This window comes from Mesorhizobium sp. BR1-1-16, from assembly GCF_020165495.1.
GTDB lineage: Bacteria > Pseudomonadota > Alphaproteobacteria > Rhizobiales > Kaistiaceae > Kaistia.
Genome location: NZ_JAIUIE010000002.1, coordinates 226560 through 457245, shown reverse-complemented (window position 1 = coordinate 457245; position 230686 = coordinate 226560). Strand labels below are relative to the sequence as shown.

General features: G+C 65.0%; 202 protein-coding genes (2 of these 202 only partly in view). 102 read left to right on the top strand and 100 right to left on the bottom strand.

Features of this window, described 5'->3' with window-relative positions; genetic code table 11:
* From LB518_RS07975 to LB518_RS07945, 7 genes are all read left to right on the top strand, one after another.
* On the top strand, nucleotides 1-370 hold the end of the coding sequence (locus LB518_RS07975; protein ID WP_224575409.1) for an ABC transporter substrate-binding protein. The gene continues 977 nt to the left of window position 1, outside the view; only the last 370 of its 1347 coding nucleotides appear in the window; its start codon lies beyond the left edge, outside the window; the stop codon is at nucleotides 368-370.
* A gap of 115 nt (nucleotides 371-485) precedes the next feature.
* On the top strand, nucleotides 486-1421 hold the full coding sequence (locus tag LB518_RS07970; protein ID WP_224575407.1) for a sugar phosphate isomerase/epimerase family protein: 936 nt from the start codon (nucleotides 486-488) through the stop codon (nucleotides 1419-1421).
* Nucleotides 1418-2380: a carbohydrate ABC transporter permease gene (locus LB518_RS07965; RefSeq protein ID WP_224575405.1), complete on the top strand. Its 963-nt coding sequence runs from the start codon at nucleotides 1418-1420 to the stop codon at nucleotides 2378-2380. The genes LB518_RS07970 and LB518_RS07965 overlap by 4 nt, the downstream gene beginning before the upstream one ends.
* Nucleotides 2377-3285, top strand: coding sequence for a carbohydrate ABC transporter permease (locus tag LB518_RS07960; protein ID WP_224575402.1), 909 nt, complete (start codon nucleotides 2377-2379; stop codon nucleotides 3283-3285). The genes LB518_RS07965 and LB518_RS07960 overlap by 4 nt, the downstream gene beginning before the upstream one ends.
* Before the next feature lies 1 nt (nucleotide 3286).
* Complete coding sequence (locus LB518_RS07955; protein WP_224575400.1) at nucleotides 3287-4360, top strand: Gfo/Idh/MocA family protein; 1074 nt, start codon at nucleotides 3287-3289, stop codon at nucleotides 4358-4360.
* 12 nt (nucleotides 4361-4372) lie between these two features.
* Nucleotides 4373-5206: an NAD-dependent epimerase/dehydratase family protein gene (locus tag LB518_RS07950; RefSeq protein ID WP_224575397.1), complete on the top strand. Its 834-nt coding sequence runs from the start codon at nucleotides 4373-4375 to the stop codon at nucleotides 5204-5206.
* 47 nt (nucleotides 5207-5253) lie between these two features.
* On the top strand, nucleotides 5254-6042 hold the full coding sequence (locus tag LB518_RS07945) for an SDR family NAD(P)-dependent oxidoreductase (RefSeq protein ID WP_286198607.1): 789 nt from the start codon (nucleotides 5254-5256) through the stop codon (nucleotides 6040-6042).
* 9 nt (nucleotides 6043-6051) lie between these two features.
* Here the strand turns inward: LB518_RS07945 and LB518_RS07940 are convergent, their stop codons facing one another.
* Nucleotides 6052-7041 carry an aldo/keto reductase gene (locus LB518_RS07940; RefSeq protein ID WP_224575392.1) on the bottom strand — a complete coding sequence of 330 codons (990 nt, stop codon included), beginning with the start codon at nucleotides 7039-7041 and terminating at the stop codon, nucleotides 6052-6054.
* A gap of 503 nt (nucleotides 7042-7544) precedes the next feature.
* On the opposite strand from LB518_RS07940, the gene LB518_RS07935 reads away from it, so the two are divergent.
* Together LB518_RS07935 and LB518_RS07930 are read left to right on the top strand one after the other, a co-directional pair.
* Nucleotides 7545-9080: a sugar ABC transporter ATP-binding protein gene (locus LB518_RS07935; RefSeq protein WP_224575390.1), complete on the top strand. Its 1536-nt coding sequence runs from the start codon at nucleotides 7545-7547 to the stop codon at nucleotides 9078-9080.
* A gap of 13 nt (nucleotides 9081-9093) precedes the next feature.
* The gene (locus LB518_RS07930) at nucleotides 9094-10113 is read left to right on the top strand and encodes an ABC transporter permease (RefSeq protein WP_224575388.1); all 1020 of its coding nucleotides are present in this window, start codon (nucleotides 9094-9096) and stop codon (nucleotides 10111-10113) included.
* Between the two features lie 6 nt (nucleotides 10114-10119).
* On the opposite strand, the gene LB518_RS07925 is transcribed toward LB518_RS07930, so the two are convergent.
* From LB518_RS07925 to LB518_RS07905, 5 genes are all read right to left on the bottom strand, one after another.
* Complete coding sequence (locus LB518_RS07925; protein WP_224575379.1) at nucleotides 10120-10509, bottom strand: type II toxin-antitoxin system VapC family toxin; 390 nt, start codon at nucleotides 10507-10509, stop codon at nucleotides 10120-10122.
* A complete protein-coding gene (locus LB518_RS07920) occupies nucleotides 10510-10710 on the bottom strand; it encodes a hypothetical protein (protein WP_224575377.1) in 201 nt (66 codons plus the stop codon). It abuts the gene before it with no gap.
* Nucleotides 10711-10769: 59 nt separating this feature from the next.
* A complete protein-coding gene (gene mtnK, locus LB518_RS07915; protein ID WP_224575375.1) occupies nucleotides 10770-12032 on the bottom strand; it encodes an S-methyl-5-thioribose kinase in 1263 nt (420 codons plus the stop codon).
* A gap of 82 nt (nucleotides 12033-12114) precedes the next feature.
* Nucleotides 12115-12966 carry a hypothetical protein gene (locus LB518_RS07910; RefSeq protein WP_224575373.1) on the bottom strand — a complete coding sequence of 284 codons (852 nt, stop codon included), beginning with the start codon at nucleotides 12964-12966 and terminating at the stop codon, nucleotides 12115-12117.
* A gap of 35 nt (nucleotides 12967-13001) precedes the next feature.
* The gene (locus LB518_RS07905) at nucleotides 13002-14048 is read right to left on the bottom strand and encodes a substrate-binding domain-containing protein (RefSeq protein ID WP_224575371.1); all 1047 of its coding nucleotides are present in this window, start codon (nucleotides 14046-14048) and stop codon (nucleotides 13002-13004) included.
* A gap of 251 nt (nucleotides 14049-14299) precedes the next feature.
* Between LB518_RS07905 and mtnB the strand changes: the two genes are divergently transcribed.
* From mtnB to LB518_RS07860, 9 genes are all read left to right on the top strand, one after another.
* Nucleotides 14300-14947 carry a methylthioribulose 1-phosphate dehydratase gene (gene mtnB, locus LB518_RS07900; protein WP_224575369.1) on the top strand — a complete coding sequence of 216 codons (648 nt, stop codon included), beginning with the start codon at nucleotides 14300-14302 and terminating at the stop codon, nucleotides 14945-14947.
* On the top strand, nucleotides 14944-15501 hold the full coding sequence (locus LB518_RS07895) for a 1,2-dihydroxy-3-keto-5-methylthiopentene dioxygenase (protein ID WP_224575367.1): 558 nt from the start codon (nucleotides 14944-14946) through the stop codon (nucleotides 15499-15501). Before mtnB ends, LB518_RS07895 begins: the two co-directional genes overlap by 4 nt.
* Nucleotides 15502-15633: 132 nt before the next feature.
* Nucleotides 15634-16977: an amidohydrolase family protein gene (locus LB518_RS07890; protein WP_224575365.1), complete on the top strand. Its 1344-nt coding sequence runs from the start codon at nucleotides 15634-15636 to the stop codon at nucleotides 16975-16977.
* The gene (locus LB518_RS07885) at nucleotides 16977-17927 is read left to right on the top strand and encodes a nucleoside hydrolase (protein WP_224575363.1); all 951 of its coding nucleotides are present in this window, start codon (nucleotides 16977-16979) and stop codon (nucleotides 17925-17927) included. The genes LB518_RS07890 and LB518_RS07885 overlap by 1 nt, the downstream gene beginning before the upstream one ends.
* Nucleotides 17928-18425: 498 nt before the next feature.
* Nucleotides 18426-19487 carry a BMP family lipoprotein gene (locus tag LB518_RS07880; RefSeq protein ID WP_224575360.1) on the top strand — a complete coding sequence of 354 codons (1062 nt, stop codon included), beginning with the start codon at nucleotides 18426-18428 and terminating at the stop codon, nucleotides 19485-19487.
* 121 nt (nucleotides 19488-19608) lie between these two features.
* Nucleotides 19609-21156 (top strand): ABC transporter ATP-binding protein, encoded by a 1548-nt coding sequence (locus LB518_RS07875; RefSeq protein ID WP_224575347.1) that lies wholly within the window; start codon nucleotides 19609-19611, stop codon nucleotides 21154-21156.
* The gene (locus tag LB518_RS07870; protein WP_224575345.1) at nucleotides 21153-22226 is read left to right on the top strand and encodes an ABC transporter permease; all 1074 of its coding nucleotides are present in this window, start codon (nucleotides 21153-21155) and stop codon (nucleotides 22224-22226) included. Before LB518_RS07875 ends, LB518_RS07870 begins: the two co-directional genes overlap by 4 nt.
* A complete protein-coding gene (locus LB518_RS07865; RefSeq protein WP_224575343.1) occupies nucleotides 22223-23146 on the top strand; it encodes an ABC transporter permease in 924 nt (307 codons plus the stop codon). Before LB518_RS07870 ends, LB518_RS07865 begins: the two co-directional genes overlap by 4 nt.
* A gap of 30 nt (nucleotides 23147-23176) precedes the next feature.
* On the top strand, nucleotides 23177-23506 hold the full coding sequence (locus LB518_RS07860; protein WP_224575341.1) for an L-rhamnose mutarotase: 330 nt from the start codon (nucleotides 23177-23179) through the stop codon (nucleotides 23504-23506).
* Nucleotides 23507-23541: 35 nt separating this feature from the next.
* Here LB518_RS07860 and LB518_RS07855 read toward each other — a convergent pair whose 3' ends face one another.
* From LB518_RS07855 to LB518_RS07825, 7 genes are all read right to left on the bottom strand, one after another.
* A complete protein-coding gene (locus LB518_RS07855) occupies nucleotides 23542-24648 on the bottom strand; it encodes an ABC transporter ATP-binding protein (protein ID WP_224575339.1) in 1107 nt (368 codons plus the stop codon).
* 2 nt (nucleotides 24649-24650) lie between these two features.
* Nucleotides 24651-25766, bottom strand: coding sequence for an ABC transporter ATP-binding protein (locus tag LB518_RS07850; protein WP_224575337.1), 1116 nt, complete (start codon nucleotides 25764-25766; stop codon nucleotides 24651-24653).
* Nucleotides 25767-25769: 3 nt separating this feature from the next.
* Nucleotides 25770-25967 carry a hypothetical protein gene (locus LB518_RS07845; protein ID WP_224575335.1) on the bottom strand — a complete coding sequence of 66 codons (198 nt, stop codon included), beginning with the start codon at nucleotides 25965-25967 and terminating at the stop codon, nucleotides 25770-25772.
* Between the two features lie 13 nt (nucleotides 25968-25980).
* Nucleotides 25981-26937 (bottom strand): carbohydrate ABC transporter permease, encoded by a 957-nt coding sequence (locus tag LB518_RS07840; protein ID WP_224575332.1) that lies wholly within the window; start codon nucleotides 26935-26937, stop codon nucleotides 25981-25983.
* Between the two features lies 1 nt (nucleotide 26938).
* Nucleotides 26939-27823, bottom strand: a complete 885-nt coding sequence (locus tag LB518_RS07835) for a carbohydrate ABC transporter permease (RefSeq protein WP_224575767.1) — start codon at nucleotides 27821-27823, stop codon at nucleotides 26939-26941.
* A gap of 91 nt (nucleotides 27824-27914) precedes the next feature.
* Nucleotides 27915-29228, bottom strand: a complete 1314-nt coding sequence (locus LB518_RS07830) for an extracellular solute-binding protein (protein ID WP_224575329.1) — start codon at nucleotides 29226-29228, stop codon at nucleotides 27915-27917.
* A gap of 71 nt (nucleotides 29229-29299) precedes the next feature.
* On the bottom strand, nucleotides 29300-30004 hold the full coding sequence (locus LB518_RS07825) for a TetR/AcrR family transcriptional regulator (RefSeq protein WP_502845801.1): 705 nt from the start codon (nucleotides 30002-30004) through the stop codon (nucleotides 29300-29302).
* 192 nt (nucleotides 30005-30196) lie between these two features.
* On the opposite strand from LB518_RS07825, the gene LB518_RS07820 reads away from it, so the two are divergent.
* From LB518_RS07820 to LB518_RS07795, 6 genes are all read left to right on the top strand, one after another.
* Nucleotides 30197-31390, top strand: coding sequence for a Tm-1-like ATP-binding domain-containing protein (locus tag LB518_RS07820; RefSeq protein WP_224575304.1), 1194 nt, complete (start codon nucleotides 30197-30199; stop codon nucleotides 31388-31390).
* 17 nt (nucleotides 31391-31407) lie between these two features.
* Nucleotides 31408-32238: a phosphoenolpyruvate hydrolase family protein gene (locus tag LB518_RS07815; protein ID WP_224575302.1), complete on the top strand. Its 831-nt coding sequence runs from the start codon at nucleotides 31408-31410 to the stop codon at nucleotides 32236-32238.
* 31 nt (nucleotides 32239-32269) lie between these two features.
* Nucleotides 32270-32674 carry a cupin domain-containing protein gene (locus tag LB518_RS07810; protein WP_224575300.1) on the top strand — a complete coding sequence of 135 codons (405 nt, stop codon included), beginning with the start codon at nucleotides 32270-32272 and terminating at the stop codon, nucleotides 32672-32674.
* 189 nt (nucleotides 32675-32863) lie between these two features.
* A complete protein-coding gene (locus LB518_RS07805; RefSeq protein WP_224575298.1) occupies nucleotides 32864-33907 on the top strand; it encodes a sugar phosphate isomerase/epimerase family protein in 1044 nt (347 codons plus the stop codon).
* Nucleotides 33908-33939: 32 nt separating this feature from the next.
* On the top strand, nucleotides 33940-35091 hold the full coding sequence (locus tag LB518_RS07800; protein WP_224575296.1) for a Gfo/Idh/MocA family protein: 1152 nt from the start codon (nucleotides 33940-33942) through the stop codon (nucleotides 35089-35091).
* Nucleotides 35088-35933: a sugar phosphate isomerase/epimerase family protein gene (locus tag LB518_RS07795; protein ID WP_224575294.1), complete on the top strand. Its 846-nt coding sequence runs from the start codon at nucleotides 35088-35090 to the stop codon at nucleotides 35931-35933. Before LB518_RS07800 ends, LB518_RS07795 begins: the two co-directional genes overlap by 4 nt.
* Before the next feature lie 10 nt (nucleotides 35934-35943).
* Here the strand turns inward: LB518_RS07795 and LB518_RS07790 are convergent, their stop codons facing one another.
* Entirely contained in the window at nucleotides 35944-37020 is a 1077-nt protein-coding gene (locus LB518_RS07790) for a nucleoside hydrolase (RefSeq protein WP_224575292.1), read from the bottom strand.
* Between the two features lie 137 nt (nucleotides 37021-37157).
* On the opposite strand from LB518_RS07790, the gene LB518_RS07785 reads away from it, so the two are divergent.
* From LB518_RS07785 to LB518_RS07775, 3 genes are all read left to right on the top strand, one after another.
* Nucleotides 37158-38132, top strand: coding sequence for a LysR family transcriptional regulator (locus LB518_RS07785; RefSeq protein ID WP_224575290.1), 975 nt, complete (start codon nucleotides 37158-37160; stop codon nucleotides 38130-38132).
* A gap of 52 nt (nucleotides 38133-38184) precedes the next feature.
* Nucleotides 38185-38922, top strand: a complete 738-nt coding sequence (locus LB518_RS07780) for an SDR family oxidoreductase (RefSeq protein ID WP_224575288.1) — start codon at nucleotides 38185-38187, stop codon at nucleotides 38920-38922.
* Nucleotides 38923-38992: 70 nt separating this feature from the next.
* Complete coding sequence (locus tag LB518_RS07775; RefSeq protein WP_224575285.1) at nucleotides 38993-39631, top strand: GNAT family N-acetyltransferase; 639 nt, start codon at nucleotides 38993-38995, stop codon at nucleotides 39629-39631.
* Here the strand turns inward: LB518_RS07775 and phnN are convergent.
* From phnN to phnG, 9 genes are all read right to left on the bottom strand, one after another.
* Nucleotides 39609-40187: a phosphonate metabolism protein/1,5-bisphosphokinase (PRPP-forming) PhnN gene (gene phnN, locus LB518_RS07770; protein ID WP_224575283.1), complete on the bottom strand. Its 579-nt coding sequence runs from the start codon at nucleotides 40185-40187 to the stop codon at nucleotides 39609-39611. The two genes, LB518_RS07775 and phnN, sit on opposite strands and share 23 nt — an antisense overlap.
* Before the next feature lie 7 nt (nucleotides 40188-40194).
* A complete protein-coding gene (locus tag LB518_RS07765) occupies nucleotides 40195-41346 on the bottom strand; it encodes an alpha-D-ribose 1-methylphosphonate 5-triphosphate diphosphatase (RefSeq protein ID WP_224575281.1) in 1152 nt (383 codons plus the stop codon).
* Nucleotides 41347-41417: 71 nt separating this feature from the next.
* Nucleotides 41418-42140, bottom strand: coding sequence for a phosphonate C-P lyase system protein PhnL (gene phnL / locus LB518_RS07760; RefSeq protein WP_224575279.1), 723 nt, complete (start codon nucleotides 42138-42140; stop codon nucleotides 41418-41420).
* On the bottom strand, nucleotides 42137-42913 hold the full coding sequence (gene phnK, locus LB518_RS07755) for a phosphonate C-P lyase system protein PhnK (RefSeq protein ID WP_224575277.1): 777 nt from the start codon (nucleotides 42911-42913) through the stop codon (nucleotides 42137-42139). Before phnK ends, phnL begins: the two co-directional genes overlap by 4 nt.
* Nucleotides 42910-43386, bottom strand: a complete 477-nt coding sequence (locus LB518_RS07750) for a GNAT family N-acetyltransferase (RefSeq protein ID WP_224575275.1) — start codon at nucleotides 43384-43386, stop codon at nucleotides 42910-42912. The genes phnK and LB518_RS07750 overlap by 4 nt, the downstream gene beginning before the upstream one ends.
* Nucleotides 43383-44279, bottom strand: coding sequence for an alpha-D-ribose 1-methylphosphonate 5-phosphate C-P-lyase PhnJ (locus tag LB518_RS07745; protein WP_224575270.1), 897 nt, complete (start codon nucleotides 44277-44279; stop codon nucleotides 43383-43385). The genes LB518_RS07750 and LB518_RS07745 overlap by 4 nt, the downstream gene beginning before the upstream one ends.
* The gene (locus LB518_RS07740; protein WP_224575267.1) at nucleotides 44276-45370 is read right to left on the bottom strand and encodes a carbon-phosphorus lyase complex subunit; all 1095 of its coding nucleotides are present in this window, start codon (nucleotides 45368-45370) and stop codon (nucleotides 44276-44278) included. The genes LB518_RS07745 and LB518_RS07740 overlap by 4 nt, the downstream gene beginning before the upstream one ends.
* A gap of 3 nt (nucleotides 45371-45373) precedes the next feature.
* A complete protein-coding gene (phnH, locus tag LB518_RS07735; RefSeq protein ID WP_224575265.1) occupies nucleotides 45374-45970 on the bottom strand; it encodes a phosphonate C-P lyase system protein PhnH in 597 nt (198 codons plus the stop codon).
* A gap of 2 nt (nucleotides 45971-45972) precedes the next feature.
* Nucleotides 45973-46464, bottom strand: a complete 492-nt coding sequence (gene phnG / locus LB518_RS07730) for a phosphonate C-P lyase system protein PhnG (protein WP_224575263.1) — start codon at nucleotides 46462-46464, stop codon at nucleotides 45973-45975.
* 50 nt (nucleotides 46465-46514) lie between these two features.
* Between phnG and phnF the strand changes: the two genes are divergently transcribed.
* A complete protein-coding gene (gene phnF, locus LB518_RS07725) occupies nucleotides 46515-47300 on the top strand; it encodes a phosphonate metabolism transcriptional regulator PhnF (protein ID WP_224575261.1) in 786 nt (261 codons plus the stop codon).
* On the opposite strand, the gene phnE (LB518_RS07720) is transcribed toward phnF, so the two are convergent.
* From phnE (LB518_RS07720) to phnC, 4 genes are all read right to left on the bottom strand, one after another.
* Nucleotides 47297-48193 carry a phosphonate ABC transporter, permease protein PhnE gene (gene phnE, locus LB518_RS07720; protein ID WP_224575259.1) on the bottom strand — a complete coding sequence of 299 codons (897 nt, stop codon included), beginning with the start codon at nucleotides 48191-48193 and terminating at the stop codon, nucleotides 47297-47299. The genes phnF and phnE (LB518_RS07720) overlap by 4 nt on opposite strands.
* Complete coding sequence (phnE, locus tag LB518_RS07715; protein ID WP_224575257.1) at nucleotides 48190-49074, bottom strand: phosphonate ABC transporter, permease protein PhnE; 885 nt, start codon at nucleotides 49072-49074, stop codon at nucleotides 48190-48192. The genes phnE (LB518_RS07720) and phnE (LB518_RS07715) overlap by 4 nt, the downstream gene beginning before the upstream one ends.
* A gap of 79 nt (nucleotides 49075-49153) precedes the next feature.
* Nucleotides 49154-50086 carry a phosphonate ABC transporter substrate-binding protein gene (gene phnD, locus LB518_RS07710; RefSeq protein ID WP_224575255.1) on the bottom strand — a complete coding sequence of 311 codons (933 nt, stop codon included), beginning with the start codon at nucleotides 50084-50086 and terminating at the stop codon, nucleotides 49154-49156.
* A gap of 56 nt (nucleotides 50087-50142) precedes the next feature.
* Entirely contained in the window at nucleotides 50143-50952 is an 810-nt protein-coding gene (phnC, locus tag LB518_RS07705) for a phosphonate ABC transporter ATP-binding protein (protein WP_224575246.1), read from the bottom strand.
* A gap of 183 nt (nucleotides 50953-51135) precedes the next feature.
* Between phnC and LB518_RS07700 the strand changes: the two genes are divergently transcribed.
* Both LB518_RS07700 and LB518_RS07695 read left to right on the top strand, forming a co-directional pair.
* On the top strand, nucleotides 51136-51747 hold the full coding sequence (locus LB518_RS07700) for a DapH/DapD/GlmU-related protein (RefSeq protein ID WP_224575244.1): 612 nt from the start codon (nucleotides 51136-51138) through the stop codon (nucleotides 51745-51747).
* 104 nt (nucleotides 51748-51851) lie between these two features.
* Entirely contained in the window at nucleotides 51852-52994 is a 1143-nt protein-coding gene (locus tag LB518_RS07695; protein ID WP_224575242.1) for an acyltransferase family protein, read from the top strand.
* On the opposite strand, the gene LB518_RS07690 is transcribed toward LB518_RS07695, so the two are convergent.
* Entirely contained in the window at nucleotides 52948-54243 is a 1296-nt protein-coding gene (locus tag LB518_RS07690) for a UDP-phosphate alpha N-acetylglucosaminyltransferase (RefSeq protein ID WP_224575240.1), read from the bottom strand. The two genes, LB518_RS07695 and LB518_RS07690, sit on opposite strands and share 47 nt — an antisense overlap.
* A gap of 8 nt (nucleotides 54244-54251) precedes the next feature.
* A complete protein-coding gene (locus LB518_RS07685; RefSeq protein WP_224575238.1) occupies nucleotides 54252-56291 on the bottom strand; it encodes a GumC family protein in 2040 nt (679 codons plus the stop codon).
* Nucleotides 56292-56621: 330 nt separating this feature from the next.
* On the opposite strand from LB518_RS07685, the gene LB518_RS07680 reads away from it, so the two are divergent.
* The 12 genes from LB518_RS07680 to LB518_RS07625 all read left to right on the top strand — a co-directional run bounded on the left by LB518_RS07680 (nucleotide 56622) and on the right by LB518_RS07625 (nucleotide 70704).
* Nucleotides 56622-57425, top strand: a complete 804-nt coding sequence (locus LB518_RS07680; RefSeq protein WP_224575236.1) for a WecB/TagA/CpsF family glycosyltransferase — start codon at nucleotides 56622-56624, stop codon at nucleotides 57423-57425.
* A 37-nt stretch (nucleotides 57426-57462) separates the two neighbouring features.
* Complete coding sequence (locus tag LB518_RS07675; protein ID WP_224575234.1) at nucleotides 57463-58689, top strand: glycosyltransferase family 4 protein; 1227 nt, start codon at nucleotides 57463-57465, stop codon at nucleotides 58687-58689.
* On the top strand, nucleotides 58686-60095 hold the full coding sequence (locus tag LB518_RS07670; protein ID WP_224575230.1) for a lipopolysaccharide biosynthesis protein: 1410 nt from the start codon (nucleotides 58686-58688) through the stop codon (nucleotides 60093-60095). The genes LB518_RS07675 and LB518_RS07670 overlap by 4 nt, the downstream gene beginning before the upstream one ends.
* Entirely contained in the window at nucleotides 60092-61939 is a 1848-nt protein-coding gene (locus LB518_RS07665) for an alpha/beta fold hydrolase (protein WP_224575216.1), read from the top strand. Before LB518_RS07670 ends, LB518_RS07665 begins: the two co-directional genes overlap by 4 nt.
* Nucleotides 61936-62973, top strand: coding sequence for a glycoside hydrolase family 5 protein (locus LB518_RS07660; RefSeq protein ID WP_224575214.1), 1038 nt, complete (start codon nucleotides 61936-61938; stop codon nucleotides 62971-62973). The genes LB518_RS07665 and LB518_RS07660 overlap by 4 nt, the downstream gene beginning before the upstream one ends.
* A gap of 2 nt (nucleotides 62974-62975) precedes the next feature.
* Complete coding sequence (locus LB518_RS07655; protein ID WP_224575211.1) at nucleotides 62976-64193, top strand: glycosyltransferase family 4 protein; 1218 nt, start codon at nucleotides 62976-62978, stop codon at nucleotides 64191-64193.
* Between the two features lie 94 nt (nucleotides 64194-64287).
* Entirely contained in the window at nucleotides 64288-64533 is a 246-nt protein-coding gene (locus LB518_RS07650; RefSeq protein WP_224575209.1) for an acyl carrier protein, read from the top strand.
* Nucleotides 64534-64538: 5 nt separating this feature from the next.
* Nucleotides 64539-65726 carry an acyl-CoA dehydrogenase family protein gene (locus tag LB518_RS07645; protein ID WP_224575207.1) on the top strand — a complete coding sequence of 396 codons (1188 nt, stop codon included), beginning with the start codon at nucleotides 64539-64541 and terminating at the stop codon, nucleotides 65724-65726.
* A gap of 1 nt (nucleotide 65727) precedes the next feature.
* Nucleotides 65728-66675, top strand: a complete 948-nt coding sequence (locus LB518_RS07640) for an amino acid--[acyl-carrier-protein] ligase (protein WP_224575205.1) — start codon at nucleotides 65728-65730, stop codon at nucleotides 66673-66675.
* Nucleotides 66676-66678: 3 nt separating this feature from the next.
* Nucleotides 66679-67680, top strand: a complete 1002-nt coding sequence (locus tag LB518_RS07635; protein WP_224575203.1) for a DUF1839 family protein — start codon at nucleotides 66679-66681, stop codon at nucleotides 67678-67680.
* Nucleotides 67681-67687: 7 nt separating this feature from the next.
* Nucleotides 67688-70141 (top strand): glycosyl hydrolase 2 galactose-binding domain-containing protein, encoded by a 2454-nt coding sequence (locus tag LB518_RS07630; RefSeq protein ID WP_224575201.1) that lies wholly within the window; start codon nucleotides 67688-67690, stop codon nucleotides 70139-70141.
* A 128-nt stretch (nucleotides 70142-70269) separates the two neighbouring features.
* On the top strand, nucleotides 70270-70704 hold the full coding sequence (locus LB518_RS07625) for a PACE efflux transporter (protein WP_224575765.1): 435 nt from the start codon (nucleotides 70270-70272) through the stop codon (nucleotides 70702-70704).
* A gap of 29 nt (nucleotides 70705-70733) precedes the next feature.
* Here the strand turns inward: LB518_RS07625 and glgX (LB518_RS07620) are convergent, their stop codons facing one another.
* From glgX (LB518_RS07620) to LB518_RS07600, 5 genes are read right to left on the bottom strand one after another with little or no spacing between them, the layout of a single operon-like run.
* Nucleotides 70734-72812 (bottom strand): glycogen debranching protein GlgX, encoded by a 2079-nt coding sequence (glgX, locus tag LB518_RS07620; RefSeq protein ID WP_224575199.1) that lies wholly within the window; start codon nucleotides 72810-72812, stop codon nucleotides 70734-70736.
* Nucleotides 72813-72817: 5 nt separating this feature from the next.
* Complete coding sequence (gene glgA / locus LB518_RS07615; RefSeq protein WP_224575197.1) at nucleotides 72818-74272, bottom strand: glycogen synthase GlgA; 1455 nt, start codon at nucleotides 74270-74272, stop codon at nucleotides 72818-72820.
* Nucleotides 74269-75531 carry a glucose-1-phosphate adenylyltransferase gene (gene glgC, locus LB518_RS07610; RefSeq protein WP_224575194.1) on the bottom strand — a complete coding sequence of 421 codons (1263 nt, stop codon included), beginning with the start codon at nucleotides 75529-75531 and terminating at the stop codon, nucleotides 74269-74271. Before glgC ends, glgA (LB518_RS07615) begins: the two co-directional genes overlap by 4 nt.
* 53 nt (nucleotides 75532-75584) lie before the next feature.
* The gene (gene glgB / locus LB518_RS07605) at nucleotides 75585-77780 is read right to left on the bottom strand and encodes a 1,4-alpha-glucan branching protein GlgB (protein ID WP_224575192.1); all 2196 of its coding nucleotides are present in this window, start codon (nucleotides 77778-77780) and stop codon (nucleotides 75585-75587) included.
* Between the two features lie 21 nt (nucleotides 77781-77801).
* Nucleotides 77802-80273: a glycogen/starch/alpha-glucan phosphorylase gene (locus LB518_RS07600; protein ID WP_224575190.1), complete on the bottom strand. Its 2472-nt coding sequence runs from the start codon at nucleotides 80271-80273 to the stop codon at nucleotides 77802-77804.
* Between the two features lie 246 nt (nucleotides 80274-80519).
* Here LB518_RS07600 and glgA (LB518_RS07595) point away from each other — a divergent pair, with 246 nt between their 5' ends.
* Nucleotides 80520-82082 carry a glycogen synthase GlgA gene (gene glgA, locus LB518_RS07595; RefSeq protein ID WP_502845800.1) on the top strand — a complete coding sequence of 521 codons (1563 nt, stop codon included), beginning with the start codon at nucleotides 80520-80522 and terminating at the stop codon, nucleotides 82080-82082.
* Entirely contained in the window at nucleotides 82079-84157 is a 2079-nt protein-coding gene (gene glgX, locus LB518_RS07590; protein ID WP_224575186.1) for a glycogen debranching protein GlgX, read from the top strand. Before glgA (LB518_RS07595) ends, glgX (LB518_RS07590) begins: the two co-directional genes overlap by 4 nt.
* Before the next feature lie 30 nt (nucleotides 84158-84187).
* On the opposite strand, the gene LB518_RS07585 is transcribed toward glgX (LB518_RS07590), so the two are convergent.
* Nucleotides 84188-85693, bottom strand: a complete 1506-nt coding sequence (locus LB518_RS07585) for an EAL domain-containing protein (protein ID WP_224575185.1) — start codon at nucleotides 85691-85693, stop codon at nucleotides 84188-84190.
* 465 nt (nucleotides 85694-86158) lie between these two features.
* Nucleotides 86159-86938 carry an IclR family transcriptional regulator gene (locus LB518_RS07580; RefSeq protein ID WP_224575183.1) on the bottom strand — a complete coding sequence of 260 codons (780 nt, stop codon included), beginning with the start codon at nucleotides 86936-86938 and terminating at the stop codon, nucleotides 86159-86161.
* 263 nt (nucleotides 86939-87201) lie between these two features.
* Between LB518_RS07580 and LB518_RS07575 the strand changes: the two genes are divergently transcribed.
* Nucleotides 87202-87936, top strand: a complete 735-nt coding sequence (locus tag LB518_RS07575) for an SDR family oxidoreductase (RefSeq protein WP_224575753.1) — start codon at nucleotides 87202-87204, stop codon at nucleotides 87934-87936.
* A 68-nt stretch (nucleotides 87937-88004) separates the two neighbouring features.
* Here the strand turns inward: LB518_RS07575 and LB518_RS07570 are convergent, their stop codons facing one another.
* Nucleotides 88005-88703, bottom strand: a complete 699-nt coding sequence (locus tag LB518_RS07570) for a DUF899 domain-containing protein (protein WP_224575181.1) — start codon at nucleotides 88701-88703, stop codon at nucleotides 88005-88007.
* Between the two features lie 29 nt (nucleotides 88704-88732).
* Nucleotides 88733-88984, bottom strand: coding sequence for a hypothetical protein (locus LB518_RS07565; RefSeq protein WP_224575179.1), 252 nt, complete (start codon nucleotides 88982-88984; stop codon nucleotides 88733-88735).
* Between the two features lie 105 nt (nucleotides 88985-89089).
* Between LB518_RS07565 and LB518_RS07560 the strand changes: the two genes are divergently transcribed.
* The 3 genes from LB518_RS07560 (at nucleotide 89090) to LB518_RS07550 (ending at nucleotide 91471) form a co-directional block, all read left to right on the top strand.
* A complete protein-coding gene (locus LB518_RS07560) occupies nucleotides 89090-90313 on the top strand; it encodes a helix-turn-helix domain-containing protein (RefSeq protein WP_224575178.1) in 1224 nt (407 codons plus the stop codon).
* Nucleotides 90314-90372: 59 nt separating this feature from the next.
* Complete coding sequence (locus LB518_RS07555) at nucleotides 90373-91011, top strand: Vgb family protein (RefSeq protein WP_224575176.1); 639 nt, start codon at nucleotides 90373-90375, stop codon at nucleotides 91009-91011.
* A 64-nt stretch (nucleotides 91012-91075) separates the two neighbouring features.
* On the top strand, nucleotides 91076-91471 hold the full coding sequence (locus LB518_RS07550) for a PRC-barrel domain-containing protein (protein WP_224575175.1): 396 nt from the start codon (nucleotides 91076-91078) through the stop codon (nucleotides 91469-91471).
* 60 nt (nucleotides 91472-91531) lie between these two features.
* Here LB518_RS07550 and LB518_RS07545 read toward each other — a convergent pair whose 3' ends face one another.
* Nucleotides 91532-93985 (bottom strand): beta-mannosidase, encoded by a 2454-nt coding sequence (locus LB518_RS07545; protein ID WP_224575172.1) that lies wholly within the window; start codon nucleotides 93983-93985, stop codon nucleotides 91532-91534.
* A 203-nt stretch (nucleotides 93986-94188) separates the two neighbouring features.
* On the opposite strand from LB518_RS07545, the gene tal reads away from it, so the two are divergent.
* From tal to LB518_RS07525, 4 genes are all read left to right on the top strand, one after another.
* Nucleotides 94189-95160: a transaldolase gene (gene tal / locus LB518_RS07540; protein ID WP_224575169.1), complete on the top strand. Its 972-nt coding sequence runs from the start codon at nucleotides 94189-94191 to the stop codon at nucleotides 95158-95160.
* Nucleotides 95161-95306: 146 nt separating this feature from the next.
* Nucleotides 95307-96236 carry a dihydrodipicolinate synthase family protein gene (locus LB518_RS07535; protein ID WP_224575166.1) on the top strand — a complete coding sequence of 310 codons (930 nt, stop codon included), beginning with the start codon at nucleotides 95307-95309 and terminating at the stop codon, nucleotides 96234-96236.
* A 13-nt stretch (nucleotides 96237-96249) separates the two neighbouring features.
* A complete protein-coding gene (locus LB518_RS07530; RefSeq protein ID WP_224575163.1) occupies nucleotides 96250-97494 on the top strand; it encodes an NAD(P)/FAD-dependent oxidoreductase in 1245 nt (414 codons plus the stop codon).
* A gap of 2 nt (nucleotides 97495-97496) precedes the next feature.
* Nucleotides 97497-98513 (top strand): 4-hydroxyproline epimerase, encoded by a 1017-nt coding sequence (locus tag LB518_RS07525; RefSeq protein WP_224575161.1) that lies wholly within the window; start codon nucleotides 97497-97499, stop codon nucleotides 98511-98513.
* Nucleotides 98514-98571: 58 nt separating this feature from the next.
* On the opposite strand, the gene LB518_RS07520 is transcribed toward LB518_RS07525, so the two are convergent.
* Entirely contained in the window at nucleotides 98572-98922 is a 351-nt protein-coding gene (locus LB518_RS07520; RefSeq protein ID WP_224575159.1) for a YXWGXW repeat-containing protein, read from the bottom strand.
* A gap of 109 nt (nucleotides 98923-99031) precedes the next feature.
* Nucleotides 99032-99943, bottom strand: a complete 912-nt coding sequence (locus LB518_RS07515; RefSeq protein WP_224575157.1) for a hypothetical protein — start codon at nucleotides 99941-99943, stop codon at nucleotides 99032-99034.
* A gap of 149 nt (nucleotides 99944-100092) precedes the next feature.
* Between LB518_RS07515 and LB518_RS07510 the strand changes: the two genes are divergently transcribed.
* Nucleotides 100093-101766 carry a thiamine pyrophosphate-binding protein gene (locus tag LB518_RS07510; protein WP_224575155.1) on the top strand — a complete coding sequence of 558 codons (1674 nt, stop codon included), beginning with the start codon at nucleotides 100093-100095 and terminating at the stop codon, nucleotides 101764-101766.
* 9 nt (nucleotides 101767-101775) lie between these two features.
* Here LB518_RS07510 and pcaF read toward each other — a convergent pair whose 3' ends face one another.
* Genes pcaF through LB518_RS07495 form a run of 3 tightly spaced genes read right to left on the bottom strand, consistent with a single transcriptional unit; the run spans nucleotide 101776 to nucleotide 104382 of the window.
* Nucleotides 101776-102978, bottom strand: a complete 1203-nt coding sequence (gene pcaF / locus LB518_RS07505) for a 3-oxoadipyl-CoA thiolase (protein WP_224575153.1) — start codon at nucleotides 102976-102978, stop codon at nucleotides 101776-101778.
* A 1-nt stretch (nucleotide 102979) separates the two neighbouring features.
* Nucleotides 102980-103651 (bottom strand): CoA transferase subunit B, encoded by a 672-nt coding sequence (locus LB518_RS07500; RefSeq protein ID WP_224575151.1) that lies wholly within the window; start codon nucleotides 103649-103651, stop codon nucleotides 102980-102982.
* A complete protein-coding gene (locus LB518_RS07495) occupies nucleotides 103651-104382 on the bottom strand; it encodes a 3-oxoacid CoA-transferase subunit A (RefSeq protein WP_224575149.1) in 732 nt (243 codons plus the stop codon). The genes LB518_RS07500 and LB518_RS07495 overlap by 1 nt, the downstream gene beginning before the upstream one ends.
* A gap of 134 nt (nucleotides 104383-104516) precedes the next feature.
* Between LB518_RS07495 and LB518_RS07490 the strand changes: the two genes are divergently transcribed.
* Nucleotides 104517-105278: an IclR family transcriptional regulator domain-containing protein gene (locus LB518_RS07490; protein WP_224575147.1), complete on the top strand. Its 762-nt coding sequence runs from the start codon at nucleotides 104517-104519 to the stop codon at nucleotides 105276-105278.
* Between the two features lie 33 nt (nucleotides 105279-105311).
* Here the strand turns inward: LB518_RS07490 and xseA are convergent, their stop codons facing one another.
* Nucleotides 105312-106862 carry an exodeoxyribonuclease VII large subunit gene (xseA, locus tag LB518_RS07485; protein WP_224575145.1) on the bottom strand — a complete coding sequence of 517 codons (1551 nt, stop codon included), beginning with the start codon at nucleotides 106860-106862 and terminating at the stop codon, nucleotides 105312-105314.
* A gap of 86 nt (nucleotides 106863-106948) precedes the next feature.
* On the opposite strand from xseA, the gene LB518_RS07480 reads away from it, so the two are divergent.
* The 3 genes from LB518_RS07480 to LB518_RS07470 all read left to right on the top strand — a co-directional run bounded on the left by LB518_RS07480 (nucleotide 106949) and on the right by LB518_RS07470 (nucleotide 110692).
* The gene (locus LB518_RS07480) at nucleotides 106949-107701 is read left to right on the top strand and encodes a 16S rRNA (uracil(1498)-N(3))-methyltransferase (RefSeq protein WP_224575133.1); all 753 of its coding nucleotides are present in this window, start codon (nucleotides 106949-106951) and stop codon (nucleotides 107699-107701) included.
* 251 nt (nucleotides 107702-107952) lie between these two features.
* Nucleotides 107953-108987, top strand: coding sequence for a Fe(3+) ABC transporter substrate-binding protein (locus tag LB518_RS07475; protein ID WP_224575132.1), 1035 nt, complete (start codon nucleotides 107953-107955; stop codon nucleotides 108985-108987).
* Between the two features lie 19 nt (nucleotides 108988-109006).
* Nucleotides 109007-110692, top strand: coding sequence for an ABC transporter permease (locus LB518_RS07470; protein WP_224575131.1), 1686 nt, complete (start codon nucleotides 109007-109009; stop codon nucleotides 110690-110692).
* Between the two features lie 10 nt (nucleotides 110693-110702).
* On the opposite strand, the gene LB518_RS07465 is transcribed toward LB518_RS07470, so the two are convergent.
* Together LB518_RS07465 and LB518_RS07460 are read right to left on the bottom strand one after the other, a co-directional pair.
* A complete protein-coding gene (locus tag LB518_RS07465; RefSeq protein WP_224575128.1) occupies nucleotides 110703-112208 on the bottom strand; it encodes a pilus assembly protein in 1506 nt (501 codons plus the stop codon).
* A gap of 179 nt (nucleotides 112209-112387) precedes the next feature.
* On the bottom strand, nucleotides 112388-114364 hold the full coding sequence (locus LB518_RS07460; protein ID WP_224575125.1) for an acetoacetate--CoA ligase: 1977 nt from the start codon (nucleotides 114362-114364) through the stop codon (nucleotides 112388-112390).
* Nucleotides 114365-114543: 179 nt separating this feature from the next.
* Here LB518_RS07460 and LB518_RS07455 point away from each other — a divergent pair, with 179 nt between their 5' ends.
* From LB518_RS07455 to LB518_RS07435, 5 genes are all read left to right on the top strand, one after another.
* Nucleotides 114544-116310, top strand: a complete 1767-nt coding sequence (locus LB518_RS07455; RefSeq protein WP_224575123.1) for an AsmA family protein — start codon at nucleotides 114544-114546, stop codon at nucleotides 116308-116310.
* A 108-nt stretch (nucleotides 116311-116418) separates the two neighbouring features.
* On the top strand, nucleotides 116419-117078 hold the full coding sequence (locus LB518_RS07450) for an EF-hand domain-containing protein (RefSeq protein WP_224575121.1): 660 nt from the start codon (nucleotides 116419-116421) through the stop codon (nucleotides 117076-117078).
* Nucleotides 117079-117275: 197 nt separating this feature from the next.
* Entirely contained in the window at nucleotides 117276-117863 is a 588-nt protein-coding gene (locus tag LB518_RS07445) for an RNA polymerase sigma factor (RefSeq protein WP_224575118.1), read from the top strand.
* A complete protein-coding gene (locus tag LB518_RS07440; RefSeq protein ID WP_224575116.1) occupies nucleotides 117860-118267 on the top strand; it encodes a hypothetical protein in 408 nt (135 codons plus the stop codon). Before LB518_RS07445 ends, LB518_RS07440 begins: the two co-directional genes overlap by 4 nt.
* Entirely contained in the window at nucleotides 118264-118770 is a 507-nt protein-coding gene (locus LB518_RS07435) for a periplasmic heavy metal sensor (RefSeq protein ID WP_224575114.1), read from the top strand. The genes LB518_RS07440 and LB518_RS07435 overlap by 4 nt, the downstream gene beginning before the upstream one ends.
* On the opposite strand, the gene LB518_RS07430 is transcribed toward LB518_RS07435, so the two are convergent.
* The 6 genes from LB518_RS07430 to LB518_RS07405 all read right to left on the bottom strand — a co-directional run bounded on the left by LB518_RS07430 (nucleotide 118771) and on the right by LB518_RS07405 (nucleotide 125039).
* Nucleotides 118771-120138: an MATE family efflux transporter gene (locus LB518_RS07430; protein WP_224575112.1), complete on the bottom strand. Its 1368-nt coding sequence runs from the start codon at nucleotides 120136-120138 to the stop codon at nucleotides 118771-118773.
* Between the two features lie 14 nt (nucleotides 120139-120152).
* On the bottom strand, nucleotides 120153-120788 hold the full coding sequence (locus LB518_RS07425) for a DUF2239 family protein (RefSeq protein WP_224575110.1): 636 nt from the start codon (nucleotides 120786-120788) through the stop codon (nucleotides 120153-120155).
* A gap of 83 nt (nucleotides 120789-120871) precedes the next feature.
* Nucleotides 120872-121690, bottom strand: a complete 819-nt coding sequence (locus LB518_RS07420; protein ID WP_224575108.1) for an ABC transporter permease — start codon at nucleotides 121688-121690, stop codon at nucleotides 120872-120874.
* Nucleotides 121687-122616, bottom strand: coding sequence for an ABC transporter permease subunit (locus LB518_RS07415; protein WP_224575106.1), 930 nt, complete (start codon nucleotides 122614-122616; stop codon nucleotides 121687-121689). Before LB518_RS07415 ends, LB518_RS07420 begins: the two co-directional genes overlap by 4 nt.
* Before the next feature lie 54 nt (nucleotides 122617-122670).
* Nucleotides 122671-123822 carry an ABC transporter ATP-binding protein gene (locus LB518_RS07410; RefSeq protein ID WP_502845799.1) on the bottom strand — a complete coding sequence of 384 codons (1152 nt, stop codon included), beginning with the start codon at nucleotides 123820-123822 and terminating at the stop codon, nucleotides 122671-122673.
* A gap of 131 nt (nucleotides 123823-123953) precedes the next feature.
* Nucleotides 123954-125039, bottom strand: a complete 1086-nt coding sequence (locus tag LB518_RS07405; RefSeq protein ID WP_224575102.1) for a polyamine ABC transporter substrate-binding protein — start codon at nucleotides 125037-125039, stop codon at nucleotides 123954-123956.
* A gap of 205 nt (nucleotides 125040-125244) precedes the next feature.
* Here LB518_RS07405 and LB518_RS07400 point away from each other — a divergent pair, with 205 nt between their 5' ends.
* From LB518_RS07400 to LB518_RS07385, 4 genes are all read left to right on the top strand, one after another.
* Entirely contained in the window at nucleotides 125245-126645 is a 1401-nt protein-coding gene (locus tag LB518_RS07400; protein WP_224575099.1) for a glutamine synthetase family protein, read from the top strand.
* A gap of 119 nt (nucleotides 126646-126764) precedes the next feature.
* Entirely contained in the window at nucleotides 126765-128162 is a 1398-nt protein-coding gene (locus LB518_RS07395; protein WP_224575097.1) for an aspartate aminotransferase family protein, read from the top strand.
* On the top strand, nucleotides 128159-128632 hold the full coding sequence (locus LB518_RS07390) for a GNAT family N-acetyltransferase (RefSeq protein WP_224575095.1): 474 nt from the start codon (nucleotides 128159-128161) through the stop codon (nucleotides 128630-128632). Before LB518_RS07395 ends, LB518_RS07390 begins: the two co-directional genes overlap by 4 nt.
* Nucleotides 128629-129906, top strand: coding sequence for an NAD(P)/FAD-dependent oxidoreductase (locus tag LB518_RS07385; protein WP_224575093.1), 1278 nt, complete (start codon nucleotides 128629-128631; stop codon nucleotides 129904-129906). Before LB518_RS07390 ends, LB518_RS07385 begins: the two co-directional genes overlap by 4 nt.
* Before the next feature lie 9 nt (nucleotides 129907-129915).
* Here the strand turns inward: LB518_RS07385 and LB518_RS07380 are convergent, their stop codons facing one another.
* Together LB518_RS07380 and LB518_RS07375 are read right to left on the bottom strand one after the other, a co-directional pair.
* Nucleotides 129916-131295: an FAD-containing oxidoreductase gene (locus LB518_RS07380; protein ID WP_224575091.1), complete on the bottom strand. Its 1380-nt coding sequence runs from the start codon at nucleotides 131293-131295 to the stop codon at nucleotides 129916-129918.
* Nucleotides 131292-131756: a DUF4126 domain-containing protein gene (locus LB518_RS07375; RefSeq protein ID WP_224575752.1), complete on the bottom strand. Its 465-nt coding sequence runs from the start codon at nucleotides 131754-131756 to the stop codon at nucleotides 131292-131294. Before LB518_RS07375 ends, LB518_RS07380 begins: the two co-directional genes overlap by 4 nt.
* Before the next feature lie 161 nt (nucleotides 131757-131917).
* Here LB518_RS07375 and LB518_RS07370 point away from each other — a divergent pair, with 161 nt between their 5' ends.
* Genes LB518_RS07370 through LB518_RS07355 form a run of 4 tightly spaced genes read left to right on the top strand, consistent with a single transcriptional unit; the run spans nucleotide 131918 to nucleotide 135736 of the window.
* Nucleotides 131918-132643, top strand: a complete 726-nt coding sequence (locus LB518_RS07370) for a CerR family C-terminal domain-containing protein (protein ID WP_224575089.1) — start codon at nucleotides 131918-131920, stop codon at nucleotides 132641-132643.
* Nucleotides 132640-133638, top strand: a complete 999-nt coding sequence (locus tag LB518_RS07365) for an HlyD family secretion protein (RefSeq protein ID WP_224575087.1) — start codon at nucleotides 132640-132642, stop codon at nucleotides 133636-133638. The genes LB518_RS07370 and LB518_RS07365 overlap by 4 nt, the downstream gene beginning before the upstream one ends.
* Nucleotides 133635-134597 (top strand): ABC transporter ATP-binding protein, encoded by a 963-nt coding sequence (locus LB518_RS07360; RefSeq protein ID WP_224575085.1) that lies wholly within the window; start codon nucleotides 133635-133637, stop codon nucleotides 134595-134597. The genes LB518_RS07365 and LB518_RS07360 overlap by 4 nt, the downstream gene beginning before the upstream one ends.
* A 38-nt stretch (nucleotides 134598-134635) precedes the next feature.
* On the top strand, nucleotides 134636-135736 hold the full coding sequence (locus LB518_RS07355) for an ABC transporter permease (protein ID WP_224575750.1): 1101 nt from the start codon (nucleotides 134636-134638) through the stop codon (nucleotides 135734-135736).
* Here the strand turns inward: LB518_RS07355 and LB518_RS07350 are convergent.
* From LB518_RS07350 to LB518_RS07340, 3 genes are all read right to left on the bottom strand, one after another.
* On the bottom strand, nucleotides 135715-136371 hold the full coding sequence (locus tag LB518_RS07350) for an aspartate/glutamate racemase family protein (protein WP_224575083.1): 657 nt from the start codon (nucleotides 136369-136371) through the stop codon (nucleotides 135715-135717). The genes LB518_RS07355 and LB518_RS07350 overlap by 22 nt on opposite strands.
* Before the next feature lie 71 nt (nucleotides 136372-136442).
* Nucleotides 136443-136970, bottom strand: a complete 528-nt coding sequence (locus tag LB518_RS07345; protein WP_224575074.1) for a DUF1269 domain-containing protein — start codon at nucleotides 136968-136970, stop codon at nucleotides 136443-136445.
* A 183-nt stretch (nucleotides 136971-137153) separates the two neighbouring features.
* Nucleotides 137154-138566, bottom strand: a complete 1413-nt coding sequence (locus tag LB518_RS07340; protein ID WP_224575072.1) for a DUF1254 domain-containing protein — start codon at nucleotides 138564-138566, stop codon at nucleotides 137154-137156.
* A 116-nt stretch (nucleotides 138567-138682) separates the two neighbouring features.
* Here LB518_RS07340 and LB518_RS07335 point away from each other — a divergent pair, with 116 nt between their 5' ends.
* A complete protein-coding gene (locus LB518_RS07335; protein ID WP_224575070.1) occupies nucleotides 138683-139759 on the top strand; it encodes an AraC family transcriptional regulator in 1077 nt (358 codons plus the stop codon).
* Between the two features lie 7 nt (nucleotides 139760-139766).
* On the opposite strand, the gene LB518_RS07330 is transcribed toward LB518_RS07335, so the two are convergent.
* From LB518_RS07330 to zwf, 8 genes are all read right to left on the bottom strand, one after another.
* Nucleotides 139767-140084 carry a 2Fe-2S iron-sulfur cluster-binding protein gene (locus LB518_RS07330; protein WP_224575067.1) on the bottom strand — a complete coding sequence of 106 codons (318 nt, stop codon included), beginning with the start codon at nucleotides 140082-140084 and terminating at the stop codon, nucleotides 139767-139769.
* Entirely contained in the window at nucleotides 140081-140608 is a 528-nt protein-coding gene (locus LB518_RS07325; protein ID WP_224575065.1) for a DUF934 domain-containing protein, read from the bottom strand. Before LB518_RS07325 ends, LB518_RS07330 begins: the two co-directional genes overlap by 4 nt.
* An 11-nt stretch (nucleotides 140609-140619) precedes the next feature.
* Nucleotides 140620-141387, bottom strand: coding sequence for a phosphoadenylyl-sulfate reductase (locus LB518_RS07320; protein WP_224575055.1), 768 nt, complete (start codon nucleotides 141385-141387; stop codon nucleotides 140620-140622).
* Nucleotides 141374-143032, bottom strand: coding sequence for a nitrite/sulfite reductase (locus LB518_RS07315; RefSeq protein ID WP_224575053.1), 1659 nt, complete (start codon nucleotides 143030-143032; stop codon nucleotides 141374-141376). The genes LB518_RS07320 and LB518_RS07315 overlap by 14 nt, the downstream gene beginning before the upstream one ends.
* A 5-nt stretch (nucleotides 143033-143037) precedes the next feature.
* Entirely contained in the window at nucleotides 143038-143352 is a 315-nt protein-coding gene (locus LB518_RS07310) for a DUF2849 domain-containing protein (RefSeq protein WP_224575051.1), read from the bottom strand.
* A gap of 19 nt (nucleotides 143353-143371) precedes the next feature.
* The gene (gene cysG, locus LB518_RS07305; protein WP_224575049.1) at nucleotides 143372-144793 is read right to left on the bottom strand and encodes a siroheme synthase CysG; all 1422 of its coding nucleotides are present in this window, start codon (nucleotides 144791-144793) and stop codon (nucleotides 143372-143374) included.
* A 292-nt stretch (nucleotides 144794-145085) separates the two neighbouring features.
* Nucleotides 145086-146897: a phosphogluconate dehydratase gene (gene edd / locus LB518_RS07300; RefSeq protein ID WP_224575047.1), complete on the bottom strand. Its 1812-nt coding sequence runs from the start codon at nucleotides 146895-146897 to the stop codon at nucleotides 145086-145088.
* 63 nt (nucleotides 146898-146960) lie between these two features.
* A complete protein-coding gene (gene zwf, locus LB518_RS07295; protein ID WP_224575045.1) occupies nucleotides 146961-148442 on the bottom strand; it encodes a glucose-6-phosphate dehydrogenase in 1482 nt (493 codons plus the stop codon).
* 198 nt (nucleotides 148443-148640) lie between these two features.
* On the opposite strand from zwf, the gene LB518_RS07290 reads away from it, so the two are divergent.
* The 5 genes from LB518_RS07290 to LB518_RS07270 all read left to right on the top strand — a co-directional run bounded on the left by LB518_RS07290 (nucleotide 148641) and on the right by LB518_RS07270 (nucleotide 151779).
* Nucleotides 148641-149537: an SMP-30/gluconolactonase/LRE family protein gene (locus LB518_RS07290; protein ID WP_224575043.1), complete on the top strand. Its 897-nt coding sequence runs from the start codon at nucleotides 148641-148643 to the stop codon at nucleotides 149535-149537.
* Between the two features lie 75 nt (nucleotides 149538-149612).
* Nucleotides 149613-150161 carry a hypothetical protein gene (locus LB518_RS07285; protein WP_224575041.1) on the top strand — a complete coding sequence of 183 codons (549 nt, stop codon included), beginning with the start codon at nucleotides 149613-149615 and terminating at the stop codon, nucleotides 150159-150161.
* A 7-nt stretch (nucleotides 150162-150168) separates the two neighbouring features.
* The gene (locus tag LB518_RS07280; protein WP_224575039.1) at nucleotides 150169-150534 is read left to right on the top strand and encodes a VOC family protein; all 366 of its coding nucleotides are present in this window, start codon (nucleotides 150169-150171) and stop codon (nucleotides 150532-150534) included.
* 55 nt (nucleotides 150535-150589) lie between these two features.
* Nucleotides 150590-151108: an MbcA/ParS/Xre antitoxin family protein gene (locus tag LB518_RS07275; protein ID WP_224575025.1), complete on the top strand. Its 519-nt coding sequence runs from the start codon at nucleotides 150590-150592 to the stop codon at nucleotides 151106-151108.
* A 2-nt stretch (nucleotides 151109-151110) separates the two neighbouring features.
* Complete coding sequence (locus LB518_RS07270) at nucleotides 151111-151779, top strand: RES family NAD+ phosphorylase (RefSeq protein ID WP_224575023.1); 669 nt, start codon at nucleotides 151111-151113, stop codon at nucleotides 151777-151779.
* A gap of 172 nt (nucleotides 151780-151951) precedes the next feature.
* Here LB518_RS07270 and LB518_RS07265 read toward each other — a convergent pair whose 3' ends face one another.
* From LB518_RS07265 to LB518_RS07245, 5 genes are all read right to left on the bottom strand, one after another.
* The gene (locus tag LB518_RS07265) at nucleotides 151952-153043 is read right to left on the bottom strand and encodes an ABC transporter ATP-binding protein (protein WP_224575021.1); all 1092 of its coding nucleotides are present in this window, start codon (nucleotides 153041-153043) and stop codon (nucleotides 151952-151954) included.
* A 22-nt stretch (nucleotides 153044-153065) separates the two neighbouring features.
* Nucleotides 153066-154733, bottom strand: coding sequence for a beta-galactosidase BglA (bglA, locus tag LB518_RS07260; protein ID WP_224575019.1), 1668 nt, complete (start codon nucleotides 154731-154733; stop codon nucleotides 153066-153068).
* Nucleotides 154734-154735: 2 nt separating this feature from the next.
* Nucleotides 154736-155566 (bottom strand): carbohydrate ABC transporter permease, encoded by an 831-nt coding sequence (locus LB518_RS07255; RefSeq protein WP_224575017.1) that lies wholly within the window; start codon nucleotides 155564-155566, stop codon nucleotides 154736-154738.
* Nucleotides 155566-156534 (bottom strand): carbohydrate ABC transporter permease, encoded by a 969-nt coding sequence (locus tag LB518_RS07250; protein WP_224575015.1) that lies wholly within the window; start codon nucleotides 156532-156534, stop codon nucleotides 155566-155568. Before LB518_RS07250 ends, LB518_RS07255 begins: the two co-directional genes overlap by 1 nt.
* A 137-nt stretch (nucleotides 156535-156671) precedes the next feature.
* On the bottom strand, nucleotides 156672-157937 hold the full coding sequence (locus tag LB518_RS07245; protein WP_224575013.1) for an ABC transporter substrate-binding protein: 1266 nt from the start codon (nucleotides 157935-157937) through the stop codon (nucleotides 156672-156674).
* Between the two features lie 396 nt (nucleotides 157938-158333).
* Between LB518_RS07245 and LB518_RS07240 the strand changes: the two genes are divergently transcribed.
* The 4 genes from LB518_RS07240 (at nucleotide 158334) to LB518_RS07225 (ending at nucleotide 161363) form a co-directional block, all read left to right on the top strand.
* The gene (locus LB518_RS07240) at nucleotides 158334-159356 is read left to right on the top strand and encodes a LacI family DNA-binding transcriptional regulator (protein WP_224575001.1); all 1023 of its coding nucleotides are present in this window, start codon (nucleotides 158334-158336) and stop codon (nucleotides 159354-159356) included.
* A 74-nt stretch (nucleotides 159357-159430) separates the two neighbouring features.
* The gene (locus LB518_RS07235) at nucleotides 159431-160393 is read left to right on the top strand and encodes a 2-dehydro-3-deoxygalactonokinase (RefSeq protein WP_224574993.1); all 963 of its coding nucleotides are present in this window, start codon (nucleotides 159431-159433) and stop codon (nucleotides 160391-160393) included.
* A gap of 13 nt (nucleotides 160394-160406) precedes the next feature.
* Nucleotides 160407-161030, top strand: a complete 624-nt coding sequence (locus tag LB518_RS07230; RefSeq protein WP_224574991.1) for a 2-dehydro-3-deoxy-6-phosphogalactonate aldolase — start codon at nucleotides 160407-160409, stop codon at nucleotides 161028-161030.
* Nucleotides 161031-161162: 132 nt separating this feature from the next.
* Complete coding sequence (locus LB518_RS07225; RefSeq protein ID WP_224574989.1) at nucleotides 161163-161363, top strand: hypothetical protein; 201 nt, start codon at nucleotides 161163-161165, stop codon at nucleotides 161361-161363.
* Here the strand turns inward: LB518_RS07225 and urtE are convergent.
* From urtE to urtA, 6 genes are all read right to left on the bottom strand, one after another.
* On the bottom strand, nucleotides 161353-162048 hold the full coding sequence (gene urtE, locus LB518_RS07220; RefSeq protein ID WP_224575748.1) for an urea ABC transporter ATP-binding subunit UrtE: 696 nt from the start codon (nucleotides 162046-162048) through the stop codon (nucleotides 161353-161355). The genes LB518_RS07225 and urtE overlap by 11 nt on opposite strands.
* Before the next feature lie 44 nt (nucleotides 162049-162092).
* Nucleotides 162093-162896, bottom strand: a complete 804-nt coding sequence (gene urtD, locus LB518_RS07215; protein ID WP_224574987.1) for an urea ABC transporter ATP-binding protein UrtD — start codon at nucleotides 162894-162896, stop codon at nucleotides 162093-162095.
* Nucleotides 162893-164053 carry an urea ABC transporter permease subunit UrtC gene (gene urtC, locus LB518_RS07210; protein ID WP_224574985.1) on the bottom strand — a complete coding sequence of 387 codons (1161 nt, stop codon included), beginning with the start codon at nucleotides 164051-164053 and terminating at the stop codon, nucleotides 162893-162895. The genes urtD and urtC overlap by 4 nt, the downstream gene beginning before the upstream one ends.
* Nucleotides 164050-164190, bottom strand: a complete 141-nt coding sequence (locus LB518_RS07205) for a hypothetical protein (RefSeq protein WP_224574974.1) — start codon at nucleotides 164188-164190, stop codon at nucleotides 164050-164052. Before LB518_RS07205 ends, urtC begins: the two co-directional genes overlap by 4 nt.
* A gap of 2 nt (nucleotides 164191-164192) precedes the next feature.
* Nucleotides 164193-165815 (bottom strand): urea ABC transporter permease subunit UrtB, encoded by a 1623-nt coding sequence (gene urtB, locus LB518_RS07200; protein WP_224574972.1) that lies wholly within the window; start codon nucleotides 165813-165815, stop codon nucleotides 164193-164195.
* A gap of 143 nt (nucleotides 165816-165958) precedes the next feature.
* Nucleotides 165959-167251, bottom strand: coding sequence for an urea ABC transporter substrate-binding protein (gene urtA / locus LB518_RS07195; protein ID WP_224574970.1), 1293 nt, complete (start codon nucleotides 167249-167251; stop codon nucleotides 165959-165961).
* Nucleotides 167252-167542: 291 nt separating this feature from the next.
* Here urtA and LB518_RS07190 point away from each other — a divergent pair, with 291 nt between their 5' ends.
* The 5 genes from LB518_RS07190 (at nucleotide 167543) to LB518_RS07170 (ending at nucleotide 180306) form a co-directional block, all read left to right on the top strand.
* The gene (locus tag LB518_RS07190) at nucleotides 167543-170905 is read left to right on the top strand and encodes an ATP-binding protein (RefSeq protein WP_224574968.1); all 3363 of its coding nucleotides are present in this window, start codon (nucleotides 167543-167545) and stop codon (nucleotides 170903-170905) included.
* Nucleotides 170898-171821, top strand: coding sequence for a response regulator (locus tag LB518_RS07185; protein WP_224574966.1), 924 nt, complete (start codon nucleotides 170898-170900; stop codon nucleotides 171819-171821). Before LB518_RS07190 ends, LB518_RS07185 begins: the two co-directional genes overlap by 8 nt.
* 160 nt (nucleotides 171822-171981) lie before the next feature.
* Nucleotides 171982-177483 carry an alpha-2-macroglobulin family protein gene (locus LB518_RS07180; protein WP_224574954.1) on the top strand — a complete coding sequence of 1834 codons (5502 nt, stop codon included), beginning with the start codon at nucleotides 171982-171984 and terminating at the stop codon, nucleotides 177481-177483.
* A 9-nt stretch (nucleotides 177484-177492) separates the two neighbouring features.
* Nucleotides 177493-179634, top strand: a complete 2142-nt coding sequence (gene pbpC, locus LB518_RS07175; RefSeq protein ID WP_502845798.1) for a penicillin-binding protein 1C — start codon at nucleotides 177493-177495, stop codon at nucleotides 179632-179634.
* 15 nt (nucleotides 179635-179649) lie between these two features.
* Entirely contained in the window at nucleotides 179650-180306 is a 657-nt protein-coding gene (locus LB518_RS07170; protein WP_224574950.1) for a DUF1345 domain-containing protein, read from the top strand.
* Here the strand turns inward: LB518_RS07170 and LB518_RS07165 are convergent.
* Nucleotides 180278-180799: an MgtC/SapB family protein gene (locus LB518_RS07165; protein ID WP_224574947.1), complete on the bottom strand. Its 522-nt coding sequence runs from the start codon at nucleotides 180797-180799 to the stop codon at nucleotides 180278-180280. The genes LB518_RS07170 and LB518_RS07165 overlap by 29 nt on opposite strands.
* A gap of 153 nt (nucleotides 180800-180952) precedes the next feature.
* Between LB518_RS07165 and LB518_RS07160 the strand changes: the two genes are divergently transcribed.
* Entirely contained in the window at nucleotides 180953-181978 is a 1026-nt protein-coding gene (locus LB518_RS07160) for a hydroxyacid dehydrogenase (RefSeq protein WP_224574946.1), read from the top strand.
* A gap of 85 nt (nucleotides 181979-182063) precedes the next feature.
* Here the strand turns inward: LB518_RS07160 and LB518_RS07155 are convergent, their stop codons facing one another.
* From LB518_RS07155 to LB518_RS07135, 5 genes are all read right to left on the bottom strand, one after another.
* A complete protein-coding gene (locus tag LB518_RS07155; protein ID WP_224574945.1) occupies nucleotides 182064-184016 on the bottom strand; it encodes a glycoside hydrolase family 127 protein in 1953 nt (650 codons plus the stop codon).
* A 34-nt stretch (nucleotides 184017-184050) separates the two neighbouring features.
* Complete coding sequence (locus tag LB518_RS07150) at nucleotides 184051-184914, bottom strand: carbohydrate ABC transporter permease (protein WP_224574943.1); 864 nt, start codon at nucleotides 184912-184914, stop codon at nucleotides 184051-184053.
* Nucleotides 184914-185867: a carbohydrate ABC transporter permease gene (locus LB518_RS07145; RefSeq protein WP_224574941.1), complete on the bottom strand. Its 954-nt coding sequence runs from the start codon at nucleotides 185865-185867 to the stop codon at nucleotides 184914-184916. The genes LB518_RS07150 and LB518_RS07145 overlap by 1 nt, the downstream gene beginning before the upstream one ends.
* A gap of 90 nt (nucleotides 185868-185957) precedes the next feature.
* Nucleotides 185958-187151 (bottom strand): ABC transporter substrate-binding protein, encoded by a 1194-nt coding sequence (locus tag LB518_RS07140; RefSeq protein ID WP_502845806.1) that lies wholly within the window; start codon nucleotides 187149-187151, stop codon nucleotides 185958-185960.
* A 112-nt stretch (nucleotides 187152-187263) separates the two neighbouring features.
* Nucleotides 187264-188313, bottom strand: coding sequence for a LacI family DNA-binding transcriptional regulator (locus LB518_RS07135; RefSeq protein ID WP_224574937.1), 1050 nt, complete (start codon nucleotides 188311-188313; stop codon nucleotides 187264-187266).
* A gap of 261 nt (nucleotides 188314-188574) precedes the next feature.
* On the opposite strand from LB518_RS07135, the gene LB518_RS07130 reads away from it, so the two are divergent.
* Together LB518_RS07130 and LB518_RS07125 are read left to right on the top strand one after the other, a co-directional pair.
* On the top strand, nucleotides 188575-190509 hold the full coding sequence (locus LB518_RS07130; RefSeq protein WP_224574935.1) for a beta-galactosidase: 1935 nt from the start codon (nucleotides 188575-188577) through the stop codon (nucleotides 190507-190509).
* 189 nt (nucleotides 190510-190698) lie between these two features.
* Entirely contained in the window at nucleotides 190699-191871 is a 1173-nt protein-coding gene (locus LB518_RS07125; RefSeq protein ID WP_224574930.1) for a dihydrodipicolinate synthase family protein, read from the top strand.
* Here LB518_RS07125 and LB518_RS07120 read toward each other — a convergent pair.
* Nucleotides 191865-192611, bottom strand: a complete 747-nt coding sequence (locus LB518_RS07120) for an SDR family NAD(P)-dependent oxidoreductase (protein WP_224574928.1) — start codon at nucleotides 192609-192611, stop codon at nucleotides 191865-191867. The two genes, LB518_RS07125 and LB518_RS07120, sit on opposite strands and share 7 nt — an antisense overlap.
* A gap of 160 nt (nucleotides 192612-192771) precedes the next feature.
* Entirely contained in the window at nucleotides 192772-193089 is a 318-nt protein-coding gene (gene rhaM / locus LB518_RS07115) for an L-rhamnose mutarotase (protein WP_224574926.1), read from the bottom strand.
* A gap of 185 nt (nucleotides 193090-193274) precedes the next feature.
* Here rhaM and LB518_RS07110 point away from each other — a divergent pair, with 185 nt between their 5' ends.
* Nucleotides 193275-194753, top strand: a complete 1479-nt coding sequence (locus tag LB518_RS07110) for a DHA2 family efflux MFS transporter permease subunit (protein WP_224574917.1) — start codon at nucleotides 193275-193277, stop codon at nucleotides 194751-194753.
* 75 nt (nucleotides 194754-194828) lie between these two features.
* On the opposite strand, the gene LB518_RS24890 is transcribed toward LB518_RS07110, so the two are convergent.
* Both LB518_RS24890 and LB518_RS07105 read right to left on the bottom strand, forming a co-directional pair.
* A complete protein-coding gene (locus LB518_RS24890; protein WP_502845797.1) occupies nucleotides 194829-195008 on the bottom strand; it encodes a DUF2158 domain-containing protein in 180 nt (59 codons plus the stop codon).
* Between the two features lie 242 nt (nucleotides 195009-195250).
* A complete protein-coding gene (locus LB518_RS07105) occupies nucleotides 195251-195715 on the bottom strand; it encodes a hypothetical protein (RefSeq protein WP_224574905.1) in 465 nt (154 codons plus the stop codon).
* 709 nt (nucleotides 195716-196424) lie between these two features.
* On the opposite strand from LB518_RS07105, the gene LB518_RS07100 reads away from it, so the two are divergent.
* On the top strand, nucleotides 196425-197090 hold the full coding sequence (locus LB518_RS07100) for a response regulator transcription factor (RefSeq protein WP_224574902.1): 666 nt from the start codon (nucleotides 196425-196427) through the stop codon (nucleotides 197088-197090).
* Between the two features lie 239 nt (nucleotides 197091-197329).
* Here LB518_RS07100 and LB518_RS07095 read toward each other — a convergent pair whose 3' ends face one another.
* Complete coding sequence (locus tag LB518_RS07095; RefSeq protein WP_224574900.1) at nucleotides 197330-198148, bottom strand: phytanoyl-CoA dioxygenase family protein; 819 nt, start codon at nucleotides 198146-198148, stop codon at nucleotides 197330-197332.
* Nucleotides 198149-198453: 305 nt separating this feature from the next.
* On the opposite strand from LB518_RS07095, the gene LB518_RS07090 reads away from it, so the two are divergent.
* The 3 genes from LB518_RS07090 to LB518_RS07080 are packed head-to-tail and all read left to right on the top strand — an operon-like array spanning nucleotide 198454 to nucleotide 202052.
* Complete coding sequence (locus LB518_RS07090; protein WP_224574898.1) at nucleotides 198454-199386, top strand: WecB/TagA/CpsF family glycosyltransferase; 933 nt, start codon at nucleotides 198454-198456, stop codon at nucleotides 199384-199386.
* A gap of 7 nt (nucleotides 199387-199393) precedes the next feature.
* Nucleotides 199394-200917 (top strand): sugar transferase, encoded by a 1524-nt coding sequence (locus tag LB518_RS07085; protein WP_502845796.1) that lies wholly within the window; start codon nucleotides 199394-199396, stop codon nucleotides 200915-200917.
* A 49-nt stretch (nucleotides 200918-200966) separates the two neighbouring features.
* Nucleotides 200967-202052 (top strand): UDP-glucuronic acid decarboxylase family protein, encoded by a 1086-nt coding sequence (locus tag LB518_RS07080; protein WP_224574895.1) that lies wholly within the window; start codon nucleotides 200967-200969, stop codon nucleotides 202050-202052.
* A gap of 216 nt (nucleotides 202053-202268) precedes the next feature.
* Here the strand turns inward: LB518_RS07080 and LB518_RS07075 are convergent, their stop codons facing one another.
* Nucleotides 202269-203750 (bottom strand): lipopolysaccharide biosynthesis protein, encoded by a 1482-nt coding sequence (locus tag LB518_RS07075; RefSeq protein ID WP_224574893.1) that lies wholly within the window; start codon nucleotides 203748-203750, stop codon nucleotides 202269-202271.
* Nucleotides 203747-206116 carry a glycosyltransferase family protein gene (locus LB518_RS07070; RefSeq protein WP_224574891.1) on the bottom strand — a complete coding sequence of 790 codons (2370 nt, stop codon included), beginning with the start codon at nucleotides 206114-206116 and terminating at the stop codon, nucleotides 203747-203749. Before LB518_RS07070 ends, LB518_RS07075 begins: the two co-directional genes overlap by 4 nt.
* 322 nt (nucleotides 206117-206438) lie before the next feature.
* On the opposite strand from LB518_RS07070, the gene LB518_RS07065 reads away from it, so the two are divergent.
* Nucleotides 206439-207476, top strand: coding sequence for a hypothetical protein (locus tag LB518_RS07065; protein WP_224574889.1), 1038 nt, complete (start codon nucleotides 206439-206441; stop codon nucleotides 207474-207476).
* 96 nt (nucleotides 207477-207572) lie between these two features.
* Here the strand turns inward: LB518_RS07065 and LB518_RS07060 are convergent, their stop codons facing one another.
* From LB518_RS07060 to LB518_RS07045, 4 genes are all read right to left on the bottom strand, one after another.
* Nucleotides 207573-209705: a GumC family protein gene (locus tag LB518_RS07060; RefSeq protein WP_224574887.1), complete on the bottom strand. Its 2133-nt coding sequence runs from the start codon at nucleotides 209703-209705 to the stop codon at nucleotides 207573-207575.
* Between the two features lie 82 nt (nucleotides 209706-209787).
* Nucleotides 209788-210957 (bottom strand): glycosyltransferase family 4 protein, encoded by a 1170-nt coding sequence (locus tag LB518_RS07055; RefSeq protein WP_224574885.1) that lies wholly within the window; start codon nucleotides 210955-210957, stop codon nucleotides 209788-209790.
* Nucleotides 210942-212051 (bottom strand): glycosyltransferase family 4 protein, encoded by a 1110-nt coding sequence (locus tag LB518_RS07050; RefSeq protein WP_224574883.1) that lies wholly within the window; start codon nucleotides 212049-212051, stop codon nucleotides 210942-210944. Before LB518_RS07050 ends, LB518_RS07055 begins: the two co-directional genes overlap by 16 nt.
* A 79-nt stretch (nucleotides 212052-212130) precedes the next feature.
* Nucleotides 212131-213342, bottom strand: a complete 1212-nt coding sequence (locus LB518_RS07045; protein WP_224574881.1) for a polysaccharide biosynthesis/export family protein — start codon at nucleotides 213340-213342, stop codon at nucleotides 212131-212133.
* A 438-nt stretch (nucleotides 213343-213780) separates the two neighbouring features.
* On the opposite strand from LB518_RS07045, the gene LB518_RS07040 reads away from it, so the two are divergent.
* From LB518_RS07040 to LB518_RS07005, 8 genes are all read left to right on the top strand, one after another.
* Nucleotides 213781-215121, top strand: a complete 1341-nt coding sequence (locus LB518_RS07040; protein WP_286198626.1) for an O-antigen ligase family protein — start codon at nucleotides 213781-213783, stop codon at nucleotides 215119-215121.
* Entirely contained in the window at nucleotides 215118-217286 is a 2169-nt protein-coding gene (locus tag LB518_RS07035) for a right-handed parallel beta-helix repeat-containing protein (RefSeq protein WP_224574869.1), read from the top strand. The genes LB518_RS07040 and LB518_RS07035 overlap by 4 nt, the downstream gene beginning before the upstream one ends.
* Before the next feature lie 325 nt (nucleotides 217287-217611).
* Nucleotides 217612-218169, top strand: coding sequence for an acyltransferase (locus LB518_RS07030; RefSeq protein WP_224574867.1), 558 nt, complete (start codon nucleotides 217612-217614; stop codon nucleotides 218167-218169).
* Nucleotides 218157-219185, top strand: coding sequence for a Gfo/Idh/MocA family protein (locus LB518_RS07025; RefSeq protein ID WP_224574865.1), 1029 nt, complete (start codon nucleotides 218157-218159; stop codon nucleotides 219183-219185). Before LB518_RS07030 ends, LB518_RS07025 begins: the two co-directional genes overlap by 13 nt.
* A complete protein-coding gene (locus LB518_RS07020) occupies nucleotides 219182-220297 on the top strand; it encodes a DegT/DnrJ/EryC1/StrS family aminotransferase (RefSeq protein ID WP_224574863.1) in 1116 nt (371 codons plus the stop codon). Before LB518_RS07025 ends, LB518_RS07020 begins: the two co-directional genes overlap by 4 nt.
* Nucleotides 220298-220324: 27 nt before the next feature.
* Nucleotides 220325-221308, top strand: coding sequence for an SDR family NAD(P)-dependent oxidoreductase (locus LB518_RS07015; RefSeq protein WP_224575744.1), 984 nt, complete (start codon nucleotides 220325-220327; stop codon nucleotides 221306-221308).
* The gene (locus tag LB518_RS07010; RefSeq protein ID WP_224574861.1) at nucleotides 221305-222480 is read left to right on the top strand and encodes a DegT/DnrJ/EryC1/StrS family aminotransferase; all 1176 of its coding nucleotides are present in this window, start codon (nucleotides 221305-221307) and stop codon (nucleotides 222478-222480) included. The genes LB518_RS07015 and LB518_RS07010 overlap by 4 nt, the downstream gene beginning before the upstream one ends.
* Complete coding sequence (locus LB518_RS07005) at nucleotides 222477-223478, top strand: hypothetical protein (RefSeq protein WP_224574859.1); 1002 nt, start codon at nucleotides 222477-222479, stop codon at nucleotides 223476-223478. The genes LB518_RS07010 and LB518_RS07005 overlap by 4 nt, the downstream gene beginning before the upstream one ends.
* Nucleotides 223479-223759: 281 nt before the next feature.
* Here LB518_RS07005 and LB518_RS07000 read toward each other — a convergent pair whose 3' ends face one another.
* From LB518_RS07000 to LB518_RS06975, 6 genes are all read right to left on the bottom strand, one after another.
* A complete protein-coding gene (locus LB518_RS07000; RefSeq protein ID WP_224574857.1) occupies nucleotides 223760-224533 on the bottom strand; it encodes a response regulator transcription factor in 774 nt (257 codons plus the stop codon).
* A gap of 742 nt (nucleotides 224534-225275) precedes the next feature.
* Nucleotides 225276-226682 carry an HlyD family type I secretion periplasmic adaptor subunit gene (locus LB518_RS06995; RefSeq protein WP_224574854.1) on the bottom strand — a complete coding sequence of 469 codons (1407 nt, stop codon included), beginning with the start codon at nucleotides 226680-226682 and terminating at the stop codon, nucleotides 225276-225278.
* Complete coding sequence (locus tag LB518_RS06990; RefSeq protein ID WP_224574852.1) at nucleotides 226679-228823, bottom strand: peptidase domain-containing ABC transporter; 2145 nt, start codon at nucleotides 228821-228823, stop codon at nucleotides 226679-226681. The genes LB518_RS06995 and LB518_RS06990 overlap by 4 nt, the downstream gene beginning before the upstream one ends.
* A gap of 28 nt (nucleotides 228824-228851) precedes the next feature.
* The gene (locus tag LB518_RS06985; RefSeq protein WP_224574850.1) at nucleotides 228852-229157 is read right to left on the bottom strand and encodes a hypothetical protein; all 306 of its coding nucleotides are present in this window, start codon (nucleotides 229155-229157) and stop codon (nucleotides 228852-228854) included.
* Between the two features lie 53 nt (nucleotides 229158-229210).
* Nucleotides 229211-230434 carry a GTP-binding protein gene (locus tag LB518_RS06980; RefSeq protein ID WP_224574848.1) on the bottom strand — a complete coding sequence of 408 codons (1224 nt, stop codon included), beginning with the start codon at nucleotides 230432-230434 and terminating at the stop codon, nucleotides 229211-229213.
* A gap of 8 nt (nucleotides 230435-230442) precedes the next feature.
* On the bottom strand, nucleotides 230443-230686 hold the end of the coding sequence (locus LB518_RS06975; RefSeq protein ID WP_353619938.1) for a DUF4082 domain-containing protein. The gene runs 4883 nt beyond the window's last position; only the last 244 of its 5127 coding nucleotides appear in the window; its start codon lies off the right edge, out of view — the gene reads right to left on this strand; it ends in the stop codon at nucleotides 230443-230445.

Sequence of the window (230686 nt, the reverse complement as noted above, 5' to 3'; positions counted from 1 at the left end):
CGGTGCTGACAACGGCATCTGCATCTCCTCCTCGATCAAGCCCGAGAAGCTCGATGCGGCTATCCGCTTCGTCAGCTATCTGACGCAGCCCGAGGTCGCCTCGCTCTATCTCGCCCCCGAGCAGCCGATCGCTGCCTCCATCAAGGGCGTGCCGCAGATCGAGGACGCCTATGCCGTCGAACTGCGCAAGGATGCCTTCCCCGCGACGATCAAGTTCCTCGACTGGATCTGGCCGTCGGAAGTCTCCACCGCGACCGCCTCGGCCATTGCCGGTGTCGTCGGCGGCACGACCACGCCGGAAGCGGCTGCCCAGTCGATCCAGGCCGTCTTCGACGATCTGAAGGCGCAGGGCCAGTGGCCGCCGAAGTAAGGCGCCTGTGACCAGGGCTGCTCCGGCCATGCCGGGGCAGCCTCCTTCTGACAACGCGGGCGGCATCCCTCTCTGGGACGCGCCTTACCCCTTCCTCGCAGTAACTGAGAGCGCCATGACCGCATCCCGGGCCGAACGGCAGAAATTCTCGATCGGTTATCACCTGAACAGCTGGGACCTCGCCGGCCTGCCGCTGACGCCTGCGATCGAATTCCTGGCAAAGCAAGGCTTCGGCTGGTTCGAGATCCTGGCCTTCACAAGCCTTTCCGACCAGTATGCCCGCAAATATATGCAGCTCGGCAACCAGGCCCCGATGGGCGTGACGACCGACACGGACATCCTGCGCCGCTATGCGCTGCTGTCCGAGGCGCAGAGCGCCTACGGCATCAACCTTTCCTCTCTCTATGTGAATGCGATCTTCACCAATCCGGTCGCCTGGGAGTATGAGCGCGACGTTCTCGTGGCGCTTGCCCGCCTCCTGAAGGGTTTCGGCGCCCCGGTGCTTGTGCTCGGCGGCGGTCCCTCGGAGGGCATTGCCGGCCCGCACTCGGCCGAAGATTACAAGGCGTTCTGCCGTTCGCTTGAGGATATCGGCCGGCGGACGCATGATCTCGGCATCGAGACGGTCTATCACCCGCATCTCGACACCTTCGTCGAGCGGCGCGATCAGCTCGACCGGATGATGGACGAACTCGACACGCGCCATGCCGGGCTCTGCATCGACCCGGCCCATCTCGCGCACACCAACTCCGATCCGGTCGGCACGCTGAAGACATACATGTCGGCAGTGCGCTACATGCACCTGAAGGACACGCGCGTCGATCCGGCCCTCAAGGGCTATGACCGCTATGCCGCCTTCTGCGAGCTCGGCGCCGGCGTGGTCGATCTCCCCGGCCTTGTCGATGTTCTGCTCGACGCCGACTATTCCGGCCTCGCGATCATCGAACTCGACGCATCGCAGAAGACTGCCGAACAATCGACGCTCGAGAGCATCGCCTATGTTCGCGACACGCTCGGCCTCGTGCTCACGCCGCAAAAGACCGCGGCATGAGCGCGGCGCCGGCTCCGTCAGCGGAAGCCGGTGCAGGCCGGAGCGTCCTCCTCCCGGGGCGCTCCGGCCGAACCGGCCGGGCGCCGTCGGGCGACGGGCTCGTCGCCGCGGCGATGATCCTGCCGGCGGCCATCCTGTTCGGCCTCTTCTATATCTGGCCGTTCGCGAGCGGCTTCTGGCTGTCCCTGCACAGCTGGGACGGCTTCTCGCCACCGGTCTTCATCGGCCTCGGCAATTATATCCGCCTCGCGAGCGACAAGATCTTTCTCGGTGCTCTCGAAAACAACGTCATCTTCGTCGTCGCCATCCTGATCCTGAAGAATGTGCTCGGCCTCGGCCTCGCATTGCTGCTCAATCGGGCACTGATCGGCCGCTCCTTCTTCCGTGCGGCGGCATTCGTGCCGGTGACCATGTCCTTCGTCGCCGTCGGCCTGCTCTGGTCATGGATCTACAATCCCGTCTTCGGGCTGCTGAATGCCGGGCTCGACCTCTTCGGCCTCGGTTTCCTCAAGCATTCCTGGCTCGGCGATGCCAATACCGCGCTTTATGCCATCATCGCGGTCGATGTCTGGAAATGGCTCGGCTTCCATGGCGTGATCTATCTCGCCGGCCTGCAGACCATCCCTGTCGAACTCTATGAATCCGCGACGATGGACGGCGCCGGACGCTTCCGCCGCTTCTGGCACGTGACGCTGCCGCTCATCATGCCGATCGTCTTCATCAACTCGATCCTTGGCCTTTCCGGCGCCTTCGTGCGCAATTTCGACATCGTCTATGTGCTGACCAAGGGCGGACCGAACCATGCCACCGAGGTAGCCCTGACCTATATGATGACGAAGGCCTTCCAGGACGGCGCGATGAGCTACGCCTCCGCCATGGGCTATGTGCTGTTCATGATCGTCGGCCTCGCCTGTGTCGGTCTGCTCGCGCTGATGCGACGCCAGAGGCTCGCGCTATGAGCAACGCCCTCGCCTCATCACAGCCGCTTCGCCACCAGTCGCGGCAAGCCCGCTTTGCCGACACGCTCGCGGCGCTGGGTTGGCGCGGAATGGCCGAACTCGGCTTCGTCTATCTCGCGCTCTTCGTCGTGATGGCACAGACGATCTATCCGCTCTTCTGGGTGCTGTCCGGCTCGCTGAAGACCAAGCAGGAGGTGATCACCAATGTCTGGGGACCGCCGGCCGGTTTTGTCTTCGCAAACTACGCCGATGCCTGGCGGATCGCCGGAATGGGCTCGCGCATCCTCAACAGCGTCGGCATCACAGTGGCCGCGCTCGTCATCCTCGTGCTGGCGGCGACACCCTGCGCCTATGCGATCGCGCGGCTGAAATTTCGTGGCCGCATGGCGGTGACGGCGGCGATCGTGGCGGCGATGCTCGTGCCGCCGCAGGTGATGGCGATCCCGCTCTTTCTCGTCGCGCGCGATCTCGGCCTCATCAACAATCGCCTCGGCATCGCGGTCATCTATGCCGCGACGTCGTTGCCGCTTTCAGTGTTCATCCTGCGCAGCTTCTTCATGACGCTGCCCGCTGATCTCGAGGATGCCGCGCGTGTCGACGGCGCCGGGCGGCTCGCGATCCTCATCCATATCATGCTGCCCCTGATCCGCCCCGGCGTGGCGCTGGTGCTGATCTTTGGTTTCATCGAGATCTGGAACGACTTCTTCCTGGCCTTCCTGCTGCTGAGAAAGCCTGAACTCCAGACGATCCCGCTCGGCCTCGTCAGCTTCTTCCAGCAATATGACTCGCTCTGGAATCTCTATTTCGCCGCGCTGATGATCACGACGCTGCCCGTGATTGTCGTCTTTCTCCTGATGCAGAGGCAGTTCATCGCCGGGCTCACGGCCGGGGCGGTAAAGGGCTAACATGAACGACAAGGTGATCGGCGTCGGTGTCATCGGCTGTGGCGAGATCGCCCAGCTCATGCACCTCCCCTATATCCAGGAGCTGCCGGCGTTCCGCATCGCGGCGCTTTGCGACATCTCGGCGGGCGCGCTGGAAAAGCTCGGCACGCAATATGGCATCACGGCGCTCTATGACGATTATCGCGCGCTGATCGCCGATCCCGGCGTCGATGCGGTCGTCGTCTGCACCTATGACCATGTCGAGATCGTCTCGGCGGCGCTCGCGGCCGGCAAGCATGTCCTCGTTGAAAAGCCGCTCGCCTTCACGCCGGAGGAAGCGCGTCCCCTGGTCGAGCGGGCCGAGGCCAGCGGTCTCATTGCCATGGTCGGCTATATGAAGCTCTACGATCCGGGCTACGAAATCGGGCTTGAGAAGATCGCCGCCATCGGCAAGCCGCGCTCGATCCATATCCATGATTTCGCCGGCCGGTTCGACACCTATGGCAGCCTCTATACGCTGCACCGGGCGAACGACATTCCCGCCGACGTGATGGCGACCAGCCGTGCGAGCGCCAGCGGGCGCATCGAGGGGTCGCTCGGACCCGATCATGCCGGCTATGTCGGGCTCTATCTCCTGTTGCTGATGCTCGGCAGCCATGACCTTGCCGTGCTGCGCGGCGCCTTCGGCACCGAGGGCCGCGTGCGTTATGCCCAGCCTGTCGGTGAGGACCAGCTGCTTGCCGTGCTCGAATTCGGAGATGGCGTCCCCTGTCTGCTCGATATCGGCGTCGCTCACTACGAATGGTGGGATGAGTTCCTGCATGTCCATGGCGACAAGGACGAGGTCCGGATCCAGTTCCAGAACCCCTATTGGCGCCATGCGTCGGCTATCGTGAAGCTGCGCGAAGCGGCGGCGAGCGGCGAATCCGAGCGCATTCTGCCCGGCGTTCCCGACACCGCCTTCCGCCGCGAATGGAAGCATTTCGCCGACTGCATCCAGAACGGCACCAAGCCGCGCACGCCGCTCTCGGACGGTGTTGCCGACCTCGATCTCGCCGTCGCCATCATCAAGGCGATGCCGCCGAAACCAGCCTGAGAGGACTTCTCCATGCTCATCGCCCTCACCGGCTCGTCGGGACTGCTCGGCCGCGCCATCGCCGACGGGCTGATGGCGGCCGGGCATCAGGTGCGCGGCATCGACGCCGTGCTGCCAACAACGCAGCTGACCAGCCATCTCAATGTTGCGCTGGAGGATTTTGGCGCGACCGTCCAGGCACTGGCCGGCGCTGACGTCGTCGTGCATGCCGCCGCGATCCCGCGCCCGACCGGCCGCGTCGCGAGCGATGTCTTCTCCACCAACATGGCGCTCGCCTTCAACGTGGTCGAAGCCTCCGTGGTGCTCGGCATCCGCCGCCTCGTTTACGCATCATCCTTTTCCGTGCTCGGCTTCCCGTTCTTCGAGAAGCCGGTCGAACTCGATTATCTCCCGATCGACGAAGCCCATCCGCTGGCGCCGCAGGACGCCTATGCGCTGTCCAAGACGCTCGGCGAAGAGATCGTCGAGGCAGCCGTGCGGCGTGGCCGGCTCGATGCCGTCAGCCTGCGCATGCCGTGGATCCAGAGCGCGGCGACGTTCATGAAGGAGGTCGGGCCGCGGCGAGCCGGCGCCGAGTCCGGTCGCGATCTCTGGTCCTATATCGATGCGCGCGACGCCGCGTCCGGGTTCCGCGCTGCCGTCGAAGCCAAGACGACCGGCCATCTTCGCCTCTATCTCAGCGCCGCCGACACCTATAGCGAGACGCCGACCGAGCAGCTAATCCGCACCGCCTTTCCGTCCGTAACACTGAAGCGGACCATCGGGAGCCATGCGGCGGTCATCGACACCTCGGCCGCCCGCGCGGCGCTCGGCTTCGAGGCGCAGCATTCGTGGCGCGACTATTGAGGGAGGGTACAGCCGTGGGAAGCGGACGTTTCGACGGAAAAGTAGCGTTGGTCACTGGCGGCGCCGGAGCGATCGGCCTCGCCGCCTGCCGGCGCTTCGCCTCGGAGGGCGCCTCGATCGCCCTTGTCGACCGCGATCCGGAGCGGATCGAGAGCGCCGCCGCGATCCTTCGGGCCGCCGGCGTCAACCTCTTCACGGTTGAGGCCGATGTCGGCGACGAGGCGGCGGTGGCGGCGGCCATCGATGGCGCCGTCGAGACGCTCGGTCGGATCGACATCGTTTTCAATAATGCCGGCATTCCCGGCAAGGTGGCGCCGGTCTACGAGCTCTCGGCCGAGGACTGGGACGATATCGTGCGGATCAATCTGCGCGGCGTCTTCCTCGTCCAGCGCTATGCACTGCGGGCCATGATCGCGGCTGGAAATGCCGGCACCATCGTCAACATGGCGTCGTCGATGTCAGGCTGGGATGTGCTGGTTGGCGGCGCCGGCTATGCCTCGACCAAGCATGCCATTCTCGGTCTCACCAAGATCGCAGCCTTCGACGTCGCGCGCTACGGCATCCGCGTCAACGCCGTCTGCCCCGGCGTGATCGAGACGCGGCTCGGCGTTCCAGCCGGCGACGAGGCGGACTATCGCCGCGGCATCGAGCGCTTCGCCAATCGCATACCGCTGCGGCGCATCGGCCAGCCGGAGGATGTCGCCGCAGTGGTCGCCTTCCTCGCCTCCGACGACGCCCGCCATGTGACGGGCGTCGGCTGGCTCATCGACGGAGGCCAGACCATGCAGAGCTGGGCTAACGCGCCCGACGCAGAGGCCTATCCGCTGGCGCGCTGACGCGGCGCTTCAGGGGCGAAGCGCCAGGGCGTCGAACTCGGCCCAGGCGGCGTCGGGAATGGTCTCGCCGAACTGGTCGAGGTTGCGCTTCATGCTGGACGGCTTCGCGGTGCCGACCAGCACGGTCGCGACGACATCGCTCATCATCGGGAAGGCCATCGCGGCGCCGGCGAGCGAGATGCCGTATTTCGCGGCGATCGCCTCCATGCCGTTGACGCGGCGGACGATATCCTCGGACGGCGCCTCATAATCGAAATGCGCGCCTGGCTTGGCGCCGGTGGCGAGAATGCCGGAATTGAACACGCCGCCGATCACCAGCGAGGTTCCCGCCTCGCGGCAACGGGCCAGCAGATCCTTTTCCGCGCTGCGATCGAGCAGCGTGTAGCGGCCGGCAAGCAGAATGCAGTCGATCGGTGTGCGCGCCATCGTCTCGAGACAGACTTCAACCTCATTGACGCCGAGACCGATCGCCTTGACGGCCCCGCTCGACTTCAATTCGTCGAGCGCCTTCATGCCGCCATCCATCAAGTCGCGGAAGTGCCGTGCATTTTCCTCGGCGCCATGCGTCAGCACGCCGATATCATGCACGAACAGGATCTCGACGCGGTTGAGGCCGAGCCGCGCGAGACTGAACTCGACCGAGCGCATCACGCCGTCATAGGAATAATCATAATCGGCGCGGAAGGGCAGCGGATCGGCAAAGCCATAATCCGGCACCTCGTCTTCCGGAACCGCCTTGAGGAGGCGCCCGACCTTGGTCGAGACGACATAGCTGTCGCTCGGCTTGTCGCGCAGGAAATCGCCAAGCCGTCGTTCCGCCAGCCCATGGCCATAGCGCGGCGCGGCATCGAAATAGCGCACACCGCCGTCCCAGGCTGTCTGCAGCGTCGCCTCGGCATCGGCGCGGGTGACCGCCTGGTAGAGATTGCCGATGCCCCCGCAGCCAAACGACAGCGTCGTGACTTCGAGATCCGTCCGGCCGAGCCTGCGCTTCTCCACGTCGTCTTCTCCTGTGATGCGTGTGCGTTCATTTACCGATGAAGAGATCATTCGTGAAGAGCGACACGCCGGCCGCATCGCGCGAAACGTCGCAGCGCCGCCAAATTCGAAACGGAATGCTCCGACATAACCGATGCCGGGCGGATGAAAGCGCTTCCAACCCTGCCGACCGCCGCTTTTGGAATTTTCTTCCTTAACCTCGCGCTGACAGCTCGTTAGCTTTGCAGCCCATTCTCCGGGCGCAGCCGCCTTCGAGCCGGCCGCGCCACCGATATCTCTCGAGAGGGTTTGTGATGAAGAAGAGCATCCGTGCGCTGGCGCTCGTCGCCGGTCTCTCGATCATGGAATATGGCGGATGACGGCGACGCCGCTTTCTTGGCCCTGCCCCTTGTGGCAATGCCGCGGAAGGGGCTACTAGCGCCGATCGATGCGAAGCCGGCCAAGCCTTTCGCCCAAGTTCTTTCGCCAATGACCATCCTGAGACGAACCGAATTCCGACGACCGTGACCATCGCCCCGCCCTCTTCTGCTGCTTCGTTCGCTGTCGCCGTTTCCGGCGTCGAGAAGGCGTTCGGGCCGACGCGCGCGCTCGCCGGCGCCGACCTTGCGGTGCGTCCGGGCGAAGTCGTGGCGCTGATGGGCGCGAATGGCGCCGGCAAGTCGACGCTGGTCAAGATCATTTCCGGCTCGCTGATCCCCGACGCGGGCACGATCACGCTCGGCGGACGGACCGTTTCCTTCGCCAGCCCGCGAGAAGCCAAGGCGGCCGGCATCGCCACCGTGCACCAGGCGACGGATCAAGCCGGCGCCGCCGGGTTGACCGTCGCGGAAAACCTCCTGCTCGACGAGTTTTGCGGCCGCGGTCCTCTGTTCGTCTCCGGCCGATCGATCCGCAAGCGGGCGAAAGCGATCGCCGCAGCGCTCGATCTCGACTTGCCGCTCGACCGCGACTTCATCGATCTCCGCCCCGCTGAGCGGCAGTTGATCGCCATCGCGCGCGCCGTCGCCGCCAAGGCGTCCGTGCTGATCCTCGACGAACCGACATCGAGCCTCTCCACCACAGAGGCCGAACGGCTCTTCACCATCATCCGCCGGCTTGCCGCTGGCGGCATGGCGATCCTCTATATTTCGCACCGGCTCGGCGATCTCGCGGCGATTGCCGATCGCGCGGTGGTGCTGCGCGGCGGCGTCATCGTCGGCGAGTTCGCCCAGCCGATCGATTTTCCCGCCGCCGTCACCGCGATGATCGGCCGCCGGCTCGAAGCGGCGACACATGCGGGCGAAGGCTCGACCGCACCGGCCATTCTCTCCATTCGAAATGCCCGCCTCGTGTCGGGCGCGCGGCCGTTTGATCTCGATCTCCGCTCCGGCGAGGTTGTCGCCATCACCGGCACGCTCGGCTCCGGCAAGAGCCGGCTGTTGCGCGTGCTGTTCGGCCTGGCCGGGCTCGATTCGGGGACGGTGACGCTCGATGGCACGCCCTGGCTCTCCGCCGGTCCGGCGGCATCGATCGCCGGCGGCGTGTTCATGGTGGCAGAAGACCGCTGGGCAAGCTCGCTGCTGCCGCCGGAAACGCCGGGCGCCTCGATTGCCGGGACGATCGCCCTGCCGCATCTGCCGCGCTGGTTTCCGTCCGGCATTCTCGACACGGCCCGTGAGCGCGCGGTCGGGAACGACGCCATCCGCCGCCTCGGCATCAAGGCGAGGAATGCCGACGACACGCTCGACCAGCTATCGGGCGGCAATCAGCAGAAGGTGGTGCTTGCGCGCTGGCAGGCCGCGCCTTGCCGGCTGCTGCTGCTCGACGAGCCCTTCCAGGGCGTCGATGTCGGCGCCCGCGCCGATCTCATCGCCGCCATCCGCAACAGCCAGAGCGCCTCGGCGACGCTGATCGCGACCAGCGACACCGAGGAAGCGCTCGAAGTTGCCGACCGTATTCTCGTGATGCGTGACCATTCGCTTTTTGCAGCCGATGACGGCCATGGATCACTGGCGGCTGCGATCGGCAGCGTCGAGACGGCCGAGATCCACCAACCATGATGACTGAAGCCCGATGACCGATACCCTCGCCAATGCCGGCGCCCCGCCGCGTCGCACCGCCTTCGAGCTGGCGCGGCGCTATGCACTCTTCGTGCTGCTGGCCATCATGCTGGTCGGCTTCTGGTGGGCGCAGCCCGCCTTCATCAATTCCGCCAATCTGTTCTCGATCCTGCAGGCGGTCTCGGTCGTCGCCATTCTCGGCGTCGGCGTCTCGATCACCATGTCGGCCGGCGGCTTCGATCTTTCGGTCGGGTCCGTCGCCGCGTCCTCCGTCATGGCGGCGAGCTACGCGATGGTGGTGCTGCAGTTCGGCGCCGGCGAGGCCTTCGTGCTCGTGTTGCTGATGGGCGCGCTGATCGGCCTCGCCAACGGTCTGTTGATCGTGAAGGTCGGGGTGCCGGATCTCCTGGCGACGCTCTCGACCATGTTCCTGCTGGCGGGGCTGCAGCTGATCCCGACGGGCGGCCGCTCGATCACCGCCGGCATGATGCTCCCCGACGGATCGACGGCGAAGGGCGCCTATGATCCGGCCTTCCTGATCCTCGGCCGCTCGCGCCTCTTCGATGTTGTGCCGCTGCCGGTCGTCGTCATGGCGCTTGTCGCGGTCGTCGCCTGGTTCCTGATGGAACGCACGCGCTTTGGCCGCGTGTTCTACGCGATCGGCGGCAACGAAACGGCTGCGCATCTCGCGGGCGCGCCCACAAAGGCCTATCGCCTGTGGGCCTATGTGATCTCCGGCACGCTCGCCTCGCTCGGCGGGCTGATCATCGCCTCGCGCGTCGGCCGCGGCGACGTTTCCGCCGGCGCCTCGCTGCTGCTCGATGCCGTCGCCGCCTCGCTGATCGGCTTCGCCGTGCTCGACAAGCGCCGGCCGCATGTTCTCGGCACAGTGCTCGGCGCGATTTTCGTCGGCGTACTGCTGAACGGCCTAACCATGCTCAACGCGCCCTATTACACACAGGACTTCGTCAAGGGCGTCGTGCTGGTCGGCGCGCTGGCGCTGACCTTCGGGCTTGGCAAGCGGGCGCGATAGAGCGGCTCAGGCCCAGACGCGCTTCATCGGAAAGAGGTCCAGCTTTGTGTCGATCGATACGACCGACATGTCCTCGACCATCGCCTGAGCCGCCAATATCCGATCGAAGGGATCGCGGTGATCGAGCGGAAGAGCGCCGGCAGCGGTTGCATGCGCGGCATTGATGGGGAGCGGAATGAACCCACCCTGATCGCACACCATGTCAAAATCACTGGCCAATGCTTCCGTCTCTGGCCAGAGCCCTCGCTGAAACTTCAATGCAATCTCATAAGCGGAGATTGGGCTGACGAAGACGACATTCCGCAGGGACTGGATCTGCCAGAGAACCGGTTCTGGAAGCTGGGCCGACCCGGCCACGAACCAGACCAATGCATGCGTGTCCAGCAGCAGACGCAATCAGAGGCCCCAGGCCTTGATCTCTTCCTCATCGAGTGGCGCCAGCGCTTCCTCGAGCGACAACGAAACACTGCCCTTCAGTATGCCGAACGAGGACTTGCGGCGCAGAGCCATCTCATACAGGTGACGGTCGCGTCCGGCATCCGACGAGCCTTCGGACGGAACCTGCGGGTATTGCTCCGACTTCTTGGGCGCAGCCATAGCGGCATCCACCTGTGACAGACCTAATGCGTCACATATAGCATCTCACGCCCGCCGTATCACCCCTCCCGCACCGCCGCGACGATATCCGCCGGCGTCTTGAAGCTCGCCGGCTGCAGCAGGAAACGGCGGGCGAGGCGGATCGCCTTTTCCTCGAGCGGTGCGCGGCGCGCCGGGTCGGCGATCAATTCGAAATCGGCATTATGCGCGAAGCCGAGAATGCGCCGGATCGTCTTGACGCCGGCATAGCCGATCGCGTCGGCGAAGAGGCGATCGACAAAGGCCTTGCGCGCGCCAGCCAGAGCCTCCGCATCGCCCGGATTGGTGAACATGGCCGGCGGATAGGCGTCACCGCGCGCCTTGTCGTCCCAAAGGGCGAGGAAGCGGCTTGAGAACGTATCCCAGAACACCGGCACCTGGCTGAGCACCCATTCCGCCTCGGCCTTGCGGTCGTCGCCCGGAGTTGCGTGCCCCTCTTGCGCAATCGCGTTCATCACGAGATTGGCGATGAAGGCGCCGATATCGAAGCCGATCGGCCCGACAAAGGCGAATTCGGGATCCATGACGCGGGTATCGGTCTCGGTAACCATCACCGAACCGGAATGCAGATCGCCATGGATCAGCGCCTGCGCCTCCGTGAGGAATCGGCGGCCCCATTCGGCAACGGTGACCTTCAGGGCACTGTCGGCGCGGAATTCCTTCGCGAGGCCGTCAAGTTCCGGGCTGGTCCAGCGATTGCGGGGCGAATTGGCCAGCGGATCGGTGAAGACGACTTCGGCCGTGATGCGGATCAGCGAGGTGTTGCGCGCGAAGGTCGCCATCAACTCGGCCTTCTCCTCCAGCGTCGCGCCGAAGTCGGAGGTCGCGAAGGTAGCGCGGGCGGCGAACTCCGCCACTGCGGCTGCGGCGCCCGGATAGCGCCGGCCCTCGATCAGCCCCCGGCGCAGGATGATATGCGGCGACAGCCGCTCCATAACCAGCGCGTAAAGCTCGGGCTGGTAGTAGTAGAAGCGCGGCGTCAGCCCTTCCGAAACAGGCGCCACGGCGCGGTAATAGGACTGCTCGAAAAAGGCGCGGTCGAGCGGCAGCGGCCAGCTCTCTCCTGCGGCACGCACATAGGGCAGCGACTGCTTCACGCAAAGCGAGCCGTCGGGGCCATCGATCAGGAAAACGAGATTGAGATTGCCATCGCCAACTTCGACGATCGACCAGTCGGCGGGACGGCCGCCCAGGCGATCCCGAAGGTCGGGCAGGCCGGCGAGGAAATCGCGCAGCGAAGCATCATCAAGCGCGCGATAACCGGCGGGCGTGGCAAGCGTCATGGATTGATCTCTTCTTCAACGCAAACATCGCCCCTCTTGGATGAGGGGCGATGCGAACGGGTTCAAGCAAACGCGGATCGGCTTATTTGAAGGTCGCCTCGACCAGCTTGGCATAGTCGGCTTCGACGGCGTCGAGCGCCTTCACGACATCGGAATCGGCGCCGCCGAGCTTGGCGATATAGGCCTCGCCCTTCGGCTGCTTGTCCCATTCATTGCCGATGAACCGGGCCGTCGCGGTGCCTGAGCCGGAGATGGTTGGCTTGGGCGGTCCGAACTCGCTCGCCGCCTTGGTCAGGCCGGCGAGGAATGCCGCATTGTCGAGGCCGCTGTAAGGCTTGCCGTCGTCGCCGACGACGTTAAGGAAAATCTGGTCGTCGCCGAAGGCCGTGTAGCCGCCGCCGAGACCTTTGTCGACCGACGCCGCCTTCTCAAAGAAAGCCTGCGCGACCTTGTCGTCGAGCGTGTTGTCCGGAAAGGTCACCACGACATAGCCGGTGGTCGCATTCTCGTCGTCGAGGCCGGAGACCAGCACGCTGTACTGGCGGAAGACATAGCCGAGGCCGGCGGCGAAGCGGTCGGCCTCGTCGCCGGAGATTTCGGCCTCCGTCTGGAGGGAGGCGTTGGTCTTCAGGAGATAGCCGCCCGGGGTCACTTCAGTGTCGAGATCGTTGGAATCGATGCCGACCGCATCAGCGATCTTCGGCACGATTTCCTCGAGCGCCTTGGCCGCAAAGGCCGCGCGGTCGGCATAGCCGGCCGCTTCCAGCTTCGGCAGGTCGAAGCCGGCCGAGGGGGTCGCCTCATAGGAAATGAGGTAGCTGTCGGGTTCGTCGGCGAGCGCACCGCCCGCCGCGAACACGGCCAAGGAGGCCGCGAGGGCCGCCTTGCCGATTGAGGATCGAAGCCGAAACTGGGATCGAAGACTCTGAATCACGCGGGCCCCCTTGGCTTTGGCGAGACTGCTCTGGCTTACTTTGCTGCCGGAATCCACGCCGCAGTCGCTGCGTCGCTCTTTCCGAAGGCCGGCAGCTTAGCGTCCAAATCCTCAACCGTCTTGATGGCGTTGTCGCGCAGGTCCTTCTGCGTGATCAGGACCGGCTTGACGACGATGTTGTGGCCCGGATCCTCGCCGGCAATCAGCTTTGCGACGGCTCGCACCGAAACCTGGCCGACGACGGCCGGGTTGGTGGCGGCGGTGGCGACCCAGGGGCTGCCCTCGGCGGCGATCTCGGTGATGTCGGCGGTAGAGACGTCGGCCGAGTAGATCTTCACCTTGTCGGAGATGCCGGCCTCGTCGGTGGCGAGCTTCACGCCGCGGGCGAATTCGTCATAGGGCGCGAACACGACGGTAATGTCGGGATTGGCCTGGAAGGCGGCCTTGGTCTGGTCGGCGGTCGAGGTGGCAGTGGTGTCGTTCACAGCGCCCCAGCGCGCCTTCTCGACGATGCCCGGGTTGGCCTTCTTGACCTCGTCCCAGATCTCGTTGCGGCGATCGAGCGGCGCGAAACCCGCGACATAGACATAGCCGGCATTGAACGCCGTGCCGTTATCGGCGAGCGCCTGGCCGAGCGCGGCCTTGGCAAGCTCGTGGTCGCTCTGCTCGACCTGCGGGATCTTCGGATTATCGAGATCGACGTCGAAGGCGACGACCTTGATGCCGGCGTCGAGCGCCTTCTGCGCGACGTCCTTCAAGGCCTCGGGCTGGCCGTGATCGATGATGATGCCCTGGACACCGAGATTGATCGCCTGCTCGACCTGCTCACGCTGCGCGGCGGCATCCTGACGGCCAGAGAAGATCTGAAGGTCGATGCCGAGCGCCTTGGCCTGCGCCTGCGCACCGGACTGATAGGCCTGGAAGAAGTCGCCGCCCGAAATGAAGGTGACCAGCGCAACCTTGACGCCGCCCTTGTCGAAGGGCGCGGGCGCACCGGCGATGCCCTCGCCGAAAGCCGGAGCGGCAAAGAGGCTGCCCGTGAGGAGCGTGGCGGCGGCCAGCCCCGAAAGAAGACGCTTCATGGATGTTTCTCCCGTTGATCTTGTCTTTGAGCCGGTCCCACGTCGGTTCCGCGCCAGCGGAACGAACAGCCCCAAGACAGGTGAAATCGCAATCATTTTTTGATACAGCGGCGTGGCAGGGCGGTGGAACGAAGGATTTTCTCTTTCGAACGACCGGATTGGGAAATTCCGCCTCCCTTCCCGCCTCTATGGCGGCTTATCTGAAACGGGTGGCACGAAACTGCCCATCACGACCCATGGAGCTTGTTGCCTTGTCTGCCGTTCCGCTGACCGCCGAGCAGGACCGCGAAGCCGAAGCCGTTGCCGAGGTGATCGCCGCTGGCCGCGCCGCGGCGCTCCGCCACTGGGTGCCGGCAACTTCGGGCAATTTCTCGGTGCGCATCGACGAACACCGCGTCGCGATCACGCGCTCAGGCGTTGACAAGGGCGCGCTCACCAGCGCCGACATCCTGATCCAGCCGCTCGATGCCCCGCTTCTGCCGCGCTCCTCGGCCGAGGCGTCGCTGCACGTGGCTCTTTATCGCCGCGACCCGGCCATCGGCGCGATCTTCCATGTCCATGCGCCGGCCTCGACCGTTCTGTCGCGGATCGCCGGGCCGGGCGGGCTGCGGCTCACCGGCTGGGAGTTGCAGAAAGCGCTTCCCGGCATCACCTCTCACGAGCAGTCGATCGAGGTTCCGGTCTTCGCCAACGATCAGGACACCGACCGCCTCGCCGGCCTCGTCGAGGCGCGCTTCGCAGCGCCAATCGCTGGCGACGGACTGCTTGCCCCCGGCTATCTTCTGGCCGGCCACGGACTTTATGCCTGGGGCGCCTCCCCGAGGGAGGCCGCCCGTCATCTCGAAGCGCTCGAAACGCTGTTCGAATTCGAGCTTTCCTATCGGAGGTTCACGCCATGACGACGCTCAACATCTATGAAGACAGCAAGCCCGACATCGCGGTCGTCTCGACCAGCGACCCGGCGGAGATCGGCCAGCGGCTGAACGCGGTCGGCGTGCAGTTCGAGCGCTGGAAGGCCGAGGTCGAGCTGCCGGAAAACGCGACGCAGGAGCAGGTCATCGCCGCCTACAAGGCCGAGGTCGACCGCCTGTCGGCAGCTGCCGGCTACCAGACCGTCGACGTGATCCGCATCACGCCCGACAATCCGAACAAGGATGCGCTGCGGGCCAAGTTCCTCGACGAGCACATCCATGACGAGGACGAGGTTCGCTTCTTCGTCGAAGGATCGGGCGCGTTCTATCTCCATCTCGAAGACAAGGTCTATCAGGTGGTCTGCACCCGTGATGACCTGCTGTCGGTTCCGGCCGGCACGCTGCATTGGTTCGACATGGGCCCCGAGCCGCGCTTCACCTGCATCCGCCTGTTCGTGACGCCGGATGGTTGGGTCGCCAAGTTCACCGGCGACAAGATCTCGGCCAGCATTCCGCGCTTCGGCGAGCAGGCTGCCGCCTGAGGCGCTGGGGAAGGCTCACGCACTTCCCGCCGCCATCCGAACATCGCCCGTGAGGCTGCCGCTAAAGGCGGCTTGCCTCACGGCGAAACCATGCGAATCTGACGGCCCCTTGCAATTGACCGGGCCGCCTGCATGACACGAGAACTGCTCCACAGCGCCATCATCATGACCGTCGATCCGGCTGACCGGATCATCGAGGACGGTTGGCTGGTGATCGAGGACGGCCGCATCGCGGAGCTCGGAACGGCGTCGAACCGGCCGGATTTCGCCGGATTTGATCGCGTCACGGACCTTTCCGGCCATCTGCTGATGCCGGGTCTCGTCAATGCCCATACCCATAGCGTCATGGTGCTGTTCCGCGGCCATGCCGAGGGCCACAGCCTTCTCACCATGGAGGGCTGGTACAACACGATCCGCGAGCCGGAACTCGCGATGATTGCCGAGGATGTTGCGCCCGCCGTGGCGCTTTCCTGCGCCGAGATGGCGCTTTCGGGCACCACCACCTTCTGCGACCAGTATTTCTTTGCCGAGGACATTGCCGACGCCGCCGGCAAGGCCGGCCTCCGTGCCGTTGTCGCCTATGGCATCGTCCAGCTCGGCGACGTCGCGCGCGGCGCCGAGGAGCTTTCACGCGCGACGGCTTTTGTCGAGGGCCAGCGTTCGGCCGACGGGCGGATCGTGCCGTGGTTCGGCCCGCATGCGCCCTATGTCGACAACACCGAGGCGCTGCTCGCCGAGGAGGTGCTCGTCGCCAACCGCCTCGGCTGCGGCATCCACCTTCATATGGCCTGCGGCCCCGAAGACAATGAAGAGACGCTGGCGCGCTATGGCACGACGGCCTCAGTGGCGCTTGAAAAGGCCGGCTTCTTCAACGGCCGAATCCATGCCGCCCATTGCCTCGACCTTTCGGAAGAAGACATCGCCGTCTTCGCCCGCGCCGAGGCCGCGTCGGTCGCGCATTGCGCGTCGGCGGGCCTGCGCTCGGGCCGCGAGGCGATCTGCCCGGTCGTGCCGCTGCGCAAGGCTGGCGTCACCGTGGCGCTCGGCACCGACAATGTCGCGGCCAACAACGCCTATGACATGGTCGCCGAAATGCGCATCGCCGGTCTCGTCGCCTCGCATCGCGAGCGGCAGGCGCAGCCGATCACCTCGCGGGAACTGGTGCGGATGGCAACCATCGACGGCGCCAGGGCACTCGGTCTCGATCACGAGATCGGCAGCCTCGAGCCCGGCAAGGCGGCCGATCTGGTCGCCATCGACATTTCCGGACCCGGCTACTCGCCGGTTCCTGATGTCGCGACGCTGCTCGTTTATTCGGGCTCGGGCCGCGACACGCGCCATGTCTGGGTCGCTGGAGAGCGGATCGTCGACGACCGACGACTGACGCGGCGCGCCTATGCCGACATCCGCGCCGACTATGCGACGGCCTATGACGTCTTCTGGCGCCGGGTCGCCGCCCGGCGGGAGGCCGCGTGATGGCGCGTCCCCTGCTCATCGATACGGATGGCGGCACCGATGACGCCCTGGCGATCGCGCTCCTGGTCGCGCTCGGTCGCCGTCCCGATTATGTGACCACCGTTTTCGGCAATGTCGGCCTCGACCAGGCGACGGACAATATCCTCGCGACGCTGGCGGTCCTTGGCAGCCAGGCCCCTGTCCATGCCGGGGCGGACCGTCCGTTGATCGGCGCCGCGATCGACGCCTCGGACGTGCATGGCGAGGACGGCCTTGGCGGTGCGCCGCGGCCGGCCAAGACCGCCAGCATCGTGTCACGCAACGGCGTCGACTTCCTGCGCGCGACGCTGCGCCAGGCGGCGCGAGCCGAAGCGCCGATCGACATCCTGGCGCTCGGTCCACTGACCAATCTCGCCCTCGCCTTCCGGGCCGAGCCGGCGATCGCGGCCGGGGTCGGTGAACTCATCGTCATGGGCGGGACCTGCTTCGGGCGCGGCAATGTCACCGGGGCGGCCGAGTTCAACATCCTCGCCGATCCGGAGGCGGCCAGCATCGTGCTGTCGCTGCCGCTGCCGACCGTGATGGTGCCATGGGAGCCCTGTGTCGAAGCCGCCCTCTCGGGGGCCGATCTCGACGCGCTTTTCGCGCGCACCGGCAGCGGGCAACGCCCGACATTCCTGAAGGCGCTGGTCGACCAGCTTCGCCGTGTCTCGATCGCCTATGGCGAGGGCGACCGACTGTCGCCCGCCGACCCGCTGGCGGCAGCGGTCCTGATCGAGCGCGGCATCGCAACGCATCTCGTCCGCTGCGGCGTGGCCGTCGAATGCGGCGGCGCTTTTGCGCGCGGCGCGACGATCCTCGACCTCCCCGGCAAATGGGACCTGCCGGCGATCGAGACGGTGGAGCATGTCGACGCGCCCGCCTTCAAGGCTCTGTTCGAGCGGGCCATCGCGGCATTGTCCAGAGACTGACCGATCGGCCCAGGCCGAAACAGGCGCTCCACGCACAGTCGGGGCGCCTATTTAAGTGGCACTAAAATTTCCTAGACCGCACCGGCCAGGCCGGCGACGCCCATGGTCACCGCAGGCGGTGCCTCGTCGTCGGCATGACCATGGCGCCGGAAACCTCGCAAACTCGTGCCCATCCGCGGACCCGATCAAGCGAATGGGAGGCGCAATCGGCGCATGCTCAAAGAACAGTATGTGAGCCATATAGTGCATGCATCTGCGGGGCGTTCGCATCCAGCTTCGGCTCCCTTCATATCCAGGACGCCTAAGATCGACGCACAATGAATGTCCGTGGGCGGTGCAGATTTTGAGCTTGCACAGAAAATGCGCCGACCTAGGATCAATCGGCCCATCGGGCGCGGACCGCGCGGACAGAGCTGCTGCGGAACGATTCGGGGTCGTTTTTTTCAGTAACGTGACGTCCATCAATCGTCACAGCCAGTCGGCAGGGAGACCAGTTCGATGACGAAGATGATCAAGGCGCTGGCGCAGAGCGCGGCAGCGTTGACGGTGGCGGCGGGCTTCGGCTCGATGACCGTCCCCGCCAATGCGCAGACCACCTATACCAAGGAAAACCCGCTCAAAGTTGCGCTCGTGCTGAACGGCACCCTCGGCGACAAGAGCTTCTTCGATTCCGCGCAGCGCGGCATGGAAAAGGCGATGAAGGATCTGCCGGTCGTCGTGAAGACGATCGAGCCGGGCTATGATCGCTCCAAGTGGCAGCCGGCGCTCGCCGATGCGGCCGATGGCGACTACGACGTCGTGATCACCGGCACGTTCGACATGGCGCCTTATGTGACCGAACTCGCGCCGCAGTATCCGGACAAGAAGTTCATCCTGTTCGACGACACGGTCGACTATTCGAAGGGCGGTTTCGACAACGTCCTTTCGGTCCAGTACCGCACTTCGACGGCCGCCTATCTGGCCGGCTATGCGGCGGCCAAGGTCTCGAAGACCGGCACCATGGGCCAGATCCTCGGCACCGAGGGCTCGGTCATTCTCGAATTCGTGGTCGGCTTCGAGCAGGGCGCCAAGGCGGCCAACCCGAACGCCAAGCTGCTGCGCGCCACCGTTAACTCCGCCAATCCGTTCAGCGATCCGGCCAAGGGCAAGGAACTCGCCCTCGCCCAGATCCAGCAGGGCGCCGACGTGATCTTCCCGATTGCCGGCTCGACCGGCATCGGCGCGCTCCAGGCAGCACGCGACTCGAAGAAGCTGGCGATCGGCGTCGACAGCGACCAGGCCGAGATCTTCTCGGCAACCGACCAGGCCCAGGCTGACGTCATCCTGACCTCCGTCGAGAAGCGGGTCGGCGAGTCGCTCTACCTGATCCTGCAGCAGACCCTCGACGGCACGGCCAAGTATGGCACGTCGTCGATCCTCGGCCTTCAGGAAGGCGCCGTCGGCATCTCGAAGAACAAGTACTACGACGCGCTCGTTCCCGAGGACGTGCGCAAGGAAGTCGACGAGCAGGAGAAGAAGATCGTCTCCGGCGAGATCAAGGTCGAAACCACGATGAACTGAGAGCAGAGGCCCGCCGCGACAAACGCCGCGGGCCTCTCTTTCATTCAATTGCCTGCGTGACGCCATCCTTTATCCAGCATGGTGTCACGCGACCCGTGGACCGAAGCAACCTCCGGCCGACATGACCCCTTTCCTCGAAGCGATCGGCATCGACAAGACCTATCCAGGTGGCGTCCATGCCAACAAGAGCGTGGATCTGACCGTCTCGCACAGCGAGGTTCACGCCATCGTCGGCGAGAACGGCGCGGGCAAGTCGACGCTGATGAAAATCCTGTTTGGCGTCGAACAGCCGAATGCCGGCGAAATCCGCCTTGACGGGACCCCGATCCATCTGCCCTCGCCGCGCGCCGCCATCGCTGCGGGCATCGGCATGGTGTTCCAGCATTTCTCGCTCGTGCCCTCCTTCACGGTCGCCGAAAATGTCGTCCTCGGCGTCGAGCCGCGCTCGGGTCTCCGGCTCGACCGCAAGCGCGCGGCTGAAACAGTGCAGGCCCTCGCCGACCGCTTCCGCCTTCCCGTCGATGTCGAAGCGCCGGTCGAGCGGCTGCCCGTCGGCCAGCAGCAGCGGGTCGAGATTCTCAAAGCGCTCTATCGCGATGCGAAGCTGCTGATCCTCGACGAACCGACCGCGGTGCTGGCGCCGCAGGAAGTGGTCGAGCTCTTCGCCGCGATCCGCTCGCTGACCGAGCAGGGCCGCACGATCCTGTTCATTGCCCACAAGCTCCCGGAAGTGATCGAGATTTCCGACACCATCTCGGTGATGCGCGCCGGACATATGGTCGGCCGCGTGCCGAAGGCCGAAGCGACCGAAGCCGGGCTCGCCCGGATGATGGTCGGCCGCGACGTGGCGCTGAAGGTGACTCGGGCCAAGCCCGGAGAGCGCAAGCATCTCTGCCGGATTTCCGGCCTGACCATCAAGAATGACCGCGGCCTCGATGCCATCTCCGGGATGGATATCGTGCTGCGCGCCGGCGAGATCGTCGGCATCGCGGCGGTCGAGGGCAACGGCCAGAGCGAGCTGTTCGACGCCATCGGCGGGCTGCGGCCGGTCGAGACGGGCTCGGTGGAACTCGGCGGGATCGACATCACCGCCGTGCCGGTGGACCAGCGCCGCGATGCCGGCATGGCCCATATTCCGGAGGATCGCATCGCGACAGGCAGCGCCGGCGGCGCGACCGTCGCTGAAAACTTCGTTGCAACCGAGCTTGAGGACGAGCGCTTCGTGCGCCACGGCTTGCTCGATCTCGGCGCTATCCGGGCGCATGCGGTGGAGCTGATCGATCACTTCAGCGTCCGCGTCAACGGTCCCGACGCCGCGATCGGGACCCTGTCCGGCGGCAATATGCAGAAGGTGGTGGTGGCGCGGGAACTGTCATCCAACCCCAAACTCCTGCTGGTCTCGCACCCGACACGCGGCGTCGACCTCGGCGCCACCGAGTTCATCTGGCAGCGCCTGGCCGTGGCCCGCGACGCGGGATCCGCTATCCTGCTCACCTCCGCAGACCTTTCTGAACTCCTCTCGCTTTCGGACCGAATGATCGTGCTTTATCGCGGCCGCATCGTCGCGGCGTTTGCCGACACTACAGAACTGACACCGGAGACCCTCGGCAGCTACATGCTTGGCTTTGCCGAGCAGCCAGAGAACGAGAGACGGGCAGCGCTGTCATGACCAACGGCAAACTGATTTTCGACGAGACACGCCGCATTCTGTTCGCGGCCGCCGTGGCGCTGCTGATGGCGCTGGTCATCATCTTCATCGCGTCCAAGACACCCTTCGAGACCTTCAACACCTTCATCGCCGGCCCACTGTCGTCGAAACGCACGATCGGCAACTGGATCGACGATTCGGCGAAGCTCGCACTGGCTGGCCTCGCCTTCAGCCTCGTCTTCCAGGCCCGGCAGTTCGCGCTCGGCGTCCAGGGCCAGGTCTATGCCGGCGGCACGATCGCTGCCGCGATCGCGCTTTCGCCGCTCGGTATGTCCTGGGTCTCGATCCCGCTCGGTGCGCTGGCCGCCATGCTCGCCGGCGCCTTCCTCGGCTTCATCCCCGGCTATGCCAAGGCGAAGCTCAATGCGAACGAGATCGTCTCGTCGCTGATGCTGAACTACATCGCCTACGACGTCGCCAACCTCATCCTGCGCCTTTATCTCGCCTCGCCGAAAAGCGGCCTCACCGCCTCGGAGGGGTTCCCCCGCAGCGCGGTCTACCCGGCTTTCGTTCAGCACACGCGCATCGATCTCGGCGTCATCCTCGCCCTCGGCTCCGTGGCCATCGTCTGGTTCCTGCTCTACCGGACGGCATGGGGCCTGCGGCTCCGCCTCACCGGTCACAACGCCCGTTTCGCGGCCTATTCCGGCATCCGCTCCAACTTCATCATGGTCAGCGCGATGACGGCCTCGGGCGCGATCGGTGGCTTGCTCGGCGCGCTGTATGTCCAGGGCCAGGGCTTCGGCAAGATCGTTGTCGGCTTTGAAGGCGGCCTGTCCTTCGAAGGCATCCTGATCGCCATCGTGGCGCGCAACCGGCCGCTCGCCATTCCCTTCGTCGCGCTCGGCTATGGCTATCTCCGCCAGGGCGCCGCGCTGATGGGCTATCGCACCGACGTTCCGGCGGAGGTGATCGGCATCGTGCAGGGCATTGTCATCCTGCTCGTCGCCTCGTCCTTCACGCTTCCGGGTCGCGCCTTTCTCAACCGCATCATGGGCGGATCTGCCGCCGCGCGAGCCCCCTCGACATGAACGCCATCATCGAGACCATCCTTTCGGCCGCCTTCGTCGCCGCGGTGATCCGCACGACGACGCCGGTCCTCTTCGCCTCGCTCGGCGGCCTCCTTTCCGACCTCGTCGGCTCGCTCAACGTCGCGCTCGAAGGCATGATGCTGATCGGCGCGTTGACCTCGGTCATCGTCTCGGCCTATGCGCCCTGGTATGTCGGCGTGCTCGCCGGCATTGCCGTTGGCGGAATGCTCGGCGCGCTGATGGCGCTGTTCCATCTCCGCTTCAAGGCAGACGTGATCCTTGTCGGCTTCGCCGTCAACATCGTCGCAGCAGGCGGCACGGTCACCGTGCTTAACTATGCGACCGGCGGCGACAAGGGCACCTCGATCAACCTGCCTTCCAAGGCGATCCCGGCGCTCGACCTTTCCTTCCTGAACGCCATCCCCGGTATCGGCCCGGTTCTGACGCAGATGTTCTCGGGCCATTCCTATCTGACCTGGCTCGCGGCCTTCCTCGTTTTCGCGATCTGGTATTTCCTCTATCGCACGCCCGAGGGATTGCGGTTCCGCGCCGTCGGCGAATATCCGGCGGCTGCCGAGGCGGCGGGCATCTCGCCGAACCGGCTGCGCACCTATGGCCTGATCGCGTCCGGCGCGCTCGCCGGCCTCGGCGGTGCCCAGCTCGCGATGTTCAACTTCGTCGGCTTCACGCGCGACATGACCGCCGGCCGTGGCTTCATCGCGCTCGGCGCCGTGCTGCTCGGACGGCGGCATCCGGTCGGAACCGCGATCGCGGCGGTGCTGTTCGGCGCCTTCGAAGCCCTGTCGATCGCGCTGCCCGGCATCCTGCCCCAGGTGCCGGGTGAGGTGATCCACTCGATCCCGTTCGTGGTGACGGTGTTGGCGCTGATGCTCTCCTCGCGCAGGCGGATCGCGGCCTGAGGTCGCGATACGGAGCGGGAGGGAGACGTCATGCAACGGATGGGCATGGTCATCGGCATCAAGGCCGAGGCGATCGCTGAGTACAAGCGCCTGCACGCCGAGGGGTCGGCAGAGGTCAATGCCCTGCTCTCGGCCGCCGGCGTGCGCAACTACACGATCTATCTCCGCGAGCCGGAAAATCTGCTGTTCGGCAGCTGGGAGTATCACGGCGAGGACTGGCCGGCCGACGCGGCACGGCTCGGCCAGGAGCCGGCCGTCCAGACCTGGCTGGCGCAGACCGACGCGTGCCAGCAGCCGCTCGCCTCGGCAAAATCAGGCGAGTGGTGGGCGATGATGGAAGAGGTCTTCCATCTGGACTGATGCGGAGCGGCGACTGAACGCCCCGCCGCCTGCCACTATTCGGCCGCCTCCAGTTCGCGGCCTTCTTGCGAGAGATTGAGGCCGGTCGCCGCGTCGAAGGCATGCAGGCGGCTCTGATCGAAGCTCAGCCGCATCGGCTCGTCGATCGCGGTTGGGATCGATGCCGGCATTGTCGCCTTGAACAGGCAATCGCCGGTCTTCAACGTCACGATCTTCTCGACCCCGTGATTTTCAAAGCCCCAGACGCGCGCCTCGATCAGCCCGGCGGGATCGAGATGGACATTTTCAGCGCGAATACCGAGCGTCACCGGGCCGCTGCTGCGGCCAAGCCGGGCCCGGAGCGCCGGGCTGACGGCGAACTCGATGGCGCCGGATGGGATGCGCATCCGGTCGCCGAGAAGATCGGCGGCGAGAAGGTTCATCGCTGGCGATCCGACAAAGCCGGCGACATAGGTATCGCGCGGATGGTGATAAATCTCGTAGGGCGTGCCAACCTGGGCGAGCCGCCCATTGTTGAGCACGCCCACCTTGTCGCCCATCGACATCGCCTCGATCTGGTCGTGCGTGACGAACAGGAAGGTGGCGCCGAGCTTCATCTGCAGATCCTTGAGCTCGGATCGGAGCGTTTCGCGCAGCTTGGCGTCAAGATTGCTGAGCGGTTCGTCCATCAGGAAGATGCGCGGCGAGCGCACAATGGCGCGACCGATGGAGACGCGCTGCATTTCGCCGCCGGAGAGGCGATCGACCTTGCGTTCCAGGAGGTGCTCGATGCGAAGCGTCTTGGCGGCACGGGCGACACGCTGATCGATATCGGGCTGCGCCATGCGGCGGATATTCGACTTCAACGGGAATTCGAGGTTTTGCCGCACCGTGTAGCGCGGATAGAGCGAATATTGCTGGAGGACCAGCGCGACGTCGCGCTCGGCCGCCCCCCAATCGCCGACATTGACGCCGCCGATCTCGATCGTGCCGGCCGTCGGTTTCTCCAGCCCGGCGATGAGCCGCAGCGTCGTCGTCTTGCCGGCGCCGGTCGGGCCGAGCAGCACGAAGAACTGCCCATCCTCGATCTCGAGATCGAGATTCTCCAGCGCCGTATGCGCGCCGAAGCGCTTGGTGATGCCGTTCAAGCGGACATGCGCCATCTCTACGCTCCCAGCCTCACGCCAAGCGACTGCCCGGACCTCGTGTCGAAGAAATGCGTCTGTGTCTCATCAAGACGCGCGAAGACGGTGTCGCCGGGCTTGCCAACGAAGCCGGAGGCTGTCCGGGCGCGCAACACGCCCGAACCGACCTTGAGATCGACGATGTCATAGGCGCCGAGCGGCTCGATGCCATGCGCTTCGAGCGGCACGAGGCCTTTGCCGGGAGCATGGGCGACGATGACGCCCTCCGGCCGGATGCCCAGAGAAAGCCCGCCCGCGCCACGCCCGCTGGCCTCGATTGCCCCCGGCAGCGCCAGCGGAACGCCGAAGGCTTCTCCGGCATCACCGAGCCGGACCTTCGCCTCGTCGCCCTCGGTTTCGAGCCTTGCATCGGCGATGTTCATCACCGGGCTGCCGATGAACTGCGCCACGAAGAGATTGGCGGGGTTCTGGTAGACCTCGATCGGCGTTCCGACCTGTTGCAGCACACCCTCGCTCATCACCACGATGCGGTCGGCAAGCGACATCGCCTCGACCTGATCATGCGTGACATAGACCGAGGTCGCCTTGTTCTCGATATGCAGCCGCTTCAGCTCCGCCCGCATGTCCTCGCGCAGCTTGGCATCGAGAGCGCCGATCGGCTCGTCCATCAAAATGGCCTTGGGACGGCGCACCAAGGCGCGACCGATGGCAACGCGCTGCATGTCGCCGCCCGAGAGCGCCGAGGGCCGCTTGCCGAGGAAATGGCCGATATCGAGCGCGCGGGCGACGGCATTGACCTCGCGCTCCACGTCGGCGCGCGCTCCGCCCGCCGCGCGCAGCGGAAAGGCGATATTCTCGAACACGGTCAGATGCGGATAGAGCGCATAAAGCTGGAACACGAAGGCGATGTCGCGCTGCGATGCCTCAAGATCCTGCACGGGCTTGCCGTCGATGCGGATCTCGCCCGATGTGATGTCCTCGAGACCGGCAATGGCGCGGAGCGTCGTCGTCTTGCCGCAGCCGGATGGGCCGAGCAGCACGACGAACTCGCGATCGGCGATGGTCAAGTTCATGTCGCGGATGACCTGAACGGCACCAAAGAACTTCTGGACGTTGGAAAGGACGATCTCGGCCATGGCTCAGGCGTCCTTGCCGTCTTGAAGTGGCTTCGGCACATGCGCGGCGATATTGAAACCGACGAGGCCGACCAGGATGATCGAGACGCTCCAGGCATGCAGGCCATGGTGCCAGGGCTGGCAGAGGGCGATGATGCCGCCGACCATCAGGGCGATGGAGCCAGGCTCGATCCAGCGAGCACACAGTTCACGGAAATTCATGGGTCTGCCTCCTCTACTTGCGGATGGCGCCGAAGGTCACGCCGCGCAGCAGATGGCCACGAAGAGCGAAGGTGAAGATCGCGACCGGCAACAGGAACAGCGTCGTTCCCGCGGCGATCACCGTCCAGTCCGGCAGGCCCGAGCCGAGCTGCGAGGGAATGAAGGGCGGCGCCGTCTGGGCGCGCCGGTTGGTCATGATCAGCGCGAAGGCATATTCATTCCAGGCGGTGATGAAGCAGAACACCGCGGTGGCGGCGATGCCGGTCGCTGCCTCGGGCAGCACGATCTTGAAGAAGGCCTGCATGCGCGTGTAGCCATCGACGAGCGCCGCCTCCTCATATTCCTTCGGAATCTCGTCCATGAAACCCTTCATGAGCCAGACCGAGAAGGAGAGATTGAACGCGATGTAGAGGATGATCAGGCCTATATGCGTGTCGGTGAGACCGACCGCCCGGTACATCAGGAACATCGGAATGGCGACGACGATCGGCGGCAGCATGCGCGTCGACAGGATGAAGAAGAGGAGGTCCGCCTCCCCTTTGACCCTGAAGCGCGAGAAACCATAGGCAGTGAACGTCCCCATGCCGACCGCCAGCACCGTCGAGGTGATCGCGATGATCAGGCTGTTCATGAAGCGGCTCGGATAGCCCGAGACCTGGACGCTGTTGCCGGCGCGCAGCACGCGCTCGCCATTGTCCATGATGCGCTGCTCCCACCACGGAGCGGCCGCATAAGCCTCAGGATCAACAGGCTTGTTCATCTGTACCCGCTTGACGAAGAGCTTGATGAACGAGGTGATCTCGGGCTGGAACAGCACGGTCGGCGGCACGGTCGTCGCCAGCGCCCGCGGCTTGAAGGCCGTCGAGGCGATCCAGTAGATCGGCGCCAGGAAGATCAGCGTCGCGATGATGACGCCGACGACGGCGAGGCGATTGACCGCAGCGCGGCCGGAAGACTTGACGGCCGCCATCCTAGCGCTCCTTCACCTTGTTGAGATACTTCACATAGATGTTGGTGATCGCCAGAACCATGATCAGCACTATATAGGCGAGTGCGCAGGACTTGCCGGTGTCCCATTGCTGGAAGGCTTGCTTGTAAAGGCGGATCGCGATGACTTCCGTCGTCGGCTGCGTCGACATGATGTAGGCGATGTCGAAGGTCTTGAAGGCCTCCATTGTGCGGAAGATCAGGGCGATCAGAAGGATCGGCGCGACCAGCGGCAAGGTGATACGCCGGAATGTGTACCAGGCGCCGGCGCGATCGATGGCGGCAGCCTCGTAGAGATATTTCGGCACCGCCGAGAGACCTGCCAGCGACAGCAGCATGACGAACGGCGCCCACATCCAGATATCGGTGATCGCGATCGCGAAGAGCGCGGCATCGGGATTGGACAGCCAGGCGAAATCGCCGAGGCCGAGGGCATAGTTGATGATGCCCCAGGACGGATCGTAGAGAAGCTTCCAGAACAGGCCGACAACGGCCGCAGACATCATCATCGGGAGAAGCAGCAACGTCGTCACCAGACCCTTCATCGGAAAGGTGCGGTTGAGCAGCAGAGCGAGACCGAAGCCGACGATCATCTGGCCGCTCACGGAGATGATGACGTATTTTGCGGTGATCGCGAAATTCGCCCAGATCTTTTCGTCGCTCAGCAGTTCGCGATAATTCCTGAGACCAACGAAATTCGCCGGTGCGTTCGCGGAGGCGCTGAAATCAGTGAAGGAATAGCCGAGCGAATAGATGAGCGGAAAGATATTGAAGACGATCAGGAACAGGACCGTCGGGATGATGAAGAGATTTCGAATTCCAAGATCGCTGAGGCCGCTCCGCTGGGCGGGCCGCGCCAAGGAATCCATTTTGGTCGCCAGACTGGTCACGCACCGCCTCCCGGGGTCGAGCAAATGATATCCGGGGGCCTTCCCGCCCCCGGACAGGACCGATCAACGGTCAGTTGCTGTAGCGGTTGTACTTGTTGAACGTGGCGGTCCAGTCCTTGACCGTCTTGTCCAGCGCTTCCTGCGCCGTGCCCTTGTCGCCAACGACATAGGGATAGATGTTCTGGTTGAACTGGTCGAGAATCTCGGCGTATTCCGGGGTGGCCCAGAAGTCCTTGACCATGAACATCGTATCGTAGAACGCCTTGTTGTAGGGCGTGGCGTTCTGGAATTCCGGCGACTTCAGGACGGCCTGGCTGGCCGTATAACCGCCGAGCTCTGCCCAGCGCTTCTGCGTCGAATCCTTGATGAACCACTCAAGGAACTTCTTCGAGGCCTCCTGCTTCTTCGAATAGGAGACGATCGAGATGCCCTGGCCACCGAGCGCCGCGAAGCGCTGGCCGCCGGGACCGGCCGGATTGGCAAAGAAGCCGGTGACGTCGGCATTCGGGTTGGTCGACTTGTTCACGAGCGGCGGGAAGAAGGCGAAGAAGTTCATGCTCATCGCCGCCAGGCCTTCGGTGATCGCCTGGTTGTCCTCGATGAAGAACGTCTTGCCCCAGCCCGGAGGCGTGAACTTGTAGAGGTCCTTGTACATCTCGAGGCCGGCAATGGCCTCCTTGGAATTGGTGATGCCGTCGACCTTGTAGGTGGCATAATCGCCGAGCTCGCCACCATACGAGAAGATGGCGCTCTCGACGCCCATTGCCATGGCGTCATAGGAATTGTCGGTGTAGATCGCGACGCCGTATTTCTTCTCGTCGGGGCGATAGAAAAATTCGGCGATATCGCGCAGCTGGGCGTAGGTCTCGGGAATAGCGAGATCGTAGCCATATTTGGCCTTGAACGCGTCCTTCTCCTTCGGGTCCTCGAACCAGTCCTTGCGGTAGGCCCAGCCGACGGCATCGCCCTCGAGCGGGATCGCCCAATACTTGCCGCTGCCGCCTGGATATTCGGCGTAGTATTTGACGGTGGCCGGGGCCATGACGTCGTTCAGCTTGTTCGCGTTGAAGAAGTCCGTCAGGTCGACATAATGCCCCTGCGTCGCGCCTGCGCCGAGCCACTGGCTGTCGCCGACGACCATGTCATAGGCATCGCCGTGAGCATTGAACTCGGCGAATGTCTTGGTCTGGAAATCGGACCAGGGCGTCGTCTCGACGGTGATCGTGTCGCCGGATTCCGCTGCGTATTCGTTGACGAGTTCCTGAAGGTAATTTGCGGGATCCCACTCCGCCCAGAAGATCGTGAGATCTTCCGCATGAGCGCTCGCCGCGCCGGCCAGCGTGAATGCCGCCCCGGCCAGCAACAGCTTGAGGTTCTTCCTCATCTCAATATCTCCTCCCTCTCCCACTGCCATTATTCTTCAGGGGTCGGCAGCTTGCTTCGCCGTATGCGCGGCTAGGCCCCCTTCTTGTGCGTCTTCCCTTCTCCCTTGGCCGGATCCAGGGTTTTCTTTTCGGCGCGGGTCTCTCCCTCCCGCGCCTCAAGAAGCGCCTGCCGGATCAGGGCGGATGCCGCCCAACTTGCCACGGCCTCGGCTCCCTTTGCATCGAGGCCCCAGATATCCTTTAGGATGACGATCGCCTCGATGCCGAAGACGAGCGACAGCGCCTGCGTCACCCGCTCCGCGGCATCGCGGCCGATTTCCTCATCGAGCGGCGCAACCGCCGCCTTCAGCAGCCCACGCCTGTTGCCGCGCACCACGCGCGTCTCGGCGCCCAGCGTCCCGGCGCGGCGGCGCTGCCACTGGTCGAGCGCCAGGAGAAGGGCCGCGCGATGGGTCGCCTCATAGGCCTCCATCCGCCTGAAGGCGAAACCGAACAAATCCGCGACATTCCTTGCCGCATCGCCGTCGGTCGGCTTCCAGTCGAGTACCGGTCCCAGCGCATCGTCGACCGCCGCCTGGATCATCGCCGCCTGGCTCGGGAAATAGCGATAGGCCGTGGCGCGTGAAACCTGCGCCGCCTCCGCCACGTCCGAAACCGAAGGGCTGCCCCCGTCCTGCATCAGGCGAAGCGCCGTATCCAGCATCAGCCGCTTCATGCGACCGCGCGGACCCTTCTCGACCGGCCGTCCCTGCTGCTCTTGACCTGAGACTGACATGCCAATACGATACGCGTGTCTCAAAAATAATGCAACCAGACAAATTGCCTTTCCGATGCCTGGGGAGATCATCGTAAGGCGATAAACACCAGCAAATCCGCCATTTCGAACCGCCGAGAGCCCCTCTCCGGCCAGCCCTTTCGCTCGGCCAGACGGCGCATCGACCGGAATGGCAAGCACGTCGAGGACGCCATGAAGCGCATCTATATCGTCGGTACGGCGGACACGAAGCGCGAGGAACTCGACTTCCTGAAAAGCGTCATCGAGGCGTCTGGCATGGCGCACGCGCTGGTCGATGTCGGCACGCAGCCATCGACTGTTGAGGCCGAGTTTCCAGCATCATCCGTGGCCGCACATCATCCGCGCGGGCCGAACGCGGTGCTTGGCCTTTCCGATCGCGGCACAGCGGTCGCTGCGATGGCCGAGGCATTCACCCGTTTCATCATCAGTCGTAACGATATCGGCGGCGTCATCGGCATCGGCGGTGGCGGCGGCACGTCGATCATCACCGCCGGCATGCGAGAACTGGCAGTCGGCCTGCCGAAGCTCATGGTCTCGACACTCGCCTCCGGCGATGTCGGCCCCTATGTCGGCGTCTCCGACATCGTCATGGTCCCCTCGGTGACGGATCTCGCCGGGCTCAACCGGATCAGCCGTCTCGTCCTGCAGAACGCCGCCCATGCCATCATCGGCATGGTGCGCTATCCGGTGGTCGAGGCCAGCGGCAAGCCGCCGATCGGGCTGACGATGTTCGGCGTCACGACGCCTTGCGTCACCCACGTTTCCGAACTGCTTCGCGAGGCGCATGACTGTCTCGTCTTCCATGCCACGGGAACAGGTGGGCGGGCGATGGAAAAGCTCGTCGACAGCGGCATGCTGGTCGGCGTCATCGATGTTACGACGACGGAGATCGCCGATCATCTCTTTGGCGGCGTACTTTCGGCCGGCGCCGACCGCCTCGGAGCCATTGCACGCAGCGGCATTCCCTATGTCGGCTCGGTCGGCGCGCTCGACATGGTCAATTTCTGGGCCATCGATACCGTGCCGGAGCATTATCGCGGCCGCCTGCTCTACAAGCACAATCCCAACATCACGCTGATGCGCACCACTGCTGAAGAAAATCGCGCTCTCGGCGTCTTCATCGGCGAAAAACTCAATGCCTGCGCGGGGCCTGTGCGTTTCCTCATCCCCGAGCGCGGCATCTCGGCGCTCGACACGCCCGGCGGCGCGTTCCACGATCCTGAGGCCGATGCGGCGCTGTTCGATGCGCTGGAGGCGACGGTCAACCAGACCGCGCGCCGACGGATCGTCCGGCTGCCGCTTCATATCAACGATCCGGACTTCGCCGATGCGCTCGTCCGGCATTTTCATGACATCAAAGACTGATACGAAAGGACGCGCGGATGCCCGTCATTCCCCGCCGACAGATCCTCGACACTTTCAACGACATGGTTCAGCGCCGCGTGCCGATCATCGGCGGCGGCGCCGGGACCGGCCTTTCGGCCAAATGCGAGGAAGCGGGCGGCATCGATCTCATCATCATCTACAATTCCGGCCGTTACCGGATGGCGGGCCGCGGCTCGGCGGCGGGGCTGCTCGCCTACGGCAATGCCAATGAGATCGTGAAGGACATGGCGCTTGAGGTGCTGCCTGTCGTGAAGCACACGCCGGTGCTCGCCGGCGTCAACGGCACCGACCCGTTCGTGCTGATGCCGCAGTTCCTCGCCGAGCTGAAGGCCATGGGCTTTTCCGGCGTGCAGAACTTTCCGACGATCGGCCTCTTCGACGGCGTAATGCGGGCGAGCTTCGAGGAGACCGGCATGGGTTACGCGCTCGAAGTCGACATGATCCGCGAGGCCCACCGGCTCGACATGCTGACGACGCCCTATGTCTTCAATCCCGACGAGGCGCGCGCCATGGCCGAGGCGGGCGCCGACATCATCGTCGCGCATATGGGCGTCACCACGGGCGGCGCGATCGGCGCGACCTCGGCCAAGTCGCTCGACGACTGCGTGCGGGAGATCGATGCGATCGCCGAGGCCGCGATGGCGGTGCGCTCCGACGTGATCATCCTCTGCCATGGCGGTCCGATCGCGATGCCCGACGATGCCGCCTTCGTGTTGCGCAACGCTGCGCATTGCCACGGCTTCTACGGCGCCTCCAGCATGGAGCGCCTGCCGGTCGAAGTGGCGCTGACGGCGCAGACGCGGCGTTTCAAGGAACTGGCCTTCTGAGCCAGAAACACGAAAGGGAGGAGGAACGCCAATGGCCGAAGGTCAATTCATCATTGCCGGGGAGACACCGCAGGAGCATCTGGACTGGGGCAGGCTGCGCTGGATGAGCCATCCGCCGGCCACAGGCGCCGACCAGCTCACGGTCATCGACGTCACTCTCTCGCCCGGCAAGGGTCACGACTTCCACAAACATCCCGACCAGGAAGAGGTGATCTATGTCACCGCCGGCCGCGTCGAGCAGTGGGTGGGAGAGGAGAAGCGCCTGCTCGGACCGGGAGACGCCGCCTTTATCCCTCCGGGTGTCGTGCATGCCTCGTTCAATGCCGGCGACGAGGACGCCCGTGTGGTCGCGATCCTCGGCCCCTGCATCGGCGTCAACGGGTATGTCTCCGTCGAGGTCGCCGGTGAGGCGCCGTGGAAGGACCTGCGGATCTAATCGTCACCGAAGATGCACCAGCTGTCATCGCCGGGCTTGACCCGACGATCCAGACTGGCGTTCGATCGAAGCGGCCGCAGGAAGACGGCCCAAGGGAGACTGGATTGCCGGGCCAAGTCCGGCAATGACAGGAAAAGAGCGGTCGCCGCGAGCAGAACCGCAAATAGCAGGACGATCTGGGAGGATCCGATGCCGAACACCTATCCGAAACTGCACAATGCCGCCTGGCCGGGGGTTGTCGGCAAGGGTGGCGAAAGCGAGCCGATCATCGCGCTCGATACGCTCCTGCGCCTCACCGCCAATGCCGAAGTCGACGGAATCAAGTTCGACGGCATCGACCTCTTCATCACCGCGCCGCATTTCGACATCGACAGCGACAAGGATGCGGTCAAGCGGCTCAGCGACCACATCGCCGGCTATGGCCTCAAGGTCGGCTCTTTCGTGGCGCCGATCTGGGGCGGCGCTGGCGGCGGCTCGGCCATGGGTACCGCGGACGAGCGCAAGCGTTTCGTTGAGCAGGTGCGCAAGGCCTGCGCCATCGGCCAGCAAATGCGCGAACTCGGCATCCGCCCAACCGGCGGCATCCGCATCGATTCCTCCGTCGGCGTCGAGGCCTGGGACAAGGACCCGGTCGGCAATACCAGGTTGATCGCCGAGACCTTTTCCGAAGCGGCCGATATCGCCGAGGACTATGATGAGTTCCTGGTCGCGGAGGGCGAGATCTGCTGGGGCGGCATGCATTCCTGGCGCGAGATGGTGCGGCTGCTCGAAACGGTGGATCGGCCCGGCGTGGTCGGCTTCCAGGCCGACATGGCCCATTCGATGCTCTATACGCTCGGCTACAACGCCGAGGCCGACCGCATCCTGCCGAAGGATTTCGACTGGTCCGATACGGCGACGCTCGACGCGGCCTATCGCAAGGTCGCCGATGCGCTGCGTCCCTGGACGATGGATTTCCACGTCGCGCAGAACGACGGCACCGTGTTCGGTTCGGGCGATCACGAGAAGACCGGCCGCCATTGCCAGGTCACCGACCCCAATGGCCGCCTCGATATCACGAAACATGCCGGCTACTGGCTGCGCGACCGGGAAGGCAACCTCACCAAGCGCATGCGCCATATCTGCTGGGACGGCTGCATGTTCCCGAATGCCGTCATGGAAAGCCAGGACACCTGGAATGCCGTGCTCGGCGCCATGATCAAGGTGCGCGAAGCGCATGGCTGGCAGGAATAGGCCTTGAGAGCCTACGGGAAGGATCGCTTGAAATGACCAAGACGCTGAATGTCGGCATGGTGGGCTATGGCTTCATGGCCCGCGCCCACTCCAATGCCTGGAGCAAGGTTTCGCACTTCTTCGATACCGGCTACCGGCCAGTGCTGAAGGCGGTCGCGGCGCGTAACACCGAAAAGGCGACGGCCTTCGCGCAGCAATGGGGCTACGAATCCGTCGAAAGCGACTGGCGGCGGCTGATCGAGCGGGCGGATATCGACGCGATCGACATCTGCACGCCGAACGACAGCCATGCCGAGATCGCCATTGCCGCCGCCAAGGCCGGCAAGATGGTGCTCTGCGAGAAGCCGCTGGCGCGCACCGAAGCCGAAGGCAAGCCCATGGTCGAGGCCGTCGAGGCGGCCGGTGTACCCAACATGGTGTGGTACAACTACCGCCGCGTCCCGGCCGTCATGCTGGTGAAGCGGATGATCGACCAGGGCCTGCTCGGCCACATCTATCACTACCGCGCGAAGTTCCTGCAGGACTGGACCATTTCGCCCGACGTGCCGCAGGGCGGCGCGGCCACCTGGCGGCTTGATGTCGATAGCGCCGGCTCGGGCGTCACGGGCGACCTGCTGGCCCACTGCCTCGATACGGCGATCTGGCTGAATGGCGGCATCGACAGCCTCACCGCAATGACGGAAACCTTCGTCAAGCAGCGCAAGGACGCCGTCACGGGCGCAATGCGCGATGTCGGCATCGACGATGCCGCTGCCGTCATGACGCGCTTCGCCAATGGCTCGCTCGGCACGTTCGAATCGACGCGCTATGCCCGCGGCCACAAGGCGGCCTATACGCTCGAGATCAACGGCGAGAACGGATCTCTTGCCTGGGACCTGCATGATCTCAACCGCGTCGCCTGGTTCGATCACCGTACGCCCGGCGCGCTGCGCGGCTGGACGTCGATCCTCGTCACCGATGGCGAGCACCCGTATCTGGGCAAGTGGTGGGTGCCTGGCCTCATTATCGGCTACGAACACTCCTTCGTGCATCAGGTCGCCGACTTCCTCGAAGGGCTCTCGAACGGCAAACCGGCGGCGCCGACATTCCGCGACGCGTTGGAAACGACGCGGATCTGCGACGCCATCATCGCCTCTGGTCGCAGCGGGCAATGGGTCGATCTCGCCGCCGGGATGACGCCATGAAGTTCGGCTTCAACCTGCTGCTCTGGACCGCCCATTTCGAGGAACAGCATCTGCCGATCCTCGATGACCTGAAGGCGGCGGGCTATGACGGCGTGGAAGTCCCGATCTTCGGCGGCGAGGAGGCCCATTTCGCTTGGGTCCGGACCCGCCTCGCGGATGCCGGGCTGGCGTCGACCGGAGTCGCCTTCTTTCCGCCCGGAACGGACGCGACCTCAGCTGATCCGGCCGAGCGCGCGGCAGCGCTCGACCACATGAAATGGCTTGCCGACTGCACGGCAGCGCTCGGGGCCGACCTCGTCTGCGGCCCTCTCCACCAGACGCTCGGCCGTTTCTCGGGCGCCGGTCCGACGGCGGACGAATTTGCGCGCTGTGTCGAGGTGCACAAGGAGGCGGCCGCTTATGCGGGGAAAGCCGGGGTGAGCTATTCCGTGGAGCCGCTCAACCGCTTCGAATGCTATTTCCTCAATACGGCCGCCGCCGCCAGGACGCTGGTCGATGCCGTGGGGGCCGCGAACCACGGCTATCTCTACGATACGTTCCACTTCAACATCGAGGAGAAGAGCCAGGCGCGCGCCATCCAGGCGACCGCCGGGCGCTTCAACCATGTGCATATCTCGGAGAACGACCGCGGCACGCCGGGAACCGGCCCAATCGATTTTGCCTCAGTCTTCAAGGCGCTGAAAGCGAGCGGCTATGATGGCTGGGTGACCGTCGAATCCTTTGGCTCGGCGCTGCCCGACATCGCCGCCGCAACGCGCGTCTGGCGACCCCTGTTCGACAAACCGGAGGATGTCTACCGGGGCGCCATCAAGCTCATGCGCGAGGGCTGGGCCGCCGCCTGAGGCTTTGCCCTCAGCGCACGGCACCAAGCAGCATCTCGCGGTAGCGCGCCGCGTCGAAATCGAGCACCGTCGAGACCGGGCGTTCGCCGCGGCCGGGCGCCGACTTGGCATCGAAGGCGATGGCACTGCCATGCGTGGCGCCGTCGCCGAGATCGATTGCCGTCAACACATCGACGCTCTTCAACGCCAGCGTCGGATCAAGCGCGATCGCCGTCGCCGTTTCATCCCACATCGGAAGGTCTTTCCAGGCATATTTTGCGAGATAGGCGGCAAGTGGCGTCTTTTTCGCGGCGATGGCGTCGATCAGCGATTGGTCGACGGAAACCCGCTCCGCCACTGGCCCGACGCTGACGATACGCGGAAACGGCGCCCGGAGGACGATGTCGGCGGCTTCCGGATCGAACACGAAATTGAAGCCGCTGGTGAACGGCCCGACCTTGCCCGTAGCCGGGTCGAGATTGGTCGCCGGCCCGTTCGTCATAACGATCTCCTTGACGAGGCTCGGGAATTCAGGATCGAGGCTCGTTGCGAGCGCGATATTCGTGAGCGGACCGAGTGCGATGATCGATACCTCGTGCGGGTGCTTTCGGACTGCATCGACCAGGAAAGCCGCCGCGGCTCCGGGCGCCGCTTTGATCGTCGGGTTGCCCTCTTCCAGCGTCGGTACGGCATCGGGATCAAAGCCGGCCACGGTGCCATCCGTCTCGGGCTTGTTCCACGCGCCCTTCCACGAGAGCTTGCCATAGCGCGCCTCCCAATCAGCGATACGGCGCGGCGTATTCACCAGCGGCACGCGCGCGCCCTCGACGACGGGAATCTCCGGATGGCCGGCGATCTCGAGGAAGCGCAGCAGATGCGCCGTCTCGACTTTCATCCAATCGTCGCCGGTCACCACGGTGAGACCGAGCAGCTTTGCGTCAGGATTATCCAGGAAGAACAGCACCGGCTGCAGGTCGGAGCCGCCCGGTCCCGAAAAATCATTGTCGATGACAAACAGCTTCTGCGTTGCCGAGGGTGGCGCTGCCCCGAGAGAAAGGCCCGCGAGAACGAGCCCCATGGCGGCGACAAAAGGCGATGGCAGGGACATGGTCGTCTCCATTTCATGAACGAGCCCGCCGTGCGGACAGGGCATTTGCGTTGAATACGTAGAGACTAGCTCGCATTGACGCCGTTGCATGGACATGAAAACAATGACGCTCGTTCAACATCTCGAACGGTATTCGCTTGCGGATCGACGATTTGAAGGCGTTCATGCGCATTGCCGATTGCGGCTCCCTCTCGGAAGCGGCGCGGCGACACGGCGCCGCCAAGGGTAGCCTCAGTCACCAGTTGCGGCGCCTGGAATCGGAGCTCGGCGCCGAGTTGTTCCAGCGGCGCGGCGGGCGACTTGCCCCGACATCGGCCGGGATCGCCCTGCTGCCGCATGCCCGCGAGGTGATCCAGGCATGCGAGCGGGCGGAAGATGTGGTGACCGCGCAGCGCGCCACGACCCGCAGCCACCTTCGCATCGGCACGACCGACGAACTCGGCACCAATCTCATGGGCCCGCTGGCGGTCGAATTCGGACGCGATCACCCCGCCGTCAATATCGAGCTTCTGATCCTTGGTGCCGCCAGCCTCTTCCATCCCGACAGTGGCATCGACTGCGCCCTCTATGCCGGCGATCCCACCGATCCCGCGGCGGCGAACATGGTCGCTCGGCGCTTCTCGAGCTATGTCAGCCGCCTCTATGCGGCGCCCGATTATCTCGCCATCCGCGGTCATCCCGCCACGCCGGAGGATCTCGGTCGCCATGCTCTCGTCGTCAATCGCAGCCGAAGCGGATCGACCCAATGGGCGCTGTCAGACGGCACGCGAAGCGTCGTCTTCCATGCCGACGGCCGCATCGCGTCCAACGACAACTGGATGACCAAACTCTGCGTCGTGCAGGGCCAAGGCATCGGCTATTTCCCGGATTTCTTTGTCGCCGACGAAATCCGCGCCGACGCGCTGGTGCCGGTGCTCCCCGGCTGGACCTCAGACCCGAGCCCGCTCCTTGTCCTGCATCCAGCGCACCGCATCGCCAATCCACTCATCAAAGCGCTGACACGGTTTGTCGGCAGCCGCTTCGACGGCTACACTTCATTCCCTTACCGGCGGAGCGACCGTCCCGACCGGATGCCGCTCGACAGGCCCGGGAGCGGCGCGCCCGCCGCCTGATGCCGCGCGCAGCGGCGGCGCGAGGGGGATAAGCATTGGGGAAGGAACATTTATGCGTACCGCACTCGTTACCGGCGCATCGCGCGGGCTCGGGGCTGCCATTGCCAAGGGGCTGGGTGCCGCTGGTTGGACCGTGGCCGTCAACTATGCCCATGACGATGCCGGCGCGGCCGCGACCGTCGATGCGATCGAGGTTGCAGGCGGTCGGGCTGCCGCGTTCAAGTTCGACGTCACCGACAAGGCAAGCGTCCGCCACGGCATCACCGAGATCGAACATCAACTCGGGCCGATCGGTCTCATCGTCAACAACGCCACCGGTCCGCAGCCGTTCAAGCCGATCGAGGAACAGAACTGGGACGATCATCTCGACCAACTCCGCTTCTTCGTGAAGGCGCCCCTCCTGATCCTGCAATGCGTGCTGCCGAACTGGAAAGCAAAAGGCAGTGGCATCGTCGTCAACATCGGCAGCGAAGTCGTGGACATGGGCAATGCCGATTTCGGCCATTACGTCGCCGCCAAGGCGGCCATGGTCGGGCTGACGCGTTCCTGGGCCAATGAACTCGGCGGCGACGGCATTCGCGTCAATCTGGTCGCGCCGGGCTTCATCCCCGTCGAGCGGCACAATGATGCAAGCGCTGAAGACCTCGAAGCGTATCGCCGCCTCGTGCCGCTTGGGCATCAGGGCGTTCCCGAAGACATCGCTGCAACAGTAGTGTTCCTCGCCTCACCCGGAGGCGGTTTCATCACCGGCCAGACCATCGCTGTGAATGGCGGGCGAACGCTTGCCTGACCTGGGTTGACCCCCGCCGCCGGCAGGGCGCAGAACGGTCGCGTTCATCCCAACTGAGGAGCATCCCGGCATGAGCGCGTTCGGCCGCGACGATTTCCACATGCGCAAGGCGGACCTTGCCGATCTGCCGGCGGTCTATCGCATCTGCATGCTGACCGGCGATCTCGGCAAGGATGCGACGCCACAGAACGATGATCCCGACATTCTCGGCCACCTCTATGTCGGCAATTACGTCGTGATGGAACCGGACCTTGCCTTCGTCATCGACGGGCCGAACGGGGTCGCGGGCTATGTCGTCGGCGCGCGCGACAGCGCCGCCTTTTATGACCGCATGGAAAGGGAATGGCTGCCGCCACTACGCCGGCGCATTCCCGATCCCGGTCCCGACAAGGCGGCGTGGCGGCTCAGCGACGCCAAACGGCGGCAGGTGCACAACTTCATGCCCTATTGTCCGCCAGCGCTGACCGAAGCCTATCCCTCGCATGGCCATATCGACCTGCTGCCGGAAGCGCAGGGCCATGGCTGGGGCCGCCGCCTGCTTGAAACATTGATGGAGACGCTGGCGGCCGATGGCTCACCGGGCCTTCATTTGGGCGTCGCGCGCGACAATCTGCCGGCGCTCGCCTTCTATCGCAAGGTCGGGCTGGTCGCGCTGGAAACGCCGGATCTCGACCCCGGCGGCGTCATCATGGCGAAGCGGTTTCGCTGACGCTTTCGGTCGCGAGCGCCGCGAGGAAGGCGACCAGACGGCCGCCTGTCTCGGCGACCGGGCGATCGTTGACGATGACGAGATCGGCCCGGAGTTCAAAGCTCTTCGCAGCCTCGCGCGTAAGGCGCTCCTCGATTGAAGCGCGACTTTCGCGGCCGCGCCCTTCGAGCCGGGCCGCGAGCACCTCGGGTGGCGCCGTGATCTCGATGACGACGACACGGCCAAATCGGCTGCGCGCCAGCGGCAGCACCGCGCGCGAGAGATTGCAGATCACATGCGTGCCGCTCGCCAGCGTCTCGACGATCGAGGATGGCAGGGCATAGCCGAGGCCATGCGCCCGCCACGACAGCGCGAAACGACCCGAGGCATGGCCGGCCTCGAAGCTCTCTTCGTCGATCGTGTCATGATCCTCGAAGGCGTTGGCTGGCCGCGTCACCATCCGGCGCGCGAACAGGAAACGTCCCTCTTCGCCAAGCGCTGCCCGCGCATGGGCGATCAGCGTGTCCTTGCCGGCGCCGCTCGGACCGACGATGGCGATGAAAGCTCCGCTGCCCATCTCTGCCTCACGAAACCCGCTGACCCTCGCGCCAGACCTGGCGCACGATCGGCGTGGTCTCGACGAGGTGGACGCGCACGAGATCGGCGCGCAGCCCCGGTTCGATCGCGCCGCGATCGGAGAGGCCCGTCGCCTTGGCCGGCGTCACCGTCACGGTCCGGACGGCTGCAGCGAGATCGATATTCGGCGCGCGGCGCGGCAGTTCGAAAGCCGACATCAGGAGGCTTGCCGGCACATAGTCGGACGAGAGCACGTCCAGCAGGCCGGCGCGCGCCAGTTCCTCGGCGGCGATGTTGCCCGAATGCGAGCCACCGCGGACGATATTGGGGCCGCCCATCATGACGACGATGCCGGCTGCGTTGAGCGCCTCGGCCGCCTCGATCGTCGTCGGGAATTCCGCGACGGCGACGCCTTCGCCCGCAGCCTCGGCGGCATGGCCGGCGGTGGCATCGTCATGGCTCGCGAGTACCGCATTGTTGGCGGCGGCGATCTCGATCAGCCGCGCACGATTGACCTTGGCGTAGAGGTCATGCAGTTCGAGCCGCTGGCGCACGAAATGATCCGCCTGGGCGGGCGACGCTTCCTTGTTGCGAAGATAGAAGCGGCGCCATGTCTCGAGATCGCGGAACTGGCGCTGACCCGGCGTGTGATCCATCAGCGAAATGAGGTGGACCGGATAGCGCGCGGCAAAGGTCTCAAGATGCTCGACAACGTCGGGCGTCGCGATCTCGCAGCGGATATGGGTGCGGTGATCGACGCGGAGATGCCCGGTTGCCCGCGCCTGCTCGATGCCACCGGCCAGCGTCATCAGGTCAGCCCCGATCGGCTTCGCGTCGATATCGGTGCCGGCGCGCAGCGAATCAAACACCGTCGTAATGCCGGCGCTGGCGATCTGCGCGTCATAGGCCATGACCGAGGCAAGTGCATGCCAGCGGACATGCGGGCGCGGCGAGAAATGGCTCTCGAGGTGATCGGTGTGCAGCTCGATGAGCCCCGGCACCAGATGATCGCCCTGGACGTCGAAGCCGCGCTCCGGTGCGGCCCCCTCGCCGATCTCGGCGATGCGGCCGTCCGAGATGGCGATCCAGCCATTCTCGATCACCCGATCGGGCAGAACGATGCTCGCATTTTCAAGGACATAGCTGCGGGGCTCGTTCATGGCTGCTCTTCCCGAGGTTCAAGGTCCCGAAGCGGCGCCCGGCGGCGCCGCCATATTGCAATCAAGGCCCTTCAAGCCGCCTTTTCGGTGGCGAAGGCCGTCATGTCGACGATCTTGTCCGCGACCGCGTCGCGCACGTCCTCGTCGTGAAAAATGCCGACGATCGCGGCGCCGGCCTTCTTCTTCTCTTCGATCAGCCGCACGACGACGGCCCGGTTGGCGGCGTCGAGCGACGCCGTCGGCTCGTCGAGGAGCAATAGCGGGCGATCGGCCGCGAGGCCACGGGCAATATTGACCCGCTGCTGCTCGCCACCGGAAAATGTGCCGGGCGGCAGGCTCCAGAGCCGCTCGGGCACGTTGAGCAGCGTCAACAGCCGCTCGGCCCGCGCCCAAGCCTCCGCCTGCGCCGCGCCACCTTCGGCAGCCGCGGCGGCAACGATATCGAGCGCGGAGACGCGCGGAATGACGCGCAGGAACTGGCTGACATAGCCCATGACGCTGGCCCGGAGCGCCAGGATGCGCCGGGGCTCGGCGCGCGCGACATCGACGCTCTCATCGCCGTCCTGGACGAGGATGCGGCCCGTATCGCAGCGGTAATTGCCATAGATCATCTTGAGGATCGACGACTTGCCCGCGCCGGAAGGACCGCCCAGCACGACACATTCGCCCGGTCGCGCTTCAAAGGCGACATTGTCGACCACGCGGATGCGCATGCCCTCGCGCAGATGCAGCGTGAAGCTTTTCGAGACGCCGGAAAGGCTGACGAGCGGCAAGGAAGCGTCTGGAGCGGTCATGCTGCGAGCACCGAGGAAACGAGGAGCTGGGTATAGGCCTCGCGCGGATCGTCGAGCACCTGGTCGGTGAGGCCCTGTTCAATGACGCGGCCATGCCGCATCACCATGATCCGGTGCGACAGCAGCCTTGCGACGGCAAGATCATGCGTGACGATGATCACGGCGAGCCCCATCTCGGCGACGAGCCCGCGCACGAGATCGAGCAGCCGGGCCTGCACCGAGACATCGAGACCTGAAGTCGGCTCGTCCATGAAGACGAGGCGCGGATGCGTGACGAGATTGCGGGCAATCTGCAGGCGCTGGCGCATGCCGCCCGAGAAATCGCGCGGGAGATCGTCGATGCGGTCGGTTTCGATCTCGACGCGGCCAAGCCAATCGAGCGCCGTGCCGCGGATGCGGCCATAGTGACGCTCGCCGACTGCCATCAGCCGCTCGCCGACATTGCCGCCGGCCGAGACGCTCATCCGGAGGCCCTCGCGCGCATCCTGGCGCACGAAGCCCCAATCGGTGCGGAGCAGGAACCGTCGCTCAGCCTCCGTGAGCGCGAAGAGATCACGCGTCACCCCATCACGCATACGGTAGCGGATCGTGCCCGAGGTCGGCGCAAGCTCGGTCGAAAGCAGCTTCAGGAGCGTCGACTTGCCCGAGCCGGATTCGCCGACCACCGCCAGCACTTCGCCTTCATGGATGTCGAAGCTGACAGCCTCGCAGCCAATGCGCGCGCCGTAGAGCTTGCCGAGATCGCGGGCGGACAGGAGCGGCAGTTCGCTCATGCGACTTCTCCTTCGACGGGAACCGGAACCGGCTCCAGCTTGAAGCTGAAGCCATATTTCTCGAAACCGAGGCTTTCATAGAAGCGATGCGCCTTTTCCGAACGAATGTTCGAGGAAAGCGCCACCTTGTAGGCGCCCTTTGCCTCGGCCATCCGGAAGGCCTCGCGCATCATCCAGCGGCCGATGCCGCCGCCCTGCGCGCCTTCCGCGACGACGACGTTTTCGACAAGCGCCGAAGGCATGCCCCAATGGGCGAGATTGTCGATCACCATCAGAGCGAAGGTCCCGACGACCGCGCCATCCCGCTCGGCGAGATAAACAGCGAAATCGGGATAGAGCGCCATCCGTCCGAAGGTCTCGCGCGCCACGTCGAGCGAGACGGTGCGGCCATTGTTGAAACTGGACTGGCCATAGAGCGCAAGCAGCGCCGGCAGATCCACCTCGACGGCCTTGCGCAAGATGAGCCCGGTCATGACTGCCCCGCAGGCAGAGCGTCACCCGCCATCTCGCCGCGATGGCCGGCGTCGCGGCGGCTCGCGCAATAATCGCTGTCAGAGCAGACGAACATCCGCCCGCCGCGATCATCCAGCACGACCTCGTCGAGATAGACGCCCGTCGCGGCGCAGAGCGCACAGGGCTTTTCGAAGCGCTGCACCTCGAAGGGATGGTCCTCGAAATCGAGGCTCACGACATCGGTATAGGGCGGCACGGCATAGATGCGCTTTTCGCGGCCGGCGCCAAAGAGCTGCAACGCGGGCGAGCGGTGCATCTTCGGATTGTCGAATTTCGGCGTCGGAGACGGGTTCATCACATAGCGGCCCGCTACCTCGACCGGATAGTCATAGGTCGTGGCGATATGGCCGTGCCGCGCGATGTCCTCGTAGAGCTTCACATGCATGAGCCCATAGTCGGCAAGCGCGTGCAGCTTGCGCGTCTCTGTCTCGCGCGGCTCGAGGAAGCGCAGCGGCTCGGGGATCGGCACCTGATAGACGAGGATCTGCCCCTCCGAGAGCGGCGTTTCAGGAATGCGGTGGCGCGTCTGGATGACGGTCGCTTCGGCCGTCCGCGTCGTCGTTGCGACGCCGGCGGTCTTGGCGAAGAATTTGCGGATCGAGACGGCATTGGTCGTGTCGTCCGAGCCCTGGTCGATGACCTTCAGCACGTCATCCGGCCCGATGACCGCCGCCGTCACCTGGACGCCGCCCGTGCCCCAGCCATAGGGCATGGGCATTTCGCGACTGGCGAACGGCACCTGGTAGCCCGGAATGGCGATTGCCTTCAGGATAGCGCGGCGGATCATCCGCTTGGTCTGTTCATCGAGATAGGCGAAGTTGTATCCGGTCTCGGCCGGCGACGGGGCGTTCATTCTGCCGCCTCCCTCAAGGTTTCGCGCGCCGCCTCATGCTCGGCGCGCATCTGGCGCACGAGTCCGAGCTCGGCCTGGAAATCGACATAGTGCGGCAGCTTCAGATGCTCGACGAAGCCGGTCGCCTGGACATTGTCGCAGTGGGAAAGGACGAATTCCTCATCCTGAGCCGGCGCGACGACATCCTCGCCGAATTCGCGCGTCCGAAGCGCCCGATCGACCAGCGACATCGACATCGCCTTCCGCTCGCTCTGGCCGAAGACGAGGCCATAGCCGCGCGTGAATTGCGGCGGCTGTTCCGCATTGCCATGAAACTGGTTGACCATCTGGCATTCGGTGAGCGCGACGGGGCCAAGCGGCACCGCGAAGCCGAGCTCCTCCGGCACGAATTCGGCCATGACTTCGCCGAAGCGGATCTCGCCGACAAAGGGATGCGTCCGGCCATAGCCGCGCTGCGTCGAATAGCCGAGCGCCAGCAGGAAGCCCTCGTCGCCGCGCGCCAGGGCCTGCAGACGAAGGTCGCGATCAGCAGGGAAATCGAGCGGGGCGCGCGTCAGGTCGCCAACAGGCTCGCCGTCGCGTGGCGTTTCGGCCTCGATCAACTGCTCGCCATCCAGAAGATCGGTGACGCGCGGCACGGCGCCGCACTCGGGCTCGGCTTCGGCGGGCTCCGGCGGCGTGACGCCTGCGGCCAGCATGAAATCGATCAGGCGATGGGTGTAGTCGAATGTCGGCCCCAGCACCTGCCCGCCCGGAAGATCCTTGTAGGTGGCGGAGATGCGGCGCTCGATCGCCATCCTGGCCGTGTCGAGCGGCTCGGAATGGCCGAAACGCGGCAGCGTCGTGCGGAAGGCGCGGACCAGGAAGATCGCCTCGATCAGGTCCCCGCGCGCCTGCTTGATCGCCAGAGCCGCCAGGGCCGGATCATAGAGCGAACCCTCTGCCATGACACGATCGACAGCAAGCGAGAGCTGATGCTCGATCTGATCTGGCGCGATTTCCGGCACATCAGCGGGCCCCCGCCGCTCATGGGCAAGCAGCGCATGGGCGTTGTCGATCGCTGCCTCGCCGCCTTTGACCGCGACATACATGGTTCAAGCCTCCCGGATGCGCGTCGTGCGCGGCAGAGCCGCGATGACGCCCTGAGCTGCGAGGATCAGATCGACGCCGCGCGGGAAGAGGGCGCGATTGGCGGCGAACTGCGCGGAAAAGCCTTCCGGCCAGGGCGTGACGCCAAGGCGACGGTCTGTCTCGATGCCCGGCCCCGACAGGACGAGAGCGCCCTCCTCGGCCAGGCTTTCCACCGCGATGACTAGAGTCGTCGAGCGATCGGGATAGGCTTCATCGCCCAAGCCAAAGGCTGCGAGCGGCGGCATCGCTCGGATATCGGCCACAAACGCGAACGCCGCCTCCGATGGGTCGGATGTCGTGCGCGCGCCGGAATGGAAGGCGAGCCAGACCGCGATACCGGGATCGGCAGCGAAAGCCGGATCGAGCCAGATCGCTGTCTCATGATCGGCGACCGTCAGGGCGATAGACGCGAGCGCCGCCGGAAAACCGACGGGCGGCGTCAACCTCGGCGTGAAGGCACGAAGGCTGCCGGGCCGGGCAAGCGCATCCGCAAGCGCACGGAATTGCGCCTGTGCATCGAGGACGGGATCGGCGAAGCCTGTGCTGGCGACATCAAGCATGATCAATCCTCTCCGCGCACCATGGTGAAGAAGTCGACGCGCGTTGCGGCAACGCGGCGGGCCTTGGTCTCGGCTGCGGCCGCAAGACGCTCGCGCAGGCCGGCCAGAGCCTTTTCGACACGCGGCCGTTCGGGGCCTTGCCAAAGTCCATCGAGAATGGCGGCGACACGCGCCTTTCGGCTGTCACGGCCGAGATGATAGGCAAAGCCGGTGCGGCCATCGGCAAGGCGAACCGCCGCGCGCGTCACGGTGGCTTCGCCGAGATTGAAGGCGCGGCCATCGCCACCGGCGCGGCCGCGCAGCATCACGAGGCCGCTTTCGGCGGGGCGAATATCGGTCGCGGCGGGGACATCGCCGAGGCTGGCAAGAGCGGCGCCGAGCTCTTCGTACAAGGCGGCCGCCATGGTCGCCATCAACGCCTGACGGGCCGCGACACTCCTATCGGCAGAAGCCTGCGGCTGGATCTGCTCGTCGTTTGCAGGACCATCGGTCATCGCAACTCCGTGCCTTCCGTTTCTATTTGTCTAATGGTATAGACAACTCCATGATCCAGTCCAGTGACGTTTTCATGACGACACCCGATGGCGCGGAGAGCGCCGACGAGGCCCGCGAGATCGCCCGCGGCGCGGGCATTTCGGCGTGGCGGCAGATCGCCGACGAAATCGAGGCCGATATCGCGGCCGGCCGCTTTGCCGCCGGTACGCAACTCCCCACGGAGGCGCAACTCGCGACGCGCTTCGCCGTCAACCGCCATACGGTGCGACGCGGCCTTGCCGAGCTTGCCGCGCGCGGTCTTGTCCGCGCGACGCAGGGTCGCGGCACTTTCGTCGAGGCGCGGCCGCTGCCCTATCCGATCGGCCCACGCACGCGCTTTTCCGAGATCGTCTCGCGCGCCGGCCGCGAAGCTGGCGGCCGATTGCTCGGTTCACAGGTGGTGGCCGCAGATCCTCGCACGGCCGCCGCGCTTGGTATCGTCGCGGGCGAGGCGGTCATCCGTCTCGATACGCTGCGTTCGGCCGATGGATCGCCGATCTCACTCGGTAGCGGCTTCTTCCCGCTGCCCCGCTTCGAGCGTTTCGGCGACGCCTATCTTGCCTATGGATCGATCACCGGGGCCCTCGCATCGCGCGGTGTCGCCGATTATCGCCGCTTTGAGACTCGCATCTCGGCCCGCCCAGCCGGCGCGGAGGAAGCCACACACCTCGACCTCGCGCCGGGACGCCTGCTGCTTGCGGTCGACAGCATCAATGTCGACAGCGACGGCACGCCGATCCAGTTCACGCGCGCGCTCTTCGCCGCCGACCGCACCGAGATCGTCGTCGAGAGCTAGACGAACTTCTTGTTGCCGATGATGGCGAGGCGCAGGCGCGTCGAGATGAAATCGATGATGGCGACAGTGACCAGGATCATCAGGATCAGGAACGCGACCTGCTGCAATTCCAGCACGCGGATCAATTCGGTCAGGTAGATGCCGACACCGCCTGCCCCGACGATGCCGATGATCGTCGCCGAGCGGGTATTCGATTCGAAATAATACAGAACCTGGCTCGCGATGACCGGCAGCACGCCGGGCACGAGCCCGAAGCGGACCTGATGCAACCGGCTTCCACCGGAGGCGGCAACGCCTTCCGTCGCCTTGCCGTCCGTCGCCTCGATCGCCTCCGAGAACAACTTGCCGAAGGAGCCGAAATCCGAACAGGCGATAGCGAGCACGCCGGCGAAGGGCCCGAGCCCGACGACGTTGATCCACAACAGCGCCCAGATCAGCGTATCGACCGAGCGAATGACGTCGAAGGCGCGCCGCGTGCCGAAATGCACGAAGATGTTCGGGATGACGTTGCGCGCGGCGAGGAAAGCGACGGGAAAGGCGAGGAGCGCGGCGGTCAGCGTGCCGAGAAAGGCGATGCCGAGCGTTTCGCCGAGCGCGCTGAGGAAGACGAAGAAGCGGCCCTCCGGCGCGGGCGGCATCATCAGAACGGCGAAGCGGCCGAGCCGCGACAGGCCATTGAGGATGCGGAACAGCGAGAAATCGAGCGCCACCATCGCGCCGAACGCGACGGCAATGATGGCAAGCGGCACCAGGATCGCCAGCGCCCGGTTCTTCGGCGACAGGCGGAAGGCGTCGGGGTGGCGCGCCTTCAACCCCGCGAGATCCGCGCGCGCGGCGGCTGCAAGGCGGCCCCGGCCTGTGTCCTCGGCGGCGGTGGTGACGGTCTCGCTCATCGCGCGCCCTCGAAACCGATCAGGCGGTGGCGGACCTGCTCCGTCACGAGATCGATGACGATGACCGTGGCGATGATCATCAGCAGGATCGCGCTGACATCCGAATAATAGAAGTTGCGGATCGCGACGAGGAACTCCTGTCCGATGCCGCCGGCACCGACGAAACCCATGACGCCGGCGCCGCGCACATTGATCTCGAAGCGCAGCAATGCATAGGACGCGAAGCCGGGAGCAACCTGTGGCAGCACGCCGTAGCGCACCGTCTGCACCCAGGAAGCGCCGGTCGCCTGAAGGCCTTCGACCGGCTTCATGTCGATATTTTCCACCACCTCGGCGAAGAGCTTGCCGAGCGCACCCGTCGTATGGATCGCGAGCGCGAAGACGCCAGCCATCGGGCCTAGGCCGAAGGCGATGACAAAGATCAGCGCGAAAACGATATCCGGCACCGTGCGACAGAATTCGAGCAGGCGACGCGCGCCGACGCGCGACCAGCGGCTGCGGGCGAGATTGGCCGAGGCGATGAAGCAGAGCGCGAAGGCGACAACAGCGCCCATCAGCGTGCCGAGATAGGCGATGAGAATTGTCTGACCGAGCAGGCCGAGCCAATCGGGAAAGTTCCAGTACCAGGCCCTGAGATCAGCCAGGACGTTACCGGATGAAAAGTCGGGGATCGTCCGGCCGATAAATGAGCCGAAATTGCCGATCTTGGCGACGAGCGTGACCGGGCGAACATCCGCGAGCCAGCCGCTTACCAGCGCCAGCAGGATGATGGTCACCAGCACGGCGGCGCCGCGGCAGCGCCGGACCGAGACGGCGGCGGCATAGGCGCTGGCCAGCGCGCGCGCCTGTGGCTCGGGCAGAACGGGGATCGCAGTCGCCAAGGATCAGGTCCGGATTTTCAAGGGGAATTGAAGACAGACGAAGGGCGGCCGACGGCCGCCCTTCGCTGATCGATGGAGGTTACGAGCTCTTCTTGCGCTGCTCGTCGTTGAACTTCACCATGTCGACGATCGGCTGATAGTCCTTGGCCGAGATCGGGGCGAATTCGATGTCCTTGCCGTCCGAGAGACCGTCGAAGGCCTTCCGGTCATTCTTCGGCATGTCAATGAAGGCATCGGTGATCTGCTTCTTCAGATCGGCCGGCAGTGAGGCGAGCACCGAATACGGGCCTTCCGGCAGGAAGTCGGACTTGAAGACGATGCGGAAGTCTTCCTTCGTCATCGGCTTGCCGTCGGCATCCTTGAGGACGCCCTTGGTGATCATGCGCGTCAGGTTGCTGTCGTCTTCCGAGTTCCACGAATTCGCGGCCGCGTCGACGGTGCCTTGCGCCAGCGCCAGGACGGCGTTGTCGTGGCTGCCAGCGAAGATCGCCTGCGAGAAGAACGTGTCGACGTCCTTGCCGTCGCGATGCAGGAAGAAGCGCGGCGCATTGTTGCCCGAGGTCGAGTTCGGGTCGACGAGGGCGAGCTTCTTGCCCTTGAGGTCGTCGATCGACTTATAGGGGCTGTTCGCCAGCGTGTAGATGACCGAGTAATAGCCCGTCAGGCCGTTGGAATGGCGCGAGACGGCGACCGGCTCGGTGGCGACGCCGGTGAGCACCGCGCGGGCATAGGATGCCGGGCCATAAAAGGCGATCTGGGCATTGCCGGCGCGCTGGGCCTCGATGACGGCCGCATAGTCGGTGGCGACCGCCAGCTTGACCGGGACGCCAAGCTGCTTGCCGAGATAATCGGCCAGCGGCTGATAGCGGTCGGTGGTGGTCGAGGCATTCTCGGCCGGGATCACGGCGAGCGTGAGCTCCGGATACTGGGCCTTCCAGTCATCGGCATGCGCGACACCGGCGAAGGCAAGGCTCGCGACGGCGGCGCCGATCAGAGTGCGGCGATTGAACATCTGTCTCTCCAAGGTGATGGCGCCGGTCGGCGCCGGGTGTCATGCCGCGTCGGGCATCAGACGGCGACGGCGAACGGACCGACGGCGGCGGAACGGGGTTCGAGGGCGGGCGCCGCTTCCAGCGCTTCTCCGGCCTCGAGGCCATAAAGATCGCGGGCGACATCCTCGGTCAGCATTTCAGGGGCGCCATCGAAGACGACGCGCCCCGCCGACATGCCGATCAGCCGGTCGCAATAGCTGCGGGCGAGATCGAGCGAATGCAGATTGCAGATGACGGTGATGCCATAATGGCGATTGATGCGCAGCAGCGCGTCCATCACCACCTTGGTATTGCGCGGATCGAGCGAGGCGATCGGCTCGTCGGCGAGGATCGCGTCCGGCTCCTGTACCAGCGCCCGGGCAATCGCGACCCGCTGCTGCTGGCCGCCCGACAGGCTATCGGCGCGCTGGGCAGCGAGGCCGGCGATGTCGAATTGCTCCAGCGCCGACAGCGCGATGGCGCGGTCTTCCTCGCTCCAAAGACGCAGGAGCGAGCGTGCGGTCGGCACCTTGTTGAGCCGGCCCATCAGCACATTGGTCAGGACGTCCAGCCGGCCGACCAGATTGAACTGCTGGAAAATCATGGCGCAGCGGGCGCGCCAATCGCGCAGCGCCCGGCCATCGAGGCCCGTCACGTCGACATCGCCGAAGCGGATCGAGCCGGCGGTCGGGTCGACCAGGCGGTTGATCATGCGCAGCAGGGTCGACTTGCCGGCACCGGAACGGCCGATCACGCCGACGAAGCTTCCGCCAGCGATGGAAAGGCTCACGCCAGAGACAGCGGCCTTGTTGTTGAACCGTCGCGAGACGTCATTCAATACGAGCATCAGGCATTCTCCTCGGTGCTCGGAGAGTGCTGAAAGCATGCGAAGCTGGTGTGACAGCGGGAACGGCCTGTGGACGACAGTCCAAGCGCCTCTGATTATTCAGCCAATACGATCAGCCGGCTCAGTCATCCTGATGTCATGTGCCGGGGTGACCTTCGCGCATCATCCTCCGGGTCACCCGCCATGCGCCTCAGCGAAAATCCGACGATCCACCCAACCGCGCGTGTCCGCGCCTGCCGGCTCGGCCGCTATACCGAGATCGGCGCCGGCTGCGACCTCGCGGAGAGCGAACTCGGCGACTACTCCTATATCTCGCCGGGCGGCGACGTGATCCACAGCACCATCGGCAAGTTCTGCTCGATCGCCGCGTCCGTGCGGATCAATCCCGGCAACCATCCGCAATGGCGTGCCTCGCAGTCCCATTTCACCTACCGTTCGTCCTATTATTTCGACGACGAGGAGGATGAGACGGCATTCTTCGACTGGCGCCGCTCACAGCCGGTGACGATCGGACATGATGTCTGGATCGGGCATGGCGTCGTGGTCCTGGCCGGCGTCTCGATCGGTACGGGGGCGATCATCGGCGCCGGCGCCGTGGTCGCCAAGGATGTCGGGCCCTATGAGATCGCCGTCGGTGTCGCTGCGAAGACCATCAAGCGCCGCTTCCCGGAAGCGATCGCCGAGCGCCTTCTCCGCCTTGCCTGGTGGGACTGGGAGCATGGGCGGCTGCGGGGCGCGCTCGCCGACTTCCGCGCTCTTCCCATCGAAGCCTTTCTCGATCGCCATGGCGGGTAAGCGACTTTTTTGCAAATACCCCTCAATTTGCAGTAATCGGTGCAAGGTTTCGACAAGGATTGTGGCCGCAGAACGGGGCCGTTCCTCGCACTGGCAGTCAGTCCATGAAGAGCATCGGCAGCGTCCTCGACGCGAACAGGGGCATCGGCCCGGGCTTCAACCTGCTGCGCCTGATCCTCGCGCTGACGGTGGTCTTCATTCATTGCAGCCTGATCGACAACGGCGCCGCGGCCGATCAATTCTGGCCGTATGGCGCGCGCTGGGCGCTCAACAACGTGCCGGTGCCGATGTTCTTCGTCGTCAGCGGCTTCCTTGTCGCGGCGAGCGTCGAGCGGCTGAGCCTCGACCAGTTCCTCGTCAACCGGCTGCTGCGCATCCTGCCGGCGCTCGTCCTCGTCGTCGCGCTCGCGGCGCTGGTGCTGGGGCCGTTGATGACGCAGGATTCGCTCGGCAGCTATTTCAGCAAGCCCGGCCTCTACGCCTATTTCCTCAATGCCGCCGGGCTGCATCATGATGCGCTGCCGGGCGTCTTCGAAACCAATCCGGCCCATGAGATCAACGGCTCACTCTGGACGATCCCGCATGAGGTGAGCTGCTATATCCTATTGGCGATCATCGCCGGGCTGGGTCTGCTCCGCCGCCGCTGGCTGGTCCTCGGCGGCACCATCGGCCTCTATGCCCTAGCGATCGGATTCTGGCTGATCGATCGCTACGGCCTGCAGTTTCCGCTGAGCGACAAGCTGACCTATATCTTCGTCTGGCGCGGCGCGGCCAAGCTGGTTCCGCTGTTCCTGACCGGCACGCTGTTCCATCTCTTCCGTGCCAATATGCCGATGAGCCGCATCCTTGGCCTCGCAGCCGGCGCGGCGCTCGTCGTGATCGCGATCATCGGCAATCCGAGCTGGCAGGACAATCCGATCGTCTGGGCAGTGACAGCACCGCTCTTCGCCTATGTCGCTGTCTGGCTCGGCCTGTCGGCATGGTTTGCCCTGCCGATCCTCGCGGGCCTCGATTATTCCTACGGCATCTATCTGTTCGGCTTCCCCGTGCAGCAGACGCTGATCCATTTCCTGCCGGGCATCAGCAACTATTGGGTTTTCTTCGTGATCAGCGCCGTGCCGACGATCATTCTCGCGGCGCTGTCCTGGCATTTCGTCGAAAAGCCCGCTCTTGGCCTCAAGCGGCGGATCGGGCCGGCGATCAGCCGGCTTGTGGCGCGGACGCGGCGCTCGCCCGCCAGCGCGTGAAGCGGTTCGGGATCGACAGCTGCGGCTTTGCCGGCGGCACGAAGCCGTCATTGGTTCCGACCATGAACCAGAGCAGCGCCGCGGTCTTGATCGAATAAGGCGAGTCGCTGATCAAGAGCAGGAGGCAGATATAGGTTGCGACCAGCATCTTGAAGCGCCAGGCGTCGGGATTGTCCTCGCGACCAAAGATGAACAGCGTCCAGAAGCCGATCACGCCGAAGATGCCGATCTCGCTGATCGTATAGGCATAGCCCGAGTCGGACAGAAACGGCTTGTCAGGCGAGATGCCGAAGGCACCGCGGATATCCAGCGAGGTCAGCAGGCGGGCGGTCCAGAGGAGGCGGCCGCCGAAATCGTTGCGCCAGTCGACCTCGGCGCTGGTGAAGCCATAGATCGCCAGCGCCAGCATGACGGCCATCGGCAGGAAGTACCAGGCGATCCGTGGCAGGCGGAACGGCACGAGCGATAGCGCTGTCGCAGCCACGCAGACATAAAGTCCGAAACGCGCATCGGAGAGAATGATCGGCATGGCGCCGAGCACGAACAGCGTCTTCCGCCAGCGCATGTCCTTGCGGCAGAGCGCCCACATATAGAGGATCGCGCCGAAATTGCCCGCCGAAACCGGCTCGAGGAACACCGAGGAGACGCGATGTGGCCCGAGGAATGGCAGAATGTTGCGCGCGTCCGGGCGCAGGCCGCTCGCAAACAGGCCGGACTCGCCGGTGACATCGGAAGCCGCGACGGTGCCTCTCGCGACATAATAGGCGATGATGTTGAAATACTTGATGTAAATGTCGAGGAAGAAGTACTCGAACAGGCCGAAGAACAGCACGATCGCGCCTGAAATCAGCGCTGCCTTGTCAGCGATCCGGCGATCTGGATAGCGGCGGCCGAGCGTGTAGAAGGTGATCGGGATCAGGAAATCGCGGACCGCCTTCAGGTCGAGCATCGGACGAAGCGCCATCAGCAGCGCCATGTAGCTCATGAAGATGCCGAGGATCAGCCACAGCGTCACCTTGCGGTTGACGCCGAGCGCGAAGGCCGCGCTGATCAACACCATCTCGGAGCCCATCACCATGGTGTCCGTCACGCGGAAGACCACGGTGTTGACGAAGCAGAGCAGGAGATTGAAGACCAGCGCGCCGATCAGGATCAGCACGATCGCCGGCTGGTGGATGCGGTCGCGGATGGCATCTGCGTCGAAGGCGCCGAAGGCGGGATCGACGCGGCCGGTGGCGAACGAGCGCATCGCCGCCGTCAGCGATCGACGACGCCGACCACGCCGATCGCGGCCGAAGCGAGCGGACCGAGCGAGGCGATGAGGTCGCGGACATCCTCGCTCGAACTATGGCCGGTCGTCGCCACGACGATGACCGCATCGACATAGCCGTAGCTCGCCGCCAATGTCCGCGTGTCGCGCGACGGACCGCCGTCGATGAGGATGAATTCGCGGCCATCGAGGCCGTAGGGATCGCTGCTATCGGGATCCTGAATGCCAGCGCGGCGGCGGCCGTGGGTTCCGAGCAGGCGTTCGCTGACTTCCTTATGCGCCGCGCGGATGGTCTCCGGCGCCGAACGCTCGATGCGCAGCATCGACGAGATGTCGTTCGCCGAACAGAGCAGCGTTTCCTCGCCGAGATCGGCGAGCGCACCGGCGAGACCCCGCGCGACGCGTGGTCCGTTCCGGACCGAGCCGGCCTCGATCAGCAGGATCGTAGCCGGAAGCGCGTCTGCAAGATGAATGGCCAGCGCCTGGGCGGCCGGAAAGAGGGCCTCGCGGTCGGCCGCATCGGGATCGTCAGCCTCGACATGCCCGACACCGTCGCGCTTCAGCCAGCGGCGGCGGCGAGACGGCAACAGGCCGACAAGCTCGGTGCCTAGGCTGCCGCTGATCGCGCGCAGCCTGGCGATCGGATCAGAAGCGAGGAAATCGACAGCGAAGGCGAGCGCGATGCCCACCGCAAGGCCGAACAAGGTGCCCGCCGCCAGAACGATCGCCTTTGGCGGAGCTGACGCCTTGACCGGTGGCACAGCCTCCGAGATCACGCGCGAATTGTTGGTCTGGATCTGCTGTTGGAGGTCGAGCTCCTTGGTGCGGTTCAGCACCGCATTATAGACCTGCTGGATCGCGTCAGCATCGCCCTGCAGTTCGCGGGCCCTGATTTCAGCAGTGTTGCTGGTCGCCTGCGTCGCGGTGATCGCCTGCTCCTGCCCCTGCAGCGAGGCAAGATTGGCCTTGGCGCGGGCATAATCGGCCTCGATCGACTGCTTGATGCGGATGATCTCGGCATCGATCAGCCGGGCCACGGCCTCGCGCTCGGAGTCGCTTTGCTGCAGCGCCGGGTGATTGGGGCCGAGCGAACGGGCAAGCTCCGCCTGCTGCTGCACCACTCGGCCATATTGGGTTCGCAGCGCCGTGATCGTCGGCGAGCTCACCACTTCGGGAATGCCGCCGGCCTCGACCACGGCGAGATCGAGGCCGCGCACCTGGTTGCGGCGCGCCTCCAGCTCCGCGACCTGGGCGGTTGCGGCGGTGATGCGGGTGGTGAGATCCTGCAGGCGCTGGTTGACGACGAGCCCGGCCGTACCGGTCGTCACGAGGCCGTTGTCGGCGCGGAATTGCTCGAGGCGGTGCTGCGCCTCCTCGAACTGGGCGCGAAGCGAGGTCGCCTGTCCGACAAGGGACTCGTTCGCCTGCCGCGCGGCGGTCAGGCGGGCCTCGCGGCTCTGCTCCAGATAGACAGCCGAGATCGTGTTGGCGATGAGAGCGGCTCGATCGGCGTCGTCATGCGTTACGGTGATCTGGAAGACGAGCGAGGGATCGGCGCGATGGATGACGACGTTTCCGCGCAGCATGTCGAGCACATGGACAAAGCGCGGGCTGACGGCGCCCTCGCCATCGGCCGGCCAGTTGACCATGGAACCGGCATAGAAGGGATCGTGCTCCAGATCGAGCTTGCGGATCACCTCGGCCAGTACATTGGTGGAGGCAATGATCAGCGGCTGGCTGTCGACATTTGCGAAGTCGATCGATGCCGAGCTGTCGGTCGGCAGGATATCGCGGCCGACGACCTGCAGTCCCTGCGGATCGACCAGGATCTCGACGGTGGACCGGTAGACCGGATGCTGGTGGTGGATGTAGAGGGCGGCCAGAACCAGGAACAGCAATCCGCAGCCGAAGACGAGCGCAAGACGGCGCCGCACGACCCCGAAAAGCTCCATCACGTCGATCGAGGAGAGCGGCCGGCGAGCGGGAAGCATTGCCTCCATGAGCCGTCCATCCCCCTGCGCGAGCATTCCCGATCCTCATCCAGACGTGGCCACCGGCCCACGGCGGCGACATGCGCGACCATGCTGGAGGCGTCGCGCCGCGGCCGGATGACCGTTCCGCCGACGCGATGCCGTGATATTGACCCAAACAGGGTTAAGAAATTCAAACCCGTCGTATGGGTTAACGCCCGTAAAGTAATTGTGGCGGCAATCGTTAAATTGCGCTTAACACTAAAAGCAACTCTCGGATTCCCAACGACATTTCAGATTTTTTCGCTGGCATGGTTCGGGTATCCAACCCTAGTGAAAATGTAAAACTCGAATCAAATGTCCTATGACGGTCCAGATCGGCGATGGGTGCCGCGTTTTCTCCGCGTGGGCGGCGTGCACATCCCCTATGCCTCGCGCGCGAAGGTCCTGCAGACCATCGACCGGTCGTTTCACGACGGCAGCCAGATCCGCGTGGCGTTCTGCAATGCGAATACCATGGTCTCGGCGCTGCGCTCGCAGGCCTATATCGACACGCTGTCGCGCTTCCTGGTGCTGAATGACGGCGTCGGGATCGATTTGGCGTCGTCGCTGTTCATGGGGCATGGCTTCGAGGACAATCTGAACGGCACTGATCTCGTACCCGAAATCCTCGAAAAGGCCACTGCGCCCGTTTCGATCTATCTGCTCGGCGCCAAGCAACCGGTGGTCGAGGAAGCGGGACGGCAACTCGCCGCACGTTTTCCCCGCCACCATGTGGTCGGCATGCATCATGGTTATCTGAAGCGGGAGGACGAGGCCGCGGTTGTTGCCGAGATCAACGCTTCGAAGGCGGGCCTGTTGCTCGTTGCCATGGGCAATCCGCGCCAGGAGCAGTTCATCGATCGCCATGCGGCCGAGTTGTCGCCCCACGTCCTCATCGGTGTCGGGGCGTTGTTCGATTTCATCAGCGGCACCGTGCCGCGCGCGCCGCACTGGATGCGGGTGCTGCGGCTTGAATGGCTGTTCCGCCTGATGATCGAGCCGCGGCGGCTCGGCTGGCGCTATACGGGCGGGCTCGCGATCTTCCTCGTCCAGATCATGCGGCTGCGCATTGCGCGCCTGTGGCTGAAGCCGGCCGACCTGGAGCGCGAGGAACAGGACCTGCCGAAGCGTCTGCGGCCGGGAAACTGAGACGGGCAATGTCTGGATCGTCGATCGGGAAATTCAGATGCGGATCTTGATGGCGGCGGCGGCTTTTCCGCCCTTCATGGATGGCGGGGGTCCCGTGTCCGCCATGCTGGTGGCCAGGCTGCTTCTCGGTGCCGGCCACGATCTTCTCGTCATCAATGTCGCCGACGAAGCGAAGGACGAGGTGCTCGACGGCGTTCCGGTGCGCCGGCTCGAGACGCTCAATCTCTACTGGAATTACCGCGTGCCGCGTCCCGCATGGAAGAAGGCCGCGTGGCATGCGCTGGAAAATTTCAATCCGCGCGCCTTCCTCGCGATGCGGCGCGAGATTGTCCGCTTCAAGCCTGATCTGGTGCTGACCGACAGCATCGAAAACGTCAATGTGGCGACCTGGGGCGCAGCGCGGGCCGCGGGCGTTCCTGTCTGCCATATCCTGCGCTCCACCTTCCTCCTTTGCTGGAAGGGCTCGATGATGCGGGGCGGGGAGAACTGCGCCGGCGCCTGTGGCTCGTGCAAGGCAACGTCGATCGGCAAGAAGGCGATGAGCCGTCTCGTCGACGGCGTCGTCGGCGAAACCGATTTCATCATCGCCCGGCATACCGATGCCGGCTATTTCCCGAACGCCGAGACACGCCGCATCCCGGGCGTCGTACCCCGCCTCATGGCCGATGCGCCCCGCCCTGCGCCGGAGGGCCGGCCGCTGCGCATCGGCTTCATCGGTGTTCACACCCCGATGAAGGGACCCCATATCCTTGCCGAGGCCGCCCGGATGATCGCCGGCTCTGGCCGGGCCGAATTCCTGATCGCCGGCAGCGGGCAGGATGCTTACGCCGAGGCGCTGCATAGCCAGTTTCCCGAGGCCGATACGCGGTTCCTTGGCTGGAGCGATCCCGACGCGTTCTTCCCGCAGATCGACGTCCTTGTCGTGCCGTCGCTGTTCCAGGAGCCGTTCGGACGGGTCATCGTCGAGGCCTTCGCGCATGCCGTCCCGGTGATCGGCGCGCGTTCCGGCGGCATCGCCGAGACGATCGAGGACGGGTTCAACGGTTATGCCGTGGCGCCGGGCGATGCTGGGGCGCTTGCCGCGACGCTCGGTCGGCTCATTGACTCGCCGGAGATGGTCGCGTCGCTTTCCGCTGGTGCGCTTTCGTCGGCGCGACGTTATCTGCCGCCGATCCTTTCTGCCGCTTACACGGAGTTCTTCGACCGGCTGGTCCAGCCATCGCGTGTCGCGCCGGCCGTCGCGGCGGGAAATATCCGCCGATGATCCTCGACCGTCTCCGCAACAGGCCAGGCGCCGGACGCTTCGCCTCGGCCTTTTCCTCGCGCCTCGGCAGCGCCGTGCTGTCGTTCCTCGTGCTGCTCGTGGCCAGCCACGCGCTCTCGACGCAGGAATATGGGCTTTACGTCTTCCTGTTCTCGATCGGCAGCGCGCTCGGGCTGATCTTCGTGCTCGGCCAGCAGATCCTGGTCGTGAAGCATTACCGCTCCGGTATCGGCCTCGACGACCGGGGCAACAAGGCGCTGCTGCGCGTCAACGCCCTCTGGCTGATCCTCGGCGTCGGGACGCTGATCGCGGCGTCGATCATCGGCTTCCTGATCCGCGGGCGGCTGCCGGCGCCCTATGACCAGATCTATGTCGCGCTGATCTTCGCGGCCGTTTATGCGGTCAGCGAATATCTGCAGAACTATTTCCGCATCCACGGCCGCATCAACCTGTCGCTGACGCCGCGCGAGATCGCCTGGCGCGTCGCCTCGGCGGCTGTCCTTGCCAGCCTCGCCGCCGGCGGCGTGCTCTATGGCGGCGCCGAGGCCTTCTGGGCGGTCACGCTGCTGCTGGCGGCTGCCACCGCCTATCAGATGCGCCATTTCGTGCGCGATGAGGGCGTGGCTTTTCTTGGCAAATCCGGCCGCACGGACCGCGTGACGCGGCGGCAATGGCGCAAGGAAAGCTATTATTTCATCGCCAACAATATCCTGAACTCCGCCTCGGCCTATCTTGAGACGATCGTGATCGGCGCGGCGCTCGGGCTGGATCAGGCCGCGTTCTATTTCGTCGCGCTGCGCATCGCGATGTTCCTGACGCTGCCCGTCGCGGCCATCGATACGGTCGGCATTCCGATGATCGCTGCCCGCTTTCAGGCCGAGGATGTCGCCGGAGCGCAGCGGCTGGTCGGCCGGCTGTCCTTCGCGAGCTTCGCGATCTCGCTGACCGGCGCGCTCGGCCTCGCGATCGTCGGCAACTATGTGCTGGTGCTGTTCAATGCCGAGTTCGCGCAGCATCATGACGTGCTGATCGCGCTCTGCCTCTCGGCTGTCTCGCTCGCCTTTTTCGGGCCAGGCTCATGGCTGCTGATGATCGGCGGCGGCGAGCGCTATTTCCTGATCGGCCGCTCGATCCTGTTCGTGTTCTATCTCGGCCTTCTCTTCGGCCTCGCCAAGCTCGACGGGCTCATGGGGATCGCCATCGCAGGGTTGCTGATGAACGTCGCCTCGAACCTGATCGCCACGGTCTGGGTCATGCGGCGCTGGCGCATCGACAATATGGCGACCGCTTTCCTGAAGCCGTTCCTTCTCTTCGACGGACGGCGGGAACGCCGCCGCGTCCAGAAGAGCGTGGCCGTCGATCGCCGCATCGCGCTCACTGAGGGAAACGGGGAGGCGTCCGCATGAACATCCGTTCCAATGGCGACGCGGCTCTGCTCATGCCGGCCACGTTTGGGCGCAGCGACGCCTCGCCTCCCTTTTCGCTGGGCGGTCTCTCGAAGAACGACCCGGCGGAAGCGGGCGCTGCGACGGATTCGGCGGCCGTTGGCCTGCCGGTGACGCTCGGAACCTTCGGCGGCTTCTACCATCCAGGCCGCAGCGGGCTTGCCGTGCTGATGCTGAGCCCGATCGGCTTCGAGGAGATGTGCATCCGCTCGACCTGGCGCAGCCTGGCAGCGCTGATCGCAGCCGAGGGGCTGGCATGCCTCCGCTTCGACTATCCGGGCACCAGCGATGCACTCGACCCGGCCGAGCCGCCTTCCGGAATCGACGACTGGAAGGACGCGGTCAGGCATGCGGCGAACTGGCTAAAGGAGACGTCGGGGGCGGATGAGATCGTCCTTGTCGGCCAAGGCCTCGGCGCCTCGCTGGCGCTGCTGATGGCAGCGGAAATGTCCGGCACGCGTGCCGTCGTCTCGATGGCAGCGGTCGACAATGGCCGCCACTATCTGCGCGAGCTCTCAGCCTGGTCCCGCATCGTCACGGATTCGATCGGCATCGGCCGCGATCCCGGCGACGAGAATGGCCTCGCCGTCGCAGGCCTCGCTCTGCCGCCCGGCCGGGCCGCGGCGATCAAGGCGATCCGGCTCGATGCACTCGATGCGCGGCCCGCCGCGGATGTGCTGGTGGTCGGGCGCATGATGTCGGGCCGCGATGGACCGCTCGCCGATCACCTCGCATCGCTCGGCGCCAATGTCACGCGTCAGCCGTTCGAAGGCTATGAAACGCTCCTGACCGACCCGACACAGGCACGGCCGCCGATGGCGACGCTCGCCGGGATCGCCTCCTGGATCGGGCGCCTCGCGACCACTAGGCCGCGTCCCGCCATATTGCCGCCGCCGCCAGAGCCACTGCGCGGCGACGGCTTCGAGGAACTGCCTGGCCGCTTCGGCCGCGATGGCCGTCTCTTCGGCATCCTCTGCCGTCCGACCGGCGTCCACAACGCACCGACGCTGGTCTTCACCAATGCCGGGCATGACTATCACATCGGCTGGGCCCGCGTGACGGTCGAGCTGTCGCGCGCCCTTGCCCGGGACGGGTTCGCGAGCTTCCGCTTCGATCTCGACGGTATCGGTGACAGCCCCGACCATCCCGGAGCGCCCGACGAAGTGCTCTATTCCGGCCTCCATATCGCCGATGCGGTGGCCGCCGTCGATCATGTCGCCTCGCTTTCGAAGGGACCGATCATCCTGATCGGCCGCTGCAGCGGCGGCTATGCCGCGCTCCAGGCGGCGGTGCAGCGGGAAGACGTGCGGAAGCTTGTCATCGTCAACACGCAGCGCTTCGTCTGGGACGCCGACGAGGATGTCGCGACTGCCGTTCGCTACGGCCATCGGAGCGTCGGCAATTTCGGCGCGACCTTGATGAAGCGCGACACGCTCAAACGGCTTCTGCGCGGCCAGCTCAACATTCTGCCGGCCGGCCGCTATATCGCCCGGACCCTCGCGACCAGAGCAAGCCGCAAACTAGCGCCTTTCCTCGGCAGCCTTTCCAAACATGCGCGCATGCACCGCGCGGTACATCGCCAGTTTCGGGCTCTGGAGCAACGCGGCACCGACGTCACGATGCTGTTCTCGACCGATGATGCCGGGCTCAACGAGTTCGCTGTCTATTTCGGGGAGCGCGGCCAACGCCTCGCCTCCTATCGCCGCGTCGGCATGCGGCTCATTCCCGACGCTGACCACAACTTCACCCATCGAGGCGCCCGTGACCGGCTGCTGTCGGCGCTGCGCGAGGTTTTCGCATCATGAAACGCAAATTTGGCCACGGGATCGCGGGCCTGCTTGCGCTCGCTGCGATGACAACGACGGCGGTAGCTGAACCATGCCTGCGCGGTGTCAATCTGGCCGGGGCCGAGTTCGGGACGCTGCCAGGCAAGCTGCACACCGATTACACGTATCCGACCAAGGCGACGATCGACTATGTCGCCAGCACCGGCGCGACGGCGATCCGCCTGCCCTTCCGCTGGGAACGTCTCCAGCCCAAGCTCGGCAAGCCATTCGATCCCGCCGAACTCGCCGCGCTCGACGAGACCGTGGCCGATGCAACCAAGGCCGGGCTGACCGTCATCCTCGACCCCCATAACTATGCCTACTACAACGAGCAGCGGATCGGCTCGGACGCGGTGCCGACCGCGTCCTTTGCTTCGTTCTGGGCACGCCTTTCTGCTCATGATCGATCGGAGCCAAAGGTCGTCTTCTCGCTGATGAACGAGCCCTATGACATCCACGCCGAAGACTGGCTCGTCGCCGTGAACCTTGCGATCGCCGCGATCCGCAAGGCTGGCGCCGCCAATCTCATCCTCGTGCCCGGCACCGCCTATACCGGAGCGCATAGCTGGACCAAGGACCTTCCCGTCGGCAACAACAGCAAGGTGATGGCCGGCGTCGCGGATCCGCTCAACCGCTATGCCTATGATTTCCATCAATATCTCGATGCCGACTTCTCCGGCCGCAATGCCGAATGTTCGGGCGCCGACGAGGCGCTCGCAGGGATCGACCGGGTCACGGCCTGGCTGAAGGCGAATGGCAAGCGCGGTTTTCTCGGTGAATTCGCGGCGGCCGACGACGCCGCCTGCCTCGCGGCCATGACGAAGCTGGTCACGGCTGTCGACAGCGCCAAGGCCGAATGGATCGGCTGGACCTACTGGGCCGCGGGCGAATGGTGGCCGCCCGACTATATGTTCAATGCCCAACCCACGGCAGAGGGTGACCGGGCGCAGATCGCGGCGCTGAAACCCCTGATGAAGGTCGAAGACGCCAGCTGCGGCGTGGTGACGAAATGAAGATGTCGGCCTCCCCTGCCGTTCGCCCCTTGCGCGTGCTGCATGTGGTGCGCCAGTTCCATCCGAACCGCGGCGGGCTCGAGGATTTCGTTGCCAATCTGGCGCGCGCCCAGGTGGCCGAGGGGCTCGATGTCTCGGTGCTAACGCTCGATCGGCTGTTCGCGCGGCCGGACGAAAAACTGCCGGGGGAGGATCACCTCGGGCCGATCGCGATCCGCCGCATCCCCTATTGGGGATCGAGCCGCTATCCGATTGCGCCAGGATTTCCCAGCGCCGTTGCGAAGGCCGATCTCGTACATGTCCACGCCATCGATTTCTTCTTTGATGCGCTGGCCGCGACGAAGCCGGTCCATCGGACGCCCCTGGTCGCCACCACGCATGGCGGCTTCTTTCACTCCGGCGCCTATTCGGGGCTGAAGCAGCTCTGGTTCAACGGACCGACGCGCCTCTCGAGCCTTGCCTATCGGCGCATCGTCGCCTGTAGCCCGCAGGACGCGGCGCGCTTCGCCCCGATCGCCGGCAAGCGGCTGACCCTCATCGAAAACGGCGTCGATATCGATAAATTCCGCGGCGCCGCGAGCCCGCGTAAGGTCAAGCACCTCGTGACGATCGGACGGCTCGCGGTCAACAAGCGGCCCGAGCGTCTGCTGGCCGCGATGGCCGAGCTGGTGCGCCGCGACCCAGAATGGCAGCTTTCCGTCGTCGGAACCGCGTCGGACTGGTCGGCCGAGCGTTTCATGGCCGAGGTGGCTCGGCTGGGGCTCGATGACCATGTGACGCTGCATCTCGGCGTGCCGGACGCGGAGGTTCGCGCCGTGATCGGCCGCGCGTCGCTGTTCGTGTCAGCCTCGGACTTCGAGGGCTTCGGCATTGCCCTTGTCGAGGCAGCGAGCGCCGGCCTTGGCCTCGTCGTGCATGCCAACACCGCCTTCAGCGATCTTGCCGCCCGCCATGCCGGCATCGGCCTGATCGATTTCACCGACCCCGGCCGCGCCGCCACCGGCATCGCCGCCGCCTTTATCCAGTTACCTGAGCATCCAGGCGCGCCGGACTGGGTGGATGATTATGCATGGGCGAGCGTCGCGGCCCGATACGCCGATATCTATCGAGTGGCGTTGGGCCAGCCGCTTGCAGATGTGCCCGATTTTCTTGATGAAGCTTCAGCATCGGTTAAACATCAGAAACGGCCGTCGCCGCTCTTGGGGATTCATCCGAAATAGGGCCGAGTTTATCTGATCGGATTCACAATTCGTTCGGACACGCACACCTAAGAATTCGCATCAAATTTGACGTTATTTCGTTGGGAGAGGGAATATGCGGGATCGCATTCGTAAGCTTATCGCCGAGCGCAAAGTCGTCGCCGTCGATGTCGACACCCTTACCGATACATCTGATCTCTATGAGGCTGGGCTGAGCTCCTTCGCCTCGATCCAGTTCATGCTGGCCCTCGAAGACGAGTTCGATATCGAATTTCCCGAGCGCATGCTGACGCGCAAGACCTTTGTCTCGATCGAGTCGATCGACCGGTCGATTGCCGAGCTCATCGGCGAGCAGGTGTAGCCATCATGCCTGTGGCCTCCCCCACGATCGAAATCCTGCGCGCGCCGGCGGAGCGCATGCGCGGCGTCGCCGAGATCGCTGCGCGGCATTCGGGCGAGGTGGACCGCGAGGGCCGCTTTCCGCAGGAAGCCGTCGATGCCCTGAAGGCCGAGCGGCTGTTGGGCGTGATGGTGCCGAAGCGTTTCGGTGGCGAAGGCCTCAGCCTGATTGAGACGGCAGAGCTCTGCACGATTCTCGGCCAGGCCTGCGGCTCGACCGCCATGATTTATGCGATGCACCAGATCAAGGCGTCGAGCCTCGTCTCGCATGGCGGCAGCAGCCCCTGGCATGCCGACTTCATGCGCGAACTGGTCGAGCAGCAGCATCTCCTTGCCTCCGCCACCACCGAGGGCGGCATCGGCGGCGACCTCCGCAATTCGATCTGCGCCGTCAATGTTGCCGATGGCCGCTTCACTCTGGAGAAGGACGCCACCGTCATCTCCTACGGCCTCTATGCCGACGCCATCCTCGTCACCTGCCGCCGTTCGCCGGACGCGCAAAGCTCCGACCAGTCAATGGTGGTGGTGAAGCGCGGCGACTATACGCTCGACAAGACGACGGGCTGGGACACGCTCGGCATGCGCGGCACCTGTTCGGAAGGCTTCCGCCTCGTTTCGGCTGGTGATGCCGCACAGATTTTCCCGCAGCCCTTCTCCGAAATCGCCGCGCAGTCGATGCTCTCGGCCTCGCATATTCTCTGGGGCGCCGTCTGGTTCGGCATCGCCGCCGACGCGGTGGCGCGGGCGCAGGCCTATGTGCGCGCCGCTGCCCGCAAGCAGCCGGGCAGCTTGCCGCCGGGCGCCCTCCGCCTAGCGGAAGTCGTTGCCATGCTGCAGGACATGAAGGCGAGCGTCATCGCCGGTGTCGTGCGCTATGAGGCCGCGATGAGCCGGCCTGACGAACTCTCCTCGATGGGCTTCGCCGCCGAGATGAACAATCTCAAGGTTACGACATCGCAGCGCGCCGCGCAGATCGTCACTCATGCGATGCTGATCACCGGCCTCTCCGGCTATAAGAACGACACGCCCTTCAGCGTCGGGCGCCATCTGCGCGACGTGACCTCCGCCGCGATCATGATCTCGAACGATCGCATCCTGTCGAACACGTCGAACCTGCTGCTGGTCAGCCGTTTCGATACCAGCCTGGTGAACTGACATGGACGCTGCGCCGCAGACCGCGACCCCATCCGCCGAGGGCCCGATTGGCGCGAAGGCGTTCCTCGACCAACTCTTTACCGCAGGTGTCCTCACCGAGACGGGCGTCGACGGCCTTTATGGCCGCTCAGGCGATTTCGAGGAGGTGATCGAGCGTTTCGAAGCCCTCGTCACGCGCTATGCCGGCGCCGACAAGGCCGAGCGCATTCATTTCCCGCCGGGCATGCCGCGGCCGATGCTGGAAAAGTCCGGCTATCTCAAGAGCTTCCCGCAGCTCGCCGGCTGCGTGCATTCCTTCATGGGCGGCGAGGCCGATCACGCGCGTCTCCTGCAGATGCTGGCGAATGGCGAGGACTGGACCGAGCTGCAGCAGGCCACCGATGTCGTGCTGACGCCGGCCGCCTGCTATCCGCTTTATCCGACCGTCGCGAAGCGCGGCCCGATGCCGGAAGGCGGCGTGCTGTTCGACTTGAAATCCTACTGTTTCCGCCACGAGCCGTCACAGGATCCGGCGCGCATGCAGCTTTTCCGCATGCGGGAATATGTCCGCATCGGTTCGCCGGAAGAAGTCCGCGCCTTCCGCGAAAGCTGGCTGGAGCGTGGCCCCGAACTGATCCGCTCGCTGGGCCTTTCTTGCGAAATCGACCTGGCCAACGATCCGTTCTTCGGCCGCGCCGGCAAGATGCTGGCCAACAATCAGCGCGACCAGGGGCTCAAATTCGAACTTCTGATCCCCGTCGCCAACGAGAAGCCAACCGCCTGTCTCTCGTTCAACTATCATCAGGACCATTTCGGCACGCTCTGGGGCATCCAGCAGGCGGATGGCGCGCCCGCGCATTCGGCCTGTGTCGGCTTCGGCCTCGAACGGGTGGCGTTGGCGCTCTTCCGCCATCACGGCATGAAGGTCGCCGACTGGCCGCAATCGGTCCGCGCCGTACTCTGGGGCTGACCGATGGCCGATCTCGCGACGCTCGACCCCGCCTCCCATCGCCCGCACGCGCTGCATGACAGCGCGCGCCACTGGCCGGAGACCAATTGTTATGTCGACCTGTTCATCGAACTGGTCGGCGCTTTGGGCTACGAGGTCGAGGCGATGTTCGGCTTTACCGTGACGCAGGATTTCGAGGGCGATCAGTTCTCGTTCTTCAAGGTTCCGGTCGACGATCTCGAGGCGCTCTACGGCCTCCGCGTCCAGGAGCTCGCGATCTTCGACCGGCTGGAAGATCACATCGCCGAGCAGCTCGGTCGCGGCCGCGTCGTGCTGGTCGAGGTGGATGGCTATTTCCTGCCCGATACCGGCGGCGTCTCCTATCGCGTCCAGCACACCAAGACGACCGTCGGGATTACGCATCTCGATATCGCCGCGCGCCGCATGCACTATTTCCACAATGGCAGCTTCTTCGCGCTCGAAGGCGCCGATTATGACGGCATCCTCGGGGCGCCCGGCTCGGCGAAGAGTGCGGATGCGCTGTTCCCCTATGTCGAGTTCGTAAAGCTGCCGACAGCATCTGCGCCGCGCATCGATACGCTCGCGGTCGCCAAGAAACTGTTGGCCCGCCATCTCGGCCGCCGCCCGGCAAGCAATCCGATCCGCGCCTATGGCGAAGCGCTCGCCGCCCATCTCGCCGATCTCGGCACGCGATCGCCGGACTATTTCCACATCTACGCCTTCAACACGCTGCGCCAGCTCGGCGCCAATTTCGAGTTGCTGGCGAGCCACCTTGCGTGGCTGGCACGCCATGGCGAGGCGGGGCTTGAGGCGGCAGAGGCTGCGGCGATCGAGATCGCGGCCAGCGCCAAGACGATGCAGTTCAAGCTGGCGCGCGCGATGGCCCGCGGCCGCTATGATGGGCTCGACAGCTTCATCGCGCCGATGGCCACGGCCTATGACGTGGTGATCGGCGATCTCAGCGCGCGTTTCGGCCAAGCCTCCCCGTCCCGCCAGGCCGCCTGAGCCGTTCATGCAGCGGCTCTCCGACACTGCGGACCGCGTCATCGATCTCAACACGGGCTGGGAATTCCTGCCGACCGAAGCCGGGGTCTTTACCGGCCCGCCGGCTGATGCCGACTGGCTGCCGGCAATCGTGCCCGGAACGGCTGCGCAGGCTCTGTCGGCGCTTGGGCGCTGGTCGCTGGAACGACCTGCGCCGCTTGCCGATCAGGACATCTGGTATCGCGTGAAATTGCCCGGCAGCGGCCCGGCGCGTCTTTCTTTCGAAGGGCTCGCGACGATCGCCGAGATCTTCCTCGACGGCGCTCCGATCCTTGCCAGCGACAGCATGTTCCAGCCCGTTTCGGCGTTGATCGAGCGCCGGCCGGGCTCCGTGCTGGCGATTGGTTTCCGCAGCCTCACCGCCGAACTCGGGCGCCGCAAGGGGAGGCGCGCGCGCTGGCGGCCCACCATGATCGACGATCAGCGGCTCAGGCTGGTGCGAACCACACTGCTCGGCCATATGCCGGGCTGGTGTCCGCCGGTCGACGCCATTGGCCCCTATCGACCGATCCGCCTTGTGGAAACAGGCGCGCCTCAAATTGGCGCGCTTGATCTCAAGGCGTCGCTGGCCGGAACAACCGGCGTTGTCGCCGTCAGCTTCACCTATGACGGCCCGGACGAATTGATCTCGCTCATGGTCGGCAACGACGCCGTCGCGCTGACGCGCCTCGGCGATCGTGTCAGCGGAGCGATCGAGATCGCCGATGTCGATCGCTGGTGGCCGGCAAGCCATGGTGCGCCCAAGCTTTATCCGGTCGCGATCCAGATCGGCGCGCGCCGGCTCGACCTCGGGCAGACCGGCTTTCGCACCATCGCCATCGATCAAGGGGCGGACGGACGCGGCTTCGCTCTAGTGATCAACGGCGTTCGCGTCTTCTGCCGTGGGGCCGTGTGGACACCGGCGGACATCGTCTCCCTGGCCAGCGATCGCGCCACCCTCGAACCGCTGATCAGGATGGCGGCAGCAGCTGGCGTGAACATGCTGCGCGTCGGCGGCACGATGCTTTATGAGGCGCGTGCCTTTCACGATCTCTGCGACGAATATGGCATTCTCGTCTGGCAGGATTTCATGTTCGCGAACTGCGACTATCCGGCCGACGACGCCTTTGCCTCGACCGTTGCAGCCGAGGCGGAAGCGTTGCTGAACCGACTGGCGCTTTCGCCATCACTCGCCATTCTCTGCGGCGGCAGCGAAGTGGCCCAGCAGGCGGCTATGATGGGCCTTCCGCCTTCGGCCTGGACGAGCCGAATTTTCGAGGACGTCTTGCCCGACGCAGTCGCGCGGCTGCGGCCTGACGTGCCGTTTGTCGCGTCATCGCCCATTGGCGGCGAATTGCCTTTCGTCGCCGATAGCGGCGTGACGCATTACTATGGTGTGGGTGCCTATCGGCGGCCGCTTGAGGATGCGCGGCGGTCCCATGTCCGCTTCGCCTCGGAATGCCTCGCCTTCGCCAATGTGCCTGAAGAGGCCACGCTGCAGGAGGCGCTGCCCGTCGCTCCCGCGCATCACCCACGCTGGAAAGCAGCCGTGCCGCGGGATCTCGGCGCGAGCTGGGATTTCGAGGATGTGCGCGATCACTACACCGCGCTTCTCTATGGCGTCGACGTCGCCCGTCTCCGAACGGAGGATCCGGCCCGCTATCTCGCGCTGGCCCGCGCGACGACGGCGGATGTCGCGGAGGTGACCATAGGCGAATGGCGGCGACCGGGCTCGCCGACCGCCGGTGCGCTGGTCTGGTTCTGGCGCGATCTCGTGCCGGGCGCCGGCTGGGGCGTCGTCGATGCGCTGGGTCGGCCGAAATCGATCTATCACGCGCTGAAGCGGGCTTTTCGCCCGCTTGCCCTCATCCTCACCGATGAAGGCGTCAATGGGCTGCACCTCCATGTCGTCAATGACGGTCCCAAGGCCGTCGAAGCGACGCTTTCGCTCGCCTGCCTCCGCGACGGTCGCCTGCCCGTGGCACGCGGCGAGAAGGCCGTCACGATCCCGGCGCGCGGCGGATTGACCGTGACCGCGACCGAGCTGCTCGGCTCGTTCTTCGACACGACCTATGCCTATCGCTTCGGTCCCGCCGGCCATGATGTCAGCCTTGCCCGCCTGATCGCCGCCGATGGCACCGTGATCGCCGAGGCGACGCATTGGCTGCCCGGCCGGCGAAGTGAGCGTCATGCGATCGGCCTTGCGGCGACCGCAGAGCGCGATGCTCATGGCTGGTTTCTCACGCTCTCCGCAGAGCGAATGGCCGCGCATGTCACGATCGCCGACGCGCATTATCGGGCTGAGGATAACGGCTTCGACCTCGCTCCGGGGGACCGGCGCACCGTACGTCTGCTGCCGTTCGTGGCCGGCGAGACGGCCGCGCCCGAGGGTGAGATACGGGCGATCAACGCCACCGACGGCGCGCGTTATGCCGGCGGCTGAGGGCTGCCTTGCGCCGGCTGGGCTTGCCGGCCGGGCCGGCCAGCCTTATATCAACGCCATCAAGAGGACGGCCTCCCCCATCGGGGACACTTGTCGGGACGACCCGACGCTGCCGATGGGGAATGACCATGCGCACAACGCGCGACCGTATCCGTCACACAATCAGCTTTGAAATCATTGGGCTCCTGATCGCTACGCCGCTGGCGGCGCTGGCCTTCGGCCTGCCGCTCGCCGATGTCGGCGTGGTCGGTCTCGGCACCAGCCTTGCCGCTGCCCTCTGGAACTATGTCTACAATCTCGGCTTCGATCATGCCCTCGTCCGCCTCAAGGGCGATACGAGCCGCGGCGTTCCGCTGCGCGTGTTGCATGCCGTGCTGTTCGAAGGCGGGCTGATGGTGATGCTGATGCCGATCATCGCCTGGTATCTCGGGATCAGCCTCTTCGAGGCGCTGGCGATGGATGTCTCGTTCGCGCTCTTTTACATGGGCTACGCGTTCGTCTTCAACCTCGCCTATGACCGTGTCTTCCCGGTCGAGGGGCGGCGCGAAACGCTGGCTGCCTGACGCCATCACCGGCGGGCGCGGATGCGGCGCTAACCCGCGACATCCGCGAACAGCATCGTGACGCGGCCCCGCAACATGATCGGGCCGGTAACGAGCGCCGGATCGCGGCGATCCGTTTCCGGCGTCAGGCCTTCGCAGCTGTCGACGAGGAGATGCCAGCCGGCACCGGTGCTCGGCGGCAGCGTCATGAGCTTCTCGCCCTCCCCGCCGGCAAGCACCAGACAGAGGCGCTCCGCGTCGCCAGCGCCGTCATGGCCGGAAAGGACGGCGACAAGAACGCGCGCGCTGCCGTCATTCCAGCGATCGCCGATGAGCGGATGGCCGTCGGCGCCATGCCATACGACATCCGCCGTCGCGAGGCCGTCGCGAGGCTGGCCGGAGAGCGGCCGCGGATCGCTGAGAAGCGGATGGGCCGCTCGCAGCCCCACGACGGTGCTCGCAAAGCCCAGCAGTTCCGTATCGGCCCTTGCCCAGTTCATCCAGGCGATCTCGTTATCCTGCGCATAGGCGTTGTTGTTGCCGTTCTGGCTGCGGCCGGTCTCGTCGCCCATCGCGATCATCGGCGTGCCGCGAGAGAACAGCAGCGCGGCGAACAATGCCCGCATGTCGGCGGCGCGGCGGCGCGCGACGGCCGGGTCCCCGGTCTCGCCCTCGACGCCGTTGTTCCAGGAATGGTTGCCGTCGTTGCCGTCGCGATTCTGCTCGCCATTCGCCGCATTGGCCTTCCGCTCATAGGCGACGAGATCGGCGAGCGTGAAGCCATCATGCGCGGTCACGAAATTGACGCTGCGCGACAGCGGCCGATGGCGGCCGGCGAAGATGTCGGCCGAGCCGGCGATCCGCGTCGCGAGTTCTCCGATCAGGCCGTCCTCGCCCTTGAAGAAGCGGCGCAGCGTATCGCGATAACGGTCGTTCCATTCGCCCCAAGACGCAGGAAACGCGCCGACCTGATAGCCGCCATAGCCGATGTCCCAAGGCTCTGCGATGAGGATCACCTGCGACAACAGCGGATCCTGGTCGATGGCCGAAAGGATCGGCGCGGCGGGATCAAAGCCTGTGTCACGGCGGGCAAGGGTGGTCGCGAGATCGAAGCGGAAGCCATCGATGCCGGCGGTCTCGACCCAATAGCGCATGCAATCCATCACCAGGCGCAGCCCGGCGGGCCGCTCCAGCGCCAGGATATTGCCGCAGCCGGCGTCATTGGCATAGAAGCGCCGGTCCTCGGGGATCAGCCGGTAATAGCCGGCATTGTCGAGCCCGCGCATCGAGACGGTGGGACCGAGATGATCGCTCTCGCCGGAATGATTGTAGACGACATCGAGAATGACCGCGATTCCGGCCGCATGCAGCGCCGCGACGGCGGCGCGCACTTCCGCCATGCCGCCAGGCGCAAGTCGCGGATCCGGCACGAACCAGGCAATGGGATTATAGCCCCAGTAATTCGAAAGGCCGAGCGGCGGCAGATGGCGCTCGTCGAGCCAGGCCCCAATCGGCAACAGTTCGACCGTCGTGACACCGAGCGCCTTCAGATGGCGGATCGAAGCCGCATGGCCGAGCCCGGCAAAGGTGCCGCGCAGCGCTTCGGGCACTTCGCTGTTGAGCTTCGAGAAGCCGCGCACATGCAGTTCGTAGACAACCTGCCGCTCGAAGGATGGCGGCGGCTGCAGCCGAGCGGCCAGTGGCAGCGGCGGCGTGACGATCCCTTTGGGGACGACGCCGGCGCTGTCAGCCGTATCCTCCGCCGCGCCGAGGCGGCGCGCATCATAGAGCAGCGGATGCTCGGCGAAGGCCCGGTCGAGCGCCCGCGCATAGGGATCGACGAGTAGCTTTGCAGCGTTGAAGCGATGGCCGTCCTCAGGCCGCCAAGGCCCATGAGCGCGAAGGCCGTAACGGGCACCGGCAGAAACGCCTTCGACATGGCCGTGATGGATGTCGCCGGTGCGTCCGGGCAGGCGGATGCGGCGAAGCTCCTCGTCGCCATCCGCCGAGAACAGGCAGAACTCGATCGCCTCCGCCGCCGGGGAATGGACCGCGACGTTGACGCCCTTGTGCGACAGCGTCACGCCGAGCGGGCCGGCGCTGCTGTCGGTCACCCGATCATGGCGCATTTGCGTCAGCCCGCCTCGGCCCGAAGGCTGCGGAAGAGCCGCGCATAGGCGGCGGCAGGCCGGCGCCAGGAAACGTCGGTCTTCATCGCATTGGTCTGCATTTTCTTCCAGTAAGGCCGATCCTGCCAGAGATCGGCGGTGCGCAGGATCGCAGCCTCGAGATGATCGGCCGTGACGGGGCCAAACTGGACGCCGGTGCCGATGCCGGCCGCGCGCGCGACTTCATTGGCGTCGATCACCGTGTCGGTGAGGCCGCCGACGCGCGCCACGAGCGGAAGCGCGCCGTAGCGCAGCGCGCAGAGCTGGGTCAGCCCGCAAGGCTCGAAGCGCGAGGGCACGAGGATGACATCGCTGCCGGCCTGGACCAGATGCGCGAACGGCTCGTCATAGCCATTGAACATCCCGACGCGACCCGGATTAAGCTGTGCAGCACGGGCAAAGCCCTCGGCGATCGACGGTTCGCCCGAGCCAAGAATGGCCAGTTGCGCGCCCGTGCCGAGCAAGGTGCCAAGGCGCTCCAGCAGCAGGTCGAGGCCCTTCTGCCAGGTCAGCCGGCTGATGACGCCGAAGACGAGCGCTGCGGGATCGGCATCGAGCCCGAGCCTGGCCTGCAGCGCGGCCTTGTTTGCGGCGCGGCCGTTGCGGCTCTCCGCGCTGAAGGGCGCCGCGATCATCGGATCGGTGGCCGGGTTCCAGACCGTGTCGTCGATGCCGTTGAGAATTCCGGAGACGACGCCGACGCGGCTCCGCAACAGGCCGTCGAGACCCATGCCGCCATCCGGCGTGCGGATCTCGACAGCATAGGTGGGCGAAACCGTGGTGATGCGATCGGCGAGTTGCAACCCGGCCTTCAGAAAGCCGATCGTGCCATAATATTCGACACCTTCCATCGAGAAGGCATGCGGAGGCAGGCCGAGCACCTGCATCAGTTCGCGGCCATACTGGCCCTGGAAGGCCATGTTGTGCACCGTCATCACCGAAGGCGCATGGGGGCGGCCGGAATAGCGCATATAGGCCGGCGCGAGACCGGTCTGCCAGTCATGCGCATGGACAATGTCGGGACGGAGATCCGGCAGCAAACCAAGGCCGAGATCGGCGGCGACACGGGCAAGCGCCGCGAAGCGAATGGCATTGTCATGCCAGTCGCGACCATCGGCGCCCACATAGGGATTGCCCGGACGCTCATAGAGATAGGGCGCCTCGAGGACGAGCAGATCGAGGCCGCCGGCCCTGCCCTTCAGCAGGCGGGCATCGCCCCCGAAGAGACCGTGGAAGATATGCACCGTCTCCGCGCCCTCGAGCGCGGCAATGACGGCGGGATAGCCCGGTACCAGAGTGGTGACATGGATGGCCTCTGGCTCAAGCGCCGCCGGCAGCGCGCCGACGACGTCGGCGAGCCCCCCGGTCTTCACCAGCGGATAGACCTCCGAGGCGACAGAAAGAACGTTCAGCGTGCTCATCCCTTCAGCGCGTCGATCATCGGCTGCGTGATGAGGCAGATGCCATTGTCGGTGCGACGGAAGCGCTGGGCATCGTAGTCAGGGTCCTCTCCGACAACGAGACCCTCGGGGATTTGCACGCGCGAGTCGACCACGACATTGCGCAGGCGCGCCGAGCGGCCGATTTCGGCATAGGGCAGAACCACGCTGCTCTCGACATGCGAATAGGAGTTGCAGCGCACGCCGGTGAAGAGCAGCGCCCGGTTGAGCGAGGCGCCCGACACGATGCAGCCGCCGGAAACCAGCGAGGACAACGCATAGCCGCGCCGGTTCTCCTCGTTGTGAACGAACTTCGCCGGCGGCGTCACCTCGCCATAGGTCCAGATTGGCCAGTCGCGGTCATAGAGATCGAGATCAGGCACGACGCTGGTGAGGTCGATATTGGCTTCCCAATAGGCATCGACCGTCCCGACATCGCGCCAATAGGAGATCGATTCCGCCCGCGAGCGGACGCAGGACGTCTCGAAGTGATGCGCGATCGCTTTGCCGTGCTTCACGATATGGGGAATGATGTCCTTGCCGAAATCATGGCTCGAATTCGGGTCCTCGGCGTCGCGGCGCAATTCCTCCATCAGGAATTTGGTGTTGAAGACATAGATGCCCATCGAGGCGAGCGCCTTGTCGGGCTGGCCGGGCATCGCCGGCGGATCCGCCGGCTTCTCGATGAACGACATCACGCGGTCTTCGGTGTCGACATGCATGACGCCGAAGCCCGTCGCTTCCATGCGCGGCACTTCGAGACAGCCGATGGTGACGTCGGCCTTGGCCTCGACATGCTGTTTCAGCATGTCCTCATAATCCATCTTGTAGATGTGATCGCCAGCGAGAACGACGAAATACTCGCTGTCATAGTCCTTAAGGATATCAAGGTTCTGATACACCGCATCGGCCGTACCGAGATACCAGAGCTCCTCGGAAACACGCTGGCTGGCCGGGAAGATATCGAAGATTTCGTTGCGCTCGGGACGGAAGAAGTTCCAGCCGCGCTGCAGATGGCGGATGAGGCTGTGCGCCTTGTACTGCGTCGCGACGCCGATCCTTCGAATGCCGGAATTGAGCGCGTTCGACAGCGCAAAATCGATGATGCGCGACTTGCCGCCGAAATAGACGGCCGGCTTGGCGCGCCGGTCGGTGAGTTCCATCAGCCGGCTGCCGCGGCCGCCGGCCAGTACGAAGGCCATGGTCTGGCGCGCCAGAGGTGCACTTCCCGGCTTCTGCATCGTCGCTTCTCCCCGCTCGTCTGTTTTGTCTTGCTGCCTGCCCGAAGGCAGGCTCAGTTACCGTCGAACTCGAAATAGACCGCCGAGAGGGGCGGCAGGATGATATCGGCCGAAGCCGGCAGCCCGTGCGAAGGCAGCGCCGCGGCATGGACGACGCCGAGATTGCCAATGCCCGAACCGCCATATTGCGAGGCGTCGGTGTTCAGGATCTCGCGCCAGCGCCCCGCCTCCGGCAGTCCGACACGATAGCCATACCGGACAACGGGCGTGAAATTGCACGCGACAGCCACCGGCGGATCGCCCGGCGCGCCAAAGCGAATGAACACGATGACGGATTGATCCTTGTCGTCGGCCACGACCCAGCGGAACCCCTCGCCTTCGCAATCGCGCGCATGAAGCGCGGGATGATCGCGATAGACATGATTGAGATCACGGACGAGATCGCGCACGCCGGCATGAAGCGGCGCGCCCAGGAGGTGCCAGTCGAGCTCGTTCTCGAAATTCCATTCGCGACGCTGCCCGAATTCCTGGCCCATGAAGATGAGTTTCTTGCCCGGATGGCCCCACATGAAGCCATAGAACGCCCTCAAATTGGCGAATTGCTGCCAATCATCGCCCGACATGCGCGCCAGCATCGAGCCCTTGCCATGCACGACCTCGTCATGGCTGAGCGGCAGCACGAAATTCTCGGAGAAGGCGTAGAGCAGGCCGAAGGTCAGCTTGTTATGATGGAAGCGGCGATAGACCGGATCGAGCGCCATATAATCCAGCGTGTCGTGCATCCAGCCCATGTTCCACTTGAAGCCGAAGCCGAGGCCACCGGCATGGACCGGCTGGGAAACGCCCGGCCATGACGTCGATTCCTCGGCGATCGTCATCGTGCCGGGATGCTGGCCGTAGGCGAGCTGGTTGACGCTCTGCAGGAACGCGACCGCATCGTTGTTCTGGTTCGAACCGTCCGGATTGGGCAGCCACTCGCCTGGCTTGCGCGAATAATCGAGATAAAGCATCGAGGCGACGGCATCGACGCGCAGTCCGTCGACATGGAAGCGATCGAGCCAATAGAGCGCGCTGGCGGCCAGGAAGTTGGAAACCTCGCGGCGGCCGAAATCATAGATCGCCGTGTTCCAGTCCGGATGAAAGCCGCGACGCGGATCGGCATATTCATAAAGCGGCCGGCCGTCGAAATGCGCGAGACCATGCTGGTCAGTCGGGAAATGCGCCGGCACCCAATCGAGGATAACGCCGAGGCCGGCCTGATGCGCGCGGTCGACAAGGCGCGCAAAACCGGCCACATCGCCATGGCGCGCGGTCGGCGAGAACAGTCCGATCGGCTGATAGCCCCAGGACGCATCGAGCGGATGCTCGGTGATCGGCAGCAGTTCGACATGGGTGAAGCCCATGTCGACCGCGTAGGGAATGAGACGGTCGGCGATCTCGTCCCATGTCATGAAGCGCCAGCCATCGGCCTTCTGCCAGGACGCGAGATGCACCTCATAGATCGACATCGGCTTGCGACGCTGGTCGTCGCCGCCACGCGTCTCCAGGAACTCCGCATCGCTCCAGCTGAAGGCGTCGGTCTTGGCGACCATCGATGCGGTCGAGGGGCGCAGTTCGCTGCCGAAGCCAACCGGATCGGCCTTCAGGGGCAGGACAACGCCGTCGGGCGCGACGATCTCGTATTTGTAGATGGCGCCTTCGCCGAGTTCCGGGGCGAAGATTTCCCAGATGCCGCTGTCGACGCGCTTGCGCATCTGGTGGCGGCGGCCGTCCCAGTCGTTGAAGTCGCCGACGACCGAGACGCGCAGCGCCTCTGGCGCCCAGACGGCGAAATGCACGCCGGGAATGCCGCCATGCTCCATCACATGGGCGCCGAGCTTTTCGTAGAGTTCGCGGTGCGTCCCCTCGACCAGCAGATAATCGTCCAGCGGCCCGAGCACGGGCCCGAATGCATAGGGATCGATCAGCGTCCATTCGCCGCCACTGTTTGCAGCGCGCAGGCGATACAGGAAACGCTGGCTGCGGGCGGGAATCAGGCCCTCGAAGAAATCGGTGCCGGGCCGCCGCTCCAGCGGCGCGATCAGCCTTCCGTCGAGATCGAGGACCTCGACGGTTTCCGCATGCGGCACAAAGGAGCGGACGACCATTCCCGCCCGCGTTTCGTGCAGCCCGAGCAGGGAAAACGGATCCCCGTTGCGCGCTGCGATCAGATTTCCGACATCAGTTTCACTAGCGCGCCAACCGGCCATTGCGTCTCCCCGACGCGAACCTCATCCGGCAGGGCGTACGGGTACGTTCCAGATATCCTTGGCATATTCCGCAATTGTGCGGTCCGAGGAGAACCAGGCCACCCGAGCCGTGTTCGTGAGGCTCGCTTTCCACCATGCTGCTCTGTCTAGCCACAACGCGTCAACGGCTCGTTGCGCTGCATAGTAAGAATCGAAATCTGCGGTGACGAGGAAATAGTCGTGATGGCGCAGCGCCGTCGTGAGGGCGGCGAAGCGGCCGGGCTCTCCGGGCGAGAAGATTCCGGCCTCGATTGCCTCGAGAACGGCCGAGAGTTCCCGCGACGCGGCGATCGTTCCGCCCGCATCGATGCCCTGGCGCCGCCGCTCGGCGACCTCGTCGGTCGTCAGGCCGAAAATGAAGATGTTGTCGTCGCCGACATGCTCCTTGATCTCGACATTGGCGCCATCGAGCGTGCCGATGGTGAGCGCTCCGTTGAGGGCAAGCTTCATGTTGCCGGTGCCCGAGGCTTCCATGCCGGCTGTCGAGATCTGCTCGGAAAGGTCGGCGGCCGGGATGATCATCTCGGCGAGGCTGACATTGTAGTTCGGCAGGAACACCACCTTGAGCAGGTCGCGCACGGTCGGATCGCTGTTGACCACCTGAGCCACGTCGTTGGCCAGCTTGATGATCAGCTTGGCCTGATGATAGCTCGCCGCCGCCTTGCCCGCGAAGATCTTGACGCGCGGCACCCATTCCTTGTGCGGTTGCGCGCGCATGGCCTGATAGAGAGCGATGGTCTCCAGGATATTGAGAAGCTGGCGCTTGTATTCGTGGATGCGCTTGATCTGCACGTCGAACAGCGCATTCGGATTGACGCGGATGTCGAGCCGGTCGCGGATCAGCCGGGCGAGCGCGACCTTGTTGGCCCGGCGAACGCTGCCGAATTCGTCATGCAGTCCGGTATCGGCCGCATGCGGAACGAGCTTCGCAAGGCCCGTCGGGTCATCGAGAATGCTCTCGCCGCAATTGTCGACAAGGATGCGCGTGAGGCCGGGATTGGCGCCCTGCAGCCAGCGGCGGAAGGTGATGCCATTCGTCTTGTTGTTGATCCGGCCCGGATAGACGCGGTCGAGGTCGCGGAAGATCGTTTTCTGGACAAGGTCCGAATGCAGGGCCGACACGCCATTGATGGAATGCGAGCCGATGAAGGCGAGATGCCCCATGCGCACCTTGCGGCCGTTGCCCTCGTCGATCAGCGACACCGACGACAGGAACGCGTCATCCGCACCCTCGATCGTCTTCGCCTTCTCCAGGTGAATGGCGTTGATCAGGTAGATGATCTGCATCTGGCGCGGCAGCAGCCGCTCCAGCAGCGGAACGGGCCAGGTCTCCAGCGCCTCGGGCAGCAGCGTGTGATTGGTGTAGCCGAGCGTGCGGCAGGTGATGTCCCACGCCTCGTCCCAGGGAATGTCGCGCACATCGACGAGGATGCGCATCAGTTCGGCGACGCTGATCGCCGGATGCGTATCGTTGAGCTGGATCGCCACCTTGTCGGCCAGCGAGCGGATGTCGCCATAGGTCCGCATGTGGCGGTAGATGAGGTCCTGCAGCGAGGCCGAGACGAAGAAATATTCCTGCCTGAGGCGCAGTTCATGCCCGGCCGGCGTCTCGTCGCTCGGATAAAGGATCTTCGAGATCGCTTCCGCGCGAACCTGCTCGACCAGCGCGCCGATATGATCGCCCGAATTGAAGGCGTCGAGGCGGAGCGGGTCGACGGCCCGCGCCGACCACAGGCGCAGCGTGTTGACATGGCGGCCGCGCCAGCCGGCGATCGGCGTGTCATAGGCAACCGCCTCGATCGTTTCGGCGGGATGCCAGACATAGCGCGGATAGCCGCTCGGCTGCATGATCGCTTCGACGCTGCCGCCAAACTGAATGTCGTAGATCACCTCCGGCCGCTCGAACTGCCAGGGGTTGCCGAAGGAGAGCCAGTTTTCAGGATATTCCTGCTGCCAGCCGCCCTTCACGACCTGCCGGAACAGGCCATGATCATAGCGGATGCCGTAGCCATAGGCAGGGATCGACAGCGAGGCCATCGAGTCGAGGAAGCAGGCGGCGAGGCGTCCGAGGCCGCCATTGCCGAGCGCCGCGTCCGGCTCGACCGTCTTCAGCTTCTCGAGATCGACGCCGAGATCACCCAGCGCCGCGCGATAGACATCGGTGAGGCCAAGATTGTTCATCGTGTCGAACAGCAGCCGGCCGATGAGAAATTCAAGCGATAGATAATAGACCCGCTTGGCGCCGGTGGCGTAGGTCGCCTTGGAAGAGGCGATCCACGGGTCGACCATCCGATCGCGCACCGCCAGCGCCGTCGCGAGAAACCAGTCGCGGTCGCTCGCAGTCACGGCATTCTTGCCGACCGCATAGGTCAGCTTGGCGGTGATCGCGGCACGGGCCGCGGCGACCTCGTCGTCTGTTCCGCCTTGCGGCGCGACCGTGGCTTCTGAGCTCATGACGGCGTCCACCATTGTGTCTCCCATCCCCATATCGTCCGGAGCATTGGCGGCTTACCCGCATGCCCGCCAGAAGGCGTCTAGATCCTGCGCTGACGCTATGCAACAAAAGTGCCGCTCGCCGCGGCAATTGCGTCGCATGACGCGAAATTGGGCATTGGCGCAGGCAACCAAACCGCGCGCGTCATCGTTGTAGAAGCGGCTGCGGGACCAGGTCCTCGCCTCCGGGCGCGCTCCGGAGGCCCTGTGAATGCAGCGAATTTCGCTTCGATCGCAGGGCAAAGGGCCGTTCGAGCCATGAAAATACTGTTCGTCACCAGCGAATTCGGCGACTTCGCGAAGGCCGGCGGCCTCGCCGATGTTTCGGCAGCGCTCCCGCGCGCGCTGAAACGCCGGGGCGTCGATGTCCGCATCCTGATGCCGGCCTACCAGAACGTTCTCGACAAGATCACCCAGCTCAAGGTCGTGGCTTCGCTGCCCGGACACGCCTCGATCGAGCCGTGCCTGATCGGCGAAACAGAAACCGCCGACGGCATCACTGTCTACCTGATCCTCGCGCCTTCGCTCTATCAGCGTCCCGGAACCCCCTATACCACGCCGGAAGGCTATGATTGGGGCGACAACGATGTTCGCTTTGCGCGGCTCGGCCTCGCAGCCGCCGAAGTCGGCAAGGGCATCGCCAGCATTGGCTGGACACCGGACCTCGTTCACTGCCACGACTGGCCGTCGGCGCTCGCGCCGGCTTATCTGGCCTGGTCGGGCGCGCGCGTGCCGTCCGTGTTCACCATTCACAATCTGGCTCATCAGGGCCTCTTCGGCGCCGATCGGCTCGACGCCCTCGGCATTCCCCATCATGCGTTCCGGACGGACGGCGTCGAGTTCCACGGCTACATCTCGTTCATGAAGGCCGGCCTTGTCTACGCCAATCATGTGACGACGGTGAGTAACACCTATGCCGCCGAAATCACCACCGATCACCTCGGTTCGGGCCTCCATGGCGTGACGCGCGACCTCGCTGCCGAGGGCCGCCTTTCGGGCATCGTCAACGGGCTCGAAGCCGAATGGGACCCGGCAACGGACCGTCACCTGCCCAAGATGTTCGACGCCGACAATCTCGAGGGCAAGCGCGTCAATACCGACTTCATCCGGATGTCGCTGTGCCTCAATTCGTCGGACGGCCCGCTCTTTGGCGTCGTCTCGCGACTTGTTCACCAGAAGGGCCTCGATCTCATCGCCGAGATCGCTGGCACCGTGGTGGAGAGGGGCGGCCAGATTGCGATCCTCGGCACCGGTGATCCGGGCGTCGAACGCATGCTGCTCGACGTCTCCCGCCGCTATCGCGGCGATATCGGCCTCGTCGCCGGCTTCAGCGACACCATGGCGCACCGCCTCGTTGCGGCGAGCGACTTCTTCCTGATGCCGTCGCGCTTCGAGCCGTGCGGGCTGACGCAAATGCAGGCGCAGCGCTATGGCGCATTGCCCGTTGCCCATGCGACGGGCGGTCTTGCCGATACGATCGAAAACGATGAGACGGGTTTCCTTTTCACCGATTTCTCGATCCGCGGTTTCCTCGAGGCGACCGGCAGAGCGTTCGATACCTATCATGCGCCGGAACGCCTCGCGGCCATGCGTCGTCGCGCCATGGCCAAGAGCTTTGGCTGGGACGAACCCGCCAAGGCGTATGAAACACTGTTTTCGCGTGTCGCCGGCGTACCGGCGAGCAAGCCTCCCGACCGCGGCTTTTCGGGAGTAACGCGCCTGCCACAACTGATCAGTGCTGATATGGACCGGAAAGCCGCCGCTCGATGATGAAACTTACGACGGGATCACCTTTCACCCTTGGAGCCACGCCGGACGACAAGGGCACCAATTTTGCGCTCTTTTCCGATCACGCCGAGGGCGTGACGCTGTGCCTGTTCTCGAAGGACGGCAGCAAGGAAACTGACCGTATTGACCTGCTCGAATGCACGAACGGCGTCTGGCATGGTCACGTTGCCGGCGTGAAGGAAGGCCAGCTTTACGGCTATCGCGTGCGCGGCCCGTTCGACCCCGCCAACGGTCATCGCTTCAACGATGCAAAGCTGCTGCTCGACCCTTACGCCCGCGAGCTCGTCGGCGATCTCGTCTGGGACGACGCTCTCTACGGCTATCCGGTTGGCGGCGGCGATGATGCCGATCTCAACAAGGACGAGCGCGACAGCGCCGCGTTCATGCCGAAGGCCCGCGTCATCTCGCCGAAGATTTTGACCAAGTCGAAGCGGCCGATGATCCCCTGGCCGCAGACCGTCATCTATGAGAGCCATGTGCGCGGCTGGACCATGCGCCAGCCTTTCGTGCCGGACGATGTTCGCGGCACTTTCGCGGCACTCGGCCATCCCAAGGCGATCGAGCATCTCCACCGCATAGGGGTTTCGACCATCGAGCTGATGCCTGTCCACGCCTTCGTGCAGGATCGGCACCTCGGCGAGCGCGGCCTGCGGAATTTCTGGGGCTACAACACCATCGGCTTCTTTGCGCCTGAGATGAACTATGTCGATGGCGGGGGCCTTGCCGAAATCGGAGAGGCTGTCGACCGCCTGCACGACGCCGGCATCGAGGTGATCCTCGACGTCGTCTACAATCACACAGCCGAGGGCAACCATCTCGGGCCGACGCTCTCCTTCAAGGGCATCGACAACTTCTCCTATTACCGGCTGATGCCGGACGACAAGCGCTACTATGACGACCTGACCGGCACCGGCAACGCGATCGACACCAACCATCCGCGCGTGCTGCAGATGGTGCTCGACAGCCTCCGTCTCTGGGCAACCGTTTATGGCGTCGACGGCTTCCGCTTCGATCTCGCGCTGACACTCGGGCGCGAACCGACCGGCTTCAATCCGCGCCATGCCTTTTTCAATGCCATCCTGCAGGATCCGGTTCTCGGCCGGCTGAAGCTGATCGCAGAGCCCTGGGACGTTGGCCCCGGCGGCTATCAGCTCGGCAATTTCCCGGCCGGATTCTCCGAGTGGAACGGCGACTATCGCGATGTGGTGCGCGAATTCTGGATGGGCGCCGAAGGCTTGCTGCCGAGCTTCGCCACCCGCTTCGCGGCGTCGAGCGACCTGTTCAACGAAGGCCGGCGCCGGCCCTGGTCGAGCGTCAATTTCATCACCGCCCATGACGGCTTCACGCTCGAAGATCTCGTTTCCTACAACGACAAGCACAACGAGGCGAATGGCGAGGACAATCGCGACGGACACAGCGATAACCGCAGCTGGAACTGCGGCGTCGAGGGCCCGACAGACGATCCCGAGATCATCGAGCTGCGGAAGCGCCAGAAGCGCAACCTGATCGCGACGCTGATGCTGTCGCAGGGCGTGCCGATGATGCTGGCCGGCGACGAGATCGGGAACTCGCAGGGCGGCAACAACAACGCCTATGCGCAGGACAACGAGATCGGCTGGGTCGACTGGGGCAATACCGACCCCGAGCTTGCCGACTTCACGGCCAAGGTCATCGCGCTGAGGCGCAGCCGCAGTGCCTTCTCACGGGCCGAATTCCTGACGGGCACCCGGACGAGCCTTGGCCAACGCGATGTCGCCTGGTTCAGCGCCGGCGGAGCGCGCATGTCGGACGAGGAGTGGGGTGATCCGCATGTCAAATGCATCACCGTGCGCCTTGCGCCGATGCGGGCCGACGAGCCGGTGATGATCGTCATGATGAACGCCTCGCATGTCGACGTGGACTTCACCGTCCCCGGCAAGGAAGGTGGCGGCTGGACAGTGGTCCTCGACACGGCCGGCGCGCTCGAAGGCGAGAAAACCGATGCCGGCAAGACGCTGACGGTGGTCGCGCGCTCGATGCTCGTGCTGGAAGGCGTCGCCGACAAGCCGGCGGACTGATTGAGGCGGGAGTGGATTTCCCGCCCTCCTTCAGCGGACAGTCGCGTCAGGCAAAGATGAGCCCCGGATTTCGCCAGCGGGTGCAGGGCGGCCGAATAGCCAGCCCTGGCCCATGGCGCCGGGGGCGATCACTCCTAATGCGACCGCCTGTTCCTCTGTCTCGATGCCCTCGAACACGACCGAAAGATTGAGGGTCGACATCATGTGCAGGATTTCGCCGAGAACGAGCGAGCTGACGAGGCTCGTTCCGACCGAATTGCTGAACAGCTTATCCAGCTTGATCGTGTCGATCGGCAGGGTCGCGAGATAAGCAAGGCTCGAATATCCGGTGCCAAAATCGTCCAGGAAGATCCTGAAGCCGGCATCGCGCAGACGGCCGACGGCATCGCCAATCAGTTCAACCTCGCCGGTCTCTCGCTCGGTGATTTCGAGGACGATGCGGGATCGATCGACGCCATGAGCGTCGCAATAGAGCTTCAGCGCCGTGAGGAGCTCGTCTGACAGCAGCGACTGCACCGCTATGTTGATGCTGACATAGAGATCCGGCCGTTCTGACAGCATCGACGACATGTCCGAGAGCGCTCTGTCGATCACAAACTCCGTCAAAGCGGGCAGAAGGCCCGTTCGCTCGGCCAGCGGCACGAAGATGTCCGGGCTGACGTCTTCGCCGCTCTTCGGGCGCCAGCGGGCGAGCGTCTCAAACCCTACCACGGTACGATCTTCGAGCCGGACCAGCGGTTGGTAGTGGAGCGTGATCTCGCTCCGGGCGATCGCACGCCTCAAGCGGCGGTAAAGTGTGCGTCGCGAGGCGAGCCAAGCGGCGAGGAGGGCTTGGCAGACTTTGCCAAGAAGCGCGCCGCCGACGAGCAGCGCCAACTGCTCGCCGAGAGGGAGGGCTCGAAAGGCCGGTTTTGCCGGCTCACTGACGGCAACGCAGACATCGAATCCCTCTTTGCATCGAAGGACGGATTGATCCAGCCAGCGATTTGACCGCCGGGGCGGGATATAGGTGGCGCCGGATGGCTGCTCGACGCGACTGGAACTCGCATAGGCTATCAGCGAACCGGGCGGCACCACTTGGGCGACCGCGTCGCCGACAGGACGGAACAGGTCGGCGGCGGCGGTCGGGCGCGAGAAAACGATTGCACCGTCACGAGCGGCCGCGGAGACAACGATCCGCCAGTCGCCTCGCAGCGGAACCCGCAGCCAGATCTTGGCACCGTTCAAGCCGACCCTGTCGGGCGGGCCGAGGGCGTCGTCCCTTGGCGCGCTGCCCCTGCTGTCGCACAGGATCCGGTCACCGCTCATACGGCCCATCTCGACGATGAACACCGAGCGCTCGACGAAGAGACGCATCGCCTTGATGTCGTCCGGAGAGCACGGGACGGTCTTCAGTCGCGGCACCAAGCGCAACCCTGCGCGCACTTCATTCACGACCGACACGGACCGGCGCAGAACAAGCTCGGCCTGAAAGATCAGTTCGCTGTGGCGGCGCTGCCAGCTAATGAGTTCGAAGCCGGCTACGACGACGATCATGCCAAGCGAGATTGAGACGACGGTCCAACCAACCTTTCGCAAAACAGCATTCAACGGATCGCTATCCCCAGAAAAAAACGCAGCTTTGCAGTTCTTGGCGAGGATATCGCAAGTCCCCGATCAGGCCGGGACGCGATGCCTACGGCTGATTGCGGTACCAGTTCCCCTCGAGGCCACGAGCGAATCGAATAGACGATCGCAACCTTGCACACACTAGGCGATAGGTTGTGAATTTGATCTGGCGCAAACTACGCCGAGACAGACGACATCTGTTCATCGTGAACGGTTCACGAATCCGGGTGCAGAAACCGCTGCCGCACACGTCAGGCACAGGGGATTCCAGGGAAAGCCGACGGTCCAGTCGATCTTCGAAGCCGGCACATGATCTGTTGCCGGTCTCCTGCAACGATCGAGAGATCGCAGCGCGCGGTGTGCGGCGAATTGCATCAGCCGACGGCGAAGTGCCTACTCGTCAATCCCTTTGCCGAGAACGATCGAAAGTTCGCGTGTCGCATCGAGCAACGTGGCCAGAGCCGCCTCGCGGTCGGGCACATCCTCCCGGTCGATGCGCGGCAGGAAAGGACAGGTCAGCGCAGCGATGGCGGTATCGCCGGGACCGAGGACCGGTGCCGAGAGGTTGAAGACCGCTTCGGACTGGAAGCTCGGCATCGTCTCGAACCCTTGTGCGCGAATGGCGCTGAGACGGGTATCGAGCTCGGCGGGCCGGCTCTTGTCCTCGGTGAGGTCTTCGCGCTCTGCCTCCATCAAAGCGCGTTCCTGCGGCGTTGCAAACGCCAGCAGGACATGTCCGGATCCGGTATTGTAGAGGCTGACGCGCGCGCCGACGCGGATCGAATAGCTCCAATAGGACGGCGCATCCATCTGAGCGACGACGATAACGCGGCCGCGGTCGTAGACCGTCAGATGGCAGGCCTGCTCGGCTCGCTTTGAAAACTGCCGCATCACGGGCAAGGCCTGGCTGACAAGCCGCCGCACAGGCGCATGCTGATGGGCAAGCGCGAAGAGCCGCAGCGTCAACTCATAGCGGTCGCCGAGAATGCGGGCGACATAGCCGCGCCGCACCAGCCGGTCCAGCATCCGATAGATCTCGTTCGGCGAACGGCCCAGCGCCTTGGCGATCTCGGCCTGGGTCATGCTTTCATCGGTCGCCGCGAGGAGCTCCAGGATATCTAGGCCCTTGTCCAGCGCAGGCGCGCGATAGCGATCATTGACGTCGTCGAGCATGAACCTTCAATCCAGCCAGCAATCGCGGCAAGATCCACCCATCGCGGCCGGCCGCGCGACAGGCTAGACATTGACTCGGATCGGTCGTGTTCGCTTATATACGAATACACCATTCACGGATGGATAATTTGATCGACACGTCGGCCGGTCGCCTGGCGAAACGACACGTGGCGTCATCCGGCTGGACATCACTTGGGCTCGCGTGGCAGCGATCGGCGGAGAGCGCCGCAATGCCGCTTGCATCATACATGGAGGAAAATCCGATGGGCGATACGCTCGCAGGCAAGGTCGTGCTGGTAACGGCGGCGGCACAGGGGATCGGCCGGGCCATCGCCGAAAGCGCAGCCGATGCCGGCGCGACCGTTTGGGCGACGGATGTCAACGAGGCGAAAGTCGGCGAACTGTCGCATCGCCCCAATGTCACGACGCGGGTTCTCAACGTTCTGAAGAGCGCCGATGTCGACGCCCTCGTCGCCGAGATCGGCACAGTCGACGTGCTCTTCAATGCGGCCGGAATCGTCCATGCCGGCACAATCGAGCAGGCGAGCGAGGCAGACCTCGATTTCGCCTATGACCTCAACGTCAAGTCGATGTGGCGCACCATCAAGGCCGTGCTGCCGGGCATGCTGGCGCAGAATGATGGTTCGATCGTCAACATCTGCTCCGTCGCAGGCTCGATCAAGGGCGTGCCCAACCGCTTCGCCTATGGTGTCACCAAGGCAGCGACGGTCGGACTGACGAAATCGGTTGCGGCGGACTTCGTGACGCGCGGCATCCGTTGCAACGGCATCTGCCCCGGCACCGTCGAGAGCCCGTCGCTGCAGGACCGGCTGCGTGCGCAGGGTGACTATGAGACGGCCCGCGCCGCCTTCATCGCGCGCCAGCCGATCGGCCGTATCGGCACGCCGCAGGAGATCGCGGACCTCGCCATCTATCTCGCCACAGCGACCTACACGACGGGCCAGATGCACATCATCGATGGCGGCTGGGTCAACTGAGGCGCCAATCGCTCCCCGTCATACCCGGGCTCGTCCCGGGCATGACGGGGAGCGCTACTTTCGCGACTTCAGTACTGATCACGCCGCCTGACCCAGGCCTGCGGGAAGTCCAGTCCCTCCTCGTTCCGGCCCTTTGGGACGAGGTCGAGATAGTGATAGGCGCCGTTCAGCATCTCCACGCCGCGGCTGTAGCAGGAATAGGTGTGGTAGACAGCGCCCTCTTCGTCTTTCGCGAAAACGCTGATGCCGACGATGTCCGAGGCGCCAATCTTGCGCTCGGCATAATTGTAGTAGCCGCGGCCTGCGGCGAGTTCGTCCGGCGTGAATGAAGCTTGGTAGTCGTGGTTGAAGTCGCTGCCGTCAGCCTGCACCCACGGGAATGTCCAGCCGAAGCGGTCTTTGTAGGCCTCGATCCGTTCGAGCGGTGCTCGTGAGACGGCCGTGAAGGCGACGTCCCGATGCGCGAGATGAACAGGGATATGGTCGAAATTGTCGGCCCAGAACGAGCAGGACTTGCAGCCCTCCTGCCAGTCTGGCCCGAACATGAAGTGATAGACGATAAGCTGCGAATGCCCATCGAAGAGTTCGGCGAGCGTCATCGAGCCGGACGGGCCGATGAAGCGGTAATCCTTCTCGATCTTCTCCCAGGGCATTGCCATGCGGCGTCTCGTCAGGGCCTCGCGCTGATGCGTGAATTCCTTCTCGGCGTCCAGCAACTCCAGCCGTGCCTTCAGCCAGTCATCATGCGATACGACGTCGTTCAACATGTCTCTTCTCCTTAAATAATCGGGGGAATTCAGATCCGGCCCATGCGCCGGAGCCAGGCGCCGGCATGGATGAAGCTCATCAGCGCATACATGAGCGCCATGCCGCCCGGCAGCACGCCGCCTGGCGTGCCGCCACAGAGCATCGCATCGCCGTTATCGGCGAGGCTTGCCAACGCCATCACGGCGAAGAGCGGCGTTGCGGCGAGCGCCATGCCCTCTGCGATCCGCTCGCCCCAAGAGGCAGTGCGGTCCAAGGACGTCTCGGAAACCTCGCTGGTCATTTGCCGCCATCCATCCCATGCTGCCGATGCGGCCCTTCGGGACCGCGATCCGATCCTCGCCGCGATCGGAGCGAGGGTGGGAGTGACAATTCTGGCGCGATCGAGATGGACTCACTGATCACAGCCGCAGCGCTCGCGCTCGCCCATGGCGATCCGCTGGGCGCGCTGAAGCGGGTGGCGTTGCGCGATGATGCGCCGGCTCTGGCGCTGCGCGGGATTGCCATGGCGCAGCTTGGCGATTTCCCGCGCGCACGGACCTTGCTGCAGCGCGCACGCCGCGCCTTCGGACCGCGCGAAGTCGTTGCGCGCGCCCGCTGCACCGTTGCCGAAGCTGAAATCGCGCTCGTCTCGCGCGATCTCACCTGGCCGATCAAGCCGCTCGACGATGCACGCGCGGCGCTGGAAGCCCGCGGCGATCACGCAAACGCTGCCTATGCGCGCGTGCTGGCCGCGCGGCGCATGATCCTGACCGGGCGGCTCGCCGAGGCCGCCAGGCTGCTCGATGAGCGAACGGTCAGCATCGCCCTGCCTCCGATTGCCGAAGCCGCGGAAGCATTGGCCCGCGCCGGCCTCGCCATCCGCCGTATCGATATCAGGGGCGCGCGAGCCGCCTTGAATGTTGCCGATGCCGCAGCGCGGCGGGCGGGCATCCCGGCGCTCAAAGCCGAAGTCGATGCCGTGGGCGCTCTGCTCGGTGCGCCGGTGGCGCGGCTTGTCGAAGGGAACGGCGGCCCGCTGGTTTCGCTTCCCGAAGTGGAAGCCTTGCTCGAGGCGCCGGCCTTGATCGTCGATGCCTGTCGCCATGCCGTTAGGTCAGGCGCGTCGCATGTCCGCCTCGACACGCGGCCGGTGCTCTTCTCCCTGCTCGTCGGCCTCGCCAGGGCATGGCCCGGCGATATCGCGCGCGCCGCATTGATCCGCGAGGCCTTTCGCGGCCGGGAAGCCGACGAGTCGCATCGCGCGCGGCTGCGGGTCGAGATCGGGCGGCTGCGCGAAGTGCTGCTGCCGCTCGCCGAGATCACGGCGACGGCCGATGGCTACCGGCTGCTCCCGGCAGGGGACAAGCCGGTCGTGATGCTGGCTCCGCCCTTCGATGCACCGCATGCGGCGGTGCTGGCCTTGCTTTCCGACGGCGAGGCCTGGTCGAGCACTTCGCTCGCCATCGCGCTCGGGTCGAGCACGCGCACCGTGCAACGCGCTCTCGACGCGCTGGCCAAATCGGGCACGATCCAGAGCGTCGGGCGCGGCCCGGCGCGCCGCTGGATGGCGCCGCCGGTACCTGGCTTCCCGACAAGCTTGTTACTCCCGGGGCCGACGCCAGGTCACTAATGTCCAGACCGAGGGGCTGCCGCCGGGGCGGCGCCAACGACTGTGAAGGAGCCATTGCCATGAAGCGGGCCAAGGCGGAAGTGCTGCGCGAATATGGACCGTTCGAGGGCGCCCCGAGCATTGCCGGTGTCACCTTTGACGGCGCGCGCGTGTGGTTTGCGGCGGGCGAGCGGATCGCCGCGCTCGATCCCGAAAGCGGCACGCTGGTCGGCGGCATCGACATCGCAGCCCATGCCGGCACCGCATATGACGGACGACACCTCTTTCAGATCGCCGGCGACGTGATCCAGAAGATCGATCCGGCAAATGGCGAACTGCTCGCGACCATCCCGGCACCCGGACAGGGGCGCGACAGCGGCCTTACCTATGCGGAGGGCGCGCTGTTCGTCGGCCAGTACCGCGACCGCTGCATTCACGAGATCGATCCGGAAACCGGCGATATCCGGCGGACCATCCGCTCGGACCGCTTCGTCACCGGTGTCAGCTTCGTCGACAGCGAGCTGTGGCATGCGACGTGGGAAGATGAGGCGAGCGAGATTCGCCATATCGATCAGAAGGACGGCACCGTGCTCGAAGCGCTGGAGATGCCGGCCGGCCTCACGATATCGGGCCTCGAATCCGATGGGGCCGGCCGCTTCTTCTGTGGCGGCGGCGACAGCGGCAAGGTTCGCGTGGTTCGTCGCCCCGATCGCGATTGACCGTCGGAACGATCGGCCGCCCGTGCCGTTGAATCACCATCGGAAGCATCGATGGAGAATTACGATGACCTTGGTCAACGACACCAGCTTCACCACCAGTAGCCAGTCGATCAATCCGCTGATTTCGGCCGATAAGGTTGACGGAACGGCTGTATACAATACTGCCGGGGAGCGACTTGGCGACGTCCATGACGTCATGATCGACAAACAGTCCGGCCGCGTTGCTTACGCGATCATGTCGTTTGGCGGCTTCCTCGGAATCGGCGAGAAGTATCATCCGTTGCCGTGGAATGCGCTCAACTACGATCCCGAACGCGGTGGCTATGTCGTCAATCTGACGCGCGACCAGCTCGAAGGCGGGCCGGTGTTCGACGACACCGACGAGCCTACCTGGGGCGACCGCGACTATGAAAAGCGGGTGCACGATTATTACGGCATCTCGCCCTACTGGACGATCTGACGCTTCAGACGACGGATGCAGAGAGCCGCGGCGCACGCCGCGGCTTTTTGCTGTTCGCGGCTAGCGATAGGTCGCGCCGAGATGATGGATGGCAATGTCGGATGCCGAGGGCATTGCGACGCCGGCTTCCGGCTTGAAGGTGATCGTGCGTGGCTCGCCGGGTAGCAACAGGAAGCTCGTATCGTCGAAGTGACCCGGGAAAGCCGGTGCTTCGGCGCGGACATAGAACGCGGGCGCGTCGGTTTCGAGCTTGAACCGTCCGGCGCCGATCTCGCTTAGCGAGACGCGCGCTGTCGGCAGATCGAGCCGTTTCGGCAGATCCGGGAACACCGTCACCTGCAGCGTGGGATCGGCCAAACCGTCCGCAAGCGCGTCGATGACATAGAAACGATCATCGGACTTCGGCGCCTCGATCGCGACGACGTCCACGGCGCGATCAGGCGGCAAACGCGCCTCGGTGATCCGCTCGCCCAGGAGGCTGCCGGCAAGATCCAGCGTGCGGATGCGCAGACCGAGCCTGACCTCGGCGTGACGATCGTTGACCGCCCTCACCGTCAGCATGCCGGCTTCGATCCGGGCCGCGAGAGCGACCGGGGCGAAGAAGCGCTTGGCGTGGTAATGCAGCGTCTTCCAGGCCAGCGTGTGATCGATCGACGACCAAGACACCGCCGGCCAGACATCGTTGAGCTGCCAATAGAGCGCGCCCATCGAATGCGGCTTTAAGCTGCGCCAGTAACGAACGGCCGTCTCGATCGCGAGCGCCTGCTGGAGCTGCGACAGAAACACGAACTGCTCGAAGCCTGAGGGTACGCGAAAATAGCGCGCCATCGTGTCGATGATGCGCGAATTGCCAGCGGGATCGCGCTGGTGAAACTCCATCACAGGGGCGGTTGCGTTCCAGTCGTCCGGCTCGGCAAAGGCGCGGATGCCCGTCATCGAGGGGAATGACTGGAAGCCGAACTCCGAGCAGAAGCGCGGCTTCACGGTGTAGTAGTGCTCGAAGTTCTTGTTCGAGTGCCAGACATCCCAGAAGTGCATGTCGCCCGAGCCATCATCGTGCCAGGCATCGCCATAGTCGAGATCGCCATTGCAGGGCGAGGATGGCCAGAAGCGGCGGTCCGGATCGGTCTCCACGACCGCGCGGTCGATGATGCGGTTGAGGCGATCATAGTTGACCAGATAGCGGTCGCGATTATTGCGCGACAGCTCGTACCAGGTCAGCGAACCGACGACTTCGTTGTCGCCGCACCAGAGCGCGATCGATGGCCGGCTCGAGAGGCGCTTGATCTGGTAGCGGAGCTCTGCGTCGACCTGTTCGAGAAATTCCGGCGTCGAGGGATATTGCGAGCAGGAGAACATCATGTCCTGCCAGACGAGAAGCCCCAGCTCGTCGCAAAGGTCGTAGAAGGCGTCGAACTCATAGAACCCGCCGCCCCAGACGCGGATCATGTTCATATTGGCTTCGACCGCGGCCGAGAGCAGAGCGCGGATCCGACCTTCGGTGATCTTGGAGGGCAGCGCGTCGGCAGGAATCCAGTTCGCGCCCTTGGCGAAGATGTCGATGCCGTTGACGCGGAAGATCATCGAAGCGCCGGCCGCGTCCTTCTCGGTCACCACTTCGAGCGTGCGGAAGCCGATTTTGCGGGTGACGCTGTCGCCCGGGATCGAAACGACCGCTTCATGAAGCGGCTGCGCGCCGTGGCCGGCCGGCCACCAGAGCTCGGGCATGCCGACATCGAGTTCGAGGAAAACGCGCGTGGTGCCTGCCGCAACCGCGACCTTGGACTTCACGATCTTTCCGTCCAGTGAGAATTCGACGGGAACGCTCGCCGGCGCCGGCGCGACCAGCTCAACCTCGGCGATGGCCTTGACCGAACCATCGGCAGCGTGGCGCTGGCGGATCTGGACGCTCTCGATGCGCGCCTCTTCATAAAGATGAAGGACAGGCTCGGCATAGATGCCCGTCACCATCAGACACGGACCCCAGTCCCAGCCACCATGGCATTGGGCCTTACGGATCATGTTGAGGTCCGGGACCTTGTTGTTCGAAACGCTCCACGGGATCGGAAATGGCTGCCGGGCTGCCCGCGCCGTCGCCTCGGCACCGGCCGGCGCAAAACGGATGCGCAGTTCGTTGGCGCCCTCGACAAGCTGCCCGGTCACATCGATGCGATGGCGGATGAAGCTCGATTCGAGCTGCGCCACCACAGTTCCGTTCAGCATTACCTCAGCGAAGGTATCGACGAATTCGAGCTCCAATACCGCCCAGCGCTCGGCTGCAGCGCCTGGCGCGACATCGAAATGCCGGCTGATTTCCCATGCCGCTTCGCCGACCCACTGCACCAGCGCTTCATTGCGGCCGACCATCGGATCAGGAATCCGATCCAGCGCCAGAAGGGCCGAATGCACGTCGCCGGGGATGGCGCAGTCGCCGAGCACCGCGCCGTCCGCGTCAGTCAGGGTCCATGCTCCGGCGAGCGAAATGCGCGTGTCGACATGCGGGGAGACGGTCATCGAAGCAATTCCTGATGGCGTGGACGCGCGGAGGAGAATGCGTTCTATCCCATGCCGGGACCGCGCTCCAGCATGGGGTGGTCTGTCATCGAACGGTTTTGTGCCTAGACATATTTTTGGCTTCCATTTGGCTGCCAAGGTGCTCATATGCCAGAAAGATATCCCTTGCGGCCGCGACGCCGCACCCAGGTTGGAGGACGGCGATGCCATCAAAACTCGACCAGTTGAAGTCCATGACGACTGTGGTCGCCGACACCGGCGACCTCGAGGCGATCAAGACTTTCCATCCCGTCGACTGCACGACCAATCCCTCGCTCGTCCTGAAGGCGTTCGAGCTGCCGCTCTACAAGGATGTGATCGACGGTGCGATCTCCTGGGGCAACAAGCAGGGCGGCTCCAAGGAGGCGATCGCTGCATCCGTTGCCGACCGCCTTTCGGTCGCATTCGGCGCCGAAGTTTCCAAGCTGGTTCCCGGCCGTGTCTCGACCGAGGTCAATGCAGACCTTTCCTTCGACACCGAAGGCTCGCTGAAGCGCGCCCGCGCCATTATTAAGGATTATGCCGATCTCGGTATTCCGCGTGAACGCATCCTGATCAAGCTGGCCTCGACCTGGGAGGGCATCCGCGCCGCGGAGATCCTCCAGAAGGAAGGCATCGACTGCAATCTGACGCTGCTGTTCTCGCTCGCCCAGGCGGCTGCCTGCGCCGATGCCGGCGTGTTCCTGATCTCGCCCTTCGTCGGCCGCATCCTCGACTGGTACGTGAAGTCGACCGGCAAGACCTATGAGGCCGAGGAAGATCCGGGCGTCGTCTCGGTTCGCCAGATCTACGCCTATTACAAGGCGCATGGCATCAAGACGGTCGTGATGGGCGCCTCCTTCCGCTCGATCGGCGAGATCGAGGCGCTGGCTGGTTGCGATCGCCTGACGATCGCGCCCGCTCTGCTCGAGAAGCTCGCCGCCGACCAGGGCACGCTGGTGCGCAAGCTCGACCCGGCCAATGCCGGTGAGGCGCCCGCCAAGCAGTCCTATGACGAGAAGGGCTTCCGCTGGGCCTTGAACGAGGACGCGATGGCGACCGAGAAGCTCTCGGAAGGCATCCGCCAGTTCGCCAAGGATCTGCGGACGCTGCGCGGCCTTGTCGCCAAGAAGCTCGAGGCCGGCGTCCCCGCCTGACACGTTCGGCGCCCTGCCGGAAAATCAGCCCGTCATGGTTCGCCATGGCGGGCTTTTCTTTGCGCGGTGCCTTGCCAGACCCAGATTTCCAAGATAAATACAAACTGTCGACAAGACAGCGAGCGAAGAGCGTGAAGGAGACGACGATGGATCCGAAGGCGACCTGGAAGGGCGTTTTCCCTGCTGTGACCACCCAGTTCCGCCCGGATTTCTCGGTCGATCTCGAAGCGACCGCAAAGGTCATCGAGGCGCTGATCACCGATGGCGTTTCGGGCCTGATCATCTGCGGCACGGTTGGCGAGAACTGCTCGCTGACGCGCTCTGAAAAGGTGTCGCTGGTCGAGACGGCGGTCGCCACGGCGCGCGGCCGCGTTCCGGTCATCTCGGGCCTTGCCGAATATACGAGCGCCTTCGGCGCCGACTATGCCCGTGAGGCGACCAAGGCCGGCGTCAACGGCCTGATGGTCATGCCCGCGATGGTTTATCCGGCCAAGCCGCGCGAGACGATCGACCACCTGACCACGATCGCCAAGGCGACTGACACGCCGATCATGGTCTACAACAACCCGCCGAGCTACCGCACCGACGTCACCCCGACGATGCTGGCCGGCCTTTCTGATATCGACACCATCGTCGCATTCAAGGATTCTTCGGGCGATACCCGCCGCATCGTCGATGTGCGCAACATGACCGGCGATCGCTTCATCCCCTTCTGCGGCCTCGACGACGTGGTGCTGGAGACGGTGGCGCTCGGCGCGGTCGGCTGGGTCTCGGGCATGTCGAACGTGTTTCCGCGCGAGGGCGAAACGCTGTTCCGCCTGGTGCGCGACGGCCGCTTTGCCGAGGCGATGCCGATCTATGACTGGTTCATGCCGATCCTTCATCTCGACGCCCGCCCGGATCTCGTCCAGGCGATCAAATATTGCGAGAAGATCCTCGGGCGTGGCACAGACCTCACCCGCCCGCCGCGCCTTGCGCTCGACGCGGCCGAGAAGGCCGAGCTCGAAGCCGTGATGCAGAAGGCGATCGCCAACCGCCCGGTCCTGCCGGAGACCGGCCTCCCGGCCGCCGCCTGATCGGCGGCGGGGCATGCGCATCGCCGTCATCGGTGGAGGCATCGTCGGCGCGGCGATCGCGCATGCGCTGCTCGACGAGGGCCACGCGGTCGACCTCATCGACCGCGACGGCATTGCCGCGGGTGCTTCGGCCGGCAATGCCGGCTGGATCGCCCATATCGACATCATGCCGCTCGCCTCGCCCAAGGTGTGGCGGCAGATGCCGCGCTGGATGCTCGATCCGCTCGGCCCTCTCTCCATCCGCCCGGCCTATCTGCCGAAGCTGGCGCCGTTCCTCGCACGTTTCGTCGCGGCAAGCCGCCCCGGCCGGATCGAAGCGTCGATCGCGGCCATCGCGGCGCTCAATGCCCGCGCCCTCCCCGCCTGGGAAAAGCGGCTCGGCATGCTGGGTCTTGACGGCCATGTTCGTCGCAAGGGCCTGCTGTCGGTCTGGTCGAGCGCCGCAGGAGCGGCCTCCGCCGAGCCGCTGATTGCGCGCCAGCAGGCGATGGGTATTCCGGTCGAATGGCTCGACGCGGGCGCTCTGCATGAACTCGAACCGGCGCTCGGCCCACGCGCTGCCCGCGGCGCGCTCTATGCGAGCGGCTGCCATGTCTCCGACCCCAAGGACCTGACGATCGCCCTTGCCGCAGCGGCGGCAGAGCGCGGCGCAAAGGTCAAGAAGCTGGAAGCCGCCGCCATCCGCCCGCAGGGCGACGACATCGCGATCATCACCAGCTTCGACAGCATCGCGCTCTATGACCGCGTCGTCGTCGCGACCGGCGCCTGGTCGAAGCCGCTCGCCGCCTCGATCGGTGATCATGTGCCGCTCGATACCGAGCGCGGCTACAATGTCACGCTGCCCTCCGGCCGGCTCGGGCTTTCGCGCCCGGTCATGTATGAGGGCGAGGGCTTCGTCACGTCGCCGCTCGACAGCGGCGACCGCATCGGCGGCAGCGTCGAATTCGCGGGCCTCGAAGCGGCCCCGAACTATGCCCGCGTCGACGCCATCCTCGGCCGCGCCCGCCGCTTCCTGCCGGATGCCGATCTTTCGGGCGGCACACGCTGGATGGGCTTTCGGCCGTCGATCCCGGATTCACTCCCGGTCATTGGCCCGTCGAAGCGCGATCCGCGCATCGTGCATGCCTTCGGCCACGGCCATTACGGCTTGACGCAAGCGGCCGTGACGGCGGAAATCGTCGCCGATCTCATCGCCGGGCGGCTGCCCGTGATAGACCCCGCTCCCTATTCCGTCACCCGCTTCCAGGCAAGGTTCTGACCATGGCGCGCCACTCGTTCTTCTGCATCGACGGCCATACCTGCGGCAATCCCGTGCGCGTCGTCACTGGCGGATCGATCCCGGTGTTGAAGGGCGACACCATGTTCGAGAAGCGGCAGCATTTCCTGGCCGAGTTCGACTGGATCCGCAAAAGCCTCTGCTTCGAGCCGCGCGGCCACGACATGATGTCGGGCTCGATCCTCTATCCGCCATCCTCGGATGCCTATGACACGGCGATCCTGTTCATCGAGACCTCCGGCTGCCTGCCGATGTGTGGCCATGGCACGATCGGCACCGTGACCTTCATCATCGAGCATGGGCTGGTGACGCCGAAGACGCCGGGCCTGCTCCGCCTCGAAACCCCGGCCGGTCTCGTCGAGGCGCGCTATGTGCAGAACGGTCCCTATGTCGAGAGCGTGACGCTCACCAATGTCCCGTCTTTCCTGCTCGGCCGTGACTATGAGGTCGAAGTCGATGGCATCGGCACATTGAAGGTCGACATCGCCTATGGCGGCAATTTCTATGCGATCGTCGAGCCACAGGCGAACTATGCCGATCTCTCCGATCTCGAACCTTCCGATATCGTGCGTCTTTCGCCGAAGCTGCGCGCCGCCTTCAACGCGCGCCACACAATCGTCCATCCGGAAAACCCGGCGCTCGACCGGCTGACGCATGTGCTCTGGACGGGCAAGCCGAAGAACCAGGGCTCCAGCGCCCGCAACGCCGTCTTCTATGGCGACAAGGCGATCGACCGTTCGCCCTGCGGCACGGGCACCTCGGCGCGCCTCGCGCAGCTCTTCGCGACCGGACGGCTCAAGGAAGGCGAGGCCTTCGTACATGAAAGCATCATCGGCTCGACCTTCACCGGCCGCGTCGCCCGCCAGACGACCGTCGGCGGCAAGCCTGCGATCGTGCCGACCATCGAAGGATGGGCGCGCGTTACCGGCTACAACACCATCTTCGTCGACGATCGCGACCCGTTCTGGGCCGGCTTCCAGGTCGTCGACGGCGCAGCCTGACGACAAAAAGGGCGGCGCTTCAACGCCGCCCCTTCTTCATCGATGCACGCTTCTCGCGTCAGCGCACCCAACTGCCCTGGATGAAGACCCAGCGGCCATTGCGCCAGACCCAGCGCGGGTTGCTGTAGCGCCAGCCGGGCCGGTTGCGGACCCAGCGACCGGACACCCAGACATAGCGTCCGCGGCTCCAGGCCCAATAACCCGGCACCCAGACATAACCGCGCCTTGGTGGCGGCCGGCGTTCGGCTCGTGACGCCGGCGGACGACGGTTCGGGCCGGGGGGCGGCGGCCGTTGTCCGGGAGGGCGCGACTGTGCATCGGCTTCCTCGGGCAGCGCGAGGCTTGCCGCTGGCGCGACGATCGCCGCGGCGAACAGGCCGCGGAGCAGGGAGCGTCGTGAGAGCTTCAAGGGGGTTCCTCCTTCGAATAGGCGGCTTTCGCCGCCTCATGCCCGCAGTGGTGATACGGATGCGAAACGCGTTTCCGTCGCCGCCGATCCTGCGCCGGCAGCGTTTTTTTCACACCGCGTAGCCGTGACGGTTGAGAAAGAGCTTCAGCCGGTCGGGAAACTTGAGCAGCTTTCGGTCGCGCTTCGGGCAGGCGTCGAGATCATCACCGGAAAGGCAGGTTTCCTCCCCGGCATCGGCGGCAAGGTCCCAATGGTCGAGCAGCGCCTCGAAGGCTGCCGGACCTGATCCGGCGCGGACGCTCTGCGCCACCCATCCGGCCAGGAAGCCCGGCGATGACCAGCGCGTCTCGGGGTCCGCATTCGCCTCGAGTTCGGACAGCCAGTCCCGCTGATGCTTCGCAAAACGCGGCTCGGCGCTCACATCGATGACCTTGCCATCGCGCACGGATCGGATGACAAGCGGCGCCGCGCTGCAGGCATAGCAATCAAACGCATAGAGGAAGGCATTGTCGGTCGTTACGATCTCCGCAACGCCGTCATCGTCGAGATCCTGGAGGTAATCGCCGTCGCCATCGAAGGAGCCGACCTCGATCGGCGTCCAGCCTTTCGGCCCGCTTTCGGCAACCACAACGCGGGAACAGCAGTGGGCGCCACCGGAATAGCTGGAGAAATAGACCTCCTTGCCCACCCGGTAGGGATCGATCTCGGCGATCGAGGCGGTGGCCGCGGGCACTTCCATGCCCGAGGCAAGGCCGGCTTCATCGAGTACCATGCGGCCGCCGATCGTCACCTGGAGCACCGGCACGTCGAGCGTCTTGTCGATCTTCGGCCGGCGCTCATAGAAGAGGCGCGCCGTGATGCCACTGTCGGTGACGCTCGCCTCCCGCGCGCCTTCGGCGAAGTCGGTCGTCGGAAAGGGCGGCGGCGCGCTTTCGCCATCCGTCTCCGCGGCGCCCGCAGGCACCATGGCCAGCCACAGAACGGCCAGCGCCAACGCGCCTATTCCGATGCGGATGGCCACGGAATGCTTCCTCCACGAACAGATCCCGCAGCCGGAATCGCTGGCACTGAGTCTAGGCTGCCATCGCGGCTACGAACAGGGGCGGCGCTTGCCGCCTCGGCCCCGCTGCCGATAAGAAGGTGGCAACGCAACCACCGGAGTACCGTCCCGTGACATCGCCTCTCCTGCCGAAGAGCGGCGGCCAGCTCATCGTCGAAGCGCTGGCCGCGAACGGGGTCGACCGGGTCTTCACGGTGCCGGGTGAAAGCTTCCTCGCTGTGCTCGACGCGCTCAGCGATTCAGCCATCGATGTCATCAATGCCCGCCACGAAGGCGGGGCCGCGATCATGGCTGAGGCGGATGGCAAGCTGACCGGGCGGCCGGGCGTCGCGATCGTGACGCGCGGGCCGGGCGCCACCAACGCCGCCGCAGGGCTGCATATTGCGCGGCAGGATTCGACGCCGATGATCCTGCTCGTCGGCCAGATCGCCCGCGGCCATCGCGAGCGCGAGGCGTTCCAGGAAATCGACTATCGGCGGATGTTCGGCGAGGTGGCGAAATGGGTCGCGGAGATCGACGAGCCCGCCCGCATCCCTGAATTCCTCTCGCGCGCCTTTCACACCGCGACCTCGGGCCGGCCCGGGCCCGTCGTGCTGGCCCTGCCCGAGGACATGCTGCGCGAGACCGCATCCGTGTTGGCGCCGCAGCCCTTCGAGACGATCGAGACCTATCCCGGCCTGACGCAGACAGCGCAGCTCCAGAAGCTGCTCTGGGCGGCCAAGCGGCCCTTCGTCATCGCCGGCGGCAGCCGGTGGAGCGACAAAGCCGTCGCCTCTCTCCGCCGTTTCGCCGAGCGGTTCGAACTGCCGGTCGCGGTGTCGTTTCGCCGCCAGGGGCTGTTCGACCATACCCATCCCAACTATGCCGGCGATGTCGGCCTCGGCATCAATCCGGCGCTCGCCAAGCGGATCAAGGAGGCGGACCTGCTGCTGCTTCTCGGCGGACGGATGAGCGAGACGCCGTCAGGCGGTTACACTCTGATCGAGGCGCCCGAGCCGCGGCAGATGCTGGTGCATGTGCATGCGAGCGCCGAGGAGCTCGGCCGCGTCTACCGCCCGACCCTTGCCATCAACGCGACGCCGAACGGCTTCGCCTCGCAGCTCGAAGTCGTGCATCCGCCGGTCTCGATTCCCTGGGGCGAGGCGACACGAGCAGCCAATGAGAGCTATCGCGCCTGGTCGGAGCCGGCGCCGCGCGGTGTCGCGAACGTCGAGCTCGGCGCCATGATCCGCCATCTCCGCGAGACGCTCCCGGCGGACGCGATCGTTACCAATGGCGCCGGCAATTATGCCGGCTGGCTGCATCGCTATTATCGCTTCCGCCAGCCGGGCACCCAGCTCGCACCGACCTCGGGCTCGATGGGTTACGGCCTGCCGGCGGCGATCGCCGCGAAGCTCCGCCATCCCGAGCAGACCGTGGTCGCGCTGGCTGGCGACGGCTGCTTCCCGATGACCGGGCAGGAATTCGCCACCGCCGTGCAGGCGGGTGCCGCCGTCATCGTCATCGTTGTCGATAACGGCATGTATGGCACCATCCGCGCGCATCAGGAGCGCGCCTATCCCGGCCGCATCGCCGCGACGTCACTGACCAATCCCGATTTCGCGGCGCTCGCCCGCGCCTATGGCGGCCATGGCGAAACGGTGGAGCGGACCGAGGATTTCGCGATCGCCTTCGAACGGGCCGCCCGCTCCGGCAAGCCCGCCATCCTGCATGTGAAGGCCGATCCCGAGGCGATTTCGCCCACCACCACGATCAGCGCCATCCGTGAGAAGGCCCGCGGCTGAGCTCAGAGATCAGGCCCGCTCGAGCGCGATTGCGATGCCCTGGCCGACGCCGATGCACATGGTGGAGAGCGAGCGGCGACCGCCGGAAAGCGCCAGTTCGAGCGCCGCCGTGCCGGTGATACGCGCGCCGGACATGCCGAGCGGATGGCCGAGCGCGATCGCACCGCCATTCCTGTTGACCCGTGCATCATCATCGGCGATCCCGAGATCACGCAGCGTGGCGAGTCCTTGCGAGGCGAAGGCCTCGTTGAGTTCGATCACATCAAAATCGTCTGAGCCGAGACCGAGCCGAGCCATCAGCTTCTTGGAGGCAGGCGCAGGACCGATGCCCATGATGCGCGGGGGAACGCCAGCCGCCGCCCCGCCGAGCACGCGGGCGATCGGCGTCAGGCCATGCTTTCGAGCAGCGTCGGCGGAGGCGAGGATCAGCGCCGCGGCGCCGTCATTGACGCCCGAGGCATTGCCGGCCGTGACGGAGCCGCCTTTGCGGAACGGTGTCGCCAGCTTGGCGAGCGCCTCGATCGTCGTGGCGCGCGGATGCTCGTCCTTTTCGACGATGACCGGATCGCCCTTTCGCTGGGGAATGGTGACCGCCGTGATCTCGCGAGCCAAGCGACCATTGGCCTGCGCCGCCGCCGCCTTCGCCTGGCTGCGCAACGCGAACGCATCCTGGTCCTCGCGCGAGACGGCGAAATCCTCGGCGACGTTCTCGCCGGTCTCCGGCATCGAATCGACGCCGTATTGCGCCTTCATCAGCGGGTTGACGAAGCGCCAGCCGATGGTGGTGTCGTAAATCTCGGCATTGCGCGAGAAGGCCTGTTCGGCCTTGGGCATCACGAAAGGCGCGCGTGACATGCTCTCGACGCCGCCTGCGATCATCAACTCGGCTTCGCCCGCCTTGATGGCCCGCGCAGCGGCGATGACGGCGTCCATGCCGGAGCCGCAGAGACGATTGATCGTGGTGCCGGAGACCCCGACGGGCAGCCCGGCCAAAAGCGACGAGATGCGCGCAACATTGCGATTGTCCTCGCCGGCCTGGTTGGCGCAGCCGAAGATCACGTCGTCGACCGCCTCCCAGTCGACGCCGCCGTTGCGCGCCATCAGAGCCCGCAGCGGCACCGCGCCGAGATCATCGGCCCTCACCGTGGCAAGCACGCCGCCGAAACGGCCGATCGGCGTGCGGATATAGTCGCAGATGAAGACGTCGGTCATCTCAAAGCTCCGGAACGATCAAATCGATGACGGGGCCGCTTACAAGCAGTTCAGCCCCGGTTGCCGCCTGCAGCGCGTCAAGCGAAAGCGAGGGCAGCTTCTCGCGCAGGACGAAGCGCCCGCCCTCGATGTCGATGACCGCCAGCGAGGTGTAGACGCGGGTGACGCAGCCGACGCCGGTGAGCGGCAATGTGCAGCGCTTCACCAGCTTCGGCTTGCCGTCCTTGGTCACGTGATCGGTGATGACCGCGACGCGCTTGGCGCCGTGCACGAGATCCATGGCGCCGCCGACGGCCGGAACGCCCTTTGGCCCGGTCGACCAGTTGGCGAGATCGCCATTTTCCGCGACCTCATAGGCACCGAGGATGGCTACGTCGAGATGACCGCCGCGTACCATGGCGAAGCTGTCGGCGTGATGGAAGAACGAGGCGCCGGGCTTCAGCGTCACCGGGCGCTTACCGGCATTGATCAAGTCCCAGTCTTCCTCGCCCTGCGGCGGGGCTTCGCCGAAATTCAAGATGCCGTTTTCAGTGTGGAAGATCGCCTCGCGGCCGGGCGGCTGATACTGCGCGACCTTCTCCGGAAAGCCGATGCCGAGATTGACATAGGCGCCGTCGGTGATGTCCTGCGCGGCGCGCCAGGCGATCTGGTTGTTCGTGAGCTTCGCGGTCATCAGGCAACTCCCGGATAGACGGCATTGGCGCGGTTCAGGTCTTCTTCCTGCTGCGGGTTGGCGCACTCGATCACCTTCTGGACGAAGATGCCGGGCGTCACGACGCTTTCGGGATCGATGTCGCCGGCCGGCACGACGCGGCTGGCCTGGACAACAGTCTCGGCGGCGGCCATGCACATCAGCGGATTGAAGTTTCGCGCGGCGGCCCGATAGGTGAGATTGCCCTGCGGATCAGCCGTCTCGGCCTTCACCAGCGTGACATCCGCCCGCAGCCAGCGCTCCTGCACATAGGAGCGACCCTCGAACTCGGCGACGGGCTTGCCCTTGGCAAGATCGGTTCCAAAGGATGTCGGCGTATAGAAGGCGGGGATGCCCGCGCCGCCGGCGCGGATGCGCTCGGCGAGCGTGCCCTGGGGCACCAGCTCAAGCTCGATCTTGCCGGCGAGGTAGAGATCGGTGAACACGACCGGATCGGCCGAGCGGGGGAAGGAGCAGACAAGCTTCCGCACCATCCCCGCCTCGATCAACGCAGCGAGGCCGACATGGCCATTGCCGGCATTGTTGTTGATGATCGTCAGGTCCTTGGGATGACCCGTGGCACGAAAGCGATCGATCAGCGCGTGGATCAGCTCGATCGGCGACCCCGCCCCGCCGAACCCGCCGATCATCACGGTCATGCCGTCCTCGATCCCCGCCACGGCGGTGGCGAGGTTTGCGACTGTCTTGTCCATGCGCTGTCCTCTCGCGCCCTCGCAACGTCAATCGGCGCTGATCGAGGGATAGGCGCAGCCGCGACTTCCGTCCATTGTGTTTGTGCGATATGATGCATTTGTTCGTATATCGCTCAAGATGCGAGGTGCCGGCGTTGACAGTTGCCGATCGCGACCTGATGGGCGGCCTCGCCAAGGGGCTCGCCGTCATCGAGACCTTCAGTCCCGAGCGACAGCGTCAGTCGATCGCCGAGGTTGCGGCGGCGACGGGGCTCGACCGGGCGACGGCGCGGCGCTGCCTGCTGACGCTCGCCCATCTCGGCTATGCCGACTATGACGGGAAGTTCTTCACGCTGACGCCGCGCGTCCTCCGCCTCGGCACGGCCTGCCTCGCGACGATGCCGCTGCCGCAGCTGGTGCAGCCGCTGCTCGATCAGGTGTCGGACGCCATCGGCGAGAGTTCTTCGGTGTCGATCCTCGATAGCGACGAGATCGTCTATGTGGCCCGGTCGGCGCAGAAGAAGGTGATGTCGATCGCGCTGATGCCAGGCTCGCGGCTGCCAGCCTATTGCACCTCGATGGGCCGCGTGCTGCTGGCTGCCCTGCCCGAGGCGGAAGCGCGTACACGTCTTGGCGCAGCGCCCTTGCCCCGACGGACAGCGCATACGCTCACCGAGCCCGAAGAACTGATGGCGGAACTGGCGCGTGTCAGGACGGACGGCTACGCCGTCATCGACCAGGAGGTCGAGATAGGCCTTCGCTCGATTGCGGTGCCGCTTGTCACGGCGCGCCGCGTCACGGTCGCCGCGGTCAATCTCGGCCTTCCCGTGCGCGGTGAGCCGATCGAAGCGCTGGCCGAGCGCTACCTGCCAGCTCTCCTCGACGTGCAGGCCCGGATGCGCGATATCCTTCGCTAACGGGAGTGCGTGCCAAATGCCGGGTGCAGTGCGCTAGAACAGGCTTTCCTGCGAGGGTGTCTTCGGCTTGCTGCGCGTCTTCGGCTTTGGCGGCGCGGGCGTGCCGGCGGCTAACGCGCCGACCTTGCCGTCCTGGAACTCGATCGTGAGCGGATCGCCGGCCGCGACGCTCAATGCCGAGCGGATCGGCTGGCCGGCGCCATCGGTAACCAGGGCAAAGCCGCGCGCGAGCACGCTGCGGTAGGACAATGTCTCGGCAAGGCGCCAGGCGCGGTCAAGCCGATCGCGGCGGCGCTCGACGATCCGGATGAAGGCCCTGCCGACGCGGCCATCGATCTCGACCAGCCGGTCGCGGCCATGGCGCACACGCTCGCCGATCGGCTCGATGCGCAGTCGCTGCGCCGTCCGGGTGAAGAGCGCACGCTTCCGCTCCGCATGAACATCGAGCGCCCTGCCCTGCCGCTCCGACAGACCAGCAAGACGATCGCGCGCGCGCTCGATGCGCCGGGCGAGCACGACCGGCGTCAGGAGCGAGGCCGAGCGGCCGAGGCGCGCGCGATGCGCGAGCGTATTGGCGCCGAGCCCCCTTCCGAGCCGCGCGGCCAGCTCGTCGAACGAGCGGCGCGGGATAGCCAGCAGATCGTCGAGTCGCGGCAATCCGCGGGTGGCGGCGCGCAGTTCCCGCCGGCGCGCCTCGATATGGCGATAGGCCGCGCCCTCAAGCCGCTGGCCGAGCCCACCGACCGCCGCCAGCAGTTCGGCACGGACGGGCACCGCCATTTCGGCGGCGCCGGTCGGCGTCGGCGCGCGAAGGTCCGAGGCGAAATCGATCAGCGTCGTGTCCGTCTCATGGCCGACGGCGGAGATCAGCGGGATATCGGACGCCGCCGCTGCCCGCACCACGATTTCCTCGTTGAACCCCCAAAGGTCTTCGAGGCTGCCGCCGCCCCGCGCGACAATGAGAAGATCAGGTCGCGGCACGGGGCCGCCCGGCGCCAGCGCACTAAAGCCGGCAATCGCCGCCGCGACTTCTGCCGCCGACGTCTCGCCTTGCACGCGCACCGGCCAGACCAGCACATGCACGGGGAAGCGATCGGCGAGGCGATGCAGGATGTCGCGGATGACGGCGCCGGTCGGCGAGGTCACCACGCCGATGACCCCCGGCAGATAAGGCAGCGGGCGCTTCCGCGCCTGATCGAACAGGCCTTCGGCGGCGAGCTTCTTGCGGCGCTCCTCGAGCAGCGCCATCAGCGCGCCGACGCCCGCCGGCTCCAGCGTCTCGATGACGATCTGATATTTGGACGAACCGGGGAACGTCGTCAGCTTGCCGACCGCGATCACCTCCATGCCCTCTTCGGGCCGGAAGCGGAGACGCGCCATGCTGGTGCGCCAGATCACCGCCTCGAGCTTGGCGCGGTCGTCCTTCAGCGCGAAATAGGCATGGCCGGAGGAATGGGGGCCGCGATAGCCGGAAATCTCGCCGCGCACACGGACATGGCCGAACGTGTCCTCGACGGTGCGCTTCAGCGCAGCGGAGATTTCCGAGACGGAGTATTCGGCGACGTTCGAAGGCGGCTGGGGCACATCGTTCTCCTGCTCTTCCGATTGCCCCAGCCGGCCCGCCCGGGTCAAGGGTTGCGAAGGCCTGTCTGGCCGACTATCCCTCGCTCATGTCCCGCTATGACTTCGCCAGCCAGAGGTTGTTTCTCGACGCGCCGCTCGATGCAGGCGCTCGGGTGCCGCTTGATCGCGACCAGGCCAACTATCTCGTCAATGTCCTCCGCATGGCGCCAGGCGCCGCCGTGTTGGTCTTCAACGGCCGCGACGGCGAGTGGCGCGCCGTGCTCGATGGCGACCGCAAGCGGGCATCGCTGGTGCTGGAAGAACAGACGCGTGCGCAGACGGCGCCTTCCGGCCTCGACTATCTGTTCGCGCCCCTGAAACAGGCACGGCTCGACTATATGGTCCAGAAGGCCGTCGAGATGGGCGCCGGACGGCTGCGGCCGGTCATTACGCGGCGCACGCAGGTGACGCGGCTCAATGAGGATCGTCTGCGCGCCAATGCGATCGAGGCGGCGGAGCAGTGCGGCATCCTCACCATTCCCGACATCGTGACGCCACAGCCGCTCGCCGATCTCCTGACCAGCTGGGAAACCACCGATGCCGGTCGGCGAATCATTTTCTGCGACGAGGACGAGACGGGCGCGGATCCCGTCAGCGTGCTCGGCGCGCTTCCGCCCTCGCCACTTGCCGTGCTGATCGGCCCGGAAGGCGGCTTCTCGCCCGAGGAAAGGACGCTGCTGAAGGCCCTGCCTTTGGTCACGACGATCGCCTTGGGCCCCCGCATTCTCCGCGCCGACACGGCGGCCGTCGCGGCGCTCGCGCTGGTGCAGGCGGTTGCCGGCGATTGGCGCGAAGCGTGAGCGCGACGATTCACGGCATCGTGATCTCCATGTGATCAGGCTGCCTTCGCAGCTGTTGTGACGGCGGAGCAAGACCTAAGCCGCTGATCTGGAATCAGTCCAGCTTGGAATTCCTCCAAGCTATTGATTTCGTTATATATCCCCTTTGACAGCCATCCACGTGAATGAGAAGCAGCGCGTGCCTTTCAAGCCCGGACCGCGCGTTCGGGAAGGATCGGCATCATCCGCCCTTTCACGACGGAGCTGTCCCTATGATTTCTCGTCTGCCCTTCCTGCGCACGGCCGCGTTCGCCGCGCTGACCGCTTTCAGCACCCTTCCGGCGCTTGCCGATGGCGAGGTCAATGTCTACACGACCCGCGAACCCGGCCTGATCCAGCCGCTGCTCGACAGCTTCACCGCCGAGACCGGCATCAAGGCGAATGTCGTCTTCATCAAGGAAGGCCTCGCCCAGCGCGTCGAGAGCGAGGGCGCCAACTCCCCGGCCGACCTGCTCAGCGTCGTCGACTATGGCAATCTCATCGAACTCGTCGATCGCAAGCTGACGCAGCCCGTCGCCTCAAAGGCGCTCGAAGACGGCATTCCCGCCAATCTGCGCGATCCCGCCGGCAACTGGTTCGGCCTTTCGATGCGCGCCCGCGTCATCTATGCCTCGAAGGACCGCGTCACAGACGAAACGCTCACCTATGAGGACCTTGCCGATCCGCGCTTCAAGGGCAAGATCTGCATCCGCTCGGGCCAGCATCCCTACAACACCTCGCTGATCGCGGCGATGATCGCCAAGGACGGCAAGGACGCGACAAAGACGTGGCTTGAAGGCGTTCGCGCCAATCTCGCCCATACGCCCGGCGGCGGCGACCGCGACGTTGCTCGCGACATCCTCGCCGGCATTTGCGACATCGGCGTTGGCAATTCCTACTATGTCGGCCTGATGCGCAGCGGCAAGGGCGGCGACGAGCAGAAGGCCTGGGGCGAGGCGATCCGCGTGATCCTGCCGACCTTCAAGGACAAGGCCGGCACGCATGTAAACATCTCCGGCGCGGCCATCGCCAAGAACGCGCCGAACCGCGACAACGCCGTGAAGCTGCTCGAATATCTCGCTTCGGAAAAGGCGCAGGAAATCTACGCCAAGGCGAATTTTGAATATCCGGTCCGCCCGGGCGTCGCCGCTGATCCGATCATCGCCGCGCTCGGTACGCTGACCGTCGACCCGACCCCGCTGGTCGAGATCGCCAAGGATCGGAGCGCGGCGAGCGAACTTGTCGACGCGACCGGCTTCGACGGCTGACCATCGCGAGTTCCGGCTATTGTCCGTCCTTTCACCGGCGATATCGGATAGAAGGCCGGCGCCCTCGCGGCGCCGTCTTCTTGCCGTCGACAGGGGGCGCATTGCCTTCTGCCTCGTCGTGGCGGCGCTGGCCCTCTTGCCCGTCGGCGGCCTCGCCTGGTTTGCTGTCGGTGGCGACGGCGCGCTCTGGCCCTCGCTGCTCCGCAACGTGCTGCCGCGCGCAAGCTGGACGACGCTTGTCCTGCTGACCGGTGTCGGCGCAATCGCGGTCGTCACCGGTATCGGCACCGCCTTCCTCGTGGCACGCTGCCGTTTTCCCGGCCGCCGGCTGTTCGAGTGGGCGCTGCTGCTGCCTCTGGCGATGCCGACCTATGTCATGGCCTATGCTTGGCTCGATGTCGTGCATCCCGTCGGACCCTTGCAGACGGCATTGCGGGGTCTTCTCGGGCTCAGCGATCCGCGCGCGCTTCGCCTGCCCGACCTCCGCTCGGCCGGCGGCGCGATCTTCGTCATCGGCTTCGTGCTCTATCCGTATGTCTATCTGCCAGTCCGCGCGCTGATGATGATGCGCGCCGCCGCGCTCTCGGACGCCGCGCGCATGCTCGGCGCCGGCCCTTTGCGCGCCTTCTTCGGCGTGACGTTGCCGACGATTTGGCCGGCGGCAGCCGTGGGGCTCAGCCTCGTGCTGCTGGAGACGCTGAACGATATCGGCGCGTCCGAATTCCTCGGCATCCGCACGCTGACCGTCACCGTCTACACCACCTGGACGGTGCGCGGATCGATCGAGGGCGCGGCGCAGATCGCGCTCGCGATGCTCGCCATCGTGCTGCTGCTGATGCTGGCCGAGCGCCATGCGCGGCGTCGCCTCTCGACGGCAGCACCGGCCCGCGGCGCGCGACCGCCGGCCGAATTCGCGCTTCGCCCAGGCGGCGCGGCCCTTGCGATCATCGCCTGCGCGCTGCCCGTCACGATCGGCTTCGGCGTGCCGGCCGCCTATCTTGGCCTCGCCGCCGCAACGCGGCTCGCCGCCCGCGGCTGGCCAACGGGACTGCTCGCGACCGCCGCCAACAGCCTCGCCATGGCGAGCCTTGCCGCCCTCCTCACGATCACGCTCGGACTTGCACTCACCATCGTGGCGCGCGGCGCGCGGGGTCGGCTGGTGCGGCCGCTGATGCGGATCGGCACCATCGGATACGCTATTCCCGGCACCGTGCTCGCGGTCGGCCTGCTGGTGCCGCTCGCCGGTCTCGACAATGCAATCGCCAATGCCGTGCGCGGGTTGACCGGCCAATCGATCGGGCTGGTGCTCATCGGGTCAGGCGCAGCCCTGCTGCTCGCTTATTGCCTGCGCTTTCTCTCCATCGCGATCGGTGGTATCGAAGCCGGATTCCAGCGCATCAGCGGCTCGCTCGACGGGGCGGCGGCCAGCCTCGGCGCAACGCCGGTCCGCGTTTCGCGCGAGATCCACGCCCCACTGCTGGCCGCGCCGATCGCAACCGCCGCCATTCTCGTCTTCGTCGATGCGATGAAGGAACTGCCGGCGACGCTGCTGCTCCGGCCGCTCAATTTCGAGACGCTGGCCACCAGCGTCTATGGCGAGGCGGCGCGCGGCACACATGAGGACGGCGCCATCGCCGCCCTGATGATCGTGCTGGTCGGCCTCGTCCCGGTCATCCGCCTGTCGCGCGCGGGACGGACCGGCTGACGACCGATGCTTATTTCGAGAGGCGCAATTTCGAGATTTCGCCAGCAATATCCTGGAAGGTGCTGTTCAACTGCGAAGCGTCCTGCACATCGTAGAACATGTCAGAGCGGCTCGCGCAGTTCTGCAATACCGTGGAAGTACCCGTCTTCACCTCCACGCGCACCGTGTAGATCTGCACACCCCTCGCCTTGACGTTCGTGCATAGCGCGGAGAGGCGGTTGTCCATCGCGGTTCGACGCTGGGTGTCGGACCCTGAAGTGATGCCGAGCCGGTTGTTCCAGATATAGCCGATGCTCGAATAGTAGGACTGGTTGCCGGTATCGATCGACGTGTTCTGGTTTTGCCCGTCGGTCATCAGGACGATGATCTTCTGATAATCATCGTCGGCGTAGGACACCCCGTCAGCGAACGGACCATCCGGCGCCAGCGTGTTCCAGCCCCAGGCGAGGCCGATCGGAATATTGGTGTCGCCGCTCGCCGTCATGTCGCCGATCGCCGACTTCACCGCGCCTGTATCAGAGCTGAGACGCAACAGCGGTTCGATGGCGCAACCGGAGTTTGGGCCATAGTCGGTGGTGCTGTTCTTGATCGTCTTCGTGAAGGCGGTCGAATATTTGGCGCTGTTCAGCTCACGCGTCTTCCAGTTCGAATTCGACGTGCCGTCGGCGAGGTAGTTGTTGGTATAGTTGCTGTTATAGCCACTCGTTTTGACGTCGGGCTCGTCGGGCGCGAAAAATGGGACATAGAGCGTAGATGGTATCCCCGTGCTCGGCAGCGTGTCCTGAACGTCGTAGGGGATCGGACGCGTCTCGACGCAGCCCCCCCATGTAATCTTCATCTTGTCGAAGAAGGTGAACCGGTTGCTGGCCTTGTCGAAGATCTGACTGTGAATCGGCGACAGCCCCTTCGTATCCATCCAACTCGCCGTGCGGTAACTCGAGCCGACATTCACCGTCTGGGAAAACGGCACCAGCGATACTCTGAGATCGCCCTGCTTGATGACGCCGGCCGCCAGCGTGTCGACAAGGTTCTTTGCGGCCGTGATCAGCGAGGCGATCTTCGTCCCTTCCATCGAGCCGGTATTGTCGAGGACGAGCGCCAGCTCGATCTTCTTGCCACTTCGTACCGCCTCGGAGCTGACCGAGACCGGCATCGTCTCGACGCCGAGCAGTCTGGTCAGGGTGGTCTGCACCTCGGCGGACGCGTTCGCCTCGATCGCGCCGTTCGACTGGGTGAAGCTGTCGATCTTCCATGAGGTGATGGTTCCGCTCTGGCCGAGCTGGGCATCCACCCAATTTGTCACCATGGTCTTTGCGGCAGTGTCCGACATGCTCGGCTGCGAACCGACCGCCAGCACCGCTGCATCGAGCACGTCGGCGAGCCGGGCATGGGCCATGGAAGCGCGGCCATAATCGACGGCGATGCCTGTCGCGCCGACAATGGGGATCGCCGCGAGACCGAAGATCACCGCGACATTGCCGCGCCGGTCACGGCGAAAAAGATCGAAAACCGACATCACGAAACCCCGATGGCACCTTGTCATGGCGCCATAAGCGTCCGGGCTCCGTAAACGAGACCTTAACGGGACACTTACAGTTTAAAACGGAATTAACGTGTGATTGTCGCGATCGCAGCCCTGCAGCAATGCGGGTTTACACCTCGTCAACCATGATCAACCGGGAGCGAGGGCGCCCCTCAGACGGCGAGTTGCGGCAGGTCGCGGAACAGCGTCAGCGCCTCGGGATTGGCGAGCGCCTCCTGGTTCTTGACCGGACGGCCATGCACGACCTCGCGAACCGCGAGTTCGACGATCTTGCCGGACTTGGTGCGCGGAATATCGGCGACCGCGACGATGCGTGCCGGCACATGGCGCGGCGTGCATCCGGTCCGGATCTTCAGGCGGATCGTCTTCTCGAGCGCCTCGCCGAGCGCAGTTCCCGGCCGCAGGCGGACGAAAAGCACGACGCGGACATCATCGTCCCAGTCCTGCCCGATGGCGAGCGCCTCCAGCACTTCGGGGATCTGCTCGACCTGGTTGTAGATCTCCGCCGTGCCGATGCGCACCCCGCCCGGATTGAGCGTCGCATCCGAGCGGCCGTGAATGATGAGCCCGCCATGAACAGTCCATTCGGCAAAGTCGCCGTGGCACCAGACATTGTCGAAGCGCGCGAAATAGGCGGCATGGTAACGCTCGCCATCCGGGTCGTTCCAGAATCCGATCGGCATCGAGGGAAACGGCTTCAGGCAGACGAGTTCGCCCTTGCCGCTCTCGAGATGCGCGCCCTCCTCGCTCCAGACATCCATGGCGAGGCCAAGGCCGGGGCCCTGGATCTCGCCCTTCCAGACAGGCTTGTCTGGAATGCCGAGCACGAAGCACGAAACGATGTCCGTGCCGCCCGAGATCGAGGCGAGGTGAACGTCGCGCTTGATGCCGTCATAGACGAAGGCAAAGCTCTCTGGCGACAGCGGCGAGCCTGTCGAGGTGATGACGCGGAGCGCCGAGAGATCATGCGTCTCGAGCGGCTTCAGACCGGCCTTATGGACGCTGTCGATGAACTTCGCCGAGGTGCCGAACATCGCCATGCCCTCGGCGCTGGCATAGTCGAACAGGATATTGCCGTCCGGATGGAAGGGCGAACCGTCATAGAGCAGCAGTGTCGCGCCCGTGGCGAGGCCAGAGGCAAGCCAGTTCCACATCATCCAGCCGCAGGTAGTGAAATAGAACAGCCGGTCATCGGCGCCGATGCCGCAATGGAGATAGATTTCCTTCAGATGCTGCAGCAGCGTCCCGCCGGCGCCGTGCACGATGCATTTCGGGATGCCCGTCGTGCCCGAGGAAAACATGATGTAAAGCGGATGATTGAAGGGAAGTGCCACCGTCTCGACCTGGCGCGGGGCGAACGGAGCGATCGCAGCCTCCAGCGTCGCGCCATGCGGCAGCGACGAAGCGGTCGCCTCGGCCGTGCCGATATACGGCACGATGATCACCTGACGCACCGTCGGCAGCGCCGGCACGATCTCGGCCAGCTTCGCGCCGATATCGATGACTTTGCCGCCATAATAATAGCCGTCGCAGGCGATGAACACGACCGGCTCGATCTGGCCGAAACGGTCCAGCACGCCGCGCGGGCCGAAATCCGGGGAGCAGGACGACCAGACGGCGCCGATCGCAGCGGCGGCGAGCATGCCGGCGATCGTCTCGGGAAGGTTCGGCATCATCGCGGCGATCCGGTCGCCCGGCTGGACACCGGCGGCACGGAAGGCCTGCTCGAGTTGCGAGACGAGCGCTGAAAGCGCGTCCCAGCTCATCCGCCGCTTGACGCGATCTTCGCCCCAGAAGACGAGCGCATCGCCTTCGCCGCGGCGCTTCAGGAGATTGTCCGTAAAGTTCAGCGTCGCGTCGGGAAAGAAATGCGCCCCGGGCATACGGTCGCCATCGACGAGACGGCGCGCGCCCTTGTCGCCGACGACGCCGCAGAAATCCCATACGAGATCCCAGAAGGCGGCGAGATCCTCGACAGACCAGCGGTGCAGTGCATCATAGTCGGCGAGTTCACGACCGGCCCGTGCCGACGCGGCGGCACGAAACTGCGTCATGGGATGGCCGGCGATGCGCTCTTTCGAGGGAACCCAAAGGGGAACCTCATTGCCTTCCGCAGTGACCGCCGTCATCGGATTGCACGTCTCCTCGTCGCGACACGGCCGGGCAGCGCCCGTCCCTGCCTCCATGGATAGCGGCGGCGCCGGATCGAGTCACGCGGAAAGCTTGGGTTGCAATCGTCACAAAATGCCTTGCGGCGCAGCGGAATTGTGCCTATCCGAGGGGCACTCCGCAGCGGCGCATTCGGAACATGGGACGCGCAACCGCCATTCTCGTCAAACGCGTCGCCCCGCTCGCCATCGTGCTCGCCATGCTCGGGCTGGCGTTCATTTTGCTCGCGCCCAAGCTGGTGTCGATCGAGGTCGTTCGCCGCTCGATGTCACGCGAGATCGCCGGCTGGAGCGGACGCTCGATGACGTTCGAGGGCACGCCCCAGGTCGCCTTCACACCCTATCTCACGGTCACCTTTCCGAAGGTCCGCATCGGCTCGGCGCGCGACGAGACGACACTGGTCGAGATGGACCAGTTGCGGGCGCAGGTCCCGATCCTGCCGCTGATCTTTCGCGGCCGCATCGAACCTTCGTCCTTCTCGTTCCTGCGGCCGCGCTTTCGCCTTGCCGTCGACGCCGCCGGCGTGCCGAACTGGGACGTACCGAGCGCCCTCGACGCCAGTTCGCCGCTTCGCCAGCTGATCGTGACAGACGGCAGCATCGACTATATGGACGGCGCCGGCCGCGCGGTAACGGTCGAGAATATCGACGCGGTGCTCGATCTGCCGGACCCCCAGAAGCTCGCCAGCGTCCAGGGTCGGGCAAGCTGGCAGGGCAAGACGGTCAGCTTCTACGCCTCGCTCAATTCGATCCGCGCGCTCTTCGACGACCAGGCGGCGGACGTGCGGTTCGCGATCGAGTCCGTGCCGCTGCGAGCATCGTTCGATGGTTCGCTGCGCCGCCTCGACGGCCTCGCGGCCAATGGGCAATTGTCTCTCTCGACACCCTCGCTCACCGGCCTTGCCGAGCTCTTCGCCATTCCGACCGGCAGGCTGCCGCGCTTCGGCGATGCATCGATCAGTTCGACCGCCGATTTCGTGCGCGGCACGCTGACGCTTGGCGATGCGGCGCTCACGCTGGACGGGAATCAGGGCGTTGGGGCCCTCTCGCTGGCGCTTGGCGCCGCACGACCGTCGATCCAGGCGACGCTGGCCTTCGATCTTCTCGACATCACCAATTATGCGCGCGCGGTGCGGGCCGTCCTCGCCGCCTCGCGCATCGCGCCCGACGCGCCGCTCGGTTGGCCGAGGCTCGACGGCTTCAATGCCGATCTGCGCCTCTCCGCCGACCAGCTCCGGCTCGGTGGCGAAACGGCGGGGCGCATGGCCGCTTCGCTCGCGGTACGCGACGGGCGCCTCGACGTCGCGATCGGCGATCTGCAGCTCTATGGGGGCCGCCTGACCGCCAGCCTTTCCGCAGAAACGCTGGGGGCAGCGCCTTCGGCAAGCCTGCAGGCCAAGATCGACCAGTTGCCGCTCAAGGCAGCGCTGTCCGATCTAGCCGGAATCAGCGCGATCGACGGCACGGCCGGCGGTACGCTCAGCCTTCAGGGACGCGGCGCAAGCTGGAACGAGTTGGTCGCCTCGCTGGTCGGACGCGGCAGCGTCTCGATCGCCAGCGGTACCATCGGCGGGATCAGCCTCGATGTCCTCTCCCGCAGCAAGGCGGCGCCTCAGAGCCTGGAGCGTCGGCTCTTCAACGGCAATACGAGTTTCTCAAGCGCCAAGGGCGACCTTTCGATCGCCGGTGGCATCATTGCGGCGCCGAGCATCGCCATCGCCGGGACTGACTACACCATCGACATGGCGGCCGAAGCCAGGATCGGCGCGCCGGAAATCCGCGCCCATGGCGTGGCGACGATTGCCGGCCAACGCGCGCCCGCGCTCACGCTGCCGTTCGATATCGGCGGCACCTGGCTGCATCCGGTCGTGACGCCGGTCCTGGCGCCCGCTGCGGCGACGCCGTGAAGGCGATGTGAAAAAATTCGCGCCGACTGCGTAGGGGAGCCCTCCGCCATGCGTGATGGTGGTGAAGGTCGCGTTGTAGGCGGCCTCGCCATCAAGGAGTTCCACCCCATGAAGACGATTTTCCTCGCCGCCGTGTTTGCCGCAGCGCCTGTCCTCGCGCTGCCGGCGATGGCCGCCAGCGACACAGCGGCGCCGGCTGCGACGACAATGCCGGCTCCGGCCGCAACGCCGAGCCCGCGCGCGCAGATGATGTTCTGGTTCCTCGACCGCAACAACGACGGCGTAATCGATGCGGCCGAGATCACGGCCTATCGCACCGCGCGCTTCAATTCGCTTGATGCGAATGGCGATGGCAAGCTCACCAAGGACGAGGCGATCGCCGGACTCGAGGGCCCGCGCGGACCTCACCATCGCGGCAAAGGCCCGCATGGCGGCAAGGAGGCGCACAGCGGCAAGGGCACCGACGGCGACAACGCGGCGCGCAAGGCGCGCTTCGCGGAGCGGCATGAAAAGCGCCAGGAGCGGATGCTGGAGCGCCTCGGCTTCACGGGCGACGTGACGGAGATCACGCTCACGACCTTCCTCGCCCAGCCGATGCCGATGTTCACCCGCGCCGACACGGACAAGAACGGGAGCATCACCAAGGCCGAGTTCCTCGCGGCAGCCGTCAAGATGCGCGACCATGCCCATCGCAAGGGTGCGGGCCCGATGCCGGACGATGCGCCGGCGGGCGCGCCGGCCGACGAATCTGGCCCTGCGCCGAACTGATCGGCTGAAGCCGACGTCCGGCATCGAAGCGGGAGCGTCGCGCCATGAGCCTGAAGGCTGCACTTCGTCGCGAGGCGCGGCCTTCGCCTTTTGCTTCTTCCGGCGACGCCCTCCGGGGTGTCGCCGGTTTGGCGACACGGCAGAATCGACTAGCATGGACGCCCGACCGCGGCGACGGCGTGGAGCGAAGACCGAGCTTGGGCAGCGTATCCGACGCCGATGATGCCGACGCCGCGCTGACGCTACGCCTGAAGGCGGGCGACGAGCGGGCGCTCGAGGCGCTGATGCTGCGTCATGGCGGCCGCCTGCGCCTGATCGCGCGACGCATCCTCGCGCGCGCCGACGAGGCGGAGGACATTGTCCAGGATGTCTTCCTCGCCGTCTGGCGGCGCGCCGACCGGCTCGATGCGGAGCGTGGACCGATCGGGGCTTATCTGACGCGCGCCGTGGTCAACCGCGCGATCGACCGGGCCCGACGCGCGCGCTTCCTGCAGTTCATCGGCCTCGATACGGCGCCCGAAGGCGCCGACGAGGCGCCGGGACCGGAGGTGACGGCCGTGGCTCGCTCGGAGGTTTCAGCTGTCATGCGGGATCTGCAGACCCTTCCGCCGCGCCAGCGGGCGGCTATCCTGCTGGCATCGAGCGATGAAAACTCGACGGCGGCGATCGCGGACGTGATGAATCTCTCCGTCGGGGCGACGGAGCAACTGCTGGTCAGGGCGCGGCGGACACTTCGCCTCAACGCGATGGCGCGGCAGCAAAACGAGAGGGCGGGCGAACCATGACGAGAGAAGGCGACCGCCTGACGCGGCGGCAACTGGCCGATCTGCTCGACCGGCACGGCGCCCGGCCTGGATCCTGGCCGGCAGGAATGCGCGATGCGGCCGAACGGCTGGCCGCGGAGGATCCGGCGGCCCGCGCGATGCTGGAGGCGGCGGTTTCGGTCGACGTCACCATGCATGCGCTGATGTCAGGGGAGCCGGCGGCGCTGGCGCGGCGGGTTCGCGTCATCCGCGCCGAGCCGGTGCCTTCGTGGCGGCGGCTGGCCGGCTTTGGCATGGCCGCCCTCGCCGCGTCGCTCGCGATCGGCTTCGTGATCGGCACCACCCTGCCGAGCCCGGACGACGACGATAGCGGCGACTTCACCACCATCGCCGTCAACGATGTCGATCTCGGAGGGGTGTTGTGACGCTCACCGGTCGCGCCGCCATCGCCGTGCTCGCGGCGCTCGCAGTTTCGCTTGCCGTCAATTTCGGTCTCGCCGGCTTTCTCGTGGCCCGGAGCGTTCCGCACCGCGATCCGCCGGCCCTGGCGGAAAGGTTGGCGGCGCTCGGGCCCCGCGCCCTGCCGCCCGAACTCAGAAGCGCGGTCGCAGGTGAGCTGAAGCCGGACACGCCGGCTTTGCGCGCCGCGTTCCGCGCGGTCCGCGATGCGCGCCAGGCGGTCTTCGCCGCGATGCGCGCCGAGCCCTATGATCGGAGCGCGGTGACCGCAGCCCTGGCGACGCTTCGCGACAGGCTGGACACGGTGAACACGATCGGCCAGACGGCGATCCTCGACGCGCTGGACACGGCGCCGGCCGATCTGAGGGCCAAGATCGGTCTGCAGGACGGGGGCAACGGCCGCCGCCGGCCGTCCGACGAACGTTCCCCCACCGCACAGCCGCCTGGCGGCCCGCCACCCGGTGGCTGATCAAATCAGCCGCTTGATCGGCTTCTTGCGCCAGACGAACCAATAATAGGCCGACTGCATCAGCAGCATCGCCGTGAAGGCGACCGGATAAGCGATCCAGACACCGTCGATGCCCATCTGCTTAGACAGGACATAGGCAACCGGAACCTCGACGCCGACGATGGCGAGGATCGAGATCGCGGTCGGCACCAGCACGGTGCCGCTGGCCCGCATCACGCCGGCCACCACGGCGGCGAGGCCGAAAACGATGTAGCTCCACAGCGTGATGTGCAGCAGCCGTTGCGCCAGTTCGACGACATCCGGATCGGTGATGAAGAAGCCGATGATGGTGCGCGAGAACAGATAGGCGAGCAGCACCAGCGTTCCCGAGATCAGCAGCGTCATCGCGATGCCCGTGCGCGTGATCTGGCCAAGTCGATCGGCACGGCCAGCGCCGATCGCCTGCGCGCCGAAGATCGAGGCGGTGATGGCGATCGAGATCGCGGGGAACTGCACATAGCTCACCACCTGATTGACCGTGCCATAAGCCGCGGTGGCATCCGAGCCGAAGCCGTTGACGAGCGACAGCACGGCGACCTCGGCGAGCGAGACGAGGATGAGCTGGACGCCGGATGGCAGGCCGATCTTCAAAACCGAGACGAGAATCGCGCGGTCGATCCAGAGCGCCCGGAAGAGAACCGCATCCGGCGCCAACGGATGGCGGCGGCGGCGCATGAACCAGGCGAGCCAGATGAGTGCAATGATGAAGGAAAGGATCGACGCATAGGCACCGCTCGCAATGCCGAGCGCGGGCAGGCCGAGCGCGCCCTTGATCAGAAGCGGCGTCACGACGAGCCCGACCAGCGTCGAGATCGCCAGTGCATAGAGCGGCGTCACGGTATCGCCAACGCCGCGCATCATCGCGGTGAAGAGCAGGAACACGAAGAGGCCGGGCATCGCGATCAGCATGATGCGCGCGTAATGCGTCGCGTCGGGCAGGATGTCCTGGGGCGTCCCCACAAGGGCGAGCAGGCGCTCGGTCGACGAGCCGCCAAAGGCTGCGACGATCAGGCCGAACAGGATCGCCACGGCCAGCGTCGTGCCGGCGACGCGCTTCACCTCATCGAACTTTTGCGCGCCGAAAGCCTGGCCGATCAACACGGAGGCGCCACTGCCAATGCCGATCACGAAGGAGATGAACAGGAACAGGATCGGGAAGAAGGCGGACACGGCGGCCAGCGCCCTGACGCCGATCATCTGGCCGAGATAGACATTGTTGACCGTGCCCGACAATGCCTGCAGCACGTTGGACAGCATCATCGGGACGAGAAAGACCAGGAAGGTGCGCCACAGCGGACCTTCCGGCAGGAGAGTGGGCCGTCTTGCCATGATCGGTTCCGCCTTCAGGTCGACGCAAAGGCCGGAACGGCCAGACGGCGGCTGTGGTCGCGGATATCCGCCGGCCAGGCCTCGGTCTCGGCCTCGAAACGCGCACGATCGCCGGCGAAGAGCGCACGGGTCGCCTCCTCATAGCCCGGGCGATCGCCGGCCATGGCCGTCATGAAGCGGTTCGCAGCTTCGCGTGCGAGGCGGATGCGTGCTTCGCCGTCGGTATCGCGCCGAGCCGCCTCGACGAGCCGCCGCAACGCCACGGAGGCGCCGCCCGGCTGCGCGTTGAGCCAGTCCCAATGACGGGGCAGCAGCGTCACCTCGCGCGCGACGACGCCGAGCTTCGGCCGGCCTGGCCCGCGCGGCACCGCCTCGGCTGGCGGGGGAGCGGCAAGGCGCTGGCGGACCTCCTCGACGGAGCCACGAAAATCAACCTCGATCGGACGGCTGGTCTCGTTATCGAAGATCGCGATCGTCTCGACCTCGCCGCGATCGAGCACGGCCTTCGCCGCAACGACGACGTCGGCCAAGAGGCCAGACGCGATGCGCTTCAGCCCGCCGAAGGCGGTGCAATCGATATTGGCATCCGGGCCGGCAATGCCGAGTTTGGCATTTGCCGCAGTCGCAGAATTATCGGTCTCAGGCGTCATGGCCGCGTTCCCATCGAGCAAGTCACACGGCTTTTTTATCCGGGTTAAACGTCGCCGTCAATATTATCCGGATAAATCATGTATCAGCCCTGCAGCGCCAGCCGCTCCGCCTTCTGCCGCTCGACCTCGCGCCGCTTGGTGACCAGCGAAGCCACGATGACGCCGGTCGCGACGACGAGGATCAGAATGGTGGAGATCGCATTCACTTCCGGCGTCACGCCGAATTTCACCTGGCTGAAGATCTTCATCGGCAGCGTCGTTGCGCCAGGGCCGGTGGTGAAGCTCGCGATCACCAGATCGTCGAGCGACAGCGTGAAGGCAAGCATCCAGCCGGCGACGACGCCCGGCATGATCAGCGGCAGCGTGATGACGAAGAAGGTCTTGGCGGGCGTCGCGCCGAGATCGAGCGCCGCTTCCTCCAGGCTGCGATCGAACGTCACCAGACGCGACTGCACCACCACGGCGACGAAGCACATCGTCAGCGTCACATGGGCGAGGATCAGGGTCCAGAAACCGCGATCAAGATCGAGCGAGACGAAGAGAAGCAACAGCGAGAGCCCGGTGATCACATCCGGCATCACCAGCGGCGCATAGATCATGCCGGAAAACAGCGTCCGCCCGAGGAAGCGGCCGAACCGCACCAGCGCGAGCGCGCCGAGCGTTCCAAGAACGGTCGCGATCGTCGCCGAAAGGAAGGCAACGCGCAGCGTAACCCAAGCCGCATCCAGCATGGCCTGGTCGCGCAGCAGTTCGCCATACCAGCGGAACGAGAAGCCGCCCCAGACGGTGACCAGCTTCGATTCATTGAACGAATAGATGACGAGCAGGAGGATCGGCAGATAGAGGAATGCAAAGCCGATCGCGACCGAAGTGGCGTTGAACCAGGTAGCCCCGCGCCTCATCGCGATTTCTCCGCCTGTTTCTGCTGCTGGTTCTGGAAGATGACAATCGGCACCACGAGCAGCAACAGCAGGACGACCGCGACCGCCGAGGCCAGCGGCCAGTTTCGATTGTTGAAGAACTCGTACCAGAGCGTCTTGCCGATCATCAGCGTGCCGGAGCCGCCGAGAAGGTCCGGGATCACGAATTCGCCGGTGATCGGAATGAAGACCAGGAAGCAGCCCGCGATCAGCCCGGGCAGCGACAGCGGGAATGTGATGGTCCAGAACGCCTTCATCGGTGGGCAGCCGAGGTCTTCCGCAGCCTCCAGCAGCGTCTCGTCGAGTTTCTCGAGCGTCGCGTAGAGCGGCAGGATCATGAAGGGCAGGTAGGAATAGACGATGCCGATATAGACGGCCCAGTTCGTCGTGAGGATGCGCAGCGGCTGATCGATCAGTCCGAGCTGCATCAGCACCTGATTGAGCAGGCCCTCATCGGACAGGATACCGATCCAGGCATAGACGCGGATCAGAAACGAGGTCCAGAACGGCAGGATCACCAGCATGACCAGCGTCGTCCGCCACTGGCGCGGCGCGCGGGCCATGCCATAGGCGATCGGATAGGCGACGAGGACGATCAGGACGGTGGAAAAGAGCGCGATCTGGACGCTGGAGACATAGGCCAGCCAGTATTTCGAGTCTGCCACCAGCGTCAGATAGTTGGCGATGGTGAGCTGCTGCAGCTTGTCGAAGAGGCCGGCGATTCCGTCGACCATCGACAGCACCGGCTTGTAGGGCGGCATGGCCCGCGCCCGGGTCGAGAATGAGATCTTCAGGACGTTGAAGAACGGGATCAGGAAGAAGATCAGCATCCAGGCGAGCGGGACAGCAATCACGAGCCAGCGCAGCCGGCTTGCCCTCGCATTCGCGGAAGTCACGTTCGCCGCCATCTGATCCCCTGCCCGCTTCGTCGAACTCACAGCGCAGCGCCGCCCGGCACGGCCTTATTTGGTCAGAACGATCCCGCCATCCACCGACCAGGTCATCCAGACCTTGTCTTCCCAGCTGATCGGCCGTTCGACGAGGCGGGTGGTGTTGGTGATCGTCGCCTTGATCGTGGCGCCGCTCGCCAGCCGCACGTGATAAATCGAGACATCGCCGAGATAGCCGATGTCCCAGACCTCGCCGGAAACCGCGTTGACGCCCGGATTCTCCGGCGGCTCGCGCGAGATGCGCACCTTTTCGGGCCGGATGGCGAACCAGGCCTGATCACCCGGCCGGCCGTCGATCGATTGCCGTGTCTCGACGGTTGCGCCTGCTGCCACACATTCGAGCCGGGCGACACCATCCGCGCCGGCAGCGATGCGGCCCTCAAGAATATTGATGTCGCCGATAAAGTCGGCAACGTAGCGGGAATTCGGCTGTTCGTAGATTTCGGCCGGCGTCGCGACCTGGATGATCTTGCCGCGATCCATCACGGCGATCCGATCGGCAACCGTCATGGCCTCCTCCTGATCATGTGTGACGATCAGGAATGTCATGCCGAGGTTCACCTGCAGATCGGTCAGTTCGAACTGGGTTTCCTCGCGCAATTTCTTGTCGAGCGCGCCAAGCGGTTCGTCGAGCAGCAGGACCTTCGGCTTCTTGGCGATCGAGCGGGCGAGCGCAACGCGCTGGCGCTGGCCACCCGACAATTGATGCGGCTTGCGCTTGGCGAAGGTCTCGAGCTTGACGAGATGCAGCATCTCCTCGACGCGCTTCGCGATGTCGGCCTTCGGCATTCCGTCCTGCTTGAGGCCGAAGGCGATATTGTCCCAGACCGTCATATGCGGGAACAGCGCATAGGACTGAAACATCATGTTGGTGGGACGCTTGTAGGGCGGAATGCCGGCGAGGTTCTGGCCATCGAGCAGCACATCGCCCCGGGTCGGCGCGTCGAAGCCGGCCAGCATGCGCATCAATGTCGTCTTGCCGCAGCCGCTCGGTCCGAGCAGCGCGAAGAACTCGCGCTCGTAAATCTTGAGCGAAAGATCGTCGACGGCCGTGAAATCGCCGAAGGACCGCGTCACATTGCGGAATTCGATGAAGGGCTTGGATTCAGGATCGTTCCAGGGCGCAAATGATCGCCGGATCGGCCCGATCGCCATGCCTGCCATTCCGCTGCCCCCTGCGTCGCCCGGTCAATATGGAACGCTACGAAAAGCGCCTGTCACCTTCAAGGGTGCCAGGCGCCATCATTTGACGTCTGCGGCAGCGCCACTTCTCGCCACCGCCACCGTGCCGGCTGCTACTTGCCGGCCAGGACCTGCTGCCAGAGCGCCGTCATCGCGTCCTGGATCTCGTCGCTGTTCGGCGTCGTCGTGTAGAGATGCGCCATCGTGTCGGCCGGCGGATAGATCGTCGGGTCCTTCAGGATCGCCGGATCGACATATTTCTGCGATTCGAGATTACCGTTCGGATATTTGACGAAATTGGTCGCCTTGGCGATGACTTCGGGCGTCTGGATATAGTTGATGAAGGCAAGCGCCGCCTCGGGATTGGGCGCATCCTTCGGGATTACCATCGAATCCATCCAGAGAAGCGCGCCCTCCTTCGGGATCGAATAGACGATCTCGACGCCGGATTTGGCGGTGTCCCGAGCCTGCAGGATGTCGCCCGAGAAGCCGAAGGCGACGCAAGCCTCGCCGGTTGCGAGCGGATTGATCAGCGAGGAATCGAACTTGCGGACATAGGGACGGATCTTCAGCAGGAGATCAGTCGCCTTCTGTAGGTCTTCCTTGCTCTTCGAATCCGGCGGCAGGCCGAGATAGTTGAGCGCCGCGGGCATGACGTCTTCAGGCGAGTTCAGCATATAGATGCCGCAATCGGCAAACTTCGCCGCGACCTCGGGCTTGAAGATCATGTCCATGGAGTTGACCGGCGCATCCGGCATGCGCGCATCGATCTTGGCCTTGTCATAGCCAAGGCCCGTGGTCCCCCACATGTAGTTGACCGCGTATTCATTGCCGGGATCATAGGTCGCGAGCCGCTTGTAGATGTCTGGCCAGGCATATTGCAGATTAGGGATCTTGGACTTGTCGAGCTTCTGGAAAGCTCCGGCCTCGATCAGCACCTGCATGTTGCGATCGGTCGGGACGACGACGTCGTAGCCCGAACGGCCGGTAAACATCTTCGCCTCGAGCGTCTCCATCGAATCATAGACGTCGTAGACAACCTTGATCCCTGTCGCCTTGGTGAAATCGGCCAGGATGGAATCGTCGATGTAATTCGACCAGTTATAGACGTGGACTTCCTTGTCGGCCGCGGCCGCCGAAGCTGCGCCGCCAGCGACAATCACCGCTGCCAGCATCGTGCGTCCGGAGAACTTCTTCATCGACACTTCCCTCCATCTGGTGCAGGGCGTGCGCCCCTGTACACCGTTTGTGCATGCCTATTTTAGCGACGTTATGAGGCTTTCCGGCCTAGCTCAACTCCCTTTTGAGATGGTCGCCCAACTCTCTCGTCGCACCCACCGCAGTTGACTTCGAGCGGCCGCTCGCCACACTGAGTGCCTTCTGGCGCGACGCCTGGGGGATATCGTGACGAAAAGGAAGAGGCCCGCGAAGGCGCGTGAAGACGCGAAACGCGGAGCCGCCTCGCTCGACGAGGCGAGAGACTGGCTGAAAGCCAGGGGAATCGAGGACATCGAATGCGTGGTGCCGGATCAGGCCGGTGTCGCCCGCGGCAAGATGATGCCGGTTTCGAAGTTCCTCGCCGGCCCGATCATGTCGATGCCGGGCTCAATTCTGACCCAGACCATCACCGGCGACTATCCCCCCGACGATGAGGATTATGTCAGCGACGCCGCCGACCAGGACATCCTGTTCGAGCCGGATTTCTCGACGCTCGCCGTCGTGCCCTGGGAGAGCGATCCGACCGCGCAGGTGATCCATGACGGTTATCACCGCGATGGCCGGCCGGTGGAAACCGCACCGCGCCAGGTGCTGCGCCGCATGGTTGATCTCTATCATCGCCAGGGCTGGAACCCGGTGGTGGCGCCCGAGATCGAGTTCTATCTCGTCAAGCCGAACACCGACCCCGACTATCAGCTGGAGCCGCCGACAGGGCGCTCCGGCCGGCCCGAGGCAGCGCGGCAGTCCTATTCGATCGCCGCGATCAACGAGTTCGATGATCTCTTCGACGACATCTACGACTTCTCGGCTGCTCAGGGCCTCGAGATCGATACGCTGATCCACGAGGAAGGCGCCGCGCAGATGGAGATCAATCTCCTGCATGGCGACCCGCTGGCGCTGGCCGATCAGGTGTTCCTATTCAAGCGCACGCTGCGCGAGGCGGCGCTGCGGCACGATATGTATGCGACCTTCATGGCCAAGCCGATGTCGCGCGAGCCGGGCTCGGCGATGCATATCCACCAGTCCGTGGTGGATCTCGAAACCGGGCGCAACATCTTCTCCGACGAGGATGGCGACCCGACGCCGCAGTTCTTCGCCTTCATCGGCGGTTCGCAGAAATATTTGCCGGCGGTGATGTGCATGCTGGCGCCCTATGTGAATTCCTACCGCCGCCTCGTCCGCTCCTCTTCGGCACCAGTGAATACCCAGTGGGGCTATGACAACCGCACGGTCGGTCTGCGCGTGCCGAACTCGACGGCGGCCGGACGGCGGCTTGAAAACCGGCTGCCCTCCTCCGACGCCAACCCCTATCTCGCGATCGCGGCCTCGCTCGCCTGCGGCTATCTCGGCCTCATCGAGGGGCTGAAGCCGGCCGAGCCGGTCACAGGATCGGCGAATTCGGACGAGATCGACCTGCCGCGCTCGATCCTCGAGGCCGTGTCGCTGTTCGAGGAATGCGAGGAACTGGTCGAGATCTTCGGCAAGCGGTTCGTCTCGACCTACCGCGCGATCAAGCAGGCCGAATACGAGACGTTCATGCAGGTCATCAGCCCGTGGGAGCGGGAATATCTGCTGCTGAATGTGTGAGCGGCGACGTTTCGGAGCGCTGTCATTGCCGGGCTTGACCCGGCAATCCAGCCTATCCTGTCGGGCAGAGAGAAAGGCTGGATTGCCGGGTCAAGCCCGGCAATGACAGAGAGAGACCTATGACCACGCCAAGGACGCCGCTTTCCAACTTGACCGCCGACTATCGCGCCCGCGACGCCGCGCATCACATTCACCCCTTCTCGGACATGAAGGCGCTGAATGCCGAGGGTAGCCGCGTCATCGTGCGCGGCGAAGGGTCGTGGATCTGGGATTCGGACGGCAATCGCATCCTCGACGGCATGGCCGGGCTCTGGTGCGTCAATATCGGCCATGGCCGGCCCGAGATCGCCGCGGCGATCCAGCGCCAGATGGCCGAGATTTCGTTCTACAACACCTTCTTCAAGACGACGCATCCGCCGGCGATCGCGCTCGCCGAGACGCTGGCGCGACTGACCCCGCCGCAGTTCAACCACGTCTTCTTCGTCGATTCCGGCTCCGAGGCCAATGACACCGTCATCCGCATGGTGCGCCATTACTGGGCGACGCGCGGCAAGCCGGAGAAGTCGATCCTGATCGCCCGCCACAACGCCTATCACGGCTCGACCATGGGCGGCGGCAGCCTCGGCGGCATGAAGCCGATGCATGAGCAGGGCGGCCTGCCGATCCCGGGCATCCATCATATTGCCCAGCCCTACTGGTTCGGCGAGGGTGGCGATGCGAGCCCCGAGGAATTCGGCATCATCGCCGCGCGTGCGCTGGAAACGGCGATCGACGAAATCGGCGAGGACAAGATCGGCGCTTTCGTCGCCGAGCCGATCCAGGGCGCCGGCGGCGTGATCATCCCGCCATCAACCTATTGGCCGGAGATCGCCCGCATCTTGAAGGGTCGCGATATCCTGCTCGTCGCCGACGAGGTCATCACCGGCTTTGGCCGCACGGGCAACTGGTTCGGCTCCGAGACCTTCGGCATCGAGGCCGACCTGATGCCGATCGCCAAGGGGCTTTCCTCCGGCTATCTGCCGATCGGCGGCGTGATGGTCTCCGACAAGGTCGCCGAAGTGATCATCGGCCCGGGCGGTGACTTCAACCACGGCTTCACCTATTCCGCCCATCCGGTCGCGGCTGCGGCGGCGCTCGAAAACTTGCGCATCATCGAGGACGAGAAGCTGGTCGAGCGCGTACGCGACGACATCGGGCCCTATCTGCAGAAGAAGTGGCTGGCGCTGGGCGACCATCCTCTGGTCGGCGAGGCGCGGATGACCGGCATGATGGGCGCACTCGAACTGGTGCCAAAAAAGCCGTCGCGGACCGTGGTTTTCCCCGATGTCGGCAAGGTCGGCACCATCGCGCGCGACTTCTCGTTCCGCAACGGCCTCGTCATGCGCGCCGTGCGCGACTCGCTGATCCTGTCGCCGCCGCTGACGCTGAGCCATGAGGAGGCCGACCATCTGATCGCGGTGGCTTCGAAGACGCTCGACGACACCCATGCCGAACTGAAGCGGCTCGGTCTCGCATGACGATCACGGTCCGCATCGCGACGCCCGACGAGGTGCCGATCCTCAATGCCATCAGGACCAGCGTCCGCGAAAACCATATGACGCTGGAACAGATGGCGGATTATGGCATCACGCCCAACGTCATCGCCGATCTGCTGCGGACCACCGGCCGCGCCTTCATCGCCAGCGTCGACGGCATCGATGCCGGCATCTCGATCGCAGACAGCGCCGAGGGCAACATCTTCGCGATGTTCGTCCTGCCGGACTTCGAAGGCCTCGGCCTCGGCCGGCTGCTGCTCGCCCATGCCGAGGCGTTTCTGCACGAGCGCGGCGTCGCCTCCGCCTGGCTCGAGGCGGGCGCTGCTCCCGGCATCCGCGCGCACGGATTTTACGCGCATCTCGGCTGGCAGCCGGACGGCTTGATGCCGGACGGACAGCTTCGCTTCGTCAAGATGCGCGAAGCGCTGACACAGAACGTCGCCGGCGGATGACCGCGCCGCACGCCCCGTCCTGGTATGCCGAGACGGCCGACAAGACGCTTGCCTTTCCGCCGCTGGATGGCGACCGCAAGGCGCATGTCGCGATCGTCGGCGGCGGCTATACCGGCCTCTCGGCGGCGCTTCATCTCGCCGAGGCCGGCATCGAGACCGTGCTCGTCGAGGCGAACCGCATCGGTTCCGGCGCCTCGGGGCGCAATGGCGGCCAACTGCATACTGGCCAGCGCCGCGATCAGGACTGGCTGGAGCGCCGGCTCGGACGACCGGCGGCGCATGAACTCTGGACGCTTGCCGAAGAAGCCAAGGCCCTCGTCCATCACCTGATCGACAAGCACCAGATCGACGCCGAATGGCGGCCGGGCCTTATCGAAGCGGTGCACAAGCGCCGGCTCGTCTCGGAGGAACGGCACTATGTCGACAAGCTGAATGATGACTACGGCTATGCGCATGCCGAATGGATCGAGCCGGATCGCCTCGCGGCGATGATTGGTACCGACGCCTATTTCGGCGGCCGCTACGACGCAACGGCCGGCCACCTGCATCCGCTGAAATTCGCGCAAGGATTGGCGCGGGCCGCCGTGATGGCCGGGGCCAGTCTCCATGAAGACACGCCAGCCATCCGGCTCGACGACGGGATGAAGCCGCTGCTGGTGACCTCGCGCGGTTCCATCCGCGCCGACATCGTCATCCTCGCCGGCAATGGCCTGCTCGACGGCATCGACCAGGAGACCGAGACGCGGGCGATGCCGATCAAGAATTTCATCCTGACGACAGAGCCGATCGGAGCCGGCATGCCCGGCGGGCTGATCCCGGGCGGCGAAGCCGTCTCGGATTCACGCTTCGTCGTCTATTACTGGCGGCCGACAAGCGACGGCCGCATCCTGTTTGGCGGCGGCGAGACCTATTCGCGCAGTGACCCGGCCGACATCTTCGCCTTCGTTCGCCGGCATCTCCTCGGCATCTATCCAGGCCTCCGCGATATCCGCATCGACCATGCCTGGGGCGGGACGCTGGCCGTCACCGTCAACCGCCTGCCATTTCTCAGCCGGCTGCGGCCGGGCGTCTATGCAGCGTCCGGCTATTCGGGCCAGGGCGTCGCGCTCGCGCCCTATGGCGGCAAGATCATCGCCGACGCCATCCTCGGCAATCCCGGCCGCCTCGACAGCTTCGCCGCCCTGCCCTGCCCGCGCTTTCCCGGCGGCAAGCTGCTGCGCTGGCCGGCGCTGGTTGCCGGCATGAGCTGGTATGCGCTGCGCGACCGCATCTGAAGTAAGCGATCACACCAGCGGCTTCAGCTCCTGCACCACGGTCGGCAGCAATTCCGAGACATTGGGGTGGATCGGCACCGAGCGCGCGAGCACCGTATAGGGCGCCTTGGCATAGATGAGATCGAGGATGCCGTGCACGACCTCGTCGCCGGTCACGCCGAGGATCGATGCGCCGAGGAAGAGCTTGGTCTCGGCATCGACGAGGATCTTGATGAAGCCCTCGCTGACGCCCTTCTCGGTGGCGCGAGAGACGCGGCTCATCGGCCGCGTGCCGATCAAAGCCTTGCGGCCGCTCTTGCGCACGGCCGCCTCGGTCATGCCGACGCGGCCGAGCGGCGGATCGACATAGAGCGCATAGGCCTCGACACGATCCGAGACGCGGCGCGGATCATTGTCGAGCAGGTTGGCCGCGACGATCTCGAAATCGTTGTAGGAGGTATGCGTGAAGGCGCCGCGGCCGTTGCAGTCACCCAGCGCCCAGATGCCGGGGACGCTGGTGGCAAGCGCATCGTCGACCTTGATGAAGCCGCGCCCATCGAGCTCGACCCCGGCCTTGTCGAGACCGAGATCATCGGTGTTCGGACGGCGGCCGACGGCGAGCAGCACATGCGAGGCCTTGAGTTCGCGGTCGCCCGACGTGCAGTCGACGCCGACGACGATGTCGGCTCCATCCGGCCGCAACCGGATGCACTCGGCATCCAGCCGCATGCCGATCCCCTCGGCCTCGAGGATATCCTTCACCGCCGCCGAGACATCCTCGTCTTCGCGGCCGATCAGGCGCGGCCCCTTCTCGACGATCGTGACCTTGCTGCCGAAGCGGCGGAACATTTGGCCGAATTCGAGCCCGATATAGCTGCCCCCGATCACCACCAGATGGCGGGGCAACTCCTCGAGCTGCAGAATCGAGGTGTTGGTGAGGAACTGGACGTCATCGACGCCCGGCAGGTCCGGCACCAACGCACGGCCGCCGGTATTGATGAAGATGCGCTCGGCCTCGAGCAACTCGTCTCCGACCCGCACGGTCCGCGCGCTCTCGAAACGGGCATGGCCCTCGATCAGCGTGCAATTGGCCATGCCGTCGATCCAGGCCGCGAGGCCTGCCTGCGACTTCGCGACCACGGCGTCTTTGCGGGCCATCACCGCCTTGAGATCGACGCGGATATCGCCCGTGACGGTAAAGCCGTAATCCGCACCACGCCGGGCGGTGTGGATCGCCTCGGCACTCGCGACCATCGTCTTGGTCGGGGTGCAGCCGGTATTGACGCAGGTGCCGCCGACGAGCTTGCGCTCGATCAGCGCCACACTCATCCCGGCGGCGGACAGGCGGCCGGCGAGCGGGATGCCCGCCTGCCCTCCGCCAATGACGATGGCGTCGAAGCGCCTCGTCATGCGACGGCGGATGCGATCAGGAAGGCGGCGACGATCGCCACGGCATCCTCGATCAATGCGGCCGGCAGGTCCTTGCCGAAGGCGCGCGCGAGACGCCCGCGGACTTCGGCGCCGCCCAGCGTGCCGATCACCGCGCCGATCGCGCCGGCGATGAGCCCGCCCACAAGCATGCCGCCCGCCGTTCCGATCACCGCGCCACAGAACGCGCCGCTGACGATCCGCGCGCCAAACTGCATCGGCACCTTGCGGCTGGGGGTGGAGGGGAGCTGGTCCGTGATCAGTTCGACGAGGGCGAGCAGTGTGAACACGAGCACGGCGATCCAGTGCCCCATGAACGCGGCCCAGGACCCGGAAACCCCGATCCAGCCGAGATAAGCGCCCCAGCTTACCGCGGCGGGCGCGGTCATCGCGCGCAGCCCCGCGACGATGCCGATCAGCAATGCAAGCAGATAGACCGACATGGAAGAGCCCCATCTTCTCGTTGCGGTGGAATGAGTGTCTGTCAGACTTGATACAATCGCAAGAGGAACCTGATCTCCATCAATTATGTTCATTCGATTGATTGACTTAGTCTCTTTCATCGGTCAGTCTCCCGTCGCAGGACAAGGCGTGGAGCGTCGCGATGACCGAGAGTGGATTGCCGGCAACGGCTATGGCCGAGCGATCTCGCCACTATCAGCGCGCCCGCCAGGATCGCGGCACCGAGACGCGGCAGCGGCTGATCGCGGCGGCGCTCGACATCTTCGGCCAGCAGGGATTTCAGGCGGCCTCGACACGCGACATCGCTCGCAGCGCCGGCGCCAACCTCGCCGCGATCGTCTATCACTTCGGCAGCAAGGAAGGTCTGCACCGCGCGGTGGCCGAGCATGTCACCGGCGAGATCGGCCAGCGCATCGGGGCGACGATCGCCGATGCTTCGCATGCGTTATCGCAAGGTGCGCCCGACAAGGCCATGGCACGACGGCTGCTGCAGCAGATCGTGGAGGCGCATATGATGGCCATGCTGGGGGTCAAGGAGGCGGAGAGCTGGGCGCGGTTCGTCGTCCGCGAGCAGATGGAGCCCTCGCCCGTCCTCGAGATCATCGTCGGTTTCATGGCGCCGGTGCATGCACTGCTCGGGCGGCTGGTCGGCGTGCTCACCGACAGCGATCCCGAAAGCGATGAGACGAGCATTCGCGTCTTCACGCTGATCGGCCAGGTCCAGGTGTTCCGGGTCGCCCAGCCCCTGGTTCTTCGGGTGATGGGACGCGACGATCTTTCGCCAGCCGACCGCGGCAGCATCATGCGCATCATCACGGAGAACATCGATCGCATCGTCGGCGTCGCCGCGGAGGCGCCACAGCCATGATGCGCATGGGCGTGTTGGGGCCTGCCGGCCGGTTCCTCGGCCGCGCCGCGACAGCCGCGGCGCTGCTTGGCTTTCTCGCAGGTTGCGGCAATGGCAGCGCATCGCCGACTGTCCAGGGTTATGTCGAGGGCGATTTCGTGCGCATCGGGCCGGAGGCGATCGGGCGGCTGGTCTCGCTTTCCGTCGCGAAGGGCCAGCAGGTCGCCGCTGGCGCGCCGCTCTTCAAGCTCGATGATCGCGATGAACGGGCCGCGCTCTCGCAGGCCGAGGCCGAGCGCGCGGCCGCGGCGGCGAACCTTGACGACCTCACCAGCGGCAAGCGGCCCGAAGAGATTGCCGTGCTCCAGGCGCAACTCGACGAAGCCGAAGCGCAGCAACAGGCGGCGCAGAAGACCTATACTCGCAACCAGGCGCTGGAGACGCGTGCCGTTTCCTCGGCTGCCGCCCTCGATCAGGCGAGGGCCGATCTCGACGCTGCCAATGCCCGCGTCGATGCAGCGACACGCAACCTCGCCGTCGCGCGGCTGCCGGCGCGGCCCGATGTCATCGATGCCGCCCGCCAGACGCTGTCGGCGCGCGAGGCGGCCGTCGCAGCGGCAAAGACCCGGCTGGCGCGCCGTGCGATTGCCGCACCGGCCAGCGGCCTGGTCGACGATACGCTTTTCCGGGTGGGCGAAATGGTTCCAGCCGGCAGCCCCGTCGTCTCGCTACTGCCACCCGAAAACCGCAAGGTCGTGTCCTTCCTGGCGGAGCCGCAGCGGGCGGCCGTCCATCCCGGCGATCGCGTCACGCTCTCCTGCGACGGCTGCGCGCCTGGACTTGCGGCGACCGTGACACGGATGGCCAGCAGCGCCGAGTTTGCGCCACCTGTGATCTATTCGACGGCGAGCCGCGCCAAACTGGTTTACCGGATCGAGGCGCGGCCCGAGGGTGACGCCCTGTCGCTCGCGCCCGGACAGCCGCTCGACGTCACGCTCGCAGGCGTCACGCCGTGAAGGAGCCCGGCGACGATACGGTCATCTCGATCGTCGGCCTCACCAAGCGCTTCAACGGCCGCACGGTCGTCGACGACGTCGCGCTCGATGTCCGCCGCGGCGAGATCGTCGGCTTTCTAGGCCCGAATGGCTCCGGCAAGACCACGACCATCCGCATGATCTGCGGACTGTTGAAGCCGGATGCCGGCAGCGGCACCTGCCTCGGGCTCGACATCCTCACCCAGTCGACGCGGATCAAGCGCGAAGTCGGCTACATGACGCAGCGCTTCTCGTTCTACGAGGATCTGACGATCCGCGAAAACCTCGACTTCGTGGCGCGGGTCTATGACCTCGACGACCGGCCGCGGCGCGTTGCCGAGACGATCGCCCGGCTCGGCCTCGAACGGCGGCGCGACCAGCTCGCCGGCTCGCTCTCGGGCGGCTGGAAGCAGCGGCTGGCATTGGCCGCTTCCGTCATGCATCAGCCGAAGCTGCTGCTGCTCGACGAGCCGACGGCCGGCGTCGATCCGCAGGCGCGGCGCGAATTCTGGGACGAGATCCATCGTCTCGCCGCCGAGGGGCTGACCGTGCTCGTCTCGACCCATTACATGGACGAGGCCGAGCGCTGCCATCGCATCGTCTATATCGCCTATGGAAGGATCGTCGCGCGCGGAACCGTCGCCGAGGTCATCGCGCGCTCAGGGCTTTCGACGATCATCGTCTCGGGCGCCAATGTGAACAAGATTGCGGCGCTGGTGCAGGGGCGCGATGGGGTCGAGCAGGTCGCCCCCTTCGGCAACGACCTCCATGTCGTCGGGCCCGACGCCGCGCTGCTGAAGCAGGCGGTCGATGCGGCGGTAGCCGAGGTCGGCGGCGGCGTCACCGCGGCACCTGGAGCAACCGGGCTCGAGGATGTGTTCATCCGCCTCATGCAGCAGGCCTCGGTCGCGGACCGCACGAGCAACGGGGGCAAGGCGTGAGTGCATCCTCCGCCTTTTCGCTCTCGCGGGTCCTCGCGATGATGATCAAGGAATTCATCCAGCTGAAGCGCGACCGGATGACCTTCGCGATGATCCTCGCAATTCCCATCATGCAGCTGGTGCTGTTCGGCTATGCCATCAACACCGATCCCAAGGAACTGCCGACCCTCGTCACGTCAGCCGACAATGGCCCCGGAGTACGCGCCGTCATGACGGCGCTCGCCACGTCGCGCTATTTCGCGCTTCGGCCCGGCTTCGTCAGCGAGGAGCAGGCCAGCCGCGCGCTCGTCGATGGCAGCGCCGCTTATGTGATCTCGATTCCGCCGGACTTCGAGCGGGATCTCGCGCGCGGATTGCGCCCGCAACTGCTGATCGAGGCCGATGCCACCGATCCCTCCGCCTCGGCCAATGCGCTGGCCGGGCTGCCGGAAATCCTGGCCTCGGCGCTCTCGACCGTGCTGACCGGGCCGCTTGCGGCGGAAGCCGCAGGCGCCTCGCCGGTCGATATCGTTGTCCATCGCCGCTTCAATCCCGAGGGGATCACCGCCTACAACATTGTCCCGGGGCTCCTCGGCACCATCCTCACCATGACGACGATCCTGATGACGGCGCTGGCGCTGACGCGGGAGCGCGAGCGCGGCACGCTCGAAAACCTGATGGCGACACCGGCGACGCCGTTCGAGATCATGATCGGCAAGATCGTGCCCTATATCGGCATCGGAACGCTGCAGGTGGCGATCATCATCGTCTGCGCGCGCGTCCTGTTCGCGGTGCCGATGCAGGGATCACTGGCGCTTCTGATCGGCATCACATTCCTGTTCATCGCGGCGAATGTGACGCTCGGCTACACCTTCTCCACCATCGCCAAGACGCAGATGCAGGCGATGCAGATGACCTTCTTCTGGTTCCTGCCCTCGATCCTCCTGTCAGGCTTCATGTTCCCGTTCCGGGGCATGCCGGATTGGGCGCAGGTGATCGGCGCCGTGTTGCCGCTGACGCATTACATCCGCTCGGTCAGGGGAATCATGCTGAAAGGTGCCGGTCCGGCCGATCTCGTCGGCGAAATCTGGCCGCTGGCCGCCTTCTGGCTGGCGGTCGGAGCGATCGCGCTTCTGCGCTATCGCAGGACGCTGGACTGAGCTGCCGCAACGGCCCGGCGCAATCCTGCAAGCGGGCTCGACGGCGGCCGGGGTCCGGCCGTCACGAGCGCGGCGGCGCCGGCCATCGAGGCCTGCGCGAATGCGACGATCGACGCACCCTCGCGACAGGCGGCATCGGCCGCGGCCGCGATGGCGGCGAGATAGTCCTCGCGGCGACCGGCGCGGAACAGGTCCCATGCGCCATCGACCATGCGGATTTCAACGATGGCGCCCGTTTGCGCGGCGGCTTCTGTGAAGAGCTTCGTCGTCGGCGCGATCGTCGTGGCGACGGCGCAGAGCGCGACGACCCGTCCCCCGCCGGCGACGGCCTCCATGGCCAGCGCGGCATCGGCGCGAAGGATCGGCACGGACGCTCTGCTCGCGGCATCGTCGGCCGCAGGACCAAGCGTCGAGCAGGTCAGGAGGACGGCATCTGCACCCTCGGTCAAGGCCAGCAGCGCCTCGACCGTCCGGCTGACGACGTCCGCCGTCAGCCCGCCCTTGCGCTCGGCCTCGGCAAGCAGTTCCGGCTGAACGGCATGCACGAGGAGGCCGGGCGGCAAACAAAGCTCCGCCGCGGCGGCATCGAAGCCGGCTGCGTTGCTCTCATGCGTGTGGAGGCAGGCGATCTTCAAGGGTGTGGCTCGACGGAACGATGGCGCGCGGACGCGCCATCGAAAGTCCCGCGCGAAGCTGTTGTCGCGGCTCAGACCGAGGGAGCCGGCGGCGCGAGCGGGGCGTCGACATGGGCGTGACCGGCCAGCGCGTTGCGCAGCGCGGTTTCCTTGTCGTTGTCGAGTGAGGTCTTGAGCACGACGCCACCATAGCCCTGGATTTCTTCCAGAACCTTGTCGGCGGTCATCGAGCGGATCAGCAGGAACAGCGCGGCATTGCCGGGCTGGATCGATTCCGACAGGTCCTTCATGAACTTGTCGTTGATGCCGAAATCGGCGAGCAGGCCGCCGAGCGCACCGGAGGCAGCGCCGATGACGACGCCGACGACCGGCATCAGGAAGACCATGCCGACCAGAAGGCCCCAGAAGCTGCCCGAGGCGGCGCCGGTGGCGGTCGTGTTGACCATCTGGTGCAGCTTGATCTTGCCGTCGTCGGTCTTCACCGCGATGACCGCGTCATCGAGGGTGATCAGATATTCCTTCTGCAGCGTCAGGAATTCCTGGCGGACAGCTTCTGCCTTTTCCAGCGACGGATAGACGATGGCGACGAGATCGGACATGGATGCACCTTCGGATTGAAACGGCGAATTCGCGACACTCGCATAGCACAGGCGAAGCGGGCGTGACAGGCGCGCAGGCAGCGATGGCACTGCGCTTCGAGCCTGCCACGGCCAGCCGAGCGACCGCTCGGATCTGGCCGGGCTTTGCAAAGTGCGGGGGCGATCGGTCTCGCCGCCCGTCCGTCAGTCCAGCTTGACGATCTGCGGCGGCAGCCAGCTGCCGTCGAGGATGGACGGGCTCTTCTCCTTCGGCCAGTACATCCGGATCATCGGCAGGAACGCGCCCTTGGGGGCCGGAAGCCAGTTCGCTTCCTTGTCCTTGCCGGGCGATTCATTCTGGAAATAGAGCGTCACGGAACCGTCGGCGTTCGGAACGAGATTGTCGCGCGGGCTGACCGTGAACTTGTTGAGCGCGTTCGGAACGAACCACCAGCCCTGGTCGACCTCATACATGGTGATCGACCAGAAGCCATTGACCGGCGGCTCCTGCCCCTTGGCGAAGGTCAGCGTATATTTGTGGGCGCCGGTGAGCGGCTGTCCGTCCTTGTCCGCCTGCGTATAGGGATAGACCGCGTCGTCCTGCAGATTGGCAGGCCAGCCGAAAGCTGCGACGAGCCCGCGCTTCAGATAGTCCGTGCCATAAGCGCCAAGACCCTTGGTAAAGATCCAGCCCTTCTCTTCCACACCCATCGCCGACTCGTTCTTGGCGAGATGGTCGAGCGCCTGCTGCGGCAGATCCTGCAACGCCGCAGCCGCGTCCGGTCCGAGCGCGGAAAGGCTGAAAGGCTTGCAGGGCTCGATGCCGATCTTGGCCATCTCCGCGACGATCGGAGCGTCTTCCGGAGCGGGCGGAGCATCGTGGCACATCAGCTTGGCCAGCCGATTGAAGTAACCCTCGGTGCCCATGCCGAAGATGACCTCCTGCGGCTTGTCGGTCATCGAGAATCCAGGGTTCGGATCGACCGGCGGCGCCTTGAAGACATAGTCCGCCTTGCCAAAGCTCGAGAGCGGCCGGATATCGTACTGCGCCTGCAGCGCGTTCACCGCCTCATAGTCCTTCTCGGTGCCATTGGCATAGGTGCGACCGAGGATCAGGACATAGCGGGTGGGGACATCGATCCTCGTCACGCCCTGGGGAACCTCGCCCTTCCAGCCGGGGCCGGCCAGCAGATAGCTCGCCGCCTTGCCGCCGGTCGTCCGCGAGCCCGGAGAAGCGATCACCGGCATCCAGAGATCATAGGTCGGGAACAGGAAAAACCGGTCGCCCATGTCCGGATGCGAGAAGATCCAAGGCTCCTTGTCGAGATCCATCCAGGCGAGCGAATAGAGCGTATCGGCATTGGGCGCCGAGACGCCGCGATAATCGGCCGGCGGGTAGCGTTTGACATTGCCGAACTGACCCATCGGCGCCTGCAGACCGTTGGCCTCGGCGACATTGGTCATCTGCACCCGCGTCACCTCGGTGGTGACAAGCGAATAGCCGTAGATATAGGCGTCCATGGCGATCGTCTTCGCCTCGTCGACCGTCACAGCCTGCGCCGCCCCGGAAGACATCGCCATGCCTGCAGCGAGCAATAATCCAGAAATCCTACGCATCGAATGTCCCCGTTTTTCCAAACACATACCCGCTCGCGCCGCCGCGACCGGTATGCCAGTATTCTGTGCGCTTCGGGCGAGCGCCGCTCGCCCGGCCCGCAGAGGAATGGACAGCATTGCTCGGGCCCACCACTCATTTTGCGCCAGTGCCGCGACGGCTTCCCCGGGAGGGCGATGCCGGCACGCCGACCATGATTTCGGTCACGGCGCTCGCCGGGGTGCCGGCGCTGGTGCGCCATGCCTTCGGGGAGACGGTGCTGCAGCACGCCAACCGCGCGGCGATGCTCGACATCGAACTGATCGAGGATCGCGACTGCTTCATTCCGCACGCGACGATGACCGCCTTTCTCAGCGAGATCGAACGGCGGACGAAGGAGGCCTATCTCGGGCTCATGATCGCGCCGCATCTCAGCCTGGCCAGCTATGGCTGCTGGGGTGACTATGTGCTCGCGGGCGACACGCTCGCCTCAGCGATCGATCGGGCTTCGGCGACGATCGATTATCACAGCTGCGGCGAAGTCGTGGCGCTGTCGGTCGAGGGCGGCATGGCGCGCCTCGCCTATGTCAGCGCCGCGCGCGGCAGCCCTGCCTACATCCATGTCGCCTCGGGCGCGATCGCCGTCATGCTCGATCTCTGCCGGACCTTTGCCGGGCCGACATGGAGGCCGGTGCGCATCGATTTCAACATTGCGCGGCCGCCGGCCGCCGCCCGTTTTGAAGAGACGTTCGGCTGCCCGGTGGTCTTCGATGCGCCTGCGGCTGCGATCTGGTTTCGGGCCGGTCTTCTCGGCGCGACGCGCCCGCGGTCGCCCGGGCGGCGGCTGATCACCGTCGATGATCTTGCCCGCGCAAGGCTCGATCCCTCGAGCCGCGGCGATCTGATCGGTGTCGTCTCAGCGCAGATCTGGACGCAGGTGCTGGCCGGGACCGTTTCGCTCGACGGCGCGGCGCATGCGCTCGACATCAGCACGCGGACGCTACAGCGGTCGCTTCAGGAATACGGGACGGATTTCCGCAGTCTCGGCAATTCGATCCGCGCCAAGCGGGCCGGCGAGCTGCTGCGCGGAACAGACGCGTCGGTGACCGATATCTCGGCCGAGCTCGGCTATTCGGCGCCGGCGAATTTTGCGCGCGCCTTCCGCAAGGCGACCGGCCTTGCCCCCGAGGATTTCCGGCGGAGACCTGAACGTTGATCCGGTGTTAGGGCTCGCTGCCGGGCGCGAGGCGCACGCGGAGCCCGTCCAGCTCGTCCGACATCAGGATCTGGCAGGAGAGCCGCGAATTCGCCTTCACCAGCATGGCGTCGTCGAGCCGCTCTTCCTCCTCCTCGCTCATCGGAACGAGGCGATCGAACCATTCCGGATCGACATAGACATGGCAGGTGGCGCAGGCGAGCGCGCCGCCGCACTCGGCCTTGATCGGCAGGCCCCAGTCGCGGATCACCTCCATGACGCGCCAGCCCTCCAGCGCCTCCAATTCGTGCTCGCCGCCTTCCTGATCGGTGACGAAAAGCTTCAAGACTGCGCACTCCCGCCGCTGACCGGGCGTCGCGCCCAGGGGCGCTTGCCGGCCATCTGTTCGCCATTGTCGGCGGCGGGCTGGAGATATTCGGCGACCTCCGGCCAGCGTCCCTCTTCCAGCCCCCGAATGACCAACGGGTCGTCGGTTGCGAAGGAATCAAACCCGACCCGCTTCAGGAACGGGATCTGGTCGAGGAAGAACGCGCCGACGGCGCGAAGCTCGCCCGTGAAGCCGTCGCGATCGCGCAGCAGCCGGCCGATCGAGAACGCGCGGCCATCGGCGAATTTCGGCAGGTCGGCCGCCACGACGGCAAGCCGCGGCAGGTCGGCGATGATGTCCGTCCAGTCGGCGCCGGGTTCGATCACGATGCCGAGCGGCGCGTCACGCCCGAGAAGCGTGTCACGCTCGGCGCGGAAGCGCGCCAGCGACACGATGACGGCACCGCCGCCGGGAATTTCCGCGTCGTCGGCAAGGCGCACAAAGGCGTCCTCGACAAAGCGGCCGTGCTTCCAAAGTGCCATTCTATCCCGCCTCAGATTCCGCTGCCGTCGGCTTCGCCGAGATGAATGCCGCATTCGACCTTGTCGAGACCGCGCCAGCGACCGGCGCGCTCGTCTTCTCCCGGCTTGACCTTCGACGTGCAGGGCACGCAGCCGATCGAGGGATAGCCCTCGGCGACGAGCGGATGCGCCGGCAGGTCATTGTCGGCGATATAGGCCTTCAGCTCGGCCGATGACCACGTGGCGAGCGGATTGACCTTCACGCGCGTGCCGTCCTGCTCGAACAGCTGGATGCTCGCGCGGGTCGCCGCCTGGAAGCGCTTGCGGCCGGTGAACCACGCATCGAAGCCCGTCAGCGCGCGGGCGAGCGGCTCTGTCTTGCGGATATGGCAGCAGAGGTCGGCATTGCTCATCCAGGCCGCCTTGTAGGGATCCTTGGCCTTGAGCACGGCCTCGTCCGGCGTGACCGTGCGCACATGCGTGAGACCGATCCGCTCGACCAGCGTATCGCGATAGGCCAGCGTCTCGGGAAAGAGGCGCAGCGTATCGATGAACACGACCGGCACGTCGCGGCTGACCGAGGCGACGAGATGCAGCAGCACCGAGGATTCGGCACCGAAGGACGAGACGAGCGCGATCTTCTCGCCGAAAAGCTCGAGCGCCTTGGCGACCGCCTCACGCGAGGCGAGATGGCCGAAGCGGGCGTTCAGGATGGCCGCGTCCTCGAGGCCGGCCGTCTCGTGATCGAACAGCGGCGCACCGCCGGCGCCGCCTGTGATAGCGGGATCAAGCCGTGCCATAGAGCGCCTCCTTGAACGGAGCCTGGCCGAGGCGGCGATAGGCTGCGAGGAATGTCTCATCCGGCGCGGCGCGGCGGGCGATATAGGTGTCGACGATGGTCTCGACCGCATCGACGATCTCGTCGGTCGAGAAGCCGCGGCCGATGATGTCGCCGATCGCCGAATTCTCGTCGCCCGAGCCGCCGAGCGAGATCTGGTAGAATTCCTCGCCCTTCTTCTCGACGCCGAGAATGCCGATATGGCCGACATGGTGATGGCCGCAGGCGTTGATGCAGCCTGAGATCTTGATCTTCAGCTCGCCGATCTCACGCTGGCGGGCGATATCGCCGAAGCGCTGCGAGATGCGCTGCGCCACCGGGATGGATCGGGCGTTGGCAAGGGCGCAATAATCGAGGCCCGGGCAGGCGATGATGTCGGTGACGAGCCCGGCATTGGCTGTGGCAAGCCCCGCCGCGACGAGCCCGTCATAGACAGCGCGGAGATTGTCCTCGGCGACATGCGGCAGGATCAGGTTCTGCTCGTGGCTGACGCGGATCTCATCGAACGCATAGCGCTCGGCGAGATCGGCGACGACATCCATCTGGTCGGCTGTCGCATCGCCCGGCGTTCCGCCGATCGGCTTCAGCGAGATGGTCGCCGAGACATGGCCGGCGACGCGATGCGGGATCGTGTTCTGCCGCACCCAGGCGTCGAATTCCGGATCCGCCTTGCGTGCGGCGGCGAGGTCAGAACTCGGCGCCGCCGCCTCGAGACCGGCCGGCGCAGCGAAATATTCGCGGATGCGCTCGACCTCGCCCTGCGGCAGCTTGAGGGCGCCGTGGCGGATGCGCTCCCATTCTTCCTCGACCTGGCGCGATATCTCGTCGGCACCGGTCTCATGAACCAGAATCTTGATACGGGCCTTGTACTTGTTGTCGCGCCGGCCGTTCAGATTGTAGACGCGGAGGATCGCCTCCGAATAGGAGAGAAGGTCCTCCTCCGGCAGGAAATCGCGGATCTTCTTGGCGATCATCGGCGTGCGACCCTGGCCGCCACCGATATAGACGGCAAAGCCAAGCCGGCCGTTCTCGTCCTTCTTCAGATGCAGGCCGATGTCATGCACCTGGATCGCCGCACGATCACGCTCGGCGCCGGTGACGGCGACCTTGAACTTGCGCGGCAGGAAGACGAATTCGGGATGCAGCGAAGACCACTGGCGGAGAATCTCCGCATAGGGACGCGGGTCGGCGACTTCATCGGCGGCAGCGCCCGCGAAATGATCGGCGGTGACGTTGCGGATGCAGTTGCCGGAGGTCTGGATCGCATGCATCTCGACCGAAGCGAGCTCGGCCAGGATGTCGGGAATATCCGAGAGCTTCGGCCAGTTGAACTGCAGATTCTGCCGCGTCGTGAAATGGCCATAGCCGCGATCATAGCGGCGGGCGACGTGAGCGAGCTTCCGCATCTGGCGGCTGTCGAGCGTGCCATAGGGCACCGCGATGCGCAGCATATAGGCGTGGAGCTGAAGGTAGACGCCGTTCATCAGCCGAAGCGGCTTGAACTGGTCCTCGGTCAGCTCGCCCGAAACACGGCGCGCCACCTGATCGCGAAACTGCGCGACGCGGTCGGTTACGAAATCCTGGTCGAACTCGTCATAACGATACATGGACGTCAACCTGCCTTGCTCAAAGCGGCGCGCTCGGCGATCTCGGCCTCGCCATAAGCGACGGTGGGCCCAGCGGCGCGGATGCGCTCGCGGAGGCGAACCGGTACCGGGACACCGTTCTCGACCGTGACCTCAATGTCATAGGGTTCCACGACGATGCGCGCATCGTGCTGTGCCTTGCCATAGGCGACCGCCTCTGGCAGCGCGTCGGGCCCGACGACGCGCGCATCGGCAAGACGCTGCGACCAGCCGCCATCAGCCTTCAGGAAGACAACGAGGCCGTTGCCGAGATCGTTCGCAGTGATGATGCTATCGCTCATGATATTCCGTTCGGGCCCGTCAGGCCGCCATCGCGGCGAGCGGCAAAGGGGAGACGCCGAGGGCGCTTTCGGCAATGACGCGGCCGACGATGATCACGACGGGACCGTCGATCTCCGGCCGGTCAGCGAGGCTGGCCAGTTCGTCGAGCCGCCCGGCATAGGCCTTGCGATCGGACCGCGAGGCATTCTCGATCACGGCAACGGGCGTCGATGCGGCGAGACCATTCTCGATGAGCCGCGCGGCCACTTTGGAGGCGACGCTGCGGCCCATATAGACGGCGATGGTCGAGCCTGCGAGCGCAAGGCCCGCCCATTCCGGCAGCGTATCGCCGCGCATGTCATGGCCGGTCGCCAGCACGAAGGTCGAGGCGACATCGCGCAGCGTCAGGGGGATCTCGTTCTCGGCCGCCGCGGCAATCGCAGCCGTCACGCCGGGCACGATATCGAAGGGGACACCTGCCGCGCGAAGCGCCGCCATTTCCTCGCCGGCACGGCCGAAGATGAGCGGATCGCCGGACTTCAGCCGCACGACACGGCGCCCATCGCGGGCCTCGCGAACGAGGATGGCGTTGATCTCGCCCTGGCTGGCGGCATGCATGCCCTTGGCCTTGCCGACATAGATGCGCAGCGCATCGCGCCGGCCCATGGCGACGACGGCCTCCGGCACAAGCTTGTCGTAGACGATGACGTCGGCTTCCTGCAGCAGGCGCACGGCGCGCAGCGTCAACAGATCCTCGGCGCCCGGACCAGCGCCGACGAGGCTGACATGGCCAGCATGCCCCTTGGCCGCACCGGCGTCGATCGCCGCATCGGCTTCGGCCGCGACGTCCTCGATCTGCCCGGCGAGCACCTTGGCCGCAGCAGGGCCGGTGAAGAAATGCGCCCAGAAACGACGACGGGCATCGGAGGTCCGGATGCGCGCGGCGACCCGCTCGCGAAGGCTTTCGGCCAGATGCGCGAGATCGCCGATCGCCGGCGCCAGCATCTGCTCGATCCTGGCACGGACATGGCGCGCCAGCACCGGCGCGGCACCCTCAGTCGAAATCGCCACCGTCAGCGGAGCGCGGTTGACCAGCGCGGGAACATAGAAATCGCAAAGATCGGGGCGATCGACGACATTGACCGGGATGCCTGCGGCCTTGGCGAGATCGCGCACCGCGCTGTCCTGGGCAAGATCCCCGGTTGCGGCAAAAACGAGCGCGGCGTCGCCGAGATCGGCGGCCTCGGGCCAGCGCGGCTCATGCCGGGCGCCGGTCGCGGCGATGTCGGCCGCAGCCTCGTCGTCCAGTTCCGGCGCGAAGAGAACCAGCGCTGCGCTGGTTTCAGACAGGAGACGCAGTTTCGCCGCAGCCTCGCCGCCGCCGCCCACGATCACGACCCGGCGTCCCTCCACTTTGTGGAAGGCCGGAAAGGTCGAAAGTCTCCGATGGGCAGTCGCCATCGATATCTCCGGCAGCGCGTTCGGATTGGAATGAGCGAAATTCTTGCACGGTATTTAGTGAATGCCGAGCGCAAACACGACAAAGGCGGTTCCAATTGCGAACCCCGCCTTGGAAAATCATTCCTACTGACTGCAAGAGCGCCGGCTCGCCGAACGCGGCGCCGGCAGCCGAAAAAGCTTCAGGACCAAGGCGCTGGCAGGCAAAAGGCCGCCACCTGCTGTCCTGAGGGCACGATCGTTCCGAGCCCCATAGGCGACTAATCCAGTCGCCTATGTAGAATTTCGTTCCGCCTCAGAATACGCCAGCCCCGTGTTCGGCGGCGCCAGCATGGGCGCGGAACATCTCGAAGAGTTCGCGTCCCATGCCATAGACTTCTTCCTCAGGGCGGAGCGCAGCCGGGCGCGCCGCGAATTCCGCCGCATCGACCAGCACCTCGAGGGCGCCCGTCGCGCAGTCGATGCGGATCATGTCGCCGTCGCGGATCTTCGCGATCGGCCCGCCGGCCAGAGCCTCTGGCGTGACATGGATCGCCGCCGGCACCTTGCCTGAGGCGCCGGACATGCGGCCGTCGGTCAAGAGCGCCACCCGCTGGCCACGGTCCTGCAGGATGCCGAGCGAGGGCGTCAGCTTGTGCAGCTCCGGCATGCCATTGGCCTTCGGGCCCTGGAAGCGGATGACCGCCACGAAATCGCCGGTGAGTTCGCCCGCCTTGAAGGCCGTCAGGAGGTCGTCCTGCGCATCGAACACCTTGGCGGGCGCTTCGATGACATGGCGATCGGGCTTCACGGCCGAGATCTTGATGACGGCGCGGCCGAGATTGCCGGAGAGCAGCTTGAGGCCACCCGTCGGCTGGAACGCCTTGGCGACTGGCGCCAGAACCTTCTCGTCAAGGCTCTCGCGCGCGCCTTCCTGCCAGGAAATGCCGCCGGCCGCATCGAGCTTCGGCTCGGCCGTATAGGCCGCGAGCCCGTTGCCCCAGATCGTCTTGACGTCCTCGTGCAGGTAGCCTGCGTCGAGCAATTCGCGGATCAGGAAGCTCATGCCGCCCGCCGCATGGAAATGGTTCACGTCGGCAAGGCCGTTCGGATAGACGCGGGTCAGGAGCGGCACGGCATCCGAAAGATCGGAGAAATCGTCCCAGGTGAGCTGGATGCCCGCCGCCTTGGCGATCGCGACGAGATGCATCGTATGGTTGGTCGAGCCACCGGTCGCGTTGAGGCCGACGACGCCGTTGACGATCACCTTCTCGTCGACGATCTCGCCGATCGGCGTGAACTCGTTTCCGAGCGCGGTGATGGCAAGCGCCCGCTTGGTCGCGGCCTTGGTCAGTGCCTCGCGCAGCGGCGTATTCGGATTGACGAAGGACGAGCCGGGCAGATGCAGGCCCATAATCTCCATCATCATCTGATTGGTGTTGGCCGTGCCGTAGAAGGTGCAGGTGCCCGGGCCATGATAGGAGGCGCTTTCCGCCTCCAGAAGCTCCGCACGGCCGACCTTGCCCTCGGCATAAAGCTGGCGGATACGCGCCTTCTCGCCATTTGGCAGGCCCGTCGTCATCGGCCCGGCCGGAATGAACACGGTCGGCAGATGGCCGAAGGAGAGCGCAGCGATCATCAGGCCCGGCACGATCTTGTCGCAGATGCCGAGGAAGACGGCCGCGTCGAACATGTTGTGCGAGAGGCCGATCGCCGCCGACATCGCGATGGCGTCGCGCGAGAAGAGCGACAGCTCCATGCCCGTCTGGCCTTGGGTAACGCCGTCGCACATCGCGGGGACGCCGCCTGCCACCTGCGCGACGCCGCCCGCCTCGCGCGCCGCCTGGCGGATCAGCTCGGGATAGGTCTCATAGGGCTGATGGGCCGAGAGCATGTCGTTATAGGCGGTGATGATGCCGAGATTGGGCACCACGTCGCCCTTCAGCGCCGCCTTGTCCTCGACACCGCATGCCGCGAAGCCATGGGCGAGGTTACCGCATGCGAGCGAGCCGCGCCGCGTGCCGGCCTTGGCGGCGGCGGCGACGCGCTTCAGATAGAGCGCTCGGCTCGCCACGCTGCGGGCGCGGATGCGCTCTGTGACTTCGGCAACCTTCGGATGGATGGTCATGGCTGAACTCCACTTTGTGCCGGGCACAACCGCGCCCGGCATGCGGCGATCCCGTAAGGGCCGCTACTCGATTTCCTCGTGCCAAGTGCGCCCGTCGCGCTCGATGAGCGCGATCGCCGCGGAGGGCCCCCAAGTGCCGGCCGTGTAGGCCTTCGGCGCCTCGCGCGACGCCTGCCAGCCATCGAGGATCGGGTCGATCCACTTCCAGGCCGCCTCGACCTCGTCACGGCGCATGAACAGCGTGGCATTGCCGCGGATGACATCCATCAGCAGCCGTTCGTAAGCCTCGGGGCTGCGCACCTTGAAGGTCTGGGCAAAGCTCATGTCGAGCGGAACATGGCGCAGCCGCATGCCGCCCGGGCCCGGATCCTTGATCATCAGCCAGAGGCGGACGCCCTCGTCCGGCTGCAGGCGCATGACGAGCTGGTTGGAGACCAGTTGGCCAGCCGCGTTGCCGAAGATCGAATGTGGGATCGCCTTGAACGAGACCACGATCTCAGAATTGCGCGCCGGGAGCCGCTTGCCGGTGCGGATATAGAAGGGCACGCCGGCCCAGCGCCAGTTCTCGATCTCGGCCTTCACCGCGACGAAGGTCTCGGTCATCGAATCGTCGCGGCCGAGTTCCTGCAGATAGCCGGGAACGGGCCCGCCGGCCGATGCGCCGGCGCGATACTGGCCGCGCACCGTGACCGCCTCGAGATCGCTGGACGTGATCGGCTTCAGCGAGCGCAGCACCTTCAGCTTTTCGTCGCGCATCGCATCCGCCTCGAACTGGTTCGGCGGCTCCATGGCGACGAGGCAGAGCAGCTGCAGGATGTGATTCTGCACCATGTCGCGCAGCGCACCGGCGGTATCGTAGTAGCCGGCGCGGCTTTCGACGCCGAGATTTTCGGCGACGGTGATCTGCACGTGATCAATATGAGCAGCGTTCCAGAGCGGCTCGAAGAGGGCGTTGGCGAAGCGCAACGCCATCAGGTTCTGAACCGTCTCCTTCCCGAGATAATGATCGATGCGATAGATCTGGCTCTCGTCGAACACCTTGCCGACGGCATCGTTGAGCTCGGTCGCCGATTTGAGGCTCTTGCCGATCGGCTTCTCAATGATGACGCGCGTCTGCGGCGTGATCAGGTCATGCGCGCCGATCCCCTCGCAGATCACGCCGAACAGATCCGGCGACACGGCAAGATAGAAGGCGCGGACGCGATCCTTGCCCTCTTCGAGGACGCGGGCGAGGTCGGCCCAGCCGGCGTCGTCGATCTTGGCATCAACGGACACGTAGGAAATGCGGGCGAGGAACGAGGCGACCTGCTCGGGTTCGCGCTCATCGGCCGGCACGAACTTGGTCAGCGCCTCCTCGGTGAGCTTGCGATAGTCGTCATCGCTGAGCTTGCGGCGCGATGCGGCGATGATCCGGGACACCTCGGGGATCTGCTCGTCGCGATGGCGATGGTAGAGCGCCGGCAGCAGCTTGCGATAGGCGAGATCGCCGGTCGCGCCGAACACGACGAGGTCGAAGGGGTCGACGGCGATGATTCGACTGGTCATGAAAACCCTCTTTCCCGATGCCGGACATTCCGGCCAAGCCCGAACAAGCGTGTCCTAGCCAATTCCGCTTCATATGTTGAGGGAGAAAATTAGAGCATCGAAATAAAACTCCTGCGACGAGTTTGCCTTATCGTGCCGGGCGCCTCGCGAAGCAGTGGCGATCATCAAGCAGGATATGGGCCAAAGGGAGATTATGGGATGTCGGAACCTCAATGCATCGTGCCGGCGGGAGACCGCTGCGGCGAGGGCGTCGTCTGGCACGCAGCCGAGCGCGCCGTCTACTGGACGGACATCAACCGCTTCCTGATCCACCGGCTCGACACCGAAAGCGGCTCGGTCCGCAGCTGGTTCTTCGACGAGCCGGTGACGGCGATCGGAATCACCGACCGCGCTGGCACGTTCCTCATCGCCCTCGGCTCCCGGCTCATTCTCTGGCAGCCGGCGAAGGATGCCCGCGCCGATTTCGCCCGGCCCGAGGCCAATACGCCGGCCGCGCGGCTGAATGACGGCCGTCCCGACCCGTTCGGCGATCTCATAATCGGCTCGATGTTCAACAATGTCGCGCCGGACGGCTCCGCGGTCGACATCTCAGGCCCGCCGCTCGGCGCACTTTACCGTGTCCGGTCCGATGGGTCGATCGAGACGATCAAGCGCGACATCGGCATCACCAACACCATGGCCTGGGATCTGGAGCGCGGCCGCTTTTATACGGCCGACACGCTCAAGAACGAGATCTGGGCGTTCGACTATGATGCGGCGACCGGCGCCCTCTCCAGCGAGCGCGACCATTTCACCGGCTTCGATCGCGGCTCGCCGGACGGATCGCAGATCGACGCCGAGGGCCATCTGTGGAATGCGCGCTATGGCGGCGGCTGCGTCGTGCGCATCTCGCCGGAAGGCACGGTATCCGGCGTGCTCGACATGCCGGTCGGCAATGTCACCAACTGCACCTTTGGCGGCGACGACCTCAAGACCCTTTATGTGACGACGGCCCAGGGCGGTTCCGGCCCCCTGGAGCGGCTCGCGGGCGGGCTGTTCGCCTATCGGTCGCCGGTGCCCGGCCTTGCCGAGACGATCTTCCGCTTCGACCGCTGAAGGCTGATTGCGCGGCCCGGCGGCGCGGTGCATCGTGCCCGCCGCCGGGCCGACCCGGCCTCAGGAGGACCCCCCATGTCGCGAGCCGTCGTTCCTTTCCAGCGGATGCTTGCAGCCGTGATTGCCGTGCCGCTGCTGGCGAGCATGGCGTCAGCCGCGCCAACCAGCGCGCAGCAATCGGCGATCAAATCATCCTGTCAAAGCGATTACCGCGCCAATTGCGCGAGCGTGCCGCCTGGCGGATCAGCCGCGCTGCAATGCCTGCAACAGAACATCGCCAAGCTCTCGGCCGCCTGTCAGCAGGCGGTGAACGCCGCCTCGGGTGCGGCACCGGCAGCGGCCAATCCGGCGCCGGCTGGAACGGCGCCAGCCGCAGCGCCGGCGCCCGCGCCCAAGGCTGCCGCACCGAAGCCGCCGGTTGCTGCGGCACCGCCGCCGCCACCGCCGATGCAGATGTCGCCGCGCCAGGAGGCGATGCTCGTTCGCCAATATTGCCGGGCCGACTTTGCCCGCTATTGCAGCACGGTCCGCCTCGGTGGCGGCAATGGAGCGGCCTGCCTCCGGGCCAATGCGGCGCGCCTGTCGCGCGGCTGCAAGCAGGCGCTCGCGGCCGCCATGCGATAGCGCCGGGATGGCGATCATCGACATCGACCATGTGCAGATCGCCATGCCGCGCGGCGCTGAGGACGTCGCGCGGCAGTTCTATGGCGGCGTGCTGGGACTGATCGAGATCGCCAAGCCCACCAATCTGGCAGGGCGCGGCGGGGTCTGGTTCATGGCCGGCCCCCGCCAATTGCATATCGGCGTCGAGGAGGAATTCCGGCCAGCGCGCAAGGCGCATCCCGCTTTTCGCGTCGATGATCTCGAGGGCTTGCGCGCCCGCTGCATCGCGGCCGGTCTTTCACCGGTCGATGATGAACTCCTCCCCGGCTTCCGCCGCTTCTACCTTTCGGATCCCTTTGGCAATCGGTTGGAATTCCTGATGGCGGCGGATTGACCTTGCTTTTGTCCATATCTGGACTATATGATCCGGACATGGACAGGAGATGGTCATGATCCTCTCGCCGACCCCCGCTGCCGCCGCGCCTGCTGGCGAATCCTGGAGGCATTTTTCCGCAGCTGATCGCAAGCGTCTCGGCGGGCCCGGTTTGCGCAGCTTCGTCGCCATCGCCGATCTCTGGGGGCTCACCGAGGCCGAGCGCATGCGCATGCTCGGCCTGCCCGGCCGTTCGACCTATTTCGGCTGGCTCGCCAAGGTGCGCACCGATGCGCCGCTGATCCTGCCGCTCGATACGCTGCTCAGGATCTCGGCCGTGCTCGGCATCCACAAGGCGCTGCGCATTCTCTTCGCGGCTGACGCTGATGCGCTGTTCTGGCTGCGCGCGCCGAACAGTGGGCCGCTGTTCGGGGGCCAGCCGCCTCTGGCACTCGCCGCCAACGGCACGCAAGACGGGCTGATGCTGCTGCGCCGCCATCTCGACGCCTGGCGCGGCGGGCTGTTCTCGGCCCCCCTGCCCGCGCTCGACGATGTCGCGGCGCCGATCGACGACAGCGACATCGTCTGGGCCTGATGATGCAGCGCTTCCCCGCCGTCCCCATCCCGGGCCCGACGCAGCGCCTGATCCCGTCGCGCTTTCCGCCGATCGGTGCCTTCGACGACGTCGCCTCGCCGGCCGAGCTCGAGGCCGTGATGGAACTCGAAGGCTGGACCAATGACCGCCTCGTCGCCGAGCGTCTGGCGCGGCTGCCGAAAAGCGAGTGGGTCTACGGCCGGCCGAATGCCAGCGTCGTCATGGCGTCATTCCTGCACACGCCGCCGACCGGCCTCCGCTTTTCCTCTGGGGCACTCGGGGCCTGGTATGGGGCGATGCGCGTCGAGACTGCGATCGCCGAGGTTTCACACCACCTGCGACGCGAGATGATGCGCAGCGGCATGGAGCGGCATGTCGCAACCTACCGCGTCTATGGCGCGCAGTTCGAGGGCCTCTATCGCGATATCCGCGAGCATGTCGCGGACGAGCCCGGCCTCTATGCGACATCGGACTACAGCGCCTCGCAGGCGTTCGGCGAGCGCGTTCGAGCGGGCGGCGAGGACGGCATTCTCTATGCCAGCGTTCGTCACCGCGGCGGCGAGAATATCTGCGCCTATCGCCCGTCGAAAATCCTCGACGTCACGCAATCCGGCCATATCGAGCTGACGCTCCGCCTCGAAGGCAAGATCGTAGCTCGCCGGCTGGCTTAGGGCGGATCGACATTCGGCCGAGCGCACCGCCGACAGTCGCTGACCCGCTTCTGTCATTGCCGGGGCCTGACCCGGCAATGACAGAGAAGGACCCGTGGCGCGACGCGAAGCCTGGATGTCGATCCAAGCCCTTGTCTCTTCGCGCTTCCTTCACACTTCGATCGGAAACGCTCTAGCCGCGCGGGAAGGCGACGCCGTTTTCGTCGAAGACGTGAAGGTGTCGCTTCTCGGTGGTGAGCGAGACCTTCTGGCCCTTGGCGACGACGGCTTCGTTCTCGATCTTGGCGACGATCGGCTCGCTGGTGCCGACATCGACATAGATGAGCGTCACTTCGCCGAGCTGCTCGACGATGTCGATCGTGCCCTGGAAGATCGCGTCGGGACCCTCGGTCAGCACGAGATCCTCGGGACGGACGCCGAAGGTGCCGCGCTTGCCGGCGGCCGATGACGGGATGACAGCGGCGACGGCGATCTTGTTGCAGCCATCCGGCTGGACCGCCGCGTCCGGGCTGCCCGACACGATCGTGCAGGGAATGGTGTTCATCGACGGGGAGCCGAGGAAGCGGGCGACGAACAGATTGTCCGGCCGGTGATAGAGCTCCATCGGCGCGCCGACCTGCTCGACGCGGCCGGCATTCAGCACCACGATGCGATCGGCGAGCGTCATCGCCTCGACCTGGTCATGCGTGACATAGATCATCGTCACGCCGGCCATGCGCTCATGCAGCTTGTTGATCTCGATGCGCGTCTGCACGCGGAGCGCCGCGTCGAGATTGGACAGCGGCTCGTCGAAGAGAAACACCTTGGGGTCGCGCACAATGGCGCGGCCGATGGCGACGCGCTGGCGTTGGCCACCCGAGAGCTGCTTCGGCAGGCGATCGAGATAGGGCGTGATCTGCAGGATCTCGGCCGCCTCGCGCACGCGCTTGTCGATCTCAGAGGCCTCGTGACCCTTCGCCAGCTTCATGCCGAAAGCCATGTTGTCGTAGACGGTCATATGCGGATAGAGCGCATAGGACTGGAACACCATGGCGATGCCCCGCTTCGAGGGCGCCAGCTGGTTGACCACCTGGCCGTCGATCTGCAGCGTGCCGCCGGTGATGTCCTCGAGGCCGGCGATCAGGCGCAGCAAGGTCGACTTGCCGCAGCCCGACGGGCCGACAAAGACGATGAACTCGCCCGACTTGATGTCGAGGTCGATCCCATGCAGCACCTTGACGGTGCCGTAGCTCTTCTTGATGCCGCGCAGCAGCAGTCCAGCCATGTTCGTTCCCCTTCAGAGCCCGTCAGACAATCCTGGCGAAGAACGCGTCGCGTCCGTTCAGGCTGATGGTCCGTTCCTGTTGATGCAGCGTCGCGGTGAACCCGTGGCCATCGAGCGGCGCAACCTCGATGCCAGGCGGCAGATCGGCGGTGACCGCCGTCGTTCCGATATTGAACACAGCCAGCACGGACTCGTCGCCCGTTGTGCGGATGAAGCCGAGCACATCGTCCGGCGTATCGATAAAGGCGATGCTGCCGCGAATGAGTGCCGGATGCGCCTTGCGGAACGCGATCATGCGCCGATAGAGCGCCAGCACGGACTGATGGTCGACATCCTCGCGGTTGGCGGCGCGGGCGATATGCTCCTGCGGCACCGGCAGCCAGGGCTTGCCGGTCGAGAAGCCGCCATAAGTAGCGTTCGATTCCCACACCATCGGCGTGCGGCAGCCGTCGCGGCCCTTGAACTCGGGCCAAAAGCGGATGCCGTAGGGATCCTGCAGATCCTCGAAGGCGATATCGGCCTCGGTCAGCCCGAGTTCCTCGCCCTGATAGAGGCAGACCGAGCCGCGCAGCGACAGAAGGATCGCCGCCGCGATCTTGGCGACGCCGTCATAGTCGCCGTCCGTGGTCCAGCGGCTGACATGGCGGACGATATCGTGGTTCGAGAAGGCCCAGCACGGCCAGCCATCGCCGACGATCGCCTCGAACGCCGTCACGCGCTTGACGAAGTGTTCCTTCGTGAAGATCGGCGAGAGGAAGTCGAAGGTGTAGCACATGTGCAGCTTGTCGCCGCCGGACGTATAGGCAGCCATGGTCCTCAGCGAGCGGGGGCCATCGCCGATCTCGCCGACCGTTGTCTGGCCCGGATAGCGATCGAGCAGCGCCCGCAGCCGCTTCAGGAATTCGAGATTTTCCGGCTGGCTCTTGTCGTGGATATGATCCTGCCAGTTATAGGGATTGACCGCCGGCGCCTCGGGCGAATTGCGATCCTCCGGCAGCGATGGCGGATTGTCCTGCAGCGCTTCGGAGTGAACATAGAAGTTCACCGTATCGAGGCGGAAGCCATCGACGCCGCGCTTCAGCCAGAACTCGACGGTATCCAGCAGCGCGTCCTGCACCGCCATGGTGTGGAAGTTGAGGTCGGGCTGCGATGTCAGGAAATTGTGCAGGTAATACTGGCAGCGGGTCGTATCCCACTCCCAGCCCGAGCCGCCGAAGATGGACAGCCAGTTGTTGGGCGGCGTTCCGTCGGGCTTGGCGTCGGCCCAGACATACCAGTCGGCCTTCGCGTTATCCTTGGAGGAGCGGCTCTCCTTGAACCAGGGATGCTGGTCCGAGGAGTGCGACAGCACCTGGTCGATCAGCACGCGGATGCCGCGGGCATGCGCTTCCGCGATCAGATGGTCGAAATCCTCGATGGTGCCGAACAGACCGTCGACGGCGCAATAATCCGAGACGTCGTAGCCGAAATCCTTCATCGGGGACTTGAAGAACGGCGCGATCCAGATGGCGTCCGCGCCGAGCGCGGCGATATGGCCGAGCCGCTCGGCGATGCCTTTGAGATCGCCGACGCCGTCGCCATTCGTGTCCTGGAACGAGCGCGGATAGACCTGATAGATGACGGCGCCGCGCCACCAATCGGGATCGCTCGAGAGGATCGAGCCGGGAACCTGCTGCGCAGTCTGGCTCATCATCAACCCTTCACGCCGCCGGCCGTCAGGCCCGAGATGATCTTGCGCTGGAAGATCAGCACGAGGACGACGAGCGGTACGGTGACGATGACCGACGCAGCCATGATGTTACCCCAGGGGATTTCGTACTGAGTAGCGCCCGACAGAAGGGCGATCGCGACCGGAACGGTGCGGGTGTTGTTGGACGATGTGAAGGTCAGCGCGAACAGGAATTCGTTCCAGGCCGCGATGAAGGCGAGGAGGCCCGTCGTCACCAAGGCGGGCCACATCAGCGGCAGGAAGACCTTGGTGATGATGACCCAAGGGCTGGCGCCATCGACGATCGCGGCTTCCTCGATCTCGATCGGCAGGTCGCGCATGAAGGTCGTCAGGATCCACACGGTGAAGGGCAGCGTGAAGATCATGTAGGAGAAGATCAGCGCGAACGGCGTGTTGAAGATGCCGAAGAAGCGCACCAGTTCGAACAGGCCCGACAGCACGGCGATCTGCGGGAACATCGAGACCGCGAGGATCGTGAACAGCAGCAGCGAGCGGCCGGCGAACCGGACGCGTGACAGGGCGAAGGACGCGGTCACGGCAAGGACCAGCGAGATCGCCACCACCACCGAGGCGATCAGCAGCGAATTGGCGAGGTTGCGCGGGAAACTCCCCGTCGTCAGCACCTGCGTATAATTGGCGAGCGAGAAGGTTCTCGGCCAGTAGTTGATCTCGAACAGTGCCGTGCCGGATTTGAACGACGTGATGATCGCGTAATAGAACGGGAAGATCGAGATGAAGACAATGCCGATCACCAGCAGGTAGAAGGCGACGCGCTTGATCACATGCCAGAGCATCAGCGGCCTCCCTCGAAATTGACCTTGCCGACGATGATATAGACAACCGTGATGACCGTCAGGATCAGAAACAGCATCGTCGATGCCGCCGAGCCATACGCGAACTTGTCGAAATCGAACAGGTTCTCGCGGGCGAAGACCGACATCGTCTTGGTCTGGGCGTTGTTCGCGGTCAGCACATAGATGAGATCGAAGATGCGCAGCGCGTCGAGCATGCGGAAGATGATCGCGACCATCAGCGCCGGGCGCACCAGCGGCAGCGTGACCCTGAAGAACACCTTCACCGGATGCACGCCGTCGATCTTCGCCGCCTCGTAGATGTCACCGGGGATCATCTGCAGGCCCGCCAGGATCAGCAGCGCCATGAACGGCGTCGTCTTCCAGATGTCGACCATCAGCACGGCGAGCATCGCGGTGTCGGGATTGGCCGTCCAGGCGATCTTCTGCGAGATCAGCCCGAGATTCAGCAGAATGTCGTTGATGATGCCGAACTGGTCGTTGAGCATCCAGGCCCACATCTTGGCCGAAACGATCGTCGGAATGGCCCAGGGCACAAGGATCGCGGCGCGCACGATGCCGCGGCCACGGAATTCCGCATTGAGGACGAGCGCGACCATCATGCCGATGATCGTCTCGGAAATCACCGAGACGACAGAGAAGCGGACGGTGTTCCAGACCGACTTCCACCACAGCGGATCGACGAGCAGGCCGTCATAGATGACGCGGCCGCTCTTCAGCGTCGTGATCGAGAGATAGTTCTCGAAGCCGATCCACTGCGCCGCGTTGATATTGGTCAGCGAAGCATTGGTGAACGAGAAATAGATGCTTCGCAGCAATGGCCAGCCGGCCACGATGGCCAGCACCACCAGCATCGGGGTCAGGAACAGCCAGGCCGAACGAATGCGCTGGCGGAAGAGATCGGAGCCGGCGCTCTGTTCGGCGTCGTCGACGGTTTCGGCTATGGCCATGCTGATCGTCCCCCAAGGCCTGATCGGCCCGCAACTGGCGGGTTCACGCGCCTGTTTTCCGGCAACGGTAGCGCCAGAGGCGGTGAATTCAACGAAAATCGCCCCCCGCGATCACGCGGGGGGCGAGGTATCGGGGCTTACCAGTTGGCGCCCTTGAGCTTGGTCAGCTGGGCTTCGAGCAGTTCGAGATTGTCGGCTGCGCTGCCATTGCCGGCGATCGTGTTGTGCACGGCGGTCCAGAAGTCCGAGGAAACCTCGTTATACTTGACCTTGGTCGGCGCGGACGGGCGCGGAACGGCGTTCAGGAACACTTCCTTCCAGCGCGGGATGATCGGAACGGCCTTGGCGATGTCGGCGTCGTCGTAGAGATCGACGATCGTCGGCAGGTTGGAGGCCTCGATCGCCTGCTTCTTCTGCATTTCCTTCGAAGTCAGGAACTTGACGAGGTCGATCGCCTCTTTCTGGTTCTTCGAATATTTCGACACAGCAAGGTTCCAGCCGCCGAGCGTTGCCGCCGAGCCACCACCCTCATCGGAACCGGCCGGCAGCGGAGCGACGTCGAACTTGTCCTTCACGGCCGAGTCGGCGCCATTGCCGAGCGAATAGGCATAGGGCCAGTTGCGCATGAACACGGCATTGCCGGTCTGCCAGACGCCACGCGACTCTTCTTCCTGATAGGCGAGCACGCCGGGCGGCGAGATGGTGTTGACCCAGCCCTTGACCTCGTCGAGCGCTGCAGCCGCCTTCGGATTGTTGATCGAGATGGTGCCGTCGGCCTCGACGATCTGGCCGCCGCCGTGCGACTTGACCCATTCGAGCGCGTTGCAGGTCAGGCCTTCATAGGCGTTGCCCTGCCAGACGAAGCCCCAGAGGTCCTTCGAGCCGGCTTCGCGCTCCTTATCCTGGATCTCCTTCGCCGTGGCGGCGAGCTCGGCCCAGGTCTTCGGCACCGACTTGCCGTATTTCTCGAGCAGGTCCTTGCGGTAATAAAGCGCCGGCGCATCGGTGAAGAGCGGCATCGCAACGAGCTTGCCGTTCACGGTCTGCGATTCGACGATCGACGGGAAATGCTGGCCGATGACATCCTTGGTGGCGTCAGTCAGATCGACGAGCTGTTCGGCGAGCTGCGGCGCCCAGATGACGTCGGTCTGGTAGACGTCGATGTCGGAATTGCCGGCGGCGAGCCAGAGCTTGTACTGGCCGAACTGGTCGGTCGTCGACGACGGCATCGGGACGATCGTGACCTTGTTGCCCGACTGCTTTTCGTAGATGTCGAGCTTTTCACGCAGCACGGCGAGACCGTTGCCGGTATCGCCCGAGACGATCGACAGGTTCGCGGCGTCGGCGGCGCTGGCGATGGCCATCGCAGCCGCGAAGCCGAGGAGCGCGGATCGCATGTTCATGTTCAAACCTCCCTGAGAAACAAACGAATCTCATGGGCGAGCAAGTGCCGGGAGCTGTCCACCTCCGGACGCGCCCTCGCTCTTCCCCCTCCCAAAAAACGCCCTTTGATCACCTGCTCCCGGCAGGAACCCAAAGCGCTTTGAACCGAGTTTCAGCAGGTGGCGCGAGAACTGTCAAGCTCCAGCAATTGCAAAACCGAAAGCGGCGCAGCATGCTTTGCGGCCCAATTCATACGACAAATCGGCTCATTTCCTTGAAATAACTCGAAAATTGCCGCAAGGATGATGGCGGTTCGTGCCTCCTGAACCCACCGCCGACATGTGGATCGGGCCGAAGCGGCTTGCAACAGGATTTGAAAGCGCTTTGAATAGGTTCAAGTGGGAGGAAAGGGCTCGATGAAGCTCAAGGATCTCGCCCAGCATCTCGGTCTGTCGCAGACGACCGTGAGCCGGGCGCTCAATGGCTATCCCGAAGTCAATGAAGAGACGCGACGGCGTGTGCTCGACGCTGCCCGCCGGCATGGCTATCAGCCGAATGCCAATGCGCGGCGGCTCGCCACCGGCCGAGCCAGCGCCATCGGCATCGTACTGCCGACCGACCGCAACATGCTGCTCGATCCGCATTACATGGAGTTTCAGGCCGGTCTCGGCGAAACGCTGCTGCGCGACGAGATCGACATCGTCCTCTCTCCCTCGCGCGGCGGCGATGAAACGGCGAATTACCAGCGCATGGCCGTCGGCTCGCGCGTCGACGGGGTGATCCTGTCGAGCCCGCTCATTGCGGACGAACGCGTCCGTCTGCTGACCGAACTCGGCCTGCCGTTCATCCTGCATGGCCGGACGGAATCGGACATTCCGCATGCCTGGATCGATATCGACAACGAGGGTGCCTTCCGCCACGCCACCAAGCATCTGCTCGATCTCGGCCATCGGCGCATCGGACTGATCAACGGCGAGTCGCGTTTCACATTCGCGCGCGACCGCGAGATCGGCTTCCGCTCGGCGCTAGCGGCGCGCGGGATCACGCCCGAGGAGGATTTCATCGCCGGCGGCGTGATGAGCGATGAGGTCGGCTACCGGATTGCCGAACGCTTCCTGGCCGAACGGCCGCGGCCGACGGCGCTGCTCGTCTCGTCCATGATGATGTCGCTCGGCGCCTTTCGTGCCATCCGCGCTGCCGGACTGGAGCTCGGCCGCGACGTCTCGATGATCGCGCATGACGACGTATTCCCGTTCCTGAACCCCGACGTAATGGTTCCGACCATGTCGACGACACGCTCCTCGATCCGCGCGGCGGGCAAGCGCGTCGGCGAATTGCTGATGGAAATCGTCGGCGGCCGCGCGCCCGAGACGATCCATGAACTCTGGCCGGTGGAGCTCGTCATCAGGGCCTCGACAGGGCCAGCGCCTGCCGATTGAAGGGCATGCTTGACAGGGGCGGGCGAGTGTCGAACAACGCTTCGACCCTTCGGATCCGCTCCGCGAGTGCTGCCTTGAACGCTATCTCTTCCTCTGACGGTCACCCCGCCATCGATGATGCCGACGCTGCCCTGATCGCGGTCGACTGGGGCACGTCCCGCTGCCGCGCGATGCTGCTCGACGCAGACGGCGGGCTGATCGCCGAGGCGGAGAGCGCCGACGGCATCGGGCCGCTCGGCGGACAGGGCCATGAGGATGCGTTCGAGCGGCTGACGAGCGGCTGGCCGCGCGTTCCCGTGCTGATGGCCGGCATGGTCGGCAGCCGCCAGGGCTGGCGCGAAGCAGCCTATGTTCCGGTTCCGGCGACGAGCGAGGCGCTTGCGGCCGGGCTCCATCGCTTCGAGGGCAGCGATCATCGCGCGCTCGCGATCGTCCCCGGCCTCGTGCTGCGCTCTGCCGTGCGCGACGGCGACGTGATCCGCGGCGAGGAGACCCAGCTCGTCGGGCTGATGGAAGAGGAGCCGGATTTCGCCGGCATCGCCATCCTGCCGGGCACCCATTCGAAATGGGCGGCGGTCGGTGGCGGTACGATCCGCGATTTCCAGACCTTCATGACGGGCGAGATGTTCGAGCTTTTGGCGCGGAAGTCGTTCCTGCGCCACTCCGTTGCCGAGCACGCCGACGACATCGCCTCATCGGAGCATTTCGCGCTCGCCGTCCGGCGCAGTGTCCTCGAGGGCCTGCCCTTTCTCGGCGCGATCTTCTCGGTGCGCGTCAGGCAGCTCCTGGATGGCGTCTCGGGCGACGACAACCTTGCCTACCTCTCCGGCCTCGTCATCGGCGGTGAAATCGCCGCCGCGCGCGACGCGCGCCTGCTCGACGCCGATCAGCCGATCCGGATCATCGGCTCACGCTCGCTGGCGCGCGCCTATTCGGCGGCCTTCGCGGTTGCCGGCCATCACGCCGAGGCGCGTGACGGCTCGGCGCTCGTCCGGCGCGGCCTCGTGCGCATCGCGCGCGCCAACGGACTTCTTTGAAGGAACCCTGCCGATGACCCATCCACTGTTTGGAAGCCACCGCCCGCTGGTCGCCATTCTGCGGGGCATCGCGCCGGGGGAAGCCGCGGCCGTGTTCGACGTGCTCGTGGAAGCCGGGATCACGCTGATCGAGGTGCCGCTGAACTCGCCGGAGCCGTTCGTCTCCATCGAGACGATGGCGAAGCGTGCCGCTGGCCGCGCCAAGGTCGGCGCCGGAACGGTGCTCTCGGTCGCCCATGTCGATTCTGTCAAGGACAGCGGCGGCATGCTGATCGTCTCGCCGAATGCCAACCCCGCCGTGATCCGCCGCACCAAGGAACTCGGGCTCGAATCCTATCCCGGCGTCTTCACGCCGACCGAGGCCTTTGCGGCCATCGATGCCGGCGCGGACGCGCTGAAGTTCTTCCCGGCCGAATTGATCGGGACGAGCGGCATTCGCGCGATGAAGGCGGTATTGCCGAAGGATCTGCCCGTGCTGGCCGTCGGCGGCGCGAATGCGTCGAATTTCGGCGAATACCTCAAGGCCGGCTGCGCCGGCTTCGGCATCGGCTCGTTCCTCTACAAGCCCGGCGCCAGCATCGCCGATGTGGCTGCCCGCGCCGCCGAGCTCGTGGCTGCCTTCGACGCTGCAGCATAAGACGGCGAAACAGTATTGCTTCGCAGCATCAAACGAACGTGAACAAGGGGCTCTGCTTCCTTCTTACAAACGTCATCGAGTGCCGTAATGTTTGGGACGCACGTAGAGCCCGAACGCCCGAGGAGGTTCGTGATGAACGACTCCAATTCCTGCTATGGCAAGGAAACTTCGCTGAACGAACTTCTGCATGAGCCGATCATCGCCATGCTGATGTCGAGCGATGGCGTACGATCGGATGATATTCGCGCCCTCTTTCGCGATGTCGCGGCCAAGGACAGCAAACGGCCGACACCGCGGCGGCGCCAGCCCTTCGAGAACTGCCTCACACCGTGAGATGGGCTCGGACAGCTTCGCTGCCCATTTCGGACTGAGGGCCTGACGCCACCACTTCGCCGCGATCCATCACGGCGAAGGTGTCGGCGAGTTCATGCGCGAAATCGAAATATTGCTCGACCAGCAGGATCGCCATGGTGCCCTGCCCGCGCAGCCATTCGATGGCGCGACCGATATCCTTGATGATCGAAGGCTGAATGCCCTCGGTCGGCTCATCGAGCACGAGCAGCCGCGGCCGCGTCACCAAGGCGCGGCCGATGGCAAGCTGTTGTTGCTGGCCGCCGGAGAGATCGCCGCCGCGGCGGCCGAGCATGTCCTTCAGGACCGGGAACAGCTCGAAGATATAATCGGGAATATAGCGCTCCTTGCGCGCCAGCGGCGCGAAGCCGGTCTCGAGATTTTCCTTCACTGTCAGGAGCGGGAAGATCTCGCGACCCTGCGGAACATAGGCGATGCCGGCGCGGGTGCGGTCATACGCAGCCATGCGGCCGAGCACCTTGCCTTCCCAGACGATCTCGCCGCCTGAAATCGGCCTCTGGCCGACGATGGCACGCAGAAGGCTCGACTTGCCGACGCCGTTGCGTCCCATCAGGCATGTAACCTTGCCGACCTCGGCGGTCAGAGAAACGCCGCGCAGCGCCTGTGCGGCCCCGTAATAGAGGTCGACATTCTTCGCTTCGAGCATGGAACCGGCGGTCGGCGCTGCTTTCGTCTTGGACATGATCATCCTCACCGGCCCAGATAGACTTCGATGACGGTCGGATCGGCCGAAACCGCGTCGAGCGTGCCTTCCGAGAGCACCGAACCCTGATGCAGCACCGTCACCTTGACGTCGAGATCACGCACGAAGGACATGTCGTGCTCGACCACGACGACGGACTTCGTCTTCGCGATCTCGCGCAGCAGCGCCGCTGTTTCCCGCGTCTCGGCGTCGGTCATGCCCGCAACCGGCTCGTCGACGAGCAGCAGCTGCGGCTCCTGCGCCAGCAGCATGCCGATCTCGAGCCATTGCTTCTGGCCGTGCGAAAGATTGGCGGCGAGCCATTCCTTCTTGTCGGCCAGGCGGATGACGTCGAGGATCTCCTCGATACGGGCCGTTTCGCGCAGGCTCGTGCGATGAAACAGCGTCGCGAAGGGGCCACGAACGCCGGCAAGCGCCAGATCGATGTTGTTCCAGACGGTATGGCTCTCGAACACCGTCGGCTTCTGGAACTTGCGGCCGATGCCGAGCGAGGCGATCGAGGCCTCGTCCATGCGCGTCAGATCGGTATCGCCGGCGAAGAAGACGTCGCCTTCGTCCGGCTTGGTCTTGCCGGTGATGACATCCATCATCGTGGTCTTGCCGGCGCCGTTCGGGCCGATGATGGCGCGCATTTCGCCGGGCTCGATCACGAGCGAGAGCGAGCGCAGCGCCTTGAAGCCATCGAAGGAGACCGAGACGCCGTCGAGATAGAGCAGCGAGTTCTTCGCCTTCTCGCGGCTGGCCCGCACGCGTTCGGCCGGTGCGGCCGCCTGGTCATGGATCGCGGTCATGCACCTTCCTCCGCAGCAATGGTCGCATCGATCGGGGAAACGGCAGCAGGAGCCGAGGTCGATGTCGGCCTCGCCTTGGCCCGCGCCAGCAGCGTGCCGACGACGCCCTTCGGCAGGAACAGGGTGACGGCGACGAACAGGGCGCCGAGCACGAACAGCCAGTATTCGGCGAGCATGCCGCTCGTGAACCAGGTCTTGCCGAAATTGACGAGCAGCGCGCCGACGATCGGCCCGATCAGCGTGCCGCGTCCGCCGACCGCGACCCAGATCACCGCCTCGATCGAATTGGCCGGCGCGAACTCGCCGGGATTGATGATGCCGATCTGCGGCACATAGAGCGAGCCGGCGACGCCGGCCATCATCGCCGACAGCACGAAGACGACCAGCTTGTAGCCCTCGACCCGGTAGCCGATGAAGCGCGTCCGGCTTTCGGCGTCGCGCACGGCGATCAGCACCTTGCCGAATTTCGACGCAATGACGGCGCGGCAGATCAGGAAGCCCGCCGCCAGGGCGAGCGCCGAGGCGAAGAACAGGACACCGCGCGTGGCCGGCGCCTGGATGTTGAAGCCGAGAATGTCCTTGAAGTCGGTCAGGCCATTATTGCCGCCAAAACCCATGTCGTTGCGGAAGAAGGCGAGCAGCAGCGCATAGGTCATCGCCTGCGTGATGATCGAGAGATAGACGCCGGTGACGCGCGAGCGGAAGGCGAACCAGCCGAAGATGAAGGCGAGCAGTCCCGGCACCGCGACAATCATGATCGCCGCGAACCAGAAGTGGTCGAAGCCGTACCAGAACCAGGGCAGCTCATTCCAGTTCAGGAAGACCATGAAATCGGGCAGGACGGGATTGGCGTAGACGCCGCGCGCGCCGATCTGGCGCATCAGATACATGCCCATCGCATAGCCGCCGAGCGCGAAGAACGCCGCATGGCCGAGCGAGAGAATGCCGCAATAGCCCCAGACGAGGTCGACCGAGAGCGCGAGCAGCGCGTAGCAGAGATATTTGCCGATCAGCGCGATGACGTAGGTCGGCACATGCAGCGGAAAGGACGGATCGGTCAGGCTGAGCAGCGGCAACAGGATGCCGACGGCAAGCAGCAGGCCGAGCACGATATAGGTGTTGCGATCGAGCGCACGGAAGATGAAGGCGGTGATCATCGGATGGTCCCCTTCATCATGGTGCCGAGACGATCCAGCAGCCTCAAGAGGCCGGGAGCCATCCCGCTGCCGATCGATGTGCCGGTCATTCTCGCGACGAGGGTCGCATCAGCCTCGGCCATGGCGCGCGCGATCATGATCAAGCCTCCACCGAGCGGCCCTTGAGGGCGAACAGGCCGCGCGGACGCTTCTGGATGAACAGGATGATGAAGACGAGGACGAGGATCTTGGCGAGAACGGCGCCGGCATAGGGCTCCAGGAACTTGTTGGCGATGCCGAGCGTGAACGCGCCGACCAGCGTGCCCCAGAGATTGCCGACCCCGCCGAACACCACCACCATGAAGCTGTCGATGATGTAATTCTGGCCGAGATTGGGGCTGACATTGTCGATCTGCGATAGCGCCACGCCGGCGATGCCCGCAATGCCGGAGCCGAGCCCGAAAGTGAGCGCATCGACATAGGGCGTGCGGATGCCCATCGAGGAGGCCATCGGCCGGTTCTGCGTCACCGCGCGGGTCTGCAGGCCGAAGGGCGTGCGCTTCAGGACCAGCATCAGCACCGCGAAGACGCCGAGCGCGAAGACGACAATCCACATGCGGTTGTAGGTGATCGCGAGATGGCCGAGATCGAAGGTGCCGGACATCCAGGATGGATTGCCGACCTCGCGATTGTTGGGTCCGAACCAGGTGCGAACCGCCTGCTGCAGGATCAGCGAGATGCCCCAGGTGGCGAGCAGCGTTTCGAGCGGCCGGCCATAAAGGAAGCGGATCACCGAGCGCTCGATCAGGACGCCGACACCGCCGGAGACGAGAAAGGCGAGCGGCAGCGCGATGGCGAGCGACCAGTCGAAAAGGCCGGGATAATGGCTGCGGATGACCTCCTGCACGACGAAGGTCGTGTAGGCGCCGAGCATGACCATCTCGCCATGCGCCATGTTGATGATGCCCATGACGCCGAAGGTGATGGCGAGGCCGATCGCCGCGAGCAGCAGCACCGATCCGAGCGAGATGCCGTACCAGACATTCTGTACGCCGCTCCAGAGCTGAAGCGTTCCCTGGATGGTGGTGATCGCGGAGGCAGCCGCGGTCTTGGCGGCGCCGTCCGGCGCAGAGGCGACGAAGGAGGAGAGCAGCGAGATCGCGTCCTGATCGTCGCGCTGGCTGACGATCTCGACGGCCGCCAGCTTGTCGGCATCGCTCATGTCGGAGCGGAGGACTGCAGCGGCGCGGGCAAGTTGCAGCGCGGCGGCGACGCTCTTGTCGGTTTCCTTGGCGATGGCGGTGTCGAGCAGCGGGATCTGCTTGGGATCCTGGCTCTTGTAGACGTCGCCCGCCGCGGCGAGCCGCTTCTGGGGGTCGGGGGACATCAGCGTCATCAGCCCGAGCGCGGCGCTGATGGTTTCGCGGACCGAGTTGTTGACGGTGATCTTGCTGACTTCATCGGCCGCCGCAGGACCGGCGTCCTCGCCCGTCAGCGGATCGACGAGATTGTAGCCGTCATCGGTATCCGTGACCTTGAAGACGGCGCTGTCGGCGACGCGGACATAGAGCTCGCCCTGGCCGAGCGCCTGCAGCAACTCCGGCACGGCTGGATCGCCTGTCGCCGCCAGCGCCCCGATCGCTTCCTTCAAGGCCGTATAGCCGGGCGTTCCCAATGCGTTGACCTCGGGGCGGATGTCGGCGCCGAAGGCCGGATGCAGCGCCGCCGCGAGCATGAAGAAGACGGCAGCGAGGGTCGCGAGGCACGGAAGAGAATAGCGCATGGTCACCGATGTCCGTTCAGGCGTCACGAGGATCCAACCGGCAAGATGTCTTGCGGGCCCGAGGGATTGCAGGAAGGCGCGGAGGCGCCTTCCTGCCTGGTTTCATCACGGATCACGAAGCATGATCCGTGCCATGGGACGGGTCAGCTACCGCATTTGCCGGTGGCGACGTCGTAGTTGCCGCAGGACAGCGGGGCGCGCCAATCCGAGATCAGGCTCTTGGATTCCGGCAGGTAGGGAGACCAGGCAGCGCCCGGGAGGAGGCCCTTGGTCTGCCACACCACATCGAGCTGGCCGTCGGCCTGGATCTCGCCGATATAGACCGGCTTGGTGATGTGATGGTTCGGCATGACGGCCGAGTAGCCACCGGTCAGGTTCGGCACGGCGGTGCCGATGAGAGCGTCGATGACCGCATCGGTGTCGGTGGTGCCAGCGGCCTGCACGGCCTTAACCCACGCGTTGAAGCCGATATAGGTCGCTTCCATCGGGTCGTTGGTGGTGCGCTTGTCGTTCTTGATGAACGCATGCCACTTCTTGATGAATGCCTTGTTGGCGGGCGTATCGATCGACTCGAAATAGTTCCAGGCGGCGAGATGGCCGACCAGCGGCTTGGTGTCGATGCCGGCGAGTTCTTCTTCGCCAACCGAGAAGGCCACGACCGGGATCTCGGTCGCCTTGATGCCCTGGTTGCCGAGTTCCTTGTAGAAGGGAACGTTGGCATCGCCATTGACGGTCGAAACGACGGCGGTCTTCTTGCCGGCCGAGCCGAACTTCTTGATGGCGGCAACTTCGGTCTGCCAGTCAGAGAAGCCGAACGGCGTGTAGTTGATCATGATGTCTTCGGGAGCGACGCCCTTGGACTGCAGATAGGCTTCGAGGATCTTGTTGGTCGTGCGCGGATAGACGTAATCCGTGCCTTCCAGAACCCAGCGCTTCACCGAGCCGCCATCGGCGCTCATGAGATAGTCGACCGCCGGAATGGCCTGCTGGTTCGGCGCCGCGCCGGTGTAGAAGACGTTCCGCTCGCTCTCCTGGCCCTCATACTGGACCGGATAGAACAGGATCGAATTCAGTTCCTTGAAGACCGGCAGGACGGACTTGCGGGACACCGAGGTCCAGCAGCCGAACACCACCGCGACCTTGTCCTGGCTGATCAGCTCGCGCGCCTTTTCGGCGAAGAGCGGCCAGTTCGATGCCGGATCGACGACGACGGCCTCGAGCTTCTTGCCGAGGAGGCCACCCTTCTTGTTCTGCTCGTCGATGAGGAAGAGCACCGTATCCTTGAGGGTCGTCTCCGAAATCGCCATCGTTCCCGACAGCGAATGAAGGATGCCGACCTTGATCGTATCGTCAGCGGCGTGGGCGCCCGTGACGCCGGCGCCGATCAGGGCCGCCGTCGCGAGCGCGCCGAGAGTCCGGCCTACTCGTTTGAACATGAAGGAATTCCCCCTGCTGGAACGCCGCTCACGGGATTGCCCCGGGCGGTCGTCACGTCTGGCTTCCATTTTTCCCGAAACGACAGCGGCAAAGCCAAGGCTCGCCCTTCCTGACGCTCGCAGGGATTGTCGACCGGATTCCGCAGTGCGGCATATACGTCGATTGACGTAGGTGCAGCGCGAAGCGCCGCCAGCCGCGCAATCTGCTGGCTGTCCGGAGACTTGCGCGGGCGGCATGGATCGGTACTGTCGCTCGATCAGTGTGCACGCCTTGAAACTGGGCAGGAGACGATGGCGGGACGACAGCGGATCCTACCGGTCCGCCGCGAATACAATCGCTGGGTCGCCAACCAGACGCTGGAAGACTATGCCCTCCGCTTCACGGCGAAGAGCGCCCGGCGCTGGAAGACGCCACGCGTCGCCCAGACGGCGATCGGCGCGATTTCCTTCCTGGCGCTGGAGGCGATCGGCGGCGCGATCACCCTCTCGCATGGCACCACCAATGCGCTCGCCGCGACGCTCGTCGTCGGCGTGGTGCTGTTTCTGACCGGCCTGCCGATCGCGCGCTATGCCGCGCGTTATGGCGTCGATATCGACCTGCTCACGCGCGGAGCGGGCTTTGGTTATATCGGCTCGACGATTACCTCGCTGATCTACGCGACGTTCACCTTCATCCTGTTCGCGATCGAAGCCTCGATCATGACGACGGCGCTGCAGCTCGCCTTCGGCATCCCGATCTGGCTCGGCTATATCCTCTCGGCCGCGGCCGTGATCCCGCTCGTGACGCATGGCATCACCTGGATCAGCCGCTTCCAACTCGTGACGCAGCCCTTGTGGATCGTGCTCAACATCCTGCCGGTCGGCTTCATCCTGTGGCAGGACGGCGGCTCGGTCGCCTCCTGGCTCGCCTTCGACGGCCTGACGCCGGGCGCAAGCGGGCATGGGCTCGATCTCGTCGCCTTCGGTTCCGCCTGTTCCGTCATTCTCGGCCTGATGCCGCAGATCGGCGAGCAGGTCGACATCCTGCGCTTCCTGCCGCCGGAAGGCCTGCGCGGCCGCCGCGGGCGGATCGCGACAGTGCTGGCTGGCGCAGGCTGGATCATCGTCGGCGCGCCGAAGCTCCTGTTCGGATCGTTCCTCGCGGTGCTGGCGCTGCGCCACGGCGTGCCGGCCGAACATGCCGCCGAGCCGGCGCGGATGTATGTCGTCGCCTTCGGCTATGTCCTGCCCTGGCCCGATGCGGCGCTGTTTCTCTCAGCAGCCTTCGTCGTGGTGTCGCAGCTCAAGATCAATGTGATGAACGCCTATGCGGGTTCGCTCGCCTGGTCGAATTTCTTCTCGCGGCTGACGCACAGCCATCCGGGCCGCGTCGTCTGGCTGATGTTCAACGTCGCCATCGCCCTCCTCCTCATGGAGCTCGGCATCTACAGGGCGCTTGAACAGACGCTCGGCCTCTTTTCGGTGGTCGCGGTCGCCTGGCTCGGCACGATCGTCGCGGACCTTGCGATCAACAAGCCGCTCGGCCTTTCGCCTGAAGGCATCGAGTTCAAGCGCGCCCATCTCTACGACATCAACCCTGTCGGGGTCGGCGCGATGGGGACGGCGACGGCGATTGCCCTTGTCGCGGCGGTCGGACTGTTCGGCGAGGTCGCCAAGGCACTCGCGCCCTTCATCGCGCTTGGCCTCGCGCTCGTGACGGCGCCCGCGATCGCCTGGCTGACCAAGGGCCGCTATTACCTCGCCCGCAAGCCGCGCGCGCAGTGGATGCTGAGGACCGAGATCCAGTGCACGGTCTGCGAGCATTTTTTCGAGCCCGAGGACAGCGCCTACTGCCCGGCCTATTCCGGACCGATCTGCTCGCTCTGCTGCTCGCTGGATGCGCGTTGCCACGACCTCTGCAAGCCGCATGCACGGCTGCAGACGCAGGTCGCCACCGCCGTGTCCGCCGTGCTGCCCGAAAGCGTCGCCAGGCGGATCAGCCCGCGGATCGTGCAGTATCTCGGCATTCTCACGCTGTTCATGGCGGTGATCAGCCTGGTGCTGATGCTGATCCATGTTCAGGCGACCGCACATGGCGGCATTCACGACGCGATCATCGGCCAGACCCTCTGGGCGGCGTTCTTCATCCTGTTCATCGTTGCCGGCATCGCCTCCTGGTTTCTTGTTCTCGCCAATGAGAGCCGCCATGTGGCGCAGGAGGAATCGGCCCGGCAGAACACGCTGCTGCTGCGCGAGATCCAGGCGCATCGAAGGACCGACGCCGAGCTGCAGCGCGCGAAGGAGGCGGCCGAAGCTGCGAACCTCGCCAAGAGCCGCTATCTGGTCGGCTTGAGCCACGAATTGCGCACCCCGCTCAACGCCGTGTTCGGCTATGCCCAGATTCTCGAGCGCGACGAGACGATCGCTCCCTCGCGGCAGGACCGCATCCGCGTCATCCGCCGCAGCGCAGAGCATCTCTCGGGCCTGATCGACGGGCTTCTCGAGATCTCCCGCATCGAGGCCGGCCGGCTGCAGCTGCAGCGCAACGAAGTGCGGCTCGGCGATTTTCTCGACCAGATCGTCGACATGTTCCGCTTCCAGGCCGAGGGCAAGGGGCTCGGCTTCACCTTCGAGCGGCCGCCTTACCTGCCGGAACTGGTGCATACGGACGAGAAGCGGCTACGGCAGATCCTCGTCAACCTGCTCTCCAATGCGATCAAGTTCACCGAGACCGGTTCGGTTCGCCTCGTGATCGGCTATCGCAACCAGATCGCCAGCATCGTCGTCGAGGATACCGGCCCCGGCATCCCGGCAGAGGATATCGATCGCATCTTCGAGCCGTTCGAGCGCGGCGCCTCGACCCGCTCGCGCGCCGTGCCCGGAACGGGGCTCGGCCTGACGATCACCAAGATGCTGGCGCAGCTGATGGGTGGCGACATCACCGTGGCGAGCACGGTCGATGCCGGCAGCCGCTTCGAGGTTCGCCTGATGCTCGCCTCAATCGAGCGGCCGGCCGCCGCGCTGCCGCCGCCGGCGCTGCGCATCCATGGCTATGAGGGATTGCGCCGCACGATCCTCGTCGCCGATGACGACCAGGATCACCGCGATCTCGTCCGCCACATCCTCGAGCCGCTCGGCTTCATCGTCCTGGCCGTGCCCGACGGGCCGTCCTGCCTGGCGCTCACCGGCGATATCCGGCCGGATCTCTTCCTGCTCGACATCTCGATGCCCGGAATGAGCGGCTGGGAACTTGCGCGGCGGCTGCGCGAGCTCGGCCACGTCGCGCCGATCCTGATGCTCTCGGCCAATGTCGGCGAGACGCAGCCGGCACCGGGCGAGAACGCCGTCCATGACGGCGCGCTGCCCAAGCCGTTCGAGATCCGCCAGCTGCTCGACCGCATCCAGACGCTGCTGAAGCTCGACTGGAGCGACGAGCTGCCCGCAGCGACGCGCGCCGAAGACCCCGCGCCAATGAACAGCCCCGGCGCAGACCATGTCGAGGAGCTTCTGCATCTTGGCCGCATCGGCTATGTCCGCGGCATCGAGGCGAAGCTCGATCAGCTCGACAGCGACGCCGCCAACCGTGTCTTCGTCGCCGCCATGCGCAATCATCTGAAGAATTTCGATTTCGACCGCTACCACGCGGTCCTGGAGGCGATCGGCGAGGATGGCTGAGATCGCAAAGGCCCGCGACATCGTGCTCGTCGTCGACGATTCACCGGAGACGCTGAGCTTCCTCACCGACGCGCTGGAGCATTCCGGCGCCACCGTACTGGTCGCGACCGAAGGCGCGCGCGCGCTCGCCCTCGTCGACCGCATCACGCCGGACATCATCCTGATGGACGCGGTCATGCCAGGCATGGACGGGTTCGAGACCTGCCGTCGATTGAAGGCCAATGCCGCGCTCGCGCATGTGCCGATCATCTTCATGACCGGACTTTCGGAAGCCGAGCATATCGTCGAGGGTCTGGAGGCGGGCGGCGTCGACTATGTGACGAAGCCGATCGTGCTCGACGTGCTGCTTGCCCGCATCCGCGTTCACCTCGCCAATGCCCGCACTGCACAGAGCGCGCGGCTGGCGCTCGACACAGCCGGCCGCTATCTGCTCGCCGCCAATGGCTCCGGCGAAATCCTCTGGTGCACGCCGCAGGCCGTGCGCCTGCTCGAAGCGGCCCTTCCTGCGCAAGACGGCGTCATCCTTCTGCCCGAAAGTCTAAAGGTCTGGCTCAAGATTTCGGCCGGCCAGCGCGGCTCGATCCCGCCACCGGCGCCGATCGTCGCGGCCGACGGCCAGCCGTTGCAGCTCTCCTATCTCGGCAGCACCGGCGAGGGTGAGTTCCTGTTCCGCCTGACACGCGAGGATTCGGACGGCCAGGAAGCGCTGCTGCGCCGCCAGTTCGCGGTCACGGCGCGCGAGGCGGAGGTTCTGTTCTGGATCGCGCGCGGCAAATCCAACCGCGACATCGGCGAGATTCTCGGCCTTTCGCCGCGCACCGTGAACAAGCATCTCGAGCAGATCTACCAGAAGCTCGGCGTCGAAAACCGCGCCTCCGCCGCCGTGATGGCCCTGACGGCGCTGGGGGAAGCGTAGCGTTGTGACGGCTTTCACACCAGTCAGTGCGATGCGGTAAAAGGCGAACATTCCCAGAATCTTAGCTGTCTTGCCGGTTGTCCGCAGGGCTTTGACCGCATCCTTCCATCGACGTAGAGTGGCCGCCGTTGAGGGTGGCGGCTGCCACGGGGAGAAGATCATGGCTCGTCTTTTCGGCGCTCTGCAGCGCGTCGTGTTCGGCTTCGTGCTCGGTTCCGGACTGCTGGCGATGTCGGCGGCAGAAGCAGCGGATCGCAGCGTGATCATCTCCCGCGACGCTGATTATGCGGGCTTCGACACCCAGACGCTCAAGGATGTCGACCAGAAGGCCTGCGCGAGCGCTTGCGTCGCCGACCAGACCTGCCAGGCCTTCACCTACAATACCAAGGCGCGCTGGTGTTTCCTCAAGAACGATTTCGGGCCGCTCGCCACTGCGACCGGAGCCGTCGCCGGCCGGATCGTCACCACAAAGCCCCTCGCCACCTCGGTCGCGACCAAGCGAACGGATGAGCTGGCCTTTCTGGGTCCCGGCCCGTTCGACGAAGCCAAGGCACAGCTCGGCGGTCTCGCGCGCGCCTATCCCGCCAACGGCTTCGGCTACGCCCAGATCGCAAAGACGACCGCGACGGCGGCCGTCAAGAACGACCCTATCGTGGCGACGCGCGCTTATGGCGCGATGCTGGCAATCCTGCCCGAGGACCCTGCCGTGTGGCGGGCGTTCGCCAACGCCTTCCTGCAGCAGAATTCGAACGACAGCGGCGAGCGCCAGCAGGCGGCGACGGGCGCGACTTCGGCCGCGATCAATGCCTATCTCCGCTCGGATGGCGCCAGCGATCAGGCTCTCGCGCTGGGGATCCTCGGCAAGGCGCTTGAACGGCGCGAGATGTGGCGGGAGGCGATCAAGACCTATCGCCTCGCCCTCACCTTTCGCGAGGACAAGTCGATCCGCGCCGCCTATGACGCGGCGCTTCGCGATCACGGCTTCCGCATCGTTTCGAACAGCGTCGATGCCGATGCCGCTTCGCCGCGCATGTGCGTCGTCTTCTCGGACCCGCTGCCGGTCGCCGATCCGAAGCTCACCGATTTCATCGTCGTCGAGGGTGGCAGCGGTCTCGCTGTCGAGCCCGAAGACAACCAGATCTGCGTCGACGGGCTGAAGCATGGCAGCCGCTACACCATTCGCGTCCGCGCCGGGCTGCCTTCTGCCGACGGCGAGACGCTGGCGCAGACCGCCGAGATTTCCAGCTATGTACGCGATCGCGATCCGTGGGTCGGCTTTGCCGGCAACGCCTATGTGCTGCCGGCCGGCCAGGGCGCCTCGATCCCGATTGATTCGGTCAATGCGAGCCGTATCGCCGCGACCGTCTACCGGATCGGCGACCGTTCGGTCGCCATCGCGGTGCGCGACGGCACGTTCCTCCGCCAGCTCGATACCTATTCGGCCGAGCAGATCGCGAGCCAGTCCGGCCAGGAAATCTGGAAGGGCGAAATCGAGGTCGGTTCCAAGCTGAACGAGAGCGTCACCACCGCAATCCCGATCGGTGATGCGCTGAAAAGCGTCGAGCCGGGCGTCTACGTCATCACCGCCCGGGCAAAGGTCAACGACACCGACTATTACGGCGACCTCGCGACGCAATGGTTCATCGTTTCCGATCTCGGCCTCTCGGCGCTGTCGGGCACTGATGGCGTGCATGCCATCGTGCGCTCGCTGAACACCGCCGAGGCGCTGGCCGGCGTGAAGGTGAAGCTCGTCGCGACCAATGACGAAGTGCTCGGCGAGGCGAAAACCAACGCCGACGGCTATGTCCACTTCGAGCCGGGCCTTGCGCGGGGCCAGGGCGGCATGGCGCCGCAACTGATCGTTGCCGAGACGGGTGCCGGAGACTACGCATTCCTCGATCTGAAGAAGACCGCCTTCGATCTCACCGACCGCGGCGTTGACGGGCGCCCGGCGCCGGGCAAGCTCGACACCTTCATGACGACCGAGCGTGGCATCTATCGCCCCGGCGAGACGGTTCATCTGACGGCGCTACTGCGCGACGCCGAGGCACGCGCAGTCACCGGCCTGCCGCTGACGCTCGTCGTCGATCGGCCGGATGGCGTCGAATTCCTGCGCAGGAAGCTCGACGACGCCGGGCTCGGCGGCTACAGCGCCGATGTGACCATGCCGGACGGCGCCCAGCGCGGCGCCTGGCGCTTCCAGCTCTTTGCCGATCCCGATGGCGCGGCGCTCGCCGACATCTCGGCGCTTGTCGATGATTTCGAGCCCGAGCGGATCGCGTTCGAACTCTCGACCTCCGCCACCCGCCTGACCTCGGGCGAGACCTTCCCGATCGACCTCACCGCGAAATATCTCTACGGCGCCAAGGCGACCGGGCTCGGCGTCGATGGGGACTTCATCGCGACGCCGACCTCGAGCGCCGCCGAATTTCCGGGCTACAGCTTCGGCCTCTCCGACGACCCCGTCGAGGCCATCCGCGACTCGCTCGGCGCGACAGCCGTCACGGATGACGAGGGCAACGCCTCGCTGGAAGCGACCGTGCCGGAGCTGCCGGCGACCACCAAGCTCTTCGACGCCGAGATCGTCGTCCGCGTCACCGATACCAATGGCCGTGCCGTCGAGCGGCGGCTGAAGCTGCCGGCCAGCGCCGGCGGGGCGCATGTCGGTATCAAGCCGGGCTTCGATGGCGGCAGTGTGCCTGAAGGTGCATCGGCCAAGTTCGAGCTCATCGCCATCGGCGCCGATGGGGCGCGGATCGCTGCGCCCAGCGCCACATGGTCGGTCGAGAAGCTCGAAACCAATTACCAGTGGTATCGCCGCGACGGCGCCTGGAAGTATGAGCCGATCACGACGTCGAGCCGAGTCGTCAACGGCACGGCCGACATTCCGGCCGAAGGGTCGGCGACAGTCCAGGCTGATGTCAAATGGGGCCACTACCGGCTGACGGTCAGTCTTGCCGGCGAGAACGAGACCTCCTCCAGCGTCGATTTCGACGCCGGCTGGTATGTCGATGCGGCTTCGCAATCCGAGACGCCTGATATGCTGGCCGTTTCGATGGACAAGGCACATTACAAGGTCGGCGAAACCGCGAAGCTGCGGCTTGATCCGCGCTTCCCCGGCATTGCGCAGATCATGGTCATCGACGACCGCGTCATCGACATGAAGACGGTCAGCGTGCCGGAAGGCGGGACCACCGTCGACTTGCCCGTGACCGCGAACTGGGGACCGGGCGCCTATGTCACCGCGGCGCTCTACCGCCCGATGGACATCGCCGCCAAGCGCATGCCGACGCGGGCGCTCGGCCTTGCCTGGGTGCCTGTCGATCCGGGCGACCGCAGAATCGCGATCACGCTCGATACCGACGACCAAATCCGGCCGCGCGGCCCGCTCACCATTCCGGTGACGCTCGCCAATGTTCCGGCTGGCACCGAAGCCTATGTGACGGTCGCAGCCGTCGATGTCGGCATCTTGAACCTCACCGGCTTCAAGACGCCGGCGCCGGATGAATGGTATTTCAGCCAGCGGCGGCTCGGCATGGAAATCCGCGACCTCTATGGGCAGCTGATCGACCGCATGCAGGGCGTCCCCGGCAAGCTGCGCTCCGGCGGCGATGGTGGCGCACCCGGCCTCAAGGCGCCACCGCCGACCGAAAAGCTGATCGCCTATTATTCGGGAATCGTGAAGGTCGGCCCTGACGGCAAGACCACGATCACCTTCGATTTACCCGACTTCAACGGCACCGTCCGCCTGATGGCGATGGCCTGGACCAAGGACGGCGTCGGCCATGCGGAAAAGGACGTCATCGTCCGCGATCCCGTCGTGGTGATGGCAAGCCTGCCGCGCTTCCTGACGCCCGGCGACCAGAGCCGTATCCTGGTCGAGATCAACAATGTCGAGGGCGCGGCGGGCGACTATCGCCTCGCGGTCGACGCGCCCGGCGTAACCTTGCAACCGGGCGACAATGATCGCGGCGTCCGGCTCGAAACCGCGGCCAAGGCGACGCTCGCGCTGCCGATCACGGCCGAGGCGATTGGCGACCACCAGATCACGGTGACGCTGAACGGGCCGGATGGGGCGAGCTATGGCCGCACCTACATGCTGGGCATCCGCCCGGCGGGCCAGCCGATCTCGCGCCGCTCGCTGATCGCGCTCGCGCCGGGAGCGAAGCTCACCCTCGACGAGGGCGCCTTTGGCGAGTTCCAGCAGGGCACCACCAGTGCGACGCTGGCGGTTGGCGGCAATGCGCGGCTCGACGTCCCGGCAATCCTCGCCTCGCTCGATCGTTATCCCTATGGCTGCACCGAGCAGATCACGTCGAAGGCGATGCCGCTGCTCTATCTCAACCAGGTCGCGGCAACAATCGGCATCGCGCAGGACAGCGAGATCCGCAAGCGCGTGCAGGCTTCGATCGGCAAGGTGCTCGACAATCAGGCGGCCTCGGGGTCTTTCGGCCTTTGGGGACCAGGCTATGACGATCTCTGGCTCGACGCCTTCGTCACCGACTTCCTGACCCGCGCCAAGGCGACCGGCTATGACGTGCCGGAGATCGCGTTCAACAACGCGCTCGACAACCTCGCCAACCGCATCGGCTATGCGCAGGACTTCGAAAAAGGCGGCGAGGCGATCGCCTATAGTCTCTATGTGCTGGCCGCCAACGGCAAGGCGGCAGTGGGCGACCTCCGCTACTACGCCGAGACAAAGCTCGGCAATTTCGCGACGCCGCTGGCGCAGGCGCAGATCGGCGCAGGCCTTGCGCTCTACGGCGACAAGGCCCGGGCCGAGATCGTGTTCAAGGTGGCAGTGGCGAACGTCAAGTCGGGCTATGGCGTGCAGCCCGCCTATCGCGACGACTACGGCTCGTATCTGCGCGATCAGGCTGCCGTGCTGACGCTCGTTGCCGAGACCGACGCGCAGAGCGCAGATGTGCCCGCGCTCGTCGATACGGTCGCTTCGACCCGCGACCAGCGCCGCTTCATCTCGACCCAGGAACAGGGCTGGATGCTGATGGCGGCGGCCTCGCTGATGAAGGACGTGAAGAACGCCTCGCTCGATGTCGACGGCAACGCGGCCGAAGCGCCGCTTTACCGCAAGTTGCTCGGCTCCGATGTCGAGGGCCGGCCTCTCGTCGTGGAGAACACCAGCACCATACCGCTCGAGGCGGCGCTGACATTGACCGGAATCCCGATTGATCCCGAGCCTGCCGGCGGCGAGGGCTTCACGATCGAGCGCAGCTATTTCCACACCGACGGCACCGAGGCGGACCCGACAACGGTCGCGCAGAACGACCGGCTGGTGGTGGTGCTGCATGTGACGGCGACCGAAGCGCGCTTCGGCCGTCTGATGGTGGTCGATCCGCTGCCGGCGGGCTTCGAGATCGAGAACCCGAACATCTCGGCCTCGGGCGACACGTCGACCTATGAGTGGCTGTCGGTCGAGCGCAATGTCGCCCATACCGAAGCGCGAACCGATCGCTTCATGGCGGCGCTCAACCGCACCTCGCAGGATCCGGTCGAGTTCTCGGTCGCCTATGGCGTCCGCGCCGTCTCGCCGGGCAGCTTCGTGCACCCGGCCGCGACCATCGAGGACATGTATGATCCGGACCGCCGGGCCAACACCGACACCGGCCGCGTCGAGGTCGTCGGCCCGACGGTGACGAAGTAGGGCCGAAACATGGGCACGGGCGATTCTGTCGCCTCATCCGCCCCGACACGGGACGGACAGCCGAGGATTCGGCGACGGCGGCTCACGATTGCGGGGCTCGCCGTCGCGACTGTCTGCTATTTCGCGGCGGCTGGCTTGGGCGGCGCGCTGCATGATATCCGCACCAGCCTTCCCGCCGTCCCGGAGCCGACCGCAGTGCCGACATCGGCCATCGTAGTCGATCGCGCAGGCCAGTTGCTGCGGCCCTATACGATCGCTGACGGGCGCTGGCGGCTTCCGGTGACACTTGGTGATGTCGACCCGATGTTTGTCACCATGCTGGAGGGCTATGAGGATCGGCGTTTCGCTGAGCATCACGGCATCGATTGGCCGGCGATCGGGCGTGCCGGGCTGCAACTCGTGCGTCACGGCCACATCGTCTCGGGCGGCTCGACATTGACCATGCAGGTGGCGCGCCTAATCGACGGCATGTCGACGCGCGGCGCCGCAGGCAAGCTGCGCCAGATGGTGTTTGCGCGCACGATCGAGAACCGGCTCGACAAGAGCGCGATCCTCTCGCTCTATCTCGAGCTTGCTCCCTATGGCGGCAATCTCGAAGGCATCCGGGCGGCCTCGCTCGCCTATTTCGGCAAGGAGCCGAAGCGGCTGACGATCGCCGAGGCAGCGCTGCTCGTGGCACTGCCGCAAGCGCCCGAGGCCCGGCGACCGGATCGCGACCCGAAGGCGGCCAAGGCAGCGCGCGACCGGGTTCTCGACAGGCTCGTCAGCGCCGGTATCATCGACGCGGAGACGGCGGCCTCGGCCAAGACGGAGCGCATCGCGACCGCGCGCAAGACCTTCCCGATGCTCGCCGCCCATCTCGGCGATGCGGCTCGCAGGAGCAATCCCAACCAGCCGGTGATCCGGCTGACGCTGGACGCACGACTGCAGGCAAAGCTCGAACAACTCGCCGCCGATCGCGCGGCGAAGGCCGGAACCAAGGCGTCGGTTGCCATCCTGGTCGCCGATCATGTGACAGGCGACATCCTCGCCTCGGTTGGTTCCGCCGGCTTCATGGATGGTGACCGCAACGGCTTCGTCGACATGACGCGTGCGATCCGCTCGCCCGGCTCGACCCTGAAACCGCTGATCTATGGCCTGGCCTTCGAGCAGGGCCTTGCGCATCCGCAAAGCCTGATCGAGGACCGACCAAGCGCTTTTGGCGGTTATGCCCCCGTCAATTTCGATGGCTTCTATCGCGGTACCGTCACAGTCCATGACGCCCTGACGCAGTCACTCAACATCCCCGCCGTCACGGTGCTCGATGCTGTCGGGCCGGCGCGGCTCGTGGCGCGACTGAAGCGGGCAGCGGCGAACCCGAAGCTGCCGGATCTCTCGGCGCCGGGCCTTGCCATAGGGCTTGGCGGCGTCGGCATTTCGCTTGAAGACCTCGTCAGCGTCTATGCGGCGCTGGCTCGTGGCGGCCGGCCGGTCGCGCTGCATGATGGTTCCGGACCGCCCGAGAAGATCGAGGAGGGCGCGCCAGTCCTGGAGCCGCTCGCCGCCTGGTACGTCTCTGACATCCTCGCCGACGTTCCGCCGCCGACGATCGGCGCGCGCGGGCGCATCGCCTACAAGACCGGCACCTCCTATGGCTATCGCGACGCCTGGTCGATCGGCTTCGACGGCCGCACCGTCATCGGCGTCTGGGTCGGCCGTGCGGACGGCGCGCCGGTGCCAGGCCTGTCCGGCATCGGCACGGCGGCGCCGATCCTCTTCGAGAGTTTCGACCGTGTTGGTGGCGACCGTGCTCCGCTCCGCCCTGCCCCGGCCGGCGCTCTGATCGCGTCGAATGGCGACCTCCCCGCCCCGCTCCGGCATTTCCGGACGCCCGACATGGTGGCCGGCAAGGCGCCTGACCGGCCGGAGATCGCTTTCCCGCCTGATGGCGTCCAGGTCGATCTCGGCATCCGCGCCGGCGACCCCGGCCCGCTCGTCATCAAGATCCGCAACGGCAAGCCGCCCTTCACCTGGTTCGCGAACGGCAACCCGATTGCGCAAACGCCATTTGCCCGCTCCGAAAGCTGGGAGCCGGACGGCCCCGGATTCGTTACCTTGTCGGTCGTCGATTCGGCCGGCCGGTCCGATCGGGTGACGGTCTTCGTCGAATAGGCGTATTCAAAAATCGTGACGATCCTCAAGCGACACTGGCGGCAACATGTCCGCTTCTACTGGGCTGTCGGTGCAGGGCTCATCGCCTATGCCGTGCTGAGCCAGTTCATGCAGCGTCTGGCGCTGATCGGCGCCGGCGATGTCTTCTTCATCGTCTATCTCGGCGCGATGCTGTGGATGGCCTCGCATTCGACCATCGCCAAGCTGCGCGACCGCGCCCGCAACGAGGACGAAGGCGTCGCCCTGATCGTCGGCCTGACGGCGCTCGCCATCGGCTTTTCATTCACTTCGATGTTTTCGCTGCTCGGCAAGGATGCCAACCCGACGACGATTCATCTCCTCGTCGCGATCGCCAGCATTCCGCTCGGCTGGGCGGTGCTGCACATGCTGTTCGCGTATCATTACGCCCGGCTCTACTATGCGCCGACGACGACCTCGGATGGCGACAATGCCGATGCCGGCGGGCTGAACTTCCTCGATACCGAGGAACCCGGCATCATCGAGTTCATCTATTTCTCGTTCACCATCGGCGCGACGGCGCAGACGGCCGACGTCGATCTCAAATCGACCGATTTCAGGCGCGTGGTGCTCTTCCATGCCATAGCGTCATTCGTCTTCAACACCGTGCTCCTGGCGCTTGCCGTCAATGTGGGGGCAAGCCTGATCCAGTAGCTGTGCCGGAGTCGGGCGCCTTCTGCTTTTCCTCGAGACCAAACCGGCTGAGGATCCAGCGCTCGATCGGCTTCGCGACGATGAGAATGATGAAGACGAAGCCGAGCGCGACCAGCACCAGCGGCCAGCGCGCGAGACCGCAGGAAATGCCCAGCGCTGCAGCCATCCAGACCGTCGCCGCTGTCGTAACGCCATGCACGATCTCCTCATGGCGGCCATGGCGCAGGATCGCGCCGGCACCGATGAAGCCGATGCCGGCCAGCACACCCTGAATGGCGCCTTGAAGCACGCGGCTCTCGGCATCGGCGTGGCCGCCGAAATCGGGATGAGTGGCGGCCGCCATGGTCACCAGGGCGGCGCCGAGCGCGACCAGCGCCAGCGTTCGCATGCCGGCCGTCTTGGCCTTGGTGTCGCGGTTGATGCCGATCAACAGGCCGCAAAGGCTGGCGAGGCCAAGCCGGATGATGGCGTCGATGAGGTCGGTCGAGGTCAAGAGATCGTTGTTTCCCTGTTGCGCGCACGATTGTGCCGCCAAAGCGATCGCAAGGCCATGGCAAGCCCGCCAGCCAGCGCGAACGGCGATTTCACTCGCGCCTGATCCAGTCTAGCTTTCACCGCCAACAAGAAGCCACGGGAGGAAGACGACATGAGTGAACCGGTGATCCTGGTCGATCCGTTGCCGCGGACGCTCGATCTCATCATGGAGCCGGATGTCAGGGCGCGGCTGGAGCGGCTCGGGCGCCTCGTCATCTCGGAAGACAAGCCGATGGATGACGCAACGATCGAGGCATTGCTGCCTGAAACGGTGCTGATCTTCGGGCAGACCGACATGCCGCGCGAGCGGATTGATCGCGCACCCAAGCTCAAGGCCATCATCAATGTCGAGAGCAACTTCCTGCCGAATGTCGACTACGCGGCCTGCCAGCAGCGCGGCATCGCCGTCATCACGCCGGGATCGGCCTTCGCCTCGCCAGTGGCCGAGGCGGCGCTTGGCCTCGCGCTCGATCTTGCGCGGGGCATCACTGCGGCGGATCGCGCCTTCCGCGCCGGCACCGAGGAATATGGTCTCGCGGCCAATCGCGACACCTTCCGCTTTGCTGGGGCGCCGGTCGGCCTGATCGGCTTCGGCGATCTTGGACGCACGCTGCGCGACCTGATCCGGCCGTTCCGAAATCCGGTCAAGGTCTATGACCCCTGGCTGCCGGCCGAGATCATCGAGCGCAGCGATTGCATCGCGGCGAGCCTCGACGAGGTGCTCTCGACGTCGAAGGTGATCTTCGTCTTCGCCAGCGTCACCAGCGAGAATCAGCATTTCATCGGCGCTGCGGAATTCGCGCGCATGCAGAAGGGCACGGCCTTTCTGCTGATGAGCCGCGCGGCGGTCGTCGATTTCCCGGCCATGCTGGAGGCGGTCAGGAGCGGCCATATAACCGCCGCCGTCGATGTATTCCCGGAAGAACCGGTCGCAGCCGACGACCCGGTGCGGCAGATCGAGGGCATGATCCTCTCGGCGCATCGCACCGGCGGCACTGTCGATGCCCTCTTTGCGATCGGCCGCATGGCGGTTGCCGATGCCGAGCTGATCCTGAGAGGACTGCCGCCCCAGCTTTGCCGACGCGCCGATCCGGCCATCGCCAGCCGGCTCCGCTCGAAGCCGGTGAGCGTCACTTGAAAGATGCCGCACCGGACCCGCGAGGATCCGGTGCGGCACAGGTTCCGTCCGGGGGAGGAGGACCGGACGGTCTGTTCAACAATCGCTAGCCGCCACGCAGCCAGACGAGCATTTCGCCCGGATCGCGGTTGTCCCAAGCGTAGTAGGGCACAGCCTTGATCGGAACAGGCTCGCTCTTCGGCGGGGCCGTGCGATAGAGCGTGCCGTTCCATCCCTCGGGGCTGTCATCCGCGGCCTCGGCCGTCAGCGTCACGACGCCGCCGAGCAGGTCCGGCTCGAAGTTGGCATTGAACGACGCATCGCCTGGCACCTTGATCCGGTTCAGCGCCACGCTGTTGTCGATGCCTTCGAGGCAATAGACGAGCGGGCCGCGCTTCAGCGTGATGCGGCCGACATCCTGGCGAACTTCCGGATGGGCATAGAGCCGCTCGACCGCCAGCTCGAGATTAAGCGAAACGGTGTCGCCGGCCTTCCATTCGCGGTCGATGCGCGCATAGCCATCGACGGTCGCGGCCGACAGATCGATCGCCTCGCCGTTGACGGAAAGGCTCGCCTTGCGGCACCAGCCGGGGATGCGCAAGGAAAGGGCGAAGCGGGTCGGCTTATCGACATCAACCGTGATGCCGACGGCGCCATCCCACGGATAGCGCGACTGCTGCTTCAGCCGCACCTCGGTGCCGCCGATATCGAGGCGTGCATCGGCATCGCCATAAAGATGGACGGCGATCTCGCCATCGGCGACGCCATACATATAGGTGCCGATCGAAGCGACCATGCGGCCGACATTCGGCGGGCAGCACGGGCAGCGATGCCATTTCCAGCGATTGTGATGGCCGCGGCTTTCGAGCGGGTTCTCGTAGAAGAACAGCGAGCCGTCGAGCGAGAGGCCGGAGATCGATCCGTTATAGAGCGCCAGTTCCATCACGTCGGCATAGCGGATGTTCGGCCCCATGCCGAGCATGCGATTGGCCCAGAAGGCGAGCGCCACGGCCGCGCAGGTCTCGGCATAGGCGCTCTCGTTCGGCAGGTCGTAATCGCTGGTGAAGCCCTCATTGTCGGCCGACGGCCCGAGGCCGCCAGTGACGTAGAGGCTCTTGGAGTTGAGATCATCCCAGAGCCGGTCGAGCGCGACGCGCAGCGTGTCATCGCCGAACTCAGTCGCGACATCCGCCATGCCGGAATAGAGGTACATCGCGCGGACCGCGTGGCCGACGACCTTGTCCTGCTCGCGCACCGGCTTGTGCGACTGGTTGTAGTCATAGGTCTTGAAGTGGAAGGCCTTGGGATCGGCGCCACGGGCGCGCGCTTCCTCGTCGAAATAGTGAGGCTGCTGGCCGCGCTGGTCGATGAAATACTTGGCCAGCTTCATGTAGCGGTCGTTGCCGGTGACGCGAGCGAGCTTGACCAGCGCCAGCTCGATCTCCTCATGGCCGCAATAGCCCTTCTTCTTGTCGGGCTCCGGACCGAACATCGTGTCGATGTGATCGGCATAGCGACACATGACGTCAAGCAGCTTGCGCTTGCCGGTCGCCTGGTAATAGGCAACCGCGCCCTCGATGAGATGGCCGGCGCAATAAAGCTCGTGGCAATCGCGGAGGTTTGTCCAGCGGAGGCCGGGCTGCATGCGCTGGTACCAGCTCGACAGATAGCCGTCCGGCTGCTGCAGCTTCTCATACATGTCGATCACGGCGTCGATCTTGGCCTCAAGCGCCGGATTCTTCTTGCGATAGAGCGAATAGGCCGCCGTCTCGATCGTCTTGCCGAGATCGGAATCCCAGAACATCTGCGTCGTCACCGTCGATGCGGTGAAGCCGTCGCTGACATGGAAGGGAATGCGCAGCGCCGGGACCGGCCGGTCCGGATCGATCTGGTCGAGCATGCCGGCTTCGACGCAGCGCTTATAGAGGATATCGGCCGTCTTGTCGGCAACCGCATCGACGCGGCTGCCCCAAAAGCCGTGCACGTCGACCTGCGGCACGGACGGGGGACGGAAGCGCGCGCGCGGCACTTCACGATCAGGGGCGGGCTGGGCACTCATGAGGTTCTCCTTGGATATCAAAATGGATGCGCCGCTATTTCACGGCGCCGGCCGTCAGGCCGCGGATGTAGAAGCGCTGCAACAACAGGAAGAGGATCAGGCATGGGATCATCATCACGGTGACACCGGCCTGCACGGCTCCCCAGTTGACGGCGCCGAAACGGCCGGATTGCACGGCGGTCATCATGATCGGCAGGGTGAATTTCTCCTGGTCGGTCATCAGCACCAGCGCGGCAATGAACTCGTTCCAGGTATTCAGGAAGGCAAAGAGCGCGACCGTCACAATGCCCGGCCAGACGAGCGGCAGCATGATCCTGGTCAGCAGCGCCATGCTGCGTGCGCCGTCGATACGGGCCGCTTCCTCGATCTCCTTCGGCACCGCATCGAAGGCGTTCCGCATCATGAAGATCGAGAACGGCAGTTGCAGCGTGACATAGACGAGGACCAGCCCCGACAGCGTGTTCTGCAGCTTGAACGTCGCCAGAAGCAGGAAGATCGGCGTCAGGATCGACTGGAACGGAATCATGATCGTCGAGAGGATCATGACGAAGAACAGGTTCTTCAGCGGAAAGCGGAAGCGCGAGAAGCCATAGCCGGCGAGCAGGCTGATCACCGCGGTGAGCACGACGCTCGAGACGGAGACGAAGATGCTGTTCTGCGCCGAATGCCAGAGACCGCCGCCATAGCTGTCGAGAGAGACATAGTTGTCGACCGACACCCCGGTGGTCGGCCATGGCGGCAGCGGCGGCTGACGGGCTTCCGAAGGCAATTTCAGCGAGGACAGCACCGTCCAGAAGATCGGGGCGATGAAGATCGCGGAGAGGAACAGCCCAACCGAGTGTTCGCCGATGAAGCGGCCAAGCGAACGGTCGGGCGCGGTGGTGGTCGTGGCGGCCATCAGGTGCCCTCCGGATTACGCAGCAGCCGCAGCTGGACGAGGCTGATCACCACCAGGATCACCAGCAGAACGATGGAGAGCGCGGCGCCGTAGCCGAGCTTGAAGGAGACGAAGGACTGCGTGAAAATCCAGTAGACCGCCGTGATCGTCGAGTTGCGGGGGCCGCCGCGCAGCATGATGTAGAACTGGTCGAAGGCGAGGATCGAGCCGGAAACCGAGAGGATCAGTGCCAGTGCGAGCGTGCGGCGCATCAAGGGCAGCGTGATGCTGGTGAAGCGCTGCCAGCCGCTCGCGCCGTCGATCTTGGCCGCCTCCATGAGGTCGCCTGGAATCGACTGCAAGCCGGTCATCAGGATGATCATGGTGAAACCGGAAGCCTTCCAGACGACCATGACGATGATCGACCAGAAGGCCGGATCGAAGGTCGCGAGCAGGTTGAACTTCTTCTCGGTCAGGCCGAGGCGGAAGGCGGCAGGGCTGAAGAGACCGGCATCGACATTGAGCAGCCAGGCCCAGAGAAGGCTTGCCGAAGCGAAGCCGACGACGACCGGCATGAAGAAGGCGGTGCGATAGAGCCCGTTCAGCGGCCGCGGCTTCTCGACGAAGAGGGCCAGCGGAAAGGCGACGGCAAAGATCGCGATGGTGACGATCACCGTATAGTAGAGCGTGAACTTAAGCGCGTTCCAGAAGCGCGTGTCCTTGGTGATCGCGACGTAGTTATCGAGCCCGATGAAGGTGTGGCCACCCATCAGCGGCCAGTTGTGCAGCGACATCCACGCCGTCATCACCAGCGGTACGACGAAAAAAACGAAGACGAGCGCGATCGCAGGCGCAATATAGAGCAGGCCGATCCACTGGCTGCGGTCGATGCGGGGCCGCGCATGACGGCCAAGGGCGGCAGCGCCAGCCTGCGCGCCGGCATCCTTGTCGGATTTGGCCGAGATCGAGGACATGTCGGTCTCCGTGGAGCGTTGGCGACGAGATGGGAACGGGCACGAAGCGCCCGTTCCTCTTCTCCTTGAGGCCGAAGCCGGCGACAGCGTTTACTTGGCGGCGTCGATGATGCCCTGCATGGTGTCCTGCGCATTGGTGATCGCGCCATCAACGTCGTCACCGAAGAACACTTCGCTGATCATCTGAGCCCAGGGGCCGTTTGCCGAATTGATGATGTCGTTGAACACCACGGAATAAGGCGTCTGGCCCTTTGCCATCGCTTCGGAGGCGATCGTGTAGCGCGGGTCGAGGCCCTTCAGCGCCTCAGCGGCGATGTCACCGCGCACCGGCAGGCTGCCACGGCTCGCCAGCAGGGTCTGGCCCTCGAGCGAATAGGCATAGTCGAGGAATTCCTGCAGCACCTTGGTCTTGCTCGTGCCCTTGGTGAACACGAAGTTGTCGCCGCCGGCGAAGGATGACCAGCCGCCATCCTTGCCCGGCAGGAAGGTCACGCCGTAGTCGATGTCCTTGTACTGCGTGTTAAGCGCGCCGATGGCGAAGGCGCCCGACGGGGCGATGCCGATATTGCCGCCAGCAAAGGCTGCGAAGAAGTTCGCACCCGTATCGGTCTGCGCGCCATCCGGCACGAGACCCTTCTTGACCATCGAGCGATAGAAGTCGATTGCCTCGCGCAGCTTCGGATCGTTGAGCGTCGCCTTTGAGCCGTCTTCCGACAGGATCCCGCCGCCCGACGCCCAGACGAGCGGGGTGAAGGTGAAGATATTGCAGCCGCCGCAGGCGCCGGAGAAATAGAAGCCGCGGATGTCGCCGCCGAGCGCGTTGACCTTCTCGGCGTCAGCCTCGATTTCGGCCCAGTTGGTCGGTCCCTTCTCGGGATCGAGCCCGGCCTGCTTGAACAGCTTCTTGTTCCAGATCAGCACCGAACTGTCGGCCGAGAACGGCAGACCGTAAATGTGGTCCTTATAGGTACCCGTCTTCACATGGGCCGGCGAAAGTTCCTTGAAATAGGGCAGCGACTTCGCCCAGTCGGTCATGTCCTCGAGCTGTCCGGCCGCAGCGAAGGCTGGCGTGTAGATCAGGTCGAGCGCGAGGCCGTCAGGCGCCGTGCCACCCGCGACCGAGGTCGCGTATTTCTGCACCAGTTCGCCGGTCGGGATGATGTCGAGCTTGATCTGGTTTTCGTGGCTCTTGTTGAAGGCCTCGACGATCTGCGGCATGAAATTCGAGCCGTCAGAGCGGACCCAGATATTGGCCGTCTCGGCGGCGCCAGCGAGCGCCGTCATGGACAGAAGTGCCGCGGTCGCGGCCACCAGGCTGGTAAAGCGTCTCATTCCCGTTCCTCCCTCTAGGATAGCCGCCCGCGGCTCCTCCGGCGGGCTGGCGCAGAATCTTGAATTAGCCGTCTGGTGGACGGCCGCATGACTGCCGCACCACGAGACGGCACGGCAGTTTTCGTATGCCCGGCTCGACGGGCTTGCCGTCGACCAGCGAAAGCAGCGTCATCCCGGCCTCGCGGCCGAGAGAGACGAGGTTCATGTCGACCGTGGTGAGCGGCGGCCGCGATTGCGTGGCGACGATCTCCCAATTGTCGAAACCGACCACCCCGACTGCGCCCGGCACGTCGATGCCGCGCTCGCGCAGGCCGTCGATCACGCCGCGCGCGATCTGGTCATTGCCGCAGAAGATGGCATCGGGCTTCTCGCCCTGGGGGGCGAACAGGATATCGGCCGCCTCCCGGCCCCAGCTCTCGGTCCAGCTTCCCATCATCACGGCTGGCGCCGCGAGACCTGCCTCGGCCAGCACGGCGCGATAGGCGGCGGCGCGCTGGTGAACGACGGCGAAGCGCGCCGGGCCGGTCACATGCACGATGCGGCGCCGGCCGAGCCGCACGAGATGCTCGACAGCGAGCCGCGCGCCGCCCTCGTCATCGGATACGAAAGCGATGGCATCCGCATCGGGTTCGGTGAAGGCGTAGATGACGGGGACGCCGAGTTTCGAGAGGTCGATCGGCAGCCGTCGGTCGAGACGTTTCCCCGTCGCGATGATGCCGTCCACCCGCTTCTCGAGCATGGCGTCGACATGCAACTGGCCGAGCCGCGGATCGTCCTCGACATTGCACAGGAAGACGGAGACACCATTGTCGACCAGCGCTTCCGAGATGCCGGCCATCACCGGCAGCGAGAAGCGACCATAGGTGTCGTTAGTCAGCATGCCGACCGTGAAGCTGCGGCGGCGCAGCAGGCTCTGCGCGAGACCATTGGGGCGAAAGCCCAGCCTGCGGGCCGCCTCCTGGATTCGAGTACGCGTTTCGGCCGTCATGCGGCCCTGATCGTTCAGCGCCTTCGAGGCGGTCGCGACACTGACGCCCGCATCCTCCGCGACGTCGCGCAAGGTCACCGGCCGCCTGCGCGGCGCGACGACATCGCGTTCCATCCCATCCGACATGCGGCGCTCCCTAGAGGCGTTGAGAAAACCTTTTCTCTTGACGCCCTTAAAAAGGGCAGTCGCCAATTGGCCACCGCCCGAAGGGCCTGAGAAACCCTTTTCTCAGCGCACGCTATTAGCAGTTTGAGGATGAATCAAGGGGCAGCAGCGGCTGAATCACACGGTGCACGGAATTCGCTGCCGGGACCGTTCCAGGCGGAACCGAAGCGGTGCTATATGCAGGAAACCCGGCCCAGAATCTTTCAATCACGGAATCCAGCCATGCTCGGCGTCTGTTACTACCCGGAACATTGGCCCGAAAGCTGGTGGGCGCGCGACGCGGCCGAAATGGCTGCGCTCGGCATCCGCTATGTGCGGATCGGCGAGTTCGCGTGGAGCCGGATCGAGCCGGAGTCGGACCGCTTCGAATGGGCGTGGCTCGATCGTGCGATCGCGACGCTCGGCGCCGCCGGGCTCAACGTGGTGCTCGGCACGCCGACGGCCACGCCGCCGAAATGGCTGATCGATCTCTATCCCGAGATTTTGCCCCATGCCGAGGACGGCGCCGTGCGCGGCTTCGGATCGCGCCGCCACTACACGTTTTCCAGCGCCGTCTGGTACCGCGAGAGCGCGCGCATCGTCACTGCGATGGCCGAGCGTTATGGCGAGAACCCGCATGTCGCCGGCTGGCAAACCGACAATGAATATGGCTGCCACGACACCGTTCTTTCGTGGGGACCGGAGGACCTGACGGCGTTCAAGGGATGGCTGCGCCGCCGCTATCAGACGCCTGAAGCGCTGAACGAAGCCTGGGGCAACGTCTTCTGGTCGATGGAACTCGCGAGCTTCGACGAGGTCACACTGCCGGTGCGCACTGTCACGGAACCGGCGCCGGCGGCACGCCTCGACTATTGGCGCTTCGCCTCCGAGCAGGTGGTCCGCTACAACGAGATGCAGGTCGGCATCCTGCGGCGATTATCGCCCGGCCGCTTCGTCACCCATAACTATATGGGTTTCTTCCATGATTTCGATCATCACGCGGTCAGCGAATCGCTCGACTTCGCGGCGTGGGACTCCTATCCCCTCGGCTTCCTCGAGAAATTCCCCTTCTCGGAGGCGGAGCGCACGCGCTTCACGCGGACCTCGCATCCCGACGTGCCGACATTCCATCACGATCTCTATCGCGGCATGGCGGGCAACCGCTTCTGGGTCATGGAGCAGCAGCCGGGTCCGGTGAACTGGGCGCCGTGGAACGCCGTACCGGCGCCGGGCATGGTCCGGCTCTGGGCCTGGGAGGCGTTTGCGCATGGCGCCGAGGTTGTGAGCTATTTCCGCTGGCGCCAGGCCCCGTTCGGGCAGGAACAGATGCATGCCGGGCTCAACCGCCCGGATCGCGTCCGCTCGCCCGGCGGCGAAGAAGCGGCAAAGGTCGGCGCTGAATTGAAGACCTTCGGTCCGATGCCGGAGAACCGGACCTCGCCCGTCGCACTGATCTTCGACTATGAGGCGTCGTGGATCACGCGCATTCAGCCGCAGGGCCGTGATTATCTCCATGAGGAAATCTGCTTCCGCTGGTACGAGGCTGTGCGGCGGCTTGGCCTCGATGTCGACATCGTCAGGCCGGGCGCCGATCTCAAAGGCTACAAACTCGTGCTGCTGCCGAGCCTGCCGCATGTCGGCGAAGCGATGCTGGAAACGCTGACGACGACCCACGCGGTGATCCTCATCGGCCCGCGTGCCGGCTCCAAGACCCGCAACTTCACCTTCCCCGACAATCTCGCGCCGGGACCGCTCGCTTCTCTGGTTCCGGCCAAAGTGGTCGAAGTCGCCTCGATGCGGCCAGCGCTCCATGCCGTCTCCGGCGAGGTCGGCGGTCATGCTTCGCGCTGGCGCGAATGGCTGCAGACAGACCTGCCGGCGCTTGCCAGCTTCGAGGACGGCGGCGCCGCCGTCGTCGCCAATGACCGCGCGATCTACTGCACCACCTGGCCGGAAGCAGACCTTCTCGGCGAGATCCTGACCAAGTTCGCGCTGCCGAAGGCCGGCCTTGCGTCACTCGACATTCCGGACACGATCCGCATCCGCCGTCGCGGCGACCTCACCTTCGCCTTCAACTATGGCAGCGAGCCCTGGACGGTTCCGGATGCTGCCACGAAGCGCTTCAAGCTCGGCGGCGCCAGCATCGCTCCGCAGGATCTTGCCTGCTGGGAGGATTGAACGCCTGTTTCGGCCCGTAGCGGGACTACTGGCGGCCGTTCGGACGGCCGCCACGCGCGGCGTCAGCAGGCGGATGCTCGACCTGTCATGTCCGTCCCGGACCGAATCTTGACAGCCGGATAACCCACTAGTAACTGATTGGTTACAAGTGGCCCCGGGAGGAGAAGGGGCCGTCAGACGGGGGTTCTCATGACCAGCATCCAGCTTCCGACCAGCGCCGGCACCACCGAGCGCTACATGATCCGGAATGCGCCCCTGCCACCGCCCAGAAAGGGCGCGGCACCTGCATTTTCGCGGGTCGCTTATGCCGCCGCACATGTCGTGGTCGATCCCTTCGCCGACAACAATCCGACCCTCGACGTCGCCTTCGATTGGGAACGGACGCTCGCATTCCGGCATCATCTCTGGGATCTCGGCTTCGGCGTCGCCGAAGCGATGGACACGGCGCAGCGCGGCATGGGCCTTTCATGGGCGCAGGCTCTGGAGCTCTCGCAGCGCGCGATTGCCGAGGCGAAGAGCCGCCCGGGCGCCGTCATCGCCTGCGGCGCCGGCACCGATCATCTCGAACCCGGCCCCGATGTCACGATCGACCAGGTCATCGCCGCCTATGAGATGCAAGTCGAGGCGATCCAGTCCGCCGGTGGGCGGATCATCCTGATGGCGAGCCGGGCGCTCGCCCGGGCGGCCGAGGGCCCCGACGACTATATCCGCGTCTATGACCGGATCCTCTCGGCGGTGAAGGAACCGGTCGTCATCCACTGGCTCGGCGAGATGTTCGATCCGGCGCTTGCCGGCTATTGGGGCAGCGCCGACCATATGACGGCGATGGAAACGGCGCTGTCCATCATCAACAGCCATGCCGACAAGGTCGACGGCGTGAAGATCTCGCTGCTCTCGGCGGACAAGGAAATCGCCATGCGGCGGCGGCTGGCCCCCGGCGTCAAGATGTATACGGGCGACGATTTCAACTATGCCGAACTTATCGCCGGTGACAGCGAGGGCTATTCGCACGCGCTGCTGGGCATTTTCGATGCGATTGCGCCGGCCGCCTCGCTGGCGCTTGAAAAACTCGCGGCCAATGACACGGCCGGCTTCCACGACATCCTCGCGCCGACCGTGCCGCTGTCGCGGCACATCTTCAAGGCGCCGACGCGCTTCTACAAGACCGGCGTCGTCTTCCTCGCCTGGCTGAATGGCCACCAGGAGCATTTCCTGATGGCCGGCGGGCAGCAGAGCGCCCGCTCTCTGGTCCACTTCGCCGAGCTCTTCCGCCTCGCGGACGCCGCTCGCTGCCTCGCCGACCCGGATCAGGCGGCCGGCCGCATGGCCAGCCTCCTCAAAGTCGGCGGGCTCGATCAGTAGGTCGCGCGGCCACCCGAGAGGTCGAACACCGAAGCGGTGGTGAAGCTGTTCTCCCGGCTGACCAGCCAGGCGACCATGTTGGCGGCTTCATTGACCTCGAGGAAGCGACCACGCGGAATGCGCGAGAGCATGTAGTCGATGAATTCCGGCTTCAATTCGTCGAGAATGCGCGTCTTCGCCGTTGCCGGTGTGATGGCGTTGACGGCGATATCGTATTTCGCGACCTCCTTGCCGAGCGCCTTGGTCATGCCGATGACACCCGCCTTCGCGGCTGCATAGGCCGAGGCGTTGGGATTGCCTTCCTTGCCGGCGATCGAGGCGATGTTGACGATGCGGCCGTAATTGCGCGCCTTCATGCCGGGGATAACAGCACGATTGACGTAGAAGGCGCCATTCAGGTCGATATCGATGACGCGGCGCCACTCGTCGAGGTCATACTCCTCCAGCGGGGCGTTCTTGCCGGCAATGCCAGCCGAATGGACGAGGATGTCGATGGGGCCGACTTTCGCCTCGGTGTCGACGACCGCCGCGGCGACCGCGTCATAATCGGCGATATTGACGGTGAAGGCCTGTGCGGGCTGGCCAAGGCGGCCGACGGCTGCGGCGAGCAAATCCGCATTCATGTCCCAAAGGGCCACCTTGGCGCCGGATGCGACGAGGCGCTCGGCTATCGCATAGCCGATGCCCTGCGCGCCGCCTGTGACGACGGCCGTCTGGCCGACGAGATCGATCTGATTCATTTTGTTGTTTTGCCTCCCGGAAATCCATTCACGCCATGCGCGGCGAACGGGAGCGACGACAGAAGCCGAATCCCGGCACGCCGCCGATGTCGGACCATCTTAGCGAGGTTTCGGCGCCGCTGAACAGCATGTCGCACGGAGCGTCGGAGCTGCGGCCCCATCACTCCAGATGAAAGACCTGATCGAGCACGACCACGGTCGGCGTGCCATCCGGATTGTAATCCATGATGTCGTCCATGAAAGCCCACCAACGCTTGTTGGCGTCCGTCTTCGGCAGGTCGGCCATGGTGTGATCTTCGGAGCGAATGAGCGTTGCGAACAGGCAATCGGTCTCGGGATCATGCCAGATCGAATAATCGGAGATCCCGGCTGCTCGCAGCGCATCGACCAGTTCGGGCCAGATCTCGTCGTGGCGCTTCTTGTAGTCCGCGATCCTGCCGGGATGCACCTTCATGCGGAAGGCGATGCGTTCACTCATGCTGTTTCTTCCCCTCGTTCGTCTTGACTGTGATTGGCGTTGCGTGCCCATAAAGCCGCCCAAATCGGCCGATCGTCGCCGCATCCACCCGCTCGTTCGAATGTGACGGCGATGGTTGCGGAGCGTGTCGGAATCTGCGACGCCAATTCGTCCTTTGGCAACGCCCCACGATCAACGGATGCATCATGACCGTCGACAGCCCGGCCGTCGCGACCGAGACGACTGCCCTTCTTCCCCATGAACGGGCCGCCCGCGACCGTCTGGTCATCGGGCTGCTTCTCGTCTCGGCCTTCGTAGTGATCCTCAACGAGACCATCATGGGCGTGGCATTGCCGCGCATGATGAGCAGCCTTTCCATCACCGCCAGCACGGCGCAGTGGCTGACGACAGCCTTCATGCTGACCATGGCGGTGGTGATCCCCATCACGGGGCTCCTGCTGCAGCGGCTCAACACGCGGCCGGTGTTCATCCTGGCCATGTCGCTGTTCTCGGCCGGAACGCTGATCTCCGCGCTGGCGCCGGGCTTTGGCGTGCTCGTCGTCGGCCGCATCGTGCAGGCCTCCGGCACGGCGATCATGATGCCGCTCCTGATGACCACGGTCATGAACCTCGTGCCGCCCGAGACGCGCGGCCGCACGATGGGCAATATCTCGATCGTCATCTCCGTCGCGCCGGCGATCGGGCCCACGATTTCTGGCTTGATCCTTTCGGTGCTCGACTGGCGCTGGCTGTTCATCCTCGTCCTGCCGATCGCGCTCGCAGCGCTGGCGCTCGGCGCGAAGCGGATCGTCAATGTGACGACACCGTCGACGGCGCGCATCGACGCGTTCTCGGTGCTCCTCTCCGCGGTCGGCTTTGGCGGGCTCGTCTACGGGCTCAGCCAGTTCGGCGAAAGCGCGCTGCACCCGACCGCGGTGTCGCCGGTGATCCCGCTCGTTATCGGGCTCGTCGTCATCGGCCTGTTCGTCTGGCGCCAGCTCGTTCTGCAGCGTCAGAATCGCGCCTTGCTCGATCTGCGCACGCTGGCCAATCCGACCTTCACGATCGCCACCGTGATGATGGCGATCCTGATGATGGCGATGTTCGGCGCCTTCATCCTGCTCCCGATCTACCTGCAGAACGTGCTCGGATTGTCGACGCTGCAGACTGGCCTTCTCTTGCTGCCAGGCGGGCTGATCATGGGGCTCTGTGCGCCGACCGTCGGCAGCCTTTTCGATCGCCACGGCCCGTCGCGGCTGGTCATTCCCGGCGCCTTCCTGGTTGCCGCATCGCTGTGGGGGCTGACGCTGGTCGAGCCGCATACACCGTTCTGGCTGCTGCTGATCGCCCATCTGGTGCTCAGTGTCGGGTTGGCCCTGATGTTCACGCCGCTCTTCACCGTCAGCCTCGGCGCGCTGTCCCCCAATCTTTATTCGCATGGCAGCGCGATGATCGGCGCGACGCAGCAGGTCGCGGGCGCCGCCGGCACGGCGCTGTTCGTCGCGGTGATGACGCTGCAGACGGCAAAGCAGGCGGCGGCCGGTGCCGATCCGGCGGCGGCGCTGACGTCGGGGATTGCTGCGGCCTTCCTCTGCGGGGCGATTATCTCGCTCGGCGCCGTGGTGGCCGCGTTCTTCGTCCGTCGGCCAACGGATGCGCCAAGCAGTCACGGCCCTGCGCATTGAAGCCGGCCGGAAGCACGACGGAGGTTTCGCCGGCTCCGGGCGATCCTGCACGGAGCCGCTTGAGGGCCGGCGCCGTCAGTTGAGGGCGATGAGCCGATCCCTGGGCACTTCGATGGGCCTCGCGGTCGGCGCCCGAAGCGGCGCGCAGCCGATCATCAAGGTGTCGTTCGACGTTCTGACCACAGAGGTCACAATCATTTCGGGACCGCCCGTCCTCAGACTGACAATGTCCCCGACCTTCAACTCGTCCGCCATTCCCCACCCCGAGAAGGTTCCTGCCCCCTCACTTGAAATAGGACAGGTTCGAACAGATGGCGACAACCATTTTCCGACAAAACGCCTGATAGTCGAGGAATTCACCGTCAAATTGCGCTCGACAAGGTGCGCAACCCCGCCCAAGGCTCGCTCAGGCTGAATCGGACCGCCTCGGGCCCTCCGATCGGCGCATTCTGGCAGACGCCGCGCCGCCCCGCAGCAAGATTGCCGCGCTCGCCTCACTACCGCTTGACATAGAGGACGCCCTCGCCGGCAAAGCCATCCGGTACTGCAAGCGGCAGCGTCGCGAGCGCATCGAGGTTGCTGTGGCGCAGATAGCGGCCGAAGATTCCGCGATTGCTACGCCCTTGCAGATGACGGCCTTCGGTGCGCTCAAGCCAACCGCTTGCCGTCGCGCCGACGAACAGCGGATAGCTCGCCCGGCTGACGATCGGCTCACTCTTGAGGAAAGGTTCACCGACGGCAGCCCTGGAATGGAGCTTGCGGTGAACGGCATCGTCATAGTCCCACCACACGGACAGGCGGACTTCGCCCGCACCAGCGTCCGCCCACAGAACCACCGACTGGCGATCGCCAATCGACGTGAACATGTGCCCGGGCGCGATATCGCCGGGTTCGAGCGAAAGCTGTCCTGATGCGAGCGCGCGGTTGAGGCCATGGATGAGCAGGTTTCGGAAAGGCGTCACGACGGCAACGAATGACCAGTCTCTCAGACGAATGGAGCGAGGGCCGTGACCGGCAGAGGTCCGTTGTAGGGACAGAGCTCTCGGCAGATAGCCGCCTCGCTTCCTGACTGTCGTCGAAGCCAGCCGCGATGGCCACGAGCCCATCCGTCGAGATGGCATCCATAATAAGCCGCAGCCGTATCAGTCGATCGGATGAGCCCTACGCCGATCGGCGACTACCCCCAAACACGCGGACGACGCCACACTCATGCCTGGAACGCGCCGGTCGCAGGGGCTGCAGCGGGCTGCTCCGGCGGACCTCCGCGGCAACCGATCCTATCATCCAGCGCCCGGCAGCCAACGCGGCGCTACGCGTCCGGCATCGGCCTTCACAGCTGGATTATCGAGGTCCGCATCCGCCGTTCGGCAGTTTTCGTACATCTTTCGAATAACGGCCATGTCAATCGGATCATATCGTAATCAATATACATAGTCGATTGACGATATTGCCGCACCGTCAATTCAAGATAGGTTTAATCAGAGCGACATGCGATCTATATTTATCGTTCAACGAGACAGCCTCACCGCTCATGAATATATATTTACAACCAACTCCTGATCTACCGGTATTGGGTTCGCCCTTCCGAGAGCGCCGAGGACCACAGCGGTGAATGCGAGCCTCGATCTGGACCGGCCAATGTCGGCACCCTCGGGCTCAAAGATAAACCTCATGGAACATCGCCCCACCCTCGTCCTCGTCGACCTCAATGTGCTTAGCCGAGATTGCATCGGCCGCGCGCTGAGCTCGTTTGGCGGGCTTGAACTCGTCGGCAGCTTCGGAACCGTCGCTGAATGGCTCTACGCACCGCCGGTCCGATCCAACCTCGCTGTCATCGTGCAGCGGGGCGAGCGGCCAACGGCCAGTGAACTGCAGCGCGATATCGACCGGATTCGCAGCGCCGATATCGGCGCGCCGATCATCCTCATCTCGGATGACGAGGATCCCAACACCATCCTTCGATCGCTCGACTTTGGCGTCAGCGGTTATATTCCGAGCAGCGTCGGTCTCGACGTGGCCTTCGAAGCGATGCGCCTGGTGGTGGCGGGCGGCGTCTTCGTCCCCGCCAACAGCCTTCTCGCCTACCGACAATCGGTGCTGAGGGAAGCCAAGCCGCCAACGCCGCAGAAATCACCCTTCACGGCGCGGCAGGACGCTGTCGTTCAATTGCTGCGACTCGGCAAGAGCAACAAGGCCATCGCTGCCGAACTGAACATGCGCGAGAGCACCGTGAAGGTTCACATTCGCAATGTCATGAAGATCATGCGCGCCAAGAACCGCACGGAGATCGCCGTCCGCACCAAATATCTCGACAGTGCCGACGACGACGGCAAATAGCGCCGGCGCCGCAGAGAGAAGGATCCGCGCGCCCGGCGTCATTCCATTTGCCGACTTCGACGTGGGTTTGGGTGAGATCATTCCCCGCTGCGTAGTGGCGACCGAGCTCGCAGATAGCGGCACAAAAGCGTTCGGCCGGCGAGACCTGCCAGGAGGCCGCCGGCCGAAACTGAAACTGAAGCCAAGAAAAAACGCCGCGCCCTCCGGGTCGCGGCGTTCTTGTGTTCACCCTCCAGCGGTCAGCTTGGCGCGATGACATGGTCGCGTGCGAGCCGCGACAGCACGGCATCATCGAGCGTCCGTGCCAGTTCCTTGTGACGATACCGCGCCGCCTCGGCGTAGGTATGCGTCCAGGCCTCGGATGGTCCGAAGGTCATGAAGACCGCCATGCGATCGGACATCTTCCCCGAGGCGGCTCGCAGGATCGAACGCGACTTGGTGAATGCCTTCTGGACGTCGAAGCCCAGGCGCGGCCCGAGCGCCACAAGGGTCTTTCGCAGCAGCTTGTCAGTCACGGTCGGCATCTGCCCGACATGGTCGATGCGGACGTCGAATATGATGGCATCGCCCGGCCGGACGGAGGTTCCCTCGACTGGCAGACCGCTGCCGTCCGTTCGCATATGCGATCCCGGCTTGACCTTGAGAGTGGAGCGCGAGGTGCTTTCCTGCTCCTGCAGGTAGAACGCCATCTTGTAGACCCGGAAGGCGTCGTCTGAGAAAATCCCGCTGTCTTTGAACGCTGGATGATGGACGATGTCCTTGTGCCAGGTCGATGTCGTGTTGATCATCACATCGCACTCGAATGTCAGTTCGACATCGAGCGGATGCGCGATCTCCTTGAGAACGCGCAGCACACTCTCGGAGGTCAGGATTTCGGCAAGGCCAGGGACGACATGCATCGCCTGGACCTGAAGTTTGCCACCATAGTTATACCATCCCGATGACTTCAGATGGCCTTGCGTCATCGCACGGAGGCTGCGGACCTGCTCCGGCGTCAGGATATTCCTGACGATCGCGAAGCCGTTTTCCTTCAGATCTTGCTGGAGCCTTGTGGGCATCTCAACCCGCCGGTCCAGTATGCTTGCCTGATTCATGACGCCTTTTCCTTCCCCCGATATGCGACGCCGCATTCGAAATGACACTCAACCCGCATCGGCCCTCGGTCAAACCGCACTTTCGGCTTATCGCTCAACTGAAAGTAGAATGGGGCTTAGTTGGCGGGATCGTCTGGACGGAATTTCCGCACGATTTGCCTATGCCCGGTACCCGTAAGGTCAAGTAGGGACCAGCCAAGAACAAAAATATGCTTGCGCCAATAAACCCCGCGGGCCTCGTGCCACGCGGCGACAGGGAAGCGCAGGCCATGAACGAATTACGGGCAGGCCGCGGCTCGCAGCGGCTCAAGATCGGGCCGGGCCGTCCGGCATCGACCAACGTCCTCGGCGTCCGCGTTTCTGCCGTCAATCTTCAGACGGCGACGGCACGCATCCAGCTCGCGATCGCCGAACGCACGAAAGGCTATGTCTGCGTGCGCGATGCGCATGGGATCGTGCGCAGCCAGAAGGACCGAGACCTTCGCGCCATCCACAATCGCGCCTTCCTGGTCACGCCCGACGGAATGCCGCTGGTCTGGGCGCTGAGGCGTGACGGCCATCCGTCATCAGATCGCGTCTACGGCCCCGACCTCATGCTGGCGCTGTTCGAGGCCGGCCTGTCGCGAAACCTGAGGCACTTTCTCTATGGCGCCGAGACGAAGACGCTCGGCGCGCTTCAGACGCGCCTCATCGAGCGCTTTCCCGATGCGCATATCGCCGGCGCCTACGCCCCGCCCTTCCGCGATCTCCTGCCACACGAAGAAGCCGACATCGCCGACGCCATCAACCGCTCGGAGGCCGACATCGTCTGGGTGGGCCTCAGCACGCCGAAGCAGGAGCGCTGGATGGCGCGGATGCGCGACCGGCTCGACGCGCCGATGTTGATCGGCGTCGGCGCAGCATTCGACTTCCACGCCGGCAACAAACGGCAGGCGCCTCTCTTCATCCAGAGAAGCGGCTTCGAATGGGCTTTCCGCCTTGCCTGTGAGCCACGTCGGTTATGGCGCCGCTATGCCGTGGTCGTTCCAAACTTCCTGGCGCTCAGCGCGCTGCAGCGGCTTGGCCTCCGGCAATTTCCGATCGACGAGACACCGGATGGCTCATCGCCAGTAGCCAGTGCCTCCACAAGCGGCTCCGCCTCGCCCGCCAATGGCGGTTTTGCGTTCGGGCGCGCGGGCCAGGCAAACGCACCGAAGGAATGAGGCCGCAATGTCCCTATCCGCCACCGCTGCCACGGATGTCGATCAGATTCCGCCCGAAGCCGCCGCCACTCCCGGTTCGCGACCGGCCCATCAGGAGAGTCTGCGCGTGACAGCGGACAGTGCCGCGGCGAGGATCGAACCTGCGCCGTCGGCCGCGCGAAACACGCTGGCGGGGAGCAGGGCGGACGCGCGCGGCCTGCTGGCATCATGCGGGCGGACGGCATCGCGAAGGATCGTCACTCTGGTGATGATCGCGGCCGACGCTTCGGCCTATGTCATCGTCTATGCCGTTATGGCTTCGCTCGCGATCGCCGGGGGCTCGGCGCTGCCATTTGCGCTCGCCGGCATGGCCGCGCTGGTCTTCTGTGCGCTCGAGCGGGTCTATCCCGGCTATCGGCTTTATGGCTACGAGCAGATCCGCCGGAGGGCGACTGCCTTCTTCAAGGCTGCGCTCCTCGCCGCTGCAGTGGCCTTTCTTCTGACCAATGACTGGCGCCAGGCGCTCGTCATCGCGGCCTTCCTCGCAGCGGGCTCGATCCTGCAGCTCGTCACGCACCGGCTGGCACGCCAGATATGTCGTTCGCTCGGCGTCTGGGGTGAGCGTGCCGTCGTGATCGCCGATCCCGCGACCGCCGACCGGGTCGCCGCGCATTTTACCCGCAACTGGCAGTATGGAATTCGGCCGGAGCCGGCCGAACTTCACGGACGAGCCGGAACCGATATCGGGGAGCGGCGCGTTGCGCTGATCGCCGACGCCGGCAGCCCCACCGCGGAAGCCCTCGCCAGCATGCGGCGGGACTTCATCGAGGTCGTGCTGCTTGCTGATACGCCTCATCTGCGGCTTTCGGGGCTTCAGCCGGCTGATTTCAGCGGTGAGATCGGCCTGCGGCTCGCCAGCGGCGAGAAGCGCCCGACAATCGGGCTGGCGCGCCGCGGCCTCGATCTCGCCATCGCGGTTCCGGCCGCGCTGCTGGCGTCGCCGATCATCGCGATCGCGGGCGCGGCCATCTATGCCTTTGACCCCGGCCCGATCTTCTACTGGCAGAAGCGCGAGGGACTGGCCGGCAAACCAGTGCGCGTCCTCAAGCTCCGTACGATGTACAGGGACGCCGAGGCCCGCCTCGAGACGCTCTTCAACGCCGAGCCGAGCCTCCGCGAGGAGTGGCTGGCACATTTCAAGCTCAAGCAGGATCCCCGCATCCTGCCGGTCATCGGCCATATCCTGCGCTCGACGAGCTGCGATGAGCTGCCACAACTGCTCAATGTCATCGCCGGCCATATGAGCCTCGTGGGACCGCGGCCGTTTCCTGAATATCACCTGCTCGCGATGAATGCCGAGTTTCGCCACAAGCGGAGATCAGTTGTTCCAGGTCTAACAGGGCTCTGGCAGATCTCCGAACGAAGTAATGCCGATATCGATCTGCAGCGTCAACTTGACGAATTCTATATCGACAACAGGTCGATCTGGCTCGACCTGCACATCATCATCAGCACCATTCCAGCCGTTTTCAAGCGCGGCGGCGCCTACTGAACAATGACGCTTTGATTACAGGCAGACCAATCGAAAAAGGAGAATGTCGATGCACGATCGCAAGCGGGTTCTGGTTACAGGGGGCGCCGGATTTCTCGGCTCGTTCCTGTGCGAACGTTTGATCCGGGATGGTCATGACGTTCTCTGTGTCGACAATTACTTCACCGGCTCACGAGAGACCGTCCAGCACCTCATCGACGATCCCCATTTCGAGCTTGTCCGCCACGACATCACATTCCCGCTCTATGTCGAGGTCGACGAGATCTACAACCTCGCCTGCCCCGCCTCGCCGGTTCATTACCAGTATGATCCGGTCCAGACCGTGAAGACCAATGTCCACGGTGCGATCAATGTGCTCGGCCTTGCCAAGCGGACCGGCGCCAGGATCTTCCAGGCTTCGACAAGCGAGGTCTATGGCGACCCGGACATTCACCCGCAGCCCGAATTCTACCGTGGCAGCGTCAATCCGATCGGTCCGCGTGCCTGCTACGATGAGGGCAAGCGTTGCGCCGAGACATTGTTCTTCGATTATCACCGCCAGTATGGCGTCGATATCCGCGTCGCCCGCATCTTCAACACCTATGGTCCGAGGATGCACCCGAATGACGGCCGCGTGGTTTCGAACTTCATTGTCCAGGCGCTGCGGGACGAGCCGATCACCATCTTCGGCGACGGAACCCAGACCCGCTCGTTCTGCTATGTCGAGGATCTCATCGAAGGCTTCATCCGCCTGATGGGCGCTCCGGACGGCGTGACCGGACCGATCAATCTCGGCAATCCGGCCGAATTCGAAGTACGCGAGTTGGCGGAGATGGTCATCGCGTTGACCGGATCGCGGTCGCATATCGTCTACAAGCCCCTGCCGACCGACGATCCGACCCGGCGCAAGCCCGATATCAGCCGCGCTCGGGAGGAACTCGGCTGGGAGCCGACGATCCCGCTGCGCGATGGTCTTGAGAAGACGATCATCTATTTCGACTGGAAGCTGTCCGAGCGCCGGGTCAGCGAACCGGCCCTGCGGGTCGAGGAGTCGGTCCCGGCCCCGCGCAGCCCGAACATCCCGAAAGTGCCTGTGAACGCGGCGCTGGCGGGCCTCAACGGCACCCACGTCTCGGTCGGATCGCATTCTCTCTAGAGCCGGGGGGCGCCGGCGCACGCCTTTGGCCAGGCGCGCGCCGGCGAAATCAAGACACGGCCAAATCGAACTGACAAAAGTGCTTCGGCGGCTCACCAGCTCCGAAGCACTTCTTTTTGGGGGATCGGAGGATCGGGGGTAGGGTACGCTCCGCCCCTCGCGATCGAGCCTGCTCTCAGGCCCGCAGTCGGGCGGGCCGCGAGCGACGGCAGCTGATCATTCGGGATTGGCTACCGGCACCGCCGGCCGGCCGAAGCGCAGGGCGGCGCCGACATGCCCCAGGGCAGAAGCGATTTCCTTGCCGAGCGGATGGTTGCCGGCCAGGAGCGCCGCGGCCCATCCGGCTGCACCGCCCAGAAGGACGCCGCCGGTCTGGAGCCAGTCGAGATCGAAGCCGCGCGGCGACCAGACCAGGATGATGCAGGGCACGAGCACTGTGCCGAGCGCCAGAAACCCGCTCGAGCGCGCCGCGCTGGCAAGCTCCCCGAAGGAGAGGCCGATGGCGCGCCGGATGAAGAGCAGGGAAACCAGCATCTGGAGCGGCGCGATGACCAGGAGGCTCGCCGCGACCCCGACCAGCCCGTAGGTCTTGGCCGCAAAGATGACGAGGAGGATCGAAGGCGGCACCGAGATCAGGCTGATATAGACCGTGTCGCGGATCCGTCCGGAGGCGACGAGCACCGGATAGGTGAGGAATGCTGGCGCGAGGGCCATCGTTCCGATCGAGATCAGGCGGACCAGCGGCGGCACAGCGCCCCATTGGCTGCCCAGGAGGATCTTCACCACCGGATCGGCAAGGATCGCCAGCATCAGCAGCATCGGCCACTGCACGGCGGACATCAGCTCGAAGCCGCGTAGATAGGCCGGCTTCAATCCACGCCCCTCGCGGACATGTCCTGCCATCGCCGGCAGCACCACCGGCTGCAAGGCCGCAACGATCGCGCGATCCGGCAATTGGCAGACGGTGATGGCGCGCGAATAGAGGCCGACGGCATCGAAGCCGAGCAGCTTGCCGAAGGCGAGCCGCGGCAGCATCTCATAGGCCATCGTGATGAGCGTCACGGAGCACGACGCCATGCCGAATGAGAGCAGGCGCGAGAAGCCGGACAGCGAGGGCCGGTACATCCAAAGCTCAGGCCGGAAAGAATAGGCGGCAAAGGCCATGATCGCGTTGGCCGCCACATAGCCCCACATGTAGCTGATCGCACCATAGCCACCCAGTCCGAGCACCACGGTGACGATGGCGTTTCCCGCCGCGGCCATGACATTGATGATGGCCAGCGCGCGGAAGGCGAGATCGCGGCGCAGCAGCGAGAGAACGGGCGTCGCGAAGGGAATCACGAGGAAGGAGAGGGTCGCGGCCTCGACAAGCGGCTTCAGATGCGGTTCGCCATAGAACGCCGCGATCGTGCCGGCTCCGAAATAGAAGCCGACGCCGATCACGAGGGACAATCCGCAGGTGACCGTAAAGGCGCATTGCACCATGGCCCGGCTGATCGTGCGTTCCTGGACGATGTAATTGCTGACGCCGAACTCACGGAAGTTATCGGCGAGAAGGATCACCGCGTTCGCGACGAAGAACAGGCCCGTCTCGGCTGGCGTCAGGATTCGCGCCATGACCATGGTGGTGCCGATCGTCAGCAACTGCGTCAGATAGCGGTCGAGCGCCGAGAAGACGATGGATCGGCGGACACTCATGAGATCGACATCGCTTGCGTGCCTGGGGGCGTTCGGGAGGAGGGCGGCGATCTTCCGCTGAAGCTCGTCAAGGATGCTGGGCCAAGCGGAGGCGAGTTGCTGCGCCAGCGTTCGAAGATCGCATATCCCGCCCCATAGGCCGGGTCGTGCGCGAGCAGCGCATGTGTGCCGGCCCGGGTCATCGCATGCCAAAGCGCAAAGGCGGCCGGGTCGCTGACGCCGCTGAGGATGACGCGGTCGGCGGCGAGGCAGAGGGCGCCGAGACCGGGGATATCGGCAGGCACGCCCTCGACAAATGCCAGATCGAACCGCGCTATCTGTTCGCCGCGCAGAACGTCATCAAGCCGAAGATGCAGCACCTCGCGCGCGCCCAGCCGCTCAAGGCGATCCACGTCAAGGGACGACATCGCGGGGCCCCCGACGACCTGCAGCGATCCGAGATCGGGATTGGCTGCGAGGCCGGAGAGGAACTCGTCGAGATAGATCGATGGTGGCGCATTCGCAACGATCAGCGTGCGCGCCGCATCGACGCGCGGAACCAGGTCGCGCAATTCAGTGACGAAATCGTCGAACTTTCGGAACCGCCGCGCGAATGGCAGCGCTTCGAATTTCGGCAGCCGGCCATTTCGGGTCATCGCACGGGCGAGACGTTTCACGACGGGGGCGAGCGCCTTGTGACGGGCGATCGTCGCAAGGTGGGACGCCATGAAATCACGCCGCGGCCGTCGAGGCTGCGAGGGACGGGCCGGAGGCGTCCGCTGAGTCCCCGGCGCGGTCTTCGCGGGATCCGCCAGCCCCGTCACCCGCTGTGCCAGGTCGGGGCGGCCGCATGCCGTCATCATCTGCGCCAGCTCCGCCGTCCAGCTTGCGGCATCGCCGTCAAAGGCGCGATGCACCGTTGGGCTCAGTGCACGCCCCTCCGACGCCCCGGTGAGGAAAGAGACGTCCCCGCCAAGCGCCGCCGTTGCGGCGGCTGCCCATGTAATCTCGGAATGCACAAGGCGCGGAAACTGCGCCAGCCGGCGCACGGCCTCGTCGGCATCGCCCGCGCAGAGAAGAGCCTCGATCAACAATGCATATTCGACCGGATCCGGCGCCTCGGCCTCGTAGCGGGTAAGAACGCCGTCGATCCAGTCGCCGAGCAAGTTCTGAGCCTGGCCTGCCCTGCCGAGATGCAGCTGGCAGCGCGCCAGCCCGACCAGAGCCTCCGGCAGCGGATGATATTGCAGACAGCGGGCAAAGGCGCGGGCCGCCTCGCGATGGTCCCCTGCGGTCAGGGCATGACGCGCTTCATCCAGCAATCGCCGCAAGCGTCCGTGCGAGCCAGCCGACCCCATGGGCTGGCGGGCCGGCGCGGCAATCGACAATGGCGCGAAGGGCGTCGGCTGAACGATCCGCTCGCCGTCCCTGGCAGCGGTGCTGAGGCGATACCATTGCAGCACCTGGTCGCGATGATGGATCGTATGGCGGTCATGCGCGAGGCGGTGGCCGGCATCAGTGATCGCCGCCATCTTGTCGGGATCACGCAGCAGCGGCTCTAGCTTGTCGACGACGTCCTGCGGCTCGGCGAAGAGACAATTCTCCATGTCGACAAACCCCGCAGCCAGCGTGCCCGCAGTACGCTCCGTGACGAGCAGCGATCGGCAGGCGGGAATCTCAAAGTGCTTCCGCACGATCTCGTCGGCGATGGTCCCGCAGGTCGGCGTCACATGAGAGGCGTTGATGAGCTTTGCATATTCAGTTCCGGTCGCAACTTTCGTGACGGCCCGGGCGTCGAACCAGCCCGGATGCGGACAGCTCATGATCGGATAGCGCGGCGCCAGCGCCTGGCGGACGCGGTTTCGCCACGGATAGTGGGACGCGAGGCTGCCAGTGAAGAGCACCGGGATCGACTTCGGCAAGCCGTAGTCGCGATGAACCGCCGGATCGATGAAGTTCGGCCAATAGAAGATGTCCGCGTCCTCCTCGGTCAGATATTCGGAAAGACGCGTGCTCAACGTGAAGTAGGTGCGAATCTGCAGCCGGCGCATGTCCTGGAGAAAGATCAGCCGCGAAGAACAATATGGATCGCCATTGAAGAAGCCGACTTTTCGAACCGTCGGATGGCTGACTGCATTCGAGATCGTCGAACGTCGCGCGTAGATGCCGGACTCGAACATCGCGATGTCGGGCTGATGCAGATCGCACAGGCGATCATAGTCGCAATCACCCTCGATCAACGTCACATCGAAGGAGAGACGCAGGCACTCCAGCTGCTGTTTCAGGTGCTCGACGATGAAGGCCGAAATGTTGCGATCGACTGTCCTGAAGAACAGCATTTTGGGCTTCAGCGCCTGCACCATCTCGGGCGGCCTGTGGATGTTCATGCCGTCGTTCCATCATCGAGGTGCCAGATGCATGATCTCACACGGCCAATTGCCACGGCGACGTCATGTCGTCTGGCAGGTCCGGCGCGCAAGTCACGAGCCCATGATCAGCAGGGTTATTTCGAGGCTAGCATCCAGCGCGCAGTGGAAGAAGTAATCCTATCGGTGAAGCCCATTTGTACTAAGGGCCGAATAGAACTGCTGAATTGATCTCGAGCCGAGGCCTTCGGATATTCCGGTGCTCGCCTCGCTAGCAGGGCGAAGCTTGCCGGCGATCCTGACGTCGTTGGCAATGTCTCGACTTCTGAATCGGGAGGTGCATGTGCAGGACGCGGACCGTGCCGGAGGAGACGACCAGGACATCGGGCTATCGCCTGGAGAGCGGAACGTCACCGCCATTTCGAGAGCCGATCGTTCTGCGCGACACGTCGTCTGCACGCTTGGCGAAGGCTCCTACCTCCTCGGCATCGCCGGGCTGGTAAACTCGCTGGTTCGCGCCGGGTTCGCGGGCGAGATCATCATCGGCTATCGCGGCGCGCTTCCCCGCTGGCTGGACCCCTTCCGACGGGATGGCGATGATACATCGTTCCAGATCACGCCCGATGTTCTCGTAAGGATGGTCATCGTCGAGGGCGGCTGGCATCTCAACAATGCCAAGGCGCATTTCATCGCCGATGTCGCCGAGCGCCATGCCGCCGAAGCGGATCTGATCTATTATCTCGATTCAGATATCGTCGTGACGCATCCTTGGCCGATCTTTGCCGAATGGGCGATGCGGGGCGTCGTCCTCGTGCACGATATCGCCGACAGCAACATGTCGCCGCACCACGCCTATCGCTACGCATGGCGCGACCTCGCTGTGGCCAATGGCTACGATTGCCGTGAGGTCACCGGCTATTTCAACGGCGGGTGCATCGGTTTCAGCCGCCGGGATCTGCGCTTCGTGCTGACGTGGCGGGCGCTGATGGACGCCGCCGGACGCACCGGCATCGACATGACCACGATGAAGGACGCCGGCGGCCGGCTTGAGTTTGCGCGGCGCGACCAGGACGTGCTCAACGCAGCGGTCATGGCGACCGATACGCCGCTGGCACTGCTCGGCTACGAGGCCATGGGCCAATATCCATGGATCAACACGATCATCCCGCATGCCATCAATTTCAGGAAGCCGTGGCAGCGCAACTATATCTTCGATGCGCTCCGCGGCTTCCCGGCAAATCGGACTCACCTCGCCTATTGGCGGTTTGTCGATGGTCCGACATGGCCATTCACGCCAGCCGAGATCGCTTCGAAGAAGCGTCAGCTCGCGGTCGCACGCTTCATCTCGCTCCTTCATGTCAGAAGCTTCCGCGACCTCTGACGGTGACCTTCCGGCCACCGATCACCTAGAGCGCCTCAGAAGCGATGAAGCACGAGAGGATCCTTTCACCGGCTCTGTGTCAGACGGTGAAAGGATCTAGACAGAGTTGTGATAGGCCTGGATCGACGGTGCGAACATCTCGGCGTCCTTGAACCCGTAGAGCTTGTGCTTCTTCGGGTTGACCCGGTTCATGACGACCATGACGTCGCCCTTGCTCGTCCCCTCGAGGCGGTCGGCTGCAAACTCCACCGACCGCATCCGCGTCCGCGCCCATTGGACGACGAGCAGGGTCCGTTCGACCTGCCCGGCCAGATAGAGAGTATCGGTCGAGGCAAGCACCGGGGCGCTGTCGATGATGACGAGGCGCGCTTCGGACTGGGCAAGCTTCAGCAGCCGCGATAGATCCGCAAGATAAAGGCCGCGGCGAATTCGCCCTCTGCCGCGGGGGATGATGTCGATCCCGCTGCTGGCGTCATGATGGATGATGGCAGCAGCGTCGGCATCGCCGGAGAGATAGTCGCTGAGCCCTTCCGCATGCTCGAGTTCGAACGCCGCGCTCAGGCTGCCGCGCACGAGATCGCCATCGATCAGCAGGACCGGCTGACCGGCTGCGACAAGTTCGGCCGCCAGGACGCGCGCGACGAACGTCTTGCCTTCGCCGCCAAGGGCCGAACTGACGATGAGGCTGGCCGGCAGGACACCGTCATTCGACTGCTTCATCGAAACGATGATGGATCGGATGGCCTCGCCGAACGCGCCATCATAACGGAGACGCGCGCCGGCCCGTTTGCGCTGCGCTGACTGCCGGGGAGCGATCGGCAGCATGCCGGCCGGTGTCAGCGATGGCAGGCGGCTCAACTGCTGGGCGCTTCGCACCCTCTGGTCGAGCATCTCGCGAATGAAGGCCACGGTGGTGGCGATCGAAACGGCGGCCAGCATTGCGCCGATCAGATAGAAGAGACGCCCTCTCCCCTGCGGAAACAGCGGAACCGTGGCGGGCGACAGCAATTCGACATCTGTTTCGGGCATGGCCGCCTGGTCGGACAGCGTCCGGCGCCTCTGTTCCAGCTTGTCGAGAGCGGTTTGTTCCGTCGCCGCTGTGCGGACCAGTTCCGCGAGATCGGCCTGCGCGACGGCGGAGCGGTCCAGTTGATCTTCGGCAAGTCGCAGCGCCTCGCTTACCTCGCGGCTCTCGCGGTTGAGGCTCGCGAGTTTGGCGCGCTCCGATTGGACAAAGCGCGAAACCTCGAGATCCAGCGCCAATCTGGTCGCTTCGACCTTCTGCTTCTGGCTGGCGACTTCATCGGCACCGTTGCCGAAGGTCTTGAGCAGTCGATCGAGATCGAGTTGCTCGCGGCCTACCTGGCGCTGCAATTCGGCGACCGAATCGGGCACGACGATCTCCTGCAAGGCCTGCTCGCGACCGGCGCCCTGCAGCGCCGCGATCGTGGTCAACGTCTCCTTGGTGCTCTGCGCGATATCGCCCAGCTTGGCGTTGAGATCGGCGGCCGCGCTGACCTGCTCCGTCCGCCCGTCGAGAGACATCGCGCCGCGGCTTTCGCGATAGGACTGCACCGCAGCACGCGCCGCCTCGACCCGGTCCTGCTGTTCGGCGATGCGATTTTCGACCCAGTGCTGTGTCGCCTCCAGCCGCCGGCGCTCATTGGCGCCGCGTTCGTCGAGATAAACGCGAAGAAGCTGGTTCGGCACAGCCGCGGCCAGTTGCGGGTCCTGCGAGGTGAAGCCGATCTGGATGACATTGGAAATCGGGTCGCGATTGACCGACAGAGCCCGCTCATATTCCTCGATCACGCGCTCGGAATCCGAACTCAGCGACGGCGCTCCCGCCGAAGAGCCGATCAGATTGCGAACGGCTTCGCGCAGCTGGGCGACGACGCCCGGCTGGCGCAGCGCCGGATTGAACTCTTCCCGGTCGGAAAGCGAGAGGTCCCGCACCATGCGCTCGGACGTGCTTCGCGCCAGCATCCGCTCGATCTCGGACGAAAGTTCCAGCGTGTCGGTTCGCCCGGCCTCCTGAGCATCGAGTGCACTCGCCAGCGAATTGCGGATGATCAGGCGGGCGTCGGCATGATAGACGGGCTTGATGCCGAGGATCGCCGGCAGCAGCGCGGCGGTGATAAGCAACGCCAGAACGACGATGAAGACGATGCGCCGCCGGATGAGACGGAATCCCGACGTAAGATCAAAATCCTCCGGTCGTGCTTCCATGGTTACCGGCGCTGCGTAGCGAACCAGGTTGCGGGATATACTATCGTTTTTCGAGATGGCGACGGTCATCGGGGGCGTACCATTACCTGTATCCATTAATGACAGTTTCATAGATTCGCTCCAGAGACCGGCGGTAGGACGTCATGCTGAATTGGGCGAGATAGGTGGCGCGCGCGCGGGCCTGGAGCGCGCGCCGCGTGTCTGGTTCACGGACGAGACGGGCGAGAGCATTCGCCAGAGCCTCGACATCGCCCGGCGGAACGAAAAGTCCTGAACTGCCGTCGACGATGACTTCCTCATGCGCACCGACCCGCGTCGTGACGATCGCGAGGCCATGCGCCAACCCCTCGACGACCGCCATGGCCAGGCCTTCGGCGTGTGAGGGCAGCGTGAGAATATCGGCCCGCGCGCAAAGCGTCCGTGTCTCGTCCGGGCCGAGCCAGCCGGGCATCTGAACCCGGTCTGCGAGACCGAGCGCCGCCGCCTCCCGCCTGTATGCGTCGACGGGTCCATCGCCGGCGAGAACGGCGTGCCATCGGAGCTGCATCATCGCGGGATGACTCAAGGCCCGGAGCAGTTCCGGCACGCCCTTGCGTTCGCTGAGCCGCCCGAGAAACACGATGTTTGGCTCGTCGCTATCGCGAAGCGTCGGTTCGCCAGGATCGGGCACGCAATTGGGAAGAACCGAGACAAGGCGCTGATCGACGCCGATCAAGCGCGTCAGCGTCTCGCGATCGCGCTGGCCGAGTGCCACGACGTGATCCGCCTCCGTGAACATCGGCCGGATCGAGGCCTGACGCGCCGGCGGGCGGGCCTCGAAATCGGCGGCATAGTCATAGTCGTGCAGATGGACGAGATGAATACATCCCAGCGAACGCGCGGCTGTCGCGAGGATACGCTTGCGCGTCGTGCTGCCACGGCCCGCCACATGGATGTGATGCACCCGCTTGGGCGACAAGACACGGTCGCGGGCCATCAGCAGAATCGCAAATGCCAGGCGCGGCAGCGAGGTCGGCGGAAACCACCGGGTCCCCCGCGTATCGGTCACGACATGCGTGATCCCGTCAGCGCCGGCGCTGTCGATGATATAGCCAGCCATGCGTCCGATGCCACCGCCATGCTCCCGGCCGCCGGCAACATAGTGACGAACGGAGAGCGCGTGCGCGCCAGCCAGTTTGCCGTCGACGCCGGAGGGAATGGCGGCGCCGTGCGGGCTTGCCGCCTCGGAGACGTTGTTCAGCTCGGCGCGCATTCTTCGACCACCTTGCGATAGAGCGACACCGCCGCGGCGCCAACCGCCTTCGGCGCGTTCGGGCCATACGCCCAGGCGAGCGCGCTCGCCCCGAGTTCGGCTCGAAGCTGCGAGTTCCCTGCCAGCTGTCCGATGGCATCGGCGAGTTGCTGCGGATCACCGGGGGGTACGACGAGCCCGAGCCGGTTCGGCGTCACGCTGGCGCGAAGTTCGCCGACATCGGTCACGACGACCGGCTTGCCGAAGGCAGCGGCGAGATTGAGGACCCCGCTCTGCGAGGCCTCGGTATAGGGCAGCACGACGATGTCCGTGTCGGTGAAAAGCTGCGCCACCTCGGCATCGTCGATGAAATGGTTGCGGATGTCGTAGCGATCCGGGCGGCCCATCAGGGCGCGAAACGCCCAGGGATCGTCGCCGCGGCCAGCAATCGTCACACGGAGGTTCGGCACCGCATCGCCGAGCGCCGCTTCGGCGCGGATCAGATGCTCGAGGCCCTTATAAGCGAAGATGCGTCCGAACAGGAGGACACGAAAGGCCTCGTCACCCGAGGGTCGGGCCAGTTGGCTGCTGCGCGCAAAGTCGGCATAGCGCTGGATGCTCGGATGCGACAGCACATGCACGTGATCGGCAGGCTTAGCGTAGCGCTCCAGCACCATCTTCCGGAGACCTTCGCCATGCACGACGATGTGGCCTGACTGGCGGACCATCAGCTCGGTCGCCCATCGCGGCAGGGTGCGGCTGTCCGCGTCGCCCGGATGCAAGTCAACGTCGTGGACCGTCGTCACCAGCGGGATCGGCCGCCAGAAGGGCGCGGCAAGGTTGAGCCACAGCGTCGAGTTGCTGAGCAGATGAATCAGCGTCGGCGCTTCTTGCCGGATAAGCTGTGATAATTTCAGGAGAAAGAGCGGATTGGCCGGCGAGCGATGCCGTGGCCAGTCGAGCAGCCTCAGATCGACGGCCGGATCGAACCACGGCGCGAGATGAGCGTAGCGGCGCTTGGGAACGCCGAGAACCACGGGCAGGTGCTGCGCGACGCCGTTCACGAAGGCGATCGTGTAGTCCTCGAGTTCCGAGACCAGCATCAGCACCTTCATCGCCCCGCCTCCGCTGATATGGCGAAGTCGCGATCTTCGGCGTGCGTCCGGAGCGCCGGGGCGTGATGGAAGATCGCCATCAGCCCGCGCCCTTCGCAAAGGACACGTCGAGGATGTCGCCGGGCATGATTTCTGTATCCATCGTCGCGGCGACCGGCTTCTTTTGCCCCGCGACGGAGCGATAGATCTCGACGACGGTCTGAAACTGGCGATCCGTCGCCTCGGAGAGGTCGTCGCCGGCATTGAGGATCTGACTCGAAAGCGCCTCCAGTTCGGCCTTGAGCCGGGCGCGATCGATCATCGCCTCGCGCTTCTGCTGGCTGATCTCCATCCGCCAGTCGATATCGGCCGTCTTCAACTGATGCGCGATGGTCGCCCGGCTCTGCCGCGCTCGAGCCGTGAAGGCCTGGTTCTCCAGGATATCCTGCGAAGCCTGTGACTGCACATGCTCCAGCTCCTGCAGGCGCGGCAACGGCATGAGGCCTTTTTCGACCAGCGCCCTGGCCGTCTCGACCTGCTGGCCAGTCAGATTGCGCTCACCCTCCTGCAGGGTGGACTGCTGGTTCAGAACGTCGATCTCTAGATCGTAGAGCGCGAGCGCATCGCGCAAGTGAACTTGGTTCGCCGTCCATGTCTCGAGGCGGTCCTTCAGAATATCGCTGTCCAGCGCGACGAGCGCCTGCCGGTCTTGCGGCAGCACGGCGCCCGGTGCCGCGGTCGGCGCCGCCGTATCGCGTCTGACCAGTTCGGCGTCGAGGCGGGCGATGCGGCTGTTCACCTGCAGGAGCTGATAGGATGTCGTCTGCCATTTCGCCCTGAGCTCGGGGATATCGACCGAAGTGGCATTCTCTTCCTGCTCCTTGCCGGCGCCACCCGCCAGAATGAGAGCGTGGCGCACGGTCATGCCGGGCTCGAAGTCGATCGCACCGGGCCGCCGAACCTTGCCGCCGACATAAACAGGGCGATATTTCACGACTTCGACCAGGACATTCGGCGCCTTCAGAATGTCGCGCCTGATGAGTTCGCCAGCGATGCGTGCGCCGGCCTCGTCGAGCCGCAGCCCCTTGAGGTCAATGCCGCCGAGCTGGGGCATCATGATCCGGCCGTCGACATCCACCCTGCGGTCGCCATCGAACCGCGAGGCGTCGGCAACGGAAACGTGAACGGTATCGCCCGGCTCGATCAGCAGCTCGGCGAAGCATGGCGACATGCTCGCCAGAAGCGCGAGGGCGGCGAAAAGAACAGCTCGAAAATCGAACCGGCGCCGGATCGGAAGGCAAATGCGCATCATCGGGTTCTCTCGCCCTCGAGATCGTCCTTCAGCCAAAGGCACCGGTCGGGCCAGGCCTCGCGGCACGCCAGCGGCGGGTGTCAGGACGCTTTGAGGCGGCCTCCGACATTCGGCGGCCACAGGAAAAGACTAGCGGAGATGCGGGGCCGGCCGCAGTTGGGCATATGGCGCATGCCGCCGACCCGACCATCGTCCATCGTCATCAGCTTCGTGAAACGGCGCAGCCGAATGTCGCTCGCGGCTAATGCTTTCGGCGTCCGCCCCTCGTCCTTTGGCGCCGGCCCCGGATTCGATTGGCTCCGTTTCGCTCGCCGCCACCACGGACGATGCTGTGTGCCGTCGCCAGAAAGGCGGTCCGACTACGGATGACCGAGGATATCTCCGCATGTGCCGCAGGATGAACGCAGTGCCGCGACGCTGCAGACCGAGGTCCTCTCGATGACATCGATGACCGAACGGGCGGATGGCAGGCTGACGCTACGCTGGCGAACCATAGAGCTATGGGGCGCGGGCGTGTGCCTGCTGCTGCAGACGGGCGCGTTCTTTCCGTTGCTGATGGCGGGGCCGGAAGGCGAGCTCAGCGATGCCGGCAAGGCGAAGCTGCGTCTGTTGTCGCTGCCGGTCTATGCATTCACGCTCCTGATCCTGTCACAGAATGTGCGGCCATTCCTGATCGCGCTCGCGCGCAACGTGCCGCTCCAGCTGTTGACACTGCTGCCGCTTGTTTCCGTGGTCTGGTCCGTCAGCCCGTCGACGACGCTGCGGCGCGCGATCGGGCTGCTGTTCAGCATCCTCCTCGCTTATCTGCTGGCAATCCGGTTCACGCCGCGCCAGCTTCTGCTGCTGATGATGATCTCGCTCGGCATCTGCATCGTGGCGAGCCTCGGCATCGTCGTTGTTTCCCCGCGCTACGCACGCATGCCCCTCGACGGCTCGATCCGCGGGGTCTTCCTCAACAAGAACACGCTCGGCTGGTATGCCAGCATCCTGGTGCTGGTTTCCGCCGTGGTCGCGATCGATGGGTCGATGGGTTTCCGAAGAACGGCGCTTTTCCTGCTGTTCGCGGGCCTTGCCTGCCTCGCCGGGTCGACTTCGATGACAGCGATCATCGCGACGACGTCGGCGGCGTGCGTCTATGTGATCTATTCCGCGCTGCCGAAGGTACGCGGCGTCACGCGGGTCGTTTTCGTACTGGTCACGATCCAGGTGGCGGCGCTGATCCTGGTCGTGCTGCACGAATTCCTGGTACCCCTCCTCGTGGCGCTGGGAAAGGACGCGACCTTGACGGGCCGGGTGCCGCTCTGGGAACTGGTCGATGTCGAGATCAGCCGGCATCTGTTGCTCGGCTTCGGCTTCCAGTCGTTTTGGACAGAGGCCAATCCGCTCGCCTGGACAATCTGGGCCAAGGTGGGCTGGACGCCTCCGCATGCGCATAACGGCTATCGCGATATCCTGCTCAGCTTCGGCGTCGGCGGCATCGTGCTATTCGCCGGCGTCGTGATCCGCGCCATCCACCAGGGCGCCGTTCTGCAATGCCGGGCGCCTCAAGAGGGCTGGCTGTGGCTCAACGTGTTCCTGATCATGGTTCTCGTGATGAACCTGACGGAGAGCCTGTTCCTCAACCAGAATGACTGCATCGCCACGATGTTCGCGGTCGCGATCATCATGTTCTCCTATTATGCCCCTGTCCGCACGGACCAGGTCGTCCGGCCAACGCCAGAACGTGTGTCCTCGACCACGCCGCCCCCTGCCATCGACCTCGACGAGAAAAACCCATGAGCCGCGTTCCCGCCGCCGCGGCACTTGCCGGCGTTCTGCTGTGCGCCTGGCTTCCGGGTGCTTCGGCCGAGACGGCGGGCGACGACGCCGCGCCGTCGCAGATGGTGGCACCCGGCCGGTCGTTTCCGCCCGAGCTCGCGTCCGAATTCGGCAAGGCCTGGCCATGCGGTCCCGAGGCCGGCCGGCTGCCGTCCAGAACCGAGGGATCCGCATCGCCACCACAAGACGTCGTGTTTCATGTCTCGCCGGCAGGCCAGGATGATTGGAGCGGCCGTCTCGCGAAGCCGAACGACACGCGAAGCGACGGGCCCTTTGCCAGCATCGAGGCTGCACGCGATGCTGTGCGCGCGGCGGTCGTTCCAGGAAGGATCGTGGTTGGCGGCGGCGACTATTATCTGACGGCGCCCATCCTTTTCGACGCCAAGGACAAGGGTCTCGCGCTCGTCGCGGCCTGCGGCGAGACACCGGTTCTGCATGGCGGGCCGCTCGTCGCGGGATGGACGGAGACGGCCCCCGGCCGCTGGACGGCCACGCTGCCGCCCGCCAAGCGGGACAGCCGCATCCTGTCGCTGTTCGTCAACGGCGTGGCCCGTCCGCTCGCGCGCTATCCCAACGCACCGGTCGATGGAGATCCGCGCAAGGGCTGGCTGTTCGCGGCCAAGCCGACCGCCGATGCCTGGCAGGGAAACACCTCGTTTCGATTTCACCCCGGCGACCTGCCAAAAATCGCAGATCCGAGCGGGGTCGTCGCCCATATCGTCGGCGGGTTCAGCCCGGGCAGCCAGTGGGGCAGCGACACGCTGCCAGTCACCTCCATCGATGCCGCGACCGATACCGTGCATACGGAAGGGACGAGCTATTTCTTCACCGCCGAAGGGAGCCGCTATTTTCTCGCCGGGGCCGAGGCCTTTCTCGATGCCTCCGGCGAATGGTGGTTCGATGCCGCCGCTGGGAGGCTCGACTATCTTGACGATGATCCGTCATTTGCGAACGCCAGCGTCGTTGCCGGCACGCTGCCGACCTTCTTCCGGCTGCAGGAGGCCGATGGAATGCTGATCGCCGGCCTGACGCTTCGCGACGGCGCGCCGCTCGGCAGCGGCAAGTTCGGCACCGATACGCGCGGCTTCGGCGCGATCAGGCTGGAACAGGCCGACGGCGTCGCGCTGGTCAACAATGTGATCGCCGATGTTGGCGTCGGCATCCATGTCTCCGAGAGCGCCGACGTTCTGATCGCGGGGAACGAGATTGGCGATGTCGCGGGCAACGGCATCTATATCGGCACCGAATACGGCAAGTTCGGCAAATCGATCGGCGCGCGGGTTCTTGCCAACCGCATCCACAACATCGGGACGGTGTATTTCGAGAGCGCCGGCGTGTTCTTCCAGGCGGCTGACACGATCAGGATCGCGCATAACCTGATCGAGGATATGGCGCAGTTCGGCATAGCCGGCGGCTCGATCTGGGGGGCCGACGACAGTGTCCACGACGCCGTCATCGAAGACAACGAACTGCGCCGGGCCAATCAGCAGACGGCGGATGGCGGCGCCATCAAACTGATGGGCATGCAGGCCGACTCGCTCGACAGCATCATCCGCCGCAACCGGATCACCGGAACCGACCAGCTGATGAACCGGGCGGACGGAACATTTTGGCCGGCGCATTACGAGAATACCAGCGAATGGCCGACCCCCATCAGTTGGGCGATCTATCTCGATGGCAAGGCCAGCGGCGTCCTGATCGAGGACAATACCCTTGCCCAGAATGTATCGGCCATCGGCATCAATGGCGGCTGGAGCAACGTGGTCCGTGGCAACAATATCCTCGGCGGCGCCGGTTCGGCCTTCCGGATTGACGACGGAACGGGCCGCGACTGGCATCCGGACTGGGCCGAGCCGAACCGCATCGAAGATAACAGCGTCGCCGTCACCGCCGAGAACGGCCTCGCCGCCTCGGCCTATGCGCCTGGCCACGGCGCCGGCTATGTCCATTTTGCGCGCAATCGCTACAGCGGCAATCTGAACGACCGCAGCTTCCAGTATCAGCCGGATGTCATGTCGTCAGGCCAATTCGGCAGCCTCGCCGACCTGCAGCGCGCCGGCATCGACGAAGACAGCATCATCCTGCCGGCGCCTGCAGCCGCTGCCTCGCCGGCACCGACGCCATAGTCGCGTCAGGGCTCCGCCGTGGCCCGGCGGACTACCCATCGGACGCACAGCACACAACATCGAAGTCCCATGCATCCGTCATTCGGCCGTCGGGGCCCCGTCAGCCCATTGCTGGGGCGGCTCGTTGGCGTTGCCTTGTTCCCGGACCATACTCCCTTCGCCGGATGGATGGCGCCGGGAAGCCCTCGATCCACCATAGGAAGTAGACGGCGCCCCATCGGGCAATGCCCGTTTTGGTCGGGTTTCAGGGCTCCGGAAACCGGCTATTTGAAAGATGTTCGATAGCAACGGCAACAACATCTCACGATCCGAGGGCCGCTCAACGATGCCGATCAATTCAAGCATCATCGCAGACGACGTCGTTATTTCTTATCCGGATCTCGTCAATATCTATGGCTGCCAGATCGGCGCTGGATCACGGGTCGGACCTTTCGTCGAAATCCAGAAGGGCAGCACCATCGGTCGGCGCTGCAAGATCTCGTCGCATTCCTTCATCTGTGAGGGTGTCACGATCGAGGACGAGGTGATGGTGGCGCATGGCGTCATGTTCACCAATGGCCTCTATCCGCGCTCGACCAACGAGGACGGCTCGCTGCAGCGCGATGGCGACTGGGAGTGCACACCGACCCTGGTGAAATGCGGCGCCTCGCTCGGCTCGAATTCGACCATCGTCTGCGGCGTCACCATCGGCGCCCAGGCCCTGGTCGGCGCGGGGGCGGTGGTCACGCGGGATGTTCCGGACTTCGCGATCGTCGCCGGCGTGCCTGCGCGCGTCATCGGCGACGTGCGGTTCGGACGACCGGAAGCGCCGCATCCCAACAGTTTGCGAAACACGAATGGCGGACATTCTGGAGCCGAGGTGAACGAACCATGCCAGGCATAGGTCTGATCGGATACGGCTATTGGGGGCCGAACCTCGCCCGGGCGATCGCCGAAGTCGACGCTGCCGCCCTTTGCGCGATCGCCGACTTCTCACCGGCTGCGCTCGAGCGCGCCGGCCGCCGCCATCCTTCGGCACGGCTTGTGACCGATTGGCGCGATCTCGTCGCGGATCCGTCGATCGACGCCGTCGTCATCTCGACGCCGGTGAGCACGCATTTCGACATGGCCCTCGCCGCGCTCCGCGCCGGAAAGCATGTCCTCGTCGAAAAGCCGATCACCGACAATGTCTTCAAGGCGGCGCTGCTGGTCGAGGAGGCGGCACGCCGCTCGCTCACCCTGATGGTCGATCACACGTTCATCTACACCGGTGCCGTGCGGAAGATCAAAGATCTGATCACGGATGGTTCGATCGGTGATGTCTATTGCTATGACGCGACGCGGGTCAACCTTGGCCTGCTCCAGAAAGACGTCAGCGTCATCTGGGATCTTGCGGTTCACGACTTCGCGATCCTCGATTTTCTCATCGATGCTCGCCCCGTCGCGATTTCGGCCAGCGCCGCGGCCTTCCTGCCCGACAGCCCCGAAACGATGGCCCACCTCTCCATCTATTTCGACGACGGCGCCATGGCGCATCTCAACGTCAACTGGATGTCGCCGGTGAAAATCCGCCAGACGCTGATCAGCGGCCGGCAGCGCATGATCATCTATGACGACATGCAGAATAGCGAGAAGATCAAAGTCTATGATCGCGGCGTGGACCTCGCCGAGAACCTCGAGAACGTCCACGAAAGACGCGTCTCCTATCGCATGGGCGAGATGTGGGCCCCGGCGATCTCGACCAAGGAAGCGCTCGTCACCGAGATCGAGCAATTCGTTCACAGCATCGAAGGCAAGGGCCGGCCGCCCTCCGACGGCGAAAGCGGATTGCGCGTCGTCGAGATGCTGGCTGCGGCCACCCGCTCGGCCGCACTGCGCGGCCAACCGATGGAACTTGTCGACCTGAGGCGTGCATCATGATCCCCTTTCTCGACCTTCGCGCGCAATATGCCTCGATCGGTCCGGAGCTCGAGGCCGCCGTGATCGCGGCCATGCGCGACGGCAACTTCGTCCTCGGGGAGCGCGTCGAGCGCTTCGAGGACAACTTCGCCGCCTATTGCGGTACGGACCATGCCGTCGCGGTCAATTCCGGCACATCGGCGCTGCATCTGGCCCTTCTCGCCGCCGGCATCGGGCCGGGCGACGAAGTGATCACGGTGCCGGCCACCTTCGTCGCGACGACGGCTGCCATCGTCTATACGGGTGCGACACCTGTCTATGTCGATATCGATCCGGTCACCTGGACGATGGCGCCCGAACTCATCGCCGACAAGGTGACCAGCCGGACCAAGGCGATCATGCCCGTCCATCTGCATGGACGGCTGGCCGACATGGCGTCGATCTGCGCCATCGCCCGCCTTCTCGGCCTGCTGGTGATCGAGGATGCCGCGCAAGCCCATGGCGCCGAACGCGATGGCACGCGCGCCGGCGCCTTCGGCGATATCGGCTGCTTCAGCTTCTATCCCGGCAAGAATCTCGGCGCGTGTGGTGAGGGCGGCATCGTGACCACCAGTCGCGACGACTTCGCGGCCGTCATCCGCTCGCTGCGCGATTGGGGCCAGGAGGGCAAGTACAACCATGTCCGCCACGGCTTCAACTTCCGGATGGACTCGATCCAGGGCGCAGTGCTCGATGTGAAGCTGCCCCATCTCGACCGTTGGAACAGCCAGCGCCGGCGCGTCGCCAACCTCTATCACGACGGACTTCGCGGCCCGCTCGGCCTTCCCGCCGGGCCAATCGGCCTCGACCACGCCTGCCACGTCTATGCCGTCCGGACCGCGGATCGCGCCGATCTCAAGGCTGCGCTCGGCGATGCCGGCATAGCGACGGGCATCCACTATCCGGTGCCGGTTCATCTCCAGCCGGCCTATGCGCAGCTTGGCTATCACGCCGGCGACTTCCCGGTCTCGGAAGCGCTGGCCCTTCAATCGCTGTCGCTGCCTCTCTTTCCCGAACTCACGGACGACCAGGTCGCCTTCATCATCGATGTCGTCAACGAGGCGACGATGCAGGACCTCGTCCGAACCGCCTGAACGCTTGAGGAGACACTCGTGAACATGCTGAACGGGGCGCGTGTCCTGGTGACCGGCGGTGCCGGCTTCGTCGGGTCTCACATCGTCGATCAACTGGTGGCCGCAGGCTGCCGCGAGATCGTCGTCGTCGACAATATGGTGCGCGGGCGGATGGCCAATCTCGCCGGCGCCCTCGAATCCGGCCGGGTCGCGGTCATCGAAGGTGATATCCGCGATACCGGGCTGATGCGCGAGCTCGTCGCCAACACCGATACGGTGTTTCATCAGGCGGCGCTCAGGATCACGCATTGCGCTGCCGAACCGGACCAGGCGATGCAGGTCATGGTCGATGCCACCTACCAGCTGCTGCGCCTCTGCACCGATCTGAAGGTTCGCAAGGTCGTCATGGCCTCGTCGGCATCGATCTATGGCATGGCGGAGCATTTCCCGACCACGGAGAGCGATCATCCTTACGCGAACAGGACGCTCTATGGCGCTGCCAAGTCTTTCGGAGAGGGCCTGCTGCGCTCGTTCAACGATATGTACGGGCTCGACTATGTCGCGCTCCGCTATTTCAACGTCTACGGCCCACGCATGGATATTCACGGACGCTATACCGAAGTCATGGTCCGCTGGATGGAGCGCATCGAAGCCGGCGAGCCGCCGCTGATCTTCGGCGATGGCCTGCAGACGATGGACATGATCCACGTCACCGACGTGGCGCGCGCCAACATCCTGGCTGCCTGTGCGCCTGCCACCGACGCGGTGTTCAATGTCGGATCGGGCACCGAAACCTCGCTTCTTGAGCTCGCCCGGATCTTCGCCGTCGCCATGGGGCGGCCGGCCCTGCAGCCGGTCCACCAGGAAGCGCGCGCGATCAATCCCGTGCCGCGCCGGCTCGCCTCGACCACCGCGGCGGAAGCGGCGCTCGGTTTCCGCACGCTCGTCGACAAGCAGGAAGGGATCGCCGATCTCGTCGCCTGGTGGCGCAGCGAGATGCAGGCCCAGAAGCTCGAGGAGATGGCATCGTGATCCCGATCGCAAAACCCCTGCTCGGCCAGGAGGAAGCCGACGCGGCCAGCCGGACCATCCTTTCCGGCTGGCTGACGCAAGGGCCGCAGGTGGCCGCCTTCGAGGCGGAATTCGCGGCGCTTGTCGGCGTCGAGCATGCCTGCGCCGTGTCCAACTGCACCGTCGCCCTCCATCTCGCGCTGCTGGCGCTCGAAATCGGCGAAGGCGACGAGGTCGTCACCGTCAGCCACACCTTCATCGCGACCGCCAACGCCATCCGGCAATGCGGCGCGACGCCCGTCTTCGTCGATATCGGACCCGACGGCTTCAACATGGATCCGAAGCTGATCGCGCGAGCGATCACCGCGCGCACCAAGGCAATCCTCTGCGTGCATCAGATGGGCATGCCATGCGACATGCGCTCCATCATGCGCGTCGCCCGCGCGCACGGGCTCCCCGTCATCGAGGATGCCGCCTGCGCGATCGGATCGCAGATCCGCGTCGGAGCCGACTGGCAGCCGATCGGCGCGCCGCAAGGCGATATCGTCTGCTTCTCCTTTCATCCCCGCAAGGTGCTAACCGTCGGCGATGGCGGCATGCTGACGACCCGCAATCCGAAATGGGACGCGCTTTTCCGCCTTTGGCGCCAGCATGGCATGTCGGTTTCCGACACGGTGCGCCATGACAGCCGCAAGGTCGTCTTCGAGAGCTATCCGGTTCGCGGCTTCAACTACCGGATGACGGATATCCAGGCAGCCGTCGGGCGCGAACAGCTGAAACGACTGCCACAGATCATCGCCGCACGGCGGCGGAAAGCCGAAATCTACACCGCGGCGATCGCGCGTATCGATGGCCTCATCGCGCCGCACGAGCCGGACTGGGCTATGTCCAACTGGCAGAGTTACTGCGTGATGCTGGCGCCATGGCTGGATCAACGCGCGATCATGCAGGCGATGCTCGACGAAGGCATTTCCACGCGCCGCGGCATCATGTGCGTGCACATGGAAGACGCCTATGCCGATCTGCCGACACCGCATTCGCTGCGCCGGTCGGAAATCGCCCGCGACCAGTCGATCATCCTGCCGCTCTATCCTCAGCTCACGAATGAGGAGCAGTTGAAGGTCATCGAGACGCTCGCCGATGCGGTTCAGAAATCCGCCCGCTCCCGTGTCCTGGCGACCCAATCCTCATGACGCTGGAACCCGCGGAAACCAATCCCGGCCTCGAGGACGAGATGCTGCACAGCATGAGGCGCCGCATCGACATCCTGCAGCTCGACCTCTCGAAGCTTCAAGTCGTCACCGAGGCGGCGACGGGCGCCTATGCCTCCACCGCCGTGATCGCAGCGATCGCCGGCGCGGAGGTGCATGCCTGCGCGCGCGATACCGTTCATCACGGCAGCGCCCGCGACGCGATCGAGGCAACGCGCAGGCTGGCCCGGATCGCCGGCGTCGAAGCGCGGATATCCTTCTCCATCGGGATTTCGACGGCAGCTTTGAACAGCTGCAGCATTCTCACCAATTCGGGCCGCCTTCGCCCGATCACTCGCGACATCATCAGGTTTCTGCCGCATGAGGCGGTGATCGCCCTGATGTTCGAGGCGTGGGAGTTTCGTGGGACCGATTTCGATCTGCAGGCCTGCCGCGACCGCGGGATCCGCATCGCCGCAGTCAACGAGCGTCACCCCGACGTCGCCGTGTTCCCGTTCTTGGGGCCGCTTTGCGTGCGCCTGCTGCGCGATGGCGACCTGAACGTCGCCGACAAGCGCGTTGCCGTGCTCTGCGACAATCCCTTCGCCGACTTTCTGATCGAGGGACTTCAGGAGGCCGGCGCCACGGCCGAGCTGTTCGATGATATCACGCCGATGCGGGAGGGCGCCTGGGATGCCGTGCTCCTGTCCCTGACGCCGCGCGAGCGGCCCCTTGGGCGGGCATCCCTCGATATGATTGCCCGCCGCGCGCCTGGCGCTCTGCTGGCCCAGTTCTGGGGCGATATCGACCGCTCCGCCGCACGATCAGCCGGCCTCCGCCTCTGGCCCCTGACTGAACCCGGCCGAGGGCATATGGGCATCCTGCTCAACCGCCTCGGTCCGGAGCCGATCATTCGCCTGCAGGCTGGCAGCCTCAAGGCCGCCGAGATCGTCTATCGCGGCGCGCCGCAGCCCGCAGACGGCATCGCTTCGCTTCTATAGCGAACGAACGCAAAACCCAGCATAGAATCGCGCCGGCGGCATGCCGGTGGCAGCGATCAGCGCGGCCTTTGCCCGGATGAGGTGGGCCGCCCGCGCGCCAGACTGCCAGGCAGCCAGCGTCGTGCCGCCATTGCCTGGCGAAATCCGGTTACGACCCGGCACAGGCTGAATCTGTCGATGCGTGATCGCCTATGGACCATCGAGGCTTCCCCGAAAGCCTCAGCAAGATGATCCAGCGGCCGCGGCAGGGGCCCGCATCCCCGTCGCGACCCTTTGTCAGCCTAGCGCGGTGAGTCCCCTTCCGGAAGGAACATGCCGTTGGTCATGAAGGCCACTTCGGTCCGGTTTCGGGCGTTGAGCTTCTTCATGATGTTGCGGATGTGAACCTTGACGGTGCATTCCCCCATATTGAGCTCATAGGCGATCAGCTTGTTCGGCTGGCCGCGACGCAGCGCCTTGACGACCTCCGCCTGCCGCGCCGTGAAGAGCGAGCGCTCGCCTTCCTTGCGCGAGGCCACCTGATCAGCGGCCGAACGGCTCTTCAGCAGCGCACTGGCCGGAATGAACACCCCGCCGGCACGAACCAGCCTGATAGCCTTGACGGCCACATCGAGATTGATGCTGCTCGGAATATATCCGCTGGCACCATGCTCGATCGCATCCAGCATCTGATCCGGATTTTCGCTGTCCGACATGATGATGAACCGAGCCAGCGGATCGATCATCTTCATCCTTGCCAGATCGCGATGAAGCACATTCTCAGTTGCCGTCGCTCCCACCGCACAAAGTAGTACGATGGATCCCCCTACGCCTCGATCAAACCGCTGCCATTCATCCACATCGGCGAATGTCAGGATGGCGCAGTCGCGTTCGATATCGCAAAGGCACCGCGCCAGACAATCCCGCGCAAACGCATTCTCATCGATAATGGAGATACTGTCCTTTGTATAAGAATTTTCTGACAGATCATCCTCATTTCTACCACTATCGATAGCGTCTACCGGCAGTGCTTCAATCAGGTTCATTTTATGTGGAACGGACTTATCCCTGTTCATCAACATTTTGACATACCCGATTGTTAGTGTGTCGAATAATTCCCTGCCCAGTGGCCTCTGCTCCTCGTCCGAAAAATGCCGTCGGTAGGGGACGAGTTCGAAAGCTTAACAAAATGGAACTTATAGCAGTTCCACAAATCTATCAACCTCGATCGCGGTAGAGATGCACCGACATGAGGCTTATTCCCCTCTTCCACCAAATGAACTACTCATATCAGCCACATCCGAAGGCCTTATCGCGCCCACCATCATGGTTAAATCGCGCATCTCTGGCCTTCGACGCATAAAATGATGCCCTGCGACATCGATAGTGCGGTGCAGCATAATATTCTTATCCATCGAAGTCCAACCGATTCTCTAGTCAACGGCATATGGCTGAGATCACAGCCTATTTATACTGGATGACTGTACAGTCGCCTCGCGGCGCAGCAATCGGCGGGTGTATGCTGCAACCGGCCCAACCTCGCCGTTCCAGGAGGTTCAGCCGCGATCGGCCAGAAGGCGCATAGCGCCCAGGCCACGGGTGCAGGCCGAGAAGCAACAGCCGTTCAGAAAAGCCGCACCTGACGCGGTTTCCGTCGACGCAGGAGGATTTGGCAGCCGGACGAGACTTCGGCGTGAGAGCATCGCTGTATGGAAAGCGTTGCGCGGCTGTTGACCTTGGTCAGCCAAATTGACCTTGCGGCGATGCTGTGCATCAGCCGCGTTGTTCTCGACCTAGCCCTTTTGGCTGAAGTCTCGGTCAGGGCTCGCGAATGGCGCTGTCGAGCCCGCGCGTGATCGGGTAAAGGAAGTAGGACATGACCGTTCGGCGTCCGACCTTGATCTCGGATGAGACCGACATGCCGGGCAGCAGCGAGACGGGCGCGCCATCCGCCTGAAGCCGGCTGTCCGCGAGCGCGACGCGGGCACGGAAATAGGGCAGCGGAGACTGGCCAATGGCGGCCTCCTGCTGGCTGGGGGTAAAGGCGTCGCGGCTGATGGTGCGAATCGTCCCTTCCGCCGTCCCATATTTCTGGAAAGGATAAGCGTCGAACTTGACCCGCACCGTATCGCCGGTCTCGATGCGGCCAATGTCGCGCGCATTGATCGAGACCTCGGCTTCGAGCGGCACATTGAGCGGCACGAGCGTGACGATCGGCTCCGCCTCGCGCACCACCGAACCGATCGAGCGCTGCGCGAGGTCGAGGACGACGGCATCGGCCGGCGCGGTCAAGGCGATGAGGTTGCGACGAAGCTTCATCTTCTTGAGCTCTTCGTCGACCGTGTCGCGCTGATTGCGGACCTCGACCAGCTTCTCCATCGTGGTGCGACGAAAGTCGTCGAGGAAGGCCTGCCGGTCTGCCTTGAGCTTGGCGAGAAGATGGGTGCCCTGCTCGCGCTTGCCGTGCAGCGCCACGATGCTCGCGTCGACATCGAGGCGGGCATCGCGCGAGCTCAGGAGGTTGAGCAGCGAGCCGAATTCCTTTTTGTAGAGCGTGTCCCGCGCCGTCTCGATGAGCTGCAGGTTATCGCGCCGTACGACGAGAATCGCCTCCTGCTCCGTGCCCGACTTAAGATCTGCCGCCTGCCCGGCGATCTGCTGCTCGAAATTCTGCAGCTGCGAGAGCCGGAAGGCGCGCCTTTGGCCGAACAGCTCGACCTGCAACAGCTCATCGGGCGTACTACCTGCCTCCAGCCCGTAATCCTCGTCGCGGATCTCCGCCTCCATCCGCTTCACCTGCGCGTCGAACGCCCGGAATTTCGCCTGGAGTTGGTCGACGTCGGATTGGCTGAAAGTCGCGTCGAGCCGAGCCAGGGTCTGGCCCGCGCGGACGGTCTCGCCAACGGCGACGTCGATCGAACGGATGATCGAGGTCTCCAGGGGCTGGACGATGATGGTCGGCTTGGTGGTGACGAGCTTGCCCGGCGCGACCACGACCTCGTCGACTGACGCGAGCGAGGCCCATACAGCGGTCGAGCCCAGCAGCGCCATGATGCCGTAGAGGGTGATCCGCGCCACGCGTGGCGGGTCGCGCTCTTCAAGCTCGAGCGCGTCGGATTGAAACTCTGCAATGACGGCGCGATGCACCGGCACCGGCACGAGCGAAGGGCGCCGGCCGTGCGGAACCGGCTCGCTCCCTTCCGTCGATCGGACATTGGCGTTCATGCGACCTGCCTCGTCTGCTGCGACCAGAGATGGCGGTAGGTCGAACAGCGCGCGACGAGCGCGTCATGCCGTCCGAGATCGGCGATGCGGCCGCGCTCGATGACGAGAATCGCGTCGGCATCGGTCAGCGTCGAAAGGCGGTGCGAGACGATGATCACCGTGCGCCCCTCGGCGATGCGCCTGAGATTCTGGCGGATGATCGCCTCGCTGTCGGGATCGAGCGCGCTCGTCGCCTCGTCGAGGATCAGTAGGCGCGGATTGGTGATCAGCGCGCGGGCGATCGCGAGGCGCTGCTTCTGGCCGCCGGAGAGGTTCGAGGCATTTTCTTCCAGCATGGTCTCGAGACCGCGCGGCAGGCGCTCGATAAATTCGTCGGCGCCGGCAACCCGGGCGGCCTCGGCGATCTCCTCGATGCTCGCGTCGGGCTTGGCCGCCGCGATATTGTCGCGCACCGAGCCTCGAAACAGGAAGCTGTCCTGAAGGACGACGCCGATGCTCTTGCGCAGGTGCACCAGATCGAGTTCGCGGCTGTCATAGCCGTCGATGCGCACGAGCCCTTGCTGGATGCTGTAGAGGCCCTGGATGAGCCGCGTGACGGTCGTCTTGCCAGATCCGCTCTTGCCGACGATGCCGAAGACCGATCCTGCCGGAACTGTGAAGGAGACATCGTCGAGCGCGGGCGCGCCATCGGTGCCGTAACGGAAGGAGACATTGGCGAACTCGACCCGGCCGGCAAGACGTGGCTGCAGGCCGCGGCCCCGGCCGAAATTCTCCCGGCGCTGGTTCATGATCTCGCCGAGCATGCGCACCGACAGCGCGACGTCCTGGTATTCGTGAACCATGGTCACGATCTGGACCAGCGGCCCCGAGACACGGCCAGTCAGCATGTTGAACGCGACCAATGCACCGATGGTCATGCTGCCGTTGAAGACGTCGAGCGCGCCGAGCCCGATGATCGCGACACTCATCAGCTTTTCGAGCAGACCGGTGACCGCCTGTGCCACCGTCGAGATCTTCTCGACCCGGAAGCGGACCGAGACTGATTGCGCCGATCCATCGTCCCAGATGCGGCGCTGGCGCGGCTCGAGCGCCAGCGACTTGACGGTACGCATGCCATGCACGGTTTCAACGAGCTGGGCCTGGCGCTCGCCCTCCGCCTCGTAGAGCGCCTTGAGGCGCCGGCGGAACGGACCGACCAGCAGCATCACGACCAGACCGACCAGCGCCGTGAAGCCGAGCACGACCAGGGTCAGCTTGACGCTGTAGAGAAACAGGATCGGCAGGAAGACGAACAGCGACAGGCCATCGAGAAGCGTCAAGAACAGGCGCCCGGTCAGGAACTCGCGAATGCGCCCCACCTGCTGCATGTGCTTGACGAGCACGCCGGCCGAGGTCTGCTCGAACAGGGCGATCGGCAGGTCGAGCAGATGGCCGAACGTCCGCGTTGCGACGCGGATGTCGATCTTGTTGGTCGCGTACAGCAGCAGATAGCGGCGCAGGAACGTGAAAGCGGCATCGAAGAACAGCGCCGCGCCGACGCCGATCGTCAGCACGGTCAGCGTGGCATAACTCTGATGGACCAGAACCTTGTCGATGACGATCTGGAAGAAGATCGGCGTCGCCAGTCCGAGCGCGTAGAGCACGAGCGCTGCAAGCGCCACATCGCGAAACAGCCTGCGCTGGCGGACGATCTCGGGAATGAACCAGCGGAACCCGAAGGGCTGGTTCTCGTCGAGCAGCCCATGCGAGCGCTTCATGAGGATCGCCGTGCCGTCCCAGACCCGCGCGAGACGGGCCTCGTCAAGCAGCAGCATTTCGGGCCGGACGGCGAGTGGATCGAGAACGCGGACCTGCGTCTCGCCATTGCTCTCCACGACCCCGGCGATCACCACCCAGTTGCCGTTCTCGAGCCGCGCCAGGATCGGATAGGCTCCGCCGAGCTTTGTCAGGGACTTCCAGCTCAGGGGCGTGTGCTTCGCGCGGAGACCTGCCTCCTTCGCCATGCGCAGCAACTGCCGCGCGGCGACCGGAGACCCGTCAAGGGCATGATCATGCATCAACCTCTCGGGCGAGAGGTCGACCCCGTGGTGACGGGCGACAAGGGCCAGGCATTGAAGCCCGGTATGAGGGTTGCCGGCCATGATCTGCCCTCAACAGGGGTGCTACGGGTCAGTTGAAGTTCGGCGAGGCATTGGCGGTTGCCGCCTCCCGGTGGATCTCCGGAACCGGGGCCTTCTGCAGATCCGCAATCCTGCGGATAGCGCCGGCCTCGACCAGGCCGTTCAGGGCCTTCTGCAGCAGATCCATCGAATTGGCGAAGGCATCGACCGGCATGATCACGCGCTGACGGAAGACGGCCTTCGGATTGTTGTTCCCGTCGCGCTCCTCGGGCGAAAGGCTCACGAAATCGATCCGTACGATCGAGCCGGTGATCGTGATCTCGCCAACACCGTCGGCATAGAGTTCGTCAGACATGGCACTCTCCATAAGTGGACTTCAGGGAACAGGGACGGCTGGCAGCCGGCCGATCAGGGATGCAGCGCCGCCTGCCAGGGCGGGAACGGATCGACGAGATGGGCGGCGGATGCCGGATCGAAGCCGGTCTCGGGTCCGACAAGGGCAGCGTCGAGCACCCCGCGCAGCGCCGCTTCGTCGAGCCTCGTGCCGATGAAGACAAGCTCCTGGCGGCGGTCGCCCCAGCCGGCGCTCCAATGGCGATCGATCAAAGCGCGAAAGGCCGGGTTCGCCGGCCATGCGGCCCGTGGCACCGTGGCCCACCAGAAACCCTTTTGATCGACGCGGCGCTGAGCCCCGGCGATCGAAAGCAGCCCGACCTGATCCGGCCGCGTCGCCAGCCAGAAATGGCCCTTCGCGCGCAGAAGCCCTGGCCAATCCATCTCGAGCGCGGCATGAAATCGGGCCGGATCGAACGGGCGCCGCGCGCGATAGACGAAGCTGCGGATGCCGTATTCCTCGGTCTCGGGCACATGGTCCGAAGATCCGAATAGTTCCTTGTGCCACAGAGGGTGGCGCGCCGCCTTGGCGGCATCAAACAGCCCGGTATCGAGGACGGCACTCGCCGGCAGATCGCCGTAGTCGGTTTCGATCACGCGGGCATCGGCATTCAGCGCCGCGATGATGCGGCGGACGGCCAGGCGGTCCGCGGTGCTCGCCGAAGAGATCTTGTTGACCACCACGATATCGGCGAACTCGACCTGCTCGACCAGGAGGTCGGTCAGGCTGCGGAGATCGTCGACGTCCCGGCTTTCCCCATGGTCGGCGAGGCGGTCGGGGCTGCCATAGAGTGCGAGGAAGTTCGCGGCATCCACGACCGTAACCATGGTGTCGAGCCGCGCGATGTCCGCGAGCGCGGCGCCGGTCTGGTCGCGAAACGAAAACGTGGCCGCAATCGGCAGCGGCTCGGCGATTCCCGTCCCCTCGATCAGCAGATAGTCAAAGCGACCCTCGCCGGCCAGGCGACGAACCTCGCCGAGGAGGTCGTCCCGCAATGTGCAGCAGATGCAGCCATTCGACAGCTCGACCAGCGTTTCCTCGGTTCGCGAGAGGTTGCCGCCGTCGCGGACGAGGTCGGCGTCGATATTGACCTCGCTCATGTCGTTGACGATGACCGCGACGCGCCGTCCTTCGCGATTAGACAGAATATGGTTGAGGATCGTCGTCTTGCCCGATCCCAGGAAGCCGGTGAGAACCGTGACGGGGAGCCGGTGATCCTGAGCGGAAGGAAGCGCCATGCCGTTGCCTATGCCGCGAGCTGTGGTCGGAACACCACGTCGACGTGATAGTTCGTGTCGTTGAAACTGCTCGATGGGAAGGCACCGGCTGCGCCATAGGCGTAGACTCCGTTGCCGCCGCTGAGCGCCGATGAGAGCGCATGGAGGTTGCCGCTGGTGACTTCCGAACCGAGGCCGCCCGGGGTCGCGGAGTAATGCCCGTTGGAGCTGTAGGAAACGACATAGGTCGTGCCGGCATTGATCGCGACGGGT

Bases quoted from the DNA above. Each gene is read 5' to 3' on its own strand.
- LB518_RS07960 (WP_224575402.1), top strand. From the start codon at position 2,377: ATGAGCAACGCCCTCGCCTCATCACAGCCGCTTCGCCACCAGTCGCGG.
- LB518_RS07325 (WP_224575065.1), bottom strand. From the start codon at position 140,608: ATGGCACTTTGGAAGCACGGCCGCTTTGTCGAGGACGCCTTTGTGCGC.
- edd (WP_224575047.1), bottom strand. From the start codon at position 146,897: ATGACCATCCATCCGAAGGTTGCCGAAGTCACAGAGCGCATCCGCGCC.
- LB518_RS07645 (WP_224575207.1), top strand. From the start codon at position 64,539: ATGCCTGTGGCCTCCCCCACGATCGAAATCCTGCGCGCGCCGGCGGAG.
- LB518_RS07005 (WP_224574859.1), top strand. From the start codon at position 222,477: ATGACGCTGGAACCCGCGGAAACCAATCCCGGCCTCGAGGACGAGATG.
- LB518_RS07045 (WP_224574881.1), bottom strand. From the start codon at position 213,342: ATGATGCGCATTTGCCTTCCGATCCGGCGCCGGTTCGATTTTCGAGCT.
- LB518_RS07475 (WP_224575132.1), top strand. From the start codon at position 107,953: ATGATTTCTCGTCTGCCCTTCCTGCGCACGGCCGCGTTCGCCGCGCTG.
- LB518_RS07955 (WP_224575400.1), top strand. From the start codon at position 3,287: ATGAACGACAAGGTGATCGGCGTCGGTGTCATCGGCTGTGGCGAGATC.
- LB518_RS07550 (WP_224575175.1), top strand. From the start codon at position 91,076: ATGACCTTGGTCAACGACACCAGCTTCACCACCAGTAGCCAGTCGATC.
- LB518_RS07375 (WP_224575752.1), bottom strand. From the start codon at position 131,756: ATGTCGGTCTATCTGCTTGCATTGCTGATCGGCATCGTCGCGGGGCTG.
- LB518_RS07090 (WP_224574898.1), top strand. From the start codon at position 198,454: ATGAACGAATTACGGGCAGGCCGCGGCTCGCAGCGGCTCAAGATCGGG.
- LB518_RS07825 (WP_502845801.1), bottom strand. From the start codon at position 30,004: ATGTCAGTCTCAGGTCAAGAGCAGCAGGGACGGCCGGTCGAGAAGGGT.
- LB518_RS07875 (WP_224575347.1), top strand. From the start codon at position 19,609: ATGACCCCTTTCCTCGAAGCGATCGGCATCGACAAGACCTATCCAGGT.
- urtE (WP_224575748.1), bottom strand. From the start codon at position 162,048: ATGCTCGAAGCGAAGAATGTCGACCTCTATTACGGGGCCGCACAGGCG.
- LB518_RS07495 (WP_224575149.1), bottom strand. From the start codon at position 104,382: ATGGACAAGACAGTCGCAAACCTCGCCACCGCCGTGGCGGGGATCGAG.
- LB518_RS07580 (WP_224575183.1), bottom strand. From the start codon at position 86,938: ATGCTCGACGACGTCAATGATCGCTATCGCGCGCCTGCGCTGGACAAG.
- LB518_RS07660 (WP_224575214.1), top strand. From the start codon at position 61,936: ATGAAACGCAAATTTGGCCACGGGATCGCGGGCCTGCTTGCGCTCGCT.
- zwf (WP_224575045.1), bottom strand. From the start codon at position 148,442: ATGACCAGTCGAATCATCGCCGTCGACCCCTTCGACCTCGTCGTGTTC.
- LB518_RS07320 (WP_224575055.1), bottom strand. From the start codon at position 141,387: ATGGCACGGCTTGATCCCGCTATCACAGGCGGCGCCGGCGGTGCGCCG.
- LB518_RS07855 (WP_224575339.1), bottom strand. From the start codon at position 24,648: ATGGCGCATGTCCGCTTGAACGGCATCACCAAGCGCTTCGGCGCGCAT.
- LB518_RS07270 (WP_224575023.1), top strand. From the start codon at position 151,111: ATGCAGCGCTTCCCCGCCGTCCCCATCCCGGGCCCGACGCAGCGCCTG.
- bglA (WP_224575019.1), bottom strand. From the start codon at position 154,733: ATGAGCCAGACTGCGCAGCAGGTTCCCGGCTCGATCCTCTCGAGCGAT.
- glgB (WP_224575192.1), bottom strand. From the start codon at position 77,780: ATGGCCGGTTGGCGCGCTAGTGAAACTGATGTCGGAAATCTGATCGCA.
- urtB (WP_224574972.1), bottom strand. From the start codon at position 165,815: ATGCGCTATTCTCTTCCGTGCCTCGCGACCCTCGCTGCCGTCTTCTTC.
- LB518_RS07635 (WP_224575203.1), top strand. From the start codon at position 66,679: ATGGCCGATCTCGCGACGCTCGACCCCGCCTCCCATCGCCCGCACGCG.
- LB518_RS07340 (WP_224575072.1), bottom strand. From the start codon at position 138,566: ATGCGTAGGATTTCTGGATTATTGCTCGCTGCAGGCATGGCGATGTCT.
- LB518_RS07095 (WP_224574900.1), bottom strand. From the start codon at position 198,148: ATGCCCACAAGGCTCCAGCAAGATCTGAAGGAAAACGGCTTCGCGATC.
- LB518_RS07790 (WP_224575292.1), bottom strand. From the start codon at position 37,020: ATGTCCCTGCCATCGCCTTTTGTCGCCGCCATGGGGCTCGTTCTCGCG.
- LB518_RS07655 (WP_224575211.1), top strand. From the start codon at position 62,976: ATGTCGGCCTCCCCTGCCGTTCGCCCCTTGCGCGTGCTGCATGTGGTG.
- LB518_RS07480 (WP_224575133.1), top strand. From the start codon at position 106,949: ATGTCCCGCTATGACTTCGCCAGCCAGAGGTTGTTTCTCGACGCGCCG.
- LB518_RS07545 (WP_224575172.1), bottom strand. From the start codon at position 93,985: ATGACCGTCTCCCCGCATGTCGACACGCGCATTTCGCTCGCCGGAGCA.
- LB518_RS07405 (WP_224575102.1), bottom strand. From the start codon at position 125,039: ATGAAGAAGTTCTCCGGACGCACGATGCTGGCAGCGGTGATTGTCGCT.
- LB518_RS07085 (WP_502845796.1), top strand. From the start codon at position 199,394: ATGTCCCTATCCGCCACCGCTGCCACGGATGTCGATCAGATTCCGCCC.
- LB518_RS07525 (WP_224575161.1), top strand. From the start codon at position 97,497: ATGGCGCGCCACTCGTTCTTCTGCATCGACGGCCATACCTGCGGCAAT.
- LB518_RS07030 (WP_224574867.1), top strand. From the start codon at position 217,612: ATGCCGATCAATTCAAGCATCATCGCAGACGACGTCGTTATTTCTTAT.
- LB518_RS07585 (WP_224575185.1), bottom strand. From the start codon at position 85,693: ATGATCGTCGTCGTAGCCGGCTTCGAACTCATTAGCTGGCAGCGCCGC.
- LB518_RS07740 (WP_224575267.1), bottom strand. From the start codon at position 45,370: ATGTATGTCGCGGTCAAAGGCGGCGAGGCAGCGATCGACAACGCCCAT.
- LB518_RS06985 (WP_224574850.1), bottom strand. From the start codon at position 229,157: ATGTCTGACGAACTCTATGCCGACGGTGTTGGCGAGATCACGATCACC.
- urtC (WP_224574985.1), bottom strand. From the start codon at position 164,053: ATGATCACCGCCTTCATCTTCCGTGCGCTCGATCGCAACACCTATATC.
- LB518_RS06990 (WP_224574852.1), bottom strand. From the start codon at position 228,823: ATGGCCGGCAACCCTCATACCGGGCTTCAATGCCTGGCCCTTGTCGCC.
- LB518_RS07690 (WP_224575240.1), bottom strand. From the start codon at position 54,243: ATGCGCTCGTTCGCCACCGGCCGCGTCGATCCCGCCTTCGGCGCCTTC.
- LB518_RS07070 (WP_224574891.1), bottom strand. From the start codon at position 206,116: ATGAACATCCACAGGCCGCCCGAGATGGTGCAGGCGCTGAAGCCCAAA.
- LB518_RS07440 (WP_224575116.1), top strand. From the start codon at position 117,860: ATGACGAGAGAAGGCGACCGCCTGACGCGGCGGCAACTGGCCGATCTG.
- LB518_RS07640 (WP_224575205.1), top strand. From the start codon at position 65,728: ATGGACGCTGCGCCGCAGACCGCGACCCCATCCGCCGAGGGCCCGATT.
- LB518_RS07665 (WP_224575216.1), top strand. From the start codon at position 60,092: ATGAACATCCGTTCCAATGGCGACGCGGCTCTGCTCATGCCGGCCACG.
- LB518_RS06995 (WP_224574854.1), bottom strand. From the start codon at position 226,682: ATGAACGCCAATGTCCGATCGACGGAAGGGAGCGAGCCGGTTCCGCAC.
- pbpC (WP_502845798.1), top strand. From the start codon at position 177,493: ATGGGCACGGGCGATTCTGTCGCCTCATCCGCCCCGACACGGGACGGA.
- phnH (WP_224575265.1), bottom strand. From the start codon at position 45,970: ATGCTTGATGTCGCCAGCACAGGCTTCGCCGATCCCGTCCTCGATGCA.
- cysG (WP_224575049.1), bottom strand. From the start codon at position 144,793: ATGGCGACTGCCCATCGGAGACTTTCGACCTTTCCGGCCTTCCACAAA.
- phnL (WP_224575279.1), bottom strand. From the start codon at position 42,140: ATGACCGCTCCAGACGCTTCCTTGCCGCTCGTCAGCCTTTCCGGCGTC.
- LB518_RS24890 (WP_502845797.1), bottom strand. From the start codon at position 195,008: ATGGCGGACGAGTTGAAGGTCGGGGACATTGTCAGTCTGAGGACGGGC.
- LB518_RS07745 (WP_224575270.1), bottom strand. From the start codon at position 44,279: ATGAACGCCCCGTCGCCGGCCGAGACCGGATACAACTTCGCCTATCTC.
- LB518_RS07820 (WP_224575304.1), top strand. From the start codon at position 30,197: ATGAAGCGCATCTATATCGTCGGTACGGCGGACACGAAGCGCGAGGAA.
- LB518_RS07100 (WP_224574902.1), top strand. From the start codon at position 196,425: ATGGAACATCGCCCCACCCTCGTCCTCGTCGACCTCAATGTGCTTAGC.
- LB518_RS07280 (WP_224575039.1), top strand. From the start codon at position 150,169: ATGGCGATCATCGACATCGACCATGTGCAGATCGCCATGCCGCGCGGC.
- LB518_RS07970 (WP_224575407.1), top strand. From the start codon at position 486: ATGACCGCATCCCGGGCCGAACGGCAGAAATTCTCGATCGGTTATCAC.
- LB518_RS07860 (WP_224575341.1), top strand. From the start codon at position 23,177: ATGCAACGGATGGGCATGGTCATCGGCATCAAGGCCGAGGCGATCGCT.
- LB518_RS07310 (WP_224575051.1), bottom strand. From the start codon at position 143,352: ATGAGCGATAGCATCATCACTGCGAACGATCTCGGCAACGGCCTCGTT.
- LB518_RS07135 (WP_224574937.1), bottom strand. From the start codon at position 188,313: ATGTCGGATGGGATGGAACGCGATGTCGTCGCGCCGCGCAGGCGGCCG.
- urtA (WP_224574970.1), bottom strand. From the start codon at position 167,251: ATGTTCAAACGAGTAGGCCGGACTCTCGGCGCGCTCGCGACGGCGGCC.
- LB518_RS07410 (WP_502845799.1), bottom strand. From the start codon at position 123,822: ATGGCAGGCATGGCGATCGGGCCGATCCGGCGATCATTTGCGCCCTGG.
- LB518_RS07060 (WP_224574887.1), bottom strand. From the start codon at position 209,705: ATGGAAGCACGACCGGAGGATTTTGATCTTACGTCGGGATTCCGTCTC.
- LB518_RS07230 (WP_224574991.1), top strand. From the start codon at position 160,407: ATGACCCATCCACTGTTTGGAAGCCACCGCCCGCTGGTCGCCATTCTG.
- LB518_RS07565 (WP_224575179.1), bottom strand. From the start codon at position 88,984: ATGACCAGCGAGGTTTCCGAGACGTCCTTGGACCGCACTGCCTCTTGG.
- LB518_RS07150 (WP_224574943.1), bottom strand. From the start codon at position 184,914: ATGGCCGCCACGACCACCACCGCGCCCGACCGTTCGCTTGGCCGCTTC.
- LB518_RS07795 (WP_224575294.1), top strand. From the start codon at position 35,088: ATGAAGTTCGGCTTCAACCTGCTGCTCTGGACCGCCCATTTCGAGGAA.
- LB518_RS07650 (WP_224575209.1), top strand. From the start codon at position 64,288: ATGCGGGATCGCATTCGTAAGCTTATCGCCGAGCGCAAAGTCGTCGCC.
- phnC (WP_224575246.1), bottom strand. From the start codon at position 50,952: ATGCTCGTATTGAATGACGTCTCGCGACGGTTCAACAACAAGGCCGCT.
- glgA (WP_224575197.1), bottom strand. From the start codon at position 74,272: ATGAGCACGCTGAACGTTCTTTCTGTCGCCTCGGAGGTCTATCCGCTG.
- LB518_RS07555 (WP_224575176.1), top strand. From the start codon at position 90,373: ATGAAGCGGGCCAAGGCGGAAGTGCTGCGCGAATATGGACCGTTCGAG.
- LB518_RS07245 (WP_224575013.1), bottom strand. From the start codon at position 157,937: ATGAACATGCGATCCGCGCTCCTCGGCTTCGCGGCTGCGATGGCCATC.
- phnF (WP_224575261.1), top strand. From the start codon at position 46,515: ATGATCCAGTCCAGTGACGTTTTCATGACGACACCCGATGGCGCGGAG.
- LB518_RS07055 (WP_224574885.1), bottom strand. From the start codon at position 210,957: ATGCGCGCCGAGCTGAACAACGTCTCCGAGGCGGCAAGCCCGCACGGC.
- phnK (WP_224575277.1), bottom strand. From the start codon at position 42,913: ATGAGCGAACTGCCGCTCCTGTCCGCCCGCGATCTCGGCAAGCTCTAC.
- LB518_RS07880 (WP_224575360.1), top strand. From the start codon at position 18,426: ATGACGAAGATGATCAAGGCGCTGGCGCAGAGCGCGGCAGCGTTGACG.
- LB518_RS07265 (WP_224575021.1), bottom strand. From the start codon at position 153,043: ATGGCTGGACTGCTGCTGCGCGGCATCAAGAAGAGCTACGGCACCGTC.
- glgX (WP_224575186.1), top strand. From the start codon at position 82,079: ATGATGAAACTTACGACGGGATCACCTTTCACCCTTGGAGCCACGCCG.
- LB518_RS07670 (WP_224575230.1), top strand. From the start codon at position 58,686: ATGATCCTCGACCGTCTCCGCAACAGGCCAGGCGCCGGACGCTTCGCC.
- LB518_RS07345 (WP_224575074.1), bottom strand. From the start codon at position 136,970: ATGTCCGATCTCGTCGCCATCGTCTATCCGTCGCTGGAAAAGGCAGAA.
- pcaF (WP_224575153.1), bottom strand. From the start codon at position 102,978: ATGACCGACGTCTTCATCTGCGACTATATCCGCACGCCGATCGGCCGT.
- LB518_RS07850 (WP_224575337.1), bottom strand. From the start codon at position 25,766: ATGGCCGAGATCGTCCTTTCCAACGTCCAGAAGTTCTTTGGTGCCGTT.
- LB518_RS07390 (WP_224575095.1), top strand. From the start codon at position 128,159: ATGACGATCACGGTCCGCATCGCGACGCCCGACGAGGTGCCGATCCTC.
- LB518_RS07020 (WP_224574863.1), top strand. From the start codon at position 219,182: ATGATCCCCTTTCTCGACCTTCGCGCGCAATATGCCTCGATCGGTCCG.
- LB518_RS07145 (WP_224574941.1), bottom strand. From the start codon at position 185,867: ATGTCCTCGATCTCGGCCAAATCCGACAAGGATGCCGGCGCGCAGGCT.
- LB518_RS07160 (WP_224574946.1), top strand. From the start codon at position 180,953: ATGAGTGAACCGGTGATCCTGGTCGATCCGTTGCCGCGGACGCTCGAT.
- LB518_RS07805 (WP_224575298.1), top strand. From the start codon at position 32,864: ATGCCGAACACCTATCCGAAACTGCACAATGCCGCCTGGCCGGGGGTT.
- LB518_RS07695 (WP_224575242.1), top strand. From the start codon at position 51,852: ATGAAGAGCATCGGCAGCGTCCTCGACGCGAACAGGGGCATCGGCCCG.
- LB518_RS07130 (WP_224574935.1), top strand. From the start codon at position 188,575: ATGCTCGGCGTCTGTTACTACCCGGAACATTGGCCCGAAAGCTGGTGG.
- LB518_RS07140 (WP_502845806.1), bottom strand. From the start codon at position 187,151: ATGACGGCGCTCGCTGGCGCCGCCGAGACGGCCAATATCTGGGTCCGC.
- LB518_RS07750 (WP_224575275.1), bottom strand. From the start codon at position 43,386: ATGACCGGGCTCATCTTGCGCAAGGCCGTCGAGGTGGATCTGCCGGCG.
- LB518_RS07240 (WP_224575001.1), top strand. From the start codon at position 158,334: ATGAAGCTCAAGGATCTCGCCCAGCATCTCGGTCTGTCGCAGACGACC.
- LB518_RS07575 (WP_224575753.1), top strand. From the start codon at position 87,202: ATGGGCGATACGCTCGCAGGCAAGGTCGTGCTGGTAACGGCGGCGGCA.
- LB518_RS07125 (WP_224574930.1), top strand. From the start codon at position 190,699: ATGACCAGCATCCAGCTTCCGACCAGCGCCGGCACCACCGAGCGCTAC.
- LB518_RS07460 (WP_224575125.1), bottom strand. From the start codon at position 114,364: ATGACGGCGGTCACTGCGGAAGGCAATGAGGTTCCCCTTTGGGTTCCC.
- LB518_RS07415 (WP_224575106.1), bottom strand. From the start codon at position 122,616: ATGGCGGCGAACGTGACTTCCGCGAATGCGAGGGCAAGCCGGCTGCGC.
- LB518_RS07380 (WP_224575091.1), bottom strand. From the start codon at position 131,295: ATGACGAGGCGCTTCGACGCCATCGTCATTGGCGGAGGGCAGGCGGGC.
- LB518_RS07870 (WP_224575345.1), top strand. From the start codon at position 21,153: ATGACCAACGGCAAACTGATTTTCGACGAGACACGCCGCATTCTGTTC.
- LB518_RS07535 (WP_224575166.1), top strand. From the start codon at position 95,307: ATGGATCCGAAGGCGACCTGGAAGGGCGTTTTCCCTGCTGTGACCACC.
- LB518_RS07285 (WP_224575041.1), top strand. From the start codon at position 149,613: ATGTCGCGAGCCGTCGTTCCTTTCCAGCGGATGCTTGCAGCCGTGATT.
- LB518_RS07275 (WP_224575025.1), top strand. From the start codon at position 150,590: ATGATCCTCTCGCCGACCCCCGCTGCCGCCGCGCCTGCTGGCGAATCC.
- LB518_RS07040 (WP_286198626.1), top strand. From the start codon at position 213,781: ATGACATCGATGACCGAACGGGCGGATGGCAGGCTGACGCTACGCTGG.
- LB518_RS07845 (WP_224575335.1), bottom strand. From the start codon at position 25,967: ATGAATTTCCGTGAACTGTGTGCTCGCTGGATCGAGCCTGGCTCCATC.
- LB518_RS07290 (WP_224575043.1), top strand. From the start codon at position 148,641: ATGTCGGAACCTCAATGCATCGTGCCGGCGGGAGACCGCTGCGGCGAG.
- LB518_RS07205 (WP_224574974.1), bottom strand. From the start codon at position 164,190: ATGATCGCGCGCGCCATGGCCGAGGCTGATGCGACCCTCGTCGCGAGA.
- LB518_RS07950 (WP_224575397.1), top strand. From the start codon at position 4,373: ATGCTCATCGCCCTCACCGGCTCGTCGGGACTGCTCGGCCGCGCCATC.
- LB518_RS07840 (WP_224575332.1), bottom strand. From the start codon at position 26,937: ATGGCGGCCGTCAAGTCTTCCGGCCGCGCTGCGGTCAATCGCCTCGCC.
- LB518_RS07395 (WP_224575097.1), top strand. From the start codon at position 126,765: ATGACCACGCCAAGGACGCCGCTTTCCAACTTGACCGCCGACTATCGC.
- LB518_RS07885 (WP_224575363.1), top strand. From the start codon at position 16,977: ATGGCGCGTCCCCTGCTCATCGATACGGATGGCGGCACCGATGACGCC.
- LB518_RS07675 (WP_224575234.1), top strand. From the start codon at position 57,463: ATGCGGATCTTGATGGCGGCGGCGGCTTTTCCGCCCTTCATGGATGGC.
- LB518_RS07700 (WP_224575244.1), top strand. From the start codon at position 51,136: ATGCGCCTCAGCGAAAATCCGACGATCCACCCAACCGCGCGTGTCCGC.
- LB518_RS07625 (WP_224575765.1), top strand. From the start codon at position 70,270: ATGCGCACAACGCGCGACCGTATCCGTCACACAATCAGCTTTGAAATC.
- LB518_RS07155 (WP_224574945.1), bottom strand. From the start codon at position 184,016: ATGAGTGCCCAGCCCGCCCCTGATCGTGAAGTGCCGCGCGCGCGCTTC.
- LB518_RS07050 (WP_224574883.1), bottom strand. From the start codon at position 212,051: ATGAAGGTGCTGATGCTGGTCTCGGAACTCGAGGACTACACGATCGCC.
- LB518_RS07180 (WP_224574954.1), top strand. From the start codon at position 171,982: ATGGCTCGTCTTTTCGGCGCTCTGCAGCGCGTCGTGTTCGGCTTCGTG.
- LB518_RS07455 (WP_224575123.1), top strand. From the start codon at position 114,544: ATGGGACGCGCAACCGCCATTCTCGTCAAACGCGTCGCCCCGCTCGCC.
- LB518_RS07905 (WP_224575371.1), bottom strand. From the start codon at position 14,048: ATGAAGCGTCTTCTTTCGGGGCTGGCCGCCGCCACGCTCCTCACGGGC.
- LB518_RS07530 (WP_224575163.1), top strand. From the start codon at position 96,250: ATGCGCATCGCCGTCATCGGTGGAGGCATCGTCGGCGCGGCGATCGCG.
- LB518_RS07025 (WP_224574865.1), top strand. From the start codon at position 218,157: ATGCCAGGCATAGGTCTGATCGGATACGGCTATTGGGGGCCGAACCTC.
- LB518_RS07315 (WP_224575053.1), bottom strand. From the start codon at position 143,032: ATGTATCGTTATGACGAGTTCGACCAGGATTTCGTAACCGACCGCGTC.
- LB518_RS07570 (WP_224575181.1), bottom strand. From the start codon at position 88,703: ATGTTGAACGACGTCGTATCGCATGATGACTGGCTGAAGGCACGGCTG.
- phnG (WP_224575263.1), bottom strand. From the start codon at position 46,464: ATGACCGATGGTCCTGCAAACGACGAGCAGATCCAGCCGCAGGCTTCT.
- LB518_RS07000 (WP_224574857.1), bottom strand. From the start codon at position 224,533: ATGAACAGGGATAAGTCCGTTCCACATAAAATGAACCTGATTGAAGCA.
- tal (WP_224575169.1), top strand. From the start codon at position 94,189: ATGCCATCAAAACTCGACCAGTTGAAGTCCATGACGACTGTGGTCGCC.
- LB518_RS07365 (WP_224575087.1), top strand. From the start codon at position 132,640: ATGATGCGCATGGGCGTGTTGGGGCCTGCCGGCCGGTTCCTCGGCCGC.
- LB518_RS07255 (WP_224575017.1), bottom strand. From the start codon at position 155,566: ATGCTCTGGCATGTGATCAAGCGCGTCGCCTTCTACCTGCTGGTGATC.
- LB518_RS07120 (WP_224574928.1), bottom strand. From the start codon at position 192,611: ATGAATCAGATCGATCTCGTCGGCCAGACGGCCGTCGTCACAGGCGGC.
- phnN (WP_224575283.1), bottom strand. From the start codon at position 40,187: ATGGGCAGCGGAGCTTTCATCGCCATCGTCGGTCCGAGCGGCGCCGGC.
- LB518_RS07370 (WP_224575089.1), top strand. From the start codon at position 131,918: ATGACCGAGAGTGGATTGCCGGCAACGGCTATGGCCGAGCGATCTCGC.
- LB518_RS07355 (WP_224575750.1), top strand. From the start codon at position 134,636: ATGATGATCAAGGAATTCATCCAGCTGAAGCGCGACCGGATGACCTTC.
- LB518_RS07930 (WP_224575388.1), top strand. From the start codon at position 9,094: ATGACCGATACCCTCGCCAATGCCGGCGCCCCGCCGCGTCGCACCGCC.
- LB518_RS07895 (WP_224575367.1), top strand. From the start codon at position 14,944: ATGACGACGCTCAACATCTATGAAGACAGCAAGCCCGACATCGCGGTC.
- LB518_RS07835 (WP_224575767.1), bottom strand. From the start codon at position 27,823: ATGGATTCCTTGGCGCGGCCCGCCCAGCGGAGCGGCCTCAGCGATCTT.
- LB518_RS07890 (WP_224575365.1), top strand. From the start codon at position 15,634: ATGACACGAGAACTGCTCCACAGCGCCATCATCATGACCGTCGATCCG.
- LB518_RS07185 (WP_224574966.1), top strand. From the start codon at position 170,898: ATGGCTGAGATCGCAAAGGCCCGCGACATCGTGCTCGTCGTCGACGAT.
- urtD (WP_224574987.1), bottom strand. From the start codon at position 162,896: ATGACCGCGATCCATGACCAGGCGGCCGCACCGGCCGAACGCGTGCGG.
- LB518_RS07075 (WP_224574893.1), bottom strand. From the start codon at position 203,750: ATGAGTGTCCGCCGATCCATCGTCTTCTCGGCGCTCGACCGCTATCTG.
- LB518_RS07450 (WP_224575121.1), top strand. From the start codon at position 116,419: ATGAAGACGATTTTCCTCGCCGCCGTGTTTGCCGCAGCGCCTGTCCTC.
- LB518_RS07630 (WP_224575201.1), top strand. From the start codon at position 67,688: ATGCAGCGGCTCTCCGACACTGCGGACCGCGTCATCGATCTCAACACG.
- glgX (WP_224575199.1), bottom strand. From the start codon at position 72,812: ATGCGCCATGATCGGGTGACCGACAGCAGCGCCGGCCCGCTCGGCGTG.
- LB518_RS07810 (WP_224575300.1), top strand. From the start codon at position 32,270: ATGGCCGAAGGTCAATTCATCATTGCCGGGGAGACACCGCAGGAGCAT.
- LB518_RS07685 (WP_224575238.1), bottom strand. From the start codon at position 56,291: ATGCTCGCGCAGGGGGATGGACGGCTCATGGAGGCAATGCTTCCCGCT.
- LB518_RS07110 (WP_224574917.1), top strand. From the start codon at position 193,275: ATGACCGTCGACAGCCCGGCCGTCGCGACCGAGACGACTGCCCTTCTT.
- LB518_RS07560 (WP_224575178.1), top strand. From the start codon at position 89,090: ATGGACTCACTGATCACAGCCGCAGCGCTCGCGCTCGCCCATGGCGAT.
- phnD (WP_224575255.1), bottom strand. From the start codon at position 50,086: ATGTTCAATCGCCGCACTCTGATCGGCGCCGCCGTCGCGAGCCTTGCC.
- LB518_RS07035 (WP_224574869.1), top strand. From the start codon at position 215,118: ATGAGCCGCGTTCCCGCCGCCGCGGCACTTGCCGGCGTTCTGCTGTGC.
- LB518_RS07830 (WP_224575329.1), bottom strand. From the start codon at position 29,228: ATGAGGAAGAACCTCAAGCTGTTGCTGGCCGGGGCGGCATTCACGCTG.
- LB518_RS07080 (WP_224574895.1), top strand. From the start codon at position 200,967: ATGCACGATCGCAAGCGGGTTCTGGTTACAGGGGGCGCCGGATTTCTC.
- LB518_RS07815 (WP_224575302.1), top strand. From the start codon at position 31,408: ATGCCCGTCATTCCCCGCCGACAGATCCTCGACACTTTCAACGACATG.
- LB518_RS07920 (WP_224575377.1), bottom strand. From the start codon at position 10,710: ATGGCTGCGCCCAAGAAGTCGGAGCAATACCCGCAGGTTCCGTCCGAA.
- LB518_RS07430 (WP_224575112.1), bottom strand. From the start codon at position 120,138: ATGGCAAGACGGCCCACTCTCCTGCCGGAAGGTCCGCTGTGGCGCACC.
- LB518_RS07420 (WP_224575108.1), bottom strand. From the start codon at position 121,690: ATGAGGCGCGGGGCTACCTGGTTCAACGCCACTTCGGTCGCGATCGGC.
- LB518_RS07500 (WP_224575151.1), bottom strand. From the start codon at position 103,651: ATGACCGCGAAGCTCACGAACAACCAGATCGCCTGGCGCGCCGCGCAG.
- rhaM (WP_224574926.1), bottom strand. From the start codon at position 193,089: ATGAGTGAACGCATCGCCTTCCGCATGAAGGTGCATCCCGGCAGGATC.
- LB518_RS07190 (WP_224574968.1), top strand. From the start codon at position 167,543: ATGGCGGGACGACAGCGGATCCTACCGGTCCGCCGCGAATACAATCGC.
- LB518_RS07600 (WP_224575190.1), bottom strand. From the start codon at position 80,273: ATGAGCTCAGAAGCCACGGTCGCGCCGCAAGGCGGAACAGACGACGAG.
- glgC (WP_224575194.1), bottom strand. From the start codon at position 75,531: ATGCAGAAGCCGGGAAGTGCACCTCTGGCGCGCCAGACCATGGCCTTC.
- LB518_RS07865 (WP_224575343.1), top strand. From the start codon at position 22,223: ATGAACGCCATCATCGAGACCATCCTTTCGGCCGCCTTCGTCGCCGCG.
- LB518_RS07425 (WP_224575110.1), bottom strand. From the start codon at position 120,788: ATGACGCCTGAGACCGATAATTCTGCGACTGCGGCAAATGCCAAACTC.
- mtnK (WP_224575375.1), bottom strand. From the start codon at position 12,032: ATGACGCTTGCCACGCCCGCCGGTTATCGCGCGCTTGATGATGCTTCG.
- LB518_RS07225 (WP_224574989.1), top strand. From the start codon at position 161,163: ATGAACGACTCCAATTCCTGCTATGGCAAGGAAACTTCGCTGAACGAA.
- phnE (WP_224575259.1), bottom strand. From the start codon at position 48,193: ATGAGCGAGACCGTCACCACCGCCGCCGAGGACACAGGCCGGGGCCGC.
- LB518_RS07765 (WP_224575281.1), bottom strand. From the start codon at position 41,346: ATGAACGAGCCCCGCAGCTATGTCCTTGAAAATGCGAGCATCGTTCTG.
- LB518_RS07250 (WP_224575015.1), bottom strand. From the start codon at position 156,534: ATGGCCATAGCCGAAACCGTCGACGACGCCGAACAGAGCGCCGGCTCC.
- LB518_RS07965 (WP_224575405.1), top strand. From the start codon at position 1,418: ATGAGCGCGGCGCCGGCTCCGTCAGCGGAAGCCGGTGCAGGCCGGAGC.
- LB518_RS07780 (WP_224575288.1), top strand. From the start codon at position 38,185: ATGCGTACCGCACTCGTTACCGGCGCATCGCGCGGGCTCGGGGCTGCC.
- LB518_RS07465 (WP_224575128.1), bottom strand. From the start codon at position 112,208: ATGTCGGTTTTCGATCTTTTTCGCCGTGACCGGCGCGGCAATGTCGCG.
- LB518_RS07775 (WP_224575285.1), top strand. From the start codon at position 38,993: ATGAGCGCGTTCGGCCGCGACGATTTCCACATGCGCAAGGCGGACCTT.
- LB518_RS07385 (WP_224575093.1), top strand. From the start codon at position 128,629: ATGACCGCGCCGCACGCCCCGTCCTGGTATGCCGAGACGGCCGACAAG.
- LB518_RS07800 (WP_224575296.1), top strand. From the start codon at position 33,940: ATGACCAAGACGCTGAATGTCGGCATGGTGGGCTATGGCTTCATGGCC.
- LB518_RS06980 (WP_224574848.1), bottom strand. From the start codon at position 230,434: ATGGCGCTTCCTTCCGCTCAGGATCACCGGCTCCCCGTCACGGTTCTC.